The organism is Sphingomonas citri (genome assembly GCF_019429485.1).
Taxonomy (GTDB): Bacteria; Pseudomonadota; Alphaproteobacteria; order Sphingomonadales; family Sphingomonadaceae; genus Sphingomonas; species Sphingomonas citri.
Window position 1 is genome coordinate 898,743 of record NZ_JAHXZN010000001.1, and the last position, 229,576, is coordinate 1,128,318.

At 69.8% G+C, this 229,576-nt stretch carries 198 protein-coding genes (2 of these 198 only partly in view); 74 read left to right on the forward strand and 124 right to left on the reverse strand.

The window, feature by feature from the left end:
• On the forward strand, positions 1-960 hold the 3' portion of the coding sequence (locus KZ820_RS04340; RefSeq protein ID WP_219747406.1) for a sialidase family protein. It extends 84 nt beyond the left edge of the window; the window shows 960 of its 1,044 coding nt (coding positions 85-1,044); the start codon falls outside the window, past its left edge; the stop codon is at positions 958-960.
• A 308-nt stretch (positions 961-1,268) separates the two neighbouring features.
• Here the strand turns inward: KZ820_RS04340 and KZ820_RS04345 are convergent, their stop codons facing one another.
• Positions 1,269-2,369, reverse strand: a complete 1,101-nt coding sequence (locus KZ820_RS04345) for a DUF2332 domain-containing protein (RefSeq protein ID WP_219747407.1) — start codon at positions 2,367-2,369, stop codon at positions 1,269-1,271.
• Positions 2,370-2,427: 58 nt separating this feature from the next.
• On the opposite strand from KZ820_RS04345, the gene hisG reads away from it, so the two are divergent.
• Positions 2,428-3,102 carry an ATP phosphoribosyltransferase gene (gene hisG / locus KZ820_RS04350; RefSeq protein WP_219747408.1) on the forward strand — a complete coding sequence of 225 codons (675 nt, stop codon included), beginning with the start codon at positions 2,428-2,430 and terminating at the stop codon, positions 3,100-3,102.
• Complete coding sequence (gene hisD / locus KZ820_RS04355) at positions 3,099-4,394, forward strand: histidinol dehydrogenase (RefSeq protein WP_219747409.1); 1,296 nt, start codon at positions 3,099-3,101, stop codon at positions 4,392-4,394. Before hisG ends, hisD begins: the two co-directional genes overlap by 4 nt.
• A gap of 188 nt (positions 4,395-4,582) precedes the next feature.
• On the opposite strand, the gene serA is transcribed toward hisD, so the two are convergent.
• Positions 4,583-6,160, reverse strand: coding sequence for a phosphoglycerate dehydrogenase (gene serA / locus KZ820_RS04360; RefSeq protein ID WP_183921006.1), 1,578 nt, complete (start codon positions 6,158-6,160; stop codon positions 4,583-4,585).
• Positions 6,161-6,271: 111 nt separating this feature from the next.
• Positions 6,272-7,423 carry a phosphoserine transaminase gene (locus tag KZ820_RS04365; RefSeq protein ID WP_219747410.1) on the reverse strand — a complete coding sequence of 384 codons (1,152 nt, stop codon included), beginning with the start codon at positions 7,421-7,423 and terminating at the stop codon, positions 6,272-6,274.
• Between the two features lie 182 nt (positions 7,424-7,605).
• On the opposite strand from KZ820_RS04365, the gene KZ820_RS04370 reads away from it, so the two are divergent.
• Together KZ820_RS04370 and KZ820_RS04375 are read left to right on the forward strand one after the other, a co-directional pair.
• Positions 7,606-8,265, forward strand: coding sequence for an extensin family protein (locus KZ820_RS04370; protein ID WP_219747411.1), 660 nt, complete (start codon positions 7,606-7,608; stop codon positions 8,263-8,265).
• Positions 8,266-8,314: 49 nt separating this feature from the next.
• The gene (locus KZ820_RS04375) at positions 8,315-9,199 is read left to right on the forward strand and encodes an LOG family protein (RefSeq protein WP_219747412.1); all 885 of its coding nucleotides are present in this window, start codon (positions 8,315-8,317) and stop codon (positions 9,197-9,199) included.
• 98 nt (positions 9,200-9,297) lie between these two features.
• On the opposite strand, the gene KZ820_RS04380 is transcribed toward KZ820_RS04375, so the two are convergent.
• On the reverse strand, positions 9,298-10,587 hold the full coding sequence (locus tag KZ820_RS04380; protein ID WP_308462122.1) for a glycosyltransferase family protein: 1,290 nt from the start codon (positions 10,585-10,587) through the stop codon (positions 9,298-9,300).
• Positions 10,588-10,652: 65 nt separating this feature from the next.
• On the opposite strand from KZ820_RS04380, the gene KZ820_RS04385 reads away from it, so the two are divergent.
• Together KZ820_RS04385 and KZ820_RS04390 are read left to right on the forward strand one after the other, a co-directional pair.
• Entirely contained in the window at positions 10,653-11,906 is a 1,254-nt protein-coding gene (locus KZ820_RS04385; protein WP_219747413.1) for a putative DNA modification/repair radical SAM protein, read from the forward strand.
• 204 nt (positions 11,907-12,110) lie between these two features.
• Complete coding sequence (locus KZ820_RS04390; protein WP_219747414.1) at positions 12,111-13,520, forward strand: UdgX family uracil-DNA binding protein; 1,410 nt, start codon at positions 12,111-12,113, stop codon at positions 13,518-13,520.
• A gap of 140 nt (positions 13,521-13,660) precedes the next feature.
• Here the strand turns inward: KZ820_RS04390 and mutS are convergent, their stop codons facing one another.
• From mutS to KZ820_RS04405, 3 genes are all read right to left on the reverse strand, one after another.
• On the reverse strand, positions 13,661-16,237 hold the full coding sequence (gene mutS / locus KZ820_RS04395) for a DNA mismatch repair protein MutS (protein ID WP_219748098.1): 2,577 nt from the start codon (positions 16,235-16,237) through the stop codon (positions 13,661-13,663).
• 190 nt (positions 16,238-16,427) lie between these two features.
• On the reverse strand, positions 16,428-16,700 hold the full coding sequence (locus tag KZ820_RS04400; RefSeq protein ID WP_219747415.1) for a type II toxin-antitoxin system RelE/ParE family toxin: 273 nt from the start codon (positions 16,698-16,700) through the stop codon (positions 16,428-16,430).
• Positions 16,693-16,878 (reverse strand): hypothetical protein, encoded by a 186-nt coding sequence (locus KZ820_RS04405; RefSeq protein ID WP_219747416.1) that lies wholly within the window; start codon positions 16,876-16,878, stop codon positions 16,693-16,695. The genes KZ820_RS04400 and KZ820_RS04405 overlap by 8 nt, the downstream gene beginning before the upstream one ends.
• Positions 16,879-16,975: 97 nt before the next feature.
• Here KZ820_RS04405 and KZ820_RS04410 point away from each other — a divergent pair, with 97 nt between their 5' ends.
• Positions 16,976-17,452: a methylated-DNA--[protein]-cysteine S-methyltransferase gene (locus KZ820_RS04410; protein WP_219747417.1), complete on the forward strand. Its 477-nt coding sequence runs from the start codon at positions 16,976-16,978 to the stop codon at positions 17,450-17,452.
• A 41-nt stretch (positions 17,453-17,493) separates the two neighbouring features.
• Positions 17,494-19,770: an NADP-dependent malic enzyme gene (locus KZ820_RS04415; RefSeq protein ID WP_219747418.1), complete on the forward strand. Its 2,277-nt coding sequence runs from the start codon at positions 17,494-17,496 to the stop codon at positions 19,768-19,770.
• 503 nt (positions 19,771-20,273) lie between these two features.
• Here KZ820_RS04415 and queA read toward each other — a convergent pair.
• The 6 genes from queA to KZ820_RS04445 form a co-directional block, all read right to left on the reverse strand.
• Positions 20,274-21,299 (reverse strand): tRNA preQ1(34) S-adenosylmethionine ribosyltransferase-isomerase QueA, encoded by a 1,026-nt coding sequence (queA, locus tag KZ820_RS04420; protein WP_219747419.1) that lies wholly within the window; start codon positions 21,297-21,299, stop codon positions 20,274-20,276.
• Between the two features lie 19 nt (positions 21,300-21,318).
• Positions 21,319-22,044, reverse strand: coding sequence for a peptidylprolyl isomerase (locus KZ820_RS04425; protein WP_219747420.1), 726 nt, complete (start codon positions 22,042-22,044; stop codon positions 21,319-21,321).
• 302 nt (positions 22,045-22,346) lie between these two features.
• Positions 22,347-22,853 carry a pantetheine-phosphate adenylyltransferase gene (coaD, locus tag KZ820_RS04430; protein ID WP_219748099.1) on the reverse strand — a complete coding sequence of 169 codons (507 nt, stop codon included), beginning with the start codon at positions 22,851-22,853 and terminating at the stop codon, positions 22,347-22,349.
• 5 nt (positions 22,854-22,858) lie between these two features.
• Positions 22,859-23,767 (reverse strand): polyprenyl synthetase family protein, encoded by a 909-nt coding sequence (locus KZ820_RS04435; protein WP_219747421.1) that lies wholly within the window; start codon positions 23,765-23,767, stop codon positions 22,859-22,861.
• A complete protein-coding gene (locus tag KZ820_RS04440; RefSeq protein ID WP_132907713.1) occupies positions 23,764-24,003 on the reverse strand; it encodes an exodeoxyribonuclease VII small subunit in 240 nt (79 codons plus the stop codon). The genes KZ820_RS04435 and KZ820_RS04440 overlap by 4 nt, the downstream gene beginning before the upstream one ends.
• A gap of 373 nt (positions 24,004-24,376) precedes the next feature.
• Positions 24,377-24,931 (reverse strand): hypothetical protein, encoded by a 555-nt coding sequence (locus KZ820_RS04445; RefSeq protein WP_219747422.1) that lies wholly within the window; start codon positions 24,929-24,931, stop codon positions 24,377-24,379.
• A 191-nt stretch (positions 24,932-25,122) separates the two neighbouring features.
• Here KZ820_RS04445 and acnA point away from each other — a divergent pair, with 191 nt between their 5' ends.
• The 3 genes from acnA to KZ820_RS04460 all read left to right on the forward strand — a co-directional run bounded on the left by acnA (position 25,123) and on the right by KZ820_RS04460 (position 30,191).
• Entirely contained in the window at positions 25,123-27,810 is a 2,688-nt protein-coding gene (gene acnA, locus KZ820_RS04450) for an aconitate hydratase AcnA (protein WP_219747423.1), read from the forward strand.
• A 484-nt stretch (positions 27,811-28,294) separates the two neighbouring features.
• Positions 28,295-29,563, forward strand: coding sequence for an MFS transporter (locus KZ820_RS04455; protein ID WP_219747424.1), 1,269 nt, complete (start codon positions 28,295-28,297; stop codon positions 29,561-29,563).
• A gap of 79 nt (positions 29,564-29,642) precedes the next feature.
• Complete coding sequence (locus tag KZ820_RS04460) at positions 29,643-30,191, forward strand: DUF4142 domain-containing protein (RefSeq protein ID WP_258047728.1); 549 nt, start codon at positions 29,643-29,645, stop codon at positions 30,189-30,191.
• 227 nt (positions 30,192-30,418) lie between these two features.
• On the opposite strand, the gene KZ820_RS04465 is transcribed toward KZ820_RS04460, so the two are convergent.
• The 4 genes from KZ820_RS04465 to KZ820_RS04480 all read right to left on the reverse strand — a co-directional run bounded on the left by KZ820_RS04465 (position 30,419) and on the right by KZ820_RS04480 (position 33,769).
• Positions 30,419-31,819: an amino acid permease gene (locus KZ820_RS04465; protein ID WP_219747425.1), complete on the reverse strand. Its 1,401-nt coding sequence runs from the start codon at positions 31,817-31,819 to the stop codon at positions 30,419-30,421.
• Positions 31,820-31,926: 107 nt separating this feature from the next.
• Entirely contained in the window at positions 31,927-32,193 is a 267-nt protein-coding gene (locus KZ820_RS04470; RefSeq protein WP_219747426.1) for a hypothetical protein, read from the reverse strand.
• 57 nt (positions 32,194-32,250) lie between these two features.
• Positions 32,251-32,697, reverse strand: a complete 447-nt coding sequence (locus KZ820_RS04475) for a CoA-binding protein (RefSeq protein WP_219747427.1) — start codon at positions 32,695-32,697, stop codon at positions 32,251-32,253.
• 121 nt (positions 32,698-32,818) lie between these two features.
• Positions 32,819-33,769, reverse strand: a complete 951-nt coding sequence (locus tag KZ820_RS04480) for an Mrp/NBP35 family ATP-binding protein (protein WP_219747428.1) — start codon at positions 33,767-33,769, stop codon at positions 32,819-32,821.
• A 66-nt stretch (positions 33,770-33,835) separates the two neighbouring features.
• Between KZ820_RS04480 and hflK the strand changes: the two genes are divergently transcribed.
• The 5 genes from hflK (at position 33,836) to KZ820_RS04505 (ending at position 40,308) form a co-directional block, all read left to right on the forward strand.
• Positions 33,836-34,942 carry a protease modulator HflK gene (gene hflK, locus KZ820_RS04485; protein WP_219747429.1) on the forward strand — a complete coding sequence of 369 codons (1,107 nt, stop codon included), beginning with the start codon at positions 33,836-33,838 and terminating at the stop codon, positions 34,940-34,942.
• A complete protein-coding gene (hflC, locus tag KZ820_RS04490; protein WP_219747430.1) occupies positions 34,942-35,817 on the forward strand; it encodes a protease modulator HflC in 876 nt (291 codons plus the stop codon). Before hflK ends, hflC begins: the two co-directional genes overlap by 1 nt.
• Before the next feature lie 111 nt (positions 35,818-35,928).
• Positions 35,929-37,464 (forward strand): Do family serine endopeptidase, encoded by a 1,536-nt coding sequence (locus tag KZ820_RS04495; RefSeq protein ID WP_219748101.1) that lies wholly within the window; start codon positions 35,929-35,931, stop codon positions 37,462-37,464.
• 478 nt (positions 37,465-37,942) lie between these two features.
• Positions 37,943-39,577 (forward strand): helicase HerA-like domain-containing protein, encoded by a 1,635-nt coding sequence (locus KZ820_RS04500; protein WP_219747431.1) that lies wholly within the window; start codon positions 37,943-37,945, stop codon positions 39,575-39,577.
• Between the two features lie 215 nt (positions 39,578-39,792).
• Positions 39,793-40,308, forward strand: coding sequence for a phosphoribosyltransferase (locus KZ820_RS04505; RefSeq protein WP_219747432.1), 516 nt, complete (start codon positions 39,793-39,795; stop codon positions 40,306-40,308).
• A gap of 233 nt (positions 40,309-40,541) precedes the next feature.
• Here KZ820_RS04505 and KZ820_RS04510 read toward each other — a convergent pair whose 3' ends face one another.
• Positions 40,542-41,498 carry an isopenicillin N synthase family dioxygenase gene (locus KZ820_RS04510; RefSeq protein ID WP_219747433.1) on the reverse strand — a complete coding sequence of 319 codons (957 nt, stop codon included), beginning with the start codon at positions 41,496-41,498 and terminating at the stop codon, positions 40,542-40,544.
• A 108-nt stretch (positions 41,499-41,606) separates the two neighbouring features.
• Between KZ820_RS04510 and KZ820_RS04515 the strand changes: the two genes are divergently transcribed.
• Genes KZ820_RS04515 through KZ820_RS04530 form a run of 4 tightly spaced genes read left to right on the forward strand, consistent with a single transcriptional unit; the run spans position 41,607 to position 44,085 of the window.
• The gene (locus tag KZ820_RS04515; protein ID WP_219747434.1) at positions 41,607-42,845 is read left to right on the forward strand and encodes a multidrug effflux MFS transporter; all 1,239 of its coding nucleotides are present in this window, start codon (positions 41,607-41,609) and stop codon (positions 42,843-42,845) included.
• A gap of 57 nt (positions 42,846-42,902) precedes the next feature.
• Complete coding sequence (locus KZ820_RS04520) at positions 42,903-43,241, forward strand: DNA primase (protein WP_219747435.1); 339 nt, start codon at positions 42,903-42,905, stop codon at positions 43,239-43,241.
• Positions 43,238-43,546, forward strand: a complete 309-nt coding sequence (locus KZ820_RS04525; RefSeq protein ID WP_219747436.1) for a hypothetical protein — start codon at positions 43,238-43,240, stop codon at positions 43,544-43,546. Before KZ820_RS04520 ends, KZ820_RS04525 begins: the two co-directional genes overlap by 4 nt.
• Positions 43,547-43,587: 41 nt before the next feature.
• On the forward strand, positions 43,588-44,085 hold the full coding sequence (locus KZ820_RS04530) for a hypothetical protein (RefSeq protein WP_219747437.1): 498 nt from the start codon (positions 43,588-43,590) through the stop codon (positions 44,083-44,085).
• A 168-nt stretch (positions 44,086-44,253) separates the two neighbouring features.
• Here KZ820_RS04530 and KZ820_RS04535 read toward each other — a convergent pair whose 3' ends face one another.
• Positions 44,254-45,540 carry a homoserine dehydrogenase gene (locus tag KZ820_RS04535; protein WP_219747438.1) on the reverse strand — a complete coding sequence of 429 codons (1,287 nt, stop codon included), beginning with the start codon at positions 45,538-45,540 and terminating at the stop codon, positions 44,254-44,256.
• 440 nt (positions 45,541-45,980) lie between these two features.
• Between KZ820_RS04535 and KZ820_RS04540 the strand changes: the two genes are divergently transcribed.
• Positions 45,981-47,936 carry an OPT family oligopeptide transporter gene (locus KZ820_RS04540; RefSeq protein WP_219747439.1) on the forward strand — a complete coding sequence of 652 codons (1,956 nt, stop codon included), beginning with the start codon at positions 45,981-45,983 and terminating at the stop codon, positions 47,934-47,936.
• Positions 47,937-48,090: 154 nt separating this feature from the next.
• Here the strand turns inward: KZ820_RS04540 and KZ820_RS04545 are convergent, their stop codons facing one another.
• The 3 genes from KZ820_RS04545 to queF all read right to left on the reverse strand — a co-directional run bounded on the left by KZ820_RS04545 (position 48,091) and on the right by queF (position 52,260).
• Positions 48,091-49,371, reverse strand: coding sequence for a glycoside hydrolase family 130 protein (locus KZ820_RS04545; RefSeq protein ID WP_219747440.1), 1,281 nt, complete (start codon positions 49,369-49,371; stop codon positions 48,091-48,093).
• Between the two features lie 45 nt (positions 49,372-49,416).
• Positions 49,417-51,690 carry a glycosyltransferase family 4 protein gene (locus KZ820_RS04550; RefSeq protein ID WP_219747441.1) on the reverse strand — a complete coding sequence of 758 codons (2,274 nt, stop codon included), beginning with the start codon at positions 51,688-51,690 and terminating at the stop codon, positions 49,417-49,419.
• A gap of 123 nt (positions 51,691-51,813) precedes the next feature.
• Positions 51,814-52,260 (reverse strand): preQ(1) synthase, encoded by a 447-nt coding sequence (gene queF, locus KZ820_RS04555; protein ID WP_219747442.1) that lies wholly within the window; start codon positions 52,258-52,260, stop codon positions 51,814-51,816.
• A 74-nt stretch (positions 52,261-52,334) separates the two neighbouring features.
• On the opposite strand from queF, the gene sseA reads away from it, so the two are divergent.
• Both sseA and metC read left to right on the forward strand, forming a co-directional pair.
• Positions 52,335-53,183, forward strand: a complete 849-nt coding sequence (sseA, locus tag KZ820_RS04560; protein WP_219747443.1) for a 3-mercaptopyruvate sulfurtransferase — start codon at positions 52,335-52,337, stop codon at positions 53,181-53,183.
• Positions 53,180-54,373 carry a cystathionine beta-lyase gene (gene metC, locus KZ820_RS04565; protein ID WP_219747444.1) on the forward strand — a complete coding sequence of 398 codons (1,194 nt, stop codon included), beginning with the start codon at positions 53,180-53,182 and terminating at the stop codon, positions 54,371-54,373. Before sseA ends, metC begins: the two co-directional genes overlap by 4 nt.
• A 301-nt stretch (positions 54,374-54,674) precedes the next feature.
• Here the strand turns inward: metC and KZ820_RS04570 are convergent, their stop codons facing one another.
• From KZ820_RS04570 to KZ820_RS04600, 7 genes are all read right to left on the reverse strand, one after another.
• Entirely contained in the window at positions 54,675-55,145 is a 471-nt protein-coding gene (locus tag KZ820_RS04570; protein WP_219747445.1) for a DUF3035 domain-containing protein, read from the reverse strand.
• A complete protein-coding gene (gene lspA, locus KZ820_RS04575) occupies positions 55,138-55,650 on the reverse strand; it encodes a signal peptidase II (protein WP_219747446.1) in 513 nt (170 codons plus the stop codon). The genes KZ820_RS04570 and lspA overlap by 8 nt, the downstream gene beginning before the upstream one ends.
• Positions 55,647-58,520 carry an isoleucine--tRNA ligase gene (ileS, locus tag KZ820_RS04580; RefSeq protein ID WP_219747447.1) on the reverse strand — a complete coding sequence of 958 codons (2,874 nt, stop codon included), beginning with the start codon at positions 58,518-58,520 and terminating at the stop codon, positions 55,647-55,649. The genes lspA and ileS overlap by 4 nt, the downstream gene beginning before the upstream one ends.
• A 24-nt stretch (positions 58,521-58,544) precedes the next feature.
• On the reverse strand, positions 58,545-59,471 hold the full coding sequence (locus KZ820_RS04585) for a bifunctional riboflavin kinase/FAD synthetase (protein WP_219747448.1): 927 nt from the start codon (positions 59,469-59,471) through the stop codon (positions 58,545-58,547).
• Between the two features lie 39 nt (positions 59,472-59,510).
• A complete protein-coding gene (locus tag KZ820_RS04590) occupies positions 59,511-59,990 on the reverse strand; it encodes a dihydrofolate reductase (protein ID WP_219747449.1) in 480 nt (159 codons plus the stop codon).
• Between the two features lie 311 nt (positions 59,991-60,301).
• Entirely contained in the window at positions 60,302-61,981 is a 1,680-nt protein-coding gene (locus KZ820_RS04595; RefSeq protein ID WP_219747450.1) for a thiamine pyrophosphate-binding protein, read from the reverse strand.
• Positions 61,982-62,203: 222 nt separating this feature from the next.
• On the reverse strand, positions 62,204-62,584 hold the full coding sequence (locus KZ820_RS04600; RefSeq protein WP_219747451.1) for a winged helix-turn-helix transcriptional regulator: 381 nt from the start codon (positions 62,582-62,584) through the stop codon (positions 62,204-62,206).
• 101 nt (positions 62,585-62,685) lie between these two features.
• Between KZ820_RS04600 and KZ820_RS04605 the strand changes: the two genes are divergently transcribed.
• Positions 62,686-63,747, forward strand: a complete 1,062-nt coding sequence (locus tag KZ820_RS04605; protein WP_219747452.1) for an SDR family oxidoreductase — start codon at positions 62,686-62,688, stop codon at positions 63,745-63,747.
• A gap of 117 nt (positions 63,748-63,864) precedes the next feature.
• Positions 63,865-65,220 (forward strand): dihydrolipoyl dehydrogenase, encoded by a 1,356-nt coding sequence (locus tag KZ820_RS04610; protein ID WP_219747453.1) that lies wholly within the window; start codon positions 63,865-63,867, stop codon positions 65,218-65,220.
• A 100-nt stretch (positions 65,221-65,320) separates the two neighbouring features.
• Here KZ820_RS04610 and thyA read toward each other — a convergent pair whose 3' ends face one another.
• From thyA to KZ820_RS04635, 5 genes are all read right to left on the reverse strand, one after another.
• Positions 65,321-66,217, reverse strand: coding sequence for a thymidylate synthase (gene thyA / locus KZ820_RS04615; protein WP_219747454.1), 897 nt, complete (start codon positions 66,215-66,217; stop codon positions 65,321-65,323).
• Between the two features lie 195 nt (positions 66,218-66,412).
• Complete coding sequence (locus KZ820_RS04620) at positions 66,413-67,156, reverse strand: class I SAM-dependent methyltransferase (protein WP_219747455.1); 744 nt, start codon at positions 67,154-67,156, stop codon at positions 66,413-66,415.
• On the reverse strand, positions 67,157-68,284 hold the full coding sequence (gene prfB, locus KZ820_RS04625) for a peptide chain release factor 2 (RefSeq protein WP_183921053.1): 1,128 nt from the start codon (positions 68,282-68,284) through the stop codon (positions 67,157-67,159). It lies immediately after the preceding gene.
• Positions 68,285-68,406: 122 nt separating this feature from the next.
• Positions 68,407-70,905 carry a penicillin-binding protein 1A gene (locus KZ820_RS04630; RefSeq protein WP_219747456.1) on the reverse strand — a complete coding sequence of 833 codons (2,499 nt, stop codon included), beginning with the start codon at positions 70,903-70,905 and terminating at the stop codon, positions 68,407-68,409.
• Positions 70,906-70,962: 57 nt separating this feature from the next.
• On the reverse strand, positions 70,963-71,907 hold the full coding sequence (locus KZ820_RS04635) for an N-acetylmuramoyl-L-alanine amidase family protein (protein ID WP_219747457.1): 945 nt from the start codon (positions 71,905-71,907) through the stop codon (positions 70,963-70,965).
• Between the two features lie 435 nt (positions 71,908-72,342).
• Between KZ820_RS04635 and KZ820_RS04640 the strand changes: the two genes are divergently transcribed.
• The 5 genes from KZ820_RS04640 to KZ820_RS04660 all read left to right on the forward strand — a co-directional run bounded on the left by KZ820_RS04640 (position 72,343) and on the right by KZ820_RS04660 (position 79,511).
• Positions 72,343-75,033, forward strand: coding sequence for an Rne/Rng family ribonuclease (locus KZ820_RS04640; protein ID WP_219748102.1), 2,691 nt, complete (start codon positions 72,343-72,345; stop codon positions 75,031-75,033).
• Positions 75,034-75,354: 321 nt separating this feature from the next.
• On the forward strand, positions 75,355-76,782 hold the full coding sequence (locus KZ820_RS04645) for a M48 family metalloprotease (protein WP_219747458.1): 1,428 nt from the start codon (positions 75,355-75,357) through the stop codon (positions 76,780-76,782).
• Positions 76,779-77,495, forward strand: a complete 717-nt coding sequence (locus KZ820_RS04650) for a DsbA family protein (protein ID WP_308462123.1) — start codon at positions 76,779-76,781, stop codon at positions 77,493-77,495. The genes KZ820_RS04645 and KZ820_RS04650 overlap by 4 nt, the downstream gene beginning before the upstream one ends.
• 328 nt (positions 77,496-77,823) lie before the next feature.
• The gene (locus tag KZ820_RS04655; protein ID WP_219747459.1) at positions 77,824-78,753 is read left to right on the forward strand and encodes an ABC transporter ATP-binding protein; all 930 of its coding nucleotides are present in this window, start codon (positions 77,824-77,826) and stop codon (positions 78,751-78,753) included.
• On the forward strand, positions 78,750-79,511 hold the full coding sequence (locus KZ820_RS04660) for an ABC transporter permease (RefSeq protein ID WP_219747460.1): 762 nt from the start codon (positions 78,750-78,752) through the stop codon (positions 79,509-79,511). The genes KZ820_RS04655 and KZ820_RS04660 overlap by 4 nt, the downstream gene beginning before the upstream one ends.
• Before the next feature lie 167 nt (positions 79,512-79,678).
• Here the strand turns inward: KZ820_RS04660 and KZ820_RS04665 are convergent, their stop codons facing one another.
• The 4 genes from KZ820_RS04665 to KZ820_RS04680 all read right to left on the reverse strand — a co-directional run bounded on the left by KZ820_RS04665 (position 79,679) and on the right by KZ820_RS04680 (position 84,757).
• Entirely contained in the window at positions 79,679-80,401 is a 723-nt protein-coding gene (locus KZ820_RS04665) for a CPBP family intramembrane glutamic endopeptidase (RefSeq protein WP_219747461.1), read from the reverse strand.
• A 4-nt stretch (positions 80,402-80,405) separates the two neighbouring features.
• Entirely contained in the window at positions 80,406-81,371 is a 966-nt protein-coding gene (gene glpX, locus KZ820_RS04670; RefSeq protein WP_219747462.1) for a class II fructose-bisphosphatase, read from the reverse strand.
• A 293-nt stretch (positions 81,372-81,664) separates the two neighbouring features.
• Positions 81,665-84,400 (reverse strand): preprotein translocase subunit SecA, encoded by a 2,736-nt coding sequence (gene secA / locus KZ820_RS04675; RefSeq protein ID WP_219747463.1) that lies wholly within the window; start codon positions 84,398-84,400, stop codon positions 81,665-81,667.
• Positions 84,401-84,490: 90 nt separating this feature from the next.
• Positions 84,491-84,757 (reverse strand): hypothetical protein, encoded by a 267-nt coding sequence (locus KZ820_RS04680; protein ID WP_258047730.1) that lies wholly within the window; start codon positions 84,755-84,757, stop codon positions 84,491-84,493.
• Between the two features lie 156 nt (positions 84,758-84,913).
• Here KZ820_RS04680 and argJ point away from each other — a divergent pair, with 156 nt between their 5' ends.
• Complete coding sequence (argJ, locus tag KZ820_RS04685) at positions 84,914-86,140, forward strand: bifunctional glutamate N-acetyltransferase/amino-acid acetyltransferase ArgJ (RefSeq protein ID WP_219747464.1); 1,227 nt, start codon at positions 84,914-84,916, stop codon at positions 86,138-86,140.
• A gap of 249 nt (positions 86,141-86,389) precedes the next feature.
• Here the strand turns inward: argJ and galA are convergent, their stop codons facing one another.
• Positions 86,390-89,275, reverse strand: a complete 2,886-nt coding sequence (gene galA / locus KZ820_RS04690; protein ID WP_219747465.1) for a beta-galactosidase GalA — start codon at positions 89,273-89,275, stop codon at positions 86,390-86,392.
• Positions 89,275-90,012: a GntR family transcriptional regulator gene (locus KZ820_RS04695; protein WP_219747466.1), complete on the reverse strand. Its 738-nt coding sequence runs from the start codon at positions 90,010-90,012 to the stop codon at positions 89,275-89,277. The genes galA and KZ820_RS04695 overlap by 1 nt, the downstream gene beginning before the upstream one ends.
• A 342-nt stretch (positions 90,013-90,354) precedes the next feature.
• Here KZ820_RS04695 and KZ820_RS04700 point away from each other — a divergent pair, with 342 nt between their 5' ends.
• The 7 genes from KZ820_RS04700 to KZ820_RS04730 all read left to right on the forward strand — a co-directional run bounded on the left by KZ820_RS04700 (position 90,355) and on the right by KZ820_RS04730 (position 106,966).
• Positions 90,355-93,162 carry a TonB-dependent receptor gene (locus KZ820_RS04700; protein ID WP_258047731.1) on the forward strand — a complete coding sequence of 936 codons (2,808 nt, stop codon included), beginning with the start codon at positions 90,355-90,357 and terminating at the stop codon, positions 93,160-93,162.
• Positions 93,163-93,437: 275 nt separating this feature from the next.
• Positions 93,438-95,768, forward strand: a complete 2,331-nt coding sequence (locus tag KZ820_RS04705) for a beta-N-acetylhexosaminidase (protein ID WP_219747467.1) — start codon at positions 93,438-93,440, stop codon at positions 95,766-95,768.
• Positions 95,768-98,362, forward strand: a complete 2,595-nt coding sequence (locus tag KZ820_RS04710; protein ID WP_219747468.1) for a beta-mannosidase — start codon at positions 95,768-95,770, stop codon at positions 98,360-98,362. The genes KZ820_RS04705 and KZ820_RS04710 overlap by 1 nt, the downstream gene beginning before the upstream one ends.
• Entirely contained in the window at positions 98,359-100,878 is a 2,520-nt protein-coding gene (locus KZ820_RS04715; protein WP_308462124.1) for a glycoside hydrolase family 3 C-terminal domain-containing protein, read from the forward strand. Before KZ820_RS04710 ends, KZ820_RS04715 begins: the two co-directional genes overlap by 4 nt.
• A 136-nt stretch (positions 100,879-101,014) precedes the next feature.
• Entirely contained in the window at positions 101,015-102,448 is a 1,434-nt protein-coding gene (locus KZ820_RS04720; protein WP_219747469.1) for a glycoside hydrolase family 125 protein, read from the forward strand.
• Between the two features lie 134 nt (positions 102,449-102,582).
• Positions 102,583-104,943, forward strand: coding sequence for a GH92 family glycosyl hydrolase (locus tag KZ820_RS04725; protein WP_308462125.1), 2,361 nt, complete (start codon positions 102,583-102,585; stop codon positions 104,941-104,943).
• Between the two features lie 118 nt (positions 104,944-105,061).
• Positions 105,062-106,966, forward strand: coding sequence for an alpha-L-fucosidase (locus tag KZ820_RS04730; protein WP_219747471.1), 1,905 nt, complete (start codon positions 105,062-105,064; stop codon positions 106,964-106,966).
• Positions 106,967-107,205: 239 nt separating this feature from the next.
• Here the strand turns inward: KZ820_RS04730 and KZ820_RS04735 are convergent, their stop codons facing one another.
• The 3 genes from KZ820_RS04735 to KZ820_RS04745 all read right to left on the reverse strand — a co-directional run bounded on the left by KZ820_RS04735 (position 107,206) and on the right by KZ820_RS04745 (position 112,902).
• Positions 107,206-108,663, reverse strand: coding sequence for a glucoamylase family protein (locus tag KZ820_RS04735; protein ID WP_308462165.1), 1,458 nt, complete (start codon positions 108,661-108,663; stop codon positions 107,206-107,208).
• Between the two features lie 64 nt (positions 108,664-108,727).
• Positions 108,728-111,886 carry a TonB-dependent receptor gene (locus tag KZ820_RS04740; protein ID WP_258047732.1) on the reverse strand — a complete coding sequence of 1,053 codons (3,159 nt, stop codon included), beginning with the start codon at positions 111,884-111,886 and terminating at the stop codon, positions 108,728-108,730.
• Positions 111,883-112,902, reverse strand: coding sequence for a LacI family DNA-binding transcriptional regulator (locus KZ820_RS04745; RefSeq protein WP_219747473.1), 1,020 nt, complete (start codon positions 112,900-112,902; stop codon positions 111,883-111,885). The genes KZ820_RS04740 and KZ820_RS04745 overlap by 4 nt, the downstream gene beginning before the upstream one ends.
• Positions 112,903-113,021: 119 nt before the next feature.
• Between KZ820_RS04745 and KZ820_RS04750 the strand changes: the two genes are divergently transcribed.
• From KZ820_RS04750 to KZ820_RS04760, 3 genes are all read left to right on the forward strand, one after another.
• Positions 113,022-115,316: a glycoside hydrolase family 3 N-terminal domain-containing protein gene (locus KZ820_RS04750; RefSeq protein ID WP_219747474.1), complete on the forward strand. Its 2,295-nt coding sequence runs from the start codon at positions 113,022-113,024 to the stop codon at positions 115,314-115,316.
• Positions 115,317-115,462: 146 nt separating this feature from the next.
• Positions 115,463-118,684 (forward strand): TonB-dependent receptor domain-containing protein, encoded by a 3,222-nt coding sequence (locus tag KZ820_RS04755; RefSeq protein WP_219747475.1) that lies wholly within the window; start codon positions 115,463-115,465, stop codon positions 118,682-118,684.
• Positions 118,685-118,759: 75 nt separating this feature from the next.
• Positions 118,760-119,722, forward strand: coding sequence for a 2OG-Fe(II) oxygenase (locus tag KZ820_RS04760; RefSeq protein WP_219747476.1), 963 nt, complete (start codon positions 118,760-118,762; stop codon positions 119,720-119,722).
• A 39-nt stretch (positions 119,723-119,761) separates the two neighbouring features.
• On the opposite strand, the gene KZ820_RS04765 is transcribed toward KZ820_RS04760, so the two are convergent.
• Both KZ820_RS04765 and KZ820_RS04770 read right to left on the reverse strand, forming a co-directional pair.
• Positions 119,762-122,905, reverse strand: coding sequence for a S8 family serine peptidase (locus KZ820_RS04765; protein WP_219747477.1), 3,144 nt, complete (start codon positions 122,903-122,905; stop codon positions 119,762-119,764).
• A 286-nt stretch (positions 122,906-123,191) separates the two neighbouring features.
• Positions 123,192-123,506, reverse strand: a complete 315-nt coding sequence (locus KZ820_RS04770) for an I78 family peptidase inhibitor (protein WP_219747478.1) — start codon at positions 123,504-123,506, stop codon at positions 123,192-123,194.
• 147 nt (positions 123,507-123,653) lie between these two features.
• Here KZ820_RS04770 and KZ820_RS04775 point away from each other — a divergent pair, with 147 nt between their 5' ends.
• A complete protein-coding gene (locus KZ820_RS04775) occupies positions 123,654-123,797 on the forward strand; it encodes a hypothetical protein (protein WP_219747479.1) in 144 nt (47 codons plus the stop codon).
• A 58-nt stretch (positions 123,798-123,855) separates the two neighbouring features.
• Here KZ820_RS04775 and KZ820_RS04780 read toward each other — a convergent pair whose 3' ends face one another.
• Complete coding sequence (locus KZ820_RS04780) at positions 123,856-124,068, reverse strand: DUF6356 family protein (RefSeq protein ID WP_219747480.1); 213 nt, start codon at positions 124,066-124,068, stop codon at positions 123,856-123,858.
• A gap of 111 nt (positions 124,069-124,179) precedes the next feature.
• On the opposite strand from KZ820_RS04780, the gene KZ820_RS04785 reads away from it, so the two are divergent.
• Positions 124,180-124,647 carry an Lrp/AsnC family transcriptional regulator gene (locus tag KZ820_RS04785; RefSeq protein WP_258047733.1) on the forward strand — a complete coding sequence of 156 codons (468 nt, stop codon included), beginning with the start codon at positions 124,180-124,182 and terminating at the stop codon, positions 124,645-124,647.
• A 13-nt stretch (positions 124,648-124,660) separates the two neighbouring features.
• On the opposite strand, the gene KZ820_RS04790 is transcribed toward KZ820_RS04785, so the two are convergent.
• From KZ820_RS04790 to KZ820_RS04810, 5 genes are all read right to left on the reverse strand, one after another.
• Positions 124,661-125,449, reverse strand: a complete 789-nt coding sequence (locus KZ820_RS04790; RefSeq protein WP_219747481.1) for a pyrroline-5-carboxylate reductase family protein — start codon at positions 125,447-125,449, stop codon at positions 124,661-124,663.
• Positions 125,450-125,455: 6 nt separating this feature from the next.
• The gene (locus KZ820_RS04795) at positions 125,456-125,962 is read right to left on the reverse strand and encodes a type III secretion system chaperone family protein (protein WP_183921079.1); all 507 of its coding nucleotides are present in this window, start codon (positions 125,960-125,962) and stop codon (positions 125,456-125,458) included.
• Positions 125,963-126,010: 48 nt separating this feature from the next.
• Positions 126,011-126,271 carry an accessory factor UbiK family protein gene (locus KZ820_RS04800; RefSeq protein ID WP_219747482.1) on the reverse strand — a complete coding sequence of 87 codons (261 nt, stop codon included), beginning with the start codon at positions 126,269-126,271 and terminating at the stop codon, positions 126,011-126,013.
• A gap of 24 nt (positions 126,272-126,295) precedes the next feature.
• Positions 126,296-126,817, reverse strand: coding sequence for a TspO/MBR family protein (locus tag KZ820_RS04805; RefSeq protein ID WP_219747483.1), 522 nt, complete (start codon positions 126,815-126,817; stop codon positions 126,296-126,298).
• Between the two features lie 108 nt (positions 126,818-126,925).
• Positions 126,926-127,660 (reverse strand): TlyA family RNA methyltransferase, encoded by a 735-nt coding sequence (locus KZ820_RS04810; protein ID WP_219747484.1) that lies wholly within the window; start codon positions 127,658-127,660, stop codon positions 126,926-126,928.
• A 182-nt stretch (positions 127,661-127,842) separates the two neighbouring features.
• On the opposite strand from KZ820_RS04810, the gene KZ820_RS04815 reads away from it, so the two are divergent.
• On the forward strand, positions 127,843-128,505 hold the full coding sequence (locus KZ820_RS04815) for an RBBP9/YdeN family alpha/beta hydrolase (protein WP_219747485.1): 663 nt from the start codon (positions 127,843-127,845) through the stop codon (positions 128,503-128,505).
• Positions 128,506-128,674: 169 nt separating this feature from the next.
• Positions 128,675-128,986: a UrcA family protein gene (locus KZ820_RS04820; protein ID WP_219747486.1), complete on the forward strand. Its 312-nt coding sequence runs from the start codon at positions 128,675-128,677 to the stop codon at positions 128,984-128,986.
• A gap of 109 nt (positions 128,987-129,095) precedes the next feature.
• Here KZ820_RS04820 and KZ820_RS04825 read toward each other — a convergent pair whose 3' ends face one another.
• From KZ820_RS04825 to parE, 3 genes are all read right to left on the reverse strand, one after another.
• The gene (locus KZ820_RS04825; RefSeq protein WP_219747487.1) at positions 129,096-130,673 is read right to left on the reverse strand and encodes a winged helix-turn-helix domain-containing protein; all 1,578 of its coding nucleotides are present in this window, start codon (positions 130,671-130,673) and stop codon (positions 129,096-129,098) included.
• 255 nt (positions 130,674-130,928) lie between these two features.
• Positions 130,929-131,591: a YoaK family protein gene (locus tag KZ820_RS04830; protein WP_219747488.1), complete on the reverse strand. Its 663-nt coding sequence runs from the start codon at positions 131,589-131,591 to the stop codon at positions 130,929-130,931.
• Positions 131,588-133,564 (reverse strand): DNA topoisomerase IV subunit B, encoded by a 1,977-nt coding sequence (parE, locus tag KZ820_RS04835; RefSeq protein ID WP_373369012.1) that lies wholly within the window; start codon positions 133,562-133,564, stop codon positions 131,588-131,590. Before parE ends, KZ820_RS04830 begins: the two co-directional genes overlap by 4 nt.
• A gap of 129 nt (positions 133,565-133,693) precedes the next feature.
• Between parE and KZ820_RS04840 the strand changes: the two genes are divergently transcribed.
• Positions 133,694-134,554: an outer membrane protein gene (locus KZ820_RS04840; RefSeq protein ID WP_219747490.1), complete on the forward strand. Its 861-nt coding sequence runs from the start codon at positions 133,694-133,696 to the stop codon at positions 134,552-134,554.
• A 156-nt stretch (positions 134,555-134,710) separates the two neighbouring features.
• Here the strand turns inward: KZ820_RS04840 and KZ820_RS04845 are convergent, their stop codons facing one another.
• On the reverse strand, positions 134,711-135,439 hold the full coding sequence (locus KZ820_RS04845) for a GcrA family cell cycle regulator (RefSeq protein ID WP_219747491.1): 729 nt from the start codon (positions 135,437-135,439) through the stop codon (positions 134,711-134,713).
• A 61-nt stretch (positions 135,440-135,500) separates the two neighbouring features.
• On the opposite strand from KZ820_RS04845, the gene KZ820_RS04850 reads away from it, so the two are divergent.
• Positions 135,501-136,352, forward strand: a complete 852-nt coding sequence (locus KZ820_RS04850) for an ABC transporter permease (RefSeq protein WP_219747492.1) — start codon at positions 135,501-135,503, stop codon at positions 136,350-136,352.
• Positions 136,353-136,385: 33 nt separating this feature from the next.
• Here the strand turns inward: KZ820_RS04850 and KZ820_RS04855 are convergent, their stop codons facing one another.
• Positions 136,386-137,147 (reverse strand): alpha/beta fold hydrolase, encoded by a 762-nt coding sequence (locus KZ820_RS04855; protein ID WP_219747493.1) that lies wholly within the window; start codon positions 137,145-137,147, stop codon positions 136,386-136,388.
• Positions 137,128-137,574 (reverse strand): GFA family protein, encoded by a 447-nt coding sequence (locus KZ820_RS04860; protein ID WP_219747494.1) that lies wholly within the window; start codon positions 137,572-137,574, stop codon positions 137,128-137,130. Before KZ820_RS04860 ends, KZ820_RS04855 begins: the two co-directional genes overlap by 20 nt.
• Before the next feature lie 119 nt (positions 137,575-137,693).
• Between KZ820_RS04860 and KZ820_RS04865 the strand changes: the two genes are divergently transcribed.
• Entirely contained in the window at positions 137,694-138,302 is a 609-nt protein-coding gene (locus KZ820_RS04865) for a YitT family protein (RefSeq protein ID WP_132910578.1), read from the forward strand.
• A gap of 272 nt (positions 138,303-138,574) precedes the next feature.
• Here KZ820_RS04865 and KZ820_RS04870 read toward each other — a convergent pair whose 3' ends face one another.
• The 6 genes from KZ820_RS04870 to KZ820_RS04895 all read right to left on the reverse strand — a co-directional run bounded on the left by KZ820_RS04870 (position 138,575) and on the right by KZ820_RS04895 (position 144,281).
• Positions 138,575-139,648, reverse strand: a complete 1,074-nt coding sequence (locus tag KZ820_RS04870; protein WP_219747495.1) for an aspartate-semialdehyde dehydrogenase — start codon at positions 139,646-139,648, stop codon at positions 138,575-138,577.
• Positions 139,649-139,733: 85 nt separating this feature from the next.
• On the reverse strand, positions 139,734-141,971 hold the full coding sequence (locus tag KZ820_RS04875; RefSeq protein ID WP_219747496.1) for a S9 family peptidase: 2,238 nt from the start codon (positions 141,969-141,971) through the stop codon (positions 139,734-139,736).
• A 535-nt stretch (positions 141,972-142,506) separates the two neighbouring features.
• Entirely contained in the window at positions 142,507-142,893 is a 387-nt protein-coding gene (gene rplS / locus KZ820_RS04880; RefSeq protein WP_132910575.1) for a 50S ribosomal protein L19, read from the reverse strand.
• A gap of 4 nt (positions 142,894-142,897) precedes the next feature.
• The gene (gene trmD, locus KZ820_RS04885; protein ID WP_219747497.1) at positions 142,898-143,626 is read right to left on the reverse strand and encodes a tRNA (guanosine(37)-N1)-methyltransferase TrmD; all 729 of its coding nucleotides are present in this window, start codon (positions 143,624-143,626) and stop codon (positions 142,898-142,900) included.
• Positions 143,623-143,988, reverse strand: coding sequence for a type II toxin-antitoxin system VapC family toxin (locus KZ820_RS04890; protein ID WP_258047734.1), 366 nt, complete (start codon positions 143,986-143,988; stop codon positions 143,623-143,625). Before KZ820_RS04890 ends, trmD begins: the two co-directional genes overlap by 4 nt.
• 5 nt (positions 143,989-143,993) lie before the next feature.
• On the reverse strand, positions 143,994-144,281 hold the full coding sequence (locus KZ820_RS04895) for an AbrB/MazE/SpoVT family DNA-binding domain-containing protein (protein ID WP_219747499.1): 288 nt from the start codon (positions 144,279-144,281) through the stop codon (positions 143,994-143,996).
• Between the two features lie 52 nt (positions 144,282-144,333).
• Between KZ820_RS04895 and KZ820_RS04900 the strand changes: the two genes are divergently transcribed.
• On the forward strand, positions 144,334-145,242 hold the full coding sequence (locus KZ820_RS04900; RefSeq protein ID WP_219747500.1) for an NAD(P)/FAD-dependent oxidoreductase: 909 nt from the start codon (positions 144,334-144,336) through the stop codon (positions 145,240-145,242).
• 238 nt (positions 145,243-145,480) lie between these two features.
• On the opposite strand, the gene rimM is transcribed toward KZ820_RS04900, so the two are convergent.
• The 10 genes from rimM to KZ820_RS04950 all read right to left on the reverse strand — a co-directional run bounded on the left by rimM (position 145,481) and on the right by KZ820_RS04950 (position 154,483).
• The gene (gene rimM, locus KZ820_RS04905) at positions 145,481-145,990 is read right to left on the reverse strand and encodes a ribosome maturation factor RimM (protein ID WP_219747501.1); all 510 of its coding nucleotides are present in this window, start codon (positions 145,988-145,990) and stop codon (positions 145,481-145,483) included.
• Positions 145,950-146,102: a hypothetical protein gene (locus tag KZ820_RS04910; RefSeq protein ID WP_219747502.1), complete on the reverse strand. Its 153-nt coding sequence runs from the start codon at positions 146,100-146,102 to the stop codon at positions 145,950-145,952. The genes rimM and KZ820_RS04910 overlap by 41 nt, the downstream gene beginning before the upstream one ends.
• 70 nt (positions 146,103-146,172) lie before the next feature.
• The gene (gene rpsP, locus KZ820_RS04915) at positions 146,173-146,565 is read right to left on the reverse strand and encodes a 30S ribosomal protein S16 (protein WP_183942606.1); all 393 of its coding nucleotides are present in this window, start codon (positions 146,563-146,565) and stop codon (positions 146,173-146,175) included.
• Positions 146,566-146,661: 96 nt separating this feature from the next.
• The gene (ffh, locus tag KZ820_RS04920) at positions 146,662-148,188 is read right to left on the reverse strand and encodes a signal recognition particle protein (RefSeq protein ID WP_219748109.1); all 1,527 of its coding nucleotides are present in this window, start codon (positions 148,186-148,188) and stop codon (positions 146,662-146,664) included.
• A 415-nt stretch (positions 148,189-148,603) separates the two neighbouring features.
• Positions 148,604-151,261, reverse strand: a complete 2,658-nt coding sequence (locus KZ820_RS04925; protein ID WP_219747503.1) for a valine--tRNA ligase — start codon at positions 151,259-151,261, stop codon at positions 148,604-148,606.
• A gap of 117 nt (positions 151,262-151,378) precedes the next feature.
• Entirely contained in the window at positions 151,379-151,801 is a 423-nt protein-coding gene (gene rplQ / locus KZ820_RS04930; RefSeq protein WP_132909159.1) for a 50S ribosomal protein L17, read from the reverse strand.
• Between the two features lie 219 nt (positions 151,802-152,020).
• Positions 152,021-153,085: a DNA-directed RNA polymerase subunit alpha gene (locus tag KZ820_RS04935; RefSeq protein ID WP_183921102.1), complete on the reverse strand. Its 1,065-nt coding sequence runs from the start codon at positions 153,083-153,085 to the stop codon at positions 152,021-152,023.
• A gap of 92 nt (positions 153,086-153,177) precedes the next feature.
• Positions 153,178-153,567: a 30S ribosomal protein S11 gene (gene rpsK, locus KZ820_RS04940; RefSeq protein WP_019516037.1), complete on the reverse strand. Its 390-nt coding sequence runs from the start codon at positions 153,565-153,567 to the stop codon at positions 153,178-153,180.
• A gap of 108 nt (positions 153,568-153,675) precedes the next feature.
• A complete protein-coding gene (gene rpsM, locus KZ820_RS04945) occupies positions 153,676-154,044 on the reverse strand; it encodes a 30S ribosomal protein S13 (RefSeq protein ID WP_132909157.1) in 369 nt (122 codons plus the stop codon).
• 193 nt (positions 154,045-154,237) lie between these two features.
• Positions 154,238-154,483, reverse strand: coding sequence for a hypothetical protein (locus KZ820_RS04950; RefSeq protein ID WP_219747504.1), 246 nt, complete (start codon positions 154,481-154,483; stop codon positions 154,238-154,240).
• A 529-nt stretch (positions 154,484-155,012) separates the two neighbouring features.
• Between KZ820_RS04950 and KZ820_RS04955 the strand changes: the two genes are divergently transcribed.
• Positions 155,013-155,240: a hypothetical protein gene (locus KZ820_RS04955; RefSeq protein ID WP_219747505.1), complete on the forward strand. Its 228-nt coding sequence runs from the start codon at positions 155,013-155,015 to the stop codon at positions 155,238-155,240.
• On the opposite strand, the gene KZ820_RS04960 is transcribed toward KZ820_RS04955, so the two are convergent.
• From KZ820_RS04960 to KZ820_RS05105, 30 genes are all read right to left on the reverse strand, one after another.
• Positions 155,203-155,850: an adenylate kinase gene (locus KZ820_RS04960; protein WP_219747506.1), complete on the reverse strand. Its 648-nt coding sequence runs from the start codon at positions 155,848-155,850 to the stop codon at positions 155,203-155,205. The two genes, KZ820_RS04955 and KZ820_RS04960, sit on opposite strands and share 38 nt — an antisense overlap.
• 40 nt (positions 155,851-155,890) lie before the next feature.
• Complete coding sequence (secY, locus tag KZ820_RS04965; protein ID WP_219747507.1) at positions 155,891-157,237, reverse strand: preprotein translocase subunit SecY; 1,347 nt, start codon at positions 157,235-157,237, stop codon at positions 155,891-155,893.
• 265 nt (positions 157,238-157,502) lie between these two features.
• A complete protein-coding gene (gene rplO, locus KZ820_RS04970) occupies positions 157,503-158,036 on the reverse strand; it encodes a 50S ribosomal protein L15 (RefSeq protein ID WP_132909152.1) in 534 nt (177 codons plus the stop codon).
• Positions 158,037-158,133: 97 nt separating this feature from the next.
• Complete coding sequence (gene rpmD, locus KZ820_RS04975) at positions 158,134-158,313, reverse strand: 50S ribosomal protein L30 (protein ID WP_132909151.1); 180 nt, start codon at positions 158,311-158,313, stop codon at positions 158,134-158,136.
• A gap of 5 nt (positions 158,314-158,318) precedes the next feature.
• On the reverse strand, positions 158,319-159,068 hold the full coding sequence (gene rpsE / locus KZ820_RS04980) for a 30S ribosomal protein S5 (RefSeq protein ID WP_132909150.1): 750 nt from the start codon (positions 159,066-159,068) through the stop codon (positions 158,319-158,321).
• 3 nt (positions 159,069-159,071) lie between these two features.
• On the reverse strand, positions 159,072-159,422 hold the full coding sequence (rplR, locus tag KZ820_RS04985; protein WP_132909149.1) for a 50S ribosomal protein L18: 351 nt from the start codon (positions 159,420-159,422) through the stop codon (positions 159,072-159,074).
• Positions 159,419-159,952: a 50S ribosomal protein L6 gene (rplF, locus tag KZ820_RS04990; RefSeq protein ID WP_132909148.1), complete on the reverse strand. Its 534-nt coding sequence runs from the start codon at positions 159,950-159,952 to the stop codon at positions 159,419-159,421. The genes rplR and rplF overlap by 4 nt, the downstream gene beginning before the upstream one ends.
• On the reverse strand, positions 159,952-160,362 hold the full coding sequence (gene rpsH / locus KZ820_RS04995) for a 30S ribosomal protein S8 (RefSeq protein WP_132909147.1): 411 nt from the start codon (positions 160,360-160,362) through the stop codon (positions 159,952-159,954). The genes rplF and rpsH overlap by 1 nt, the downstream gene beginning before the upstream one ends.
• Positions 160,363-160,371: 9 nt before the next feature.
• Positions 160,372-160,677: a 30S ribosomal protein S14 gene (gene rpsN, locus KZ820_RS05000; RefSeq protein WP_132909146.1), complete on the reverse strand. Its 306-nt coding sequence runs from the start codon at positions 160,675-160,677 to the stop codon at positions 160,372-160,374.
• Positions 160,678-160,712: 35 nt separating this feature from the next.
• Positions 160,713-161,300, reverse strand: a complete 588-nt coding sequence (rplE, locus tag KZ820_RS05005) for a 50S ribosomal protein L5 (RefSeq protein WP_132909145.1) — start codon at positions 161,298-161,300, stop codon at positions 160,713-160,715.
• Complete coding sequence (rplX, locus tag KZ820_RS05010; protein WP_132909144.1) at positions 161,293-161,610, reverse strand: 50S ribosomal protein L24; 318 nt, start codon at positions 161,608-161,610, stop codon at positions 161,293-161,295. The genes rplE and rplX overlap by 8 nt, the downstream gene beginning before the upstream one ends.
• The gene (gene rplN / locus KZ820_RS05015; RefSeq protein WP_022687056.1) at positions 161,610-161,978 is read right to left on the reverse strand and encodes a 50S ribosomal protein L14; all 369 of its coding nucleotides are present in this window, start codon (positions 161,976-161,978) and stop codon (positions 161,610-161,612) included. The genes rplX and rplN overlap by 1 nt, the downstream gene beginning before the upstream one ends.
• A 221-nt stretch (positions 161,979-162,199) precedes the next feature.
• Entirely contained in the window at positions 162,200-162,472 is a 273-nt protein-coding gene (rpsQ, locus tag KZ820_RS05020) for a 30S ribosomal protein S17 (RefSeq protein WP_132909143.1), read from the reverse strand.
• Between the two features lie 13 nt (positions 162,473-162,485).
• Positions 162,486-162,692 carry a 50S ribosomal protein L29 gene (gene rpmC / locus KZ820_RS05025; protein WP_183921112.1) on the reverse strand — a complete coding sequence of 69 codons (207 nt, stop codon included), beginning with the start codon at positions 162,690-162,692 and terminating at the stop codon, positions 162,486-162,488.
• Between the two features lies 1 nt (position 162,693).
• The gene (gene rplP / locus KZ820_RS05030) at positions 162,694-163,128 is read right to left on the reverse strand and encodes a 50S ribosomal protein L16 (RefSeq protein WP_022687059.1); all 435 of its coding nucleotides are present in this window, start codon (positions 163,126-163,128) and stop codon (positions 162,694-162,696) included.
• Positions 163,129-163,139: 11 nt separating this feature from the next.
• Entirely contained in the window at positions 163,140-163,847 is a 708-nt protein-coding gene (rpsC, locus tag KZ820_RS05035) for a 30S ribosomal protein S3 (protein ID WP_132909141.1), read from the reverse strand.
• On the reverse strand, positions 163,847-164,224 hold the full coding sequence (gene rplV / locus KZ820_RS05040) for a 50S ribosomal protein L22 (RefSeq protein WP_132909140.1): 378 nt from the start codon (positions 164,222-164,224) through the stop codon (positions 163,847-163,849). The genes rpsC and rplV overlap by 1 nt, the downstream gene beginning before the upstream one ends.
• Positions 164,224-164,499: a 30S ribosomal protein S19 gene (gene rpsS / locus KZ820_RS05045; protein ID WP_132909139.1), complete on the reverse strand. Its 276-nt coding sequence runs from the start codon at positions 164,497-164,499 to the stop codon at positions 164,224-164,226. The genes rplV and rpsS overlap by 1 nt, the downstream gene beginning before the upstream one ends.
• A complete protein-coding gene (gene rplB / locus KZ820_RS05050) occupies positions 164,499-165,332 on the reverse strand; it encodes a 50S ribosomal protein L2 (protein ID WP_183921114.1) in 834 nt (277 codons plus the stop codon). The genes rpsS and rplB overlap by 1 nt, the downstream gene beginning before the upstream one ends.
• A gap of 1 nt (position 165,333) precedes the next feature.
• Positions 165,334-165,648, reverse strand: coding sequence for a 50S ribosomal protein L23 (locus tag KZ820_RS05055; protein ID WP_132909137.1), 315 nt, complete (start codon positions 165,646-165,648; stop codon positions 165,334-165,336).
• Complete coding sequence (gene rplD, locus KZ820_RS05060; RefSeq protein ID WP_132909136.1) at positions 165,641-166,255, reverse strand: 50S ribosomal protein L4; 615 nt, start codon at positions 166,253-166,255, stop codon at positions 165,641-165,643. Before rplD ends, KZ820_RS05055 begins: the two co-directional genes overlap by 8 nt.
• A 2-nt stretch (positions 166,256-166,257) precedes the next feature.
• Positions 166,258-167,010, reverse strand: coding sequence for a 50S ribosomal protein L3 (gene rplC / locus KZ820_RS05065; RefSeq protein WP_183921115.1), 753 nt, complete (start codon positions 167,008-167,010; stop codon positions 166,258-166,260).
• A 328-nt stretch (positions 167,011-167,338) separates the two neighbouring features.
• On the reverse strand, positions 167,339-167,647 hold the full coding sequence (gene rpsJ, locus KZ820_RS05070; RefSeq protein WP_007406109.1) for a 30S ribosomal protein S10: 309 nt from the start codon (positions 167,645-167,647) through the stop codon (positions 167,339-167,341).
• A 268-nt stretch (positions 167,648-167,915) separates the two neighbouring features.
• Positions 167,916-169,112 (reverse strand): elongation factor Tu, encoded by a 1,197-nt coding sequence (gene tuf / locus KZ820_RS05075; RefSeq protein ID WP_132909134.1) that lies wholly within the window; start codon positions 169,110-169,112, stop codon positions 167,916-167,918.
• A 168-nt stretch (positions 169,113-169,280) separates the two neighbouring features.
• Positions 169,281-171,374 carry an elongation factor G gene (gene fusA, locus KZ820_RS05080; protein WP_183942618.1) on the reverse strand — a complete coding sequence of 698 codons (2,094 nt, stop codon included), beginning with the start codon at positions 171,372-171,374 and terminating at the stop codon, positions 169,281-169,283.
• A 107-nt stretch (positions 171,375-171,481) separates the two neighbouring features.
• On the reverse strand, positions 171,482-171,952 hold the full coding sequence (gene rpsG, locus KZ820_RS05085) for a 30S ribosomal protein S7 (RefSeq protein ID WP_132909132.1): 471 nt from the start codon (positions 171,950-171,952) through the stop codon (positions 171,482-171,484).
• Between the two features lie 43 nt (positions 171,953-171,995).
• The gene (gene rpsL / locus KZ820_RS05090) at positions 171,996-172,367 is read right to left on the reverse strand and encodes a 30S ribosomal protein S12 (RefSeq protein WP_029936467.1); all 372 of its coding nucleotides are present in this window, start codon (positions 172,365-172,367) and stop codon (positions 171,996-171,998) included.
• Between the two features lie 208 nt (positions 172,368-172,575).
• The gene (locus KZ820_RS05095; protein WP_219747508.1) at positions 172,576-172,929 is read right to left on the reverse strand and encodes a DUF3140 domain-containing protein; all 354 of its coding nucleotides are present in this window, start codon (positions 172,927-172,929) and stop codon (positions 172,576-172,578) included.
• Positions 172,930-172,973: 44 nt separating this feature from the next.
• Entirely contained in the window at positions 172,974-174,257 is a 1,284-nt protein-coding gene (locus tag KZ820_RS05100) for a Xaa-Pro dipeptidase (protein ID WP_219747509.1), read from the reverse strand.
• 78 nt (positions 174,258-174,335) lie between these two features.
• Positions 174,336-175,223, reverse strand: coding sequence for a LysR family transcriptional regulator (locus KZ820_RS05105; RefSeq protein WP_219747510.1), 888 nt, complete (start codon positions 175,221-175,223; stop codon positions 174,336-174,338).
• 136 nt (positions 175,224-175,359) lie between these two features.
• On the opposite strand from KZ820_RS05105, the gene wrbA reads away from it, so the two are divergent.
• Positions 175,360-175,962 (forward strand): NAD(P)H:quinone oxidoreductase, encoded by a 603-nt coding sequence (gene wrbA, locus KZ820_RS05110; RefSeq protein ID WP_219747511.1) that lies wholly within the window; start codon positions 175,360-175,362, stop codon positions 175,960-175,962.
• A gap of 200 nt (positions 175,963-176,162) precedes the next feature.
• Here the strand turns inward: wrbA and KZ820_RS05115 are convergent, their stop codons facing one another.
• The 8 genes from KZ820_RS05115 to KZ820_RS05150 form a co-directional block, all read right to left on the reverse strand.
• The gene (locus KZ820_RS05115) at positions 176,163-177,191 is read right to left on the reverse strand and encodes a LacI family DNA-binding transcriptional regulator (RefSeq protein ID WP_219747512.1); all 1,029 of its coding nucleotides are present in this window, start codon (positions 177,189-177,191) and stop codon (positions 176,163-176,165) included.
• A 65-nt stretch (positions 177,192-177,256) separates the two neighbouring features.
• On the reverse strand, positions 177,257-178,939 hold the full coding sequence (locus KZ820_RS05120) for a GMC family oxidoreductase (protein WP_219747513.1): 1,683 nt from the start codon (positions 178,937-178,939) through the stop codon (positions 177,257-177,259).
• Between the two features lie 24 nt (positions 178,940-178,963).
• Entirely contained in the window at positions 178,964-179,803 is an 840-nt protein-coding gene (locus KZ820_RS05125) for a sugar phosphate isomerase/epimerase family protein (RefSeq protein ID WP_183928076.1), read from the reverse strand.
• The gene (locus KZ820_RS05130) at positions 179,800-180,369 is read right to left on the reverse strand and encodes a gluconate 2-dehydrogenase subunit 3 family protein (protein ID WP_219747514.1); all 570 of its coding nucleotides are present in this window, start codon (positions 180,367-180,369) and stop codon (positions 179,800-179,802) included. Before KZ820_RS05130 ends, KZ820_RS05125 begins: the two co-directional genes overlap by 4 nt.
• Positions 180,370-180,418: 49 nt before the next feature.
• Positions 180,419-181,348 (reverse strand): hydroxypyruvate isomerase family protein, encoded by a 930-nt coding sequence (locus tag KZ820_RS05135; RefSeq protein WP_219747515.1) that lies wholly within the window; start codon positions 181,346-181,348, stop codon positions 180,419-180,421.
• Entirely contained in the window at positions 181,345-182,652 is a 1,308-nt protein-coding gene (locus KZ820_RS05140) for an MFS transporter (RefSeq protein WP_219747516.1), read from the reverse strand. Before KZ820_RS05140 ends, KZ820_RS05135 begins: the two co-directional genes overlap by 4 nt.
• Positions 182,653-182,699: 47 nt before the next feature.
• Entirely contained in the window at positions 182,700-183,740 is a 1,041-nt protein-coding gene (locus KZ820_RS05145) for a sugar phosphate isomerase/epimerase family protein (protein WP_219748110.1), read from the reverse strand.
• 14 nt (positions 183,741-183,754) lie between these two features.
• The gene (locus KZ820_RS05150; RefSeq protein ID WP_219747517.1) at positions 183,755-184,132 is read right to left on the reverse strand and encodes a c-type cytochrome; all 378 of its coding nucleotides are present in this window, start codon (positions 184,130-184,132) and stop codon (positions 183,755-183,757) included.
• Positions 184,133-184,244: 112 nt separating this feature from the next.
• Between KZ820_RS05150 and KZ820_RS05155 the strand changes: the two genes are divergently transcribed.
• Complete coding sequence (locus KZ820_RS05155) at positions 184,245-185,384, forward strand: Gfo/Idh/MocA family protein (RefSeq protein WP_219747518.1); 1,140 nt, start codon at positions 184,245-184,247, stop codon at positions 185,382-185,384.
• 42 nt (positions 185,385-185,426) lie between these two features.
• Here KZ820_RS05155 and KZ820_RS05160 read toward each other — a convergent pair whose 3' ends face one another.
• Positions 185,427-186,131 (reverse strand): c-type cytochrome, encoded by a 705-nt coding sequence (locus tag KZ820_RS05160; RefSeq protein ID WP_219747519.1) that lies wholly within the window; start codon positions 186,129-186,131, stop codon positions 185,427-185,429.
• Positions 186,132-186,236: 105 nt separating this feature from the next.
• Between KZ820_RS05160 and KZ820_RS05165 the strand changes: the two genes are divergently transcribed.
• Together KZ820_RS05165 and KZ820_RS05170 are read left to right on the forward strand one after the other, a co-directional pair.
• Entirely contained in the window at positions 186,237-187,127 is an 891-nt protein-coding gene (locus KZ820_RS05165) for a prephenate dehydratase (protein WP_219747520.1), read from the forward strand.
• A gap of 72 nt (positions 187,128-187,199) precedes the next feature.
• The gene (locus tag KZ820_RS05170; RefSeq protein WP_219747521.1) at positions 187,200-189,314 is read left to right on the forward strand and encodes a S9 family peptidase; all 2,115 of its coding nucleotides are present in this window, start codon (positions 187,200-187,202) and stop codon (positions 189,312-189,314) included.
• A gap of 49 nt (positions 189,315-189,363) precedes the next feature.
• Here KZ820_RS05170 and nudC read toward each other — a convergent pair whose 3' ends face one another.
• Genes nudC through KZ820_RS05185 form a run of 3 tightly spaced genes read right to left on the reverse strand, consistent with a single transcriptional unit; the run spans position 189,364 to position 192,625 of the window.
• Positions 189,364-190,230: an NAD(+) diphosphatase gene (nudC, locus tag KZ820_RS05175; RefSeq protein WP_219747522.1), complete on the reverse strand. Its 867-nt coding sequence runs from the start codon at positions 190,228-190,230 to the stop codon at positions 189,364-189,366.
• A complete protein-coding gene (locus KZ820_RS05180; RefSeq protein WP_219747523.1) occupies positions 190,227-191,585 on the reverse strand; it encodes a serine hydrolase domain-containing protein in 1,359 nt (452 codons plus the stop codon). Before KZ820_RS05180 ends, nudC begins: the two co-directional genes overlap by 4 nt.
• Entirely contained in the window at positions 191,582-192,625 is a 1,044-nt protein-coding gene (locus KZ820_RS05185) for an A/G-specific adenine glycosylase (RefSeq protein WP_219747524.1), read from the reverse strand. The genes KZ820_RS05180 and KZ820_RS05185 overlap by 4 nt, the downstream gene beginning before the upstream one ends.
• A gap of 26 nt (positions 192,626-192,651) precedes the next feature.
• On the opposite strand from KZ820_RS05185, the gene KZ820_RS05190 reads away from it, so the two are divergent.
• From KZ820_RS05190 to KZ820_RS05205, 4 genes are all read left to right on the forward strand, one after another.
• Positions 192,652-193,164: a DUF721 domain-containing protein gene (locus tag KZ820_RS05190; protein ID WP_219747525.1), complete on the forward strand. Its 513-nt coding sequence runs from the start codon at positions 192,652-192,654 to the stop codon at positions 193,162-193,164.
• Complete coding sequence (locus tag KZ820_RS05195; protein ID WP_219747526.1) at positions 193,161-193,838, forward strand: DsbA family protein; 678 nt, start codon at positions 193,161-193,163, stop codon at positions 193,836-193,838. Before KZ820_RS05190 ends, KZ820_RS05195 begins: the two co-directional genes overlap by 4 nt.
• Positions 193,839-193,907: 69 nt before the next feature.
• Positions 193,908-194,666 (forward strand): thioredoxin domain-containing protein, encoded by a 759-nt coding sequence (locus KZ820_RS05200; RefSeq protein WP_219747527.1) that lies wholly within the window; start codon positions 193,908-193,910, stop codon positions 194,664-194,666.
• 30 nt (positions 194,667-194,696) lie between these two features.
• A complete protein-coding gene (locus tag KZ820_RS05205; protein WP_219747528.1) occupies positions 194,697-198,089 on the forward strand; it encodes a chromosome segregation SMC family protein in 3,393 nt (1,130 codons plus the stop codon).
• A gap of 158 nt (positions 198,090-198,247) precedes the next feature.
• Here the strand turns inward: KZ820_RS05205 and KZ820_RS05210 are convergent, their stop codons facing one another.
• The 3 genes from KZ820_RS05210 to KZ820_RS05220 are packed head-to-tail and all read right to left on the reverse strand — an operon-like array spanning position 198,248 to position 200,425.
• Positions 198,248-198,577: a DUF3325 family protein gene (locus KZ820_RS05210; protein WP_219747529.1), complete on the reverse strand. Its 330-nt coding sequence runs from the start codon at positions 198,575-198,577 to the stop codon at positions 198,248-198,250.
• Between the two features lie 7 nt (positions 198,578-198,584).
• On the reverse strand, positions 198,585-200,132 hold the full coding sequence (locus KZ820_RS05215) for a PepSY-associated TM helix domain-containing protein (RefSeq protein WP_219747530.1): 1,548 nt from the start codon (positions 200,130-200,132) through the stop codon (positions 198,585-198,587).
• Positions 200,129-200,425 (reverse strand): hypothetical protein, encoded by a 297-nt coding sequence (locus KZ820_RS05220; RefSeq protein ID WP_219747531.1) that lies wholly within the window; start codon positions 200,423-200,425, stop codon positions 200,129-200,131. Before KZ820_RS05220 ends, KZ820_RS05215 begins: the two co-directional genes overlap by 4 nt.
• Positions 200,426-200,528: 103 nt before the next feature.
• On the opposite strand from KZ820_RS05220, the gene KZ820_RS05225 reads away from it, so the two are divergent.
• The 5 genes from KZ820_RS05225 to KZ820_RS05245 all read left to right on the forward strand — a co-directional run bounded on the left by KZ820_RS05225 (position 200,529) and on the right by KZ820_RS05245 (position 209,052).
• Positions 200,529-202,820, forward strand: coding sequence for a TonB-dependent siderophore receptor (locus KZ820_RS05225; protein ID WP_219747532.1), 2,292 nt, complete (start codon positions 200,529-200,531; stop codon positions 202,818-202,820).
• A 68-nt stretch (positions 202,821-202,888) separates the two neighbouring features.
• Positions 202,889-204,661: a type I secretion system permease/ATPase gene (locus KZ820_RS05230; RefSeq protein WP_258047735.1), complete on the forward strand. Its 1,773-nt coding sequence runs from the start codon at positions 202,889-202,891 to the stop codon at positions 204,659-204,661.
• A gap of 1 nt (position 204,662) precedes the next feature.
• Complete coding sequence (locus tag KZ820_RS05235; RefSeq protein WP_219747533.1) at positions 204,663-206,003, forward strand: HlyD family type I secretion periplasmic adaptor subunit; 1,341 nt, start codon at positions 204,663-204,665, stop codon at positions 206,001-206,003.
• A gap of 404 nt (positions 206,004-206,407) precedes the next feature.
• Positions 206,408-208,213 carry an ATP-binding cassette domain-containing protein gene (locus KZ820_RS05240; RefSeq protein ID WP_219747534.1) on the forward strand — a complete coding sequence of 602 codons (1,806 nt, stop codon included), beginning with the start codon at positions 206,408-206,410 and terminating at the stop codon, positions 208,211-208,213.
• A gap of 269 nt (positions 208,214-208,482) precedes the next feature.
• Complete coding sequence (locus KZ820_RS05245) at positions 208,483-209,052, forward strand: uracil-DNA glycosylase family protein (protein WP_219747535.1); 570 nt, start codon at positions 208,483-208,485, stop codon at positions 209,050-209,052.
• Here KZ820_RS05245 and KZ820_RS05250 read toward each other — a convergent pair.
• On the reverse strand, positions 209,021-210,343 hold the full coding sequence (locus tag KZ820_RS05250) for an MFS transporter (protein ID WP_219747536.1): 1,323 nt from the start codon (positions 210,341-210,343) through the stop codon (positions 209,021-209,023). The two genes, KZ820_RS05245 and KZ820_RS05250, sit on opposite strands and share 32 nt — an antisense overlap.
• Before the next feature lie 113 nt (positions 210,344-210,456).
• Here KZ820_RS05250 and cyoA point away from each other — a divergent pair, with 113 nt between their 5' ends.
• The 7 genes from cyoA (at position 210,457) to KZ820_RS05285 (ending at position 217,417) form a co-directional block, all read left to right on the forward strand.
• Positions 210,457-211,593, forward strand: a complete 1,137-nt coding sequence (cyoA, locus tag KZ820_RS05255) for a ubiquinol oxidase subunit II (RefSeq protein ID WP_219747537.1) — start codon at positions 210,457-210,459, stop codon at positions 211,591-211,593.
• A 6-nt stretch (positions 211,594-211,599) separates the two neighbouring features.
• Positions 211,600-213,600: a cytochrome o ubiquinol oxidase subunit I gene (gene cyoB, locus KZ820_RS05260; RefSeq protein WP_219747538.1), complete on the forward strand. Its 2,001-nt coding sequence runs from the start codon at positions 211,600-211,602 to the stop codon at positions 213,598-213,600.
• 5 nt (positions 213,601-213,605) lie between these two features.
• On the forward strand, positions 213,606-214,238 hold the full coding sequence (gene cyoC / locus KZ820_RS05265; RefSeq protein WP_219747539.1) for a cytochrome o ubiquinol oxidase subunit III: 633 nt from the start codon (positions 213,606-213,608) through the stop codon (positions 214,236-214,238).
• Positions 214,238-214,678, forward strand: a complete 441-nt coding sequence (cyoD, locus tag KZ820_RS05270) for a cytochrome o ubiquinol oxidase subunit IV (protein WP_219747540.1) — start codon at positions 214,238-214,240, stop codon at positions 214,676-214,678. Before cyoC ends, cyoD begins: the two co-directional genes overlap by 1 nt.
• Complete coding sequence (locus tag KZ820_RS05275; RefSeq protein WP_219747541.1) at positions 214,675-215,358, forward strand: SURF1 family protein; 684 nt, start codon at positions 214,675-214,677, stop codon at positions 215,356-215,358. The genes cyoD and KZ820_RS05275 overlap by 4 nt, the downstream gene beginning before the upstream one ends.
• A 233-nt stretch (positions 215,359-215,591) precedes the next feature.
• On the forward strand, positions 215,592-216,890 hold the full coding sequence (locus tag KZ820_RS05280; protein ID WP_258047736.1) for an ATP-binding protein: 1,299 nt from the start codon (positions 215,592-215,594) through the stop codon (positions 216,888-216,890).
• Positions 216,887-217,417, forward strand: coding sequence for a response regulator transcription factor (locus KZ820_RS05285; RefSeq protein ID WP_219747542.1), 531 nt, complete (start codon positions 216,887-216,889; stop codon positions 217,415-217,417). The genes KZ820_RS05280 and KZ820_RS05285 overlap by 4 nt, the downstream gene beginning before the upstream one ends.
• 99 nt (positions 217,418-217,516) lie before the next feature.
• On the opposite strand, the gene KZ820_RS05290 is transcribed toward KZ820_RS05285, so the two are convergent.
• A complete protein-coding gene (locus KZ820_RS05290; protein WP_219747543.1) occupies positions 217,517-220,477 on the reverse strand; it encodes a TonB-dependent receptor plug domain-containing protein in 2,961 nt (986 codons plus the stop codon).
• A 135-nt stretch (positions 220,478-220,612) separates the two neighbouring features.
• On the opposite strand from KZ820_RS05290, the gene KZ820_RS05295 reads away from it, so the two are divergent.
• The 3 genes from KZ820_RS05295 to KZ820_RS05305 are packed head-to-tail and all read left to right on the forward strand — an operon-like array spanning position 220,613 to position 223,613.
• Complete coding sequence (locus KZ820_RS05295) at positions 220,613-221,887, forward strand: extracellular solute-binding protein (RefSeq protein ID WP_219747544.1); 1,275 nt, start codon at positions 220,613-220,615, stop codon at positions 221,885-221,887.
• Positions 221,884-222,765, forward strand: coding sequence for a carbohydrate ABC transporter permease (locus KZ820_RS05300; protein WP_219747545.1), 882 nt, complete (start codon positions 221,884-221,886; stop codon positions 222,763-222,765). Before KZ820_RS05295 ends, KZ820_RS05300 begins: the two co-directional genes overlap by 4 nt.
• Positions 222,762-223,613, forward strand: a complete 852-nt coding sequence (locus tag KZ820_RS05305; protein WP_308462126.1) for a carbohydrate ABC transporter permease — start codon at positions 222,762-222,764, stop codon at positions 223,611-223,613. Before KZ820_RS05300 ends, KZ820_RS05305 begins: the two co-directional genes overlap by 4 nt.
• Here KZ820_RS05305 and KZ820_RS22125 read toward each other — a convergent pair.
• From KZ820_RS22125 to KZ820_RS05325, 4 genes are all read right to left on the reverse strand, one after another.
• Positions 223,587-224,699 (reverse strand): ABC transporter ATP-binding protein, encoded by a 1,113-nt coding sequence (locus KZ820_RS22125; RefSeq protein WP_219747546.1) that lies wholly within the window; start codon positions 224,697-224,699, stop codon positions 223,587-223,589. The genes KZ820_RS05305 and KZ820_RS22125 overlap by 27 nt on opposite strands.
• 228 nt (positions 224,700-224,927) lie before the next feature.
• Entirely contained in the window at positions 224,928-225,182 is a 255-nt protein-coding gene (locus tag KZ820_RS05315; protein WP_219747547.1) for a hypothetical protein, read from the reverse strand.
• A 70-nt stretch (positions 225,183-225,252) separates the two neighbouring features.
• A complete protein-coding gene (locus tag KZ820_RS05320; protein ID WP_219747548.1) occupies positions 225,253-226,779 on the reverse strand; it encodes an efflux transporter outer membrane subunit in 1,527 nt (508 codons plus the stop codon).
• Between the two features lies 1 nt (position 226,780).
• A protein-coding gene (locus KZ820_RS05325) for an efflux RND transporter permease subunit (RefSeq protein WP_219747549.1) crosses the window boundary here: on the reverse strand, positions 226,781-229,576 show its 3' portion. It continues 414 nt past the right edge of the window; only the last 2,796 of its 3,210 coding nucleotides appear in the window; its start codon lies off the right edge, out of view; its stop codon occupies positions 226,781-226,783.

A 229,576-nucleotide genomic window follows, 5' to 3' on the forward strand; every position in this document is an offset into this window, starting at 1 on the left:
GAGTTCGTCGATCCGGCCCCGTCCTACCCGCAGGCGCACGCCTCGACGATCGTCCAGCTCGCCGACGGCGCGCTCGCCGCCGCCTGGTTCGGCGGCAGCGGCGAGGGGCGCGGCGACGTCCGCATCTGGTTCGCGCGCCGCACCGCCGCCGGCTGGGACACGCCCCGCGCGGTCGCCGCCGGCGACGGTCAGCCGACGTGGAACCCGGTGCTGTTCCAGCCGGCGGGTGCACCGCTCCAACTCTACTACAAGGTCGGGCCGAACCCGCGCGACTGGTGGGGCATGGTGATCGAGTCGCGCGACGGCGGTCGCCACTGGGGCGCGCCGCGACGCCTGCCCGCCGGGGTGCTCGGCCCGATCAAGAACAAGCCGATCGTGGCGCGCGACGGCGCGTGGCTGGCGCCGTCGAGCCGCGAGGTCGGCAGCGCCGCGCATAACCGCTGGTACGCGCTGGTCGAGCGCTCCGCCGATCGCGGGCGGACGTGGCGCGCGCTGCCCGCGATCGCCTCTCCGCGTGGGCTCGAAGCGATCCAGCCGAGCCTACTGACGCTGCGCGACGGGAGGCTGCTGGCGGTCGCACGCACGCGGCAAGGCGTGCTGGCAGCGAGCTGGTCGCGCGACGCCGGGCGGCACTGGTCGCCGCTGAGCGCACTCGCGCTGCCCAACCCCAACGCCGGCACCGACGCGGTGACCCTGGCCGACGGACGCCAGCTGCTGGTCTACAACGACAGCACCAACCGACCCGGCAGCGACACCGGCCCGCGCTGGCCGCTCGCGGTGGCGCTGTCCGACGACGGGGTGCGCTGGCGCAAGGTGCTGACGCTGGAGAGTGAGCCGCGGCCGGACGGCTATGCCTATCCCGCGGTCGTCCAGGCGCACGACGGGCTGGTGCACGTGACCTACACATGGAACCGCGAGCGAATCCGCCACGTCGCCATCGACGTGCGGCGGCTGCGGTAGCGCGTCTCGCGGGTCGAGTGGTCAGGAGTTGTTCCCGCAAGGTGACCGCGGAACATCGGGGCGACGCTAACCCCCAAGGTCATCCCAGCCTTGAGCCGGGATCCATCCCTCTTCGAGTGCACCACCGGCGTCCCGCGCGGCACCATGGATCCCGGGATGACGGGTGGGGTGAGCCGCTTCCGCGACGAAGGACGTTCCACGTCCGGGCATATGATCGTGGCTCAAGGGCGGCATGACGGCGGCAGGGTGCGCCACGAACCCACGAGTTAGGCATCCACGAAAACCTGTCCGCTACCTCGGACTTTCCCTCACCCCGGCTCGCTCGCCGCCGCGTCGGGCAGCGTGATCCCCGGTCCTTCGTCCGCCGGTGGGCCCGGTGCGATCCACGCCGCATGGGCGTGCGCGCTGGCGACCGTCTCCCAGCCGCGATCGTCGGGCCAGGCGCGCACGCGCACCAGCTGGCGCGCGCTCGCCCGGTCTGGCTCCATCATCACCCAGGCGAGCGGCCGCTCGGATGTCGCGCGCGCACCCGCCGCGGCCATCGCAGCGCGGACGCGGTCGGCGCTCTCGCCCGGCAGATACTGCCACACCACCGAGTGGAGCAGCGCGCGCGTCACCCCTGCCGCCTGCGGCTCGGCCAGCCGCTCCTCGAGCCAGTGGGCGGCGTCAGCTCGGTCGAGCGCGACCCCCCGCTCGCGCACCATCGCCACCGCGGCGCGCAGCCGCTCGAGCCGCTCGGGTGCCTCCGGCCACACGTAGGACTCGAGCCGCCGCGCCTGCGCCGGGTCGCGCGCGTCGAGCGGCGCGACGTCGCACCCGCGCGTCGCGACGATGTCGAGCGCCACCGGCGCGGGCGGTTCGCCGCGCCACTCGGGACGGAGCGTCAGCGCCGCGTCGGCGGGGCCGACCAGCGTCCCGCCGAGATCGAAGCGATAGCGATCGATCAGCAGGTTGAGACCCGCACTCGCGCCGATCTCCAGCGTCTCCAGCCGCGGCCCGAGCCGCCGCGCCACCGCGATCAGCCCGACCATCAGCGCCGCCGCGCGCCCGGGCTCGTTGGTCTGCGGCGGCCCGTCGAGATACGCCAGCAGCCGCGCGGCGTGGCGCTCCAGCGTCGCGGCGAGCACCGCGGCGATCGCGTCCGGTGCCGTCACCACGCCGGCGAAGACCACTGCCAGCGCGTCGTCGGCGCGGTCTAGTACCAGCGCGCGCAGCCCGCCGATCAGCCGCAACGGCAGCGCATCGCGCGTGGGCTCGCCCGACCAGTCGAGCACGCGCCGCGCCACTTCGCCCTCGCGTGTGAGCCGGTCGGCGATCGCCTCGCACAACCGCGCGTAGATCGGCGCGTCCATGCGCCCGCAATAGAAGGCCTGGATCCGGAACGCCTCGCGCACCGCCGCTTCGCTCATCGTCGCTTCCTCCTGCCTGCCCGTTGCTCCCGCGCGGGTGCCGCCGTAAAGCCCCGCCATGTCTCAGCCCCCCGCTCCCGAGCCGATCGTCATCGCGGTGCCCAAGGGCCGCATCCTCTCCGAGGCGCTGCCGCTCCTGGCCGCGGCCGGGATCGTGCCCGAGCCGGCGTTCGGTGACGAGAACAGCCGCGCGCTGCGCTTCCGCACCGGAGATCCCGGTATAGAGCTGATCCGCGTCCGCGCCTTCGACGTCGCCACCTTCGTCGCGCACGGCGCGGCGCAGCTCGGCATCGTCGGCTCGGACGTGCTCGCCGAGTTCGACTACCCCGAGCTGTACGCGCCGGTCGACCTCGACATCGGCCATTGCCGCCTCTCGGTCGCCGAGCCCGCCGAGTTGGCGGCGCGCGACGACCCGCGCGGCTGGAGCCATGTTCGCGTCGCGACCAAATACCCGCACGTCACCGCGCAGCATTTCGCCCGCCGGGGCGTGCAGGCCGAGTGTATCAAGCTCAACGGCGCGATGGAGCTGGCGCCCACGCTCGGGCTCGCCGCACGGATCGTCGATCTCGTCTCCTCGGGGCGGACGCTGAAGGAGAACGGCCTCGTCGAGGTCGAGCCGATCATGGCGGTGTCGGCGCGGCTGGTGGTCAACCGCGCCGCGATGAAGACGCGCGCGCATGTCTTCCCGCTGGTGGAGGCGTTCCGCACCGCGGTGGGGAAGAAGGCGGCATGATCCGGCTCGACACAAGCGACGGAAACTTCACCGCACGCTTCGACGCGCTGGTCGACGCGCGCCGCGAGGCGGCAGTGGACGTCGCGCGGGACGTCGCCACGATCGTGCGCAGCGTGCGCGACGAGGGTGACGCCGCGCTTCACGCCTTCACGCAGAAGCTCGACCGCCACGACCTCGACCAGACCGGCTGGCGGGTCGACCGCGCCGCCTGCGCCGCGGCGTTCGACGCGCTCGAGCCCGAGCTGCGCGCCGCGCTCGAGCTCGCCGCCGCCCGCATCCGCGCCTATCACGAGAAGCAGCGGCCGACCGACACCGACTTCACCGACGCCGCGGGCGTGCGGCTCGGCGCGCGCTGGCGCGCGGTGGACGCCGCGGGCGTGTACGTGCCGGGCGGCCGCGCGGCCTATCCCTCGACGCTGCTGATGAACGCGATCCCCGCCAGGGTGGCGGGGGTGGAGCGGCTCGTGGTGATGACGCCGACGCCCGACGGCGCGATCAACCCGCTGGTGCTCGCCGCGGCGCATCTCGCCGGCGCAGACGAGGTGTGGCGCGTCGGCGGCGCGCAGGCGATCGCCGCTCTCGCTTATGGCACCGAGCGGATCGCGCGCGTCGACGTCGTCACCGGACCGGGCAACGCCTGGGTCGCCGAGGCCAAGCGCCAGGTCTATGGCGTGGTCGGCATCGACATGGTGGCGGGGCCGAGCGAGATCGTCGTCGTCGCCGACGGCGCCAACGACCCCGAGTGGATCGCGGCCGATCTGCTCAGCCAGGCCGAGCACGACACCACCACCCAGTCGATCCTGTTCACCGACGACGGCGCTTTCGCCGAGCGCGTCGCCAAGGCCGTGGAGCGTCAGCTCACCGCTTTGCCGACCGAGGCGGTGGCGCGGGTCGCGTGGGAGGACAATGGCGCGATCGTGGTGGTGCCGGCGCTGGCCGAGGCGATGCCGCTGGTCGACCGGCTCGCGCCCGAACATGTCGAGCTCGCCTGCGACGACCCGCGCGCCCTTTTCGACCTGCTGCGCCACGCCGGCTCAGCGTTCCTCGGGCGGCACACGCCCGAGGCGATCGGCGACTATGTCGCCGGGCCGAACCACGTGCTGCCGACGGGGCGCCGCGCGCGCTTCGCCAGCGGGCTGGGCGTGACCGACTTCATGAAGCGGACCAGCTTCCTCCAGCTCGACGAGAGCGCGCTGAACGAGCTTGGGCCGGCGACGATCGCGCTGGCGCGCGCGGAAGGGTTGCCGGCGCACGCGCAATCGGTGGCGTTGCGGATCCGCACGAATCGGTGAGATGCGCTCCCCTCCCCTCTGGGGAGCAGTCGGGGTGGGACGTCATTGCAGGCGAGAGGTTCGAGGAAGCGGTCCATCCCGACCCTCCCCTGAAGGTAAGGGGGCTTAATCCTTATAATAGATCCTCCCCGCGAGCGGGGAGGATCTAAGTTCTACGCACGCTGAACGTGCGCACCCTCAACACCCGCTCAGAACGCCAGTCCCATCGCGGTCTTCACGCCCGGCAGCGCCTTGACCCGCGCGAGCAGCTCAGCGTCGACCGGTTGGTCGACCGAGAGCAGCAGCACCGCCTCGCCGCCTGCCTGGCGCCGCCCGAGATGGAAGGTGCCGATGTTGACACCCGCCTCGCCCAGCAGGGTACCGATGCGGCCGATGAAGCCCGGCGCGTCCTCGTTGACGACGTAGAGCATCGCGCCGGTGAGATCGGCCTCGACCTTGATCCCGAACAGCTCGACCAGTCGCGGCGCCGAGTCACCGAACAGCGTACCCGCGACCGAGCGCTCGCCGTCGGCGGTGCGCACTGCGACGCGCAGCAGCGTATGATAGTCGCCCTCGCGCTCGGTGCGGATCTCGCGCACCTCCATGCCGCGGTCGCGCGCCAGCACCGGCGCGTTGACCATGTTCACCGTGTCGGTCTGCTGGCGCAGGAAGCCGGTGAGCACCGCGCTGGTCAGCGGCTTGGGGTTGAGGTCCGCCGCGGCGCCCTCGCGATGGATCGACACGCGGTCGATCGCACCGGTGGCGAGCTGGCCGACGAGCGAGCCGAGCTTCTCCGCCAGCCCCATGTACGGGCGCAGCTTGGGCGCCTCCTCGGCGGAGAGGCTCGGCACGTTGAGCGCGTTGGTGACGCCGCCCGAGACGAGATAGTCCGCCATCTGCTCGGCGACCTGGATGGCGACGTTGACCTGCGCCTCCGTCGTCGACGCGCCGAGGTGCGGGGTCGAGACGAAGTTGGGCGTGCCGAACAGCGGGCTGTCCTTGGCGGGCTCGGTCACGAACACGTCGAGCGCGGCGCCCGCGATATGCCCCGAGTCCAGTCCCGCCTTGAGCGCGGCCTCGTCGATCAGCCCGCCGCGCGCGCAATTGACGATGCGCACGCCCTTCTTTGTCTTGGCGAGGTTCTCGGCCGAGAGGATGTTGCGCGTCTGGTCGGTCAGCGGCGTGTGCAGCGTGATGAAATCGGCGCGCGCGAGCAGCTCGTCGAGCGTCACCTTGGTCACGCCCAGCTCGACCGCGCGCTCCTCGGTGAGGAACGGGTCGAAGGCGACGACCTTCATCTTCAGCCCGAGCGCGCGGTCGGCGACGATCGAGCCGATGTTGCCCGCGCCGATCAGCCCCAGCGTCTTGCCGGTGACCTCGACGCCCATGAAGCGATTCTTCTCCCACTTGCCCGCCTGGGTCGAGGCGTCGGCCTCGGGGAGCTGGCGCGCGAGCGCGAACATCAGCGCGATGGCGTGCTCGGCGGTGGTGATCGAGTTGCCGAACGGCGTGTTCATCACCACCACGCCCTTGGCCGAGGCGGCGGGAATGTCGACGTTGTCGACGCCGATACCGGCGCGGCCGACCACCTTGAGGTTGGTGGCGTGCTCGAGGATGTCCTTGGTCACCTTGGTCGAGCTGCGGATCGCTAGGCCGTCATACTGGCCGATGATCGCCTTGAGCTCGTCCGGGGTCTTGCCGGTGATCTCGTCCACCTCGACGCCGCGCTCGCGGAAGATCTCGGCGGCGCGCGGGTCCATCTTGTCGGAAATGAGTACCTTGGGCATGGGAAAATCCTGTCGGTAGCTGCCGGTGCTCCTGCGCACGCAGAAGCCCAGAGTCAGGGAAGATAGCGTTCGTGGCTGCTGGGCTCCTGCCTGCGCAGGAGCACGGGCCAATCAGCCGGCCTTGGCGGCGGCGTAGGCCCAGTCGAGCCACGGGCCGAGCGCCTCGATGTCGGCGGTGTCGACCGTGGCGCCGCACCAGATGCGCAGCCCCGGCGGGGCATCGCGATAGCCGCCGATGTCATAGGCGGCGTGCTCGGCCTCGAGCAGCGACACCATCTTCTTGATGACGCCCTCGTCGGCGTCGACCGTGAGGCAGACGCTGGTCTTCGACCGCGACGCCGGATCGGCGGCGAGGTGCCCGAGCCAGTCGCGCTCGGCGACGATCGTGTCGAGCGCGGCGGCGTTGGCGTCGGAACGCGCGATCAGCCCGCCCTGCCCCAGCGACTTGGCCCATTCGAGCGACCAGATCGCGTCCTCCACCGCCAGCATCGACGGCGTGTTGATCGTCTCGCCCTTGAACACGCCCTCGGTCAGCTTGCCCTTGGAGACGAGGCGGAAAACCTTTGGCAGCGGCCAGGCGGGGGTGTAGCTCTCCAGCCGCTCGACCGCGCGGGGACCGAGGATCAGCACGCCGTGCGCGCCCTCGCCGCCCAGCACCTTCTGCCAGGAGAAGGTAGCGACGTCGATCTTGTCCCACGGCAGGTCATAGGCGAACACGCCGCTGGTGGCGTCGGCGAAGCTCAGCCCCTCGCGGTCGGCGGGGATCCAGTCGCCGTTCGACACGCGCACGCCGCTGGTGGTGCCGTTCCAGGTGAACAGCACGTCGTTCGACCAGTCGACCTGCTGCAGATCGGGGAGCTGGCCGTAATCGGCGCGGATCACCGTCGGGTCGATCTTCAGCTGCTTGACCGCGTCGGTCACCCAGCCCTCGCCGAAGCTCTCCCAGGCGAGCGCGGTGACCGGGCGCGCGCCCAGCATCGTCCACATCGCCATCTCATAGGCGCCGGTGTCGGAGCCGGGGACGATGCCGATGCGGTGCGTGTCGGGCAGGTTCAGCAGCTCGCGCATCAGCTCGATGGCATAGTGCAGCCGCTGCTTGCCGAGCTTCGAGCGATGCGAGCGTCCGAGAACGTCGGTGGCGAGCTTGGCGGGATCGTAGCCGGGCGGCTTGGCACAGGGGCCGGACGAGAAATGCGGGCGCGCCGGCCGGGTGGCGGGCTTCGCGGGCGCGAGGGTGGCGTCGGCGGCGGTCGTATCAGTCATGTCTGACTCTCCTTACAGAGAGCACGCGCGGCGTTGGGACCGCGTGGCCCGTCGACCGCGCTACAGACGCAGCGAGCCGCTGGCAAGCCGGATGATCGTCGAACGAACAATTCGGCCAGCGGATTAGGTGTGGCGAAGACCGACGCCTTTAGCTTGGCGCATTCCGCCGTTACACGAAGCCGATGACGTCGTGGCGTAACCACCGTTCCCGCCTCCTTCTCGTCACGCTGCTGCTCGCCGGCTGCGGGCGGGTCGAGCGCCCTGCCCCATCCAGCGCGCGCGGGGAGGTCGAGGGGCCGAGCCTGCGCGAGACGCGCCAGTGTCTCGCCGACCTGCGCGCGCTCGGGGTCGATTTCCAGCCGCTGCCCGACAAGCAATATGGCGGCGGGTGCGCGCTGGTCGGCACGGTCAAGCTGCTCGACATCGGCGTGCCCACCGCCAATCTCGGCGCGGTGCGCTGCGGCGAGGCGCGCACCTATGCCGCCTGGGCGCGCAACGGCGTCGCGCCCGCGGCCTATCAGATCCTCGGGTCGGAACTGTCGCGCGTCGTCAGCATGGGGAGCTACGCCTGTCGCAACACAATCGGCACCAAAGGCCCGGCGCGGCGCTCGGGCCACGCGCTCGCCAATGCGATCGACATCGCCGCGTTCGAGCTCAAGGACGGTCGGCGCATCTCGATCCTGGACGATTGGCGCTCACCCGACCCGCAGGTGCAGCTCTTCCTGCGCACCGTCCACGCCTCGGCCTGCCGACGCTTCGGCACGGTACTATCACCCGACTACAACGCCGTGCACCGCGACCATCTGCACCTCGAGGACGACGGCGCGCGCTTCTGCCGCTGAGGCGCGCCATGTTCTTGCGACCGTCACGTTCCCGTCCTATCGATCCGCGATGACAGATACCCGCGTACCCAGCCGCGTCTTCCCGCGCGCCAAGCAGGATGCCGAGGTCGCCAAGACCAACGTCTCCACCCCGCAGACCGAGAGCCCCGCCTATCGGCTCGCCTTCCAGGACATGGACTTCCTGCTGCGCGAGGACCTGCGCCCGGTCCGCTTCCAGCTCGAGCTGCTCAAGACCCAGCTGATCTTCGAGGAAGCGCATATCGGCTCGACCTTCGTCTTCTACGGCTCGGCGCGCATCCCCGAGCCGAGCAAGGCGCAGGCGCTGCTCGATCTCGCCACCGACGAGAAGAGTCGTCAGATCGCCGAGCGGCTGGTCGCCAAGAGCAAATATTACGACATGGCGCGCGAGCTGGCGCAGCTGTGCTCCAACTTCCCGCGCGACGAGGCGGGCAAGCGCCACTTCGTGGTGTGCTCGGGCGGCGGCCCCTCGATCATGGAGGCGGCCAATCGCGGCGCGGCGGACGTCCACGCCGAGTCGATCGGGCTCAACATCGTGCTGCCGCACGAGCAGGCGCCCAACCCCTATGTCACGCCGGCGCTGAGCACGCAGTTCCACTATTTCGCGCTGCGCAAGATGCACTTCCTGCTCCACGCGCGCGCGCTGGCGGCCTTCCCGGGCGGGTTCGGCACGTTCGACGAATTGTTCGAGCTGCTAACGCTGATCCAGACCGGCAAGGTCGAGCCGATCCCCGTGCTGCTGTTCGGGCGCGAGTTCTGGGAGCGCGTGATCAACTTCGAGGCGCTGGTCGAGGAAGGCGTGGTGTCCGAGCGCGACCTCGGCATCTTCCGCTATGTCGAGAGCGCGGCCGAGGGTTGGGCGGTGGTGCAGCAATTCTACCGCGACCGACACGAGAAGGGCGACGGGGCGCGGTGAGGCGAACCTCGGGGGAGGATGACGTGCTCTCCTCCTCGTCCGTCATCCCCGCGAAGGCAGGGATCCACACGCTGTGCGACGTGACAAGAGCCGCGACCTTAGCGCGTCTGGATCCCCGCCTTCGCGGGGATGACGGCACCAAGCAGGGCGCTTTCACCGACCTGCCCCGCCATCGCCTCCGCGTCGACCGCCCGCTGCTCGCTCACCCAGCCCGGCGCGGAGTCGCGTACCGCAGCGTGGATCAGCCAGAGCAGCGCCACCGCGCGAACGCTCGCGGCGACGAGCACGTCCGCCTGCGTCGCCGAGACATTCGCTCCCTCCCAGCCGGCGAACAGCCAGAATTCGGCGAAATAGGCGGCCAGATCCCCGAGCAGGAACAATGCCAGCGGGCGCGCGCGAGTCGCGGTGAGCACCAGCAGCGGCCATAGCCACAGGTCGAACTGCGGCGAGTACACCTTGTTGGTCAGCAGGAACCAGGCGAGCAAGGGGGTGAACAGCAGCCAGGGCCGCTCGCCGTGCTTGCGCCAGCCGACCGCCACGATCGTCGCCGCGCCGCCGAGGAACGACAGCAGCGACCACAGGTTGCGCGCCGCCACGTCGGTCCGCCACCAGCCGAACTGCGCCAGCAGCTCCCACATGCTGGCCGCGGTGCCGCCGCGCTCGCTCGAGAAAGCGTAGAACTCGCGCCAATTCTCGAAAGCGAACCAGGCAACCGGCAGGTTCACCGCGCCCCAGGCGCCCACCGCCACGGCGACCAGCAACGCCGCGCGAGACACGCGCGTTGGGAGTGCGCCGCGACTGAACAGCGCGCCGAGACCCAGGAGCGGTAGCAGCAGCACCGGGAACAGCTTGGCCGCGCCGCCCAGTGCCGCGAGCGCGGCCGCGCGCGGCACCTGCTCGCGCGCAGCCGCGCGCATCGCCGCGACGGCGAAGGTGGCGGCGAGCAGATCCCAATTATGGCCCAGGTAGAGCACCAGCGGCGGCGCAGATGTCCAGGCATATTGCCGCCGCAGACTCGCGCCGGCACCGCGGATCAGCTCCAAGATCACGAAGGCAAGAAGTGCGTTGGCGAACGTCACCGACACCAGGAAATCGGCGGCGCCGGCACGCGCGCCCTTGACGAGATGGACGAAGAGCGCCTCGAGCCAGATCAGCCCGCCGGTGAGCACGGGATATTCCATCCGCGCCTGGAAATAGGGCACCTGACCCGCGGCGAGCCCGCGCTGCCCCCAGAAGGGCACCGCGTCGCTGTAGCAGCCGGTGACATATTGCTCGCTGCCGCTCCAGGCGGCGCCGCAATGCGCCTTGAAGCCCCAGCCGAGCAGGCAGGTCACGGCCAGCGCGAGATAGGGACCGTTGGGTCCGAGCCGATCGATGATCCTGCGCACGGGACTGATCCATGGCAGGTCGCTTTGCCCTCGACAAGGCGGGCAAGTGAACATACATCGAACACATGGCGCAGCTTGACGTCCGCCAGAAACTGGAAATACTCGCCGATGCGGCGAAGTACGACGCCTCGTGTGCGTCGTCCGGCACCTCGAAGCGCACCTCGGCCGATGGCAAGGGGATCGGCTCGACCGAGGGCATGGGCATCTGCCACGCCTACGCGCCCGACGGGCGCTGCATCTCGCTGCTCAAGATCCTGCTAACCAACAGCTGCGTCTTTGACTGCCATTATTGCATCAACCGGAAGAGCTCGAACGTGCGCCGCGCCCGCTTCAGCGCGCAGGAGGTGGTGAACCTCACCCTCTCCTTCTACCGGCGCAACTATATCGAGGGGCTGTTCCTCTCGTCCGGCATCATCAAGTCATCGAACTACACGATGGAACAGCTGGTCGAGGTCGCGCGCTCGCTGCGCGAAGATCATCATTTCCGCGGCTATATCCACCTCAAGACGATCCCCGACGCTGACCCAGAGCTGGTTCACCAGGCCGGGCTCTACGCCGATCGCGTGTCGATCAACGTCGAGTTGCCTACCGTCGGCGGGCTGCGCCGGCTCGCGCCCGAGAAGGACGGCGCTCGGATCGAGGGCGCGATGGGCGAGATGAAGGCGGCGATCACCGACACCGCCGACGCGCGCACCCGCTACAAGTCCGCGCCGCGCTTCGCGCCGGCGGGGCAGTCGACCCAGATGATCGTGGGCGCCGACGCCGCGACTGACGGCGAGATCGTGCGCAAGGCGTCGACTCTGTACGATCGCTTCGGGCTGCGCCGCGTCTATTACTCCGCGTTCAGCCCGATCCCCGACGCCTCCGCGGTGCTGCCGCTGCAGCGCCCGCCACTGATGCGCGAGCATCGGCTGTACCAGTCGGACTGGCTGATGCGCTTCTACGGCTTCTCGACCGACGAGGTCGTCGCCGCGGCGGACGAGGCGACGGGCATGCTGCCGCTCGACATGGATCCCAAGCTCGCCTGGGCGCTCAAGTTCCGCGATCGCTTCCCGGTCGACGTCAATCGGGCGCCGCGCGAGCTGCTGTGGCGCGTGCCGGGGCTCGGCACCAAGGCGGTGAAGAGCATCCTGGCGGCGCGGCGCTGGCGACGGCTGCGGCTGGACGACGTGGCTCGCCTGACGGTGTCGATCGCGCGGGTGCGGCCGTTCATCGTCTGCGAGGACTGGCGGCCTGTGGTGCTGGCCGACCGCGCCGAGCTCAGGCCGCTGGTCGCGCCCAAGGTGAAGACGCAGCAGCTGGAGCTGTTCGCCGCGTGAGAGTGACTCGCGGGTGAAACGGATCGCCGCGGTGGCGCGCTAAGGCGGGGTGATTGTCGGACGTGAATCAGCGGTGACGCACTTCGCTTCCCCTCTCTTCAGGGGAGGGGCTGGGGTTGGGGTGCTTCCGCATACGCCGTGTGCGCAGAGAAGCCCCACCCCAACCCTTCCCCTTAGGGGGAGAGGCTCAGGGGTGCGCTAGTCGTGCGCGTCGTCACCCTTTCCGCGCCCGACGACGTCGATGGCTGGCGCGATGCCGCGCGCGGGCTGCTCGCCGATCACGTCGCGCCCGACGCCGTCGTATGGCAGGTCGGCGACGCCGCGACCGATCTCTTCGCCGCTACCGCTGCCGGGCCACCCCCCGCCCCGCGACACGACGCCGCCGCGCCCGCCATGCGAGTGCCGCGCGCCTTCCTCGATCTCGCCAACAATGCCGCGCTCCACCAAGATCCCGAGCGTTTCGCGCTTCTCTACGCGATGCTGTGGCGGCTGCGCGCCACGCCGCGCCTGACCGACGACCATGCCGACCCGCTCGTCCGTCGGATCGAGACGCTGGCCAAGTCGGTGCGACGCGACATCCACAAGATGCGCGCCTTCGTGCGCTTCCGCTCCGTCAGCGACGACGCAGGCGAGCGCTACGTCGCCTGGTTCGAGCCCGAGCATCATATCGTTCGCGCCAACGCGGCCTTCTTCGTCAACCGCTTCGCCAGCATGCGCTGGTCGATCCTCACGCCCGAGGTCTCGCTCCACTGGGACGGTGCCGCGCTCCAGGAGGGTCCGGCGGCGGAGCGCGGCGACGCGCCCGAGGGCGACCCGATCGAGGAGGTGTGGAAGACCTATTACGCCAGCATCTTCAACCCGGCGCGGGTGAAGGTCGGCACGATGCTGCGCGAGATGCCGCGAAAGTACTGGAAAAACATGCCGGAGACCGCGCTGGTGCCGCAGCTGCTGGCGACCGCGCAGGCACGGGAGAGCGGGATGATCGACAAGGCGCGCGCCCGGGAGAGCACGGTCGGCGACAATGCGCGGGCGGCGTGGGAAGCGCTGCGCGACGAGGCCTCGGCCTGCACGCGCTGTCACCTCTACAAGCCGGCGACGCAGACGGTCTTCGGCGAGGGGCCGGTCGACGCGACGATGATGTTCGTCGGCGAGCAGCCCGGCGACCAGGAGGATCTCGCCGGCCAACCTTTCGTCGGCCCCGCGGGGCAGGTGTTCGATCGCGCGCTCGCGGCGGCGGGGATCACCCGCGCGGAGACCTATGTCACGAACGCGGTCAAGCACTTCAAATTCGAGCCGCGCGGCAAGCGGCGGATCCACGCCAAGCCCGACGCGGGCGAGATCGAGGCGTGCCGCTGGTGGACCGAGCAGGAGCAGATGCTGCTGCGCCCGAAGGTGACGGTCGCGCTCGGCGCCACCGCGGCGCGCAGCCTGTTCGGCAAGGTGATGACGATCGGTCGCGAGCGCGGCCGGGAGCTTCGCCTACCCGACGGCGGGGCGGCATGGATCACGGTGCATCCGAGCTACCTGCTGCGGCTGCCCGACGAGGCGGCGAGAGCGAGCGAATATGAGCGCTTCGTCGAGGACTTGAGGATGGCGCACGCGGCGCTGGGGTGATTAGTGTCGCGGCCACACGCATCTCGCCCGCGCTCTCTCCGCGGGTACCTGGCATGGCTCGCTGATCGAGACAGCGTGTCGCTCGCTCTCACTGACCAGCGACACGGCTTACCCAGCGCCGCCATAACGAGCCACCTTTCCTAGCCCTCGCGCGCCAGCGCCTTGAGCCGGTACAATGTATCAAGCGCCTCGCGCGGGGTCAGCGCGTCGACGTCGAGCGCTTCCACTTCGGCGCGGATGGCGTCGCATTGTGCCTCCTCCGCCTGCGCCGCCGCGGCGAACAGCGGCAGGTCGTCGAGCCCCGCCGCCAGCCCGCCGGTCCTGGCACGCCCCGCCTCCAGCTTCGCCAGCACCGCCTTGGCGCGCTGCACCGTGGCGGGCGGCATGCCCGCCAGCCGTGCCACCGCCAGGCCATAGCTGCGATCCGCCGGCCCATCGGCCACCTCGTGGAGCAGCACCAGCTCGCCCTTCCACTCGCGCGCGCGGACATGGTGGAGCGACAGCGAGTCGCACCGCTCCGCCAGCCGCGTCAACTCGTGATAATGGGTGGCGAACAGGCAGCGGCAGCGATTGTCCTCGTGGATCGCCTCCACCACCGCCCAGGCGATGGCGAGCCCGTCATAGGTGCTGGTCCCGCGCCCGACCTCGTCGAGGATCACGAGACTGTCCGGCGTCGCCTGCGCCAGGATCGCGGCGGTCTCGACCATCTCGACCATGAAGGTCGAACGTCCGCGCGCGAGATTGTCCGACGCGCCGACGCGGCTGAACAAGCGATCGACCAGCCCCAGCCGCGCCGTCGCGGCCGGCACATAGGCGCCCGCCTGCGCCAGCACCGCGATCAGCGCGTTCTGCCGCAGGAAGGTCGACTTGCCGCCCATGTTGGGCCCGGTGAGGAGCCACAGCCGCACCGCCGCACCGCCCAGCGCGCAGTCGTTGGCGACGAAGCGGTCGCCGCTCTTCGCCAGTGCCGCCTCGACCACGGGGTGGCGCCCCTCGCGCACGTCGAAGCACGCCTCCGCGGCGAAGCTCGGCCGCGCCCAGCCGCCCTCGGCGGCGCGCTCCGCCAGCCCGGCGGCAACGTCGAGCCGGGCGAGCGCGTCCGCCGTCGCGGCGATCGCCTCGCGTCCGGCGAGCGCGGCGGCGGTGAGCTCTTCGAGATGCGCCGCCTCGGCCGCTAGCGCGTGCGCGCCCGCCTGGGTGACGCTGGCCGCCACCTCGTGCAGCTCGGGCGCGTTGAAGCGCACCACGCCGGCGAGCGTCTGGCGGTGGGTGAAGCCCGATTCGGCGCGCATCAGCGGGTCCGCCACGCGCGCGGGCACCTCGATATGGTAGCCGAGCACGCCGTTGTGACGGATCTTGAGCGCCGCGATCTTGGTGCGCTCGCGGAAGCTCGCCTCCAGCGCGGCGATGGCACGGCGGCCGCCGCTGCCGGTCTCGCGCAGCGCGTCGAGCGCGGCGTCATAGCCCGCGGCGATATAGCCGCCCTCGCTCGCCTCAATCGGCGGTGCGGGGACAAGCGCGCGCTTGAGCAGGTCGATCAGCGCGCCATGCCCGCGCAGCCGCGGCGCCAGCTCGCGCAACAGCGCGGGTGCCGGCTCCAGCGCGCCGAGCCGCTCGCCGATGGTCCAGGCCCCGTCGAGCCCGTCGCGCAGCTGGCCGAGGTCGCGCGGGCTCCCGCGCCCCGCCGCCAGTCGCCCCAGCGCGCGGCCGATGTCGGGCAGCGCGCGCAGCGCGGCGCGCACGCGCTCGCGCAAGCCGGCATCGTCGTGGAGGAGCTGGACGAGATCGAGCCGCGCCTCGATCGCGTCGCGTGCCATCAGCGGCGCGCCCAGGTCGGCGGCTAGCAGCCGAGCGCCGGCGCCGGTGACGGTCCGGTCGACCGCGTCGAGCAGGCTGCCCTTGCGCTGGCCCGCGGCGGTGCAGGTCAGCTCGAGGCTCTCGCGCGTGGCGGCGTCGATCGCCATCGCGTCGCGCGCGGCGGCCAGCACCGGCGGGCGCAGGAAGGGCAGCTGTCCCTTGGCGGTATGGTCGAGATAGGCGACCAGCCCGCCCGCCGCGGCGAGCGCGGCGCGGCCGAACTGGCCGAAGCCATCGAGCGTCGCCACGCCGAACAGCCGCTTCAGCCGCGCCTCGCCCGCGCCGCTGTCGAAGTCGCCGCGCGGGCGCCGCACCGTGGCGGGGGCGTCGCTCTCCTCCGCGGCGACCACCTCGGCGGCGCCGAGCCGCGCGAGTTCGGCGGCGAGGCCGGCGCGGTCGCAGGCGATCACCTCGAACCGGCCGGTCGACACGTCCGCCGCGGCGAGCGCGACCTCGCCCGCGGCCTCGCCCACCGCGACGCACCAATTGGCGGCGCGCGAGTCGAGCAAAGTCTCCTCGGTCAGCGTACCGGCGGTGACGACGCGGACGATCGCGCGCTCGACCAGCGCCTTGGAACCGCGCGCCTTGCGCGCCGCCTCGGGCGTCTCGGTCTGCTCGGCGATGGCGACGCGATGGCCCGCCTTGATGAGGCGCTGGAGATAGGCGGTGGCGGCGTGGACCGGCACGCCGCACATCGGGATCTTCTCGCCCGCGTGCTCGCCGCGTGCGGTGAGCGCGATGTCGAGCACCTGCGCGGCGACGCGCGCGTCGTCGAAGAACAATTCGAAGAAGTCGCCCATGCGGTAGAACAGCAGACAGTCCGCCGCTTCCGCCTTGAGCGCGAGATATTGCGCCATCATCGGCGTAGGGGCGGTCATAGGGTCTGATCCGGGAGGCGGGAGATAGAGGGGATATTGTCAGCGGCGACATCAGGCATCGCGCGTGAGCGGTGCTCCGGAGGTTTGAGCGCGGCTGACTGAAAGACTCGTCATTGCGGCAAGCATAAGCGCAGGATAAACGATCTGCCAGTTCAGGCGAGACACGACCGCGTCAGTCAGGTCGCCGGGCGCCATGCCGGACCGAGAGGATCGCGATCGTGTCGCCGATCACCCGGTAGCGGAGCAGATAGGGCGATACGGTCACCAACTCGCGGCGGCCGCCAGGGAGTGGTCGACCTCGGTCAGGGAAGACGCTCAAACTTCTTGCTAGGATGAACAGGCGCCGACGAAGCCGCTCGGCAGCCGTAGCGTCGAAGACGCCGACGTAAGAGACGATGAGATCAAGCTGATCTAGCGCCTCGTCGGTCCAGATGACGTCAGCCACCTCGCTGTGCGAGCCACTCCCTGAATGACGTACGGCCGGGTTTGCCCCAGGTCTCCATCCACTCGGCGACGATCGCGTGCGAGTAGACCCGGCCCGCGACAATGTCCGCCTCGGCGCGAGCGAGTGAGGCGGCATCCTCTTCCGCGTCCCACCGGCCCAGATCGCGATCGTGTTCCATGCCGACAGCCTACACGCTCCGTCCCATCCTCGCCACACGCGCTTTGACCGCAATCGGCGGGATGCACGCCCCTGCCGCGCCCGCTACATCTGCCGCCATGCTCTATCGCACCACCACGGACTCGCCCGTCGGCACGCTCACCCTGGTCGCCAGCGACGCGGGGCTGGTCGCCGTGCTGTGGCCCGACGACTCGCCCGGTCGCGTGCGCCTCGCCGCCGCCGAGGAGCGCGCCAACCATCCCGTGCTCGCCGCCGCTCGTACCCAGCTCGGCGAGTATTTCGCCGGCCGGCGCCGCGACTTCGACCTGCCGCTCGCGCCTGTCGGCACCGCCTTCCAGCGCGCCGTCTGGGCCGCGCTCGCCGCCATCCCGCACGGCGAGACGCGCAGCTACGGCGACATCGCCCGGGCGATTGGCCGCCCGACCGCGAGCCGCGCGGTCGGCGCCGCCAACGGGCGCAATCCGTTGTCGATCGTGGTGCCGTGCCACCGCGTGATCGGCGCTTCCGGCCAGCTCACCGGCTTCGCCGGCGGCCTGGCGGCCAAGCAACAACTGCTCGCGCACGAGCGACGTTAGCGATGGTTTTCAAACGCGCCTGCCTTCCCTAGAGGAAGGTCATGACCGACGATCGCACCGCCACCGAGACGCGCCACGACCAGTTCTCCGAGCGCGAGGCCCTGCTGTTCCACTCGGAGGGACGCCCCGGCAAGATCGAGATCATCGCCTCCAAACCCATGGCGACGCAGCGCGATCTCGCGCTCGCTTACTCGCCCGGCGTCGCGGTGCCGGTGCAGGCGATCGCCGACGATCCCGCCACTGCCTATGACTACACCGCCAAGGGTAATCTCGTCGCCGTCATCTCGAACGGCACCGCGATCCTCGGCATGGGCAATCTCGGCGCGCTTGCCTCCAAGCCGGTGATGGAGGGCAAGGCGGTGCTCTTCAAGCGCTTCGCCGACGTCGACTCGATCGACCTCGAGCTCAAGACCGAGGACGTCAACCGCTTCATCGACGCGGTCGAGCTGATGGAGCCGAGCTTCGGCGGCATCAACCTCGAGGACATCAAGGCGCCCGAGTGTTTCATCATCGAGCAGACGCTGCGCGAGCGGATGAACATCCCCGTCTTCCATGACGACCAGCACGGCACCGCGATCATCTGCGCCGCCGGCCTGATCAACGCCTGCCTCCTCACCGGACGCCAGCTCTCCTCGGTCAAGGTCGTCGTCAACGGCGCCGGCGCCGCCGCGATCGCCTGCACCGAGCTGATCAAGGCGATGGGCGTGCGCGCCGACAACGTGCTGATCTGCGACCGCACGGGCGTGATCTACCAGGGCCGCGACGACGTGAACCAGTGGCAGTCGGCACACGCCGCCAACACCGACCGCCGCACCCTTACCGAGGCGCTGCACGGTGCCGACGTGTTCCTCGGCCTCTCCGCCGCGGGCGCGCTCAAGCCGGAGATGGTCAAGGACATGGCGCCGGCGCCGATCATCTTCGCCATGGCCAACCCCGAGCCGGAGATCCGCCCCGAGCTCGCCAAGGCGGCGCGCCCCGACGCCATCGTGGCCACCGGCCGGTCGGACTATCCGAACCAGGTCAACAACGTGCTGGGCTTCCCCTTCATCTTCCGCGGCGCGCTCGACGTGCGCGCCACGGGGATCAACGACGAGATGAAGATCGCCGCCGCCAACGCCATCGCCGAGCTGGCGCGCGACCGCGTGCCCGAGGAGGTCGCCGCCGCCTATGGCACGCGCCATACCTTCGGCCCGGACTATATCATCCCCGCGCCGTTCGACCCGCGTCTGATGGAGATGGTGTCGGTCGCGGTCGCGCAGGCGGCGATGGACTCGGGCGTCGCCACCAAGCCGATCACCGACATGAACGCCTATCGCGAGGCGCTGCGCGCGCGGCTCAATCCCACCACCGCGGTGCTGAGCCTCGCCTATGAAGGTGCCAAGGCGAACCCCAAGCGCGTGCTCTTCGCCGAGGGCGAGGAAGAGGTGGTGCTGCGCGCCGCGATCGCCTTCAAGGAGGGCGGCTACGGCACCCCGGTACTGGTCGGGCGCGAGGACGTGTACGACAATCTCCGCGCGCTCGGGATCGAGAACCCCGAGGAATATGAGCTGCACAACAGCCGCGTCTCGCCGCTGGTGCCGAAGATGGTCGACTTCCTCTACCAGCGGCTTCAGCGCCGCGGCTTCCTGCGCCGCGAGGTGGAGCGGATGATCAACCAGGACCGCAACATCTTCGGCGCGGTGCTGCTTCAGCTCGGCGCCGCCGACGCGATGATCACCGGCGTCACCCGTCCGTGGGCACAGTCGATGCGCGAGATCAAGCGCGTGATCGATCCCGCGCCGGGCCGTACCGCTTTCGGCATCCACGTGCTGGTGGGCCAGTCACACACCGTCTTCATCGCCGACACGACGGTCAACGAGCGCCCCAACGCGGAGGAGCTGGCCGACATCGCCGAGCAGACCGCGACCGTGGCGCGCCAGATGGGGCACGAGCCGCGCGTCGCCTTCCTGAGCTATTCCACCTTCGGCAACCCGACCGGCCAGTGGCTCGACAACATCCGCGAGGCGGTCCACGTGCTCGACCAGCGCGCGGTGAGCTTCGAATATGAGGGCGAGATGGCGCCCGACGTCGCGCTCAACCCCAAGCAGCTGGCGAATTACCCCTTCGCGCGACTGTCGGGGCCGGCCAACATCCTCGTCATGCCCGGCCTGCAATCGGCCAACATCTCGGCCAAGCTGCTTCGCGAGCTCGGCGGCGACGACATGATCGGGCCGATGCTGGTGGGCATGGAGAAGCCGGTGCAGATCGCGCCGATGACCTCCACCGCGAGCGAGCTGGTGACGCTGGCGGTGCTCGCCGCGGGCGGCATCGCGCGCTGAGGCGCGGCGCCGGCGCGCGGCACGCGCCGGTGGCGGAGCCCACGAAGCGGCGCGTCGATCATGCTCGAGCGCCAGGAGACCGGTGCTGGCGCGATCCAGCTAGCGGTGCCGATCCGTGGGGGCGCGGCGCGTCGGAGCGACTCAACCTTCGCGCCGGATCGGTGCGCCCGGCTCCAACATGACTCAACGTTCGCGCCGTCGCGCGCGCGACCGGAGACACACATCAAGGGTCTGCCGCCGCAGCCTTTCGCCCGCGTAGCCCGCGCCGCGCCCTCGCGCGAATGTTGCGAATGTTGAGTCGCTGAGACGTTCGCGGCGACGCGCACGGCGATCGTCATGGTACCGGGCGCCGACGCACGCGCCGGCGATGAGACAGAGCGTCGATGCCCCTGCCACACCGCCATCGGCGTAGGACAGCCCGCTGCCGCCGATCGCGTCAGCTGCCGCTCTTCCTCCTTTTCTCGAACGTGCTCCTGCGACGGCCGGAGCGTCACGGCTTGCCCCTATGGCAGCAGCAGCGACCCGTCCCCGTAGCTGTAGAAGCGATACCCTCGCTCGATCGCATGAGCGTACGCCGCCTGCATCCGCTCCAGCCCCATCAGCGCCGAGACCAGCATGAACAGGGTCGAGCGCGGCAGATGGAAGTTGGTCATCAACCCGTCGACGCCGCGGAAGCGATAGCCCGGCGTGATGAAGATCGCGGTGTCGCCCTCGAACGGCCGGACGATCCTGTCCTCCCCCGCGGCGCTCTCGATCAGCCGCAGCGAAGTGGTGCCGACCGCGATCACGCGTCCGCCGCGCGCGCGCACCGCGTTGAGCCGGTCGGCGGTGGCCTGATCGATCCGGCCCCATTCGGCGTGCATCTTGTGGTCGGCGGTGTCCTCCGCCTTGACCGGCAGGAAGGTGCCCGCGCCGACGTGGAGCGTCAGCGTGGCATGCTCCACCCCCGCCGCGGCGAGCCGCTCGAGCAGCGCGGGTGTGAAGTGGAGCGCCGCGGTGGGCGCCGCCACCGCGCCGGGCTCGGCGGCGAACATCGTCTGGTAATCGTCGGCGTCGCGCGCGTCGGCGGCGCGCTTGCCCGCGATATAGGGCGGCAGCGGCATCCGCCCGGCGCGCTCGAGCAGCAGCTCGACCGGCTCGTCGCCGGCGAAGTCGAGCGCCCAGCTGCCGTCGTCCGCGCGGTCGCGCGCGGTGGCGCTCACGCCCGCGCCGAAGTCGATCGTGTCGCCGTCGCGCAGCCGCTTGGCGTTGCGAACGAAGGCGCGCCAGCGGCGCGACCCCTCGCGCTTGTGCAGCGTGGCGCCGATCCGGGCGTTGCCGCGCGCGCCCTCGAGCTGCGCGGGGATCACGCGGGTGTCGTTGAAGACGAGCAGGTCGCCCGCGCGCAGCACGTCGGGCAGGTCCGCGACGCTGCGGTCGTCGAGCCCGTCGCCGCGCACCACGAGCAGCCGCGCGGCGTCACGCGGGCTCGCCGGGCGCAGTGCGATCCGCTCGGGCGGGAGGTCGAAGTCGAAGAGGTCGACGTTCATCGGCGTCGCGCGCGCCGGCTCAGCGGCGGCGCGGCGCCGGCTTGGCGCGCGGCGCCGGCGCGGTGGTGGCGGCAGGCGGCGTCGCCGCGCCCGTGCCTGTCCCGGTTCCCGGCAGCGTCGGCGTGGTGCCCGGCAGCGTCGGCAGCGTCGCGGGCGCGGCGGCGGGCAGCGGCTGATAGGCCGGGGGGTTGTCCGAGGCGATATAGGCGTGGACGATCCGCGACGGGTTCGCCGGCGGCTCGCCGCGCTCGATCGCGTCGACGTAGTTCATCCCCGACATCACGCGGCCGAACACGGTGTACTTCTTGTCCAGCGAGAAGCGCGGCTGGAAGACGATATAGAACTGGCTGTTGGCGCTGTCCTCTTTCTCGGCGCGCGCGGCGGCGACCGAGCCGCGCACGTGCGGCAGATAGTTGAACTCGGCGGGCAGGTCGGGGAGCGTGCTGCCGCCGGTGCCGTCGCCCTTGGGGTCGCCGCCCTGCGCCATGAAGCCGTCGATGACGCGGTGGAACACGAGACCGTCGTAGAAATGCTGGCGGGTGAGCTGCTTGATCCGCTCGACCATCTTGGGCGCGACGTCCGGGCGCAGCGCGATCTCGACCCGCCCGCCGGTGGAGAGGTCGAGCAGCCAGATGTTGGTCTTGTCGCCCAGCGGCGGCGGCGCGAGCCGCTCCTGCGCCGCGGCGGGGGCGGCGGTGAGGACGACGGCGGCGAAAAGGGCGGACAGGAGGGCGGACGGGCGCATCGGTGCTTTCGGGTCTGTCGGGAGAGTGTCAGCGGCGGCGTCTAGACCAGATTCACGCTTGCGCCAAACTGAATGGGGATGGCGGGGGTGGCTGTGCCTGCGCGGGCTATGCCATCGTCATCCCCTTCCCTTCCGTCATCCCGGACTTGGTCCGGGATCCACTTCACCGCGTACCCAGGAACCGGAGAGTCTGCGGCACGGTGGATCCCGGACCAAGTCCGGGATGACGGAAGAAGAGGTCGAGATAATGAGAGAAGCGGTTGCGAGGGCGAGGAAGGTAGGATGACCCGCGCGGGCGCCCCTCACCCCCCGCGCCGCCCCACCAGCGCGACCCGCTCGACCACTTCCTGGCACACCGCGGCGGTGACGAACTTGCGGATGTCGCCGCCGAACAAAGCGATTTCCTTGACCAGCTTGGAGGCGATCGGCTGCAGCCCGACGTCGGCCATCAGGAAGACGGTCTCGATCCGGTCGTTGAGCTGCTGGTTCATCCCCGCCATCTGATATTCGTACTCGAAGTCGGCGACGGCGCGCAGCCCGCGCACGATCATGGTCGCGCCCTCGCGCTCGGCGAAGTCCATCAGCAGCGAGTCGAACTCGACCACATGGATCTCGCCGCCGATCGCGGTGACCTCGCGCTGCACCATCGCCATACGCTCGGCGACACTGAACATCGGCGACTTGCTGGGGTTGGTGGTGACGCCGATCACCAGCCGGTCGACCAATTTGGCACCGCGGCGGATGATGTCCATGTGGCCGAGCGTGATCGGATCGAACGTGCCCGGGTAGACGCCGACGCGCGCGCCCACGCCGCTCACCCGCGCCGCTCGGTGACGAAGCGAGCGATCGCGCGCAGCAGCTCGGCCTCCTCGCCGTAGCTGCGCAGGTGGTCGATCGCCTGCTCGACGAGCATCCGCGACTGCTGCTTGGCACGCTCGACGCCCAGCAGCGAGACGAACGTCTCCTTGCCCGCCTCGCCGTCCTTGCGCAGCTTCTTGCCGGCGAGCTGCTCGTCGCCCTCGACGTCGAGCAGGTCGTCGACGATCTGGAAGGCGAGTCCGAGGTCGTGCGCGTAGCCGCGCAGGTGGCGGCGCCCCTCGGGCGGGACGCGGCCGAGGATCGCACCCGCCTCCACCGCCGCGCCGATCAGCGCGCCGGTCTTCATCTGCTGGAGCCGCGTGACGGTGCCGAGGTCGAAGGCGGCGCCGTCGGCCTTGAGGTCCATCGCCTGCCCGCCCGCCATGCCGCTCGGCCCCGAGGCGCGCGCGAGGTCGGCGACCAGCTCGGCGCGGACGAAGGGGTCGGCATGGGTAGCGGGATCGGCGAGCACCTCGAAGGCGAGCGCGTGGAGGCAGTCGCCCGCCAGGATCGCGGTAGCCTCGTCGAACGCCTTGTGGACAGTCGCCTTGCCGTGGCGCAGGTCGTCGTCGTCCATCGCCGGCAGGTCGTCGTGGATCAGCGAGTAGGCGTGGATCGCCTCGAGCGCGACCGCGGCGCGCGCGGCGCCGTCGCGCGCCACGTCGAACAGCCGCGCGGTGGCGAACACCAGCAGCGGGCGCAGCCGCTTGCCGCCGCCGATCGTGGCGTGGCGCATCGCGCGGTAGAGATCGGCGCGGGGATCGTCGGGCACCGGAAGCAGCGCGTCGAAGCGACGGTCCATCTCGGCCGCGACTTCCTTGAGCGCGGCCTGGAGCTTGGGCGACGCGGTGGCGGTGATGGTCATCCCGCGGCGAAGGGCTCGGTGGCGGCGGGGCGGCCGTCGGCGCCGAGCCGGATCGCCTCGATCCGCGCCTGCGCGGCGTCGAGCCGGTCGGCACAGCGCTGCCGCAGCGCGCTGCCGCGCTCGTAGAGCCGGATCGCCTCCTCCAGCGGGGTATCGCCCGACTCGAGCCGGGCGACGATCGTCTCCAGCTCGCGTAGGCCGGCCTCGAACGACAGCGTCTCGATGTCCTGCTCCATCAGCCGGCTATGCGATGGGGGGTGCGCTGGGTCAAGGCGATGGGGGCGGTGGCGACGACGGCGCTCACCTCTCCTTCCTTCGTCGTCCTGAGCTTGTCTCAGGATCCACCGTGCCGCTCATGCAACGGCCAGTGGCGCAAGCGGACGGGTGGATCCTGAAACGAGTTCAGGATGACGGACGTGGAGGCGGGTAGTTCTCGAGCCTTCGATGCCTCCGCGCCACCGACCCGTTCGTGCTGAGGAGGCACTGAGCTCGTCGACGTGCCGTCTCGAAGCACGCGGCGCCCGGGTACGTGGCCACGCTTCGAGACGAGGCTTCGACGAGCTCAGCCTCTCCTCAGCACGAACGGGAAGGAGGCGAGCCGGTAGCGCGCTACCGCCGCCACTTCTCCACCGCGGCCGCATACGCCCCCGCCGCCTGCTCGCGCGCCGCCTCTAGCTTCGCTCGTTCCCGCTCGTGCCGGCGACCGGCCTCACGGCGCTCGCGGTCGAGCGCGGCCTGGCGCTCGGCCAGCGCCTTCTCCTCGTCGCGGCGGCGCGCGTCCTCCTGCTCGAGCGCCTTCTCGGCCGCCTCCATCTCGGCGCGGCTCGGGCGTGGGACGGGCGGCTTCGTCGAAGGCTTGGATTGCGCGGTCCTCGACCGCGGCGCTTCCTCTTCCTCCGCCGCCCTGCGCGCGCGCTTCGGCCGGTCCGGCGGTAACGCCGCGAGTTGCTCGGCCGCGCTGCCGCGCGAGCGCCGCACCACCTCGCCCGGGCGTGCCAGCGGCTCCGCCATCAATGCAGCGTCGGTCACCTCCTCCGCGACGCCGCGCGCGAACAGGTCGGCGTCGGCGCCCCAGGCGGCTAGCGCGGCCCTGCGACTCGGCGCCGCGACATAGGCGTCGTGGAAGCCGGCAGGCGTGCGGAACACCTTGAGCTTGCGCGCCATTCTCCCGCCTCTCCGGGCGACCCCGCGCCCCCGGCCACAATCGCTTACGGAGACACGCCGTTCCACCCTTCCCCGCCCGGTCCCCCGCTGCTATCGCCCGCGGCGATCGAGAGTTTCGCCCGCACCCGCGCGCACGCGGCCGTGCCGCATCGCCGCGGGCGCGAGGCTCCCACGAGGAAGGACAGCTGCCCATGACGGCCATCGGCCACGACACGCTCAACGCCCGCACCACGCTGACGGCCGGGGGCAAGACCTACGACTATTTCGCGCTGAAGGCGGCGGAAGCGAAGTTCGGCGACATCTCGCGCCTGCCCTTCTCGATGAAGGTGCTGCTGGAGAACATGCTGCGCTTCGAGGACGGCGTGACCGTGACCGAGGCGGACGTGAAAGCGATCGTCGACTGGCAGCAGGAGCGCCGCAGCGACCGCGAGATCCAGTATCGCCCCGCGCGCGTGCTGATGCAGGACTTCACCGGCGTGCCCTGCGTGGTCGACCTCGCCGCGATGCGCGACGCGATCACCAAGCTCGGCGGCGACGCCGCCAAGATCAACCCGCAGGTGCCCGTCCACCTCGTCATCGACCACTCGGTGATGGTCGACGAGTTCGGGACGCCCAAGGCGTTCGAGGACAATGTCGATCTCGAATATGCGCGCAACGCCGAGCGCTACGAGTTCCTGAAGTGGGGCTCCAAGGCGCTCGACAATTTCAAGGTGGTGCCGCCGGGCACCGGCATCTGCCACCAGGTCAACCTGGAATATATCGGCCACGCGGTGTGGGCGTCGGAGGAGACGGGTGACCACGCCAAGAGCGGCGCGACGATCGCCTATCCCGACACGTTGGTGGGCACCGACAGCCACACCACGATGATCAACGGCCTGGGCGTGCTCGGCTGGGGCGTCGGCGGGATCGAGGCCGAGGCGGCGATGCTCGGCCAGCCCGTCTCGATGCTGATCCCCGAGGTGGTCGGCTTCAAGCTGACCGGTTCCCTGCGCGAGGGCATCACCGCGACCGACCTGGTGCTGACCGTCACGCAGATGCTGCGCGCCAAGGGCGTGGTCGGCCGCTTCGTCGAGTTCTACGGCCCCGGGCTCGACCAGATGACGCTCGCCGACCGCGCGACGATCGCCAACATGGCGCCCGAGTACGGCGCGACCTGCGGCTTCTTCCCGGTCGACGACAAGACGATGGACTATATGCGCCTGACCGGCCGTCCCGACGAGGTGGTCGCGCTGACCGAGGCCTATGCCAAGGCGCAGGGCATGTGGCGCTATGCCGACAGCCCCGATCCCGTCTTCACCGACACGCTCGAGCTCGACATGGGCACCGTGGTGCCGTCGCTCGCCGGGCCGAAGCGCCCGCAGGACAAGGTCAGCCTCGACACCGTCGACGAGGTGTTCAACGGCGACCTGTTCAAGCTCTACCACAAGGAAAAGCCGACGCGCGTCGCGGTCGACGAGCGCGGCCATGACATCGGCGACGGCGACGTGGTGATCGCGGCGATCACCAGCTGCACCAACACCTCCAACCCCTCGGTGCTGGTCGCCGCCGGGCTGGTGGCGCGCAAGGCGCGCGAGAAGGGCCTCGCGCCCAAGCCCTGGGTCAAGACCAGCCTCGCGCCGGGTTCGCAGGTGGTCACCGACTATCTCGACAAGGCCGGGCTGTCCGAGGACCTCGACGCGATCGGCTTCAACCTGGTCGGCTATGGCTGCACCACCTGCATCGGCAACTCGGGCCCGCTCGCCGCGCCGATCAGCAAGGCGATCAACGAGAACGACCTGGTCGCCGCCTCGGTGCTGTCGGGCAACCGCAACTTCGAGGGCCGCGTCTCGCCCGACGTGCGCGCCAACTTCCTCGCCTCGCCGCCGCTGGTGGTCGCCTATGCGCTCAAGGGCACGGTGACGACCGACATGAACGAGACGCCGATCGGCCAGGGCAAGGACGGCGGCGACGTCTACCTGCGCGACATCTGGCCGACCAACCAGGAGGTCGCCGACCTCATGGCGGCGAACATCGACGACGGCATGTTCCGCGCGCGCTACGGCAACGTCTACGCCGGCGACAGCAAGTGGCAGGCGATCGACGTCACCGGCTCGGACACGTACAGCTGGCGCGCCGGCTCGACCTATGTCGCCAACCCGCCCTATTTCGAGGGCATGGAGATGACGCCCAAGCCGACGACCGACATCGTCGACGCCAAGCCGCTGGCGATCCTGGGCGACTCGATCACCACCGACCACATCTCGCCGGCCGGCTCGATCAAGGCCGACAGCCCGGCGGGGACGTGGCTGCAGGAGCACCAGGTCTCGCGCCAGGACTTCAACAGCTACGGCGCGCGCCGCGGCCATCACGAGGTGATGATGCGCGGCACCTTCGCCAACATTCGCATCAAGAACGAGATGGTGCCGGGCGTCGAGGGCGGGATGAGCCGCTACGACGGCGAGGTCATGCCGATCTACGACGCGGCGATGCGTCACAAGGCCGACGGCACGCCGCTGGTGGTGGTCGCGGGCAAGGAGTACGGCACGGGTTCGTCGCGCGACTGGGCGGCGAAGGGCACCAACCTGCTCGGCGTGCGCGCGGTGATCGCGGAGAGCTTCGAGCGCATCCACCGCTCGAACCTGGTCGGCATGGGCGTGCTGCCGCTGCAGTTCGCCGAGGGCGTGTCGCGCCAGTCGCTCGGGCTGACCGGCGACGAGACCTTCACGATCGAGAACGTGGCAGGCCTGCGCCCGCGCCAGAACGTGACCGTGACGCTGAAGCGCGCCGACGGCTCGACCGAGACGTTCGCGACGCGCTGCCGGATCGATACCGTCAACGAGCTGGAATATTTCCTCAACGGCGGCATCCTCCAGTACGTGCTGCGCAAGCTCGCCGCCTGAGCCTGCCGCCCGTGAGGGGATGAGAGAGGGAGGGTTCCGCGAGGGGCCCTCCCTTTTTCTATGGGAAGTGTGCCGCGGTTCCTTACCGACGCGCGCCGCGCGCTCCCGTCGGGCGTCAGGGGCGTGTGCCGCGGCTCCCCCACCATCGCCGTCATCCTGAACTCGTTTCAGGATCCACTGTGCCGCATGCACGGCGCCGGCGGCGCAAGCGGACGGGTGGATCCTGAAACGGGTTCAGGATGACGCTAGAATGAGGGGCGGACCAAGCCGCGCCAGTCGCACCCTTGCCGCCTCATCGTACCAGCCTCAGGCCGACATTGATGCCGCCGCGACGTAGGTTGATGACATCGGGCGCCGCCGCGAAAAATACTTGCGCCCCTTCTCAACCACTTCCATCTCCTAACCTGGCGCAAGCCCGCCCCGCGCCGGATCGTGCTTCGTGACAGAACGTTGCCCGCGAACCCTCCCGCGGAGCATCCGTCGCATGGCCACGCTCGCCCCCACCCGCCCGGCGCCGCCGGCGGCTGCACCGCACCCGCCGGGGCGCGCGCTGGACGCGCTCAACTTCTTCCTCGCCGACGTGCGCGACGGGCTCGGGCCGTATCTCGCCATCTACCTCGTCGCGGTGCGCGGGCCGACGCACGGGTGGAACGAGGCTACCGCCGGGCTGGTGCTCACCATCGCCGGGATCGTCGGCCTGCTCGCGCAGACCCCGGCGGGCTGGCTGATCGACCGCTCGACACGCAAGCCCGCGATCGTCATCGCCGCCGCGCTGGTGGTGACGCTCGGCAGCGTGTCGCTCCCCTTCGTCCACGGCTTCGGCCCGGTGGTGGTGACCCAGTCGCTCGCCGCCGCGGCGGGCGCGCTGTTCGCGCCGGCGATCGCCGCGATCACGCTGGGCCTGTTCGGCGCGCGCGCTTTCTCCGCGCGAGTCGGGCGCAACGAGGCGTTCAACCATGCCGGCAACGCGGTCTCGGCCGCGCTGGCGGGGGTGCTGGCGTGGCGCTTCGGGCCGGTCGTGGTCTTCTACCTGATGGCAGGGCTGACCGTGGCGAGCGTCTTCGCCGCGCTGCGCATCGACCCGCGCCAGATCGACGACGAGGTCGCCCGCGGGCTCGACTGCGCGCCCGACGCGCCCGACGCCGACTGTGACCCGTCGCCCGGCTGGCGCGTGCTGCTCGAGCAGAGGGCGCTGCTGCTGTTCGCCGCGCTCGCTTTCCTGTTCCACCTCGCCAATGCCGCGATGCTGACCTCGGTGAGCCAGCTGCTCGCGCGCACCGTGGGAAAGGACCAGGCGACCTCGCTCACCGCCGCCTGCATCGTCGCGGCACAGCTGGTGATGGTGCCGATGGCCCTGCTGGTCGGACGCAAGGCCGACGCATGGGGACGCAAGCCGCTGTTCCTCGCGGGCTTCGCGGTGCTGGCGGCGCGCGGGGCGCTCTACACCGTGTCGAACGATCCGTGGTGGCTGGTGGCGGTACAGGCGCTCGATGGCGTCGGCGCGGGGATCTTCGGCGCGCTCTTCCCGATCGTCATCGCCGACCTGACGCGCGGCAGCGGGCGCTTCAACGTCGCGCAGGGTGCGGTGGCGACCGCGCAGGGGCTCGGCGCGGCGCTGAGCGCGACGCTGGCGGGGACGATCATCGTCGGCGCGGGCTATGCGCCGACCTTCCTCACGCTCGCGGCGATCGCGGGCGGCGGCCTCGCGCTCTACGCCCTGGCCATGCCCGAGACCCGCGATCGAACTAGCTGATCGAGAGCAAGTTACTGGATCGCAACGGAACTTTGCCACGCGCCCACCGCTCTCGCGGGAGTTGGACGTGGGAGAGACGATGATGATGGCTACTACCCGCCTGCTGCTCGGCGCCGCCTTGTTCGCCGCGCCGGTGATCGCCAGCGCGCAGACACCGCCGCCGCCGCCGCCGGCCGAGGCGAAGACGACCGCCGACGCCTATGTCGCGGCGGCGGGCAAGAGCGACCTGTACGAGATCAACTCGAGCCAGATCGTGTTGCAGAAGTCGCAGAACGCGGGCGTGAAGAAGTTCGCGCAGATGATGATCGACCATCATCAGAAGACCACCGCGGCGACGGTGAAGGCGGCGCAGAAGGCCGGGCTCAACCCGCCGCCGCCCGCGCTCGACCCGGGCGCGACCGCCTCGATCAACGAGTTGCAGGCAGCCTCGCCCGCTGACATCGACCGGCTGTATCTCGGCCAGCAGCTGCCCGCGCACCAGGCCGCGCTCGACCTGCACCAGAGCTATGCCTCGGGTGGCGACAAGGCGCCGCTCAAGGCCTCGGCCAAGGCGGCGGTGCCGATCGTCAAGCGTCACATCGCGGAGGCGACCAAGTTGCAGGGCGGCTCGGGCGCTGCGGGGATGTGAGGAAAGGGGCTCACGCCACGGCGTGCAGTATGCCGAGTGACATGGGAGCTGCTCGCGCCGAGATCAGGGTGGCGTGCCCCGGCGCAAACCGGGGCCCCGTCGGGAGAGCGGCGGTGTGTTTCGCCAGCGTTCCCCAGCTGGGCCCGGCCTTCGCCGGGGAACAGCAGTGGTTAGGAGCCTCCGCTTATCGCCCTTCTTCGCGTCGTCGCGGCTTCGCGTGAACTACGCTACACCGCCGCTGCGATCGCCGCGCGGCGGCGTCCCCACAGCAGATAGACCGCCAGCCCGAACAGATTCCACAGTAGGAAGTACAGCTGCGTCCGCTGCGGCAGGCTGAAGAACAGATAGGCGCAGCCCAGCACTCCGATCGCGCCCACCAGCGGCGCGGCGGGCGTACGGAAGCGCCGCTCCGCCTCGGGCGCGCGTCGCCGCATCACCAGCATGCACACGCACACCGCGACGAAGGCGGCGAGCGTCCCCGCGTTGGCGAGCGCGGCGATGGCGTCGATCGGCATCACTCCCGCGATCACCGCGACCAGCACCGCGGTCAGCATGGTGATCCGCACCGGCGTACCGCGCCTCGACACCTTGGCGAGCGCCTGCGGCAGCAGCCCGTCGCGCGCCATCACGAAGAAGATGCGGCTCTGCCCGAATAGGAAGCCGAGCAGCACCGTCGGCAGCGCGATCACCGCGCTCGCGGCGAGGAAGGTGGCGAAGCCGGGGCGGCCGATCCCGCGCAGGATCAGAGCGAGCGGCTCGGGCGAGTCGGCGAAGCGCGTGAAGTGCAGCGCGCCCACCGCCGCGACCGCCACGCCCATGTAGATCACGACGCATGCCAGCATCGAGCCGACGATGCCGATCGACAGGTCACGCCCCGGGTTCTTGGTCTCCTCCGCCGCGGTGGAGATGGCGTCGAAGCCGTAGAAGGCGAAGAAGATGATCGCCGCCGCCGCCATCACGCCGCGCTCGCCGCCGTCAGCGCTCACCGACTTGGCGAAGCCGTAGGGCATGAACGGCTCGAGATTGGCGGCGTCGAAATGCGGCATCGCCACTGCGACGAACACCGCGAGCGCGACCAGCTTGATCCCGACCAGCACCGCGTTGAGCGTCGCGCTCTCCTTGGTGCCGAGCGACAGCAGCCCAGCGACCACCGCGATGATGAAGACCGCGGGCAGGTTGACCACGCCGCCGAGCTCCGGCCCCTGGGTGAGCGCGGCGGGGAAGCCGAGCGGGGTGAGCAGCGCCGAGGCATAGCCCGACCAGCCCACCGCCACGGTCGACACCACCAGGGAATATTCGAGGATCAGCGACCAGCCGATCACCCAGGCGATCACCTCGCCCAGCACGACATAGCTGTAGGTATAGGCGCTGCCCGAGGCGGGGATCATCGTCGCCATCTCGGCGTAAGCGAGCGCCGCGCAGGCGCAGATCGCGCCGGCGATGACGAAGGAGAGGATCACCGCCGGCCCGGCGCGCTCGGCGCCGACGCCGATCAAGGTCAGGATGCCGGTGCCGACGATCGCGCCGACGCCGAGCGCGACGAGGTGCGGCCAGGACAAGGTGCGCGCGAGCACGGTGCCGCCGCGGTGATCGATCGCGACCGGCTTGCGCCGGAACAATGTGGACATGAACCCTCCCTCTCGTGCGCCGAGCCGTAACAGACGCAACGACCAGGAGGGAAGCGTCGCGGATGCCTCCGCGGTGCGCCAGCCGGGTGGCGACCCGGCACGGTGGCTCACTGACCCAGCGGCGTTCTCAGCAAGGTGCGCGGGCTCCTGGTGCACATCCGCGCGCCGACCACCTGGCATTGGCCACCGGTCGTGTTGAGCGCGCGCGTCTTGCCGTCCTCGACGCTCGCGTCGCTTTGAACGCGAAAGCGCGCCGCGCGGTCGACCGGTTCGGTCGGCTCGGGTGAGAGCCGGTGGCGTGCGGTGCTGAGCAGGGAGCCGGGCGCTGGATCGGCGGCCTGAGCAGCGGCGAGGAGCAGGAGTGCCGGGACCATATGCTTCCCCTTCTGTTCATCGACTCGGTCACCTGGCCGAGTTGCGACGGGAGCAACCTAGTCTGCCGCGGCACGGCCGCCCAGCCGCGCCACGCCCAGCCGCGGCAGCTCGATCGCGGGGCAACGGTCCATGACCACCTTCAGCCCGGCTGCCTCGGCGCGCGCGGCGGCGGCCTGATCGATCACGCCGAGCTGGAGCCACACCGACTTTGCGCCGATCGCGATCGCCTGGTCGACGACCTCCCCTGCCGCCGAGGAGCGGCGGAAGATGTCGACCATGTCGATCGGGTCGCCGAGCTGCGCGAGCTCGCGGAAGACGAACTCGCCGTGAATATGCTCGCCGGTGAGCTGCGGGTTGACCGGGATGACGCGGTAACCGTGCGCCTGGAGCGTCTTCATCACGCCGTTGGAGGGGCGGTCCGGCCGGTCCGACGCGCCGACCAGCGCGATCGTGCGGGTCTGCTCCAGCAACTCGCGGATGTCGTCGTCTGCGGTCAGCGGCATCGGCGCTCTCCTTCGTCGCGGCGCGCATGGCGCGCGTCGGTGAACGAACGAGCGGCTCGGGCGCGGGTTGCGCGCCGGTCGAGTGGGGCCGGACCGATCCCGTGATCCGGACAAACCTCGCTCAGCTCCCCCTCAGCCACGCCGCCACCTGCGCCGCGATCGGCGCGAAGACGCGGTCGTCGTCGCGCGCCGCCGGGGGCTCGCCCGCGTCGGAGGCGACTCGGATCGCGAAGTCGAGTGGCACGCGACCCAGGAACGCGATTCCCGCCTCGCGCGCCGCCGCCTCGGCGCCGCCGCGACCGAACGGGTCGGACAACTCGCCGCAATGCGGGCAGGCATAGCCGGCCATGTTCTCGACCAGCCCGATGATCGGCACGCCCGCCTTCTGGAAGAGGTCGATCGCGCGCCGCGCGTCGATCAGCGCGAGGTCCTGCGGCGTGGAGACGATCACCGCGCCGGCGGGGCGATGCTTCTGCACCATGGTAAGCTGGACGTCGCCGGTCCCGGGCGGCAGGTCGACCACCAGCGTGTCGGTGAGCCCCCAGTCGGCGTCCACCAGCTGCCCCAGCGCGCCCGCGGTCATCGGCCCGCGCCACGCGATCGCGCGGCCGGGCTCGACCAACTGCCCCATCGACAGCAGCGGCACGCCGTACGGCGTCGCCACCGGCAGCAGCACCTTGTCGCGCGCCTCGGGTCGGGTGCCCTCCACCGCCATCAGCCGCGGCTGCGATGGGCCGTAGATGTCCGCGTCGACCAGCCCCGTCCGCCGCCCCGCCCGGGCCAGCGCGATCGCGAGATTGGCCGAGAGCGTCGACTTGCCCACCCCGCCCTTGCCGCTCGCCACCGCGACCAGCCGACGCTGCGCCCGCTCCGCGGTGACCACGGTGCGCACCTCACGGCCCGGCCGCGCCGCCGCCATGCGCACCGCCGCCTCCAGCGCGTCGCGCGCCGGCGCGTCGAGCCCGCTGGCGTCGATCACCACGCCGATCCGCTGTCCTTCGACCCGCACCGTCGCGCGCTCGCCCGCGACCGCGCGGACCGCCTGCCTGACCTCATTCTCGTCCATGGACATGATCCGTTACGCCTCGTGTCGCGGCTTGCCACTGTTTTTCGGCCGATCCGCACTTATAAAGGCGGGATGATCATCTCGCGACGCTGGCTTCGGCGCCCCATTCCCCTCGCCGCACAGAGTAACGGACCCTGGGGGAACGACGACAATGTCGGTCCGCGCAACCCTTGGTCGGTACCGCCCGGCGCGAAGCGCGGCGGCGCCAAGCCGACCGCGCTCGACGAATTCATCCGCCGCGCGCGCGGCGGCGGTGGCGGTGGTGGCGGCGAGGGCGGCGGCGGGCCGCAGCTGCCGCTCGGCGCCAACGCGCGGATGCTGTGGCTGCTCGGCGTGGCCGTGCTGGTGGCGATCTGGCTGGTGCTCACCTCGATCCACCAGATCGGGCCGCAGCAGCGCGGCGTGGTCACCTATTTCGGGCGTTACTCGGGGATGCTCGAGCCGGGCATCCGCGTCACCCTGCCCGCGCCGATCGTCAACGTCACCAAGGTGGACGTCGAGCAGGTTCGCACCGACGAGTTCCCGCGCGATGGCGGTGAGACGGTGCTGACCGGTGACCAGAACATCATCGATCTCGCCTATACGGTGCGCTGGCGCGTCTCGGACGCGCGCAACTACGTGTTCGAGATCAAGGACCCGCAGGAGACCGTGCGCGCCACCGCGGAGAGCGCGATGCGCTCGGTGCTGGCCACCACCACGCTCAACCAGGCGATCGGCGCGGGGCGGACCGAGATCGAGGCGCGCGTCGCCGAGACGATGCAGCAGATCCTCACCAGCTACCAGGCGGGCGTGCAGGTCCAGGGCGTGTCGATCAAGCAGGCCGCGCCGCCGTCGCAGCTCGCCGACGACTTCAACGCGGTGACCGCGGCGCAGCAGGAGGCGGTGGGCAACCTCAACAACGCGCGCTCCTACTCGCAGCAGGTGATCGCGCGCGCGCAGGGCGAGGCCTCGGCGTTCGACCAGGTGTACGAGCAGTATCGCCTCGCCCCCGAGGTGACTCGCCGCCGCATGTATTACGAGACGATGGAGGCCGTGCTGGCCAAGACCGACAAGACGATCGTCGAGACCCCAGGCGTGACGCCGTATCTGCCGCTCGACCGCGGCCGCCGCTTGCAGGAGCCGAACGCGACCTCGTCCGGCACCGCCCCGGCGCAGCCGAGCAGCGGGGGGGCGCGCTGATGCCCGTCTGGCTCCGCAATCCCGTCGCCGCCGGCCTGCTCGCGCTGGCGCTGGTGATCGTCGCCGCGGCGACCTTCGCGATCGTCCCCGAGACGCAGCAGGCGGTGGTGCTTCGGCTCAACAATCCGGTGCGCCTGATCAACCAGTGGCAGCCGGGCCAGTCGATCGGCCGCACCGGCGCCGGCGTGATCGCGCGCATCCCCTTCGTCGACAAGATCGTCTGGGTCGACAAGCGCGTGCTCGACGCCGATCTCGACAACACGTTGGTGCTCTCGACCGACCAGCTGCGGCTCAACGTCGACGCCTTCGCGCGCTTCCGCATCGTCGACCCGCTGCGCGCCGTGACCTCGACCGGCAGCACCTCGAACACGGAGGAGCGGGTTGCCGACCAGCTCCGTCCGCTGCTCGGCACCGCGCTGCGCAACGAGCTCGGCAAGGTGCCGTTCGCGACCCTGCTCAGCCCCGAGCGCGGGCGCGTGATGGACGAGATCCAGGAATCGCTCGGCCGCTCGGCCAAGCAGTACGGCGCCGAGATCGTCGACGTGCGGATCAAGCACGCCGACCTGCCCGACGGCAGCCCGCTGGAGAGCGCGCTCCAACGCATGCGCACCGCGCGCCAGCAGGAGGCCAACACGATCCGCGCGCAGGGGCAGAAGCAGGCGCAGATCGTCCGTGCCGAGGCCGACGCGCAGGCGGCGCGGATCTATGCCGACGCCTTCAGCAAGGACGCGGACTTCTACGATTTCTACCGCGCCATGCAGAGCTACCGCCACACCTTCGGTGCGGACGGCGGCCAGCCGCCCGAGGGCAGCACCAACATCATCATGAGCCCGAACAACGGCTATCTGCGCGAGTTCGAGGGCGGGCGGCGATAGAACCCGCGGCGATGTCGCGCGTTCATATTCAATCGACGTTCATCGCTTGTTCGGCACAGGACGTGGCGTTCCCGCTTTATTCGACAGGGTGATTCAGAGGACATGAAGAAAGTGCGTTACGCCTACGCCCTCACCGGCGCCCTTCTCCTCGGCGGCACCGCGGCGTCGCTGACGCTGCAGAACCCCGCGACCGCGCAGGTCGCGCAGAACGAGCCGGGCGCGATCAGCGCCTCCGCTCCGCGCGCGGGCGCGCCGATGAGCTTCGCCGATCTCGTGGCGAAGTTGCAGCCGGCGGTGGTCAACATCTCGACAACGCAGAAGGTGACCGTCCAGCAATCGGCCAACCCGTTCGCGGGCACGCCGTTCGGCGACCTGTTCGGCCAGTTCGGCGGTGGCGGCGGCGGCGCGCCGGTGACGCGCGAGGGCACCTCGCTCGGCTCAGGCTTCCTGATCTCGGCCGACGGCTATGTCGTGACCAACAACCACGTGATCGCTCCGGCCTCGCGCGGCGCCACGGTGGAGTCGATCACGGTGACCTTGCAGGACCGCAAGGAATATACCGCCAAGCTCGTCGGCCGCGACCCGACCAGCGATCTCGCGGTGCTCAAGATCACCTCGCCGACGCCGCTGCCGTTCGTCCGCCTGGGCGACTCGAGCCGCGCGCGGGTCGGCGACTGGGTGGTGGCGATCGGCCAGCCGTTCGGCCTCGGTGGCACCGTGACCGCGGGGATCGTCTCGGCGGTGCACCGCGCCACCGGGGGCGGTCCGTTCGACACGTTCATCCAGACCGATGCCGCGATCAACCAGGGCAATTCCGGCGGCCCGATGTTCAACCTCAACGGCGAGGTGATCGGCATCAACAGCCAGATCTACTCGCAGTCGGGCGGCAATATCGGCATCGGCTTCGCCATCCCGACGACCGAGGCCAAGCCGATCATCGACACGCTGGTGAAGGGCCAGGCGATCAAGCGCGGCTATCTCGGCGTCAGCATCCAGGCGGTCAACGCCGACATGGCCTCGGCGCTCGGCCTGCCGAAGGACTCCGGCGAGATCGTCGGCCGCGTCGAGCCGGGTGGCCCCGGCGCCAAGGCGGGGCTGCGCGCGGGCGACGTCGTGACCGCGATCAACGGCCAGGCGGTGACACCGGAGAAGACCCTCTCCTACCTCGTCGCCAACGCCGCGCCGGGCTCGACGATCAAGCTCGACGTCATTCGCGACGGCAAGCGCCAGTCGCTCAATGCCACCGTGGGGACGCGCCCGTCCGAGGACCAGATGGCGGCGCTGACCGGCGGCGGCGGTGACGACGACGACAGCTTCGGCGGCGACGACGATGGCCAGCAGACCGCGCCGGCGTCGAGCTCGCTCGGCATCACGGTGCAGCCGCTGACCCCGCAGATCGCGCGCTCGATCGGGGTCGACTCGACCGTGCAGGGCGTGGTGGTCGCGGCGACCGACCCGTCGAGCGACGCGGCACAGAAGCTGCGCCGCGGCGACGTGATCTCCTCGGTCAACTCGCAGCCGGTGCGCAGCGCGGCCGAGGTCGCGCGCGTCGTGGCGGCGGCGAAGGCGGCGGGGCGGCCGCAGGTGCTGCTTAATGTCACCCGCGGGCGCCAGGTCGGCGGCTTCGTGGCGGTGAAGATCAAGTAGGCCGGGCCTGACCGGCAGGGTAGAAGGGCCGCCGCGCCGAAGGGTGCGGCGGCCCTTCTCGTGTTCGCGGACGAGGAGGGCGGGACGACGACAGGCCTTTGTGTCGCCGACATGCGTCACGCGCCGGCGCGAGGATTGCCGCAGCACTCTCAATTCGGGCGCCCGCTTCATTGCACCGCCCATGTCTACGCCTTGCACCCCCGCCCCGGCGGTCATTCCCGCGACGGCGGGAATCCAGACGCGTCAACTTCTCGGCTTTGTCGCGGACGTCCGCGTTTCTGGATCCCCGCCTTCGCGGGGATAACGAAGTAGGAGGCGCGCTGAACGCTGTGTGCCGGTGACGCTTTGCTGTGTGAAATGCGACGATACGATCAGGTCGCCACGCTCGCCCCAGATCGGACAACGCCTCCCCCCGTGACGCCGTCCGCGCCGCGTCCTATGACATAGGTGAGCGGCAACAGCGGCAGGAGCGACGACCTTGGCGGACGGCATCTTCATCGGCGCGAACGCGGGCGGCGCGCAGCCGCAGTGGCTCCAGCTCGCGCGCGCCAATCGGCACGGCCTGATCGCGGGCGCGACCGGCACCGGCAAGACCGTCACGCTGCAGGGCATCGTCGAGGGCTTCTCGCGCGCCGGCGTCGCCTGCTTCGTCGCCGACGTGAAGGGCGATCTCTCCGGCCTCGCCATGCCCGGCGCGGCGACCGCCAAGACTCACGCCGCCTTCGCCGCGCGCGCCGCCGAGATCGGGCTGACCGACTGGTCCTACGCCGCCTGTCCGGTGCAGTTCTGGGACCTGTTCGGCGAGCAGGGCCATCCGGTGCGCACCACGGTGAGCGAGATGGGGCCGCTGCTGCTCGCGCGGCTGATGGGGCTCAACGAGGTGCAGGAGGGCGTGCTGACGATCGCCTTCCAGCTCGCCGACGAGGAGCATCTACTGCTGCTCGACCTCGACGATCTCCAGGCGGTGCTGGCGCATTGCGCCGAGCGCGCCCAGGAGCTGACGGCGCGCTGGGGCAATGTTTCCAAACAGTCGGTCGGCGCGATCCAGCGCTCGTTGCTCCAGCTGCGCAGCCAGGGCGCGACGCATTTCTTCGGCGAACCCGCGCTCGAGCTGGGCGACCTGCTCGGCCACGACGACCAGGGCCAGGGCCTCGTCAACGTGCTCGCCGCCGACAAATTGATGGCGGCGCCGCGGCTCTACTCCACCTTCCTGCTGTGGCTGCTGAGCGAATTGTTCGAGCAGCTGCCCGAGGTGGGGGATCTCGACATACCCAAATTGTGCTTCTTCTTCGACGAGGCTCATCTGCTCTTCGACGACGCGCCCGACGCGCTGCTCGACAAGATCGAGCAGGTGGTGCGGCTGATCCGCTCCAAGGGCGTGGGCGTCTATTTCATCACGCAGAATCCGATCGACATCCCCGACAAGGTCGCGGGCCAGCTCGGCAACCGCGTGCAGCACAAGCTCAACGCCTTCACCCCGCGTGACCAGAAGGCGGTGCAGGCGGCGGCGCAGACCTTCCGCGCCAATCCCGGGATCGATGTCGCGGCGGCGATCACGGAGCTCAAGACGGGCGAGGCGCTGGTGTCGCTGCTCCAGGCCGACGGCTCACCCAGCCCGGTCGAGCGAACGCTGGTACGGCCGCCGGCGAGCCGCGTCGGGCCGGTGACGCCCGAGGAGCGCAAGGTGCTGCTCGCCACCGACGCGATCGGCGACCGCTACGACACGCTGGTGAACCGCGAGTCGGCGGAGGAGCTGCTCTCGGCCAAGACGCAGGAGGCCGCCGCGGCGCGCGCCGCCGCGACGGCGCAGGACGAGGCGAGCAAGGCCGCCGCGCTCCAGGCCAAGGAGGAGGCGCGGCAGGCGCGCGAGCGGGTCGCGGCGCAGCGCGAGGCCGAACGCAGCCAGCGCGCCGAGGAACGCGAGCGCGCCAACGACCCGTGGAATCGCGCGATGACCTCGGCGACTCGCTCGGCCTCCTCGGCGCTGGGGCGGACGGTGGCGAACGAGGTGACCAAGGCGGTGCTCGGCGGCGGACGACGCGGCGGCGGTGCGTCGGGTGGGCTGCTCGGCTCGGTGGTGCGCGGGGTGCTGGGGGGATTGCTGCGGCGGTAGGGGCGGAACAATCGGGGCGGTGACGCGTGACAGGCTGCTTCTCTTTGTGAAGTACCACCCCGGCGGACGCCGTGGTCCAGTTGGGAGCCCTCAGTGGCTCCCGCGAGAGTCTTCCCAACTGGACCCCGGCGTCCGCCGGGGTGGCGCGAGTGAGGAGGGGCTACGCCTACGATCCCCCCCTCGCTCGCGCGCGCCATCGGCGCTACACGCCCGCGATGCCGACCTATACCGCCATCACCCACGCCGACCTCGTCGCCGCCGTCCGCGCGCTGGCCGACTCGCTCGCCGCCGCCGACTGGGCGCCGGCGCACCTCATCGGCATCGGCCGCGGCGGACTGATCCCTGCGGTCTACCTTAGCCATGCCACCGGGCTGCCGATGCTGGCGGTGGATTATTCCTCCCAGTCCGAGGCGCTCGCCGTCGACGCGATCGAGCGGCTGGCGGCGCGGACCCGCGCGGGCGAGCCGCTGCTTTTCGTCGACGACATCAACGACTCGGGCCGCACCATCGGCCACCTGCGTGCGATGCTCGCGCGCGCCGGCGCGGCGGAGGGCAGCGTCCGCTTCGCCACGCTGATCGACAATGTCGGCTCGGCGCAGCGGGTCGATTATGCCGCGCGCGCGATCGATCGCGCCGTGACCAAGGACTGGTTCGTTTTCCCCTGGGAGGCGATGGCGCCCGACAGCGCGATCGCCGCCGACGCCGCGGAGCGGCCCGAGCGGATCGCCTGAGGATGGGGAGACGCGAGTTGAAGCGTCGAGCGGTTGAGCTCGCCGCCGCTCACTCGCGACAGGATCGAACGCTTTCCTCCCAGCGTCGTCCTGCACTTGCTTCAGGATCCACCGGCCCGCAGGCGCCGCCGCCGCTGGGTAAGCGGCGCCCTGGATCCTGAAACGAGTTGAGGATGACGCCAGCGGAAAGCGAACGACGCGCCTTCCCGTCGATGATCGACCTCTTGCCCTCGCTACTTCTTGATCAGCCCGATCTCGACCAGCCGCTCGTGCAGATAGCCGTTGGCGGTGATCGGCGTGGGGTAGCGATCCGGGTTCGCCGCGCTGATCGTCTGCGGCAGCGTCTCGATCAGGAAGTCGGGCGCGGGGTGCAGGAAGAAGGGCATCGAGTAGCGCGAGTGACCGCGCCGCTCGGGCGGCGGGTTGACGACGCGGTGCGTCGTCGAGGGCAGCACGTGGTTGGTCAGCCGCTGCAGCATGTCGCCGACATTGACCACCATCGCCCCCGCCGGCGGCTTGATCGCGAGCCAGCGCCCGCTGTCGCGCTCGAGCAGCTCCAGCCCCGCCTCCTCGGCGCCGAGCAGCAAAGTGATCAGGTTGATGTCCTCGTGTGCGCCGGCGCGCACGCCCTCGGCGTCGGCCGGGATCGGCGGGTAATGGAGCAGGCGCAGCACCGAGTTGCCGTCGCGCACCGCCGGGTCGAACCAGTCCGGTGCGAGCCCGAGATGGCGCGCGATCGCCGACAGCAGCCGGTCGCCGGCGCGGTCGAACGCTTCGAACAGTGCGAGGAACGTGTCCTTGAAGCCCTCGGGCCTAGCCGGCCAGACGTTGGCGGGCATGTCCGCGGCGTAGCGGTGCCCCGCCGGCAACTCGCGCCCGACGTGCCAGAACTCCTTCAGGTCGACGTGCTTCGCGTCCTTGGCGATCTCGGTCTTGAACGGCGTGTAGCCGCGCGCGCCGCCGGCGCCGGGGACGTGATAGCCGCGCTTCTCCTCCTCGGGCAGCGCGAACAGCGCCGCGGTCTCGGCCCAGGCGCGCTCGATCAAGTCCTGCGGCACGCCGTGATCGGCGACGATGGCGAAGCCGAACCGCTCGAACGAGCCGCCCAGCGCGGCGGCGAAGCCGTCGGGGTCGCGATCCTGGTCGGCGAGGCTGAGCGTGGGCACCGCGGCGGCGGGAGTATCGAGCATGACGTCGGTCCAATCGGTTGATCGCCGGGCAATAAACCTTCCCGATCCGGGTTGCTACCCGCGCGCGGCGAGGTGACAGCGCGGCGACCGCCACCTAAGCCCCGCGCCATGTCGACGCCCCCCGCCCCGCCCCCAGCGTCTCCCGTCGCCGCGCCACCGATCCCGCTGCCCGAGTTCGTCGCGCTGATCGCGGCGCTGATGGCGCTGACCGCGCTGGGGATCGACTCGATGCTGCCCGCGCTGCCGACGATCGGCGCGGCGCTGGGCGCACCGGGGGCGAACGAGCGGCAATATGTCATTGGCGCTTTCCTCATCGCGTTCGGCGCGGGGCAGCTGCTCCACGGCCCGCTCGCGGACCGGTTCGGGCGGCGGCGCTCGCTGCTCGCCGCGCTGGCGGTCTATGCCGTGGCGAACGCGCTCTGCGCGCTGGCGGGCAGCTTCGCGCTGCTGCTCGCCGCGCGCGTGGTCGCCGGGCTGGCGATCGCGGCGGCGCGGGTGACGACGGTGGCGATCGTGCGCGACTGTTTCGAGGGGCGCGCGATGGCGCGGGTGATGTCGATGACCTTCATCGTCTTCATGATCGTCCCCGTGCTGGCGCCCGGCTTCGGCACGGTGGTCCTGCTGTTCGGCGGCTGGCGCGACATCTTCTGGGCGGTCGGCGGCGCGACGTTGCTGGTGCTCGCCTGGTTCGCGGTCCGGATGCCCGAGACGCTCCATGCCGAGGACCGCCATCCGTTCTCACCGGCGCGGCTCGCCGCGGGGTGGAAGCTGACGCTCAGCGACCGCTGGTCGCTCGGCTACACGCTCGCCGCGACCGCGCTGATGGGCGCGCTGTACGGCTATATCAACTCGATCCAGCAGGTGATGGCGGACGTGTTCGGGCGGCCGCGGCTGCTGCTGCTGATCTTCGCCACCACCGCGGGGACGATGGCGGTCGCCAATCTCGCCAATGCGCGGCTGGTGATGCGAGTCGGCACGCGTCGGCTCGGCCATGCCGCGGTGGTGACTCTGATCCTCGTCGCCGGGCTGCACCTGCTGCTGGCGCTGAGCGGGCACGAGACGCTGGTCGGCTTCGCGGTGTTGCAGGCGGTGGCGATGGGGTGTTTCGGCCTCTCCAGCTCGAACTTCTCGGCGATGGCGATGGAGAAGATGGGGCATATCGCCGGCACCGCGTCGAGCGTGCAGGGCTTCACCAGCGTGACGGTGGGCGCCGCGATCGGCGCCCTGATCGGCCAGCATTTCGACGGCACGACGGTGCCGCTCAACGCCGGCTTCCTGTGCGCCGGCGTCGCCGCGCTGGCGATCGTGCTGGTGACCGAGCGCGGGCGGCTGTTCGCGGCGCGCTGACGGAACCGCGCGCCCTCGCCTGCCGTTCGTCCCGGCATCGTAGATGAGGAGATCGGCATGGGCGGGCAGCATATCCACGGTCAGGGTCCCGGCGACGACGGCTATGACGAGGACGGCTACGACGAGAGCCAGCGTGCCGAGATCCTCGAGGCGACGCGCGACGGCCCGAGCGACGGGACGATCATCACCGACCTCGACCCCGACACCGGCGAGGACGACGAGAGCGAGAACGAGGACGAGCTCGAGATGGTCGACGGCGAGGTCGCCGAGCAGGACGGCGACACCGAGCAGGACGAGGCCGACGTCGACGAGGACGAGGTGCAGGACGAGTTCGACGACGGCAGCGTCGACGACGACGAGCTCGACGACCGCGACGACATCGCGCTCAACCCGTGATCGCGTCGCGTCGCGCGTCTGCCGGCGCGCGCTACGCCAGCCTGCTCGTCGCGCCGCTGCTCGGCACCGCGTGCGGCTCGCCGCAGCAGCGCGCGAGCGACGCGACCATCGTACGCGCGGCGGCGCAGGCACAGGCGAGCGTGTCGGCCTATGAGAGGAGCGGCGGTCGGAGCCGCGATGCCGTGCCTGGTAGCGCGGCATGCGGCGCGGGCCTGCGCAAGGTGGCCATGGCCGGTCAGATGCCCGAGGGGCGCGCGCTCCCCGGCATCTCCTCTGCCGCGGGTCGTTGCGCGACGTACCGCTGATCGCGGCAGCTTGACCGCGGCGGGGGTCGCGCCGAGGCTGGGTGACCATGCTACCGCTGCTACTCGCGCTTCAGGCCGCCGCGCCCGCCGCAGCACCGCCGGAGCGCATCTCGATCCTGGTCCCGGTCGCCGATCAGCGCTGCACGCGCGGCCGCGTCGACGGCGAGGTGGTGGTGTGCGCCGAGGCACCACCCGATCAGTCACTGCCGCTCCCTGCCGAGGCGGCACCGATTGGCCCCGCCGCGGTCAATCCCGACCGCTCCGGCCTCGGCGCGCTGCGCGCGGAGGCGAGCCCGTGCGGCGCGACGCAACGGGGCTGCACCACCGGCGTGAACCTGTTCGGTCTGGGCACCGCGCTGGTGCGCGGCGTGCAGAAGCTAGTCGCGCCGGGCAGCTGCTGCGAGGAAGCGGGCGAGGCGACCGATCCGGGGCGGCTGGTGCACGACGTCGTTGGCGCGTTCCGCGGCAAGAAGCCGAAGCGCGATGCGGTGGCGATCGACCTCGACGAACCCGACATGACGGGGCGCGTGCGGCCGTGAGAGACGGTGGGCGCGCTTAACGGTGACCGCCCTCGCCGTCATTCCGGGCTAGACCCGAAATCCATTGTGCCGCGCACGCCACAGCCGTCGTGTCCATGGAGCCATGGATCCCAGGTCGAGCCCGGGCCGACGAGAGGATTAGCGCAGCCGACGCCTCTTCGCTCCCCATCAATCGAGCAGGTGCATCCACATCGGCTCGCCGTGCAGGCTCTGCGAGCCGCGCAACCGCTCGAGGGCCGCGGCGACGCAGCGCTCCGGCCCCTCATGCGTGACGATCGCGACCAGCACGCTGCCGTCGGCGAGCGCGCCGCGCTGGATCAGGCTCTCGATCGACACGCCCGCGTCGCGCATCGCCGCGGCGATCTCGGCGAGCACCCCGACGCGGTCGGCCACGGCGAAGCGGAGATAGGCACGGCCGCGGCGTTCGCCGCTGGGCGCGGCGGCCGCCTCGGTCAGCGCGGCGGCGGGCATGGCGAACGGCGGCCCGAACTCGCCGCGTGCGATGTCGATCAGGTCCGCCACCACCGCGCTCGCGGTCGGCCCCTCGCCCGCGCCGGCGCCCTGGAACAACAGCCGACCGACGAAATTGCCCTCGGCGACCACGGCGTTGGTGGCGCCGGTGACGTGCGCGAGTGGGTGATCGAAGCGCACAAGATGCGCGTGGACGCGCTGGAACAGCCCCGCCCCATCGGCTTCGGCGACACCGACGAGCCGGACGCGATAGCCCAGCGCCGCAGCCTCGGCGATGTCGGCGGCGAGCAGGTGGCGGATCCCGCTCGCGGCGACCTGCGCGAAGGCGGGCGCGGTGCCGAAGGCGAGGCTGGCGAGGATCGAGAGCTTGTGCGCGGCGTCGACGCCGTCGATGTCGAACGACGGGTCGGCCTCGGCATAGCCGAGCGCCTGCGCTTCGGCGAGCACGTCGGCGAAGTCGCGCCCCTCGGCCTCCATCTTGGAAAGGATGAAATTGCACGTGCCATTGAGGATGCCGTACACACGCGCGATCGCGTTGGCGGCGGCGCCCTCGCGCAGCCCCTTGATCACGGGAATGCCGCCGGCGACAGCGGCCTCGAACTTGAGCGCGGCACCGCTCGCCTCGGCGGCCGCGGCCAGCTCGAGCCCGTGATGCGCGAGCATCGCCTTGTTGGCGGTGACGACGTGGCGGCCTGCCGAGAGGGCGCGGCGCGCGAGCGTCAGCGCCGGACCATCGGCGCCGCCGATCAGCTCGACGACGACGTCGGCATCCGCCTCGGCGAGCGCGGCGGTGTCGTCGACCCAGGCGAAGCGCGAGAGATCGACGCCGCGGTCCTTGCTACGATCGCGCGCGGAGACCGCGACCACTTCGATCGGCCGGCCGGCGCGACGCGCGATCAGCTCGCGGTTCTCGTCGAGCACGCGGATCACGCCGCCGCCGACCGTCCCCAGCCCCGCCAATGCCACTCGCAGCGCCTGCGCCATCCCTCGTGCCTCCTGTTCGTCGCCGCTTGCTAGGCGGTCGCCGCGAAGCTGTCGAGACGGCCGGATCCCGAAGGTCGATTGCAGTTAATGCAATTCGGATTGGGAATATTGCACTTGCGTCATGGCGTGGTGCGATGCACAAAAGGCGTGCCTTTCAGGCATCCTCTCCTAAAAACTTTTCGGCCGGGCTCTGCCCGGCCTTTTTTTTGGCCCGCGTCGCGGCTAGGGTCCGAGTCGCCGCACTTCTTCGACAAAACAAAACGCGCGGGCAGGATGGATAGGATGCAGCCGGTCGGACCGGCATGCGAGCGGAGGGAGCGGCGCAGGGCCGCTCCCTCCCGGACGGGGATGGCGCGCGCCAACGGTCCCGATCCTTGCAGCATCGGCAAGCGAACTCACGGCCTCTGTCATCGCCCGCCCCACTGTGCCACGGTCGCGGGATGAACCAATCTCCCGCTGACTTCGGTCGTGCTGGCGCCTCCACCGCCGAACTCACCCTCCGCGGCATCCTGCTCGGCGGCGTCATCACGCTGCTGTTCACCGCCGCCAACGTGTATCTCGGGCTCAAGATCGGCTTGACCTTCGCCACCTCGATCCCCGCCGCGGTGATCTCGATGGCGGTGCTGCGCGCCTTCCGCGGCGCCTCGATCCTCGAAAACAACATCGTCCAGACGGTCGCCTCCGCCGCGGGGACGCTGGCGGCGATCATCTTCGTGCTGCCCGGGCTGGTGATGATCGGCTATTGGCAGGGCTTCCCTTTCCTCACCACCGCCGCGATCACCGCCACCGGCGGCATTCTCGGCGTGATGTTCTCGGTGCCGCTCCGCCGCGCGCTCGTCGTCGACACGCCGCTGCCTTATCCGGAAGGCCGCGCCGCCGCCGAGGTGCTCAAGGTCGGCGAGGAGAGCCGCAGCGGCAGCAGCGAGAGCGCGCGCGGGCTCGCCGCCATCCTCGGCAGCACGCTCGCCTCCGCCGCTTTTGCCATCCTCACCCAGACACGGCTGATCGCGGCCGAGGCGGCGACCTTCTTCCGCGTCGGCACGGGCGCGACCGGGGTCACCGGCGGGCTGTCCTTCGCGCTGCTCGGCGCGGGGCATCTGATCGGCCTGTCGGCGGGCATGGCGATCCTGCTCGGCGTCGCGGTCGGCTGGTGGCTGGTGCTGCCGATCCTCACCGCGATGGCGCCGCAGGCGGGCGACGTCGCCGCCTGGGCCAACGGCGTGTTCCGCACCGACGTGCGCTTCTTCGGCGCGGGCGTGATCGGTGTCGCCGCGATCTGGACGCTGATCCGCATCGCCGCGCCCGTCGCGGCGGGGCTGCGCGCCTCGCTCGGCGTCGCACGCGGCGCGGACATGGCGGTGGAGGAGCAGGACCTGCCTTTCTGGGTCGTCGCAGCGGGGACGCTGGCGACCTTGGTGCCGATCGCGCTGCTGCTCCACTCGGTGATCGGCGGTGGGCCGCTGGCGGGGAGCGAGTGGCTGCTGATCGTCGGCAGCCTGCTGTTCGTGCTGGTCGTCGGGCTCGTGATCGCGGCGGTGTGCGGCTATATGGCGGGGCTGATCGGCGCGTCCAACTCGCCCGTGTCGGGTATCGGCATCCTCTCGGTGCTCGCCGCGGCGGCGATGCTGGCGGGCTGGTTCGGGCGCGGCGGCGCGACGGACGAGACCGCGGCGCTGGTCGCCTACGCGCTGATCGTCACCGGCATCGTCTTCGGCATCGCCACCATCTCGAACGACAATCTGCAGGACCTCAAGACCGGCCAGCTGGTCGGTGCGACGCCGTGGAAGCAGCAGGTCGCACTGGTGATCGGCGTGTGCTTCGGCTCGCTGGTGGTGCCGCCGGTGATGCAGCTGCTCTACACCTCGTTCGGCTTCGCGGGCATGCCGGGCGCGGGGCCGAACGCGCTGGCGGCGCCGCAGGCGGCGCTGATCTCCGCGCTGGCGCAGGGCGTGCTGGGCGGCGACCTCAATTGGACGATGATCGGCTGGGGCGCGGCGGCGGGCGGCGTGTTCGTGCTGCTCGACGAGGCGCTCGGGCGCGCGGGCCGGCTACGGCTGCCGCCGCTCGGGGTCGGGCTCGGCATCTATCTGCCGATGTCGGCGACGCTGACGGTGGTGATCGGCGCGCTGATCGGCCATTTTTACGACGGCTGGGCCGAGCGCACCGCCGACGCCGAGGCCTCGAAGCGGCTCGGCGTGCTCACCGCGACCGGGATGATCGTGGGCGAGAGCCTGTGGAACGTGGTGTTCGCGGGGATCGTCTACGAGAGCGGCACCGACTCGCCGCTCGCGCTGGTGAGCGGGCACGAGCAGACCGCGCTGATCGCGGGGACGCTGCTCTTCGCGGCGGTGACCTGGGGGCTGTACCGGCGGACGACGCGGCTTGCGGTGGGGTGAGGGCTTTAAATCCTCCCCTGCAAGGCGAGGTGGCGCGCCGAAGGCGTGTCGGAGGGGTGTCACCAGCGGAGGGCGCACCGACCCTCGCCGGCCTCGTCACCCCTCCGTCAGGCCATCGGCCTGCCACCTCCCCTTGCAGGGGAGGATCAAGCGATCACATCTTGTCGAGCAGCTCGCTGATCGAGACGAAGGCGAAGCCGACCGAACTGTCGGCGATGCCATAGGGCATGAACAATTTGTCGCCGTGCTTCATCGCGCCGCAAGTGTAGACCACGTTGGGCACATAGCCCTCGCGGTCCTGGTCCGCCGCGGCGAGGATCGGCGAGCGGGTGCGGCCGATCACGCGCGCGGGATTGTCCTTGTCGAGCAGCGCCGCGCCGATCGAATATTTCCGCATCGCGCCGACACCGTGGGTCAGCAGCAGCCAGCCCTCGTCGATCTCGATCGGCGGCCCGCAATTGCCGATCTGGACGAACTCCCACGGGAAGACCGGCTTGAGGATCAGCTCGCCCTCGTCCCAGTGGGTGAGGTCGTCGGTCTTGAGCAGATAGAGGTTCTCGCCGTCCTGCCGACCGATCGAGAGATATTGGCCGCCCACCTTGCGCGGGAACAGCGCGATACCCTTGTTGCGCGCCGCGCTGCCCGTCATCGGCACGAGGTCGAAGGCGCGGAAGTCGCGCGTGCGCAGCAGCTCGGACTGGATCGTCGCGCCATTGTAGGCGGTGTACGTGCCGAGCCACTCGACGCTGCCGTCGTCATGCTCGAAATGGACGAGGCGCAGGTCCTCGAGCCCCTTCGACTGCGCGTCGGTGATCGGGAAAATCACCGTGCCCGACAGCGTGCTGTCGCGGTGGCGATAGACCGTCACCGGCCCGGTCGGCGGCGCTTCCTCGTCGGTGCCGGTCGCATCGGTCGCGGTGGCGAAGGGTGGCTCGGGCGCGAGCTTGAGCTCATTGTCCGAGGTGATGATGCCCTCGCGGAAGGCGACCGACGAGATATGCCCCTCGCCCACCGCGCGCAGGCTCATCAGGATGCGCTGCGCACCGTCCTCCATCCCGCTCTGATCGGGATGCGGCACCGCGCTGGGGTTCATCAGCGCCGCGGCGGCATAGCTGTACTCGTGGCAGAAATAGGCGCCGATCAGCTGGCGCTTCTCGTCGCTGATGCGGCTGCCGTCGAGCCCGTGCGCCGCCGCGATCTCGTCGTAGCGGGTCATGAACACGCGGCGGGTCTGCCAGTGGCGCGCCTCGAAATCCTTCAGCACGAGGTCGAGCTGGTCGCGCGCCTCCTGCGGGGGCATGTCGAGCACCTCGGCGATCAACCGCTCCGAGCGGCTGACGCCATTGGCGTTGGCGATCCAACCGATGTGGAAGGGCCGCACCACGACGCGCGACGGATCGGCATGCAGACGCAGCCGGTGGTTGAACAGATCCAAGGACCAGCCTCGTCTTAGTGAACGACGGTACGCGCGCAACGCCGCTCAGGCGACGTCGCGCTGCGTCCCTGCCACTTTTCCGGCGCGGATTGAAAGCCCCGAAATCGCGCACGAGGCCATTTGCAGCGCCAGGATCGACTCGGCGCCCTGGTTGCGGTTGAGTCCGGTCGGCATCAGCCCGTCGAAACAGCCGCCGTCGCGCTGCGTCGCCAGCGGCAGGTCGAGATCGTTGACGCCGAGATACCAGTCGTAGGCACGCTTGGCCTCGTCGTACCAGCGCGCGTCGCCGGTAGCGTCGAATGCGGCGGCGCAGGCGTCGATCGTGGCTTGTGCCTCGAGCGGCTGCTGGTCGAACGGCAGCGGCTCGGCGTAAACACGGCCGAAGCTTTCCGAACCCACCGCGCGGAAATGGCCCTCGGGCGCGGTCTGCTTGGCGACGATCCACTCCAGCGTGTCGATCCCGCACGCGATCAGGTCGGGCCGCTGGAGCGCGATGCCGGCGCGAAGCATCGCCTCGGGCAGACGCGCATTGTCATAGGCGAGCACGATCTCGAACCAGCCCCATTCGGGCCGACGCGCCGCGTCGAGCAGCTTGAGATGCTCGTCGGGGAAGCGACGCAGGATCTGCGTCGCCAGTTCGTGGCGCGGTGACGCCTCCAGCATCGCCGCGGCACCGAGCATCGCGAACGCCTGCGCGCGCGGGCTTTCCAGCTCGAGCGCGAGCGTCGCGGTCGAGTCGAACATCGCGCGCGCCCAGTCGCGGTGCTTGGACTCGCGCGCGTCGCGCGCGGTGACGCCCAGTGCCCAGAGCGTGCGGCCGTTGGAATCCTCGGAGCCGACGTCCTCGCACCAGGTGCGGTCGAAGTTCATGAAGTTGCGGAAGCGCCGCGCCTCGGGGTTCCAGGCATATTGCACGAACGAGGCGTAGATCGTCATCCATTTGTCGCGCGTCGCCGCGTCGAGTTCGGGGACGGCGCTCATCAGCATCAGCGCGCGCGCATTGTCGTCGATGCAATAGCCGTGGCGGCGGTCGGGCACCGAGTAGATCGAGTGCTGCAACATGCCGGTCGAGTCGCTCATCCGCTCGACGGCGGCGATCTCGGGAGGCAACACCTTTGTGTCGGTGTCCCCGGAGCCGCGGAGGCGCCGCGGCTGGGTCGCGATGCTCGTCGCGATCTCGTCCATTGCTTGCTCCACTACACGAGGCCAGATCATCGTGCGGCCACGCGCATAGGCACGCGAGGACAGACGTCCGAGATTGCGGGCGCTGCCCAGAAGATTGTTGATCTCGCGCGCGAAGGCGGCGGAGTCGCGGAAATCGACCAGCACCCCGTGCCCGTCCGCCAGGATCTCGGTGGCGTGCACGTAGGGCGTCGAGATCACGGCCTTGCCGACGCCGACGGCGTAGCTGAGCGTGCCGCTCGTGATCTGAGCCGGGTTGAGATACGGCGTGGCGTAGATATCCGCCGCCTGAAGGTGGTCGATCAGTTCGTCGTGATCGACGAAGGCGTCGATGAAGGCGACATTGTCGCCGACGCCGAGCTCGGCCGCGCGCGCCTTGAGCGAGTCGCGATACTTCTCGCCCTCGTGCGCGACCAGATTGGGATGGGTCGCGCCCAGAACGATGTACATCGCGTCGGGGTTCTTCTCGACCACCGCGGGCATCGCCTCGACGATCGTCTCGATCCCCTTGCCCGGCGCGAGGAGGCCGAAGGTGAGGATCACGCGCTTGCCTTCCCAGCCGAAGCGCGCCTTGAACGCGTCCGGCTCGGCGAATGGTCGGTCGGGCACGCCGTGCGGGATCACCGCGATCGACTTGGGGCTTGCGCCGTAGACGCGCTCGAGGATCTCGCGGCCACGCTCGGCCATCACGATCACCTTCGAGGCACGCCGCAGCAGCCCCTCCAGCACGGTACGCTCGGACGTGCTGGGCTTCTCCAACACAGTGTGGAGCGTCACGATGAGTGGGATCGTCAACCGGTCGAGCAGCGCGAAGATATGACCGCCCGCCTCGCCGCCAAAGATGCCATATTCGTGCTGCAGCCACAGCACCTGCGCCCTACTCTCCTCGATGCGGCGCGCGGTGGCGACGTAAGCGGAGAGGTCGTGCTGCGGTATGGCCGCGGTGACCGCCTCGGGATAGGCGTAGCGCCCCGGGTGATCGTCCATCGCGTAGACGTCGACCTGGGTGTCGGGAAAGCGTGCGCGGAGAGCCTGGTAGGTGTCGGTCGTGAACGTCGCGATGCCGCACTGTCGCGGCAGGAAATTACCGATCAGCGCGATGTGGTTGACGTCCTGCGAAACGGCCGACTGGTTCATCCTCATACCTTCGCTGGTGCAGCACGGACACCACGTGACGCCGTGCCTCTCCTCTGAACCAGCCATAAGAGGATTGGTTGCAGATTTGCTGCACCGCGGGAGCTTCGAACCGGCTGATCAGGATCAACCGCGCCCGCGATACGGAGCAACGCCCTGATCGGGCAGCCACAGATCGGCCGGCGGCGCGGCCGACTGCCAGAAGACGTCGATCGGCATGCCGCCGCGCGGGTACCAATAGCCGCCGATGCGCAGCCAGCGCGGGCGCATCTCCTCGTACAGCCGCTGCCCGATGCCGACGGTGCAATCCTCGTGGAAGGCGGCGTGATTGCGGAACGCGCCGAGGAACAGCTTGAGCGACTTGGATTCGACGATCGTCTCGCCGGGCACATAGTCGAGCACGAGGTGCGCGAAGTCGGGCTGCCCCGTCACCGGGCAGAGCGAGGTGAACTCGGGCTGGGTGAAGCGCACCAGATAGGTCTGGCCGGGGCGCGGGTTGGGGACATAGTCGAGCACCGCTTCCCGCGGCGAGGCGGGGAGCGGGCTGTTCTGGCCAAGGTGCATCGGGGTCATGCGCGCGCACATAGGCGCACGCGGCGCGGAATGCGACCTGTTGCCGCACCGCGCGCGCGGCGTATGAGAGGGACATGGATCCACTCGTCTCCGCCGAATGGCTCGCTGATCAGCTCGGCGCTCCCGACCTGCGCGTGCTCGACGCCAGCTACGACGCGCTGCTGCCCGGCGAGCCGCCGCGCGACCACGCCGCCGAGTATCGCGCCGGCCATGTGCCGGGCGCGCTCTACATGGGCCTCGCCGGCTTCTCCGACGCGGCGAGCGACCTGCCCTCGACCATGCCGGGCGCGGCGCAGTTCGCCGAGCGCGCCGCCCGGCTCGGGATCGATCGCGCAACCCGCATCGTGCTGTACGACGACGCACCGCATCACACCGCGGCGCGCGCCTGGGTGACGCTGCGCGCCTTCGGCTTCGAGCGGGTCGCGCTGCTCGACGGCGGGCTGGCGGCGTGGAAGCGGGCGGGTCTTCCGCTGGAGCAGGGTGAGGCGACGGTGCCGCCGCACGCGCTCGACGCCGGCGCTGGCACGACGGGGCTGCGCGACCTCGCCGCGATGCGCACGATCCAGCGCGACGCGAGCGAGCAGATCGTCGACGCGCGCTCGGCGGCGCGCTTCACCGGCGCGGAGCTCGACCCGCGCGCGGGCGTCGCCCCCGGCCACATCCCCGGCGCGCTTAACCTGCCCTACAAGCGGCTGTTCGACGAGGACGGCCGGTGGAAGCGCGGCGAGGCGCTCGCCGCCGCCTTCCGCGACGCCGGCGTCGATCTCGATCGGCCGATGGTGATGACCTGCGGCTCAGGCATCACCGCCAGCGTGCTCGCCTTCGGCGCGCATCTGCTCGGGCGCGACGCCGCCGTCTATGACGGCAGCTGGACCGAGTGGGGCGCGGACCCGAGCACGCCCAAGGCGACGGGAGCGGCATGAGCGACCAACCGGTCAAGCCCGCCACGCGCGTCGTCCAGGCCGGGCGCCGCGAGGAGTGGACCGGCGGGGTCGTCAACACGCCGGTGTGGCGCGCCTCGACCATCCTCTACGACGACGTGGCGCACCTGCGCGCGACCGGCGCGCGCGACACGCACCACCGCCTGTTCTACGGCCGCCGCGGCACGCCGACGCAGTGGAGCCTCGCCGACGCGCTCACCGAGCTCGAGCCCGGCGCCGAGGCGACCTTCCTCTATCCCTCGGGCGTCGCGGCGATCGCGGCCTGCCTGCTGACCCTGCTGTCGCCCGGCGACGAGCTGCTCCTGGTCGACAGCGCCTATGATCCGACCCGCTCGCTCGCCGACAAGCTGCTGGCGCGCATGGGCATCACCACCCGCTACTATGACCCGCTGATCGGCGCGGGCATCGCCGGGCTGATCGGCGAGCACACCCGCGCGATCTTCATGGAGAGCCCCGGCAGCCTCACCTTCGAGGTGCAGGACGTGCCCGCGATCGTCGCCGCCGCCAAGGCGCGCGGGGTGGCGACGGTGATCGACAACACCTGGGCGACGCCGCTGCTGTTCCCCGTGATCGGACTCGGCGTCGATTATTCGGTGCTCGCCTGCACCAAATATGTCGGTGGCCATTCGGACGTGATGATGGGCTCGGTCACCGCGGCGTCGGGGCGGTTCGCGGCGTTGCGCGACACCAGCTTCCAGCTCGGCCAGGTGATCAGCGCCGACGACGCCTTCCTCGGCAGTCGCGGGCTGCGCACGATGGCGGTGCGACTGGCGCAGCACGAGCGCAGCGCGCTGACGGTGGCGCGCTGGCTGGAGGGTCGCGACGAGGTGGCGCGGGTGCTCCATCCGGCGCTGCCGTCGTGCCCCGGACACGAGCTGTGGCAGCGCGATTTCGCGGGCGCGTCGGGGCTGTTCTCGTTCGTGCTCGCCGGGGGCAGCGACGCGGCGCGCGCGGCGCTGATCGACTCGCTCGAGCATTTCGGCATCGGCTATAGCTGGGGCGGGTTCGAGAGCCTCGCGGTGCCGATCGACCCGCAGCGGCATCGCAGCGCGACGGAGTGCGCGTTCGAGGGACCGCTGGTGCGCCTGCAGATCGGACTCGAGGATCCGGACGACCTGATCGCGGACCTGGAGCGCGGGCTGGCGGCGTGGCGCGCGGTGATGGAAGGGTAGCAATTAGGCGCGGCTACTCGGCCAGGCCGCCGACAACCGTCATCCCGGGCTTGAGCCGCGATCCATGGTGCCGCTCACACGCCGGCAGCGACGCTCGGGGCACGATGGATGCCGGGTCAGGCCTGGCATGACGGATTGAGGTCGCGAACGTCCGACCTCTCCCGTGCTCCTGCGCATGCAGAAGCCCAGAGCCACGAGCGTTACTCCTGCCGCCCTGGGCTCCGGCGTTCGCCGGAGCACGGCCCCGTCGTTAGGATGCGCGGCCCCGTCGTTGAGATGAGGCCCGGCGCCCGCGCCCTTACTACTGCGGCGTCGGTGTCGGCGTGGCAGGCGCCGGTGTCGCCGGGGCGCTCGCGGCAGCACCCGCGCTCGCGCGCGCGTCCTGGCCGTCACCCTGCGGCGCGGCGATGATGTCGCGCGTGGTCTGCCCCTTGTCGACGACGTTCGTCTTCGGGTCGCCCGCTTCCGAACGGATGCCCGCGGGCGCCGCGCCGGTGCCGCCGGCCTGGTCGACCACGCCGGCCTCCGCGGCGCTGCGCTGCGCGGGGCCGCCGAACAGCGCGTCGATCGCCTGCGCCTGCGGGTTGTTGCCCTGGGTGCGCGCGGCGCCCGGTTGCGGCGGCACCAGCGCGAAGTCGGGCGGGATGATCAGCGGCGCCTGGCGCGCCACCGCGAACTCGTCGGGGCGGGCGCGGTCGTAGCCGCGCTTGCCGCAGCCGGCGAGCAGGGCGAGCATCGCCATACCGGACACCGCGACGACAGACTTACGCATGGACATTCTCCGAAGGATCGGGGCGCTTCTCGCGGATCAGGAGCGCGCGCACCAGCAGAATCAGCACGCCGATCGTAATCGCGGCGTCGGCGACGTTGAAGACCAGGAAGGGCCGCCACTCGCCGAAATGGAGGTCGGCGAAGTCGACCACATAGCCCAGCCGCACGCGATCGAGGATGTTGCCGAGCGCGCCGCCCAGCACGAGGCCCAGCGCGGCCTGCTCGCCAGTCTTCTCCTCGCGGAACATCCACACCGCCACCGCCACCGCGATCGCGCCGGTGAAGGCGACGAGCAGCCAGCGCATCGTGTCGGTCTCGGCGCGCAGCATGCCGAGCGACACGCCCTCGTTCTTGGTGAAGCGCAGGTCGAAGATCGGCAGGATCTCGCGATAGGCGCCGAGGAAGTCGATCGCGAGCGGGCCGGTGACGACCCATTTGACGAGCTGGTCGACGACGAAGACGACGAGCGCGATCGCGAGCCCGAGCCGCGGCAGCGAGCGGCTCACGCGCCCTCCCCCACCACGGTGGCGCAGCGGTCGCACAGCGCGTCGTCGACCGTCACCTCGGGGAGGTGCCGCCAGCAGCGGCCGCACTTGTGATAGTCGGTCCGGGTCACGTCGACGCTCCCGCCCGGCGTCACCTTCGCCACGATGAACGCCTCGGCGAGCTGCGCGGCGTCGAGCGGAAGGTCGGGCACGGTCACCTCGGCCTCCAGGCTGGAGCGCACCGTCTTCTCGCGGCGGAGCGGCTCGATCGCCTCGGTCACGCGGACGCGCAGCGCGCGCACCGCCTGCCAGCGTGCGGAGAGGTCCTCGGCGGCGGGATCGGGCAGGATCGGCCACTCCAAGAAATGGACCGAGCTCGCCTCGTCGGGGAAGCGCGCCTGCCACACCTCCTCGGCGGTGAAGACCAGTACCGGCGCGGCGTAGCGCACCAGCGCGTGGAAGAGCACATCCAGCACGGTGCGATAGGCGCGCCGCTTCACGTCGTCGGCGGCGTCGCAATAGAGCGAGTCTTTGCGCACGTCGAAGAAGAAGGCCGACAAATCCTCGTTGGCGAAGTCGGCGAGCAGGCGGACATAGCGGTTGAACTCGAAGCCGCGCGCCGCCTCCCGAAGCTCCATGTCGAGCGCGTGGAGCAGGTGGAGCACGTAGCGTTCCAGCTCGGGCATCTCGGCGACGGGCACGCGCTCCTCCTCGGCGAAGCCGTCGAGCGCGCCGAGCAGGTAGCGGAAGGTGTTGCGCAGCTTGCGGTACGAGTCCGAGGCGGTGGCGAGCACCTCCTTGCCGATGCGGATATCGTCGAAATAATCGGTCGACACCGCCCACAGCCGCAGGATGTCCGCGCCCGACTCGCCGATCACCTTCAGCGGGTCGACGACGTTGCCGAGACTCTTCGACATCTTGCGGCCCTGGCCGTCGAGTGCGAAGCCGTGGGTGAGCACCGCGTCATAGGGCGCCCGTCCACGCGTGCCGCAGCTTTCCAGCAGCGACGACTGGAACCAGCCGCGATGCTGGTCGGAGCCCTCGATGTAGAGGTTGGCACGCGTGCCCTCGCCGTAGCGCGCCTCGACGACGAAGGCGTGGGTCGAGCCCGAGTCGAACCACACGTCGAGGATGTCGTTCACCGGCTCATAGTCGGCGAGGTCGTGCGCCGCGCCGAGCAGCGCCTGGTGGTCGGCGGTGAACCAGGCGTCGGCGCCGCCGTCGCGGAAGGCGGCGACGATCCGCGCGTTGACCGCCGGGTCGTTGAGATACTGGCCGGTGGCGCGGTTCACGTAGAGCGCGATCGGCACGCCCCAGGCGCGCTGGCGGCTGATCACCCAGTCGGGGCGCCCTTCCACCATCGAGCGGATGCGGTTCTCCGCGCGCGGCGGCACCCACTGGGTGCGCGCGATCGCGTCGAGCGCGAGCTGGCGAAGGGTTGCGGCGTTGCCGTAACTAAGCCCCTCCCCTGCAGGGGAGGGGTCGGGGTGGGGCGCTTCCGCAGGCGCGTCGGTCTCGGTGAGACCGAGAGGCCCCACCCCCGGACCCTCCCCTGAAGGGGAGGGGAGGTCCATCGGGATGAACCACTGCGGGGTCGCGCGGAAGATCACCTTCGCCTTGGAGCGCCACGAGTGCGGGTAGCTGTGGGCGAAATCGTCGCTGGCGCCGAGCAGCGCGCCCGACGCGCGCAGGTCGGCGCAGATCGGCCCCTCGCTGGCGACGAACTTCTTGTTGATCACGCTGCCCTGCCCGCCGAGCCAGGCCCAGTCGGCGCGGTAGAAGCCGGCGGCGTCGACCGCGAACACCGGCTCGATGCCGTTGGCCTTGCACAGCAGGAAGTCGTCCTCGCCGTGGTCGGGCGCCATATGGACCAGCCCGGTGCCCGCGTCGGTGGTCACGAACTCGCCCTCGAGGAACGGCCGCGGCGTCGCGAAGAAGCCGCCGAGGTGATGCATCGGGTGGCGCGCGGTCGCGCCCTCCAGCACCGGGCCTTTGATGAGCGCGACGATCTTCCCCATCGGGATGCCGGTGCGCTTGGTGAAGGCGGGCAGCAGCGGCTCGGCCACGAGATAGCGCCGGCCCTCGTGCTCGAACTGGAGATAGTCGATCGCCGAACCGTAGGCGAGCGCCTGGTTGACCGGGATCGTCCACGGCGTGGTCGTCCAGATCACTGCCAGCGTGCCGGCCAGCCCCGGATATTCGGGGCAGTCGATCACCTCGAAGCCGACGTCGATCTGCGTCGAGACCACGTCCTCATATTCGACCTCGGCCTCGGCCAGCGCGGTCTTCTCCACCGGGCTCCACATCACCGGCTTGGCGCCGCGATACAGCTGGCCGCTCTCGGCGAATTTGAGCAGCTCGCCCGCGATGACCGCCTCGGCCTCGTAGCGCATGGTGAGATAGGGATTGTCCCAGTCGCCCGTCACGCCGAGCCGCTGGAACTGCTCCTTCTGGATCTGCACCCAATTGTCGGCATAGGCGCGGCACTCGGCGCGGAACTGCGCGACCGGCACCTGATCCTTGTCGAGCTTCTTGGCGCGATACGCCTCCTCGACCTTCCACTCGATCGGCAGGCCGTGGCAGTCCCAGCCGGGCACGTAGGGTGCGTCATAGCCCATCAGCGATCGACTGCGGACGGTCACGTCCTTCAGCACCTTGTTCATCGCATGGCCCATGTGGATGTCGCCGTTGGCGTAAGGCGGGCCGTCGTGGAGGATCCAGCGCTCGCGCCCCTGGCGCTGCTCGCGCAGGCGCTCGTACAGCCCGATCCGCTTCCAGCGGTCGAGGATCGCGGGCTCCTTCTGCGCGAGCCCCGCCTTCATCGGGAAGTCGGTCTTCGGCAGGAAGACGGTGTTGCGCCAGTCGCGCGGCGTGTCGGGTGCGTCGGCCATGTGGGGCATGGCCTTAGCGCCGCGTCAGCGCGCCAGCAACGCCCGCGCTCTCGCGCAATCCGAGTCCATCTGCGCCACCAGCGCGTCGAGCGTGTCGAATCTCGCCTCCGGCCGGATATAGTCGATCAGCTCGACCTCGAGTGGCTGGCCGTAGAGGTCGCCCGAGAAGTCGAAGAAGAAGGGCTCGAGCAGCTCCTTGGGCGGGTCGAAGCTGGGGCGGATCCCGAGGTTGGCGGCGCCGTCAAGCACGCGCCCGTCCGCCAGCCGCCCGCGCACCGCGTAGATGCCGTAGGCGGGGCGCAGATACTTGCCCATGTCGAGGTTGGCGGTGGGATAGCCGATCGTGCGGCCGAGCTTGTCGCCGTGCTGCACCAGCCCCTCGATCGCGAACGGCCGGGTAAGCAGCCGCGCCGCGCCGCACGGGTCGCCCGCGCCGAGCGCGGCGCGGACGCGCGTGGACGAGACCGGCTCGCCGTCGAGCATCACCGCGCCGACGGTGTCGACCGAGAAGCCGTGCGCCGCGCCCGCGGCCCGCAGCGTGGCGATGTCGCCGCTCTTGCGATGGCCGAAGGTGAAGTCCTCGCCGGTGACGACCCCGCCGACGCGCAGCGCGCCGATCAGCCGCTCGGCGACGAAGGCGTCGGCGTGGAGTCCGGCGAGCGTCTCGTCGAAGTGGAACACCACCATCGCGTCCGCCCCCGCGGCGGCGAACAGGCGCGCGCGCTGGTCGAGCGTGGTCAGGCGGAACGGCGGCGTATCCGGGCGGAAATAGCGCACCGGATGCGGGTCGAAGGTGGCGACCAGCGCGGGCCTGCCTTCCGCGCGCGCGCGCTCGACCGCGCGGCCGACGACCGCCTGGTGACCGAGGTGAAAACCGTCGAAATTGCCCAGCGCGACGATCCCACCGGCCAGCCCGGCCGGCACCGCCGAGCCGCCGTCAAGCCGCTCCATGCGCGGCGCCTTAGCGGCTCGGCCGGCGCGGTGCCAGCGTCACCGTGCCAGCGTGACGAAGTCGTAGGCGGGGCGCTCGCCCTCGGCCGCGTGCGACTCGCGCGCCATTTCGCGCCAGCCGGTGAAGGCCGGCACGATCGCGTCGCCCGCGGGTTCGGTATGGACCTCGGTGAGCTCGACGCGATCGGCGCGGTCGAGCAGCAGCGCGAAGATCTCGGCACCGCCGATCACCGCGACGCGCGCGTCCGGGTCGCCGCCGCGCGCGAGCGCGAGGGCGGCGTCGGGCGTATGCGCCGCCTCGGCGCCTTCCGCCCGCCACATCGGGTCACGCGTGAGCACGACATGGCGGCGGCCGGGCAGCGGAGAAGGGAAGCTCTCGAAGGTCTTGCGCCCCATCACCATCGCCTGTCCCATCGTCAGCGCCTTGAAGCGCCGGAGATCGGCGGGCAGGTGCCACGGCAGCCGCCCGTCCATGCCGATGACGCCGTTGTCGGCGCGCGCGAGAACGAAGGTGATCATCCGCGGCGTGGTAGCGGGCGGCGGCCGGCGGTGCCAGCAACCTTCAGCATCCCGGCCTCGAGCCGGGATCCATGATCCAGCACTCGCTGACGGGTGTGGCGATCGGCGCGGCATGGATGCCAGGTCGAGCCCGGCATGACGAAGAGAGGACGAGCGGCACCTGTTCCCCGCCATCCCGGACTTGTTCCGGCGCTAACCCCTCGGCGCGCGCCGACGCTGGCTGAGGACGCGGAAGGTGAATCCTGGACCAAGTCCGGGATGACGGCCGCGAGTGGGTGCGCGCACCCGTACCCCGCCCCGCCCCCATCCTCTCACCGCCCGATCAGCTCGCGCACCTTGGCGATGCCGAAGCGCAGCGCCTGCTTTGCGTCGACGTGCGGCATGGCCGGCACCTCGGCCGGGTCGACCAAGGCATGCAGGATCGCCGGCCCCGGCACCGCGAGGAACTCGGCCACGGTCGCGTCCAGCGTGGCGGCGTCGCGCGCGGTGAAACCCTGCGCGCCGCACGCGCGCGCGAAGGCGGCGAAGTCGAGGTTGGGGAAGCCGGTGCCCTTGGCGGCGGGCAGCCCCGCCCCCTCCATCTCGAGGTGGACCAGCCCCCAGCCGGAATTGTCGTACACCACCACCTTCACCGGCAGCTCGTGCTCGACGGCGGTCATGAACTCGCCCAGCAGCATCGTCAGGCCGCCGTCGCCGACGTGGAGGATCACCTGCCGCTGGCGGTCGAGCAGCTGCGCGCCGTTGGCGATCCCCATGCCGGTGCCCACCGCGGCGTTGTTGAACGAACCGGTGATCCGCTGCCGACCCGTCTGCCGCAGCCAATTGGCCGCCCAGAGCGTCACCTCGCCGGTGTCGGTGACGAGGACCGCGTCGGTCGCGGCGCGGTCGCTCACCGCGCGCGCCACCGCCTGCGGGTGGATCTTGTCGCCCGAGCGCGCGGGGTCGGCGCGCTCGTCGAGCATGCGGTCCCAGGCGGCGCGACGCTGCTGCGCGCGGTCGAGGAAGGCGGTGTCGGTGCGCTGCGGCAGCCGCTCGAGCAGCGCCCGGATCGTCGGCCGCACCGAGCCGACCACGCCGAGCGTCACCGGCGCGCGGCGCCCGATCGCGAGCGCGCGCTCGTCGACCTGGATGACGTTGCCATGCTTGGGCAGGAAGTCGACGTACGGGTAGTCGGTGCCGAGCATCACCAGCAGCTCGGCCTGCTGCACCGCGTCGGTGCCCGCGGTCCCGCCGATCAGTCCGACGCCGCCGATCCAATAGGGCTCGTCATAGGCCATGATCTCCTTGCCACGATAGGTGTGGAGCAGCGGCGCCTGGAGCCGCTGGGCGAGTTGGCGCAGCTCCTCGGCGGCGCCGCGGCAGCCCGCGCCGCAGAAGATCGCGACGCTTTTCGCCTCCGCGATCAGCGCGGCGGCAGTGGCGACGTCGGCCTCGGCGGGCGCCACCTCAGGCAGCGGACGCAGAGTGGCGAGGCTCGGCACCACGCCGGGCGCGCTCGCTGCGAACACGTCGGGCGGAATGTTGAGGTGCGCGACGCCGCGCGACCCGTACGCCTCGGCGATCGCCTGGTGGAACACCGCGGGCGCCTGCTCCGCCGCCGCGACGGTTTGAGTATAAGCCGCGACGTCGCGAAACAGCAGGTCGGGCGAGTCCTCCTGGAGATAGTCGGTGCCGCGGTGCGCGCCGGGTACGCCGCCGGTGATCGCGAGCACGGGGGCATGATCCTTGCGCGCCTCGTACAGGCCCGCGACGAGGTGGTTGCCGCCCGGCCCGGTGGTGCCGCAGCAGACCGCGAGCTGGCCGGTCAGCTTGGCCTGCCCCGCCGCCGCGAGCGCGGCGCCCTCCTCGTGGCGGACGCCGATCCACTGGACACGGCCGTCCTGCTCGATCGCGTGGGTGAAGGGGTTGAGCGCGTCGCCGACGATCCCAAACACGTGGCGCACGCCGACGTGGGCGAGCGTGTCGACGAGCAGTTCGGCGACGTTGGGCATGCGGCATCTCCTGACGGGTACCGCGCCCTAACGCCCTGGGATCGTGGGAGTGCCCGGATCGGTGAGCGCCTGAAGCGTGGCTTGTCGGCAACCCCTCTTCTTCCGTCATCCTGAACTCGTTTCAGGATCCACCGGCCCGCGAGCGCCGCCGCGTGTAAGTGCGCGGCACCGTGGATCCTGAAACGACTTCAGGATGACGCCGACTAGGGCCTTGCCCCCCCCTCACCGCCGCCGCGAACCCGGTCGCGGCACCAAGAAGTCGAGCGCGTCGGCGTTGTCGCGCCCCCAGGCGTAGAGCAGCTCGACCGGCACCACGAAGCGCTCGCCCAGCGGCGTCAGCCGGTATTCCACCGCGGGCGGCACCACCGTCTCGACGTGGCGCGTGATCAGCCCGCTCGCCTCCATCTCGCGCAGCGTCTGGGTCAGCATCTTCTTCGAGATGCCGGGCAGGCTGCGCTGGAGCACGCCGGTGCGCGCCGTGCCGCCGTGGCGCGCGTGGAGCGTGTGCAGCACCATGCTGGTCCATTTGGTCGCGAACAGCTCGAGCACGCGGCGCGGCGCGCAATCCTCGCGCCATTCCTCATCGGGGCTGCCGGCGTGCATGGTCACCTCCTGGTGCCTAGGGCACGTTCGGGTGCCGTCTAGAAGCTGCCGCCCCCGCTGCCTAGCTCCCTCTCAACGCTCGACGAACGAAAGGATCTGACGTGGCGAAGACGGCATTGGTGGTGGGCGCAAGCGGGATCGTCGGCGGCGCGACCGCGGCGCTGCTGGTGGAGCAGGGCTGGACGGTACACGGGCTCGCGCGCCGCGCAATCGACCTGCCCGGCGTGACCCCGGTCGCGGTCGACCTGCGCGACGCCGCGGCGACGCGCGCGGCGATCGGCACGCTGGCGCCCGACGCGGTGTTCATCACCACCTGGCTGCGCCAGGACAGCGAGGCGGAGAACATCCGGGTCAACTCGGCGATGGTGCGCCACCTGCTCGACGCGCTCCCCGCGCCGACCGCGCCGCGCCACATCGCGCTCGTCACCGGGCTCAAGCATTATCTCGGGCCGTTCGAGGCCTATGGCAAGGGCACGCTGCCGCAGACGCCGTTCCGCGAGGAGCAGGGCCGGCTCGACGTCGAGAACTTCTACTACGCGCAGGAGGACGAGCTGTTCGCCGCGGCGGCGCGCGACGGCTTCAGCTGGAGCGTCCACCGCCCGCATACCGTGATCGGCAAGGCGGTCGGCAATGCGATGAACATGGGGACCACGCTGGCGGTCTATGCGACCTTGTGCCGCGAGCTCGGCCGCCCGTTCACCTTCCCGGGCTCGGCGGCGCAATGGTCCGGTCTGACCGACATGACGGACGCCGGCCTGCTCGCGCGCCACCTGCTATGGGCGGCGGAGACCGAGGCGGCACAGGACGAGGCGTTCAACGTCGTCAACGGCGACCTCTTTCGCTGGCAGTGGATGTGGGAGCGGATCGCGGGCTGGTTCGACGTCGCGGCGGCGCCGTTCGACGGCATTGTCCGCCCGCTCGAGCAGCAGATGGCGGAGGACGCGCCGCTGTGGCGCGAGCTCGCGCTGCGCGAGGGGCTGGCCGAGCCCGAGCTCGAGCGGCTCGCCTCCCCCTGGCACACCGACGCCGATCTCGGCCGCCCGATCGAGGTGGTGACCGACATGAGCAAGAGCCGCCGCCTCGGCTTCACCGCCTATCAGCCGACCGACGATGCCTTCTTCGCGCTGTTCGAACGGCTGCGTTCGGAGCGGCTGATCCCCTGAGTCTCCCCCGGCTGGCACGATATCTTAACCTATGTGCAACGTTAGTGAGCACCGGCACGTTCGATCAGCCGCGTGAGGCTCCCGATCCACGCCGGAGCGACGGGTGGAGGATGACCGATGGGCTCGCGTGACTGCGACGTGCTGATCCTGGGTGCCGGCACCGCCGGGCTGAAGGCCTATAAAGCCGCTGCCGCGCGCGGCGCTCATACGCTGATCGTCGAGCGTGGCCCCGGCGGCTCGACCTGCACGCTCGTCGGCTGCATGCCGTCCAAGCTGTTGATCGCCGCGGGCCGAGCCGCGAACCAGGCGCGCGGTGCGGCGGCGTTCGGAGTCGACACCGGCGCGGTCACGGTCGACGCGGCGCGCGTGTGGCAGCGGGTGCGCGCCGAGCGCGACCGCTTCGTCCAGGCCGTGCTCGACGACTATCACGCCATCCCCGCCGACCGCGTGATCCACGGCGTCGCGCGCTTCTGTGCGGCCGACGCGGTGATGGTCGGCGATACCCGCGTCACCGCGCGGCGCGGGATCGTGATCGCGACCGGCGGTCACCCGACCGTGCCCGAGCTGCTCGACCCGGTGCGCCACCTCGTCCGCACGCACGAGACCATCTTCGATCTCGACGGCCTGCCGCGCGCGCTCGCGGTGCTCGGCGCCGGGCCGCTCGGGCTCGAACTCGGCCAGGCCTTCGCCCGCCTCGGCGTGTCGGTCACGGTGATCGACGGCGGGGAGAGCGTCGGCGGGCTCAAGGATCCGGCGGTCAACCGGGCCGCGGTCGCGGCGCTCGGGCGTGAGATGACGCTCGCGCTCGGCGTCGAGGCCGAGGCCTCGGCCAACGACGACGGCCGCGCGCGCCTGACATGGGAGGGCGGCGAGACGACCGTCGACCTGATCCTCGCCGCGACCGGCCGCCCGCCCAGCCTCGCCGAGCTGGCGTTGGAGACCACCGGGATCGCGCTCGACGAGCACGGCACGCCCGACTTCGATCCGCGCTCGCATCGCTGCGGCGAGAGCGCGATCTTCGTCGCCGGCGACGCGGGGGCGTGGCGACCGGTGCTCCACGAGGCCGCGCGGGGCGGTCGGATCGCTGGCGACGTCGCCGCCGGCGGGGAGCCCCCGCGCGAGCTGCCCGCCTTCGCGATCGCCTTCACCGAGCCGAACCTCGTGACGGTCGGATGCGACTTCGAGTCGCTGCCCGAGGGGTCGCGGATCGGCGCGGCCAAGGTGAGCGACAACGGTCGCGCCACCGTCGACGGCGAGGACCAGGGGCTCGTTCGGCTCTACGGCGACGCCAACGACCGGCTGATCGGCGCGGCCATCGCGGCACCGGGCGGCGAGCATCTGGGCCATCTCGTCGCGCTGGCGATCGAGCGCGGGACCAACGTGGCGACCTTCGCCGACCAGGCCTGGTATCATCCCGCCGTCGAAGAATTGCTCCAGGCGGCGGCGCGCGACCTGCTGGGCGTCGACGACTGAGCGGCGCGAAAAACCGGCGGGACCTTCAACGCTGCCGGTCACGTCCGCGCAACGGGCACGTCGCCGTCGAGCCGGACGACCGCTCCAGCACGCCTCCACATCACACCGCGACGTCGGCCTTTATGGGGCCGTGCGGGTCATAGCCTTCCACCGCGAAGTCACCGATCGCGTAACCGTCGATCGTGTCGGGTCGTCGCGTAAGGCGCATCCGCGGCACCGTGCGTGGCGGGCGACGTAGCTGTTCCCGTGCCTGCTCGAGGTGGTTGAGGTAGAGATGCACGTCGCCGCCGACCCAGACCAGCTCGCCCGGCGTGAGACCCGCCTGCTGCGCCAGCATCAGCTGCAGCGCGGCCGCGCCGACGAAGTTGAATGGCGCGCCGAGCAGCAGGTCGACCGAGCGCTGGTATAGCAGGCAGTTGAGCCGGCCGCCCGAGGCGACGTGATATTGGTAGACCATGTGACAGGGAGGCAGCGCCATCGCCCCAAGCTCGGGCACGTTCCAGGCGTGGAACAGCATGCGGCGGCTCGTCGGGTTCTCGCGCAGGGTGCGGACGAGCTCGGCGATCTGGTCGTACTCGCGACCGTCCGCCCCCAGCCAGCGCCGCCACTGCTTGCCGTAGACCGGACCGAGTTCTCCCCAGCGCGCGGCGAAATCATCGTCGGTGACGATGCGGCGCTCGAACTCCTCCTGCGCGATCTCTTCGCCCGTCTCGCGGCGATAGGCGTCGAGCGGCCAGTCGGTCCAGATACGGACGTTGTCGCGCAGCAGCGGCTGGATGTTGGTGCCGCCCGTGAGGAACCACAGCATCTCCTTCACCGCAGTCTTCCAATAGACCCGCTTGGTGGTGAGGATCGGTGCGGCGCCGTCGGCGAGGTCGAAGCGCAGCATCGCGCCGAAGAGCGAACGCGTGCCGACTCCGGTGCGGTCGAGGCGTTCGTCGCCGCGCCCGAGCACCTGCGCCATCAGGTCGAGATAGGGCTGTTCTGGATGCGGCATGCCGAGGTGGTAGCGGATGCGGGGGCGGGCGTCATCTCTTCGGATAGATGCCCTCATCTTCTACCATCCCGGCGAACGCCGGGATCCAGTTGGAAAGGCCGGAGTGAAACTCACTAACGTCCCCCAACTGGACCGCGGCGGTCGCCGGGGTGGAGGGTGTCCCGCATATCAATGGAGGTCTGGTACGGCCTTCCCCTACCCCGCCTTCGACTCGTCGTTGATGCGACAGGCGCGGATCGCGGCCGGGTCGGGCCGCGGCCCCGCCGCGCGGAAGGTCGTGAAATAGCCACCGGCCGAGCGCATTTCGCGAAAGTCGACCTGGGCATAGCCGACCGCGGCGAACTCGCACTTGAGCAGCGCCGGGGGCGTGCCGTGGTCGCGCGTCGGGCGGTTGGCATCGACCACCACCACCAGCCCGCCCCGCCGAAGCGACGACCGCATCCGCCACAGGAACTCGTACGGCTGCTCGATCTCGTGGTACATGTGCACCATCAGGATCCGGTCGAAGCTGTTCTCGGGCAGCCGCGGGTCGGCCGGCATGCCGAGCCGCACGCTGACATTCTCGAGCCGCTCGCGCGTGACCCGCTCGGCCAGCGCGTCGCGCACCGCGGGCACGATGTCCTCCGCCAGCACGCGCCCCTCGGCGCCGACGCGGCTCGCCAGACGGGTGGTGTAATAGCCCTCGCCCGCGCCCAGGTCGGCGACGGTCATGCCCTTGCGGATCTCGGCGAGGTCCATCACGCGGCTGGCCTCGTTGAGCCGATCGCGCGCCTCCTCGGTCGACCAGCGCGCCGACACGATCGTCGCCACCGGCCGGTCGGCTTCGGGAAAGGGGCCGGGCTGCTTGGGCTCGTGCTTGATCAGCGGCTGCGTCCCGTCGCACGCCGCCAGCAGCAGCGTCGCGGCGAGCAGCGCCGAGCGGGCGAGCACGCGCGCCACTTAGTCGACGTCCTCCACCGCGACCTTCTCACCGGTCACGCGCTGCGACAGCGCCGCCGCCATGAAGGTGTCGAGATCGCCGTCAAGCACGTCGCCCGGCGAGGTCGAGGTCGCGCCGGTGCGCAGGTCCTTCACCAGCTGATAGGGCTGAAGCACGTAGGAGCGGATCTGGTGGCCCCAGCCGATGTCGGTCTTGGTGGCGTTCTCGGCATTGCTGATCGCCTCGCGCTCGGCGAGCTCGCGCTCGTAGAGACGCGCGCGCAGCTGGTTGTACGCCTCGGCCTTGTTCTTGTGCTGCGAGCGCTGGTTCTGGCACTGCACCACGATCCCCGTCGGCAGGTGCGTGATGCGCACCGCGGAGTCGGTGGTGTTGATGTGCTGCCCGCCAGCGCCGGACGCGCGATAGGTGTCGATGCGCAGATCGCTCTCGTTGATCTCGACCTCGATGTTGTCGTCGATCACCGGATAGACCCACACGCTCGAGAAGCTGGTGTGGCGGCGCGCCGCGCTGTCGTACGGGCTGATCCGCACGAGCCGGTGGACGCCCGATTCCACCTTGGCATAGCCATAGGCGTTCTCGCCCTTCACCAGCAGCGTCGCGGACTTGATCCCCGCCTGCTCGCCGGCGTGATAGTCGACCAGCTCCACCTTGTAGCCGTGGCGCTCGGCCCAGCGCGTGTACATGCGCTGGAGCATCTCGGCCCAGTCCTGGCTCTCGGTGCCGCCCGCGCCCGCGTTGATCTCGAGATAGGTGTCATTGGCGTCGGCTTCGCCCGAGAGCAACGCCTTCACCTTGTCGGCCTGCGCGCGTTCGGCGAGCTGCGCGAGGGCGTCGGTGCCCTCGTCCGCCATCTCGGCGTCGCCCTCGGCCTCGGCCATGTCGATCAGCTCGACCGTGTCCGCCAGCTCGCGCTCGATCGCGCGGGTCGCGCCGATCGCCTCATCGAGGCGGCGACGCTCGCGCATCACAGCCTGGGCTTCCTTGGGATTGTTCCAGAGCGACTGGTCCTCGACGCGCGCGTTGAGCTCGTCGAGCCGGCGCAGCGCGCGGTCCCAGTCGAGCGACTGGCGCAGCAGCGCCAGCGCCGCGTTGATGGTGTCGACATGAGCCTGCGCTTCGGCGCGCATAGGGTATCTCCAGCGGTCACGTCATCCAGCAGGCGCCAGAATCTCGCGCGGCACGGGGATCGCATCGTGGCCGGCGATCCCGGCCGACGCTGGGATGACGAAAGAATGTTCAGCCCGACGACTTAGTAGATGCCCCCCTGCCTCTGCAAGAAGTCGCTGTCACTCGCGGGCGCGCCGGTCGTCCCGGCGCTGGGCGCGGTGCTCGGGGCGGCGGTCGGCCCGACGCGGCGGGCGCGGCGCGCCTCGCTCTGCGGCTTGAACGCCTCCCAGATCACCGCGGGCTTGGGATCGTCGCCGGTCGGGAAGGTGCCGTAGACGGGCCGGCCCGAGGCGCGGTCGATCCGCACCATGCGGATCCCCGCGGGCGCGCGGAACGGCAGCACGGGCAGGCCCTCATAGGCCTTCTGCGCCCATTCCTTGAATACCGGCACCGCCACCGTGCCGCCCTGCGCGTAGCCGCCGAGGCTGCGCGGCGTGTCGAAGCCGAGATACAGGCCGGCAATCATCTGCGGCGTGCCGCCGATGAACCACACGTCGGTGGGGCCATTGTTGGTGCCGGTCTTGCCGAACATCGGGCGGTTCAGATCGCGCAGCGCCGTGGCGGTGCCGCGCTGGATCACGCCCTCGGTGATGTGCACCATCTGATAGGCGCTCATCGCGTCCATCACCTGGTGGCCGCGGGTCGGCAGGCGCGGCATGGCGCGGCCGTTCCAGTCGGGCATGTTGCAGCCGTCGCAGGCGCGCCAATTCTCGGGCCAGATCACCTGACCGCGCCGATCCTGCACGAAGTCGATCAGCGTCGGGTCGTGCCAGCGGCCCCAGTTGGCGAGCACGCCGTACGCGTTGACCATCTTCTCGACCGTGGTCTCGCCCGCGCCCAGCGCGTAGCTGAGATAAGGCGCATAGTCGCCGATCTGCATCCCCTTGATCAGCTTGACGACCTTGCCCATGCCGGTCTGCGCGGCGGTGCGCACCGTCATCAGGTTGCGCGACTGCTCGATGCCCCAGCGCATCGTGTGCGGCCCGGCCCCGCGCGAGTTGCCGAAGTTGCGGAAGCATTTGTTGCCCAGCGCGGCGCCCTGGTAGACGCAGAACGGCCCGTCGACGATGATCGAGGCCGGCGTCATGCCGTTCTCCAGCGCGGCGGAATAGACGATCGGTTTGATCGTCGAGCCCGGCTGGCGCATCGCCTGGGTGGCGCGGTTGAACGACTGGACGCTGGAGTCGAAGCCGCCCTGCATCGCAAGGATGCGCCCCGTCATCGGCTCCTGCACGACGAAGCCGCCCGAGATCTTCGGCACGGAGCGCAGCGCGAAGCGCCGCCCCGCGGGCGCCACCGCGATGATGTCGCCCGGCTCGATCGCGGTGAACGCCGCGCCGCCGACGTTGCGCACCGGCATCTGCGCGGCGTCGCGCGGCAGCTCGCCGGTGGTGCCGTCGGCGAAGCCGATCCGCCACGCATTGCCATCGCGCGCGATCGCGATCGCGGCGCGCCAGTCGCTGTAATCGAGCGAGATGTTGGTGTTGAGCAGCGCGCCGTACCATTTGTCGCCGTCCACATCGACGTGGCGGAGCGGTCCCGACCATCCGCGACCGCTGTCGAAGCGCAGCAGGCCGTTGCGCAGTGCCTCGGCGGCGAAGCCCTGGATGCGCTTGTCGAGCGAGGTGCGCACCCACAGGCCGCCGGCGTAGACGCTGTGCGGGCCGTCCTGCGACGTCTCGCCGAACTTGTCGATCAGCTCGCGCCGCACCTCCTCGACGAAATAGCCGCCGACGCGCTCGAACTTGGGCGTGCGCCGCGTGATCGCGCCGATCGGCTCGGCCGCGGCGACCCGCGCCTGCTCCTGCGTGACGAAGCCGTTGCGCACCATCTCGCGCAGCACGTAATTGCGCCGCGTCAGCGCGCGATCCGTGTCGCGGAACGGGTCGTAATTGGAAGGGCCCTTAGGCAGGATCGCGAGATACGCCATCTGCCCCAGCGTCAGCTCGCCCAGTTCCTTGTCGAAATAGGCGTGCGCCGCGGCCTCGACGCCATAGGCGTTGCGACCGAGGAAGATCTGGTTGAGATACAGTTCGATGATCTGCTGCTTGGTCAGCGTCTCCTCGATCTTGTACGCCAACAACGCCTCGCGGATCTTGCGCGTGGGCGAGTAAGCGTTGCCGATCAGCAAATTCTTGGCGACCTGCTGGGTGATCGTTGAGCCGCCCTTGGCGCGCTGGCCGCTGCCGAACTTACGCGCATAGTCGAACACCGCACCGGCCAGGCCGGGGAAGTCGACGCCGTGGTGCTCGAAGAAGGTGCGATCCTCGGCGGCGAGGAACGCCTTCACCAACAGCGGCGGATATTCGTTATAGGCCAGCTCGACCCGGCGCTCTCGCGCGTAGGAATAGACCGGCGCGCCGTCGGCGCTGCGCACGTTGGTCGGCAGCGGCGGCTCATAGGCCTTGAGCTTCTCGACCGAGGGCAGGTCGCGCGCGAAAACCAGCCAGAAGACGCCGAAAGCGACGACCAGCAGCGCGAGAAGATAGGTCGCCCAGCGTACCAGCCGGCGCTGCCACAGCCCGCGCAGGCGGCCGCCGCGCGGGGCCTCTTCGCGTACATCGAGGGGATCGGAAGCCATCGCGCACGGCGTTTAGCAGGTTCGCGGCGCGGGGGAAGCCGCGCGCGTCAGTCGGGGTCAGCGCACCGCCAGGCGGCGCGCGAAATACACCTCGACCGCGCGGCGCACCGTCTCCGCGATCTTCTCGCGCCCCGCCTTGCTGTCCAGGAAGGCGGCGTCCGCGGGGGTCGAGATATAGCCCGTCTCGAACAGCACCGAGGGCATGTCGGGCGCCTTGAGCACCATCAGCGAGGCGGTACGATGGAAGTTCGTCTTCACCGGCATCAGCGGCTTGGCCTCGCGCCCGAGCAGCCGCGCGAAGCCGGCCGAGGCGTTCATCGTCTCGCGCTGGGTGAGATCGATCAGGATCGAGGTGACGTCAGCGTCGCGCCCCAGTCGGACGCCCGCGATCACGTCCGACTTGTTCTCGCGCGCCGCCAGCAGCGCCGCCTCCTTATCCGAGGCGACATCGGAGAGCGTATAGGCGGTCGCGCCGGTCGGCAGGCCGGCGCCGACGCTGTCGCAGTGGACCGAGATGAACAGGTCGGCGCGCAGTCGCCGCGCGATCCCGAACCGCTCGCGCAGCGGTATGTAGCGATCGTCGTCGCGGGTCAGCGCCACGCGCGCGCGCCCGCCCTCTACCAGCGCGTCGCGGATCGCCTTGGCGATCTTGAGCGTCACGTCCTTCTCGCGCAGCGCGGCGCGTGGGTTGACCGCGCCCGGATCGTTGCCGCCGTGTCCGGCGTCGATCACCACCAGCGGGCGGCCCTCGGCACCGGCCACCTTGGGCAGGCGCACGCCGCGCGCGGGCGGCGGGACGGGTACCGTGACCTTGTAGCCGTCGCGGTGCGCGTCGCGCTCGGCGCGCGACTTCCACGGCAGGAAGTCGAGCGACGGCGCATCCGTGTCGGCGTCGCGCGGCATCGCGGCGGCGACCGGCGCGAGCGCCACCGCAGCGGCGAGCGCCAGAGTCGCGCCGACGCGCGCCGCCAGTCTTCCCCTGCGGTACGTTCGCGGTGTCATCCCCGCTCCCTATCGCCCCGAACCTCACTCCGTGGTTAACGGACTGGGCGGCGAGAGGAAATAGCAACGTGAATCGTGCCGGTTGATGCGGCGGTTCGGCGATGCTACCGAGATCATGACCGGAATGTTGCGCGATCCACGCGCGACGCAGCTCCGGCGCCACTGCCCGCCCGGCGCGACGCCGGCCCCGGGTCATCAGGTTGACGCTCGCAATGCCGCACCCCGCCCGACCGCTGCCCCGCCCGGCCTCTGCCGGCGGTCGCGCGGTCGCGGGTCGCCCCGCCAGCATTTCGCGCGGGGCGGCGCGGCACGCGACAGCAGCACCCATCACCATCCGCGCGGCCGGCCCTCACGGGCGGCCGGCAGCGCCCTATCGTCGCGCCGCCGCCCTGCACGGGCGAGACGGCGCGTGGAGACCGTTCAATGACCATGCGTATGCTGATCGACGCACGCCACCGGGAGGAAACCCGGGTCGCCGTCGTCAAGGGTAACCGGATCGAAGAGTTCGATTTCGAGAGCGAAGAGCGCAAGCAGCTCAAGGGTAACATATATCTCGCCAAGGTGACGCGCGTCGAGCCGTCGCTCCAGGCGGCGTTCGTCGACTATGGCGGCAATCGCCACGGCTTCCTGGCGTTCAGCGAGATCCACCCCGATTACTATCAGATCCCCAAGGAGGATCGCGACGCGCTGCTGCGCGAGGAGGCCGAGCACGCCGCCGAGGAGGCCGCGCTGCGCGCCGAGCAGGACGCGTTCGAGGACGCCGAGTTCGACGGCGACGAGGACGAGCTCGACGCCGACGAGCACGACCATGACGAGGCGGACGAGGACGACGCGGCGGAGGAGACCGGGGAGGACGACACCGGCACCGAGCCGCGCCAGCCGCGCCGCCGCCGCGGTCGCGCGGGCGGCAACGACGACCAGGTCGAGGCGCTGCGCCAGCGCCGCATGTCGCTGCGCCGCCGCTACAAGATCCAGGACGTCATCCGCCGCCGCCAGGTGCTGCTGGTGCAGGTCGTCAAGGAGGAGCGCGGCAACAAGGGCGCCGCGCTGACCAGCTATCTCAGCCTCGCCGGCCGTTACTGCGTGCTGATGCCCAACACGTCGCACGGCGGCGGGATCAGCCGCAAGATCTCCAACGCGGGCGATCGCAAGCGGCTCAAGTCGATCATGGCCGAGCTGGCGCTGCCGTCCTCGATGGGCTGCATCGTCCGCACCGCCGGTCTCCAGCGCAGCAAGACCGAGATCAAGCGCGACTTCGACTATCTCGCGCGACTGTGGGACGAGATCCGCGAGAAGACGCTGTCGAGCAGCGCCCCCGCGCTGATCTACGGCGACAGCGACCTGATGAAGCGCGCGATCCGCGACATCTACAACAAGGACATCGACGAGGTCATCGTCGAGGGCAGCGACGGCTATCGGCAGGCCAAGGAGTTCATGCGGCTGCTGATGCCGAGCCATGCCAAGAAGGTGAAGCATTACAGCGATCCGGTGCCGCTGTTCCAGCGCGCGGGCGTGGAGGAGCAACTCGCCGCCATGTACCACCCGGTGGTGCAGCTGAAGTCGGGCGGCTATCTCGTCATCAACCCGACCGAGGCTTTGGTGTCGATCGACATCAACTCCGGCCGCTCGACGCGCGAGCACAATATCGAGCAGACCGCGACCGCGACCAACCTGGAGGCGGCGCATGAGATCGCGCGCCAGCTGCGACTCCGCGACATGGCGGGCCTGGTCGTCATCGACTTCATCGACATGGACAACGGCTCCAATGTCCGGAAGGTCGAGAAGGCGATGAAGGAGGCGCTCAAGAACGATCGCGCGCGCATCCAGGTCGGCCGCATCTCCAGCTTCGGCCTGATGGAGATGAGCCGCCAGCGGCTGCGCACCGGCGTGCTCGAGGCGTCCACCCGCCCCTGCCCGCATTGCGAGGGCACCGGCTTCGTCCGCACCGCCTCTTCCTCGGGCATCTCGGCGCTGCGCCTGATCGAGGACGAGGCGGCGCGCGGGCGCGGCTCGCTGCTGACGCTGCGCTGCAGTCAGGAAGCGGCCTTCTATGTGCTCAACCGCAAGCGCGCCGACATCGCGGAGATCGAGGATCGCTACGGCGTCCAGGTCGAGATCATCCCCGACGAGGAGCAGGAAGGCGCGCGCATGTCGGTCGAGGCCAACGGCCCGCCGCCCGCGCACGCGCCCAAGTTCGACCGCCCGATCGTCGAGGTCGAGGACGATCTGATCGAGGACGAGGTCGAGGAGGAGTTCGAGGAGGAGGAGGTCGAGGAGACCGCCGACACGCCGCGCGCGCGCGCCGACCAGGGCGACGACGAGGGTGGACGCGGCAACCGCCGCCGCCGCCGCCGCCGCGGCCGCCGCGGTCGCACCCGCCCCGAGGGCGAGAGCGACAGTGACGTCGAGGCCGGTGAGGCGGACGGTGAGGACGAGGAGGAACTCGTCGACGCCGCTGACTTGGGCGAGGACGAGGGCGCCGTCGAGGCCGACGCCGAGGCGCCGGCCGAGGCGGGTGAGCGCGAGGGCGGTCGCCGTCGTCGCCGCGGCCGTCGCAACCGTCGCCGCGATGGCGACCGGGTCGAGGAGGCCGCCGCGCCGGCCGAGGCGTCGGTCGAGCCGGCCGAGGAGCCCGAAGCCGAGGCGGAGCCCGAGGCGATCGCCGCACCCGAGCCCGAGCCCGCGCCGGTCCCCAAGACTCGCCGTCGCCCGCGCGCGCGCGCCGCGACCGCGGCGGTGACCGAGCCCGAGGTCGAGGCCGAGGAGCCCGAGGCGGCGACGCCGGCCCCCGCGCCGGCCGCGGAAGAGGCGCCCGCCAAGCCCAAGCGCACGCGCCGCAAGAAGGCGGTCGAGCCGATCGTTGAGGCAGCCGACGCCGGCCCGGTCAACGACGGCCTGCCCGCCCCCGAGCGGGACGAGCCCGAGGCGGTCGAGCCCGAGGTGCCGGCCAAGCCGAAGCGCACGCGCCGCAAGAAGGCCGATGTCGCGCCGGTCGCCGAGGCGCCCGCTGCGGCGGAGCCGGAGGCGGAGGCGACGGCAGAGCCCGACGCCGAGGTGGAAGCCGCGCCCGCCGAGGGCGAGGCGACGCCGCGTCGCGGCTGGTGGCAGCGTACCTTCGGCGCCTGACGTCATGCGCCGGGCTTCAGCCGCGGTTCAGTAGAACCGCGCCAGGACGCCCGGCGCATGCCCTCATCGATGTCACCCGCCGCGCCGACGCTCCCGGACGATCGTGAGGAGAGCGGCGCCGTGATCTGCTCCAGCGCTGCCCGCCGTGTTCCTTCGAACGCAGGCACCCAGGGCCAGGGGCGACACGGGTCGCCCAACGGTGCTCACGTTTCGGCACGTTGGTGCCATGCCAAGGCTCTCCTATTCTCCGTCATCCCGGCCTTGAGCCGGGATCCATCCCTCTCCGAAGCGCCACGGAGCGAAGCGTACGCGACGCGATGGATGCCGGGTCAAGCTCGGCATGACGAAGGAGGCGGGCGCCGCTCCAGCTCCACCCACCCGCGCTCCTCTCCCGCCCCCCGCTGGCACCGCCTCATCGCCGCCGCGGCGACCGCGATCCTTCTCCTCGCCCAGCCAGCGCACGCCCAGTCGATCCTGCGCGACGCCGAGACCGAGGCGCTGCTGCGCGACATGTCGGCGCCGCTCGTCACCGCCGCTGGGCTTCGCCCGCGCGACGTGCAGATCGCGCTGATCAACGACGATTCGATCAATGCCTTCGTCGTCGGCGGCCAGACCGTCTACGTCCACTCGGGACTGATCCAGGCCGCCGACACCGCCAATCAGGTACAGGGCGTGATCGCGCACGAGCTCGGCCATATCGCCGACGGCCATGTCATCACCAGCAGCGAGGGCCAGCGCCCCGCGATGGGCATCTACCTGCTCTCGATGGTGCTCGGGCTCGCCGCGATGGCGGCCGGCGGCGGCGAGGCGGGCGCGGGCATCCTCTCCGCCGGGCAGCAGGCGGCGATGGGCAAGTATCTCGCCTTCAGCCGCGTGCAGGAGGCCACCGCGGACGCCTCGGCGGTGCGCTACCTCAACACCGCCGGGATCACCGGGCGCGGCATGCTGGAGTTCTTCAAGAAGCTTCAGCAGCAGGAATTTCGCTACGGCACCAAGAACATCGATCCGTTCATGCAGTCGCACCCTTTGTCGGGCACGCGCATCCAGACGATGACCGCCGACCTGCAGAATTCACCGGCGTGGAGGAAACCACTCGATCCGGCGATGGAGGAACGGTTCAAGCGCATCCGTGCCAAGCTCGACGGCTATCTGCTGCCGCCCGCACAGGCGCTCCAGAAATATCCCGACAGCGACCAGACGGTCTACGCGCATTATGCGCGCGCCTATGCCTATCACCGCGCCGGCTACCCCGACAAAGCCGACGCCGAGGCCGAGGCGCTCGTCGCCAAGGAACCCAACGACCCGTATTTTCAGGAGATCATGGGGCAGATCCTGCTCGAGGCGGGCAAGCCCAAGCAGGCGATCGAGCCGCTGCGCCGCGCCACCGAGGGCTCGCGCTCGGACCCGCTGATCGCCACCACCTACGGCCACGCGCTGATCGCGACCGAGGACCCGAAGAACTACGACGAGGCCAAGCGCATCCTCAAGACCGCGGTCGGGCGCGACGACGAGAATCCGTTCGCCTGGTTCCAGCTCGGCACCGTCTATGAGCTCACCGGCGACGAGCCGCGCGCCGCGCTCGCCAGCGCCGAGCGCGCCAGCATGATGGGCGACGACCGCACCGCGGCCGACCGCGCGCGCTATGCCATGGCGGGGCTGCCCAAGAACACGCCCGACTGGATCCGCGCGCAGGACATCGCCATGACGTCGCAGGACGGGCTCGACAAGAACAGGAAGAAGCGACGGTGAACAGGCTGTGGCTGCTCGGCATGGTGGTGCTGGGCGCACTCTTCGGCGCGGGCGGCATGTGGCTCGCCGGGCGGGTCGCCCCCACCCCGCTCGCCGACGGTGACCGCGTCCGCATCGAGCGCGTGGTGCGCGACTATGTCCTCGCCAACCCCGAGATCATCCCCCAGGCGATCGAGCGCTTGCAGGCCAAGGACGCCTCGCGCGCGATCGCCGCGTCGCGCGGCGCGATCGAGGAGCCCTATGCCGGCGCCTGGATCGGCAATCCCAAGGGCGACGTCACGCTGGTCGAATATTACGACTACAATTGCGGTTTCTGCCGCGCCAGCCTGGCGACGATCGAGCAGCTCGTCGCCGAGGACAAGAACCTGCGCGTGGTGTTCAAGGAGCTGCCCGTGCTCGCCGACAGCAGCCGGCTGGCGGCACGCGCCGCGCTCGCGGCGGCGGCGCAGGGGCGGTTCAAGCCGTTCCACGACGCGCTCTACGCCGCCGGGCCGGTGAGCGCGGCGACCATCGCCACCGCGGCGAAGGCGACCGGGGTGGACCTTGCCAAGCTGCCCGCCGACGCCGACGCGACGATCCGCGCCAACCTGGAGCTGGCGCAGAAGCTCGGCATCACCGGCACGCCGAGCTGGGTGGTGGGCGATGAGCTGCTGTCGGGCGCGCTGCCGATCGAGCGGCTGAAGGAGGCGATCGCCAAGGCGCGAGTGTCGTAGGCTCGCTTGAGGCGCTGCCACGACTGATCAAGTCATCCTCATCGAGGCGTCCACCCGCCCCACCCCTTACCGTCATCCCCGCGGAGGCGGGGATCCAGACGCGCGGCTTCGTCGATGGAGGGGACACGTCAGCGTGTATGGATCCCCGCCTTCGCGGGGATGACGGCTGTAGGGGCACGCTGCACCGACGTCGGGCCTCGCGCGATGATAGGTTCAACCGACACGGCCGCGCGCACCGCGCCGCCGTCACACATCCCGAAACACCGTGTTTCCGCGCTTGCCGCCCCCAGCCACGCTCCCTAACTGACGCGAGAAGCAGGGAGACGACATGCCGGAACCGATCCTGACCGTCGCCGGCGTGTCGAAGACCTACAAGGACGGTCCCACCGCGCTCAAGACCGTCGACCTCAGCGTCAACCGCGGCGAGATCGTCGCGCTGCTCGGCCCGAACGGCGCCGGCAAGACCACGCTGATCAGCATTATCTGCGGCATCGTCACGCCCTCGTCCGGCAGCGTCACCGTCGCCGGCCACGACGTGGTGCGCGACTATAAAGCGGCGCGTCGTGCGATCGGGCTGGTGCCGCAGGAGCTCGCCACCGACCAGTTCGAGAGCGTGCTCGCCACCGTCACCTTCTCGCGCCGCCTGTTCGGTCGCTCGGGTCATTCCGACTATATCGAGCAGGTGCTGCGCGACCTGTCGCTGTGGGAGAAGCGCCACGCCAAGATCAAGGACTTGTCGGGCGGGATGAAGCGCCGCGTGCTGATCGCCAAGGCGTTGGCGCACGAGCCTGAGATCCTGTTCCTCGACGAGCCCACCGCCGGCGTCGACGTGGCACTGCGGCGCGACATGTGGAAGCTGGTCCACCGCCTGCGCGAGCAGGGCGCGACGATCATCCTCACCACCCACTACATCGAGGAGGCCGAGGAGATGGCCGATCGCGTCGGCGTGATCTCGCGCGGCGAGCTGCTGCTGGTCGAGGAGAAGGACGCGCTGATGGCCAAACTCGGCAAGCGCCAGATGGACCTCACCCTGGTCGAGCCGCTCGCCGCCGTGCCCGCGGCGCTCGCGCGCTGGTCGCCGACGCTTGAGCATGACGGGCGCACGCTGCGCTACGTCTTCGACGCCAAGGCGGAGAGCACCGGCATCCCCGAGCTGCTCGCCGCGGTGGCGGAGCAGCATATCGCCTTCAAGGACCTGGAGACGCGCAAGTCGAGCCTCGAGGACATCTTCGTCGACCTGGTGGGGCAGCGCGCATGAACCTGCATGGCATCTGGGCGATCTATCGTTTCGAAATGGCGCGCTTCGGGCGCACGATCTGGACCAGCCTCGCCACACCGGTGATCACCACCACCTTGTACTTCATCGTCTTCGGCTCGGCGATCGGGTCGCAGATGAAGAACATCGGCGACGTGCCCTACGGGGCCTTCATCGTCCCCGGTCTGATGCTGCTGACGATCTTTTCGGAGAGCGTCTTCAACGCCAGCCTGGGCATCTATATGCCCAAGTTCACCGGCACGATCTACGAGCTGCTCTCCGCGCCGCTGTCGGCGGTGGAGACGGTGATCGGCTATGTCGGCGCCGCGGCGACCAAGTCGATGGTGATCGGCCTCGTCATCTTCGCCACCGCGCATTTGTTCGTCGACCTGCACGTCGCGCACCCGCTGCTGATGCTCTTCTACCTGCTGCTGGTGGCGGCGAGCTTCTCTCTGTTCGGCTTCTGCCTCGGCATCTGGGCCAATGGTTTCGAGCAGCTCCAGATCATCCCGCTGCTGGTGATCACGCCGCTGACCTTCCTCGGCGGCGCCTTCTACTCGCTGTCGGTGCTGCCCGAGCCGTGGCGGACGGTCAGCCTGTTCAACCCGATCGCCTATCTGATCAACGGCTTCCGCTGGACCTTCTTCGGCATCAGCGACGTCGACGTGCTCGCCTGCGTGGCGGTGACGGCGGGCTTCGGCGCGCTCTGCCTGGCGGCAGTGGTGACGATCTTCCACACCGGCTGGCGGCTGAAGAGCTGAGCGGGGGCGGTTCGATTGGCTTGCTCTCCGAAAGGCGCTTCTAGACGAGGCTTCGACAGGCTCAGCCTCTCCTCAGCGCGAACGGTAACAGCAACGTGGCAGCCTACATCCCGTTCGGGCTGAGGAGTCACTGAGCTTGTCGAAGTGCCGTCTCGAAGCCCACTCCCTCACCGCACCCGCCCCGACAGCACCGGCCGCACCACCAGCGCGTTGAGATCGATCGCGACGTGGAGCAGCACCGCCGCCAGGAGCGAGCCGCTCAGCAGATAGGCGAGCGCCAGCACCGCCCCGACCAGCGCGGTCGCGATCATGCCCGCTGCTCCCTGATAGCGATGCGCCGCCCCGAACAGGACGCAGGCCAGCGCGAAGGCGGCGACGCCCGGCACGCCGCAGCGTACCAGCAGCAGCGGCAGCAACAGCCGGAAGAACAGCTCCTCGGTCACGCCCGCGGTGACCGACAGCAGCGCGCCCCAGCCGAGCTCGCCGCGCGTGGTCGGCAGCACCGACTCGACGTCGCCCAGCGTCATCGATCGCCCGCGCCAGCGTTCGACCAGGCCGGCGATCACGCCGCCGATCGCCACGCCGCCGAGCGTCGACCAGGCGAGCAGGTCGAGCGGCATCGTCCCGCCCACGAGATCGATCGCGGCGTCACGGGCCGGCGCGAACTCGGCCGGCAACTCCGCCAGCGTGTCGAGCCGCTCTAGCGCGGCGAGCGCGACCAACGTCACCAGCGCGAAGTGGAGCGTCGGACGCAGCGCCCGCAGCAGGAAGCGGCGCCGCCGCGCGTCTCCGCCGGGGCGGTAGAGCCAGCGGTAATGGCGCGTGCCGCCGCGCAGGAACAGCGCGAGGCTCGCCAGCGCCACCGCCAGCCAGATCGCCGCGCCCGCCATCGCGTCAGCGCTCGATACGATGCTCGCCCTTGACCCAGCGCACCGTGCCCGAGGAAGCGCGCATCACCACGCTCTCGGTCGTCATCTTGTCGCGGCGGCGCTTGACGCCCTCGAGAAGCGAGCCGTCGGTCACGCCGGTCGCGGCGAAGATGCAGTCGCCTTTCGCCAGCTCCTTGAGATCATATTGCCGATCGAGGTCCTCGATCCCCCATTTGCGCGCGCGCGCGCGCTCGTCGTCGTTGCGGAACAGCAGCCGGCCCTTGAACTGGCCGCCGACGCAGCGCAGCGCGGCGCAGGCGAGCACGCCCTCGGGCGCGCCGCCCGATCCCATATAGACGTCGATCGTCGTGTCCGGGTCGCTGGTGGCGATCACCCCCGCGACGTCGCCGTCGCCGATCAGCACCACGCCGCAGCCGAGCGCGCGCAGCTCGGCGATCAGCGCCTCGTGCCGCGGGCGGTCGAGCACGCAGGCGACGATATCCTGCGGCCGCACGCCCTTGGCGGCGGCGATCGCCTCGATGTTCTGGCTTGGCGTGCGGTCGAGGTCGATTACGCCGGCGGGCAGGCCGGGGCCGACCGCGAGCTTGTCCATGTAGACGTCGGGCGCGTTGAGCAGCCCGCCCGCCTCGGCGATGGCGAGCACCGCGAGGCTGTTCGGCCCTGACTTGGCGCAGATGGTGGTACCCTCGAGTGGGTCGAGCGCGATGTCGATCGCCGGCCCCTGGCCGGTGCCGACCTTCTCGCCGATGTAGAGCATCGGCGCCTCGTCTCGCTCGCCCTCGCCGATCACGACGGTGCCGTCCATGTCGAGCTCGTTGAGCGCGGCGCGCATCGCCTCCACCGCGGCGGCGTCGGCGGCCTTCTCGTCGCCGCGGCCGGTCAGCGTCGAGGCGGCGATCGCCGCCGCCTCGGTGACCCGCACCATCTCGAGCACGAGGATACGGTCGAGTACCTTGCTGGCCTGGGGCATGAGTCACCTTCGCTGCGGCGTGAGGGCACCGTCGATAAGGTGCGGGCGTGACGCTGTCGAGGCGAATGTTTTACATGTTCAACAGGCGACCGGGCCGCCGGGATAGAGGCTGGGTGACCGTCGCAGAACCTCACGTCATCCCGGGCATGATCCGGGACCCATGGTGCCGCGAGGCCGCCGGCGTTCTTCTCGCCGAAACATGGACCCCGGCTCAAGGCGGGGATGACGATGTTCACGTGTGTCGAACCTGCCGACACGCTCGCGAGCCCCGCCGCGGCGGGAGCCCGATCACCTCACGCAGCGCCGTGGCAGTGCTTGTACTTGCGCCCTGAGCCGCATGGGCACGGCGCGTTACGGCTGACCTGCCCTTCCCAGCTCGACGGGTCATCGCCCAGATCGGCGGCGGTCGGCTGCGGGATCTGGAGCGGCGGCAGCTGCGTCGTCACCAGCCCGAGCGTGCCGGCATCGATGTCGTTCGAATTGTCCTCTCCGGTGAACGGGTCGAAGTGGGTGGTGATGAAGTCGGGCAACTCGGGCAGCGGCGGCGGCTCCTGCATGCGGAACTGCGCATGCGCGATCGTCTTCGTCACGTCCTCGCGGATCGCGTCGAGCATGCGCTGGAAGAGGTTGAACGCCTCCTGCTTATACTCGTTGATCGGCGTCTTCTGCGCATAGGCGCGCAGGTGCACCACCTGGCGCAGCGCGTCGAGCGTGGCGAGGTGCTCCTTCCAGTGATGGTCGAGGTTCTGCAACAGGATCGACTTCTCGACCTGGGTCCAGGTCTCCGGCTCGAGATCGGCCGACTTGCTCGCTACCGCGGCGTCCGCCTCGGCCTGGACACGCTCGGTGACGATCTCGGGGTCGATCGCGTCCTCCTTGAGCCACTCGTCGATCGGCGGCTCGAGGTTGAGGATATCGGCGAGCCGCGCCTTCATCCCCTCGATGTCCCACTGCTCGGGATAGGAGTTTGGCGGGCAGGCCTCGCCGACGATCGCGTTGACCGTCTCGGCGCGCATGTCGCTCACCACCTCGCCGACGGTCTCGGCGTCCATGATGTCGGCGCGCTGCTCGTAGATCACCTTGCGCTGATCGTTCATCACGTCGTCATACTCGACGACCTGCTTGCGGATGTCGTAGTTGCGCGCCTCGACCTTCTTCTGCGCGGTCTCGATCGCCTTCGTCAGCCACTTGCTGCCGATCGCCTCGCCGTCGGCAATGTTGCTGCGCATCATCTTGGCGAACAACGTGTCCGGCCCGAAGATGCGGAGCAGGTCGTCGTCGAGCGACAGGTAGAAGCGGCTCAGACCGGGGTCGCCCTGACGCCCCGAGCGGCCGCGCAGCTGGTTGTCGATACGGCGACTCTCGTGCCGCTCGGTGGCGAGCACGAACAGGCCGCCGGCCTCGAGTACCTTCTGCTTCTCGGCCCCGATCTCGGCGCGGATCTGCTCGATCGCCGCCTCGCGCTCGGGGCCCTCGGGCATGCCCGCCAGCTCGTCCTCGACGCGCATCTCGAGGTTGCCGCCCAGCTGGATGTCGGTGCCACGGCCCGCCATGTTGGTGGCGATCGTCACCGCGCCGAGCCGCCCCGCCTGCGCCACGATATGGGCCTCGCGCTCATGGTAACGTGCATTGAGGACCGAGTGATCGACTCCTTCCTGCCGCAGGAACTCGCTCAGCAACTCGGACTTCTCGATCGAGACGGTGCCGACCAGCACCGGTTGGCCGATCTCCGAATGCTCGCGGATCTTCTTGGCGATCGCGCGGAACTTGTCCTGCGTGTCCTTGTAGAACTCGTCTTCCTCGTCGACGCGGTGCACCGGCTTGTTGGTCGGGATGGTGACCACGTTCATCTTGTAGATGTCGTAGAACTCGGCCGCCTCGGTCGCGGCGGTGCCGGTCATCCCCGCCAGCTTGGGGTACATGCGGAAGTAATTCTGGAAGGTGATCGAGGCCATGGTCTGGTTCTCGGGCTCGATCTGCACGCCCTCCTTGGCCTCGACCGCCTGGTGCAGACCGTCCGACCAGCGGCGGCCGTCCATCATGCGCCCGGTGAACTCGTCGATGATGACGACCTTGCCGTCCTTGACGATGTAATCGGTGTCGCGCTTGAACATGACATTCGCGCGCAGCGCCTGGTTGAGGTGGTGCACCACCTGGGTGTTCTCGAAGTCGTAGAGGTTGGCGCCCTGGAGCAGCCCGGCGGCCTCGAGCATGCGCTCGGCGCGCTCGGTACCGTCCTCGGTCAGCACGATGGTCTTCTGCTTCTCGTCCTTCTCGTAATCGTCGGGCGAGAGCTGCTTCACGATCGCGTCGACGCTGATGTACAGCTCGGACTTGTCGTCGGTCGGCCCCGAGATGATCAGCGGCGTGCGCGCCTCGTCGATCAGCACCGAGTCGACCTCGTCGACGATCGCCATCGCGAAGGCGCGCTGCACCATCTGCTGGCGCTCGTACTTCATGTTGTCGCGCAGATAGTCGAAGCCGAACTCGTTGTTCGTGCCATAGGTGATGTCCGCGGCATAGGCGGCGCGGCGCTCCTCGTCGGTGAGGTTGGGCACGATCACGCCCGTGGTCAGCCCGAGGAAGCGGTAGACGCGCCCCATCCAGTCGGCGTCGCGGCTGGCGAGATAGTCGTTGACGGTGATGACGTGGACGCCGTCGCCCGGCAGTGCGTTGAGATAGGTGGCGAGCGTGGCGACGAGCGTCTTGCCCTCGCCGGTGCGCATCTCGGCGATCTCGCCGCGGTGGAGCACGATGCCGCCGATCATCTGCACGTCATAGTGGCGCTGGCCGAGCACGCGCTTGGCCGCCTCGCGCACCGTGGCGAAGGCCTCGGGCAGCAGCTGGTCGAGCGTTTCGCCGTTCGCCAGCCGCTCGCGGAAGCGGACGGTCTGCTGCGCGAGCGTGTCGTCGTCCATCGCCTGCAGCGTCGGCTCGAACGACGCGATCTTGGCGAGAATCGGGTTGAGCGACTTGACGTAGCGGTCGTTGGACGAACCGAAGAGGGTCTTGGCAATGCCGCCGAACATGGGCCTGATCCTGTATGGGAGCGCGCCGCGGCGCCGTTGGTCGGCGCGCGCACGCTGGTCTGATAGGGGAGAGCGGGAAGCGGCGCGACGCTAGACGCGCCGACGGCCCGCGAAGATCGGCTCGCGCGCGGCTAGCGCGAGCGCAGCCATGCGCGGTGCTGCGGCGCTCGCGATCAGCCCGGCGAGCGCCTGCCGCGGGCGCACCGCGACGCGCCGCGCCGCGGACACGATCGCGGCAGCACGCGCCTGCTGCGCCACGGCCTGTGGCGGTGCCGCCTGACGCGCGCTCGCTCCCACGCCGGTCAGCGCGGACAGCAGGGCCGAGAGGAGCAGCAACAGGTTCACGTGGCTGGACATAAGACGAGACGATCCGCGCGTCCACCGGCGCATGGCCGCGTCAACCATCAATTTGGCCAGGGTCGCCCCGCGACCGGAGTGCACGGTGAGCCGTTGTCATCGACAGCTCTCACCTGAGCCCTTTGCGTGCTTCCACACCGCGCCTAAGAGGGCGCCATGTCGACGTCCACCTCCCCGCTCGCCACTCCCTTCCCCGATATGGCGAGCGTCGCCGGGGTGACGCTCCGGGTTGCGCGCGCACACTATAAGACGTGGGACCGCACCGACCTCACGCTCGCCGAGCTCGCGCCGGGCACCACCGTCGCTGGCGTGCTCACCCGCTCCAAATGCCCCTCGCCCGAGGTGGAATGGTGCCGTGCCGCGCTGGTGCTCGGGCAGGCGCGCGCGCTGGTGGTCAACGCCGGCAACTCGAACGCCTTCACCGGGCACCGCGGGCGCGCCGCGGTGGAGGCGATCGCGGCGCAGGCGGCGGCACAGCTCGGCTGCCAGCCGTCGGACGTGTTCGTCGCCTCCACCGGCGTGATCGGTGTGCCGCTGCCGATCGACAAGGCGCAGGCCGGCGTCGCTGCCGCCTTCGCCGCGCCGGAGGCGGGCTGGCGCGATGCCGCCGAGACGATCGGCACCACCGACACCTACCCCAAGGGCGCGAGCGCGACCGCGGTGGTCGACGGGCGCACCGTGACGATCGCGGCGATCATCAAGGGATCGGGCATGATCGCGCCCGACATGGCGACGATGCTCGGCTTCGTCTTCACCGACGCCGCGGTGGAGGCGCCCTTCCTCCAGGCCGCGCTCGCCGCGGCGAACGCGCGCACCTTCTCGTGCATCACGGTCGACGGCGACACCTCGACAAGCGACACGGTGCTCGCCTTCGCCACCGGGGCGGCGGGTAACACGCCGCTGGCCGACGACGACAGCTCGGGCGCCGACGCCTTCCGCGCCGCGCTCGCCGACGTTTGCCGCCAGCTCGCGCTGCTGGTGGTGCGCGACGGCGAGGGCGCGACCAAACTGATCGAGGTGACGGTCGAGGGTGCGGAAAGCGACACTTCTGCGCACCGGATCGCGCTGTCGATCGCCAACTCGCCGCTGGTGAAGACCGCGATCGCGGGCGAGGACGCCAATTGGGGCCGCGTCGTCATGGCAGTGGGCAAGGCGGGCGAGCCGGCCGAGCGCGACAGACTGTCGATCCTTTTCGGCGCCACTCGGGTGGCGCGCGACGGGCTCGCGGTTGAGGGCTATGACGAGGCGCCGGTCGCGGCGCATCTGAAGGGTCAGGAGGTCCAGATCGGGGTCGATCTCGGGCTCGGCGAGGGTCGCGCCACCGTGTGGACCTGCGACCTGACGCATGGTTACATCTCGATCAACGCGGATTATCGCAGCTGAGGCGGCGCCGCGGCCGCGCCGAGATTGGATCGTAGCGCCCACAAGGCGGCGTTTGAGGTCGCGTCATCGAGATCTCGCGCCGCCACATTCGTCATCCCGGGCTTGCCCCGGGAACCGCCGCACCGCGAACGATCAAGGCGTTGCTTTCGCGGAACCGTGGATCCCGGTCCGACCTCGGGATGACGATGGTGGAAGGCGCCGCGTCGACCGGGCGACGACACCCTGTCGGGAAGCGCTCGGGCAGGCCACTCAATCCGCGCCGAGCGTCACGGTGCCAGCAATCCCCGCGGGCGCCTCGCCCTTCACGAGCAGCAGCACGACCCGCTCGCCGTGCCCTGCCGGCACCCGCGCCTCGATCGCACCCGGCGCCGCGTCGCGCTTGGTCGCGATCGGGCGACCGTCGACGAGCAGCTCGGCGCGACCCGCGACCGACTCGAAGCGGATGATCCCGCCTTCCGCGCCGACCCGGCGCCACGGCCGCACCACCGTGCGCCACGCATGCCAGTCTGCGCCCGCCTCGCCGGGCACCAGCGCGCCGGGGCGGACGAACGCCCAGCTGTTGTTGTCGCCGTCGGGCGGCGCGGCGTCCGCGGCGGGGCGCTCGCGCGAGGCGGGAGAGCGGCGCCACTCGGCGAGCGGCTGGGCGCGGCGCTGCTCGGGCCAGTTGGCCGGCTGCGCGACCGCGCGCCGGTCGATCGTCGCGCGCGCGCTTCGAAGCCCCGGCGCGGTCGCGGTCAGGGTCACCGCACCGCCGCCCGCTGCCGCGCGCACGATCACCTGCGCCAGCCCGTTGAACAGGCTGCGCGAGTCACCCTGCTCGGGTTCGTGACTGTTGGGATCGCCGTTGCCCAGGCCGATGATCTCGGCACCGCCCACGCCGAAGCGCACCGGGAGGTTGGCGGTGGGCACGTGGCGACCGCGCGAGTCGATCGCGTCGACCGTCACCGGCAGCGCGTCCTCGCCATCGCCCAGCATCACGAGCCGCGACGGCGTGAGCCGCAGCGCCACCGGCGCGCCCGCGGTCTCGTGCGCAGCCCGCGCCACCTCGCGCCCGCCGCGCCGCGCCACCGCCTCGATCCGGCCGGGCGCGTACGGCACGTACCACTCGTTGCCCATGATCCGGTTGACGGGCTGCGTGCCGAGCGCGCGGCCGTTGAGCGTCAGTGTCACCTCCTCGGCGTTGCTCATCACCAGCACGCGGACGGATTGGCCCTGCCGTCCCGGCCAGGTCCAGTGCGGCGTGATCGACACCACTGCGGCGTCGTCAACCCAGTGCGCGCGATGCACGTCATAGGCGGTCTTGGGAAAGCCGCAGAGGTCCATGATGCCGAAGAAGCTTGAGATCGTCGGCCAGGCGTAGGGCGTCGGCTCGCCGTGATAATCGAAGCCGGTCCACGTGAAGCCGCCCGCGACGAAGCGCCGCTCCGCGATCGCACGCCAGGTCGCCCGGTGCGTCCCGCCCCAGCTCGCCGCCTCGTCGTCGTAGGAGGAGATGACGTGGCGCGCGCGGTCGCTGGCATAAGCGCCGCGCGTCTCGAACGCGCTGGTGTCCTCCGAGCTGGTCATCGGGCGCGTCGGGAAGAGCCGGTGGAACCGGTCATAGTCGCCCTGATAATAGTTGAACCCGGTGACGTCGACGACGCTCGACACGCTGTCGGGCTCGAAGAAGGCGCCGTTCATCGCCGCGGTCACCGGCCGGCTGTCGTCGAGCGCGCGGACCGCATGCGCCATCCGCCGGACCATCTCGACTCCCGCAGGCGTGCCCTGCATCGGTTCCTCGTTGAACACCGACCAGAGGATCACCGAGGGATGGTTGCGGTCGCGCCGCACCAGCCAGCGTAGCTGCGCCATATAGTCGGGCGCGGGGTTGAACTGCCGGTTCTCGTCCATGACGAGGAAGCCCAGCTCGTCGCACAGGTCGAGGAACTCGCCCGCGGGGGCATTGTGCGAGCAGCGGATCGCGTTGCAGCCGATCGCTTTCAGCCGCTCGAGCCGCCAGCGATGCAGCGCGTCGGGCACGGCGGTCCCGACCCCGGCGTGGTCCTGGTGAAGGCAGACGCCCTTCAGCTTCACCGGCCGGTCGTTCAGGAAGAAGCCTTGGTCGGCGTCGAAGCGCGCGGTGCGGAAGCCGATCCGGGTGCGGCGCTCGTCGGCGATGCCCCCACCGGTGACGCGGGTGACGACGGTGTAGAGCGTCGGCCGCTCGACCGACCATGATAGCGGCGCCCCGGCCGCGAGCGACAGGCGCGCCTCCGTCTCGTCGAGCGCGGTGACGGTCGCCTCGGTACCGCCGCGTGCCACCTCGCGCCCGTCGGGATCGAGCAGCCGCGCCTCGACCCGCACCGAGCGGTCCTCGCGCGCGACGCTGGTGAGCGTCACCGCCACCGGCACGTGCCACGCGCCGTCCGCGCCGCGGCGCGGATCACAATGGACGCCGTCGCTCGCGATCGAGACCGGCGGGCGGCGCACCAGCCAGGCGTGCCGGTAGAGCCCCGCGCCCTCGTACCACCAACCCTCCATCGCCTCGGCGTCGACGCGGATCGCGACGGTGTTGAGCTCGTCGCCGAAGCGCGCGAACGGGGTCAGGTCGACGTAGACGCTGGTGTAGCCCGACCAATGGTGCGCCACGACGCTGCCGTTGACCCAGATCGTCGCGTTGGTGGCGATGCCGTCGAAGTGCAGCTCCCAACGCTGCCCGCGGTCGCCCTCGTCGAGCGCGAAGTGGCGGCGGTACCAGCCGATCCCGCGCGGACGATAGCCCTGCGCGACATTGGCGCTTGCGACGAACGGCTGCGCCGACGCCCAGTCGTGCGGCAGGCGGACGCGCTGCCAGTCGCTGTCGTCATAGTCGATCGCCGCCGCGCCCTGTGCGTTGCCCGCCTTGACGCTCAGATAGGTGGCATTGTGCGTGTCGAGCCGCGGCGGCGCGACGTCGCCCTCGTGGAACAGCCAGCCGCGCTCGAGCCGCACCCGCGTGGTATCGCCGACGAAGGCGGGCGGCGGCAACGCGTCGGTTGGCGCGGGCATCGGCAGCCCGTCGCCGGCAGAACGGCGCGCCGCCGGCGCCGCAGCGAGCGGCGCGCCAGCGACCGTCGCGAACGCGGCGGTACCGCGCAGCAGGTCACGCCGCAGCATCAGAGATCGGACAGTTCGGCCACGAAGTCGTACGCGTCGCCGCGATAGTAAGAGCGGGTGAACTCCACCGCGCGCCCGTCGCGCAGGAAGCCCCGCCGCTCGATCAGCAGCCCGGCATGGCCCGACTCGACACCCAGCATGCGCGCGTGCTCGCCGCCGAACGGCACCGCGCGCAGCCGCTGCAACGCGCGCGCCGGCCGGCTGCCCGCCGTCTGTAGCGCGGTGTAGAGCGAGTCCCCCACCGCCTCGGCCGAGGGCAGGCAATAGCCCGCGATCGTCGACAGTTCGAGCGCCATCGGCTCGTCGTCGGCGCTGCGCAGCCGGTGGAAGCGGTACACCGCCGCGCCGGGCGACAGGCCGAGCGCCATCGATTCCTCCGGGCTCACCGTCCCCGCGGCGCGCAGGATCCACTGGCTCGACGCGGTCTTGCCGCGCGCCGCCATGTCCTCGGTGAAGGAGGACAATTTGGAGAAGCTCTTCTCGACGCGTCCCGCGACGAAGGTGCCCGCGCCACGCCGTCGGGTAAGCAGTCCCTCCTCGACCAGGCCGCCGATCGCCTTGCGCACCGTGATACGCGACACGTCATATTCCACCGCGAGGTCGCGCTCGGCCGGGATGGCGTCGCCCTGCTGGAGCTTGCCGCCGCCGATCCCGTCGCGGATGACCTGTTGTAGCTGGAGGTAGAGTGGCGCCGCATTGCCCCGCCGGAACTTTCCGATCTCCTCGGCGAACCCCATTCTCTTCTCCCCCCTGCCGGCCGATCGTCGCCGGATCACCGCAGCGTACCGGAACCGGTCCACCGCCACAATCACTGCGATCCCATCGATAGAACCACTTAGTGCCGGCCCGATCGCGCCACCCGACACCCGGGCAAGATCGGGAAACCCAACACCCTCCGACACTTAATGGAACGTGCACGGCACGTAACCAAAGTGCAATTTTTTGTCGCTTGATTGGTATACTTTGGTTATACGATGCTGGAATCGCAGAGCGGGATCAACCCGACGTGCGGTCGCGGGGCGAATACGGCTTTTCACATCGGGCGAGCGGTCAGGGCCGGGTCGCCCAAAGGGGAGAATATGACGATGCGTATGCGGCAATTGGTCCTACTCTCGACCGCGCTGACCGGCCTCGCTGGCGCCGCGCAGGCGCAGCAGACCCCGCCCTCGACCACGCCGCCGAGCGAGACCGCCCCCGCGGTCGATCCGTCGGGCGACACCACCGGCGAGGACGTGGTCGTCACCGGCTATGCGCGCAGCCTCCGCCAAGCGATCGAGGTCAAGCGCAGCGCCAACGCGGTGGTGGACGCGATCTCGGCCGAGGACATCGGCAAATTCCCCGATCGCAACGTCGCCGAGTCGCTCGCGCACATCCCCGGCGTGTCGATCGACCGCCGCTTCGGCGAGGGCGAGAAGGTAGCGATCCTCGGCACCGACCCGGCGCTGAACCGCATGCTGCTCGACGGACACGCGCTCGCCTCGGCCGACTGGGGCGGCAACGACAATGACCCGAGCAGCCGCACCTTCAACTATTCGCTGCTCGCACCCGAGCTGGTCGATCGGCTCGAGGTGTACAAGTCGCCCGAAGCGCGGCTCGAGGACGGCAGCCTCGGCGGCACGGTGATCGTGCGCACGCGCCGGCCGCTGGAGCTGGAGGCCAACTCGCTTTTCGGCTCGGGCGGCTACACCTACAATGACCGGTCAGACAAGGGCAGCGTCCGCGGCTCGGGGCTGTACAGCTGGAAGAACAAGGACGAGACCTTCGGCTTCCTGGTCGCCGCCACCTATGACAAGCAGCAGCTGGTCCGCGCCGGCGTCGAGTTCTTCGGCTATGACAACAGCCTTCCCAACGCCGACGGCACGTACAACAGCCCGTTCGTCAATCGCGACAGCGCCACCGGTGCGCTCAGCCTAAAGAACCCGAACGCGACGATCAGCGGCGGCACGGTATCCGACCTGTACAAGGCCGCCTCACCGTTCGGCATCAATTACGCCTATTTCCAGCAGCAGCGCGAGCGCACCAGCGTCTCGGGCACGGTGCAGTACCGCCCGGCGAGCAACCTGACGCTGACCTTGAATGGTCTGCACATCAACGGCAATTACAACAACTACAGCCAGGCGATGTACACCATCCCGGGCGCGTGGAGCGGCGCTGACCTGCAATCGGCGACGGTGTCGAACGGCCTCGTCACCCAGGCCTCGTTCGGCGCGGCGACCAGCCAACGCAACGCGCAGGTCGATACTCTGGTGCGAGCGACCAAGCTGAAGACCGACAACCTCAATTTCTTCGCCGACTGGGAAGGCGATGACGGCGCGAAGGTGACGTTCCTCGGCGGCTGGAGCAAGGCGACCGGCGGGCGCAACCCCGAGTATCTGTTCAACGTGCAGACCAAGCTGCCGTTCAGCTACGCGATCAGCCCCACCACGGCCGAAGTGAACTATACCGGTGACCTGACCAACCCGGCCAATTACTTCACCAACCCGCAGAACAACCCGGTCACGATCGAGGGCGTACCGTACAACGTCAACGGCACGCAGTTGAACGCGGCACAGATCGGCGGCCTCGACTATAGCGTGACCACCGACCGCGACATCTTCGGCGGCTTCGACGCGACCGTCCCGCTCGGCGACGGCTTCTTCAAACAGGTGCTGATCGGCGCGCGCATCACCGACCACGTCAACAAGATCGACGCGCGCGGCATCAACACCTATCTGACGACCTCGAAGCTAGGCTCCGAGCTGGGCGTCACCACGCTGACCACGCCGGACGGCATTTTTGACGGCTCGGGCGGCTCGGGCTCCGCGACCAAATATCTCAACCTGCCACGCGAGGCGGTGATCGACATCCTGGCGAACAGCATCAACACGCCGCTGTTCACCAAGGTCGGCGGCTCGACCCGCGTCGAGGAGCGCACCGCTGCCAGCTACGTCCAGGTCAATTTCGACCAGGGCGGCCTGCGCGGCAATCTCGGCGGGCGACTCGTCTACACGCGCGACGTTTCTTATTACGCGCTGTCGCTGCCGACCTTGGACAACCCCAACCCGATCCCCGTGCCGACCAGCACCTCGACCGACTATCTGAAGTTCCTGCCAGCGCTCAACGTCGCCTATGAGATCAATCCCCAGGTCATTGTGCGCGGCGCGGTGGCCAAGGTGATCTCGCGTCCGCGTTACCAGGACCTCGCGGCGTCGATCACGCAGAACGACGTCACCTTCGACGCGGGCGGCGGCAACCCGAACCTGAAACCCTATGAGTCGACCAACTATGAGGTAACGGCGGAATTCTACCCGCGCGTGGGCGCGCTGCTGTCACTGGAGCTGTATCGCCGCGAGATCGGCAATTACATCCTGTCGACGACGCTCAACAACCAGAGCTTCTACAACTCGCTCGAGGGCCGGGTGATCAACACCTATCGTCTCTCCAGCCCGATCAACGCGGGCAAGGCGAAGGTCAACGGCGTGCTGGTCAACGGCCAGGCGGAGGTCTGGGGTGGCTTCGGCATCCAGGCCAACTATGCCTATCAGGACAGCTCGACGTCGGTGATCCCGGGCGTGGACGGCGAGCTGAACCTGCCTTATCTCTCCAAGCACACCGTCAACGTCATTCCTTACTTCGAGAAGGGGCCGTTTCAGGGGCGCGTCAGCTACAATTATCGCTCGTCCTACTTCCGCGCGATCGGCCGCCTGAACTCGTTCGAGATGGTCGCGCCGTACAATCAGCTCGACGCCTCGGCCTCGTTCGCGCTGACGCCGAACATCTCGCTGACCGTCAACGCGCAGAACCTGCTCGACGAGACCTACCTGCAGTATAGCGGCACGCGCGATCGTCCGTCGGCGTTCTACAAGAACGGCCGTACCTTCGTGGGGAGCGTCACCTTCCGGATGTGATCGCGTACATCTTCCTGTCGCGCCGGCGGAAGCCGCGGGGGCCAATTGCGAAGGCTGGTGTGAGTACCACCAACGTCTCCCAACTGGGCTCCGGCTTCCGCCGGGGTGGCAGTGAGAGGGGCCGGCCCCGCTCCTCATCGAACCTCGCCTGCCCGCATCGGGTCACGCCATCTCCTCGAGCTACAGCCGTTTCTTTTTATGGCCCCAGGCATGGACGCCCGGCGGCGCATCGGTCATGATACCTCTTAATACCAAAACGTAACCAAGGGGTGGGCATGATCCGCAGCACGCTGGGGGCCTCGATCGGGGCGGCATTGGTGATCGCGACGCCAGCGACGGCGCAGCGGGGCGATGACGTGCCCAAGCTGCTCCCCATGCCGCAGTCGATCACGCGCGGAACCGGCACGCTCACGGTCGCCGCCGGCAACGGCGTGGCCGCGGAGACGCCGCTCGCCGGGCCCGCGGCCAGGCTGCTGGTCGATCACGTCCGCACCGCACGCGGCATCGCCCTCGCGCCCGCCGAGGCCGCGACCGCCCGCATCCGCTTCGTCGCCGACCCCTCGATCAAAGGCGACGAAGCCTATCGCCTCACCGTGACTCGTGACGGCGTCCGCGTCGCCGCCGCCGCCGCGCCGGGCTTCGTTCACGGCGCGATGACGCTGGTGCAGCTGCTCAGCCCCGATGCACGCTTCGGCCAAGCGGTGCGCGTGCCCGCGGTGACGATCGAGGACTCGCCGCGCTTCGCCTGGCGCGGGCTGATGCTAGACACCGCGCGCCACTTTCTCCCGCTGCCAGAGGTCGAGAAGATCGTCGACCAGATGGCGGCGGTGAAGCTCAACACGCTTCATCTCCATCTCAGCGATGACCAGGGCTGGCGCTTCGAGGTGAAGCGCTATCCCAAGCTCACCGAGGTCGGCGCGTGGCGCACCCCGCCCTCCACCGGCGGCGCGGGGTCGACGCAGCGCTACGGCGGCTTCTACACGCAGGACGAGCTGCGCGGCCTGGTGCGCTACGCCGCGGAGCGCGGCATCACGATCGTCCCCGAGATCGACCTTCCCGGCCACGCCCAGGCGCTGGTCGCGGCGTATCCCGAGTTCGGCGTGCTCGGTGACCGGCCCGAGACGGGCAATGGCTGGGGCATCTTCCCCTATCTGCTCAACCCTGGCCCCAAGGGTGTCGCCTTCGTCAAGCAGGTGCTCGACGAGCTGATCGACGTCTTCCCCGGCACCTATGTCCATCTCGGCGGCGACGAGGCGGTGAAGGACCAGTGGGAGCGCAGCCCCGCGGTGCAGGCGCAGATCAAGGCGCTCAACCTCAAGGACGAGAACGCGCTGCAGAGCTGGCTGATCGACGAGCTCGGCACCTATCTGTCGAGCAAGGGGCGGCGGCTGATCGGCTGGGACGAGATCCTCGAGGGCGGCCTGCCTCCGTCCGCCTCGGTGATGTCGTGGCGCGGCGAGAAGGGTGCGGTCGACGCCGCCAACCAGAACCACGACGTCGTGCTCTCGCCCGCGCCGACCATGTACATCAACTATCTCCAGAGCCACCGCGCCGACGAGCCGCCCGGCCCGATCCAGGTGCAGACGCTCGCCGACACCTACGCCTATGACCCGATGCCCAAGGGGCTCGACCCGGCCAAGGCGGGCCATGTGCTCGGCGCGCAGATGAACCTGTGGAGCGAGTATCTCGTCACGCCCTATCAGTATCAGCACTCGATCTTTCCGCGGCTCGCCGCGCTGGCGGAGAACAGCTGGATCGAGCGGCCGCGTGACTTCGCCGGCTTCCTCACGCGGCTCCAGCCGCAGGTGGCACGCTGGAAGCGCGGCGGGGTGGAGGTGGCGGACTCGAGCGTCGCGGTCGACTTCCGGCTCGCGGGAACGCGCGGCGACGCGCTGCGCGGCAAGAAGGTCAGCGTCACGCTCGCGCAGGAGGCGCCGCAGGGAACGATCCGCTACACGCTCGACGGCTCGGCGCCGACGCCGAGATCGCGCCGCTACACTGCGCCGCTGTCGCTGCCGTTCGGGCAGACGGTGCGCGCCGCGCCGTTCGACGCCGCCGGCACCGCGCTCGCCGCGCCGCGCGCGTTCGACACGGGGCGCGAGTCGCTGCTCACGCGTGTGTCGGGCGAGATGGCGGCCTGTCCGGGCGAGACGCGCGGGCTGCGCGTGCCGCTTACCACGGACGCCACCGCCAACACGCCGACCTATGACGTCAACATCTTCAACCTGTGCAGCGTCTATCCGGCCGCGCCGCTCGACGTGGTGGGCGGCTTCACCGTCGAGGTCGCGCGGCTCGCGCGCAACCACGGCCTGGCGCACGATTTTGACAAGGTTCGTCGCCACTTCAACGTCACCCCGCACGGCGAGCTGCTGGTGATGCTGGGCTGCCCCGCGATGAAGGACGGCAAGCCCGTGCCCGATGCGCCCCGCCCCGTCATCGCCGCGAGCTTCCCGCTGCCCGATCCCGCGAATTCGCCGCAGCGGCAGCGCTTCACCGGCACGCTGCCGGCGATGGACGGCGACCGCGACCTCTGCTTCCAGTTCACCTCTCCGCTCACCGAGCCGCTCTACGCGGTCGAGCGGGTCAGCCTCACGGACCGTCGTTGATGCGTCGTACCGCCCTGCTCTGCCTGCCGCTTCTGTTCCTCGCCGGCGCCGCGGCCGCCGCCCCCAAGACCGTTACCCCGCTCGACACCGGCTGGCGCGTGCGCATCGATCCCGCCGACGCCGCCGCGGCCAAGGCGCACCCCCGCGCCGCCCGATGGTTCGCCGCGACGGTGCCGGGCAGCGTCCAGCAGGACCTGATCGCGACGCGCCAGGTGCCCGACCCGTTCCTGCGCACCAACGAGGCCGCGATCCAATGGGCCGGGCTGACCGCCTGGCAGTATCAGCGCGTGCTCGACGTCACGCCAGCGATGCTCCAGCGCGACCATCTCGATCTCGTGTTCGACGGGCTCGACACGTTCGCGACCGTCTCGATCAACGGCCAGGTCGCGCTCACCGCGGACAATGCGCACCGCCGCTGGCGGGTCGACGCCAAGAAGTGGCTCAAGGCCGGGCGCAACGAGGTGACGATCGCCTTCGCCTCCCCGATCAGGAAGCTCCAGCCGATGGTGCTCGCCGAGGCAAATCCGCTGCCGGGCGAGTATGACTCGGCGTTCGGCGACGAGCCCGCCGGCAAGCAGACCTCACCCTATATCCGCAAGCCGAAGTATCATTACAGCTGGGACTGGGGCCCGCGCATCGTCAACATCGGCGTGTGGCAGGACGTGCGGCTCGAGGCGTGGGACGAGGCGCGGCTCGACCGTCTGCTGATCGAGCAGGTCGCGCTCAACGACCGGGAGGCGCGGCTCGCCGCCAAATTCGAGGTGATCGCCGACCGCGCGCGCACTGCGACGCTGCGCGCGCAGGTGGCGGGGCCGGACGGCAAGACGGTGACCGCCGAGCAGGAGGTCTCACTCGCCCCCGGGCTCAACCGCGTCACCGTGCCGCTGTCGGTCGCGTCGCCGCAGCGCTGGCAGCCGGTCGGCTATGGCGCGCAGCCGCTGTATCGCGTCAGCGGCGCCTTGGTCGAGGACGGCATCGCCAGCGACAGCGCCGAGCGCCGCATCGGGCTGCGCACCGTCGAGCTGATCCGCGGCGACGGCGCCTTCGGCTTCCGCGTCAACGGCATCCCGATCTTCGCCAAGGGCGCCAACGTGATCCCGTTCGACAGCTTCCCGTCGCGCGTGACGCCCGCGACGATGCGCGGGCTGCTGCGCGACGCCAAGGCGGTCAACATGAACATGCTGCGGATCTGGGGCGGCGGCCATTATCTGCCCGATGGCTTCTTCGACGCCGCCGACGAGATGGGGCTGATGATCTGGTCGGACTTCATGTTCGGCGGTTCGGTAACCCCGCCAGACGCCGCGTTCCGCGAGAACGTCCGCGTCGAGGCCGAGGAGCAGGTCGCGCGCCTCTCCGGCCATCCCTCGATCGTGCTGTGGGCGGGCGGCAACGAGGTGCTGTCGGGCTGGGAGAATTGGTCCGATCGGAAGGCCTTCAAGAAGCGCGTCGGCGCCGACGAGCAGGAGCGGATCGGCACCGGCATGGCGGTGCTGTTCGACCGCGTGCTGCGCCAGGCGGTGCGCGACTATGATCCCGCCGTCCCCTATTGGCCCGGCTCGCCGTCGACCGACTATGACGGGCCGGTCGACACCGATGCCGCGGGCGACCGCCACTTCTGGGACGTCTGGTCGGGCTCCAAGCCGGTCGAGAATTATCTGAACAGCTGCCCGCGCTTCATGAGCGAGTACGGCTTCCAGGGCGCGCCCGATCTCGCCACGATCAAGGACTTCGCGGGCACGCTCCGGCTTACCCCGGACGCGCCGGTGATGCGCGCGCACCAGAAGTTCCTCGCGGGTGCGGGCAACGAGCGGCTGATGTTCTACCTGCGCGAGCGGCTCGGCGAGCCGCGCGACTTCGCCGACTTCGTCTATCTCACCCAGGTTAACCAGATGCAGGCGATCGAGCTGGCCGCGCTGCACCACCGCGCCTGCCGGCCGACCAACATGGGCTCGCTCTACTGGCAGCTCAACGACGTCTGGCCCGCGATCTCCTGGGCCAGCATCGATCATTCGGGGCGATGGAAGCTGCTTCACTACGCCGCGCGCCGCTTCTTCGCGCCGCAGGCGATCGTCGCCGAGCATCGCGACGGCACGCTGCGCGTCGCGGTCGTGTCCGACGCGACCCAGCCGATCGCGGCGCGCTGGCGCGTGCGCGCCTTCGCCTCCGACGGCAGTGCGCTGGGCGAACGCGGCGGCGACCTCACGCTGGCGCCGCTCGCCGCCGCCGAGGTGGCCTCGATCGCCGACACCGAGCTGTTCGCCGCCGCCCCCGCCGAGGCGAGCTACGCGGTGGCCGAGCTCATGATCGGCGACGCGGTGGCGAGCCGCCGCGTGATCGAGCGCGTGCTGCCCAAGGCGATGCGCTGGCCCGACCCCGGTCTCAGCGCGCGCTGGGACGGGCGCAGCGTCACCATCACCGCGCGGAAGCTGGCGCGGGCGGTGATGCTCGACTTCGGCGCCATCGACGCCCGACCGTCCGACGACGGCTTCGACCTGTTGCCGGGCGAGAGCCGCACCATCACGATCGAGTCCGACGCATCGCCCGCCGCGCTGAAGCGCGCGCTGGTGCTGCGCTCGCTGGGAGGAAACAAGTGATCTGGCTGTTACTCGCGCAGGCCGCCGACCCGGTGGCCGCGACTGTCGCGACGATGACGATCGAGGAGAAAGCGGCGCAGCTGCAGAGCACCGCGCCCGCCGACGCCAAGGCCAAGCTGCCCGCCTATGACTGGTGGAACGAGGGGCTGCACGGGCTGGCGCGCAACGGCTATGCCACCGTCTTCCCGCAGGCGATCGGCATGGCCGCGACCTGGGACACCGATTTGGTCCACCGTATCGGCGACGTGGTCGCCACCGAGGCGCGCGCCCGCTTCAACGCGCAAGCCGTCGACGCCGACCGCCGCATCTACCAGGGGCTGACGATCTGGTCTCCCAACATCAACATCTTCCGCGACCCGCGCTGGGGCCGTGGGCAGGAGACCTACGGCGAAGACCCGTATCTCACGGGCAGACTGGGGGTCGCCTTCATCACCGGCTTGCAGGGACCCAACCCGCTCTATCCGAAGGTGATCGCCACCCCGAAGCATTTCGCGGTCCACAGCGGCCCCGAGGCCGGGCGCGACGGCTTCGACGTTGACCCCAGCCCGCAGGACCTGGAGGCGACCTATACCCCCGCCTTCCGGCTCGCGATCACCGAGGGCAAGGCGCGCTCGCTGATGTGCGCGTACAACTCGATTCATGGCGTGCCCGCCTGCGCCTCCTCGCCTTTGCTCAACGATCGGCTGCGGCGGGACTGGGGCTTCACCGGCTTCACCGTCTCTGACTGCGATGCGGTCGCCAACGTCCACCTCTTCCACCATTACCGGCTTGACGCCGCCGAGGCGGCCGCGGCGTCGGTGCGCGGCGGTAACGATCTTAACTGCGGCACCACCTATGGCGCGCTGCCCGAGGCGGTGAAGCGCGGTTTGGTGAGCGAGCAGGAGGTCGATCGCGCGCTGATCCGCTCGCTCGAGGCGCGCCGCGCGCTCGGCATCGCCTTCGGCGCGACCAGCCCCTGGTCGAAGATCGCGGCGAGCGAGGTCGGCACCCCCGCGCACCAGGCAATGGCGCTGGAAGCGGCGCGCAAGGCGATCGTGCTGCTCAAGAACGACGCCGGCCGGCTGCCGCTTGCGGCCGGCACCAAAGTGGCGGTGATCGGCGCCAACGCCGACGATCTCGGCGTGCTGCAGGGCAATTACCACGGCACCGCGGCGCACCCGGTGACGCCGCTCCAGGGGGTGCGCGCGCGCTTCCCGGGCGCGACCTACGCGCAGGGCTCGGTGCTTGCCGACGGCGCGCCGGTGGTGCTGCCCGAGACTGCGCTGAAGGGGCTCACCGTCGCGTACACCGCGGGCGACCGAACCGTAGCGCCCACGGCCGCCCGCACGATCGACCTCGACCTCAACCGCGCCGCTCCTTCGCCCGAACTGCCGGTCACCGGCTATGTCGCGCGCTGGACGGGTGCGCTCCAGCCGCCCGCGGCGGGGCGGTACCGGCTGGTGCTCGACCAGACGCAATGCTGGAAGAACTGCACCACGCATGACAGCGCCCGGCTGACGATCGGGGGACGCGTGCTCCACGACGGTGCCTTGCCCAAGGGCCGCGTCGAGATCGACTATGACAGTGACGGCAGCGTGCAGCCGCTCGAACTCACGCTCGACCATCGCAGCGAGGACGACAGCTTCCGCCTGCTGTGGCTGCCCCCCGCCGACGCGCTGTTGAACGAGGCCGTCGCCGCGGCGCGCGCCGCCGACGTGGCGGTGGTGGTCGGCGGGCTCTCGCCCGACCTCGAGGGCGAGGCGCTCCAGGTGCAGGTACCCGGCTTCGTCGGCGGCGACCGTACCGACATCGCTTTGCCCGCGCCGCAGCAGCGGCTGCTCGCCGCGCTCAAGGCGACGGGCAAGCCGATCGTGCTCGTGCTCGCTAGCGGCAGCGCGGTCGCGGTCGATCCCGCGGTGGCGGACTCGATCATGGCGCTGTGGTATCCGGGCGAGGCCGGAGGCACCGCGCTGGCGGACGTGCTCTCGGGTGCGACCAACCCGTCGGGCCGGCTGCCGGTGACCTTCTACAAGGCGACGACCGACCTGCCCGCCTTCGTCGATTACGGCATGAAGGAGCGGACCTATCGTTATTTCACCGGCACGCCTCTGTGGGGCTTCGGTCACGGGCTGAGCTACACGCGCTTCGGCTATGACCGGGTGAGCGCTCCCGCGACGCTCGCCGCGGGAGCGCCGCTGACGATCACCGCACGCGTCACCAACCAGGGCCAGCGCGCCGGCGAAGAGGTGGTGCAGGCCTATGTCGTGCCACCCGCCAGCAGAGGGGGCGGCTTCACGGCGCCGGTGCTCCAGCGCCAGCTCGCCGGCTTCCAGCGGATCGCGCTCAGGCCGGGCAAGAGCGGCACCGCGCGGCTCACGATCGACCCGCGCTTCCTCAGCGTGGTCGCGCGCGACGGTCGCCGCCACGTGCCGCCGGGCGCCTATCGCGTCTGGGTCGGCGGCGGTCAGCCGGGTGATGGAGAGGGAAGCTGGATCGACGTGACTCTAACGGGCGAGGACAAAGACCTGCCGAAGTGAGGGCGCCTCGCCTTACCACCTCGTCGCCCCGGACTCGTTCCGGAGCCTACCTCACAGCGCACCTCGCGATCGCGACGTGCGCGGCATGGTGGATCCCGGACCAGGTCCGGGATGACGACCTAGGAGAAGACATAGCATGACGATCGACCGCCGCACCTTCGTGGGCGCCGCCGCGGCACTGGCCGCCACCCCCGCCGCCGCGCGTCCCGCCACCCCCGCGGCCTTCGCCAGCAAGCGCCCGCCGCTCGGCGAGCGCCGCTTCACCAGCCGCGTGGTGGAGCAGGAGATGCAGCGCGTCTCGACCAAGATCGGCGACTCCAAGCTGCGCTGGATGTTCGGCAATTGCTACCCCAACACGCTCGACACCACGGTGCGGCTGGGCACGGTCGACGGCCGCGCCGACACGTTCGTGATCACCGGCGACATCGACGCGATGTGGCTGCGCGACAGCTCGGCGCAGGTGGCGCCCTACGTCCATCTCGCCAAGGCCGACCCGCGGCTGGCCGAGCTGTTCCGCGGGCTGATCGCGCGCCAGGCGCGCTGCATCCTGATCGACCCGTACGCCAACGCCTTCCTGGAGGATCCCAAGGCCAAGACGCAGCTGGAATGGTCGCTCAAGGACGTCACCGAGCTCAAGCTGGGCGTGGCCGAGCGCAAGTGGGAGATCGACTCGCTCTGCTATCCGATGCGGCTGGCGCTGCAATATTGGCAGGCGACCGGCGACGCGCGCCCGTTCGACGCGACCTGGGCGGAGGGCGCGCGCGCCAGCATCCGCACCTTCCGCGAGCAGCAGCGCAAGGATGGGCCAGGGCCGTACCGCTTCCTGCGCGTATCCGATCGCAACACCGAGACCCTGCCCTCGCGCGGCTATGGCAACCCGATCAGGCCGGTCGGGCTGATCGCGTCGGGCTTCCGCCCCTCCGACGACGCGTGCCAATATCCCTTCCTGATCCCGTCCAACCTGTTCGCGGTGAGCGCGCTGCGCGGGCTGGCGACGGTGGCGAACGAGGCCAAGAAGGATTCGGCGCTGGCGCAGGAGGCGACCGCATTGGCCGACGAGGTCGCCGCCGCGCTGCGCGACTATGGCACGACCAAGCTGCGCGACGGCCGCGAGGTCTGGGCCTATGAGGTCGACGGCTACGGCAATGCCTATTTCATGGATGACGCCAACGTGCCGTCGCTGTCGGGACTCGCCTATCTCGGCTGCGTCGCCCCCGACGACGCGCTGTGGCGCCGAACCGAGGCGGCGGCGTGGAGCGACGTGAACCCCTATTTCTTCCGCGGTAGCGCCGGCGAGGGGATCGGCGGGCCGCACGCGGGGCTGCGCCAGATCTGGCCGATGTCGCTGATCGTGCGCGCGCTGTCGACCAACGATCCGGCGGTGATCCGCACCTGCCTCAAGACGATCCGCGACACCGACGCGGGCACCGGCTTCATCCACGAGAGCTTCGACCAGGACGATCCGACCACGTGGACGCGCCACTGGTTCGCCTGGGCCAACGGTCTGTTCGGCGAGCTGATCGTGCGGCTGGCGACGACGCAGCCCGCGCTGCTCGCGGGAGCGCTGTGATGGGGCGGGATGTGGTCGAGACGCTTGCTGCAATTGCCTCCGCCCCGGCGGATGCCGGGGCCCAGGTGGGGGACGCTGGTGAGGAGTCACCACGGCTTTCCCAACTGGACCCCGGCGTCCGCCGGGGTGGTATTGTGGGGACTGGCACCGCCCCCCTTACCGCTCACCGCCTCCAGCTCAACCGCCGCACGCTGCTCGCCACTGCCGCGAGCACCGCGCTTGCCGCCCCACTCCCCCTCGCCGCCGCCGCGGCGCGGACGCAGCGCACCGCACCCAACCTCTTCGTCGGCACCGGCGGCGACGGCCACACCTATCCGGGCGCGACGCTGCCCTTCGGCATGGTGCAGCTCTCGCCTGACACCGACGTCGAGCGCTGGGACACCTGCTCGGGCTATCACCACGGCGACGGCTCGATCATGGGGTTCAGCCACACGCACCTCTCGGGCACCGGCATCGGCGACATGCTCGACGTGCTGCTGGTCCCCACCCGCGGCCCGGTGAAGCTCACGCCCGGCCCGCTCGCCGATCCCGACGCTGGCTATCGCCAGCGCTACTCGGACGAGCTCGCCGAGCCCGGCTATTACCGGGTGAAGCTCGAGAGCGGCGTGCTCGCCGAACTCACCGTGACCGAGCGCACCGGCTGGCACCGCTACACCTTCCCCAAGGGCGCGGCGCATGTACTGGTCGACCTGTCGCACCTTGTGCTCGACAAGAGCGACGCCAAGCCGCTGATCGACGAGGCCTCGCTCGCGCTCGACGCCGGGGGCACGCTGACTGGCAGCCGCCGCGTCCATCGCTGGGCCAAGGGGCGGCGCATCCATTTCGCGCTCCAACTCTCGCGCCAGCCCGACCGCGTCACCTTCTACGGTGACGACGACAAGGAGCAGCCCGCCGGCGCCAGCGGCGTGCAGGGCAAGCGCGTCAAGGCGGTGCTCCACTTCGACGAGGCCGGGGACGCGCCGCTGCTGGCGCGCTGCGGCATCTCCGCGGTCGACGTCGCGGGCGCGCGCGCCAATCTCGCCGCCGAGGCGCGCGGGTGGGACTTCGACGCGGTCCGTCGCGCCGCCGCGCGCCGCTGGGCCGAGCAGCTCGGCGCGATCGCGGTCGAGGGCGGCAGCGCCGACCAGCGCGTCATCATGGCCTCGGCACTGTACCACGCGATGGTGGCACCGACGCTCTTCTCCGACGTCGACGGTCGCTACATCGGCCTCGACCGCAAGCCGCAGCGCGTCCCCGCGGGCGAGCGCGCCTTCTCCACCTACTCGCTGTGGGACACGTATCGCGCACTCCACCCGCTGCTGACGCTCGTCGCGCCCGATCAGGCCGGCGCGCTGGTGCGCGACCTCGTTCGCCAGACGCAGCAGAGCCCCTATGGCCCGCTCGTCTGGCCGCTCCAGGGGGTCGAGACCGGGACGATGATGGGCTGGCACGGCGTCTCGGTGCTCGCCGAGGCGCAGGCCAAGGGCATCCCGGCCGACTATGCCGCGGCCTGGCCGGCGATCCGCAAGCGCTCGTTCGACTTCGCCGCGCCCGACCTCGACAACAGCAAGGGCCGCGACCTGTACGACGCCAAGGGCTATGTCCCCGCCGACGCCTGGTTCGAGAGCGTCAGCCGCACGCAGGAATATGCCTATGACGACTGGGCGTCGTCGCACCTCGCGCGCGCCGCGGGGCAGAGCGCCGACGCCGAGCGGCTGGCGAAGCGCTCGGGCAATTGGCGCAACGTGATCGACTCCTCCATCGGCTTCGCGCGCCCGCGCTTCGCCGACGGCAGCTGGTGGAAGGACTATGACCCGATCCAGCTCGGCCACATGCCCAAGCCGTGGTGGCGCGACTATACCGAGGCCAACGGCTGGCAGGCGACCTTCCTCAACCAGCACGACGTCTACGGGCTGATCCGGCATATCGGCGGCGACCAGGCGTTCGAGGCCAAGCTCGACGCGCTGTTCAACGCGCCCTCCACGCTGCCCGCCAACGCACCGCCCGACATCGCCGGGCTGGTCGGCCAGTATGCGCACGGCAACGAGCCCGACCAGCACGCGCCCTATCTCTACGCCTATGTCGGCGCGCCGTGGAAGACGCAGGCGATGGTGCGGCGGCTGTGCGTCGAGATGTACCAGAACGCGCCCAAGGGCGTGATCGGCAACGACGATTGCGGGCAGATGAGCGCCTGGTTCGTGTTCTCGGCGCTGGGCTTCTACCCGGTCGACCCGGTCGAGGCGGCCTATGTCTTCGGCTCGCCGCTGTTCGAGCGCGCGACGCTGCGGGTCGGTGGAGGCAAGCGGCTGGTGATCGAGGCGCCGGGCAACCGTGCCGACACGCCTTATGTCGCCGCGGTGACGTGGAACGGGCGGCCCTGGACGAAGAGCTGGATCAGCCACGCCGAGCTGGTGGAGGGCGGTACGCTGCGCTTCACGATGAGCGCGACGCCGGTGCCCGGCTTCGGCCGCGCCATGGCGGATCGGCCGCCGTCGTTCGGGCGGGTGCCCTCATGACTCGGTGCCGCGACGCGGGCCAGCGCCTAGTTGGCGGACGTCGTCGCATTCCTCTCACCGAGCCGATACTGCGCCCCGGCCGACGCCGGGGCACAAGCTCTTCGCAATGGAGCCGTCCATGATCGACCTCACCCGCCGGGCGCTGCTCGCCGCCAGCGCCGCCACCGCCGCGCTCCCCGCCACCGCGCAGCGCATCGGCGCGCCCAAGCCCTGGGGCGCGACGCCGTCGCGGCGTCAGCTCGCCTGGCACGCGCGCGAGCAGTACGCCTTCGTCCATTTCTCGATCAACACCTTCACCGATCGCGAATGGGGCTACGGCGACGAGAGCCCCGACTTGTTCAACCCCACCGACTTCTCCGCCGACCAGATCGTCGCCGCAGCCAAGGCGGGCGGCATGCGCGGCATCATCCTCACCGCCAAGCATCACGACGGCTTCTGCCTGTGGCCGACCCGGCTGACTGAGCATTGCATCCGCAACAGCCCATACAAGCAGGGCAAGGGCGACATCGTTCGCGAGATGGAGCAGGCCACGCGGCGTGCGGGGCTGGCCTTCGGCCTCTATCTCTCGCCGTGGGACCGCAACCATCCCGAATACGGGCGCCCCGGCTACATCGACTATTTCCGCAAGCAGGTGGTGGAGCTCTGCACCGGGTACGGCGAGCTATTCGAGTTCTGGTTCGACGGCGCCAACGGCGGTGACGGCTATTACGGCGGCGCACGCGAGGCGCGGAAGATCGACGCGCCGAAATACTACAACTGGCCGTCGATCGTGGCGTTGGTCCACCAGCACCAGCCGATGGCGTGCACCTTCGACCCGCTCGGCGCCGACGTGCGCTGGGTCGGCAACGAGGACGGCGTCGCGGGCGACCCGTGCTGGCCGACCATGCCCAACCACCCGTACGTGCAGAGCGAGGGCAATTCGGGCGTGCGCGGCGCGCCTCTATGGTGGCCGGCCGAGACCGACGTCTCGATCCGCCCGGGCTGGTTCTACCACGCCGACGAGGACGCCAAGGTCAAGGATCCGGCGCGGCTGCTGCGGCTGTACGACGAGTCGGTCGGGCGCGGTACCAACCTCAACCTCAACCTGCCGCCCGACCGCCGCGGCCGGCTCCACGACCATGACGTCGCGGTGCTCAAGAGCTTCGGCGACGCGCAGGCGGCCACCTATGCGACCGATCTCGCGCGCGGCGCGGTCGCGCGCGCGAGCGCCGAGCGTGGACCCGGCTTCGCCGCGGCGCGCGTGCTCGACGGGCGGCGTGACAGCTACTGGTCGACGCCCGACGCGGTCACCACCCCGACGCTGACGCTCGACCTGCCGCCGGGCCGCTCGTTCGACGTGATCCGGCTGCGCGAGCATCTCCCGCTCGGCGTGCGCGTGACCCGCTTCGCGGTCGACCTGGAGGAAGGCGGCGCTTGGCGGACGGTGGCCGAGCACGAAGGGATCGGCGCGCAGCGGATCATCCGTCTGCCGCGGCCGAGCGCGGCGCGGCGGCTGCGGCTGCGCGTGATCGAGGCGCCCGCCTGCCCCGCGATCAGCGAAGTCGCGCTGTTCCGCCAGGTCGCACCGGTCGCGGTGGCGCCGGTGCGCTCGTCCGACCCCACCGTGCTCGCCAAGGACAAATGGCGCATCGTCGCGGCGAGCGGCGCCGGTGCCGAGGCGCTGATCGACGGCGACGCGGCGACGCGCTGGACCGTCCCCGCCCCCTCCACCGCCGCGCCCGCGAGCGTCACCGTCGATCTCGCCGCCGCGGTGACGCTGACCGGCTTCAGCCTCACGCCCTCGCGCACCGTGGCGAAGGACACTGCGCCGCCGCGCGGCTATCGCTGCGAGACCAGCGCGGACGGCACGAACTGGCAGCCCGCGGCCGAGGGCGAGTTCAGCAACATCGCCTACGCGCTGTCGACGCAGCGGGTCGCGTTCACGCCGCGCCGCGCACGCTACCTGCGCGTGAGCTTCGACGCGGTGGCACTGCCGGCGTCGCAGCTGACGGTGGCCGAGATCGGCGCCTTCGGGGGAGCGTGAGCAGGCGCGCACCGCGCATCTAACGTCTTCGGCCGGGCTTATCCCCCTCGCTCCGTTCGTGCTGAGGAGAGGCTGAGCTCGGCGAAGCCTCGTCTCGAAGCACCTCCGACCGTCCGGCCCGACGATGCTTCGAAACGGCACTTCGACTTCGCTCATTGGCTCCTCAGCACGAAGGGAGCGGAAGCGGCGGCCTCACGAGCGACACGACTGACCAAACCGCCCCGCGCGAGCCGACTCACTCAGCTCCCCATCCATCCCCCCTTGAACCCGGCCCGCTCCAGCCCGGCGCGGATGTACTGGTTGCGCTGCATCGTCTTCCAGATCAGTCCGCTGCGCCAGTTCTCGATCATGCAGGCGATCGGTCCCTGGTCGATGCCGAGATAGTCGCTCGCCACCCAGCCGATGCCGGGCACGACCTTGCCGTGCTTGAGCGGCACGTTCGGGAGCGTCAGCGTCGGGTTGAAGCTGTCGAAGAAGCCGTACTGGCCGTAGATCGCGGTGCCGTAACGCTGGTACATCTCGCGCGCGGCGGGCAGCACGATCTCGGGCGCGAAGGCGATCGAGCCGAGCGCCGCGGTCGGCGCGATCGTGCCGTCGTCGCGGTCGCCCGGGCCGCGCGCCGAGTAGGAGAAAAACTCGCGGTTGCGACCGTCGATCTCGCGGACGAAGTCGCCCGGCCCATCGCACGCGGTGAGGCCCCAGACGTTCTCGTCATAGCCGCGCCAGCCCGGCGGATTGTTGATGCAATAGCGCCGCTGCGCATAGGTCGCTCGCCGGCTGTTCTCGAAATAATCGAGCCCGCGGCGCACCGAATAGGCATCGCGCACGCCGCGGAAATCGAGCCACACCTGGCTGTACTGGTGCCCGAACAACGGCGGAAAGGCGGTGAAGGGGTTGTCGTACTTCTCGTCCCACGAGGGATCGAAACGGTCGGTCCACTCCGCCCAGGTGGTCGGCGGCAGCGCGTGCGTCGGCGAGCCGAGCGCGAGCACGTAGAGGATCAGGCTCTCGTTGTAGATGTTCCAGTCGGAGCCGATGAAGCCGCTCTCGGGATGCCAGCCCATCGCCACGAAGGGCGCGCGCGGCGTGATCCAGTCCCACTCGACCGCGCGGTAGATCTGGTCAGCGAGGTCGCGGATCTGTTTCTCGCGCGCGTCGGTGAGATCGTCGAACCAGGTCTGCGCGAACAGCACGCCGCCGAGCAGCAGCGCCGTGTCGATCGTCGACAGCTCGCAGCGCGCGAAGCGATGGCCCTTGGTGGTGCCGAGGAAGTGGTAGAAGAACCCCTTGTAGCCGCTGGTGTCGTCGCCCGGCCCCTGCGGCGCCTCGGCGAAGAAGCGCAAGGTGGTGAGCGTCCGCTCCGCCGCCGCCGGGCGGGTGATCCAGCCGCGCGTGACCGCGATCGGGTAAGTGGTGAGCGCGAAGCCGACCGCCGCGATTGAGGCAAAGCTCGGAGTCGGCCAGCGATCGGGGGCGAGCCCCATCACCTGATCGGTGGTGTTCCAGAAGAAGCTGACGGTGCGCTTCTGGATGTCGTCCATCAGCGGGTCACTCGCCGAAGCGGGTGTCGTGCCCAGCTCGGGCAGCACGCCCGGGAAGGCGAGCCGCGGGACGCGCGGTGCCGGGGCGGTACATCCCCCGGCGAGGGCCGCGCCGCCCAGCGCGGCGGCGCGCAGCATGTCACGTCGGTCGAGGATCATGCACCTCCTGCGAGTAGAGCGCGGCGGACGGCTCCGCGCAGGCCGTCCGCCGCTTGGTGGGTCAGAAGCTGAACCCGGCCGAGAGTTTCACCGTGCGCGGCGGGTTGCCGCCGATGCTGTACGTCGAGTTCTCGCGATAGATGCTCGGCGAGGCCGCGGTGCGCGTGGTGTCGGTGGGATCGTTGTTATAGTCGACATAATTGCGGTCGTTCATCGCGTTGAGGATGTCGACGCGCAGGCGCACGCGGGTCTGGTCGCTGAGGAAGCCCAGCGGCACATATTTGGTAAAGGCCAGATCGAGCTGGCGCCGACCCCAGCGATCGCCGAGCCCGAACACCTCGGAGCCGACGATCCGGCGCTCATACGGCGTCGCCGTGTCGAGCAGCGCGCGCTGGAACAGCGGCGACTCGATCTGGAACTTGGCCGAGAGCGTCACGCCGATCGGCGTATCGGCGCTGCCCGCGATCACGAAGCGGTGGCGCGGCACCACGCCCGAGCGCAGCATCGGATAATCCGAGGCGCTGGGGAAATCGAGCAGGAAGTAGGCCGCCTGGTCGTTGTTGGGCCGGTTGTCGGTCGCCGCGGTGAAGGTGTAGGTCGCGTCGAGGCTCCACGGCGACGCCGCCGAATAGGCCTTGGTCAGCTTGACATAGGCCGAGTCCGCCTTGGTCTCGAGCCCGTTGTCGCCGATGATGATCGCGCCATAGCCCGAGGGCGCGAACGACACGTCGGGGCCCTGCGGCGCGCCCGTGGTGGGCGACGGCGCGAAGAAGGAGCCGTCGGGGCGGCGCGTGCCGAGCAGGTAGACGAACCCGTCCTTGCTGACGATCCGCGTATAGCCCAGCTCGAGCTCGACCGGGTTGAAGCGGCCGCGGATGCCGAGGCTGAACTGATCCGAGTAGGGGATCTTCAGGTCGTTCTTGATGAAGCGGAACTCGCGCCCGCCCGGCACGCCGTTCCCGGCCAACTGCTGCCGGCCCGCCTCGGTGAGATACGCGTCGTTCCACGGGATGCAGGTCGCGCTCGGCGTGCACGGATTGACCGTGTCGGCGCCCTGGAAGAGGAACTGGCGACGCTGGAAGCGACCGTTCGACAGCTCCTGCTGCAGGAAGTCGAACTGGTTGCGGTCGTAGGACCGGCCATAGCCGCCGAACACGGTGAAGCGGCCCTGCTCGTCGAGCCGGTAGGTGAAGCCGACGCGCGGCTGCCACGCGCCCTTGAACGCCTTCCGGTTGTTGCCGGTCGAGATATAGTCGTTGATGTTGTAGTCGGCGTTGTTAAGGTTCGGGTAGTTCGCCGACGACACCGCGGCGAGGTCCTCTGCCGAGGTGACGTAGTTGAGGAACGCGGGCGTGCGCTCATAGTCCCAGCGGACGCCGAGGTTGAGCGTGAGCCGGTCGGTCACGTCCCAATCGTCCTGGATGTAGGCGCCGAACTGGAAATTGTTCGAGCGGATGCGCGGATCGCCCAGCGAGCCGTTGGCGCCGAACTCGAGGCTGTACGGGATAGTGTTGTTGAAGCTGCCGCCGGTCGGCAGCGTCGTGTCGTACGAGTAAAGCGGGTTGATCAGGTTCTGCTCGAGCGAGTTGAGCTTCACCCACTTGGCCTTGGCGCCGACCTTGATCGTGTGCCCCTCGAAGCCGGTCCAGGTGAAATCGTCCTGCACCGTCCAGCCGGTCTGGCCCTTGTCCTGCAGGCTCAGCCCGGCGCCGTCGCGGAACAGGTTGAAGGTGCTCACCCCCGTCGGCGTGCGCGAGGTGGCGCGGAACTGCTGGCTGATGCCGTTCGTGGCCGGCTGCGGTGACCAGCTGACGTCCTCGTAGGAGACGCGGAAGTCGTTGACCCACTTCTCCTCGCTGTGCTGCCACCGGCCCATCGCGCGGATCTCCTCGACCTTGGTCAGGGTCGCGGTGGAGAAAGCGGCGATGCCGTTGCTGATCTGATAGCCCGACTCGTTGCGATACTTGCCGGTGAGCTCGAACAGGTCCTTGTCGGTGGGCGTCAGGTCGATCTTGCCGAAGTACAGGTCCTGCTTGAACGTCGAGTTGAACGAGCCGAACAGGTCCTGGTACTGCGCCGGCAGGCTGCTCACCGCGATGCCGTTGCCGGGCAGGATGTCGACCGGGATCTCGCGGCGCTTACCCTCGTAGCTGACGAAGAAGTGCGCCACGTCCTTCACGATCGGGCCACCCAACGCGACGCCATATTGCTTGTCGGTCGAGGCGACCTTGTCGATCTTGTTGGGGAAGATCTCGGTCGGGCGGCGATCGCGCAGGTTCTGGTTGGTATAGTCGAAGAAGCCGTCACCGTGAAACTCGTTGGTGCCCGATTTGGTGCCGGCGACGATCGCGACTGAGCCGACCTGATCGAACTCGGCCTTATAGTTGGACGACAGCACCTGATACTCGCCGATGGCGAGCTGCGGGAACGGGTTGCCGGGCGAGCTGTCCTGCCCGGTGAGGCCGCCGCGCAGCACGTAATCCTTCTGGCTGACGCCGTCGATGAAGACGTTGACCGAGTTGCTGCCCTGCGCACCGCCCTGGATGCGCGAGCTGCCGTCGGCGCTCTCGATGAAGCGCACGCCCGGCGCGAGATCGGCGAAGGCGAGGAAGTTGCGGCTGTTCTGCGGCAGCTGCTCGATCAGCCGCTGGGTCACGTTGATACCGACCTGACCGCCCGAGAGCGAGCGCAGCCGGCTGCCGGTGACGATGATGTCGCCCGGCTCGCCCTGCGGCGTCGCCCCGCCCTGCTCCTCGGTCGCGGCGTCACCCGTCGCGCCCTGCTGCGGCGCGTTGCCGTTGGCGTCCGCTCCCGTTGACGGCGCCGGCGCGGTCGCGGCAGGGGTGGAGAGATCGAGGTCGAGCCCGGCGTTCTGCCCGACGCGCAGGGTGAACTGGTCCGAGTTGCGCACGCCTGCCTTGGTGCGGATCTCGAGCCGATAGGCGCCGGCGCGCAGCGAGGCGAAATTGTAGCTGCCATCCGGGCCGACGACGGTGGAGCGGCGGTAATTGGTCGCGACCTCGACGATCGTCACCTCGGTGACGGGATTGTCGGGGGTCGAGCGGATGACGCCGCGCAGCGACGCCTGCCCCACCTGCGCCGCGGCGGGCGCGCTCCACGCGGTGGCGAGCGTGGCGCCCAGCACACCGAAGGCCCCCAGCGCGGTGGCGCGCGCCCAGGCGGTGTGCATCGTCCTGCGCCGGTTCGATCCCATGATCATGACTGTGTCTCCCTGTCCGTTTCTGTTGTCGTGTCGCGCACCACCAGACGCGGGACGATCGCCTCCGCGCCGGCCGGGTCGACCTCCACCAACCCCTCAGCCGGCGCGACGATCCGCCGCGCCAGCAGCTGCACCGCGCGCGCGCCCAGCGCCGCGATATCGACCCGCATCGTCGTCAGCGCCGGCGTCACCAGCCGCGCCAGCGGGATGTCGTCGAAGCCGGCGACGCGCACTTGGCGCGGCACCGCGACTCCGTGCCCCTTCAGCGCGACCAGCGCGCCGATCGCCATCGCATCGTTGGCGGCGAACAGCGCGTCGGCGCGGATCGCGCCGCGCGCCACCTGTGCCGCCGCGGCGGCGCCGCTCGCCTCGGTGAAGTCGCCCTGCACCACCGTCAGCGCCACGCCGGCGCGCTCGGCCGCGGCGACCGCGCCGGCACGGCGCTCCTCGGCGTCGACGTTGCCGACCGGACCGGCGACATGCGCGATCGTTCGCGCGCCCGCGGCGACGAGATGGTCCACCATCGCCGCCGCACCGGCCGCATTGTCGACCCGCAGCGCCGCGCCGGCGAGCCCGGGCACGCAGTTGAGAAACACCGCGGGCAGCCCCGCGGGCAGCTGCGCGCGCAGTTCCGCCGCGCCGAGCTGCGGCGCCATCACCACCAGCCCGTCGACCTGCCCGCGCAGCGCCGCCAGCGTGTTGAGCCCGCGCCCGTCCTGCAGCACGGTGAGCAGCAGCGCGAGCCCCTGTGCCGCTACCTCGCGATCCATGCCGCGCAGCAGCTCGGAGAAGAACTCGCCGTGAAGATCGGGCAGCACCACGCCGATCGCCGAGGTGCGCGCAAGGCTGAGGCTGCGCGCACCGGCGTGCGGCACATAGCCGAGGCGAGCCGCCACCTCCTGCACGCGCGCGCGGAGCTCGGGCCGGACCCGCTCGTGCCCGTTAAGCGCGCGCGACACCGAGGCGACTGACACTTGCGCCTCGCGCGCGACATCACGGATCGTTGCGTTTGGCATGCGCCGCGTGGACATCCTCTCCCGCGACGGCGCACACCATGCGCATTGCCGTCGTTGATGTAACCGTTTACACGTAACAACCGAGACGATCAATCCTGCCGCTAACGAGGGGAGAGGACATGACTCAGGACGCATCACGGCCCTCGCGCCGCGCCTGGCTGATGGGCGCGGGCGCTACGCTCGCCTGGGTCGCCAGCCCGGCGCGCGCGCTGCTCGCCCAGGCTGCCGCGGCACCGCTGCCCGACGAGGTCGAGTCGCTCGTCGCGCGCATGACGGTGGAGGAGAAGGCGGGCCAGCTCACGCTGATGGCCGCGGCCTGGGCGGGCGGCGCGGCGACCGCGCTCAACCCTGCGGGCGCAGGCGCCAGCTTCGAGGGACAGTTGCGCGACGTGCGGCGCGGCCGGCTCACCGGCGTATTCAACGGCAATGGCGCGGTGATGGCGCAGCGGATGCAGCGGGCGGCGATGACGCAGTCGCGGCTCAAGATCCCGCTGCTGTTCGCGGCCGACATCATTCACGGCTTCCGCACCGTCTTCCCGGTGCCGCTGGCGGAGGCGGCGAGTTTCGATCCCGAGCTGGCGCGCCGCACCGCGCGTGCCGCCGGGGCGGAGGCGGCGGCGTCGGGGATCGACTGGACCTTCGCGCCCATGGTCGACATCGCGCGTGACGCGCGCTGGGGCCGTGGCGTCGAGGGTGCGGGCGAGGACGTGCTGCTCGGGCGACTGATGGCGGCGGCGCGCGTGCGCGGCTTCCAGGGCGAGAACGGGCTCGCCGACCCCCGCGCGGTAGCGGCCTGCGCCAAGCATTTCGTCGCTTATGGCGCCGGCGAGGGCGGGCTCGACTATAACAGCGTCGACGTCTCCGAGCGGACGCTGCGCGAGGTCTATTTCCCGCCGTTCGAGGCGGCGCTGGCCGCGGGCGCGCCCACGGTGATGGCCTCGTTCAACGAGATATCGGGCGTGCCCGCCACCGCGAACGACTGGCTGCTCACCGACGTGCTGCGGCGCGAATGGGGCTTCGGCGGGCTGGTCGTCTCCGACTATACCGGCGACGAGGAGTTGATCGCGCACGGCCTCGCCGCCGACGCGCGCGAGGCGACCAGGCTGGCGTTCCTGGCCGGCGTCGACATGTCGATGCAGAGCGGCTTCTACCTCAAGCACCTGCCCGACCTCGTCGCCAAGGGCGAGGTGCCCGCGGCTCGGCTCGACGAAGCGGTGCGGCGCGTGCTCGCGCTCAAGGTGACGTTGGGGCTGTTCGACGACCCGTTCCGCCGCATCGATCCGGCGCGCGAACGCGCCGAGGTACGCACGCCCGCCACGCTGGCGCTGGCGCGCGAGGCCGGGGCGCGCTCGATCGTGCTGCTCAAGAACGAAGAGCAACTGCTGCCGCTGCCGCGCGCAGGGAAGCGCATCGCGCTGATCGGACCGTTCGTCTCCGGCCAGCACGACCTGATCGGCCCGTGGAACGTCTACGGCACCGACGCGGACGCGACCGACCTCGCCACGGCGGTGCGCAGCATGGTCGCGGACGCGGCGCAGGTGAGCGTCACGCCGGGGTCGGCGATCCTTGCGCCGCTGCCCGGCGGGATCGCCGCGGCGGAGGCGGCGGCACGCGCCGCCGACGTCGTCGTGCTCGCGGTCGGCGAGGCGCAGGACATGTCGGGCGAGGCGCAGTCGCGCTCGGCGGTGGTGGTACCCGAGCCGCAGCTCGCGCTGGCGCGCGCCGTCGCCACGACCGGGACGCCGCTGGTGGTGCTGCTGCGCACCGGCCGCGCGCTCGCGCTCGACGACGCGGTGCTCGGCGCGCGGGCTGTCGCGGTGACCTGGTTCCTCGGTTCGCAGGACGGGCCGGCGATCGCGGACATGCTCTTCGGCAGGGTGGCCCCCTCGGCGCGGCTGCCCGTCTCCTTCCCGCGCGCCACCGGCCAGTCACCTTATTATTACGCGCACAAGTCGACCGGGCGCCCCAACCCGCCCGGCCCGCTCCAGCCGTTCAAGGCGCATTACCGCGAATTCGAGCAGAGCGCGCTTTTCCCCTTCGGCCACGGCCTGACCTACGGCGACGTCGTTTACTCGGACCTGTCGTTGAGCAGCGACCGGCTCGCTCCCGGCGACGCGCTGACCGTGCGCGCGACGGTGATGAACCGTGGACACCATCCCGCCGACGAAGTGGTGCAGCTCTACGTCCACGATGTCGCCGCGAGTGTCACTCGCCCCATCCGCGAACTGAAAGCCTTTCAGCGGGTCACGCTGTCACCGGGCGAGCGGAAGACGGTCAGCTTCACGCTGCGTCGTGACGACCTGCTGTTCGTAGGCCGGGACCTGAAGCGGATGGTCGAGCCAGGCGCTTTCCGCCTCTGGGTGGCGCCGTCGGCGGAAGCAGAGGGCGTGAACGGTTCGTTCATGCTGGGCTAACCCGCTGCCCGGTCGTGTCGCGCAGTTGTAAGAATGTCACATCGTTTTGCAAATTTATTACCAGCATTTGGCAGTAGCGCTACCGGGCTTGTTTCTTGCCGCCTCACCGTTTTGAGTGACCCCAATCGATAAAAAGGGGTTTCCTCATGAGAATGTCGCGTTTCCTATGCGCCACCGCGATCGCGAGCGCTGCCTTGGCACTGCCGGGTGTGGCGTTCGCGCAGGCGGGCTCGCCGACCCAGGAGCAGGACGCCACCGCGCCGGGCACGACCGAGGTCGGTGCCGAGGACGTCGTCGTCACCGGCTCGCGCATCCGCCGCCCGAACGACGATTCGCCCATTCCGATCACGACCGTCACCGCGCAGGACATCTTCGAGACTGGCCGCATCTCGATCGGCGACACGCTCAACCAGCTGCCGCAGCTGCGTCCGTCGCTCGGCTCGCAGAACTCGACCTCGGGGCTCGGCACGCGCGGCGTCAACTTCCTCGACCTGCGTGACCTCGGCCGTCAGCGCACGCTGGTGCTGGTCAACGGCCGCCGCCACGTCTCGGCCGACATCATCAACAACGGCAATGCCGTCGACGTCAACACCATCCCGACCGACCTGGTCGAGCGGATCGACATCGTCACCGGCGGCGTCTCGTCGGTGTACGGGTCGGACGCGATCGCGGGCGTCGTCAACTTCGTGCTCAAGGACAGCTACGACGGGCTGCAGCTCCACGGGCAGAACGGCATCAGCACCTACGGTGACGCCGGCAACCAATATGTGTCGGTGCTCGCGGGCAAGAACTTCGCGGACGGGCGCGGTAACATCGCCATCAACGCCGAGTTCGCGCACCAACAGGATTATTACGCGTCCGGTCGGCCGAACCTGCGCCAGAACAACAACTTCATCGTCACCGACACGGACGCCGCCAGCGCGCCGTCCGACGGCGTGTTCGACCGCACCTTCTACAATGACCTGCGCGGCGCGACGATCTCGCTCGGCGGTCAGGTTGGCGTTCGCTATCGCGCGGGCACCGCGCCGTGCGGCGCGGACTCGGTCGGCAATTCCTACACCTGCGGTTATCTCTTCCAGCCAGGCGGCGCGCTGGCCGCACAGACCGGCACCCGCGTCGGCTTGGCGCCGAACGGCAATTTCATCGGCGGCAACGGCACCACCAGCCGCGAAGGCAATCTCCTCGTCCTGTCACCCGATCTGAAGCGCTACGTCGTCAACGTGCTCGGTCACTTCGAGGTATCGCCCGCCTTCGTGCCGTTCATCGAGGCCAAGTACGTCCGCACCGAGGCGTTCGGCTCGCAGAGCGGCCCGTTCTTCTCGCAGGGGACCACGCTGGCCGACGGGATCGATGCGGGCTTCGCCGACCGTTCCTACTCCAACGCCGGCTCGGTGACGAACCGTGAGGGCATTCGGCTCGACAACCCGTACCTGGACGCCGCCGCGCGGAGCACGATCTCGCAGCAGCTGATCGCGGCGATCAATTCGGGCGTAAACCCGAACACCGGCGCGGCCTTCACCGGCGCCAACGCGGCCGCGAACCAGGCGGCGGCGCTGGCACAGGTGGCGGCGGGCACCTACCGCTTCTCGCTGCGCCGCAACTGGGTCGACCTGGGCACGCGCGACGAGCGGATGGTACGCGATACCTATCGCGCCGTGGTCGGCGTGCGCGGCGACTTCAACGACGACTGGCACTATGAAGTGTCGGCCAATTACGGCCAGCACAAAGAGAATAGCGTCATCACCGGCAACGTGAACACGCAGCGTTACCTGCTGGCGGTGGACACGACGCGCAACGCCGCCGGCCAGATCGTCTGCCGCTCGCAGGTCGACCCAGCCTATGCCGGCGAAGACATCGGCGGCGATCCCTCACGCCTCGCCGCCGACATCGCCGCCTGCGTCCCCCTCAACCCGTTCGGGCAGGGCTCGGTCAGCGACGCGGCACGCGCATATCTGATCAACCCGACCACTGCCGAGGGCAAGGCGACCCAGTTCGTCGCCAGCGGCTACGTCGCCGGTGACCTCAGCCAGCTGTTCGAGCTGCCGGGCGGTCCGGTGGGCTTCTCGGTCGGCGCCGAATACCGCCGCGAGACGCTGACCTACGACCTCGATCCGCTGACCCAGGCGGGCTACAACTTCTACAACGCCATTCCGAGCTTCCGGGCGCCCGCGTTCGAGGTGAAGGAAGCGTACGGCGAGGTTTCGGTCCCGCTGATCAAGGACGTGTTCCTGATCAAGGAACTGACGCTCTCGGGCGCGGGCCGCGTCGCCGACTATAAGGGTTCGGTCGGCACTGTGTTCGCATGGAACGGAAATGCCGTCTGGCGTCCGATCAACGACCTGCAGCTGCGCGGCGGCTATGCCAAGTCGGTGCGCTCGCCCTACCTCGGCGAGACCTACGCGCCGGCCGGCCAGAACTTCACGCCCGCGCCCGCGGATCCCTGCTCGGCGCGCAACATCGGCACAGGATCGGCCAACCGCGCGGCCAATTGCGCCGCGGCGGGCATCCCGACCAGCTACGACTACGTCTACTCCTCGTCACTGGAGATCAACAGCGGCGGCAACCGCAACCTGTCGGAGGAGACGTCGAAGTCGATCACGCTGGGCGCGGTCTTCCAGCCGAGCTTCGTCCGCGGCCTTTCGGTGTCGGTCGACTATTACGACATCAAGGTCGAGAACGTGATCACCTCGCCGGACGTGCAGCAGGCACTGAATGCCTGCTACGATGCGCCGTCGCTGGACAATCAGTTCTGCGCCCTGTTCCAGCGCGCCGGCGCGGATGGTGGTCCGAACGGCGAGGAGCCGTATCGGATCATCGAGGGGTCGTACCAGGACTCGCCGCGGAACTACGCTCAGCTGCGCGCGCGCGGTATCGACACCCAGGTCTCGTACAATCACGACTTCGGCATCGTCCGCGCCTCGCTCGAGGGTGTGTGGACCCACATCCTGCAGCGGGACGACTTCACCGATCCGTCCAACCCCAACTTCAAGAACGTCATCACCGACGAGCTCGGCACGCCGTCCGATCGCTTCAACATCAGCACCAACCTGAAGTTCGGCGCGTTCACGATCGGTCACACGCTGCGGTGGATCGACGGCATGTACCTGAATACTTGGGAAGACTATAATGGCGTCAACGGCGAGCCGCCGCAGAACGCCGATTACGCGCCGATCAAGAAGTATCCGACCGTCACATACAACGACATCCGCTTCTCGCTGGACGTGAACGATCAGTTCAACTTCTACGGCGGTGCCACCAACATCGGTGACGTGAAGCCACCGTACGGCCTGACCGGCATCGGGCTGGGTTCGGGCATCTACGACAACCGCGGTCGCTTCATCTACATGGGCCTCACCGCGAAGTTCTGATCCGCGGATCAGCGTGTTAGGAAGAGGGGTCGGGCATCTGCCCGGCCCCTTTTTTGATTTTGCACGGAGCGGCAGATGACGGTGGAGGAGGCTGAGCGGCTCGCGGCTTCTGGGCAGGCCGTCGCCGCGGCCGAGGTGCTGGCGGAGGCCGCCCGCGGCGGCGACGCGGACGCGGCGATGCTGCTCGCGGTCTGGTTGCTGCGCGGCGCGCCGCTGCGACGCGATCTCACAGCCGCGCGCGTCTGGCTGCGCCGCGCGGTAGAGATCGGACATGTCGACGCCGCGCTGACCGAGGTCGCCCTTACCGCCAACGGCAGCGGCGCGAGCGCCGACTGGCCGTCAGCGCTCGCTTTTTTGCGAACGGCCGCCGCGCACGACCCCGTCGCCGCCGCGCAGCTCGCGCTGGTGAACGCGATGGCGCTCGACCGCTCCGGGCTGCCGACCCGCCTGCCCGCCCCGGAATCGTTGAGTGCGGCGCCGCGGATCGTCCGCTTTCCCGCGCTGCTCACGCCCGCCGAGTGCGCGCATCTCGCCGGCGTCGGCGCGGCGCTGCTCGAGCCGGCACGCGTGATCGATCCGCGGACGGGGGCCTGGGTGGCGCATCCGATCCGCACGTCGGACGGCGGGTCGATCGGGCCGACGCGCGAGGATCTCGTCGTCCGCGCGATCAACGTGCGGGTCGCGGCGATCAGCGACACGAGCGTCGCCCAGGGCGAACCGCTGACCGTGCTGCGCTACCGGCCGGGCCAGGAATATCGCCCGCATCTCGACACGATCCAGGGCGCGACCAACCAGCGGATCGTCACCGTGTTGCTCTACCTCAACCAGGGATTCGCCGGCGGCGGGACGCACTTCCCCGAGGTGGACCTCACGGTCACACCGCGCGGCGGTGACGCCTTGTTGTTCGCCAACACGCGCGCCGACGGACGATCAGACCCGACGTCACGACATGCCGGGCTCCCGGTAATTCAAGGTGCGAAATGGCTGGCGACGCGGTGGATCCGCGCCTCGCCCGTGGATCCGTGGACGCTCGCCTGAGGGGGCCGGGCGCGCTGCCGCCGCCCGGCCCTGCGATGCTCAGCCGAGATAGCCGAACCAGTCGCCGGTGAAGCTGAGCTGACCCGGCTGGATGCCTTTCAGCAGGATCGTGTTGCCGTCACCGAGGTCGATCAGCGTGTCGCTGCCGACGTCCGTCACGATCGGCGCGCCATCGAGCGTATAGGCGGCGAGATCGATCGTGTCGCCGCGGCCGAAGTCGCGGATCGTGTCCTTGCCGAAGCCGTCGGCGAAGACGAAGCGGTCGCTGCCGCTACCGCCGGTGAGGATGTCGTCGCCGGCACCGCCGATCAGCGTGTCGTTGCCTGCCTCCCCGCTGAGCGCGTTCGCACCGGCGCTACCGCGGATGACGTTGTTCAGCGCGTTGCCGGTGCCGCTATAGGCGCTGCCGCTGAGCGTCAGGTTCTCGACGTTGGCGGCGAGGCGATAGTCTACAGAGGCGAGCACGGTGTCGATGCCCTCAGCACCGAGTTCGATCACCTGGTCGCCGCGGCTGTCGACGACATAGGTGTCATTGCCTGCCTCGCCGCGTAGCACGTCGTCACCCTTGCCGCCGTCGAGCCGGTCGGCGCCGGCGCCGCCGAACAGCGTGTCGTTGCCGCTGCCGCCGTAGAGCCGATCGTTGCCCTCCCAGCCGCGCAGCAGGTCGTTCCCGTCGAGGCCGTAGAGCGAGTCGTCGCCGCCGGTGCCGTACAGGTCGTTGTCGAGCCCATTGCCGGTGCCCGATCGCGCGGCGCCGGTGAGGTACAGCTTCTCGACGTGCGCGCCGAGCGTATAGTCGATCGCGGCATAGACGGTGTCGGTGCCCTGGTTCGGGTCCTCGATGACGACGTCGCCCCGGTTGTCGACGATATAGGTGTCGTTGCCCTGCTCGCCGCGCAGGACGTCGGCGCCGGTGCCGCCGTCGAGACGATCGTCGCCCCACCCGCCGAACAGCACGTCGCTGCCCGCGTCGCCGAACAGGCTGTCGTTGCCGCGCATGCCGTGCAGCTCGTTCGCCAGGCCGTTGCCGAGCAGCGTATCATTGCCGTCGCCGCTGACCGCGTTCTCGATCTGCGTGCCGGTGCCGATGGTGAAGGCCCTGGTGCCGCCGAAGCTCGTCACGCCGCCCTGTTTGAGCGAGATCGTCACGTCGCTGGCGATCGCGGCGGCGTTGATCCAATCGGTGCCGCCGTCGCTGTCGATCAACGTCCGGCGACCGCCCTCGCCCGCGATCGCGGCCATGGTGAAAAACTCGTTGGTGTAGGTGTAGACGTCACCGGTGCCGGGCGCGGCGCCGTACAGGTCGAGCTTGAGCGTGTTCACCGTGGTGCGATTGGCGTCATAGGCGCCGAACACGCCCGCGGTCTGCTCGAACTGGAAGGTCCAGGTACCCAGCGTGTCGACCCCGCGGAAGCCGCTGAGCCCGAAGGTGAAGGTCTGCGACGTGCCGGTGACCGTGGTGGCGTTGGTGTCGCTCAGGTCGATATAGCCCTCGGTGCCGTCGGGCGCGATCAGCTTGATCTTGAGCCCCACCGCGCTGGTGTTGAGCAGCGAGGTGCCGTCGCCGAGCTGCGTGGCGAAGTTGAGCGTGAGGTCGAGGTGCTCGACGTCGACGTCCTGAGTCACGCGGAACTGAAAGCTGGTCGGCGTGCCGACGAAATCATGAAATTGCGTGAGCGCTGTGTCGGCCTTGGTGGCGACCGAGGTCTTGCCGACGCGGATCGTGCCGGTGGTGGCGCTCACCTCATTGTCGCTGGTCTTGGCCGCGCCGAACAGCGACCACACCTCGGCGAGCCGCACCGCGTTATAGGCATCGACCGCGCCGTAGCCGTAATCGTTGCTGTAGTGCATCGCCCCGCCGTTCCAGCCGGCATCGTCGCCGTTAAGCTGGAACTGGCGATTGTTGAGCACATAGGTCAGCCCGCTGATCGTCGAGGTCGCCGCGGTCTGGCCGGTGTCGAAGGCGACCGGCAGCTTGGCCGAGGCGGCCAGGATGTCCTTGACATCGCGCCAGCCGAGCTCGCTGTTGGCGTCGAGGATCAGGCTGACGACACCGCTCACCACCGGGGTGGCGCCCGAGGTGCCGCCGAAGGAATCGGTATAGTCCTCGGCACCGCCCGGCTTGGCGATGGTGTTATAGCCGTCGCGGCCGAGCAGGTCGGTGGTCACCTGGCCGGTGCCGCCGAGCTCGGCGTAATCGTTCGACGGCGCCGACACGAGCAGGTGCGCCCCGCTGTCGACGTACTGCGACGAGCTGCCGTCGACCTCGCGATACGAACCGACGGTGACGATGTGGCGGTCGCTCTTCCAGCTGTCGGCCTGACCGTCGATCACATCGTTGCCCGCCGCCGCGACATGGACCGTACCCAGCCCACCGCGCCCCTCGGCCGAGCCGTAGCCGAGCGCGGTGACCATGCCGTTGGCGAAGGAGCCCGCGGTGGTCCGGGCCGCGGCGGTCGTGACATAGTCGAGCCCGCCCCAGCTGTGATTGGTGACGTCGTACCGGGCCGACTGTTTCACCGCCTCGAAGAATTTCGTGAGGTCGACGCCGTTGACGAAGATCCCCTCTTTCGAGTCATCCTCCGAATAGGGGTCGAAGATGTTCACGCCGGTGACGTGGGCGCCGTAGGCGACGCCCACACCGCCGGCGCCGTTGCGCTCGGCCGCGATCAGCCCCGCGACCGACGTGCCATGCGGGCCCGAGGCGGGGCGATAGTCGCCGTCATAGACCTTGCCGTCGACCACCACCTGCTTGGAGGCGTCGTAGTTCCCGTCCAGATCCCAATGCGCGTACTGCACCCCGGAATCGTAGACGCCGACGGTCACGTCCTTGCCGGTGTAATCCTTCCACACCGTCTGCAGGTCGCCGAGACGCTGGAGATGCCACTGGTCTTTCGCGAACGGATCGGCGACGTCGATCGCGTAGAGCTTGAAGGCGGTGGTGACGGCCTTGCCCGTCGAGAGATCAAAGGCGGGGATCGGCCCGGCGGCCGTAGCCGCGACGGTTGGAGCGATGTGCGGCTGAGCGCTCAGCGCGGCGGCGTCGAGCGGACCCGTCGTCGCGCGCTGCCCGACGGCAGCGGCACGCGCGTGCGCGAGCGCGGCCATGTCGCCGGGGCCGTAGGTACCCTGGTCGATCCGCTGCCCGGCGGTCCGCGACGCGGTGTTGAGCTTCGATGCCATGCCTGTCTCACTCCCGGTGAAGGTCGGCCGGCCGGGGATGCACGAGCGCGCGGCGGTGGTGCCGCCGTTGTCGTCGCCGCCGCTCCCTGATCGGTCGGACGCACATTGTTGCTCGAGCGAGGTCGAGGTTAACTGTGGCGAGAGAGGCTGACAAGGCGAAGAATTACAGCGCCGCAATAAAGCACAGGCGGCTCAAACTTGTCCTTTAGTTCTTCAATGAGCGGCGCAGCGCAATGATCGTGCTCATACGACGGTAACCCGCTCGGTGAGGCAGACCAACGATCGCTCAGCCGCAGGTGATCTCGATCACCTGTCCCGCCGAGTCGAGGATCACGTTGAGCCGGTCCTCGCGCAGATCCATCGTCCGTGGCTGACCGACGCGGAGCAGCCGCACCTCACGATGACGATCGCTCAGCAGCGGCGCCCGCATCTCCTCGGACCATTTCTTGCCGACGAGGTCGGCGCCGCCACAGCTCGTCGCCGGTGCAGCTCCCGCGAGCCGGCGGTGCGCGCCCGGCGGCGCCAGTCGCGAGCGGCCCTGCGCCTGCTGATCGGGCCCATCGGTCATCAGCGGCGCTCCGAGGATGAGGAGAGTGAACATGGCTTCCCTCGTGTCAGACGGTGATCCACTATACGCGGGTAAACGACCTGTCGTGAAGCCGCCGCTGGCCCACCGATCCGGGTAGCTGTGTTTCTCCAAGCCTTTTCGCGGGATGACAGCCGCTTTCGACTATGTCACAGGCCCCGCATGATCGACGTCACTCGCGAACTCGTCGCTTATGCGATCATCGGCGCGGTCCTGCTGATCGCCGTGCCGACGGCGCTGGTCGTGTTGCGCCGGCGCCATCGTCAGAAGCTGCGCCGGCGCGGCATCAAACGCTACGGTCATTGAGCGCCCGATACCAGAGCGACCGAATCCACCCTCTGGCCCGTCACATCGCCCAGATCATTCAGCCAGCGTGGCGACGCGCGACCATCTCCTCGGATAAGCGCTCCACGGCGCGGCTGCCGGTCGAACGGAACAGCCCTGGTATCAGCGCGTGGATCAGGCACGCCGCGCCCGCGCCGATCATGGTGAGCCCGAAACGCGCGGCGACCTGCGCGTGTGCGGCGTAGCTCTCCCCCACCGCGCGCGGGTGATCGACGAACATCCGGTTGAGCATAACGTGCCTCCTGCCTTCGCGAGAGAGCATAGCCACGTTCAAAGGTGAGAACGTGTCTCTTGCGCCTACTATCTAGGGGTAGATACCAGCATACCGTGCTATGATCGGCCTATGACGGAGAATATCATTCTCGATGCCACCGATCGACGCTTGCTCGCGCTGCTCCAGGAGGATGCGACGATCTCGATCGCCGATCTCGCCGAGCGGGTGAGCCTCTCACCCACGCCGTGCTGGAAGCGAGTGAAGCGGCTCGAGCGAGTCGGGCTGATCCGCTCACGAGTGGCACTGCTCGATCGTGGCGCGCTCGGGCTCGACGTCACCGTCTTCGTCGCCGTGCGCACGACGCAGCACAGCGACGAGTGGCTGCAGACCTTCGCCGAGGGCGTGGCGCGGATCCCCGAGGTGGTGGAATTCTACCGGATGAGCGGCGAGGTCGATTACCTGCTGAAGGTCGTCGCGCGCGACATCGCCGACTATGACCGGATCTATCGCAAGCTGATCAAGGTCGCGCCGCTGCACGACGTCAGCTCCTCGTTCGCGATGCAGGAGATCAAGTCGACGACCGCGCTGCCGCTTTAACCGTCACCCTTTGCTACCGCCCCGCCGCCATCTCCGCGCCGCGCCGCGCCACCGCGCACAGCGTCTCCTCGACCAGCGCCGTCAGAGCGCGATCGCGGTCGAGCACGTCGAGCCCGGCGCGGGTCATGCCACCGGGGCTCGCCACCGCGTCGGCCAGCTCGGCCGGGCTACGCTCGCTGGCCGAGGCCATCGCCGCCGCGCCGTCGACGGTCGCCAGCGCCACCGCTTCGGCCTCCTTGCGCGACAGGCCGGTCGCGACGCCGCCCGCGGTCAGCGCGTCGATGAAGCGGAAGAGGAAGGCGGGTCCGGTACCCGACAGCGCGCCCGCGGCGGCGAAGCGCGCCGCGTCGTCGAACCATTCGACCAGGCCCAGCGGCGCGAGCAGCCGGTCCGCCACGGCGCGCGCCGCCGCCGGCGTGTCGGGCGCGTGCACCGCGACGACGCCGCGGCCGAGCTCGACCGGCAAATTGGGCATGGTCTGTATCGGCACCGGGCCGGGGAAGGCCGCCGCCAACCGTGCCGGATCGGCGCCGGCCAGCATCGAGACGAGCAGCGGCGCGGCGGCGACGCGCGCGCGATGCACCGCCGCCACGGCGTCGAGCTGCTGCGGCTTGATGCCGAGGATCACCGCGTCGGGCGGCGGCGCGTCGGGCAGCTCACGCGCCTGGCGCACGCCGACGGGCAGCACGCGATGCTGGCGGTTGACGACGTCGACGTCCTCGGCCGCGACCACGCCGCTCGCCAGCCAGCGCCGCAGCATCGCCGAGGCCATGTTGCCGCAGCCGATCATCCACAGCCGCATCGCGCGTCAGGCCTCGCCCGCCGTCTCGACCATCGCCGCCGCGATCGCCTCGGACGGCGACTTGCCGCCCCACAGCACGAACTGGAACACCGGGTAGAAGCGCTCGCACTCGTCGATCGCGGATTCCACCAGCAGCTCGGCGGTGCTCAGCGCCATGGTGGCCTCGCCGTCCTCGGCCTCGATCGCGGTGGCGTTGCGGTAGAGCAGGATGCCGCTGCTCGACCAGATCTCGAAATGCCCCATCCACAGCTGCTCGTTGACGAGCGCGAGCACCTCATAGACCGGCGCGCGCCGGCCCTCCGCCACCTTGACGTCAGGGAAAGCGAGCAGCTGGAGGACACCGTCCTCCTCGCGCCACAGCGCGCGCAGCTCGTACTCGGTCCAGCTGCCCTTGATCGACGCGGTGATCTCGTCCTCGCCGCGCTCGCACGGCCAGCCATGCGCGAGAAAATAGGCCTCGAGCATGTCGAGCGGCGCCTCGCCCGCATTGTCGTCGTCGGCCTCGTCGAGCATCAGTAACTTATCGCTTGGCACGCGGCCCCCTTCTCTGGCGCGGCGCGATCAGACGCCGGACTTGGCGGCCAGCGCCCCCTCGAGCGTCTCGATCCGTGCGCGCAGCGCCTCATTCTCGTCGCGCGCCGCGGCCGCCATCGCCTTGACCACCTCGAACTCGTCGCGCGCGACGAAATCAAGGCCACCGATCCACTCGCGCGCGCGGGCGCGCGCATTGGCTTCGGCCTCGCGCCCGACTCCTGCGAGCGTGCCCGCCGCACCGTTGAAGAGCTTGGCCAGATCGCCGAACAGATGGTTCTCGGACTGCATAAGATCAATTTCCTGTAGAGGCGCTTAACCGACCATCTGGGACGCCGCGGCCGGCGACACAAGCCGTTCCGCGTCGGGGTTGAGCTGATCGATACGCCAGTTGAGCGTGCCGGCGAAACCCAGCCACATCATATACGGGACGAGCAGCCACGCGGCGCGACGGCGCACCTGCGCGAAGACGAAGGTGGTGAGGATCGTCAGCCCTAAGATCGCGACGATCAGCAGGAACGCCGCCGAGACCTGATGCGCGCCGAAGAAGAGTGGCGTCCACAGCAGGTTGCCGATAAGCTGCGCGGCGAACAGCGCGACCGCGAGCCAGCGCAGTCGCGCCCCACGCGCGCTCAGCACCAGCGCGAGCGCGACGCCCATCATCACGTACAGCAGCGACCAAGCGACCGGGAAAAGCCAGCCCGGCGGGGTCAGCTCGGGCTTGGCCAGCGCGCGATACCAGCCGTTAGCGTCGCCCGACGGCACCGTCCGCCCCGACAGGAAGCCCAGCAGCAGCACGCCGGGCACCGCCACCGCCGCCCAGCGCAGGAACGACATCCGCAACTGCTCCTTGGAAGCGACACCCCCCACCTTCGTCTCCCGATCGGTCCGTCCCGGTACTGCTGCCGGAACGCCTCGGTCAGGTAAATGGTACTTTTCCCAATTTTACGCGCGCGTCGCGCCGACGAGGAACTCCACGTTGCCCTCGGGCCCGGTGATCGGGCTCTCGACCACCCCCTGGACCTGCCAGCCGCCCTGCTCAAGCCACGCCACCACCTCGGCGCAGACTCGCGCGTGAACGACGGGGTCGCGCACCACCCCGCCCTTGCCCACCTCGAGGCGCCCGGCCTCGAACTGCGGCTTGATCAGCGCCAGCACGCGACCGCCTGGGCCGACGAAGCCGAGCGGCACCTCGAGCACCTTGGCCAGGCCGATGAAGCTCGCGTCGCACACCACCAGGTCGACCGGCTCGGGCACGTGCGCGGCCGTGAGCAGCCGCGCGCTGGTCTGCTCGTGGACGGCGACGCGCGGATCCTGCCGCAGCTTCCAGGCGAGTTGGTTGGTACCGCTGTCGACCGCATAGACACGCGCCGCGCCGCGACTGAGCAGCACGTCGGTGAAGCCGCCGGTCGAGCTGCCGACGTCGATCGCCACCGCGCCGGTCACGTCCCAACCGAAGTGATCGAGCCCGTGCGCCAGCTTGATCCCGCCGCGCGACACCCAGGGATGATCCCGCCCGCGCACCTCCAGCGCGACGTCGTCCGCGAGCGCCTGCCCCGGCTTGTCGACCTTGCGCTCACCGGCGAACACCAGCCCCGCCATCACCAGCGCCTGCGCGCGCGTGCGCGACTCGGCGAGGCCGCGATCGACGAGCATTTGGTCCACGCGCTGCTTGGGCATGACGCCCTATCGCGCCGCAACGGCGGCGCCGCAACCGCTCGTCGCTCGCGCGCCTCCGCTCGCGTCAAATGCTGCGGCGCAGGATTGCCGATCGATTTAGTGGGTAATAACTAAAGAGCAGAGGCCGCGGCCGTGCCGACCCCTAGACCGATCGCCGCGGCCTCACCAACTGGAGGTATGTCATGGGACATTCCGCGTTCGATCTGTCGGTGCAGCCGACCGTTCTAACCGTCCCGGGGCTGGGCGGATCCGGGCCGTCGCACTGGCAGACATTGTGGGAGAAAGGCCGTCCCGACACTGCCCGGATCGAGCTGGGCATGTGGGACCGGCCGCATCGCAACGCCTGGGTCACCAAGATCGACCAGGCCGTGGCGAGCGCGCGCGCGCCGGTGATCCTGGTCGCGCACAGTCTCGGCTGCGTCGCGGTGGCATGGTGGGCCTCGCTTAGCCCGCAACCCTATGGCTGGCCAGTCGCGGGGGCGCTGCTGGTCGCTCCCGCCGACGTCGACCGCGCCGGCGTCGCGCCCGAGCTCGCCCCCTTCGCGCCGGCACCGAAACAGCCGCTGCCCTTCCCCTCGATCGTGGTCGCGTCGAGCGACGATCCCTGGGTCACGCTGGAGCGCGCGCACAGCCTCGCGGTCGACTGGGGCAGCCACTTCATCGATTACGGCGCCTGCGGTCACATCAACGCCGCGAGCGGGCTGGGGCGCTGGCCCGAGGGGCTCGAGCTGCTCGACCGCGTGATCGCCGCCGCGGGCGGCCCGCACGGCGAGGCGCGCACCCCCGGCGACGCGCGCGCGATCCTGGCGCGCCCGCGCGAACAGCAAGCCGGGCTACGAGTGTGAGGAGCGCAGCGTGATCGCGCGCCGGCGGTCTGCTCAACGCTGAACCGCCGCATATCGCCCGATCATCGGCGAACGATCGGCCCGATATCGGCTTCACCGCCGCGACCGAGCGGCGGCGATCGACGAGTCTTCGACACTGCGACGATCCCCGTCGCGTCGGAGACTCATCATGCGTTCGCTCATGCTGCCCGCCCTCGTCGCCTCCATGCCGCTCGCCTCACCCGCTACCGCGCAGAGTTGGCGCGTGGGCGACGGCAGCTATCACATCGTCGCGCGCGACCTCGATCAGCGGACGGGCGCCGGCCGCGCCGCTATGCTCGCCCGGATGGAGCGCGCCGCCGCGCGGCTGTGCGAGCATGAGCCGCTTGCCTTGGACCGCCGCGCCTGCGTCGCCGCTACCGTCGCCGACGCGGCGCGGCGCTCGTCGCCGCTGCCAATCGCGATCGCCGAGCGCGACGCCACCGCGCTGGCGGCGCGATAGGCTGGCGGCCGTTCAAGCGCCGCATTCAGAGCGGAGGCTCCTCGGGCCATTCCTCAATTGCGGGGGGCATCCTGAATTTGTCCGAGGATGCCCCTGTACGGGGGACCGCTCAACCTAGCGAAATCGCGCGATCGTCCGGCCGGGTGCCGGTCTCGCGCCAGTAACGAGTCAATCCCATCGCTCGGGCCAGCGTCTCGAAGCGCGAGTCGCGCCGCAACGCCGCACACGGCGGCGCGAACAGGAACCAGCTCACGCGCTGATCCGGCGCCGTATAGGTGCCTTGCCGACGCGAGAAGCGCAGCGTGTCCACTGCGAAGCCGCGGCGCAGGAAATAGCCCTCGGCGATCGCGAAGGCCTGGTCGAGCCGCCCCGCCGCGCTGAGGAACTGGATCGCGTTCTCGGCATGCCCGCTGCCGCGATGCGCCGCCTCGACATAGGCACCGGCGGTCGCCTCGACGTGGCGCGGGTCGCGCGTCGCCAGCGCCCGCGCCATCCCCGCGGTCAGCGTGAAGCTCGCGTCGTCGACGTTGCTCGGGCGGTGATCCGAGTCCTCGATCATGCGCAGCGCCTCCGCGCCGCGGCCGGTATAGGCGAGCAGGAAGGCGCGCGTGAACCAAACGGCGTAATGGAGCGGATAGAGCGCAAAGGCCTCCTCCATCGCGCGGTCGGCCTCCTCCAGCCGGTCGATGCTCCACAGCGAGACGACGCGCTGGTACATCGCGATCGGCGACGGGCCGCCGACCGTGAGCGCGCGAGTGAAATGGTTGGTCGACTCGCGCATCCGACCGACCATCTGGAGCATGCGGCCGAGCGCGTCGGCGATCACGTCGTCGTCGGGATGCTCGCGCGCGGCGCGCGCGGTGACCTGCTCCTGCGCACGCCAGTTGCCGAGCAGCGGCGCGCGCCGCATCCGCGCCAGCGCTGCATAAGCGTTTCCAGGATCGATCGTTTCGGCGCGGCGCTCGGCGGCGAGCGCCCGCTCGGCGAAGGCGGCGCGGTCCGCCGCGGTCGCGATCCGCGCTGCCACCGCGCAGCACAGCGCGAGCTGGCCCCAGGCGTCGGCGTCGTCGGGCGCGAGCAGCACGGCGCGACGGAACAGTCCGATCGCCTGCCAAAGTCCCTGGCGATCGGCCTGACGCTGCGAGTCGCGTGCCTGGGCGACGAGCGCAACGACCTCGGGCGTGCGCGGCGCGACGCGGTCACGGTGCCGCCACCACGCGCCGCCGATGACGGTAGCGCCCGCGACGCCTAGCCCGGCGATCAGCACACGACGTGGCACATTGGGGACAGCGGCGCGCCCGGCCCCCTCGGCCAAGGCTACCGCCTCGTCCGCGGCGACGGAAGGGGGAGCGGGTGGAGCGCTCGTCTCTGCGACGATCAGGCGGTAGCCGACGCGCGCGATCGTCTCGACCCGGAAACGGCCCGTGCCGATCCCTTCGCTGAGGCGACGCAGACGCCCGACGACGCGATTGATCGCGTCGTCGCCGACGATGCGCCCGTCCCAGCATTGCGCCACCAGCTCGTCGCGCGACACCACCGCGCCGTCCGCTCGGGCCAGCGCGACCAGGACCTGCATGACGCGAGGCTCGACTAGTTCCTCCTGTTCGCCCAGCGCGACGAGGCGGAGCGAGGGCCGTATTGTAAGGCCGGCCAGGTCGATATCGGCGGTGCGCGCGAGCTCGATCATGGTGCCGACAGCATAGCGGAGAAGCGGCGAGCACGCCACTCGTTCACTGGCGTCATCCCGAACTCGTTCGGCATCCACCGTTTCGCGGACCTAGAGGTCGACGCGCTCGCGGGACCGTGGATCCTGGAAGGATTTCGGCATGACGCCGGTGTGCGAGGCGATGTTGTGCGATAGGCGCGCCGTACCATCGTGGACGCAAGCGCTCGCGTCTCGCGCTTGTCTCCCCGCGCCCCCCCATCGTCGCCCTCTCCCGCCTCACTCGCGCGGCACACGGCCTCCCGCCGTGGTCGTCGCCGCCGCGAGCAATGCGATACCGAGTGCCGCGCCCGTCGCACGCCACAACGCGGCGTTGTCGGGCGCGGCATAGTCGGCCGTGCCGAGGAAGGCGCCGGCGATCAGCCCCGACCACAGCAGCAGGTACGGCAGCCAGTCCCAGCGCGCGCCCTCGCCCATCAGCGCGCCCGCGAGATGCTGGCCGAGCTTGACCAAGGCGCCGGTCATGTAGGTCACCCCGACGCTGACCTCGCCGTCGCGCTGGAAGACGGTGTTGAGCCCCCCCATCGCCAGCGCCAGCAGCACCGTGCCGAGCCCGCCGAGCGGGCCGAACTCGGGCAGCGCCGCCGCCACGGCGAGCGGCACCGCGGCGAGCACGATCACGCCCGGTCGGCGCCAGCGCCCCAGCGCCGCGCCCGCGGTGGCGCCGACGACCACGCCCGCGACGAAGGCGAGGATCAGCGACGCCGCGGTGAGCGCCAGCGGCGAGCCGCCCGCCAGCGCCACCGCCAGCCGCGTCGAGTTGCCGCTCATGAAGGAGACGAACAGGCCGTTGAGCCGCAGAAAGCCGATCGCGTCGACATAGCCGGCCAGGGCCGCCAGCGCGATCGCCAGCCACCATTCGCGTCGTGGATGCCGGGTCACGCGTCGATAGCCTCCTCGTCGAGGCGGGCCGCATTCTCCTGGATGAAGGCGAAGCGGTGCGCGGGATTGGTCCCCATCAGCCGGTCGACCAGGTCCTTCACGCCGGCGCGCTCCTCATATTCCTGCGGCAGCGTGATGCGGATCATGCTGCGTTTGGCCGGGTCCATCGTCGTCTCGCGCAACTGGCTCGGGTTCATCTCGCCCAGACCCTTGAAGCGCGCCACCTCCACCTTCTTGCCGCGGAAGACGGTGCGCTCCAGCTCGGCGCGGTGGGCGTCATCTCGCGCGTAGAGCGACTTGGCGCCGACGGTCAGGCGGTACAGCGGCGGCTGCGCGAGGTGCAGATGCCCCTGCCGCACCAGCTCGGGCATTTCCTGGAAAAAGAAGGTCATCAGCAGCGTCGCGATATGGGCGCCGTCGACGTCGGCATCGGTCATGATGACGATCTTCTCGTAGCGCAGCTGCTCGGGGCGGCAGTCCTTGCGCGTGCCGCAGCCGAGCGCCTGGATCAGGTCGGCGATCTCCTGGTTGGCCAGGATCTTGGCCGAAGTGGCCGAGGCGACGTTGAGGATCTTGCCGCGGATCGGCAGGATCGCCTGGGTCTTGCGGTCGCGCGCCTGCTTGGCCGAGCCACCCGCCGAGTCACCCTCGACGATGAACAGCTCGGTACCCTCCGAACTGTCGGAGGCGCAGTCGGTGAGCTTGCCCGGCAGCCGGATCCTGCGCGCCGAGGTGGCGGTCTTGCGCTTGACGTCGCGTTCGGCCTTGCGCCGCAGCCGCTCGTCCATCCGCTCCAGCACATAGCCGAGCAGCGCCTTGCCGCGCTCCATGTTGTGCCCGAGCCAATGGTCGAAATGGTCGCGCATCGCCTTCTCGACCAGCCCCGCCGCCTCGGGCGAGGTGAGCCGGTCCTTGGTCTGCGACTGGAACTGCGGCTCGCGGATGAAGACGCTGAGCATCAGCTCGCTGCCGACCATCACGTCGTCCGCGGTGAGGTCCTTGGCGCGCTTGTTGCCGACGAGGTCGCCGAACTGGCGCAGCCCGCGCACCAGCGCCTGTCGCAGCCCCTGCTCGTGCGTCCCGCCGTCCGGCGTGGGTATAGTGTTGCAATACCAGCTGTAGCTGCCCTCGCTCCACAGCGGCCAGGCAACCGCCCACTCGACCTTGCCCTGATGGTCGGGGAAGTCCTGCTGGCCGGCGAAGAAGTCGGCGGTCGCGCATTCGCGCCCGGCGATCTGCTCGCGCAGATGGTCCGACAAGCCGCCGGGGAACTGGAACACCGCCTCCTGGGGAGTATCGTCGCCGATCAGCTCGGGCGCGCAATGCCAGCGGATCTCGACGCCGGCGAACAGATACGCCTTGGAGCGTGCCAGCTTGTAGAGCCGCGCCGGCTTGAACAGCAGCTCGGGGCCGAAGATCTCGGTGTCGGGCGTGAAGGCCACCGAGGTGCCGCGGCGATTGGGAGCCGCGCCGACCGTCTCGAGCGGGCCGAGCGTCTGCCCCTTGCTGAAGCGCTGGCGGTAGAGCTGGCGGTCGCGTGCGACCTCGACCACGGTGTCGCTCGACAGCGCGTTCACCACCGAGACGCCCACGCCGTGGAGGCCGCCCGAAGTGGCATAGGCCTTGCCCGCGAATTTACCGCCCGAATGCAGCATCGAGAGGATCACCTCGAGCGCCGACTTGTCCGGGAACTTCGGATGAGGGTCGACCGGCATGCCGCGGCCGTTGTCGACGATGGTCAGGCGGTTGCCCGGTTCCAGCGTGATCTCGATGCGCGTGGCGTGTCCCGCCACGGCCTCGTCCATCGCATTGTCGAGCACCTCGGCGGCGAGGTGATGCATCGCGCGCTCGTCGGTGCCGCCGACGTACATGCCGGGCCGGCGGCGCACCGGCTCCAGTCCCTCGAGCACCTCGATCGACGAGGCGTCATAAGCGGGGGTGCCAGCGGGCGGGGAAGCGAACAGATCGGCCATGACCGTCATATAACGATCCGCGCCGTCCGACCCAAGCGCGGCAAGGTCGGTTGCCGCGGCAATGATTCTTCACGCAACATAACCTGGATGGGGCTCGTTCGCGGATCGTTCGATCAGGGAGTGACCTACATGAGAGCGTATTTGACCGCCGCCGCGATCGCGGCGTCGCTGACGGCTGTCCCCGCGATGGCGCAGGACGGTGGCGACCCGTCGGTCAGCAGCGGCTTCTCCGGCATCTACGTCGGCGCCGCGGGCGGCTATGACGTGCAGCCCAACGACGGCGGCGCGCGCCTGGAGTTCGACCGCAACCTCGACGGCCGCTTCGGTGACACGGTGCTGACCGGCACGGGCGCGAACGCTTTCTCGCCGGGCTTCTGCGGCGGGCGCGCGCGCGCCGCACAAGGCCCGCGCAACGGTGGACCGGGCTGCGCCAAGGATCGCGACGGCTGGAGCTATTACGGCCGGGTCGGCTTCGACCAGCAGAGCGGGTCGATCGTCTACGGCGTCGTCGGCGAGTTCGGGCGGACTCACATCAACGACAGCACCTCGGGCTTCTCGACCACCCCGGCCAACTACGTGATGTACCGCCAAGTCAACTGGGAGGCCGCGGTGCGCGCGCGCGCCGGCTACACGCCCAACGACTCGACGTTGTTCTACGGCACGTTCGGCCCATCACTGGCGCGAATCGATAGCGAGTTCTCGTCGAGCCAGAGCACCAACAGCTTCACCGCGCGTGGGCGGCAGGACCAGTTCGGCTTCCAGGGCGGCGGCGGCATCGAGCAGCGCTTCGGCGAGCATTTCTCGGTCGGGCTCGAATATGTCTACCACCAGTATCAGGACGACGACTATCGCGTCCGCGCCGCCGGGCCGGCGGGCACGCCCTTCACCAACGCCGGCAACGGCGGCACGGCCGAGGGCACCGACTTCCGCCGCTCGGACGAGAAGTTCCGCTGGCACAGCCTGCGCGCCACCGCGGCGTTCCGCTTCTGAGGTGAGGGGGCGGAGGCAGAGGAGCGCCCGCGCCCCACTCTCTTCGTTCCCCGGCGAAGGCCGGGGCCCAGTCGGGCGGCGCGGGTGAGACACACCACGGGCGCCCCAACTGGGCCGCCGCCTTCGCCGGGGTACAACAGCTTTATGTGACGGCGCTCACCCTAAACGCATGCGGGGGCCGCCGAACGGCAACGGCGGCGCGCGACGATCGCGGCGCGGCAGCTGCGCCTGGTAGGCATGGCCGCAATGCTCGACGCAGTAGGGGAAGCCCGGGTTCACCTTGTCGCCGCAGAAGTGGAAATCGGGCTCGCCGGGGTGGCCGAGCGGCCACTTGCAGATCTTGTCGTTGAGGTCGAGCAGCGAGGTCTTGTTGGCAAACTCGGGCGCGGTGCGCGCGGGCACCAGCCGACGCGGCGGGGCGGGCGCGATCGGCGGCTGCTGCTCACCGGGCGCCTGACGCACGAAGCCGCCCGGACCGACCGAGCGCAGCACCGGCTCGCGCTTGACCGGCGGCGCGCTGGGCGCCTCCTCGGCCTCATCGTCGACCTCGCTGGCCGCCGGCGCTGCTTCCGGAGTCGAGTCGGTCGCGAAGGGCGGCGGCGCGGGCCGCGCGGCGGGCGCGGGCGCCGCGGTGCGGACCGGGGCGGGACTCGGCTTCGGCGCGGGCGCGGCAGCGACAGGGGCGGCGGCCGGCGCCGACTCGGCGGCACGCGCCTCTTCCTTGGTCGTCACCGGCGACGGGCGCGACTGGAGGCCGAGGCGATGCGCCTTGCCGATCACCGCGTTGCGGCTCACGCCGCCGAGCGCCTCGGCGATCTGGCTGGCGGTCTGGCCCGCCTCCCACATCGTCTTCAGCGTATCGATCCGCTCGTCGGTCCAGGACATGCTTGTCTTCCTCTAGCGTTCCGGTTGCGGGCGCGCGCCGCAGCGGTTACCCGCACAGGCGATGAGCAGCCAGCCTCCTACCGGACAAATTCCGTCAGCCATCAGGCACGCCCCCGGCGAACCGGTGATCCGGAACGTCAATTGGGGCGGCCTGCGAACCCTCTATGTGAAGGAGGTGCGCCGTTTCTTCAAGGTGCAGCTCCAGACGGTGTGGGCTCCGGCGGTGACGACGCTGATGTTCCTCGTCATCTTCACCGTCGCCAACGGCGCGCGCAGCCCGGTCAACGTCGGCGGCGCGCCGGTCGCCTTCGCCGACTTCATCGCGCCCGGCCTGATCGTGATGGGGATGCTCAACAACGCCTTCGCCAATGCGAGCTTCTCGCTGCTGGTCGGCAAGATCCAGGGCAATATCGTCGACTATCTCCAGCCGCCGCTGTCCACCAGCGAGCTGCTCGCGGCGCTCGTCGGCGCGGCGGTGACGCGCGCCTTCTGCGTCGGCAGCGCGGTGTGGCTGGCGATGGCGCTGTGGCCCGGCGTCCACGTCACCCCGATCCACCCCCTGGCGGTGCTGTGGTTCGGGCTGCTCGGCGCGATGTTCCTGTCGTTCGCGGGCGTCCTCACCTCGATCTGGGCGGACAAGTTCGACCATGCCGCGGCGGTGACCAACTTCCTGATCGCGCCGCTGACGCTGCTGTCGGGTACCTTCTACTCGGTCGACCATCTCGCGCCCGCGTTCCGCGCCTTCAGCCACGTCAACCCGTTCTTCTACGTGATCTCGGGCTTCCGCTACGGCTTCCTTGGCAGCGCCGACTCGCCGGTGGCGGTGGGCAGCGTGGTGATCCTCGCGATCAACGTCGCGCTGGGGGTGCTGTGCTATGTTTTGCTCAAGCGCGGCTGGAAGCTGAAGAGCTAGACTGACCAGATCCTCCCCGCGAGCGGGGTGGATCTACTCCGCCACGAAATCCGCGATCGCCTGCCCCAGCTCGGGCTTGGTCACCGCGCTCATGTGGTTGCCCGGTACCTCGGCGTAGCGCGCGTTCTTCAGCGCGTCGGCGAGCGCCGCGGCCGAGCCATTGTCGTGGTCGTCCACCCCGCTGAGCACCAAGGTCGGACGGTCGAGCGTCGCCAGCACCGCCGCCGGCGTGCTCGCGAACGTGTCGATCACGCCGAGGAGCGCGACCGGGTCGCCCCCGGTGGTCTTGAGGAAGGCCTCGGCGAGCCACTCCGGGCTGCCGCGCTCGTGCTGGCCCAGCCGCGTGAGGATGTTACGGAAATGGTCGGCGCGCCGCTCGGCGCCGACGATCCCCTCCAGCCCCATGCCGGCGAGCACGACGCGCCGCGGCGTCGCCCCGCGCGCCAGCATCCGCACCACCGTCCGCGCGCCGAGCGAGTAGCCGCCGAGGTCATAGTCGGTCAGGCCGAGGTGACGCACCAGCGCCTCGCCGTCCAGCGCCAGTGCGTCGCGCGGGTAAGCGGCGGGGTCATGCGGTTTGCCGCTCTCGCCGTGCGCGCGCAGGTCGGGCATGATCACGCGCACGCCCCGCGCAGCGATCGCGGCGGCATGGCCGTAGCGCAACCAATTGGTGCGCGCGTCCGAGAAATAGCCGTGGATCAGCACCAGGGGGCGGCCCTCGCCCAGCTCGCGCCAGGCGATCGGCGTGCCGTCGAAACTGTCGAAGAAGCGTGTCTCAGTCGGGGAGCTTGCCACTCGTTTCCATCCATTTGCCGACAATGTGCGGGAGCTCGTCGGTGCGTTTCTCGGGCAGCCCGGCCGTGTCGCGCCAAGCGGCGTGGCGGCTCTCGACGCCGAAGTGGCCGGTCGGGCGGAGGCGGCCAGCGTCGTCGAAGCTGCCGACGGTGAGGTCGAGCTGGTCGGCGCCCTTCCCCTCATAGGTGAGCGGGGTGCCGCAGTCGCGGCAGAAACCGCGCGCGGCGATCGGCGACGAGGCACGGCGGTCGGGCTCGCGCGTGGTCCAGCGCAGCGCGGCGCGCGACACCTGCTTGAGCGCGGCGAAGACGCCGCCGGTGGCGCGCTGGCACATCCGGCAATGGCAGAGATAGGCATGGTCGTCCTCGACCAGCACGGCGTAGCGCACGCTGCCGCACTGGCACCCACCGGTCATCTCGCGCGCCATCCCGCCGCTCCCGCTGCCCAGACGAAGCGACCTAACGTGGCGAGGGCGCGAGGTAAACGCGTGACCCATGTTGCAGCGCAGCACTCGACGCGAACCGGTGCCGCTGGCAGAGCGCGACAGTGACTCGCCCGCCTTCCCTTCCGCACAGCGCGATCGAGGACGCCTATGCGCTCGCGCTCGGCTGTATTCTCGTCGTCCTCGGGCTCGCGCTGCTCCATGCCGCCGGGCTGGTGACCGGCGGGATCGCGGGGGTGGCGCTGCTGCTCTCCTACGCGGTGCCGCTGCCGAGCGGGGTGCTGTTCACCCTGCTCAACCTGCCCTTCTTCTGGCTGGCGTGGCGCGCGATGGGGCGGCGCTTCACCTTGCGCACTGCCCTGGTCGGGATCGGCGTGGCGGGGCTCGGCACGGTGACGCGCTACGGGCTGAGCATCGCGTACATCGATCCCGCCTTCGCCGCGCTGGCGGGCGGCTCGGTGATCGGCTTCGGCGCGCTGGCGCTGGCGCGGCACCATGCCGGGATCGGCGGAACGGGCGTCGTGACGCTGTGGCTCCAGCAGCGCCGCGGCTGGAACGCCGGACGCACGCAGATCGCGATCGACGCGGTGATCCTGCTGGTGTCGCTGGTGGCGCTGCCGGTCGAGCGGGTGGCGTGGTCGGCACTGTCCGCGGCGGCGATCAGCGGCATCCTGATCGCGTGGCACCGGCCCGGGCGGTACACGGGGTATTGAGGAGACGCGTGCTGCTGCGGACGCGGGAGCCCAGGGCGGCGAGCGCGACGTGCGTGGCGCTGGGTTCCTGCGTGCGCAGGAACACGGATGATGTAGGACTCGGCGTTTCTCCGTACGTGCTGAGGAGGCACTGAGCGAAGCCGAAGTGCCGTCTCGAAGCACGGCCACGGCCGTCGTGGCTGTGCTTCGAGACGAGGCTTCGACGAGCTCAGCCTCTCCTCAGCACGAACGGCTGGCAATCAAGCGAACGACGCAGCGAGTTCCGCGCCCGCTCACTCCTCCCCGGCGAACACCGCGTCGAACGCGGCATCGTCGGTCTCGTCCGCCTTCTTCAGGTGGCGGCGGCCGAGCAGCTCGGCGATCTGCACCGCGTTGAGCGCCGCGCCCTTGCGAAGGTTGTCGCTGACGCACCACAGCGCCAGCCCGTTCTCCACCGTCGGGTCCTCGCGCACGCGGCTGACATAAGTGGCGTCGTCGCCCGCGCTCTCGATCGGGGTGACGTAGCCGCCGTCCTCGCGCTTATCGACCAGCATCACGCCGGGCGCCTCGCGTAGGATGCGTTGTGCATCCTCGGCGGACAGCTCGTTCTCGAACTCGATATTGAGCGCCTCGGAATGGCCGACGAACACCGGCACGCGCACGCAGGTGGCGACCACCTTGATCTTGGGATCGAGGATCTTCTTGGTCTCGACCACCATCTTCCACTCTTCCTTCGTCGAGCCGTCGTCGAGGAAGCTGTCGATGTGCGGGATGACGTTAAAGGCGATCTGCTTGGTGAACTTCTTCGGCTCGGCGGGGTCACCGACGAAGATGTTGCGGCTCTGCTCGAACAGCTCGTCCATGCCGATCTTGCCCGCGCCCGAGACCGACTGATAGGTCGCCACCACCACGCGCTTGATCGTCGCGGCGTCGTGCAGCGGCTTGAGTGCCACCACCATCTGTGCGGTCGAGCAATTGGGGTTGGCGATGATGTTCTTGGCGCGATAGCCGTCGATCGCCGCGGCATTCACCTCCGGCACGATCAGCGGCACGTCCGGATCCATGCGGTAGAGCGACGAATTGTCGATCACGGTGCAGCCCGCCGCGGCGAACTTGGGCGCGTAGACCGCAGTCGCCTCGCTGCCGATCGCGAACAGCGCCATGTCCCAGCCGGTGGGATCGAAATGCTCGATGTTCTTGACGGTGAGCATGCGGCCGGTGTCACCGTACTCGATCTGGTCGCCGACCGAGCGCGACGATGCCAGCACCGCGATCTCGTCGGCGGGAAACTCGCGCTCGGCGAGGATGTTGACCATCTCGCGCCCGACATTGCCCGTGGCCCCCGCCACTACCACCCGATAGCCCATCTCACGTCCTTCCCGGCGCGCTCCGTGCGCGCGTTCTCATCCCGCGGCGGCCCTAATGCGCCCGCCGCGCGCGCGACAGCAAGCTTTACTTGGGGCCGCTGCCGACGTGCGCGTCGAGGAAGCGCTCGATCGTGGTCCAGACGTGGATGTCGCGCACCGCCGAGTGGGTCTTGCCGGGATAGAACATCAGGTCGAACGGCATGTCCGCCGCCTGCAGCGCCGCCGCCACCTTGGTGCTGTTATCGAGGAAGACGTTGTCGTCGGCCATGCCGTGCAGCAGCAGCAGCGGCGTGGTGATGCGCTTGGGATCGCGCACCGCGCGCGAGGTGTCATAGGCGGCGGCGTCGGTGCGCGGGTCGCCCATGTAGCGCTCGGTGTAATGCGAGTCGTAGAGGTGCCAGTCGGTCACCGGCGCGCCCGAGATCGCGGCGGCGTAGAGGCCGGGGTCGGCCTCGATCATCTTGAGCGACATATAGCCGCCATAGGACCAGCCATAGGTCGCGATCCGCTTCGGGTCGACGTAGCCGAGCGTCTTCAGATAGGTCGCGCCGGCGCGCTGGTCGGCGACCTCCACCGTGCCCATCGCGTGCCAGATCGCGCTCTCGAACTCGACCCCACGGTTGGCCGAGCCGCGATTGTCGAGCTCGAAATAGATCCATCCGCGATCGACGATGTGCTGGATTAGCGGATTCTTCCAGTCGCGCGCGACGTTCTGCGGCCCCGGCCCGCCGTAATGCTGGAAGAAGACAGGGTAGCGCTTGCCCGGCTCCAGCTTGGGCGTGACCATCTGCCAGTGCAGATCGCTGCCATCCTCCGCCTTGATCGTCCCGAACGTCACCGGGCGGTGCGCGGCCAGATAGGGCGCATAGGGGTGGTCGCCCTCGACCCGGTTCTCGTTGACCCAGGCGAGCCGCTTGCCCGCGGCGTCGGCGAGATAGACCTGCGGCGGCTGGTTGGGGTTGGAGCGGGTGACGAGGAAGCGCTGCGCCGCGCCGTCGGCGGTGACGTTGTTCTGCCAGCCGCGCTCGGTCAGCCGCTCGGGCGTGCCGCCGGCGAGCGGGACGACGTAGAGCTGCTGCTCGAGCACGTCGTCCTTGTTGGCCATGAAATAGACCTTGCCCGCCGCCTCGTCGACCGCGACCAGGCCGGTGACCACCCACGGCCCCTTGGTCAGCTGGGTCCATCGGCCGGCGCGCAGCAGCCAGAGGTGGCCGTAGCCGTCGCGCTCGGAACGCCACAGGAGGCCGCCGTCGGCGAGCGCGCGATAGCTGTCGGTCAGGTTGATCCAGCTGCGCGGCGCGGCGGTTTCGCTGAACAGCGGTGTCGCCTTGCCGGTGGCGGGGTCGACGCGGAGGACGTCCAGCCGGGTCTGCGAACGGTTCTCGCGCTGGACGAGCAGCGCCGAGCCATCGGGCAGCCAGTCGACGCGCGCGAGATAGATGTCGGGGTCGGTGCCGAGGTCGACCTTCACCTGCCCCTTGCCGTCCGCGCGCATCACGTGGAGCTCGACCGCGACATTGGGGGTCCCCGCGGCGGGATAGCGCTGCTGGTAGATCTCGGTGCCGGCGGCACCGATCGCGGCGCGGGTGAAGACCTGCACCGGCGCCTCGTCGAACCGCTCGACCGCGACATAGCGATCGTCGGGGCTCCACCAATAGCCGGTGCGGCGGTCCATCTCCTCCTGCGCGACGAACTCGGCCTCGCCGAAATGGACCGTGCCCCCGCCGCCCTGCGTGAGCGCGCGGGCGGCGCCGCCGGCGAGTGGCTGGAGCCACAGGTTCTGGTCGCGCACGTAGCTGACGAAGCCGCCGCGCGGCGAGACCTCGCCGTTGAGCACGCCGCCCTTCACCTCGGTGAGCCGCCGCGTGGCGCCGTCGAGTCCGGCGAGATACAGGTCGCCGTCGGCGGGGACGAGCAATTGACGTCCATCAGGCGACCAGTCGTAGCGGATGATCCCGGTCAGCGCGCCGATGCGCGCGCGCTCCCGCTGCATCTTCTCCGCCTCGGACAGCGCCGCGCCGCTGCCGACGCGGGTGCTGTCGACCAGCATCCGCTCCTGTCCGGTAGCGGTGTCACGCGCCCAGAGATCGAGGCGGAAGCGGTCGTCGGCGCGCGGGCGCAGGAAGGTGAGCAGCCGGCCGTCGGGCGAGAGCTTGAGCGAGCGCGGCTGCTGGCCGCCGAGGTCGGGCGCGGCGAAGATTCGCTCGAGCGTGAGTCGCTGCGCCGCGGGTCGGGCCGCGTCGGCCTGCGCCTGCGCGGCGTCAGCCACGAGCGCCCCTGTTGCTACCGTCGCGAGCGCCACCACCGCCAACCATGAACGCATCCATTCCTCCGGGATCGCGACCCGGGACCGGGCGCGCCGCCCTTATCGCGGCGCGAGACGGCGAGGTAAAGCGTCACCCTTGCTGTCGTGGTGGGAGGCTCCTCCGGGTGAAACGCCGATGCCGATGCGGATGCCGATGCCGATGCCGACGCCGACGCGAGCACCGACGACGACGACGCGGGCGCTCCGTCACTACAAGCGCACAACCCCGGCACACGCCGGGGTCCAGTTGGTGAGGCCCGCGTGGCCGTCATCAGCCTCCCCCACCTGGATCCCGGCGTCCGCCGGGGCGACACCTAGAGACGTAAGGCAGATCCTATCCCACTGGCGTCATCCTGAGCTTGTCTCAGGATCCACTGTGCCGCGCACCCAAGTGCCGGTGGTGATCGCAGACGAGTGGATCCGGAGACGAACTCAGGATGACGCCGGCTACAGCGAACCGGCGGTGCGACGCCCGCCGCACCCACACAAACGACAAAAGGACGCGGTGGTCTCCCACCGCGCCCCTCGTGCTCCGGCCGGGACCGGGTGTCGCTTACTCGGCGGCCTGCGCCTGCGGGCGGTTGTCGCGGCGCTCGGCGATGCGCGCCGACTTACCGGTACGGCCACGCAGATAGTAGAGCTTGGCGCGACGCACCGCGCCCTTGCGCACCACCTCGATCGAGTCGACGTTGGGCGAGTAGAGCGGGAACACGCGCTCCACGCCCTCGCCGAAGCTGATCTTGCGGACCGTGAACGACGAGCCCATGCCCTTGTTCGAGCGCGCGATGCACACGCCCTCGAAGTTCTGGACGCGGGTGCGCTCGCCTTCGACCACCTTCACGCCGACCTTCAGCGTGTCGCCGGGGCGGAACTCGGGGAGCTTCTTGCTCTCGTGGAACTTGGCGATCTGCTCGGCCTCGAGCGTCTGGATCAGGTTCATCGCGTTAATCCTTACTTCCGTGCCGCGCGCCAGAGGGCGAGCCGACCCGAGCGCCCTCGTGACGCTCCCACAGGTCCGGCCGCCGTAGCCGTGTGTCGATCTCGGCCTGTGACTGACGCCACGCCGCGATCCTCGCATGATCCCCCGATCGCAGCACTTCGGGGATCGTGCGCCCTTCCCATTCGACAGGTCGGGTATAATGCGGATATTCGAGGAGGCCGCTCTCGAAGCTCTCCTCGTCCCCGCTCGAAGCCGCGCCCATTACCCCCGGAATAAGCCGAACGCAAGCGTCCAGCAGCACCAGCGCGGCCATCTCGCCGCCCGAGAGGATATAGTCGCCGATCGACAGCTGCTCGATCTCGCGCGCCTCGAACAGGCGCTCGTCGAACCCCTCGAACCGACCGCACAGCAGCACCGCGCCGGGTCCGGCGGCGAGGTCGCGGACGCGGCGCTGGGTCAGCGGCGCGCCGCGTGGCGTGAGCGCGATCAGCGGGCGCCCGTCGGCATGCGCGTCGACCGCGCGGCCGACGATGTCGGCGCGCAGCACCATCCCCGCCCCGCCCCCGGCGGGCGTGTCGTCGACGGTGCGGTGACGGTCCTCGGTGAAGTCGCGGATATTGACCGGGTCGCAGCTCCACCGCCCCTCGCGCAGCGCGCGGCCCGCGAGAGCGGCGCCGAGCGGGCCGGGGAACATCTCGGGGTAGAGCGTCAGGATGGTGGCGCGGAAGGTCATCGGGTCCAGTTCTCGACGGCGAGGCCGGGGATGCCGGCGAAGTCGCGCTCGTTGTTGGTGACGAGGGTCGTGTTCGCGGCCAAAGCGTGCGCAGCGATCAGCCGGTCGAAACTGCCGCGTCGAAGCGGCAGCCGGGCGTAGGCCCATGCTGCCGCTGCGTCGAAGGCAAGGACGTCGAAGAGGCGTGTCACCTGCTCGAGGACCTCCGATGAGGGGCGCTTGCCGCTGGCGCTCCCCAAAGCGACCTCGGCCAAGGCGATAGACGAGATGACGATAGTCCCGCGCTGACAGCGCTCGACGCGCGCGCGCAGCGCGGCGGGTTCGCCCGCGAGCAGCGCGACGACGATGTTGGCGTCGAGCATGTATCTCACCGACTGGCTTCCGCCTCCCAGCCGGCCCAGTCAGGGTCGTCCCACGCTCGGGGTGACGGCTCGAATGCGCGCTCCTCCGTGTGCGGCGACGCGAGCCCCGGACATGCGCCCCAGACCGCCGTAAGATCCAGTCGATCGTCCGACACTACCGGGGCGAACTCAAAATGATCGCGTTCCTCGCGCACCACCATCTCCGTTCCCTCCTTCAGCCCAAGCGCCTTGGGCAGGCGTAGCGCGACCGAATTGCCGGACTTGAACACCTTGGCGCGATATTCGTTACTCATCGCCGATCTCCCGTATGCACGGGATGTATATACATGCGGGAACGACAGCAAGATGGACGACTGCCTGATCATCGGTGCCGGGCCCGCCGGACTCACCGCCGCGATCTATCTGGCGCGCTATCACCTCTCGATCCGGCTGTTCGATTCGGGGTCGAGCCGCGCCGCGATGATCCCGTGCACGCACAACCACGCCGGCTATCCCGACGGGATCGCTGGCACCGAGCTGCTGCGGCTGATGCTCACCCAGGCGGAGAAATACGGCGCGCGGCGCGAGCCGGTGAAGGTGACCGCGCTGGCGCGCGAGGACGACGGCTTCGTCGCCACCACCGACCGGGGCACGCATCGCGCGCACACCGTGCTGCTGGCGACCGGCGTGGTGAACCACCGCCCGCACGGGCTGCTCCCCGAGGTGCACGACCCGGCGCTGGCGCGCGGGCTGCTGCGCTATTGCCCGGTGTGCGACGGCTATGAGGTGACCGACAAGCGCGTCGCGGTGATCGGTACCGGCGACCGGGGCATGCGCGAGGCGCTGTTCCTGCGCGGCTTCACCCGCGACATCACGCTGATCGCACCCGAGGCAGAGCATCTGCTCGATCAAGCCTGCGCCGACGCGCTCGACGAGGCCGGGGTGATGCGCGTCGACGGCCCGTGCGGCGGCTATGCGATCGAGGGCGACCGGCTGGCGCTCGATACCGCGCGCGGGCGAATGGCGTTCGACAGCATCTACCCCGCGCTCGGCTCGCGCATCCGCTCGCACCTCGCGATCGAGGCGGGGGCGCGCGCGAGCGAGGACGGCTGTCTGGAGGTAGACGACCATCAGCGCACCAGCGTGCCGGGCCTGTTCGCGGCGGGGGACGTGGTGAAGGGGCTCGACCAGATCAGCCACGCCATGGGCGAGGCCGGCGTGGCCGCGACGACGATCCGCAACCTGCTGGCGGAGCAGCGCCCGCTACGACGGTGAGCGTGTCGCTGCGGACGCAGGAATCCAGGGTGATGAGGCGGGACGCCCATGGCTCTGGCCTTCTGCGTGCGCAGGAGTACGGCGCGATCAGTAGCGATCGCCTCCATGCTTCCGTCGTCCCGACCTCGTTTCGGGATCCATCGTGCGGCTTACTTAGCCGCCGAGGCGCTCGCGGGACGGTGGATCCTGAAACAAGTTCAGGCTGACGGCAGGAGTTGGGAGAAAACTAAACGCCCCCTCACTCCACGAACGCCGCTTCCACTACCAGCCGCGTGCGATCCCACTCGGGCACCGCGTTAATCGGCACCATGAAGCGCTTGCCGCCGTCGCGCTCGATCTCGATCACGTCGCCCGCGCCAAAATTCTCCACCGCGACGACATGTCCGATCGGCTCGCCGGCGGTCGAGACCGCGGCGAGACCGAGCAGGTCGGCGTGATAATATTCGCCCTCGCCGAGCGGTGGCAGGTCCGCGCGCGCGACGGTGAGCAATGTGCCGCGGAGCTGCTCCGCGGCGGTGCGGTCGGACACCTCGGCGAAGCGCGCGATCGTGCCGTCGCGCAGCTTCACCAGCGTGAGCGCACCGCCGTTGAACGTGCGGTGCGCCTCGAGCGCCTCGGCGAACACCTTGAGGCGCACCTCGCCGGCGATGCCGTGCGCCCCCGTCACGGCGGCGAGAACCACCGCGTCGGGGTCGACCGGCACCGCCTCAGGCTTGGTCGGGCGAGCCGGCGCCGCCGGCCGGGGCATCGTCGTCCCCTTCGGCGGGCTGCTGGCTCGAGACGCCCTGGTTAGTGGCGTCCTGGGTGGTCGAGTCGTCATCGTCGTCGGGCGCGGTGCGCGGGTCGGGGTCGATCGTCATCGTGCAATCCTCTCGGCTCTCGATGGAGCGGCAGGTAACGCACGAGCGGACGATCGGCTTCCCGGCCGGCTTACTCGGCGCTCGCCGCCTCGGTCTCGGCCGGGGCCGCGGCGGCCTCCTGCTGCGCCTTCAGCTTCTCGGCACGCTCCTCGGCGCGCTCCTTGGCCTTCTCGCCCGGCTCGCCCTTCTTCGGGTTGCTGCGCGCGGCGCGCTCCTTAACGCCCGCGGCGTCGAGGAAGCGGGCGACGCGGTCGGTCGGCTGCGCGCCGACGCCCAGCCAGTGCTTGGCGCGCTCGGCGTCGAGCACGATGCGCTTCTCGTCGTCCTTGCCGAGCAGCGGGTTGTAGTTGCCGATCTTCTCGATGAACTTGCCGTCACGCGGGCTGCGCGCGTCGGCCACCACGATGCGGTAATAGGGACGCTTCTTGGAGCCGCCGCGCGACAGGCGAATGCTGAGTGCCATGGTGTTCGTCTTCCTTCTGTGTGTCTGTGCCCCGGCAAGCGCCGGGATCGTCTAGGTTATTGTCGTCACGTCCGCGCCGCCGGGCGGCGCGTACCGTTACTTCTTGAAGCGGAACCCGGGCGGCAGGCCGCCAGGGATGTTGCCGGGCAGACCGCCGCCGGGCAGCCCGGGCAATCCCGGACCGCCGCCCGGCCCGCCGAGCTTGCCCATCATGTCGCCCATGTCGGCGCCCCCGATCGCGCTGCCGAGGCCGCCGAGGCCGCCCTTGCCGAGCATCGCCATCATGCCCTTGAGCCCGCCCATCTTCTTGATCTTCTTCATGGCGGTCGACATCTCGAGGTGCATTTTGAGGAGCTTGTTGACCTCCTGCACGGTCGTGCCCGAGCCCTTGGCGATGCGGATCTTGCGCTTGGCGTTGATCAGCTCGGGCTTGGCGCGCTCCTTGGCGGTCATCGAGCCGATCATCGCGTCGAGATGCACCAGCATCTTGTCGCTGCCCGGCACCGAGTCCATCGCCGCCTGCGCCTTCTTCATGCCCGGCAGCATGCCCGCGAGCGCGCCCAGCCCGCCCATGCGCTTCATCTGCGCGAGCTGACCGCGCAGGTCGTTCATGTCGAACTGGCCCTTGGCGAGCCGAGTCGCCATGCGCTCGGCGTCTTCCTGCTGGATCGACTCGGCGGCGCGCTCGACCAGGCTGACGACGTCGCCCATGCCGAGGATGCGGCCCGCGACGCGCGACGCGTGGAACGCCTCAAGCGCATCGAGCTTCTCGCCGACGCCGGCGAACTTGATCGGCTTGCCGGTGACCGCGCGCATCGACAGCGCGGCGCCGCCGCGCGCGTCGCCGTCCATGCGGGTGAGCACCACGCCGGTGAGCGGCACCTGCTCGGAGAAGTTCTGCGCGACGTTGACCGCGTCCTGGCCCGTCAGCGAGTCGACGACGAGCAGGATCTCCTGCGGCTTGGCCACCTCGGCGACCGCCTTCATCTCGTCCATCAGCGCTTGGTCGACGTGGAGTCGGCCGGCCGTGTCGAGCATCAGCACGTCGAAGCCCTGCAGCTTGGCGGCCTGGAGCGCGCGGCGCGCGATCTCGACCGGCTGCTGGCCCGCAACGATCGGCAGCGTCGCCACCTCGACCTGCGTGCCGAGCGTGGCGAGCTGCTCCTGCGCGGCCGGGCGGTTGACGTCGAGCGACGCCATGAGGACCTTCTTGGCCGAACGCCCGGTCATCGAGCTGCTCGACAGGCGCTTGGCGATCTTGGCGGTGGTCGTGGTCTTGCCCGAGCCCTGCAGGCCGACCATCATCACCACCGCCGGCGGCGCGACGTTGAGCTGGAGCTCGGCCGCGGCGGGATCGTCGCCGCCGAGCATCCGCACCAGTGCGTCGTTGACGATCTTGATGACCTGCTGCCCCGGTGTGACCGAGCGCAGCACGTTCTGGCCAACCGCTTCCTCGGTGACCTCGTCGACGAAGGCGCGCGCCACCGGCAGCGCGACGTCGGCCTCGAGCAGCGCGACGCGCACCTCGCGCATCGCGGCGCGCACGTCGGCCTCGGTCAGCGCGCCGCGGCCACGCAACCGGTCGAAGACGCCGCCGAGACGATCGCTGAGGCTGTCGAACATCATCTATCCTTCCCATCCGCCGCCAAACGCAAAAGCGCCGGCGGGCGAAACCTCGCCGGCCAGCGGGCACCACATGGGCGCATGTCGATCGCGTTCAACGGTGGAACGTGCGGCGGCTGTTAGAGGAAGTGGGAGCGGGATGCAAGGTGCCGGGTAGGTGGGTGGTCGCGACGGGGACGAGTGGCTGTCCCGCCCGCCGCCGCTGCTTCAGCCACTTACCGTTTTGTGGCTTGCCCCCTAACCTCCTCCGTCATCCCGGACTTGTTCCGGGATCCACCCGTCCGCGTGCCTCACGGCGGTTGAGAAGGCGGCACAGTGGATCCCGGAACAAGTCCGGGATGACGGGAGAATGACGGGGAGCAGGCGTGCTCCCCTCCCAACGATGGTCGGGCGATCTCAGCCGCCCGCCCGCCCCTCACCCCAGCCGCGCCAGCGCCGTGGCGAAGCGCTCCGCGTCCGCCGCCTTCTCGGCGTGGTCGGCGCGCGCCTTCTCCACCGCCTCCGGCTTGGCGCGCTCGACGAAGCTCGCGTTGCCGAGCCGCCCCGCCAGCGAGTCGCGCTCCTTCTCCGCCGCGGCGAGCGACTTCTGCAACCGCTGCCGCTCCGCCTCCAGGTCGATCACGCCCTCCAGCGCGAGCGTGAACGTCTCCGCGCCCCACAGGATGGGCGCGCGCGCGCCGCTCGCCTCGCCCGGCGTCAGCGTGACGCGCGCGAGCCGCTCCACATAAGGTGCGATCGCCGCCGGCACGCTGCCCGCCCCGGTGTGGAGCGCGATGCGCGCGCCCGGCGGCACGTTGAGCTCGGCGCGCGCACCGCGGACCGCCTCGACCAGCTCGATCAGCCGCTCGACCTCCTGGGTCGCGGAAGGGTCGAGCGCGCGCGCGTCCGCCATCGGCCAATGCGCGACGATCAGCTCGTGCTCGCGCGGCGCCAGCGCGTGCCACAGCTCCTCGGTGATGAAGGGCATGAACGGATGGAGCAGCACCAGGATCTGGTCGAGCACCCAACCCGCGACTGCCCTGGTTTCGTCGTCGATCTGCCCTTTGATGAGCTCGAGATACCAGTCGCAGAAGCGGCTCCACACGAATTGGTAGATCGCGTTGGCGGCGGCGTCGAAGCGATAGTCGGCGAGCGCGAGGTCGACCGCCTGCACCGTCGCCACTGTCTCCGCGACGATCCACTTGTTCACCGGGTTGGAGGCGAGCGGCGGCTCCAGCGTGATCGAGCCGCCGATCCCGTTGGCCTGGGCGAAGCGGCTGGCGTTCCACAGCTTGGTCGCGAAGTTGCGATAGCCCTCGACGCGCTTCTCATCCATCTTGATGTCGCGGCCCTGGCTCTCCATCGCCGCCATGAAGAAGCGCAGCGCGTCGGCGCCGTAGCGATCGATCAGCCCGAGTGGGTCGACGGTGTTGCCCTTGGACTTGGACATCTTGGCGCCGTCGGCGGCGCGGACCAGGCCGTGCAGGTAGAGCGTGCGGAACGGCACCTCGCCCATGAAGTGCATGCCTTGCATCATCATCCGCGCGTCCCAGAAGAACAGGATGTCGAAACCCGAGACGAGCACGTCATTGGGGTAGCGACCGCCGAGCGTGCGGTCCGCCGTGTCGGGCCAGCCCATCGTCGCGAAGGGCCAGAGCGCGCTGGAGAACCAGGTGTCGAGCACGTCGGGGTCGCGCGTCAGCGCCACGCCCGCGCCCGCCTCGGCCTGCGCCTCTTCCTCGGTCTCGGCGACATAGGCGCGGCCGTCGGCGTCGAACCACGCCGGGATCTGGTGCCCCCACCAGAGCTGGCGCGACACGCACCACGGCTGGATGTTCTCCATCCAGTTGAAGAAGGTCTTCTCCCACGACTTGGGCACCAGCTTGATCGCGCCCGAGCGCACCGCCTCGATCGCGGGCTGGGCGAGCGTCGCGGCGTCGACATACCATTGGTCGGTCAGCCACGGCTCGATCACCGCGCCCGATCGGTCGCCGAACGGCGTCTGGATCACGCGCGGCTCGGCGTCGTGCGCGCCCCCTTCCTTGTCGACGTGCGGGAGCAGCACGCTCGCCTCCTTGAGCCGCACGACCACCAGCCGGCGCGCGTCCTGCTCAGCCTTGGCGTCGTTGCCGGGCAGGCCGAGGAACTCAGCCGGGATCAACCCGTCCGCGGTCTGCACCACGCGCGCTCGCGCATCGAGCATGTTGAGCATGTCCCGCGCCTCGATCCCGGCGCGGCGGCCGACCTCGAAGTCGTTGAAGTCGTGCCCCGGCGTGATCTTCACCGCGCCCGAGCCGAGCGCGGGGTCGGCGTGCTCGTCGGCGACGATCGGGATCAGCCGCCCGGTGATCGGCAGCCGCACCTGCTTGCCCACCAGAGCGGTGTAGCGCGTGTCCTCGGGGTGCACCGCCACCGCCATGTCGGCGAGCATCGTCTCGGGCCGCGTCGTCGCCACCTCGATCGACCCAGAGCCGTCGGCGAGCGGGTAGCGCAGCCGCCAGAAGCTGCCGCGCACCTCGCGCGTTTCCACCTCGAGGTCGCTGATCGCGGTGCCGAGGCCCGGGTCCCAGTTGACCAGCCGCTTGTCGCGGTAGAGCAGCCCCTGGCGGTGCAGCTCGACGAACACCTTGAGCACCGCGCGCGAGAAGCCCTCGTCCATGGTGAAGCGCTCATTGGCCCAGTCCATCGAGCAGCCGAGCCGGCGCAGCTGGCGCGTGATCTCGCCGCCGCTCTCCGCCTTCCACTCCCAGACGCGCGCGACGAACGCCTCCCGCGACAGGTCGGTGCGCTTCTCGCCTTTGGCCGCCATCTGGCGCTCCACCACCATCTGCGTGGCGATGCCGGCATGGTCGGTGCCGACCACCCACAGGGCGTCCTTGCCCTTGAGCCGGGCGTGGCGCGTCAGAAGGTCCTGCAGCGTGTTGTCGAGGGCGTGGCCGATATGGAGCGAGCCCGTCACGTTCGGCGGCGGGTTGACGATCGTCCAGGGCTCGGCGTTGGGGCGCTCGGGGCGGAACAGGCCCTTGTCTTCCCAGTGCGTGTACCAGCGGCGCTCGATCGCGGCGGGGTCGAAGGTCTTGGCGAGCTCGGTCATGGCCCGGCGGCTATCCCGCGTCGCGCCAAAAGGGAAGACCGCGTCGGCGCCGCATAGCAGAAGGGCCGCCCCGGTCTCCCGGGACGACCCTTCTGTCAGCCTCGCGGCGCGCCTGGATCAGGCAGCGACGTCGAAGTCCTCGTCGGTCGTCACCGGGCCCGAGTCCTGGCCCTTGGCGGCGACGTCGCGGTCGACGAACTCGATGATCGCCATCGGCGACGCGTCCGAGGCGCGGATGCCCGCCTTGATGATGCGGGTGTAGCCGCCGTTGCGCGACGCGTAGCGCGGCGCGAGCACGTCGAACAGCTTCACCAGCTGCGCGTCGTCGAGCAGCCGCGCATGGGCGAGACGACGGTTGCTGAGACCGCCCTTCTTGCCGAGCGTGATCAGCTTCTCGATGTACGGGCGAAGCTCCTTCGCCTTCGCGACGGTGGTGGTGATCTGCTCATGCTTGATCAGCGCGGCCGACATGTTGCGGAACAGCGCCTGGCGATGGGCCGAGGTGCGCTGCAGCTTACGACCGCCAACTCTATGACGCATGGGTCTTTCCTTTCGTTCGTCAGGGGGCCGTGTGAGGTACCCCGGGCCTGGTGGGGACGCTTGAGCCCACCTTTGTCACGTCGCTCCCGTGGGAGCCTCTATACTATAGGAGACCGGGTGGCGCCGCGGCGAAGCCGCGGCGTCGGGCGGGTGCCGCCTGCGGCACCCGCCGGCCGGGGCTGTCCGTCGCGCGTATAGCTCAGGCTATACGCGTGCGGATCAGCCCATGATCTCCTGCTCGAGCTTCTTGGCGACTTCCTCGATGTTCTCGGGCGGCCAGCCGGGGATCTCCATACCCAGCCGCAGCCCCATCGACGAGAGCACTTCCTTGATCTCGTTGAGCGACTTGCGCCCGAAGTTCGGGGTCCGCAGCATCTCCGCCTCGGTCTTCCCGACGAGATCACCGATATAGATGATGTTGTCGTTCTTGAGGCAGTTGGCCGAACGCACCGAGAGCTCGAGCTCGTCGACCTTCTTGAGCAGGTAGCGGTTGATCTGCGCGGTGTCGCTGGCGACCTCGCCGCCCGACGCCGCCGGGGCCGCGACGCCGACCGGGGCCGAGCGCGTGACCGACGAATCGTCGAAGTGAACGAACAGCGCCAGCTGGTCCTGCAGGATGCGACCGGCATAGCCCACCGCGTCCTCTGGGGTGACGGTGCCGTCGGTCTCGATCGTCAGGGTCAGCTTGTCGTAATCAAGGTCCTGCCCGACGCGGGTCGGGTCGACCTTGTACGAGACCTGACGCACCGGCGAGTAGAGCGCGTCGACCGGGATCAGCCCGATCGGCGCGTCGGCCGGGCGGTTGTTCACCGCGGCGACATAGCCCTTACCGACGTCGGCGGTGAGCTCCATGTTGAGCGTCGCGCCCTCATCGAGGTGGCAGATCACCAGCTCGGGGTTCATCACCTCGATGTCGCCCGACACCGCGATGTCGCCCGCCTTGACCTCGGACGGACCGGTCGCCGAGAGCTGGAGGCGCTTCGGCCCCTCGCCCTGCATGCGGATCGCGATCTGCTTGACGTTGAGGACGATGTCGGTGACGTCCTCGCGCACGCCCGCGAGCGAGCTGAACTCGTGCAGCACGTTCTCGATCTTGATCGAGGTGACCGCGGCACCCTGCAGCGAGGAGAGCAGGACGCGGCGCAGCGCGTTGCCCAGCGTCAGCCCGAAGCCACGCTCCAGCGGCTCGGCGACGAAGGTCGCCTTGCGCTTGCCGTCACCGCTCTTCTTCTCGAGCTGGTTGGGCTTCTTCAGTTCTTGCCAGTTCTTTGCGTTGACAGACAAGCTCTCGTCCCCTGGGGTTGGGCCGGCGCTGGCGGGCGCCGACCGGGTAATGGACGCAGCCGCTCGTCAGCGGCCACGCGAAGAACATCGGATCAGACGCGACGCCGCTTCGACGGACGCACGCCGTTGTGCGGGATCGAGGTCACGTCGCGGATCGACGTGATCTGGAAACCGACCGCCTGCAGCGCGCGGAGCGCCGACTCGCGACCCGAACCCGGCCCCTTGACCTCGACCTCGAGCGTGCGGACGCCGTGCTCGGCGGCCTTCTTGCCCGCGTCCTCGGCCGCGACCTGCGCGGCGTACGGAGTCGACTTGCGGCTGCCCTTGAACCCCATCATGCCCGCGGACGACCAGCTGATGGCGTTGCCCTGCGCGTCGGTGATGGTGATCATGGTGTTGTTGAAGCTGGCGTTCACGTGAGCGACGCCCGCGGTGATGTTCTTGCGTTCGCGCCGGCGAATGCGCTGCGGTGCCTGAGCCATGTGGTGTTCCTGACCTTAGATTCCAATACGGAGGGCGGGAGGCTGTCCGCCTCGTGCCTGCCTTCCGGCGGAGAAGAAGAAGAAGAAAATCGTCCCCGGACGATTTTCTTACTTCTTCTTACCCGCGATCGGCTTCGCCTTGCCCTTGCGGGTGCGCGCGTTGGTGTGCGTGCGCTGGCCGCGGACCGGCAGGCCCTTGCGGTGACGCAGGCCGCGATAGCAGGCGAGGTCCATCAGGCGCTTGATGTTCATCGCGGTCTCGCGACGAAGATCACCCTCGACGGTGTAGCCGGCATCGATCGCCTCGCGGATCTGCAGCACTTCCTGATCGGTCAGGTCCTGCACGCGCCGCTCCGGCGTGATGTTCAGCTTCTCGGTCAGCTCCTTGGCCTTGGCCGGCCCGATGCCGTGGATGTAGGTCAGCGCGATCACCACGCGCTTGTTGGTCGGGATGTTAACACCCGCGATACGTGCCATGTGCTATATGTCTCCTGTGCTCCACGGGAAGCGGCATGGCTGCACGCATCCCATCTCAACGCATTGCCTTCCGCGCCCCCGCCCTGTCCGAGTCGCTCCCCGCCGAACGCAGGAAACGCGACGTGCGCACGAATGCGACGCCGACGAGTGAGAGTTTGGAAGGAAGGGCGGATAAGCGCGCGGGAACGCACTGTCAAGCAAGCGGTTCCGAGCCGTGGGTCGCCGATCGGCGCAGCGCGACCCATTTTCGCAGCGCCACGACGAACCAAGCGAGCTCGACCAGCCCGAACGGCCACGCGCCCTGGAGGAAGCCGTACGCGGAGCCCATCAGGCATCCCAGCGCGAACAGCAAGGTCCAGTACGGTGCCCGCTCCTCCATCATATAGCAGAGAAGCATGAAAGAGACGGCGAAGAGGCCGAAGAGGGTCAGGGCGTCCATGCGCCCGGTGTGGCGCATCGCGGGGGGAAGGGCCAGAGGGTCCCGGCCGGGCCATGGAGCGAAGGACGAGCGCGGGCGACTCGACTCGTGTCCCTGCCCTTGCCCTCGCCAATGACGTCGTTTTGAACTCGTCTCAGGATCCACGGCGCCGCTCACCATCCAGCCGCGGCGCCTGCGGAGCGATGAAACCTGAAGCGATTTCAGGATGACGGGCGATGGAAGGCGTAGCGAGACGATCAGATCGCGCGAGCCCGGCGCCGCTACGCCGGACACGCGAAGAGCCGGCGGAGGACAGGGAACCCTCCGCCGGCCTCGTCACCACCGGGAGAGAAGGTGACGAGTTCCGTATTGTCTTCGACGATCGGGCAGCGACCACCGCCGCCCGTGGCACCTCTCTACCCGCCGCCCCGCTTCCGCAGCGTGGCAGGCGCATGAACTTTCCGTCATGTCCGTGAAACTGCGACCGTATCGGGGCCGATCGCCGCGCCGGGCCACGTGTGACGGCGCGAACGCATCTAGCGCAGCGCCCATGCGTTCGGGCCGCATGGAGGAATTACAGCGCGCCTACGCCTCGCTCGAGACGTCGCGGCTCCGCGCCCGTGCCGCGGTGGAGGTGACGCCAACGGGGCTTCTCGCGCTCGGCGGGATGGTGGCGGCGATCCTGGCGGGCAGCGCGGCGATCGTGCTCGCCGCGCGTCGCCCGCCTGCCTCACCGCGGCTCAGCGATCGCCGAGGATCGACTCGATCTCGGCGGTGACCTGGCCGATCTCGGCCATGCCATCGACGCGGCGCACCAGCCCGCGCGACTCGTAGATCGGGATGATCGGCGCGGTCTTGGCGCGATACTCGGCCATGCGGGTCCGCACCGTCTGCTCATTGTCGTCGGGGCGGCGCTTGAACTCGCTCGCGCCGCAGACGTCGCATATGTCGTCGACCTTGGGCCGCTTGAACGTGTCGTGATAGCCGGTGCCGCAGACCGCACAGGTGAAGCGGCCGACGATCCGCTCGACCAGCGCATCCTCGTTCACCTCGAGCTCGATCACATGGTCGAGCGCCTGGCCGCGCTCCTCCAGCAGCAGATCGAGCGCGTCGGCCTGTGCCGCGGTGCGCGGATAGCCGTCGAAGATCGCGCCGCTGCCGGTGCCCGCATCCATCCGCTCGCCGATCAAAGCCGAGACGATCGCGTCCGAGACGAGCTCGCCCGCCTCCATCACCGCCTTGGCCTGGAGCCCCACCGGCGTGCCCGCCTTCACCGCGGCGCGAAGCATGTCGCCGGTGGAGAGCTGGACCATGCCGCGCTCCTCGACCAGCCGCTGCGCCTGGGTGCCCTTGCCCGCCCCCGGCGGCCCCAGCAGAATGATGTTCACGAGATAACGCCTCCCTGTCGCGTCGTCCCGCGCCCCGCGTTCAGCGGCGGCGCGCGCCTTTCAGTTTCGCCTTCTTGATCAGGTCGCCATACTGGTGGGCCAGCAGGTGCGACTGGATCTGGGTGACGGTGTCCATCGTCACGTTGACCACGATCAGCAGGCTGGTGCCGCCGAGATAGAAGGGGATCGACAGCGCCGACACCAGATACTCGGGGACGACGCAGATGAACGTCAGATAGGCCGCGCCGATCACCGTGATGCGGGTCAGCACATAATCGAAATAGCTCTCGGTGTTCTTGCCCGGACGGATGCCCGGGATGAAGCCGCCGTAGCGCTTGAGGTTCTCCGCCGTCTCCTCCGGGTTGAAGACCACCGCGGTGTAGAAGAAGGAGAAGAAGATGATGCCGGCGGCATAGAGCGCCATGTACACCGGCGAGCCGTGCTGGAGATATTGATTCAGCCCGATCAGGATGTCGCCGAAGCGGCTCTCGCCCGAGACGCGGTTGCCCGCGAACTGCGTGATCGTCAGCGGCAGCAGCAGCAGCGACGAGGCAAAGATCGGCGGGATCACGCCCGCGGTGTTGATCTTGAGCGGCAGGTGGCTGCGATCGGCCTGCATGCCGCGCTGCGTCTGACGCTTGGGATACTGGATCAGGATGCGGCGCTGGGCACGCTCCATGAAGCAGATGAGCAGGATCAGGCCCGCGACCACGGCGATGATCAGCACGACCGAGATCGGGTTCATCGAACCCGAACGTCCGCCCTCGAGCAGGTTGACCAGCGTGGTCGGCAGGTGCGCGACAATGCCCGCCATGATGATCAGCGAGACGCCGTTGCCGATGCCGCGGCTGGTGATCTGCTCGCCCAGCCACATCAGGAACATCGTGCCGCCGATCAGCGAGATCACCGCGCCGATGCGGAACACCATGCCCGGCTCGATCACCGCGCCGCCGGCCTCGAGCCCGCGCGCGATGAAATAGCCCTGTACCGCGGTGAGCGCGACGGTGCCGTAGCGGGTGTATTGATTGAGCTTCTTGCGCCCCGATTCGCCCTCTTTCTTGATCGCGGCGAGCTGCGGGCTCAACGAGGTCGCGAGTTGCACCACGATCGAGGCGGTGATGTACGGCATCACACCCAGGGCGATCAGCGACGCGCGCGACAGCGATCCGCCTGAGAAGGTGTTGAAGAAGTCGAGCACGCCGCCCTTCATGCGATCGGCGAGTACGCCGAGCTGGGTCGGATCGATCCCAGGCAGCGGGACGTAGCTCAGCAGCCGGAAGACGATCAGCGCGCCGATCGTGAACCACAGCCTTTTCTTGAGGTCGGTCGCCTGGGCGAATTTCGCGAGGCTGATGCTCTGCGCCATCTGGTCGGCTGCGGATGCCATCGTATCGGTGTATCCTGGAAACGAAGAACGGCGGGATGCGTTTGTACCGCCCCGCCGCTCATATAGGCGCATCAGGCGCCTTGTCTAACCCGGTCTGACCGGATCACGCGCGGCGCGAGCAGCTAGCCGCGCTGGCCCATCCCCCACCCGTCACCCCGGACTTGCTCCGACGTCCATCGCGCCGCGCGCGACAGCGACTGCTGCGGGCGCGGCGGCATGGATCCCGGGTCGAGCGCGGGATGACGGTGAGGGTAAGCGGAGCGGCTTACGCCTGCGTCTGGGCCTGCTTGCGCGCGGCCTGCGCGGTGCGGTGCTTCGCCTTGTGCTTGTCCGCGGCCGGGACGATCTCCGGCACGGTGACCGAACCGCCGAGCTTCTCTACCGCCTCGCGCGCCGACGCCGACACGCCCGCGACGGTGAAGTTGAGCTTCGTGGTCAGCTCGCCCTTGCCGAGCAGACGCACGCCGTCCTTGCCACCGCGTGCCAAGCCGGCCGCCTTGAGCGCGGCATGGTCCAGGTCGGTGCCGGTCAGCTTGCCCGACTCGATCGCCTTCTGGATCTCGCCGAGGTTCACCGTGGCATAGTCCTTGGCGAAGATGTTGTTGAAGCCGCGCTTCGGCAGCCGCATGTGGAGCGGCATCTGGCCGCCCTCGAAGCCGGCGATGCTGACGCCCTCGCGGCTCTTCTGACCCTTGACGCCGCGGCCGCCGGTCTTGCCCTTGCCCGAGCCGATGCCGCGGCCAACGCGGATCTTGCGGTGACGGGCGCCCTGGTTGTCGCTGAGTTCGTTGAGCTTCATGATATGCACTCGCTTTCGCTTCTGTCGCGCTGAAAAAACAGGAAGGGGGCCGGTTAGCCCCCTTCCCTCGTCGTGTCACTAGTCAGATGAGGAAGGCTCAGCCCTCGACCACCTCGACCATGTGCTGCACCTTGCGGATCATGCCGCGGACCTCGGGGCTGTCCTGCAGCTCCGCGACGCGGTGCATCTTGTTGAGGCCCAGGCCGACGAGCGTCGCGCGCTGGTCCTTGGTCCGCCGGATCGGCGAGCCGGTCTGCTTCACCTTGATGGTCGCCATGTCGCTCACTCCACCACTGCCGCGGCATCCGCCTCGGCGGTCGCCGCGTCCGCGCCGTGCGCGCGGCCGAGCAGATCGGCGATCTTCTTGCCGCGCCGCTGCGCCACCGCCTTCGGCGAGGTCTGCGTGTTCAGCGCCTCGAAGGTCGCCCGGATCATGTTGTACGGGTTCGAGGTGCCGACCGACTTGGTCACCACGTCGGCGACGCCGAGGCTCTCGAACACCGCGCGCATCGGACCGCCGGCGATGATGCCGGTGCCCTGCGGCGCCGAGCGCAGCGTCACGCGACCCGCGCCGAAGTGGCCGTTGCCGTCGTGGTGCAGCGTGCGGCCCTCCTTGAGCGGCACGCGAACCATCTTCTTCTTGGCCGCGGCGGTCGCCTTGGAGATCGCCTCGGGGACCTCGCGCGCCTTGCCGTGACCGAAGCCGACGCGGCCCTTGCCGTCGCCCACCACGACCAGTGCCGCGAAGCCGAAGCGCTTGCCGCCCTTCACCGTCTTCGAGACGCGGTTGATGTGGACGAGCTTCTCGATCAGTTCTTCGCCGCCGTCGTCGTTGTTGCGACGGTCGTCGCGGCGGCCACGGCCACCGTCACGACCACCGCGCCCGCCGCGGTCGTTGCCGCCGCGACCACCGCCGCCGCCACGGCCGCCGCGCGCGCCGCGCGACGGGCCATTGTCCTGCGGCGCGGCCTGCGCCGGTGCCGCGTTGGCCTCGGCCTCGGGCGCCTGCGTCTGCTGGTTCTCGTCAGCCATGTCTTAGAACTCCAGTCCGGCTTCGCGCGCGGCCTCGGCCAGCGCCTTCACCCGGCCGTGAAAGAGGAAGCCACCGCGGTCGAACACGACCTGCGTGACACCGGCGGCCTTGGCCGCCTCGGCGACGCGCTTGCCCACTTCGGTCGCGGCCGCGACGGTCGCGGTCTTGCCCTCGTGCCCGGCCAACGTCGAGGCCGAGGCCACGGTGTGGCCGTTGGCGTCGTCGATGACCTGGGCGTAGATGTGCTTGCCCGAGCGATGCACCGACAGGCGCGGACGAGTGCCGGCCCGCGCGCGCAGCGCGGTGCGGTTGCGGCGACGCCGCTTGTCGAAAAGCGAAAGACCCTTGGTCACTTCTTCTTCCCTTCCTTACGGAAGATATACTCGCCGTCGTACTTGATGCCCTTGCCCTTGTACGGCTCGGGCTTACGCCAGCGGCGGATCTCGGCGGCCAGCTGGCCGACGCGCTGCTTGTCCGCACCGCTGATCTCGACGGTGGTCGCGTCCGGCGTCTTCACCTCGATGCCCTCGGGCACCTCGATGTTGACATCGTGGCTGTAGCCGAGCTGCAGGCGCAGGTTGCGGCCCTGCGCCGCGGCGCGGTAGCCGACGCCGGTGATCAGCAGCTTCTTGGTAAAGCCCTCGGTCACGCCGGTGACGAGGTTCTGCACCAGCGTCCGCTGCATGCCCCAGAAGGCGCGCGCGCGCTTGGTGTCGTTGGCCGGCTGCACGCCGATCGAGTCACCCTGCACGTCGTAGCTGATCAGGTCCGACAGCGGCATCGACAGGGTGCCCTTGGGACCCTTGACCGACAGCTCGTTGCCGTTGCGGGTGGCGGTGACACCCGACGGAATCGGGACCGCCTTCTTGCCGATGCGGCTCATCAGAACACCTCCGCCAGCACTTCGCCGCCGACGTTCTGCTCGCGCGCCTCGGCGTCCGACAGAACGCCCTTCGGCGTCGACACGATGGTGATGCCCAGGCCGTTCATCACGCGCGGCAGCTCGGTGGCGCCGGAGTAGATGCGACGGCCCGGCTTCGAGACGCGCGCGACGTGCTTGATCGCGGGCTGGCCCTCGAAATACTTGAGCTCGATGCGGACGCCCTTGGTGGACGCGCCCTTGCCGAGCGCGAGTTCCTCCTCGGAATAGCCGCGGATATAGCCCTCGCGCTGCAGCACGTCGAGCACGCGGACGCGCAGCTTCGACGCGGGCGACAGCACGCTGTCCTTGCGCGCGCGCTGGCCGTTGCGGATGCGGGTGAGCAGGTCACCCAGGGGATCGGTCACTGCCATCGTACGTCCTTACCAGCTCGACTTGGTGAGACCCGGGATCAGGCCCTTGTTGGCCAGATCGCGCAGCATCACACGGGCAAGCCCGAACTTGCGGTAGTAAGCACGCGGACGACCGGTCAGCGCGCAGCGGTTGCGGATCCGCGTCGGGTTGGCGTTGCGGGGCAGCTCGGCCATCTTCAGCCGCGCGATGAGACGCTCGGTCTCGTCGAGCGACTGGTCGTTCGCGATTGCCTTCAGCTTCGCCAGCTTGGGCGCATATTGCGCCACCAGCTTCTTGCGACGCTCGTTCTTGTTCACGGAACTCAGTTTCGCCATGGACTTAAGCTCTCTTTATCAGACCAGCGAGACGGTCATGCCGCCTTCTTCGCGTCGGTCGTTTCGTCCTCGATCGGGAACGGGAAGCCGAACAGACGGAGCAGCTCGCGCGCCTCGTCGTCGGTCTTCGCGGTCGTGGTCACGATCACGTCCATGCCCCGCACCTTGTCGATGCGGTCATAGTTGATCTCCGGGAACACGATCTGCTCCTTGATGCCGCAGGCGTAATTGCCGCGGCCGTCGAAGCTCTTCGGGTTCAGCCCGCGGAAGTCGCGAACGCGCGGGAGCGCGATGGTGATGAAGCGGTCGAGGAACTCGTACATGCGCTCGCGGCGAAGGGTGACCTTCACGCCGATTGGCATACCCTCGCGCAGCTTGAACTGCGCAATCGACTTCTTCGCCTTGGTGACGACCGGCTTCTGACCGGCGATCAGCTCCATCTCCGAGGCGGCCTGGTCGACGCGCTTCTTGTCCTGGGTCGCCTCGCCGACGCCCATGTTGAGCACGATCTTGTCGATCCGCGGAATCTCGTTGACGTTCTTGTAGCCGAACTTGTCGGTCATCGCCTTGATGATGCGATCCTCGTAGATCGCCTTCATGCGGGGCTTGTAGGCATCAGCCATCGATCTTCTCCCCGGTCTTCACCGCGACGCGGACCTTCTTGCCGTCCTGCGTCTCGAAGCGGACGCGCGTCGGCTTGCCGTCGGCGGTGACGTGCGCCACCTTCGACACGTGCAGCGGCGCCTCGATGCGCTCGAGCCCGCCCTGCGGGTTCGCCTGCGTCGGCTTGCGGTGACGGGTGGCGACGTTGACGCCGCCGACGATCACCTTGCTATCCTTCGGCATCGACTGGGTGACCGTGCCGGTCTTGCCCTTGTCCTTGCCGGACAGGACGATGACCTGATCGCCCTTCTTGATCTTCGCGGCGGCCATTACAGCACCTCCGGCGCGAGGCTGATGATCTTCATGTGCTTCTTGCCGCGCAGCTCGCGCACGACCGGGCCGAAGATACGGGTGCCGATCGGCTCCTCGTTCTTGTTGACCAGCACCGCGGCGTTGCCGTCGAACCGGATCACCGAGCCGTCGGCGCGGCGGATGTCCTTGGCGGTGCGCACGATCACCGCGCGGTGGACGTCGCCCTTCTTCACGCGGCCACGCGGCTGCGCTTCCTTGACGCTGACGACGATGATGTCGCCGACGCCGGCCGTGCGGCGCTTGGACCCGCCAAGCACCTTGATGCACTGCACCCGCTTCGCGCCGCTGTTGTCAGCGACGTCGAGATTGGACTGCATCTGGATCATCGATCCGCTTCCTTCTCGCCTTGGGGTGGATACCGACCCAGCCCCGCCTAAAAAAACGACCCCCGGCAGGCGCATGGCCGTACCGAGGGGAGCGGCCGGTTAGCCGCTCCGCGGGCGAAAGGCAAGTGCCCTGCCCCCACGTCTTCCCGCCGTGCTCGGCTGGTCTCCGCGGCTAGGCCGCGGACCCTTCCCGAAACGCCGGCGGGCGCGCTCAGCGACGCTTACGCGTCGACGTCGACCCGCTCGGGCGCGACATGCGTGTTCACGCGGTCGACGACCTTCCAGGTCTTCAGCTTGGAGATCGGCGCGGTCTCTTCGATGCGCACGGTCTCACCCTGCTTATACTCGTTCGCCTCGTCATGGGCGTGGTACTTCTTCGAGCGGCGGATGATCTTGCCGTAGAGCGGGTGCTTCACCTTGCGCTCCACGTTGACGATCACCGTCTTCTCGCCCTTGTCGGAGACGATCACTCCGGTCAGCACGCGCTTCGGCATGTGCGTCGTCCTCTTACTTGGCCGCAGCCGCAGCGTTGCGCTGCGCCTGAAGGGTCTTGATGCGGGCGATGTCCTTGCGGACCTCGCGCACGCGGCTCGGCTTCTCGAGCTGGCTGGTCGCCGCCTGGAAGCGCAGGTTGAACTGCTCGCGCTTCAGGTTGCCCAGGCTCTCGGCGAGCTGGTCGTCGCTCTGGCCGGTGAAGTCAGTGGTATTTGCCATCTTACTCGCCTCCCAGGTGCGAGGTGTCGCCGAGGCGCGCCACGACCTTGGTCTTGATCGGCAGCTTCATCGCGGCGCGCTCGAACGCCTCCGCGGCGAGCGGCCCCTCGACGCCGTCGAGCTCGAACAGGATCCGGCCCGGCTTGACGCGCGCTGCCCAGAACTCGGGCGAACCCTTGCCCGAGCCCATGCGGACCTCGGCGGGCTTGCTCGACACCGGCACGTCCGGGAACACGCGGATCCACAGACGCCCCTGGCGCTTGATGTGGCGCGTGATCGCGCGGCGGGCCGCCTCGATCTGACGCGCGGTGATACGATCCGGCTCCATCGCCTTGAGGCCATAGGAGCCGAAGTTCAGCGAGGTGCCGCCCTTGGCGTCGCCGTGGATACGGCCCTTGAACGCCTTGCGGAACTTGGTGCGCTTCGGTTGCAGCATTGCCTTATTCCTTAGCGGCGGTCATCGCGCGCGGGGCGCACGCCGGAGGTCTGGGCCTCCATCATGAGACGATCGGTCGCCATCGGGTCGTGACCGAGGATCTCGCCCTTGAACACCCACACCTTGACGCCGCAGACGCCATAGGCGGTGTGCGCCTCGGCCTCGGCATAGTCGATGTTGGCGCGCAGCGTGTGCAGCGGCACGCGGCCCTCGCGGTAGCTCTCGGAGCGCGCGATCTCGGCGCCCCCGAGACGGCCGCCGCAATAGACCTTGATGCCGTCCGCGCCGAGGCGCATCGCCGACTGCACCGCCCGCTTCATCGCGCGACGGAAGGCGATACGACGCTCGAGCTGGTCCGCGATGCCCTGCGCGACGAGCTTGGCGTCGACCTCGGGCTTGCGGATCTCGACGATGTTCAGCGACACGTCCGAGCTGGTCATCGCGCCGAGCGTCTTGCGCAGCTTCTCGATGTCCGAGCCCTTCTTGCCGATGATCACGCCCGGGCGCGCGGCATAGACCGAGATGCGGCACAGCTTGGCCGGACGATCGATCACCACCTTCGAGATCGCCGCCTGGGGCAGCGTCTTGATGATGTACTGGCGGATCTTGAGATCCTCCAGCAGCAGGCGACGGTAATCGTCGCCCTCGGCGTACCAGCGGCTGTCCCAGGTGCGGTTGATCTGCAGGCGCAGACCGATGGGATTGCTCTTGTGACCCATTAGGCTTCTTCCTGCTCGCGCACGACGATCCGCAGCCGCGAGAACGGCTTGAGGATGCGGGTGGACTTGCCGCGGCCGCGCGTGGCGAACCGCTTCATGGTGATCGACTTGCCAACCGACGCCTCGGCGACAACGAGCGCGTCGACGTCGAGGTTGTGGTTGTTCTCGGCGTTGGCGATGGCCGAGGCCAGCACCTTGCGCGCGTCGACCGCCATCGACTTCTTGGAGAAGGCGAGGATGTTCATCGCGTCGGCCGCCGAGCGGCCGCGGATCAGCGCAGCCACCAGGCCCAGCTTCTGCGCCGAGCCGCGGATCTGCGTGCCGACCGAGAGGGCTTCCTTCTCGCCGACCTTGCGGGGGGATGCAGGCTTGCTCATCAGCGCTTGCCCTTCTTGTCAGCCGCGTGACCCGGGAAGAACCGGGTGGGCGCGAACTCGCCGAGCTTCATGCCGACCATGTCCTCGTTGACCGAGACGGGCACGAACTTGCGGCCGTTGTAGACCGAGAACGTCAGACCGACGAACTGCGGCAGGATGGTGGAGCGGCGCGACCAGGTCTTGATCGGCGCGCGCCCACCGGCGTCCTGCGCGGCCTCGGCCTTCTTGAGCAGGCTCAGTTCGACGAACGGGCCCTTCCAGACAGAGCGAGCCATTACTTCTTCCTCGCGTGGCGGCTACGGATGATCATCTTGTCCGTAGACTTGTTGTGGCGGGTGCGCGCACCCTTGGTCGGCTTGCCCCACGGCGTGACCGGGTGACGGCCGCCCGAGGTCCGGCCCTCACCACCGCCGTGCGGGTGGTCGACCGGGTTCTTGGCCACGCCGCGCGTTAGCGGGCGCTTGCCCATCCAGCGCGAGCGGCCAGCCTTGCCGAGGTTCTGGTTCTGGTTGTCGGGGTTCGACACCGCACCGATCGTCGCCATGCACTCGCCGTGGATGTAGCGCTGCTCACCCGAGTTGAGGCGGACGATGACCATGCCGCGGTCACGGCCGACGACCTGCACATAAGTGCCGGCCGAGCGCGCGATCTGGCCGCCCTTGCCCGGCTTCATCTCCACGTTGTGGACGATGGTGCCGACCGGGATCTGGCCCAGCTCCATGGCATTGCCCGGCTTCACGTCGGTCTTCTTGCCCGCGATCACCTTGTCGCCCGGCGCGAGCCGCTGCGGCGCAATGATATAGGCCAGCTCCTCGTCAGGATACTTGACCAGCGCGATGAAGGCGGTGCGGTTCGGGTCATACTCGAGCCGCTCGACGGTGCCCTCGACGTCCCACTTGCGCCGCTTGAAGTCGACGTAGCGGTAGCGCTGCTTGTGACCGCCGGCGATGCCGCGCGAGGTCACATGGCCCTTGTTGTTGCGGCCGCCGGTCTTGCGCTTGCCCTCGGTCAGCGCCTTGACGGGCTTGCCCTTGTACAGCGCCGACTTGTCGACGAGGACGAGGCCACGCTGCGCCGGCGACGTCGGGTTATAATGCTTGAGTGCCATCTTACTTGGCCCCCTCGGTGACGTCGATCGACTGGCCCTCGCGGAGCGTGACGATCGCCTTCTTGACATCGGAGCGACGGTAGGGCGCACCCTTCCAGCGCTTGGTCTTGCCCTTCTGGACGATCGTGTTCACGCCCGTGACGCTGACGCCGAAGAGCGCCTCAACGGCCGCCTTGATCTGGGGCTTGGTCGCCTTGTTGGCGACCTTGAAGACCACCGCGTTCTGCTCGGAGAGCAGGGTCGCCTTCTCGGTGATGTGCGGCGCGACAATCACGTCATAGTGACGGTTGTCGATCGCCTCTGCCGGCTTAGCCATTGAAGCGCGCCTCCAGCTTCTCGACCGCCGCGCGCGTCAGCACCAGCGTGTCTGCCTTGATGATGTCGTAGACGTTCGCGCCGACCGCCGGGAGCAGGTCCACGCCCGGCAGGTTGCGACCGGCGCGGAAGCTCTCGCCCGCCTCGCCGTCAATGACGAGCGTGCGCTTGCCCGTGGTGAGCGTGGCGAAGTGGCCCTTGAGCTCCTTCGTCTTCTGCACCTCGAACGCGTCGAGCACGATCAGCGAGCCGGCCTTGGCATGGCTGCTGAGCGCCATCTTGAGCCCGAGCGCGCGAATCTTCTTGTTGAGCCCGGGGTTGAAGTCGCGGACGCGGGCGCCGTGCGCCTTACCGCCGCCGATGAACACCGGGGCGCGGCGATCGCCGTGACGCGCCACGCCGCCGCCCTTCTGGCGGCCGAGCTTCTTGCCCGAGCGGGCGACGTCGGCGCGCTCGCGTGTGCCGCGCGCGGTGGCGCGACGCTTCTCGAGCTGCCAGGTCACGACGCGGTGCAGGATGTCGGCGCGCGGATCGAGGCCGAAGACCTCGTCGTTGAGCTCGATGTCCGCTGCGTCGGTGCCGGCGAAGGAGGAAACCTTGACCTTCACGTTCAGCCCTCCTGGCCGTCGGTCGCGGGGGCATCGGCCGACGTGTCGGCCGGCGTGTTCGCCGCGCTGTTGTTGTTGGCCGCCGACTTGATCGACGCCGGGTACGGCGCGCTCTCGTGGCGATCCTGCTTGACCGCGTCCTTGACGAACAGCCAGCCGCCCTTCGAGCCGGGCACCGAGCCCTTCACGAAGATCAGGCCGCGCTCGACGTCGGTGCCGACGATCTCGAGGTTCTGCTGGGTGCGGTTCTTGTCACCCATGTGGCCCGCCATCTTCTTGTTCTTGAAGACGCGGCCGGGATCCTGGCGGTTACCGGTCGAACCGTGCGAGCGGTGCGACACCGACACGCCGTGGGTCGCGCGCAGACCGCCGAAGTTCCAGCGCTTCATCGCGCCGGCGAAGCCCTTACCCTGGGTGCGGCCCTGGATGTCGACCAGCTGGCCGGCGACATAATGGTCCGCGGCGAGCTCGGCGCCGACGTCGAGGAGGTTCTCCTCGGTCACGCGGAACTCGTGCACCACCGCCTTGGGCTCGACCTCGGCCTTGCCGAAGTGGCCGCGCTGCGGCTTGGCGACATTCTTGCTCTTGGCGACACCTGCGCCGAGCTGGACGGCGGTGTAGCCGTCACGGTCCTTCTCGCGACGGGCGACGACCTGAAGCGCCTCGATCTGCAGGACGGTGACCGGCACGTGGCGGCCGTCGTCCTGGAACAGGCGGGTCATCCCCATTTTCTTCGCGATCACGCCAGTACGCATGATCCCTTGCTCCTTGACAGAGGCACCGCGAGGCCCATCCCCACGGTGCTTGTGACCCGTGCCTGGCGGCGCGGATCGGTCAGCCCGGAATGTGCGAAGCGTGCCCCCGTCCCGGGCTGGGCGCTTCCCCGAGGGGAAACAGACGGGAGACGCTGACCCGGCCACCCGAGAGCGGCCGGCGGTATCTCTGTCCTGTCGTCATGCCGGCGGCTGCCGGCACCTTCTGGTGAGGGATAGCGCCGCGAACAGCCCACCCTCCCTTAAAGATCCCCGCCGAAGCAGGGATGACGCGAGAGGGATGACTCACCCCCCGCGAGAAGAGGCGCGCTTACGCGAGCTTGATCTCGACGTCAACACCGGCGGCGAGGTCGAGCTTCATCAGCGCGTCCACCGTCTGTGGGGTCGGCTGGACGATGTCGAGCATGCGCTTGTAGGTGCGGACCTCGAACTGCTCGCGCGACTTCTTGTCGATGTGCGGGCCACGGTTGACCGTGAACTTCTCGATGCGCGTCGGCAGCGGGATAGGGCCACGGATGAGCGCGCCGGTGCGGCGCGCGGTGTCGGCGATGTCGCCGGTCGCCTGATCGAGCACGCGATGATCGAACGCCTTGAGGCGAATGCGGATGTTGCTGTCCATGATCCCTACCAATGCGAAAGAGCGGGGCACTTCCTCCCCCGTCACTCCGGCCGAGACCGAAGCCCTGCTACGCTAGCGTTGACGCTGCCACCACAAGACCCCGGCCGAGACCGGGCTGACGGGACGAGAGCACCTCTTGCTGTTCTCGAACCCAAAAGCGAAGGCGCGGCCATAACCGCACCTCTATAAAAAGGCAACCGCCCGACGCACCATTCGGCGCATCGGGCGGAACCTATCGTATCAGGCCGGCGGACCGGCCCGCTACGGCTTACTTCGAGATGGCGCTCACCACGCCCGCACCCACGGTGCGGCCACCCTCGCGGATGGTGAAGCGCTGGCCGACGTCCATCGCGATCGGCGCGATCAGCTTGATGCCGAGCGCGACGTTGTCGCCCGGCATGACCATCTCGGTGCCCTCGGGCAGCTCGACGGTGCCGGTCACGTCCGTGGTGCGGAAGTAGAACTGCGGACGGTAGTTGGCGAAGAACGGCGTGTGACGGCCACCCTCGTCCTTCGACAGCACGTACACCTCCGACGAGAAGTCGGTGTGCGGCTTGATCGAGCCCGGCTTGCAGAGCACCTGGCCACGCTCGACCTCGTCGCGGGCGACGCCGCGGATCAGCGCGCCGACGTTGTCGCCGGCCTGGCCCTGGTCGAGCAGCTTGCGGAACATCTCGACGCCGGTGACGGTGGTCTTGCGGACCTCCGGGTGGATGCCGACGATCTCGACTTCCTCACCGACCTTGATGATGCCGGTCTCGACGCGGCCGGTCACGACGGTGCCGCGACCCGAGATCGAGAACACGTCCTCGATCGGCATCATGAACGGCTTGTCGAGCGGACGCTCCGGCTGCGGGATGTACTCGTCGACCGCCTTCATCAGCTCCATGACCGCATCCGGCCCGAGCTTCTGGTTCGAACCCGACAGCGCGCAGGTGGCCGAGCCCTTGATGATCGGAATGTCGTCGCCCGGGAACTCGTACGAGCTGAGCAGCTCGCGGACTTCCAGCTCGACGAGCTCGAGGATCTCCTCGTCGTCGACCAGGTCGACCTTGTTCATGAACACGACCATCGCCGGCACGCCGACCTGGCGCGCGAGCAGGATGTGCTCGCGGGTCTGCGGCATCGGGCCGTCGGTGGCGGACACGACCAGGATCGCGCCGTCCATCTGGGCCGCGCCGGTGATCATGTTCTTGACGTAGTCGGCGTGCCCCGGGCAGTCGACGTGCGCGTAGTGACGGTTGGCGGTCTCATACTCGACGTGCGCCGTCGAGATGGTGATGCCGCGCTCGCGCTCTTCCGGCGCCTTGTCGATGTTGGCGAAATCGACCGCCGCGTTGCCCGCGACGTTCTCCGCCAGCACCTTGGTGATGGCGGCGGTCAGCGAGGTCTTGCCATGGTCGACGTGACCGATGGTGCCGATGTTCAGGTGCGGCTTGTTCCGCTCAAACTTAGCCTTAGCCATTGTTTCCCTACCTTCTGATTTCCACTGGAGCCGCACTCAGGACTCGCCGTGAAGGCGGCCCCATAGCGGCTCAATTCGCGTTGCGCAAATCCCTAGCCCCGTCAGGGCCGGACCCGGCGGGCCGAGCCTGCGGCGTCTCGGGGCGGAGTCGCCTCCACCCCGTACGCCTCACGCCAGCTTCGCCTTGACCTCGTCGGCCACGTTCTGCGGCACCTCGTCATAGTGCGAGAACTGCATCGAGTAGCTCGCGCGCCCCTGGGTGAACGAGCGCAGCGAGTTCACGTAGCCGAACATGTTCGCCAGCGGCACCATCGCGGTCACCGCCTGCGCGTTGCCGCGCGTGTCGGTGCCCTGGATCTGGCCGCGCCGCGAGTTCATGTCGCCGATGACGTCACCGAGATAATCCTCGGGGGTGACGACCTCGACCTTCATGACCGGCTCGAGCAAAGTGATGCCCGACTTCTGCGCCGCCTCACGCATCGCACCGCGCGCGGTGATCTCGAAGGCGAGCGCCGACGAGTCGACGTCGTGGTACGCGCCGTCGTACAGCGTGATCTCGAAGTCGATGATCGGGAAGCCGACCAGCGAGCCGGTCGCCGCGGTCTCGCGGAAGCCCTTCTCGATCGCGGGGATATATTCCTTCGGAATGTTACCGCCCTTGACCTCGTCCTTGAAGATGATGCCCGCGCCGCGCTCGCCCGGCGTCAGCTTCACCTTCACGCGACCGAATTGGCCGGTGCCGCCCGACTGCTTCTTGTGCGTATAGTCGATGTCGACCGGCTTCTTGAGATACTCGCGATACGCCACCTGCGGCGCGCCGACATTGGCCTCAACCTTGAACTCGCGCTTCATGCGGTCGACCAGGATCTCGAGGTGGAGCTCGCCCATCCCCTTGATGATGGTCTGGCCCGACTCGTGATCGGTCGAGACGCGGAACGAGGGATCCTCGGCGGCCAGGCGGTTGAGCGCGACGCCCATCTTCTCCTGATCGGCCTTGGTCTTCGGCTCCACCGACAGCTCGATCACCGGCTCCGGGAACTCCATGCGCTCCAGGATGATCGGGTTGGCCGGATCGCACAGCGTGTCGCCCGTGGTGGTCTCCTTGAGGCCAGCCAGCGCGACGATGTCGCCCGCGCGCGCTTCCTCGATGTCCTCACGCGAGTTCGCGTGCATCAGGAGCATGCGGCCGATCTTCTCCTTCTTGTCCTTCACCGAGTTCAGGTAGCTGCCCTTGGTGAGGACGCCCGAGTAGATGCGGGCGAAGGTGAGCGAACCGACGAACGGGTCGTTCATGATCTTGAACGCCAGCGCCGAGAAGGGCGCGGTGTCCGACGAGGGGCGCTCGTCCGGAGTCTCGCCGTCGAGCTTGACGCCCTTGATCGCCGGCACGTCGAGCGGGCTCGGCAGATAGTCGACCACCGCGTCGAGCAGCGGCTGGACGCCCTTGTTCTTGAACGCGGAGCCGCACACCACCGGCACGAACGCCATGTTGAGCGTGCCCTTGCGGATCAGCTTCTTGAGCGTGGCGGCGTCGGGCTCGTTGCCCTCGAGATACGCCTCCATCGCGTCGTCGTCCTGCTCGACCGCGAGCTCGATCAGGTCGTTGCGGTACTTGGCCGCCTTCTCGACCATGTCGTCCGGGATCGGCTGATACTCGAACTTCGCGCCGAGCGACTCCTCGAGCCAGATGATCGCGCGATTCTCGACCAGGTCGACGAGGCCCTTGAAACCACCCTCGATGCCGATCGGGAGGTACAGCACCGCCGGCTTCGCGCCGAGACGGTCGATGATCGACTGAACGCAGAAGTAGAAGTCCGCGCCGGTGCGGTCGAGCTTGTTGACGAAGCACATCCGCGGCACGCCGTACTTGTCGGCCTGGCGCCACACCGTCTCGGACTGCGGCTCCACGCCGGCGACGCCGTCGAAGCACGCGACCGCGCCGTCGAGCACGCGCAGCGAGCGCTCCACCTCGATGGTGAAGTCGACGTGGCCCGGCGTGTCGATGATGTTGATCAGATGCTCGGGGCCTTTGCCCTCCTCGGCCTTCCACTTGCAGGTGGTGGCAGCCGACGTGATCGTGATCCCGCGCTCCTGCTCCTGCTCCATCCAGTCCATCGTCGCAGTGCCCTCATGGACCTCGCCGATCTTGTAGGACTTGCCGGTGTAATAGAGGATGCGCTCGGTGGTCGTCGTCTTGCCGGCGTCGATGTGCGCCATGATGCCGATGTTGCGGTAGAGTTCGAGCGGATGGCTGCGGGCCATGATCGGGCTTCCTTAGCGATGTGGGGAGCGCAGCGTACCGCCGGCTCCCCACGATATAGGTCAGTTCTGAGACGCTTCCAAGACAGGCCGCGTCCGCACCGCCAGTGTTACCAGCGATAATGCGAGAAGGCGCGGTTGGCCTCGGCCATGCGGTGCGTGTCCTCGCGCTTCTTCACCGCATTGCCGCGGTTGTTCGAGGCGTCGAGCAGCTCGCCCGACAGACGCGCCGACATCGTGTTCTCGCTGCGGCCGCGCGCCGCGGTGATCAGCCAGCGGATCGCCAGCGCCTGCGCGCGCTCGGGGCGCACCTCGACCGGCACCTGGTAGGTCGCACCGCCGACGCGGCGGCTGCGGACCTCGATGCCGGGCTTGATGTTGTTCAGCGCGTCGTGGAACACGCCGATCGGCTCGCGCTTGGCGCGGGTCTCGACGGTGGTGAGCGCCGAATAGACGATGCCCTCGGCGACCGACTTCTTACCGTCGAGCATGACCGAGTTCATGAACTTGGAGAGAACCTCATCCCCGTACACGGGATCAGGCAGGATTTCCCGCTTCTCGGGACGACGACGACGCGCCATGTGATGTTACCTTTCAATCAGCTGGTGAGAATACGGGAGCGGCTTACTTCGGCCGCTTCGCACCGTACTTCGAGCGCGACTGGCGGCGGTCCTTGACGCCCTGCGTATCGAGCACGCCGCGCAGCACGTGGTAGCGCACGCCCGGAAGGTCGCGCACACGGCCGCCGCGGATCAGCACCACCGAGTGCTCCTGCAGATTGTGGCCCTCGCCCGGGATGTAGCTGATGACCTCGCGCTGGTTGGTCAGGCGAACCTTGGCCACCTTGCGCAGCGCCGAGTTCGGCTTCTTCGGGGTCGTGGTATAGACACGGGTGCAGACGCCGCGCTTCTGCGGGTTCTGCTCCATCGCAGGGACCTTGGACTTGGCCTTCTGCGGCTCGCGGCCCTTGCGGACCAGCTGGTTGATCGTCGGCATGAAGCCTTCACCTTATCTGGAGGTTACTTTGCTGGAGCCCTGACAAGACTTGGAATACGAAAAGGACCGTGCGGCAGCCGGTGACGGCGGCCTCAGGCCCTTGATGCATCCAGCAATGTTCAAGCTTGCCGGGCGGGAGTCGCCTCTCACCCAGACGGGGGGGCCTATACGCGCACCGGGCGCGTGGGTCAATCGCCCCCTCTCCCGCTCACTTGAGCGGGTCGTGCCCCCAGTTCATCAGCGAGTAGCGCCAGTCGGAATGCTCCTTGTCCTTCGCCGGGCCGCCCTGCGCGAGGTGGCGGTGGACGTAGCTGACCACCTTCTTCATGTGCGTGTAGTCGTCCTCGGTGAGCTCGGCCTTCTTGGTGCGCTTGAGCTCGACGATGCGGCGACCCGAGCGATGCCCGACGCTCTCGCCGTCGCCCTTGCCGTCCTCGCCCTTCCAGCCCACCCGCTTGCTATCGTCGCTGTCGAGGAAGCGCTCCAGCTCGGCCGGGGCCATGTTGACCGCCTCGTTGAAGTTCTTGGCGATCTGATCGTGATCGTCGTGCTGCTCGGCCATGTCGCTCTCCTCGCGCGGTGAAAGCGCGAGGAGAGCGAAGGGTTTCACTTCACCTCTACACCGTCCTTCACCACCGCCACCGGATGCTCCAGCACGGACACGTCACGCAGCGGGTCACCGCGAACGGCGACCATGTCGCCGTAACGCCCGACCGCGATCGTCCCGACGTCGGCCTCGCGCCCGAGCGCGCGTGCGGCGCTGGTGGTGGCCGCGCGGATCGCGTCGAGCGGGGTCATGCCCCATTGCACCATCTTGGCGAACTGCCTGGCATTGTCGCCGTGCGGATAGACGCCGGCGTCAGTGCCGAAGGTCATCGCCACGCCCATGCGGAAGGCGCGCTGGAAGGTCTGGCGCTGCTTGAGCCCGATCGCCTTCTCCTTGTCGAGGCTCTCCTGCTCGGTACCGTTCTTGGTGCCGGTAGCGAGGATATAATCGTCGTTGTAGATATCCATGTCGAACCAGGTCTTGTGCTCGATCGCGAGCTTCATCGCCTCGTCGGAGGCGAGGCTGACATGCTCGATCGTGTCGATGCCGGCGCGGATCGCGGCCTTGATCCCCTCGTCCCCGTGCGCGTGCGCCGCCACCTTGAGGTGGAGCATGTGCGCCTCGTCCGCGATCGCGCGCATCTCCTCCTCGCTGAGCTGCTGGCCGCCGACCGAGTCGCCGAGCGAGAAGACGCCGCCGGTGGCGCAGATCTTGATCACCTCGGCGCCATATTTGTGCAGCCACCGCACCTTGGCGCGCGCCTCCTCGGGCGAGTTGACCACCGAAGGCAGCTTCTTGTCGTAGGAGGGCGGCAGCGCATTGTCGTCGCAATGCCCGCCGGTCGCGCCGATGGCGTAGCCCGCGGGCACGATGCGCGGCCCGATCACCCAGCCTCCGTCGATCGCCTCCTTGAGGCCGATGTCCTGAAAGTCCGCCGCGCCGACGTTGCGCACGGTGGTGAAGCCCGCGCGCAACGTCTTGGCGGCGTTGGCGACGCTGACCGCGCCCCAGAAGCTGTCTGTGTATTTGAGCGTCTGATAACCGCCGATCTCCGCCAGGCTGGTGAGATGGACATGCATGTCGATCAGCCCGGGGACGAGCGTGACGTCGCCGAGATCGAGGCGACGCGCATCAGCCGGGATCGCGGGCCGGCTCGCCCCGCCGGCGGCGACCGCGGCGATGCGGCCGTCGGTGACGACGATCACCGGGTCCGATACGATCGCGCCCTTGTCGACATCGAGCATGCGCGCCGCGGTGACGACGACACTCTCCGCGCTGGCCGGCGCCGCGCCGGCGAGCGCGATGGCGGCCGCGGCGACGCGCGGCAGGACGGTCAGTCTCATATGTGTTTCCCCTTGTTTCCCGGCACGATGGCCGAGTTGTGACGGGGAAGGAAGGGGGCTGACGGTCGGTCGCCGCCCTCAGTCGCGCAGCCGCTCGCTGAGAAAGGCGATCAGCGCCTCGACTCGCGCGGGTCGCAGCGCGCTCGGCGGGGTGAGCAGGTGCAGCCCGATCGGCGCGGGGGCCCAGTCCGGCATGATCTCCACCACCCGGCCCGCGGCGAGGCCGGCGCCGACGATGAATCCCGGCAGTCGCGCGATACCGAGCCCGGCTTCCAGCGCGGGCACCAGTGCGTCGCCGCTGTTCGCCGCGAGCGGTCCCTGCGCCTTAACCGATACTTCGGCGCCGTCGCGCGAGCGGAAGCGCCACGGGCCGGTCAGGTTCGTATAGCCCAGCAGCCGATGGTCGCCGAGCTGCGACGGATGAGTCGGCGTGCCGTGCGCCGCGAGATAGGCGGGCGCGGCGACGACATGCGCGGTGATCGTGCACAGCCGCCGCGCGCGCAGCGAGCTGTCGGGCAGGTCGGCGATCCGCAGCGCCACGTCGAAACCCTCGGCGACGATGTCGACGCGCGAGTCGGCGAGGTGAAGCTCGATCTCGATCGCGGGATGCGCCGCGAGGAAGTCGGCGACGACAGGGGCAACGTGCTTTAGCCCGAAGCTCATCGGCGCCGCCAGCCGCACGCGTCCGGCCGGCGCGAGCGCGCCGTCCCGCGCGGCCTCCTCGGCGGCGTGCGCCTCCGCGACGATCCGCGCGGCATGATCGGCGAGCGGGCGCCCCGCCTCGGTGAGCGCGAGCCGGCGCGAGGTACGATGGAACAGAGAGACCTGCAGCTGCGCTTCCAGCCGCGACACGCCCTTGGAGACCGTCGCCTTGCTCAGCCCGATCGCGTCCGCTGCCGCGCTGAACGAGCGATGTTCGGCTACCGCCGCGAAGATCGCCCAGGCCTCGAGATCGGGGAGCCGCATCGTCTCCGGCCTAGAGCCCGAAACGATCCGTTTCAATCGTGCGCGTTCCGCCGGCGCGGTCGCTTACCTAGATTGATCGCACCCGAGCGCGTCGCCGGCGCGTCCCCCGCCCTACCCTGCACCAGGAGCCACTGACATGACCAAGGTCCTCGTCCTGTACTATTCGTCCTATGGCCATATCGAGAAGATGGCCGATGCGGTCGCGGAGGGCGCGCGCGCCGGCGGCGCCGAGGTCGATATCCGCCGCGTCGCGGAGACCGCCCCGGCCCAGATCGTCGCCGCGGCTGGCTTCAAGACCGACACCGCACATCCCGAGATCGAGGGCCCGGACGCGCTCGCCGGCTATGACGCGATCGTCGTCGGCGCGCCGACGCGCTACGGCCGCATGCCGAGTCAGATGGCGGCCTTCTGGGACACGACCGGCGGGCTGTGGATGAAGGGCGCACTGGTCGGCAAGGTCGGCGGCGCCTTCACCTCGACCGCCAGCCAGCACGGCGGCCAGGAGACCACGCTCTTCTCGATCATCACCAACCTGCTTCACCACGGCATGACGATCGTCGGACTCGACTATGGCTACCAGGGCCAGATGGGCGTCAAGGAAGTACACGGCGGCACCCCCTACGGCGCCTCGACGCTGGCCGACGGCGACGGCAGCCGCCAGCCGAGCCAGGTCGATCTCGACGGCGCGCGCTACCAGGGCAAGCGCATCGCCGAGACCGCGGCCAAGCTGAAGGGCTGAGCGCCGAGCCCTCGCCACCCGCGCCTCTTCTCCGTCATTCCGGACTTGTTTCGGGATCCATCGCGCCGCGTACGCCGCAGCTGTTGCGACAGCCGGAACATGGATCCCGGCTCATGACCGGGATGACGGACCAGTTGCCAAGTCTGAGCAGATGAGGCGCCAACAGATCGTGGAAGCGCTTGTCGTATCAGCGCCAAGCTTCACCCTGCGGTCGACTCGCGCTCGATCAGCTCATAGTCCACCAGCTCGTCTTCCGCCTCGGCCAACTCGCCGCGCCGGCCCGCGCGGATCAGCATCTCGGCGGCGCGGTAGGCCATCAGCTGGATCGGCTGGCGCACGGTCGTCAGCGCGGGCGAGATCAGCGACGCCATCGTCGTGTCGTCGAAACCGGTCACGGCCAGGTCGCGCGGCAGCCGCAGCCCGCGGCGGTGCGCCTCGCCGATCACCCCTGCGGCCATGTCGTCGTTGCTGCACATGATCGCGCTCGGACGATCCGCGGGCGAGAGCAGCGCCGAGCCGGCGGCTACGCCGGATTCGTGATCGAATCGACCTTCGAACAGCAGCCGGGCGTCGGCAACGATCCCAGCGTCCGCAAGCGCGTCGCGATAACCGTGGATCCGGTCGGCGCTGTCGGAATGGTTGGGCGGCCCCGAGACGAGCGCGATCCGGCGATGACCGCGCTCGATCAGGCGCTGGGTCAGCGCTCGCATCGCCGCGCGATTGTCGATCCTGACGGTGGCAGTACCCGGCAACGTCGCACCGGTCGCGATCGCCGCGGCGGGCACGCCGAGCGCATCCACGACGCCCGCCTCGCTCAGCAGCTCGGCGAAAGGCGGGATCAGCAGCAGCGCGTCCGCTCCGCCGCGCACCAGCGCGCGCGCCGCCGCCTCTGCCGCCTCGTGGGTGAGCCGCTGCTCCTCGCGCAACAGCAGCTGGAGCCCGTGCGCGTTGGTGGCGCGCAGCGAGCCGGTGAGGATGGCGTCGAGGAAGGGCGTGCGCGCGCCGCTGTAGATCAGCCCCACCGTGGTGGCGCGCGCGCGGGCGAGCAAGCGCGCGCTGACGTTGGGGACATAGCCCAGCTCGTCGATCGCGGCGCGCACCGCCGCGACCGTCGCGGGGGCAGCGCGGCCGGCACCGTTGATGACGTTCGACACCGTCATCGGCGAGACGCCGGCGCGCGCCGCGACCGCGCGCATCGTGACCCCGCGCTCGCCGCGCCGCTCGCTCATCGCGCGCGGCCGGTCACGGGCGGGCGCCGCATCGGCTCAGCCGCCGGGCGCGGGGTGGCACGTCGTCAGATCAGCCCCGCCTTCTTGGCGTTCACCGCGTGATCCGCCGCACGGGCGGTCAGCGCCATGAAGGTGAGCGACGGGTTGATGCACGAGATCGAGGCCATCTGCGCACCGTCGGTGACGAACAAGTTGGGTGCGTCATGCGCCTGGCTGAAGCCGTTGAGCACCGACGCGCGCGGGTCGCGACCCATGCGTGCGCCGCCCATCTCGTGGATCGCGTCGCCGGGGACGTGCTCGTCCTCGCTGCTGCGGACGTTGAGCAGGCCCGCCTTCTTGAGCATCTCCTCGCCCTGCACGCGCGCGTCGGCCATCATCTTCAACTCGTTGTCGCGGAAGCGCACGTCGAAGCGCATCAGCGGCACGCCGAAGCGATCCACCTTGTCCGGGTGGAGCGAGACGTGATTGTCCTCGTACGGCAGGCACTCGCCGAATGCGCCCATCGAGAACTGCCACGGGCCATACTGGCGCATGCCCTGCTTCATCGAGGCGCCGAAGCCCTGCGGCTTCGCCGGATCGCGCCGCGCGCTGCCCTGGTAGCCATAGCCGCGCTTGAAGCCGAGTCCCTCGTCGCCGTTGTTGTTGCGGAAGCGCGGGATGTAGACGCCGCCGGGACGACGGCCAAACTCGATATATTCCTGCATCCCCGGGATCTCCCCGGTGATGCCGACACGGAAGATATGATCCATGACGTAGCGGCCGAGCGTCCCGCTATTGTCGAAATAGCTCTTTGTGCTGCCCGGCGCGCGCGAGTTCATCAGGATCTGCGTCGAGGCCATCGCCGAGGCGCAGAGGAAGACGATGTCGGCGTTGACCGTCTCAGCCTGCCCGGTCTTGGCATCGACGAAGCGCACGCCCGTCACGCGCTTGCGCTGCGGATCATATTCCAGGTTGGTGACGACCGCGTCCGAACGCAGCGTCAGTCGACCGGTGGCGCGCGCCGCCGGCAGCGTCACCGCCTGGGTCGAGAAATAGGCGCCGAACGAGCAGCCGCGACCGCACTGATTGCGCACCTGGCACTTGCTGCGGTTCTGGTCGGGCTTGTCCTCGGTCATGTTGGACAAGCGCGTGTTGATCAGCTTGCGCCCGGGGAACGCGCCCTCGAGCCGCTGCTTGAACCACTTTTCCGCGACATTCATCGGCATCGGCGGCTGGAACTGGCTGTCCGGCAGATAGGACAGGTTCTCGCGCGAGCCCGAGACGCCGATATATTTCTCGACGTAATCGTACCACGGCGAGACGTCGTCGTAGCGGATCGGCCAGTCGCCGCCGACATTCTCCTTCTTGTTCGCCTCGAAGTCGGCCGGGCTCCAGCGGAAGCACCAGCGGCCCCAGATCAGCGACTTGCCGCCAACCGCGGCGGGGCGAATCCAGTAGAATTTGCTGCCCTCGTCGTAAGCGTAGGGGTTCAGCCGGTCGTTGTTGTAATATTTTTGCGTGCTCGGCGAGACATAGCCGTGCGTGGTAATGAAATAATCGCTCTTCACCAGCTCCGGCGGCATCATGTCGCGCGCTGGGATCTCATAAGCGGGCTTGCCGTCATAGGTATAGTCGGTCTGATGCTCGACCATGATCCCGCGGTCGAGCATCAGGACGCGCATGCCCTTCTCGGTCAGCTCCTTGGCGGCGAAGCCGCCGCTGACACCGGAGCCGATGACGATCGCGTCGAATTTGTTGGTAGCTGCCATGATCCCCTCCCGGGATGGATGTCGTCAGAAGCGCAGCTTGCGCAGCGTCTGGAAGCTGGTGGTGATGTCGGGAATGTACGGCGCGGGCGACTCGTCGTTCTCGACGTAGAAGTGCTTCACGCCAGCCATCGTGTTGAGCTTGAACAGCTTGCCGAAATCGATCGTGCCGAGCCCGACCGAGGTCATCTTGCCATCGGGGCGCTGGTCCTTGACGTGATAGGCGTAGATCCGGCCCGCCATCCGCTTGATCAGCGCGGCCGCGTCCTCACCGGCGTGGATCGCCCAATAGAGGTCGATCTCCACCTTCACCAGCTTGGGATCGGTACCCTTGATGAAGCGGTCATACAGGCTAACGCCATCGGGCTTGTTGGTGAACTCGAAGTCGTGATTGTGATAGGCGAAGCCCAGCCCATTCTGCGCCAGCTCGCGAGCGAACTTGTTGAAGTTGGGCAACGCCGCCTCCCAGGCCGCGGCAGTGCGGTGCTCGTCCGTCATGTACGGCAGCACGATCGTATCGGCGCCCAGCGTCTTGGCCATCTTCACGCTGTCGTCGAACTTGTTGAGCAGCAGGTCGTAGCCGACGTGGATCGACGGTGAGGTGAGCCCCAGCCGATCCATCGTCCGGCGCAGCATGGCGTGGTCCATGCTGTCATAGCCACCGCCGCCATATTCGACCTCGCGATAGCCGATCTTGGCGATCTGCCCGAGCGTGGCGACCGGGTCCTTCTGGAACAGCTCGCGGACAGTGTAGAGCTGGATGCCCACCTTGCCGAGCTGAGCGGCGGACGCGGGCAGCGCGCCCGCGACACCGAGGGCGGCGAGACCGGCGCTGCCGGCCAGGAACGTGCGACGATCCGTCATCATGAGGAATAGACCTTGTTGACCTTGGAGTAGAGGAAGGCGCCGTCATACTGGCCGGGCACCGGCAGGTATTCACGCTCCTGCGTGATGCCGATCTCGGACGTGTAATAGCCCACGATCACCATCTGGCGGAACGGCTCGAAGAAGGCGGCGCCACCCGGGATCGTGTCGTTCATCGCGAGCGTCAGCAGCGCGTCCTGCTGCGCCGGAGTGACCGCGGCGGCGCCCTTCTTATAGTCGGCGCGGCTGCGCGCCTCGATCGCGTCGAGACCCGCGATGATCGGCACGCGGTCGCTCGGCTCGGACCAGTCGGCCAGCAGCTTCTCGATATATTGCGGCACCTCCGCGGCGATCGCACCGGGCGTGTCGGTCGCCGGGATGACGCGATCGCTCAGCGCGATCATCACCGCCTTCTGCGCCGGCGTGAACACCTGGACCGTGGGCGGCCCGGTGTTGATCACCCCGAACGCCTGCTGCGAGGCAGCACCGGCCGCCCGCGCGATGGGGGCGAAGAGTTGGCTGCCGAACATCGCGACGATGCCCGCGAGCGCGTCTCTGCGGTCGATCACTTGGTTTCTCCGTTCCGTGCGCCCGCGCGGGCGCCGCTGCTCTTGTTGTTCATGCTTCCTCCCCTGCGACCCGATCGATCGCGCGATAGGCGGCGATCAGCCGCTCCTCGCCCACGCGCCCCTCGCGCGCATTGCCATGCTCCATGCCGATCACGCCGGCGTAGCGCTTCTCACGCAGCCAGCGGACGACGTTGGCGTAATTGATCTCGCCGGTGCCCGGTTCGTTGCGGCCGGGATTGTCGCCGAACTGGACGTAGCCGATCTCGTCCCAGCAGGTGGCGAGCGAGTTGATCAGGTTCCCCGACTGAATCTGCTCGTGATAGCAGTCGGCCAGGATCTTGATCCCCGGATTGTTCACCCCGCGCGCCACGGCATAGCCGGCCGACCAGCTCTGCATGTAGACGTGCGGATGGTTCACCCGCGTATTGAGTGGCTCCATCACCAGCACCAGCCCGTGCGGCGCGACGATGTCGCCGGCACGCCGCATCAGGTCGATCACGCGCGCGGTCTGGATCTCCACCGGCACGCGCGCGTCGAGGAAGCCGGTGACGACGGTGGCACGCCGCGTGTTGAGGCGCTTGGCCACCTCGATCGAGGCGCGCACGTCGGCGAGGAAGGCCTCGCGCTCGGCGCCGTCGTCGCTGCCAAAGATCGGGCGGAACTCGGACCAGCGCGGCATGCTCGCGACGAACACGCCCATCGCCATGCCGCGCTGCTGCAGCGCCCTGGCCATCGCCTCCTGCTCCGCGACCGGCCGGGCCCGCGCCTCATTGTCCTCCCAGGCGCGGAAGCCCTGGTCGGCGGCGAAGGCGATCTGATCGAGCAATCCGCCGCGGCTCTTGAAACTGCCCTCGTGCGGCGCGAAGCCGAGCGAGAAACGCGCCGCGTTGGACGTCGCACCGCGCTGCGCCGCGGCCGCGGACGCCGCCAGCGGCAGCGCCGCCCCGACGGCGATCAGCGAGCGGCGCGTCGGCGTCACGCGGCGTCGCCGCGCGCGAGCGTGGCACCGCGCGCGCGCCGCTCGGACAGCCAGATGCCGCCGAACACGAACAGCAGCACCACCGGGAACAGCGCCAGCTTGGCGAAGGACTGCGACGCCGCCGTATCCTCGACCTGGCGCAGCGCCGCGCCGGTCAGCTGCTTGAACGCCTCGGGTCCGCCGGCGAGCGCCACCTTGGCCTCGTCGAACATCCCGCCCAGCAGCGGCAGCACGAAGAAGCTGGCGAGCGCGCCCGCCGAGCCGACCAGCCCGATCGCCCAGGCGCCGCCGCGCGGGTAGCGCTCGGCGACCGAGGCCAGCATCGTCGGCCACATCGCGCACACGCCCAGGCCCCACACGGTCGAGGCGAGGATCGCCGCGACCGGCGACTGCGCCAGCGACAGCAGGAACAGGCCGATGCCCGCGAGCAGGCTCGAGATCCACAGCAGCCCGGGGTTGGAGAGGCGGTTCGCCAGACGCCCCGCGAAGTGGCGAAACACGAACATCAAAGCGCTGACATAGACCAGCAGCAGGATACCGCGCATGCCGACGCGATTGGTGAGCGCGACGTCGAGCCACTGGCCGGGCGCGAGCTCGGACGAGGCGGTGAGGAACATCGCGCCGAACCAGACGAAGAAGCTCGGCCGGCGGAACACCTCGCCGATCATCTCGCCGAAGCCGGCGCCCTCCACCTCGGCCGGCGGCGCCGGGAAGGTAGTGGTGGCCGCGATCACGACCACACCGACCGCGGGCACCAAGACGGTGCCCATGATCACCTGCCACGGCAGCACGTTCGCCAGGAACACGCCCGCCAGGCCGCCAATGATGAGCCCGCCCGGATACCAGGCGTGGAGTACGTTGAGCCGGTGCGTCGTCTCGTCCGGATAGAGCCGCGCGGTCAGCGGGTTGATCGACGCCTCGGCGAGGCCCCAGCCGATCCCGCTCAGCAGCATGCCGAACCAGACGAGATTGTAGACCGCCATGCCGGTGGCGAGATGCCCCGCACCGACGATCAGCCCCGTGCCGATCAGGAAGCACACGCCGCAGCCGATCAGCACGCGCTTGGCGCCGATCTTGTCGAGCAGCGCGCTGACGACGAACACCGTGATGGCGAAGCCGAGGAAAGCGGAACCCAGCGCCGCGCCGATCAGTTCACCCGCCTGAACCGGTGCGATGGGATCGATCCACTCCGCCTTGAGGCTGCTCGCGACCGCGGCGCGCAACGAGGCGCTGATCGCGGCGGTGGCCAGCGCCAGCACGCCGAGCCAAAATAATCGGCTGCGGTTCACTCCTGCCTGATCCACTCGGTCCTCTCCCTTTTCTCTGTGTCGTTATCGTAGCCGGTACGGGATCAGCCGAGGCCGAGCAGGCGGCGGTTGGCGCTGGGATCGCTGCCACCGGCGAAATCGTCGAAGGCATGTTCGGGTCGCCGGATCATGTGCGCGGCGATGAACGGGGCGCCCTCGCGCGCGCCGTCCTGCGGATGCTTGAGCGCGCACTCCCACTCCAGCACCGCCCAGCCCGCATAATCATACTGGGTCAGCTTCGAGAAAATGCCGCCGAAATCCACCTGCCCGTCGCCGAGCGAACGGAAGCGGCCGGGACGATCGACCCAATCCGAATAGCTGCCGTACACGCCCGCACGCCCGGTCGGGTTGAGCTCCGCGTCCTTGACGTGGAACATCTTGATTCGCTCGTGATAGATGTCGATGAACTGGAGATAGTCCATCGCCTGCAGCACCATATGGCTGGGATCGTAGAGGATGTTGGCGCGCTTGTGGCCGCCGACCTGGTCGAGGAAGCGCTCGAAGGTGACTCCGTCGTGCAGGTCCTCGCCCGGGTGCAGCTCGAAGCAGAGATCGATCCCCTCTTCCTCGAACGCGTCGAGGATGGGGGTCCAGCGGCGGCCCAGCTCGGCGAACGCCTCTTCCACCAGCCCGGCCGGGCGCTGCGGCCAGGGATAGACGAAACCCCAGACGAACGCGCCCGAGAAGGTCGCGTGCGCACTCAACCCGAGGCGTCGGCTCGCCTTCGCGGCGAGGCGGAGGCGCTCGACCGCCCACTTCTGACGCTCGGCTGGCTTGCCGCGCAGCTCGGGCGGAGCGAAGCCGTCGAACAGTTCGTCATAGGCGGGATGAACCGCGACGAGCTGGCCCTGGAGGTGGGTCGACAGCTCGGTGATCTCCACCCCAGCCTCGCGACAGCGGCCGATCAGCTCGTCGGCATAGGTCTGGCTCTCGGCGGCGCGCTCGAGGTCGATGCAGCGTGCGTCCCAGGTCGGGATCTGCACGCCGGCATAGCCCGCGTCCGCCATCCAGCGCGCGGCGCTGTCGAGCGTGTCGAAGGGCGCCTCGCCCATGAACTGGGCGAGGAAGACCCCCGGCCCGCGCATCGCCGGCGCGCCGCTCACTTGAGCGTCTTGAGGTAGGCGATGACGGCGGCGCGCTTCGTCGGGTCGGCCATGCCGATCGGCATGCGCGTGCCCGGCACCTTCTTGCTCGGCGCCGCGATGAACTCGCTCAGCGACTTCTCGTCCCACGTCAGCTTGGACGCCTTGAGGGCGGCGGAATAGTTGAAGCCCGGCGCGGTGCCGGCGGGCCGGCCGACGACGCCGTACAGGTTCGGCCCAATGCGATTGGGACCGCCCTTCTCGACCGTGTGGCAGGCCTTGCACGCGGCGAAGGCCGGCGGCGTAGCGGCCTGCGCCGCCAACGGCGCGGGCATGAGGGCGATCGCCGCGGCGGCGACGACCGGAAGAGCGGCTAGTCCGGCGATCAGCTTCATCGCGACTCTCTCCAATTGGTTGTTTGTCGTATGTTTAGCGCTAAACAAGCGGGGATCAACCCGCTTGGTGACGCTGCGTCACCACGGGACAATGCGACGGGAGAGATGAACGATGGCGCAACGACAAGCACTTCGACTGGCGATGCTGGGTGGCGGCGAGGGTGCCTTCATCGGCGCGGTCCATCGCATGGCGGCGGGCGTCGACGGCGACTGGCGACTGGTCGCGGGCGCGTTCAGCAGCGACGCCGCGCGCAACACGCGTAGCGGCGAGTCGCTCGGGCTCGACCCGGCGCGGGTCTATGCCACGTTCGACGAGCTGCTCGCCGCCGAGCGCGCCTTGCCCGAGGACAAGCGCGTCGAGGCGGTCGCGATCGTGACGCCGAACCATCTCCACGCGCCGATGTCGATCGCAGCGCTCGACGCCGGCTTCCACGTGATGTGCGAGAAGCCGATGTCGCTCAACCTCGAGGAAGCGAAGGCGATCGCCGCCGCGGTGGAGCGCAGTGGCCGCCACTATGCGCTCGCCTTCACCTACAGCGGCTACCCGCTGGTCGAGGAGGCGCGCGCGCGTGTCGAGCGCGGCGACTTCGGCACGATCCGGCTGGTGCAGGTGGAATATTCGCAGGGGTGGCTGGCGCGCGCGATCGACCGCGACGGCAACAAGCAGGCCGAGTGGCGCACCGATCCGGCGCGCGCGGGCCTCGGCGGCTGCCTCGGCGACATCGGCACCCACGCCTTCCAGCTGGCCGAGCATGTCTCCGGGCTGAAGGTGGAGTCGCTCTGTGCGGAGCTGACCACCCACGTGCCGGGCCGTCGCCTCGACGACGACGTGAGCGTGCTGCTGCGCTTCGCCGGCGGCGCGCGCGGCGTGCTCAAGGCCAGCCAGGTCGCGGCCGGCGACGAGAACGGGCTGCGGCTGCGCGTCCACGGTGAACTCGGCGGGCTCGACTGGGCGCAGATGGAGCCCAATACGCTGACGCTGCGCTGGCTCGACAAGCCGGTGGAGGTGCTGCGCACCGGCGGCCCCGCGCTGAGCGAGGGCGCCGCGGCGCGAACGCGCACGCCGGCGGGGCACCCGGAGGGCTATATCGAGGCCTTTGCCAACATCTACCGCGGCTTCGCGGGTGCGATCCGCGGGGCGGCGCCGGCGATGTGGTATCCCGGCGTGGAGGACGGCGTGCGCACCATGGCCTTCGTCGAGGCAGTGGTCGGCAACGCCCAGTCGGACGTCAAATGGAGCGCGCTGGGGTAAGCGCGACGGCGCGGCGGGCGCGTTCCCGCCGCGCCGGTCGGCTCACGGCTTGGCCGGCGGCTCGGCGCCGAGCGACTTGTTCTCCTTGGCCGCTGGGTCGACCGAGGGTGCGCCCGAGGCCGGCGTGCCGGTGTTCGACAGATCGGCGGTGTCGCCCTTCGCGCTCTCGGTGACGTTGGCGACCGCTTGGTCACCTGCGGCCGGCGCGGCGCCGGCCGCGGGGGCGGCGGGCAGCGGCAGGTTCGAGCCCTGCTGGTTGAGATAGGCGATGACGTTGGCGCGGTCCTGCGGGTTGCCCAGGCCGGCGAAGGTCATCTTGGTGCCGTTAGCGAACTTACGCGGGCTGGTGAGCCACGCGTTCATCTTGTCGAAGTCCCAGGTGCCGCCGACCGACTTGAGTGCGTCGGAGAAAGCGAAGCCGCCTTTCCCCTGCGCGATCCCCTCGCCCAGCGTCGCGTACAGATTCGGGCCGATGCCGTTGGCGCCACCCTGGTTGATCGTGTGGCAGGCAGCGCACTTCTTGAACACCTCGGCGCCCTTGGCCGGATCGGCGCTGCCGAGCAGCGACGCGATCGGCACCTCGGCCGCGGCGCCGCCGCCGCCGGCCTCCTCGACACCCTCGATCGCATAGCCCATCTTCTCCGGGCGCTCGCCGTGGAAGACCTGGCTGCCGACGATCGACAGCCCCAGCGCGACTCCGGCACCCGCCAAGACCCAGCCGAAAATCGTGTTGCTACGATCGTCCATGTCGCCCGTGTGCCCCTCTCTAATTAGGTCGATCCATAGAAAAGCCGCCACCGCACCGCAAGCGCTTGAGCGGCGCGCCCCGCTCTTCTACGCGCCGAAGCCGAGATGGACAGCTACGCCGCCCCCGCTTTGCCGATCGTCGAACGCCTGACGGAGGCCGCCGCGCGCGCGCCCGAGAAGGCCGTCGCCTTCCAGGGCGCGCCCGGCGCCAACAGCCATGTCGCGGTGAGCGAGGCCTTCCCGGAGGCGCTACCGCTACCCTGTTTCAGCTTCGACGACGCGCTCGACGCGGTGAAGCACGGCCGCGCCGCGCGCGCACTGATCCCGATCGAGAATTCGCTGCACGGGCGCGTCGCCGACATCCACTTCCTGCTGCCCGAGTCCGGCCTGGTGATCATCGGCGAGCATTTCCTGCCGATCCGCCACGCGCTGATCGGCCTCGGCCCGCGCGACGCGGTGACCAGCGCGATGAGCCATCCCCAGGCGCTCGGCCAGTGCCGCCACTGGCTCAAGGCGCACAACATCGCGCCGGTTAGCTATCCCGACACCGCCGGTGCCGCCGCGGTGGTGGCCGAGCTGCGCGACGCCAGCGTCGCCGCGCTCGCCCCGCCCGGTGCCGCGGCTATCTACGGGCTCGAGCTGCTCGCCACCGACATCGCCGACGCCGACCACAACATGACTCGCTTCGTCACGCTGGCGCGCGACGGCGTGGCGCCCGAGGGCGAGGGGCCGTGGATGACGACCTTCATCTTCGCGGTGAAGAACGTGCCCGCCGCGCTGTACAAGGCGATGGGAGGCTTCGCCACCAACGGCGTCAACATGACCAAGCTGGAGAGCTACCAGCGCGGCGGCAGCTTCGCGGCGACCGAATTCTACGCCGACGTCGAGGGCCGCCCCGGCGATCCCGGCTTCGATCGCGCGATGGCCGAGCTGGGTTTTCACGCCAAGCATCTGCGCGTGCTGGGTTCCTACCGCCAGGCGCGCAAACGCGGCTGATCGCCCCCCTTGCGCGCGTCGCGCCCGCTCCTATCGTGCGGCGCGACCAACATGGGTGGGGACCGACGCGTGATGAAGACCTTGCTGCTGGCCGGCGCCGCGCTCACCGCCGTCGCGGCATCGCCCGCCTGGGCGCAGGCCGCACCCCAGCCGCCGCGCGCGGCGAAGAAGCCCCATCAGGTCACCTCGCCCAACGGAACGCGCGAGGACGATTACTACTGGCTGCGCGACGACACGCGCAAGAACCCCGAGATGCTCGCCTATCTCGCCGCGGAGAACGCCTACGCGGACGCGACGCTGGCATCGCTCAAGCCGCTACAGGACAGACTCTACGCCGAGACGATCAGCCACATCAAACAGGACGACAGCAGCGTCCCCTATCGCGAGCGCGGCTATTATTATCAGACCCGCTTCACGCCGGGTGCAGACTATCCGGTCATCGAGCGCCGCAAGGGGGCGCCCGACGCCCCCGCCGAAGTGATGTTCGATCAGCCCGCGATGGCGAAGGGGCATAGTTTCTTCGCGCTGAGCGACTGGTCCGTCAGCCAGGACAACCGGCGGGTGGCCTATGCCGAGGACATCGTCGGCCGGCGGCAATATGTGCTCAAGGTCAAGGACCTCTCCACCGGACGGCTGCTGCCGGACACGATCACCAACGTCGAGCCCAACCTCGTCTGGGCCGACGACAACCGCACGCTCTTCTACATCGCCAAGGATCCGGTGACGCTGCGCGGCTATCGCGTGATGGCGCACGTGCTCGGCACGCCGGTCAGCGCCGACCGCCTCGTCTACGAGGAGAAGGACGACACCTTCCAGATGGGGATCAGCCGCACCAGCGACGATCGCTTCCTCTGCATCGGCGTGTCCGCCACGGTGAGCGACGAGCAGCGCTGCGCCCCCGCGGCGGCGCCGACCCGCTTCACGCTGGTGGCGCCGCGCGCGCGCGAGTTCCGCTACGGCGCGGATCACATGGGGGACCACTGGATCATCCGCACCAATCGCGACGCGCGCAACTACAAGCTCGTCACCGTTGCCGACCGCGAGTTGGCGCGCGGCGTGGCGGCGTGGCGCGACCTGACGCCGGCGAGCGACAGCGTCTTCATCGAGGACTTCAAGCCGTTTCGCGGCTTCATCGCGCTCGACCAGCGCGAGGGCGGCAACCGCATGATCCGGCTGCTGACCGACGGCCGCTCTGCCCCGGTGAAGGCCGACGAGCCAGCCTATCAGATGGAGCTGGCGGTCAACGCCGAGCCCGACACCGATTGGGTGCGCTACACCTACGCCTCGCTGGTGACGCCCACGACCACCTATGAGGTTAACGCGAGGACGGGCGAGCGCCGCGTGCTCAAGGTCGCGCCGGTGCCCGGCTACGACCCGTCCAACTACGTCACCGAGCGGGTCTGGGCGACCGCGCGCGACGGCACCAAGGTCCCGGTCTCGGTGGTGTACCGCAGGGGCGTGAAGCGCGACGGCAGCGCGCCGCTGTTCCAATATGCCTATGGCAGCTACGGCGTATCGATGGACCCGGCGGTCGACCCGGCGCGGATCGCGATGCTCGACCGTGGCGTGGTGTACGCGCTGGCGCATATCCGCGGCGGGCAGGAGATGGGCCGCGGCTGGTATGACGACGGCCACCTGCTGCGTAAGAAGAATAGCTTCACCGACTTCGTCGACGTGACGCGCTATTTGGTCGCGCAGAAATATGCCGCGCCGGGCCGGGTGGCGGCGATGGGTGGCAGCGCGGGTGGGCTGCTGATGGGTGCGGTCGCGAATATGGCGCCGAAAGACTACGCGCTGATCATCGCGCAGGTGCCGTTCGTCGACGTGGTGACGACGATGCTCGACGCATCGATCCCGCTGACCACGTTCGAATATGACGAATGGGGCAATCCGGCGCAGAAGCCTTATTACGACTATATGCTGAGCTATTCGCCGTACGACAATGTCGCGGCCAGGGCCTATCCGGCGATGTACGTCAGCACCGGACTGTGGGACAGCCAGGTGCAATATTACGAGCCGACCAAATGGGTGGCGCGGCTGCGCGAGCTGAAGACCGGCGACGCGCCGCTGGTGTACCGCGTCAACATGGAGGCGGGGCACGGCGGCAAGTCGGGTCGATTCGAGCGCTATCGCCAGGGCGCGGAGTGGCAGGCGTTCGCGTTGCAGCGGTTGAAGGTGGCGGAATAAGGTCGGGGCCGCGCCCCTGCTTTGTCGGAGCGGCCCGGCCTGGTTGTTCCTACTCCGCCCATGCCCGCAACAGCGTATGCGCGATCGCATAGGGGGGCGGCGCGACGAAGCGTCCTCCCTCGCCCGCGAGCGCCGCGCGTACCTCGTCGCGCGTGACCCACATCGCGTCCTCCAGCTCGTTGGCGTCGAGCGTGATCCTCTCGTCGGCGGCCTGCGCGACGCAGGCGATCATCAGCTGCGACGGGAACGGCCAAGGCTGGCTCGCGACGTAGCGCACCTCCGTCACCCGCACCCCCGATTCCTCCGCGATCTCGCGCGCCACCGCCTCCTCGATCGACTCGCCCGGCTCGAGGAAACCCGCCAGCGCCGAGTAGCGCCCCGCGGGCCAAGTCGGTTGCCGCCCGACCAGCGCGCGCCCGTCATGCTCCGCCAGCATGATCACCACCGGATCGACGCGCGGGAAATGCTCCGCCGAGCAGCTCGGGCAGCGCCGCCCCCAGCCCGCGCGGAACAGGCCGGTCGCGCTGCCGCAATTGGCGCAGAAGCGGTGGCGCGCGTGCCAGTCGAGCAACGAGCGCGCCGCCGCGAAGGTCGCCGCCTCACCCGCGCGCAGCTGGTCGAGCAGGCCGAAGAGTCGGGGCGAGCGGAACGGCGGCGGCGCTCCCGCACCGGGCACGATCGCGGCGAAGCGCGGCGCCCCCCCGTCGAGCCCGAGAAGCACCAGCTCGGCCTCCGCCGGCGCGGCGGACAGCGGCGCCCAGGCCAGCGCCCCGCCCTCGCCCACCACCGGCTCGAATGATTCGAGCACCAGCAGCCGCGCCGCCGGGTCCCTCACCGCCTCGGCGAGGCCTTCGGCATCGTGGCGCAGCGCGTCGGCACGATCGAGCGTGCCGCCGGTGAAGCCGGTCACGATCACCGCGGCACGCCGGGGTGGAGCCGGGCCGCGTCGCGCGCCAGCGCCGCGAACGTCTCCTTGGCGAGCGGGTAGCGCTCGCCCGGAAAGTAGTTGACCATGATCGTCCCCCTGAACCGCCGTGCCGGGTCGACGATCGCCACCGTCCCCGCCGCGCCGCCCCAGCCATAGCTGCCCTTCGACGCGCCGCCGGCCTCGTCGGCGAGATAGACCACCCCGCCCGCCCCGAAGCCCTGCGCCACGCCTTCCTTGTTCTTATAGCTGACGCTCGGTGGCAGCAGGTTGGACATCGCCAGCCGCGCGGTCTCGGGCTTCATGATCGTCACGCCGTCGAGCGTGCCCGCGTCCTGGAGCATGTGGAGGAAGCGGTCATAGTCGCGCGCCGACGCCACCAGCCCCGCGCCGCCATAGGGAAAGCTCGGCGGCTGGAGGAACACCGAGCGCGCGGCGGGGTCGAGCGGGATCAGCTGGTCGCCCGCGAAGGCGTAATTGGTGGCGAAGCGCGCGACGTTGCCGGGCGCGACCTGGAAGTCGGTCGAGGTCATGCCGAGCGGATCGAGGATGCGCGCGTGGACGAAGCGCTCGAACTTCTGCCCGGCAACCTTCTCGATCACCGCGGCGAGCACGTCGAGCCCCATCGAATAATGCCAAGTCGTTCCCGGCTCGGCGACCAGCGGCGCCTGCGCCACCCGCTCGGCGAAGGCGATCAGCGAGGCCGGCCGCGTCTTGCGCGCCACCGCCTCGGTCTGTGCATTGGCCGAGAAGGGAACGAGGCCGAGCCGCTCATATTCCTTGAGCAGCGGCCCCTGCGCGTTGATCTGATAGCCGATCCCAGAGCTGTGCGTCATCAGCTCGCGGATCGTGATCGGCGCGCGTGCGGGCCGCGTCTCCAGCGACGTGTCCGGGCTGGTCAGCACCTTCATTTTAGCGAAGCCGGGGAAATATTTGGAAAGCGGGTCGTCGAGCGACAGCTTGCCCTCCTCCACCAGCAGCATCGCCGCCATGCCGGTGATCGGCTTGGTCATCGAGTAGACGCGCCACAGCGAGTCGGGGCCGGCGGCCGGTGCGCCCGGGTCGGTCGTGATCGTGCCCGCGTTGAGGAAGACGGTGGGCAAGTCGCCCAGCCCGAAGGCGCCGACGATGCCGGGCATCTTCCTGTCGCGGACATAGCCGTCGAACAGCGCCTGCGTCGCCGGCAGGAGTTGCGCCCCGGGCAACCCCTGCGGCGTGGTGGCTCCCTGCGCGGGCTGCGCCGTCTGCGAGCGCGGCGCGGGCGCGGGCGCGCGCTGCGCCGAGAGCTGAGTTGCCGCCACCAGCGCGGTGAGCGCCGCCGTACCGAACCACCGGAACACCGTCATGCCTGTCTGCTCCTCGCCAGCGCTGCCGCCTTCGCGAACAAGGTCGGCAGCCCCGCCTCGTCCAGTGTCGCGACCGGCCACCATTCACCCAGGTTGGTCGCGCGCTCGGTGTCGGCGACCGCCACGTCCAGGTCCAGCGTGAAATGCGTGAAGCCGTGCTCGACTCGTCGCTCCAGCACGCGCCACGCCGCCTCCGCTGGCGCGTCGCGCAGACCTGGCGGCGCAAGCTCCCACGGGCCGGTCGGCAGCGCGCGCATGCCGCCGAGCAGCCCCTTGTCGGGGCGGCGCACCAGCAGCACGTGACCGTCGCGCTCGAGCCAGAAGATGGTGCCGTAGCGGTGCGGCCGCACCGCCTTGGGTTTCTTGACCGGGAAGGCCTCGGGCGTGCCCAGCGCGAGCGCGCCACACTGGTCGGCGAGCGGGCAGAGCAGGCAGCGCGGCTTTCGAGAGGTGCACACCGCCGAGCCCAGGTCCATCATCGCCTGCGCATAGTCGCCCGCGCGCTTCTCCGGCGTGATCGTCGCCGCGGCGGCGCGGATCGCGCGCCGTCCGCCCGGCAGCGGCGCGTCTATCGCGAACAGCCGCGCCACCACGCGCTCGACATTGGCATCCACCACCACCGCGCGCCGCCCGAACGCGATCGCCGCGACCGCGGCGGCGGTATAATCGCCGAAGCCGGGCAGCGCGCGCAGCGCTTCCTCGGTGTCGGGCAGCTGGCCGCCGTGCTTAGCCGCGATCGCGCGCGCCGCGGCGAGCAGATTGCGCGCGCGCGCATAGTAACCGAGCCCCGCCCAGGCGGCCATGACATCGGCCTCGTCCGCCGCGGCGAGGTCGGCGAAGCTCGGCCAGCGCGCGACCCACGTCGCGAAACGCGGGCGCACCGTCGCCACCGTAGTCTGCTGCAGCATCACCTCGCTCAGCCACACGCGATAGGGATCGGGCGTCTCGCCCGGCAGCGCGCGCCACGGCAGCGCGCGGCGGTGGCGGTCGTACCAGTGTAGCAAGGGCTTGGCGGCAGTGATCGCGCGCTTGGCGTCCATGCCCCGGCTATGGCATGGGGGCGGGAATGAGCAAGCGCCCTCGCGTCTCCGACCAACCTCCCGAGCGGCAGAACCGGTCGCGCCAGGTGGCCGAGTTGCTGCCCGCGGTAGGCGGCGCGGCGTTCCGGCGCTTCGGCTTCGTCCAGTCCGCGATCGTCTCGCGCTGGCCCGAGATCGTCGGCGAGAAGCTCGCGGCCGCGAGCACGCCCGAGTCGATCCGCTTCCCGGTCGGCAAGAAGCAGGACGGCACACTCACGCTCACCGTCCGCGGCGCGCACGCGCCGATGATGAGCCACCTGACGGTCGAGATCATCGAGCGGGTCAACCGCTTCTTCGGCTATGCCGCGGTGTGCAAGGTCGCGATCCGACATGGCGAGGTGAGCAAGCGCCCCGAGCGCCGCGCCCCGCCGTCGCTCGCCCCCGCCCCCGAGCTGGGCGGCAGCATCAAGACGATCGCCGACCCCGAGCTGAAGGCGGTGCTTGAGGCGCTGGCCTCGGGCGTCGCCGCCAATCCTCCCTCGCTGCCGAAGGTACGATGACCCGCTTCCGCTCGCTCCTGCTGCCGCTCGCCGCGCTCGCGCTCGGCACCGCCGCCGGCGCCGCCGCGCCGCGCCCCTGGACCGCGGTGGCAACCCCGGTGGCGACCGGCAGCTACCTGATCGGCAATCCCAAGGCGCGGGTGAAGCTGGTCGAATACGTCAGCTACACCTGCCCGCACTGCGGCCATTTCGCCGCCGAGTCGCGCGCGACGCTCGGGGCGATGGTGCGCTCGGGCTCGATCAGCGTCGAGGTGCGCAACCAGATCCACGACGGGATCGACCTCGCCGCGGCGACGCTGGCGCGCTGCGCCGGCCCCGCTGCCTTCCCCGCGCTGCACGAGGCGTTCTTCGCCAAGCAGGAGCAATGGTACGAGCGCGCCGCCGAATGGAGCGAGGGCAATCGCGCGCGCATCGCATCCTGGCCGCAGCTCGACCAGCTCAAGGCGGTGGCGCAGGGCGCCGGGCTCGACGCGATCGCCAAACAGGCCGGCGCGCCCGCCGCGGCGATCGACGCCTGTTTCGCCAGCGACGCGCAGGTGAAGCGCGCCATCGCAGCGTCCGAAGCGACCAGCAAGGTGAAGGGCACGCCCGCGTTCGAGATCAACGGCAAGCTGATCGAGAACGTCGGCTGGGCGCAGCTCGAGCCGCAGTTGCGCGCGGCCGGCGCGCGGTGAGGAAAACGATCTTCGATCCTCCCCTGCAAGGGGAGGATCGATCGACGGTCTTATCAACGGAGTGACCGAATGAAGCGTCTCGCATCCCCCCTGCTCTTCGCCGCCGCGGCGCTGCTCGCCGGCTGCGGCAGCGGCGGTGACGGCAACGGCAGCGCCCCCAGCGCGCCCGCCGGCTCGGTCAAGGCGGTCGCCGCACCCGCGGGCTCGGACTGGACCCAGCAGGTCCGCCAGACTCCCGAGGGCGGCTTCGTCATGGGCAACCCCGACGCGCCGCTCAAGCTGGTCGAATATGGCTCGCGCACCTGCCCCACCTGCGGCGCATTCGGCCAGACCGGCATGCGACCGCTCGAGGAGAATTACGTCAAGACCGGCAAGGTCTCGTACGAGTTCCGCGACTTCCTGGTCCACGGCCCGCCCGATTTCGCGGCCTCGCTGCTCGGCCGCTGCGCCGGCGCCGCGCCGTTCTTCCCGATCCTCGAGCAGATGTACATCGACCAGCCCAAGTTCCTCGACGCGCAGATGAAGGCGGCGCAGGATCAGTCGTTCCTCCAGTCGACGCAGAACGCCACGCCGGCGCAGGTCGCAAACGGCTGGGCGGACAAGATGGGCTATGTCGAGTTCGTCAAGCAGCGCGGCATCACCGAGGCGCAGGCGCGCGCCTGCCTCAACGATCCCAAGGCGATCGAGGCGCTGACGAAGATGACGCAGGACGCCACCGAGAAGCAGGACGTGACCGGCACGCCCACCTTCTTCCTCAACGGCCGCAAGCTCGACAACAGCGTCACCTGGCAGGCGATCGAGTCCGCGCTCAAGACGGCGGGCGCGTGACGGCGGCGACGCTGCGCGGCTGACCCCTCGATGCGCATCAAGCGGCTGCGGCTGACCGGCTTCAAGAGCTTCGTCGACCCCGCCGACCTGCGCATCGAGCCGGGGCTGACCGGGGTGGTCGGCCCCAACGGCTGCGGCAAGTCGAACCTGCTCGAGGCGCTGCGCTGGACGATGGGCGAGAACAGCGCCCGGTCGATGCGCGGCGCCGGCATGGAGGACGTGATCTTCGCCGGCACCGCGACGCGGCCGCCGCGCGACTTCGCCGAAGTGTCGCTGCTCGCCGAGATCGACGCGCCCGACGGCGCGCAGGAGCACGAGATCGTCCGCCGGATCGAGCGCGGCGCCGGCTCGGCCTATCGGCTGGACGGGCGCGACGTCCGCGCCAAGGACGTCCAGCTCCTCTTCGCCGACGCCGCGACCGGTGCGCATTCGCCCGCGCTGGTCAGCCAGAACCGCATCGGCGCGGTGATCGCGGCCAAGCCGGGCGAGCGCCGCGCGATGCTGGAGGAGGCCGCCGGGATCGCCGGCCTTCACGTCCGCCGCAAGGACGCGGAGGCGCGGCTGCGCGCCACCGAGGCCAATCTGGCGCGACTCGACGAGCTGATGGCGGACCAGGGCACGCGCATCGCCGCGTTGCGCCGCCAGGCGCGTGCCGCGGAGCGCTACCGCCTGTTGTCCGAGCAGATCCGGCTGGCCGAGGCGCGGATGATCTTCGCGCGCTGGCGCGATGCCGCCGCCGCTGCGACTGCCGCCAAGCAGGAGGCCGACGCCGCCGCGGCGCAGGTCACCGTCGCGACCGAGGCGGAGCAGGCGACCTTGGCCGCGCAGCGCGCCGCCGCCGAGCAGGTCCACGCCGCGCGCGCCGCGGCGCTGACGGCGCGCGACCGTGCCGGCGAGCTCGCGCATCAGCTGACGCGCGCGCGCGAGCAGCGCCACGGCGTCCAGCGTCGGCTGGAGGAGATGGAATCGGCACGCCGGCGCATCGCGGAGGATCGCGCCCGCGAGGACTCGCTCGCGCACGACGCTGCCGCTGCGCTCGATCGGATCGCCGCCGAGGCCGAGACGCTCGATCGTCGCGTTGCCGAGGGCAGCGCCGCCCTGCCCGCGCTCGACACCGCGCTAGCGGAGGCAGAACGTCATGCGCGCGACGTCGAGGTGGCGCTCGCCCAGGCACTCTCGGCCGAGGCGGCGGAGGCGGCCGAGCGCCGCGTCGCCGCAGCGGCCCACGCCGCCGCCGCGGCGCGCCACGAGCGCGCGCGGCGCGAGGCGATGCGGCTGGCCGAGGCGATTGAGGCGCTCGACGACCCCGCCACGCTGGAGGCGGCGCGCGATGACGCGCGCGCGGCGCAGACCGACGCGCAGGGGCGCGTCGCCAAGGCGCGCGCCGCGCTCGACTGGGCCGAGACGAGCGAGACCGCAGCGCGCGAGGAGCGCGATCCCGCGGAAGCGGCGCGCGCCGCCGCGCTGGCGGCGCTGGCCGCGCTCGACGGCGAGGCGTCGGCGCTCGCGCGCGCGGTCGAGCAGAAAGGCGAGAAACTGCTCGACTCGGTCAGCGCCGAGCCCGGCTTCGAGCGCGCGCTAGCCGCCGCGCTGGGCGACGAGCTCGAGACCGCGCTGGCCGACTGGCACGGCTCGCCGCTTGGCGAGGACGATCCCCCGGCCCCAATCGGCACGCTGCCGCTCGCCGCGCGAGTGACTGCGCCGCCGGAACTGGAACGGCGCCTGTCGCAGGTGTTCCTGCTCGAGACCGACTCGGGGCAACCGCTCCGCCCCGGACAGCGGCTGGTGACCCGCGAGGGGCGCGTGCGGCGTTGGGACGGCTATGTCAGCACCAGCGGCGGCGTCGCCGCGGCGGAGCGGCTGGAGCGCCGCAACCGGCTCGCCGCGCTGCAGGCCGAGCGGCCCGCGGCCGAGGCAGCGGTGGAGCGCGCGACGCAGCGGCGCACGCAGATCGACGAGCGCATCGCGCGCGCGCGGGCCGCGGCGCAGTCCTCGCGCGCGCTGCTCTCCCAGGGCGAGACCGACGTCCGCGCGGCGCAACGCGACGAGGATCGCGCCGCCGCGCAGCTCGAGCGGCTTGCCGGGCAACGAGCCGATCTCGCGCAGCGGGCCGAGCGGGTCACCGCCGAGGCCGCCGAGGCCTTCGCCGAGCAGGAGCGCGCCGCCGACACACTCGCCGCCCTCCCCGATGGCGCCGCCGCGGCAGGCGAGACCGCGCGGCTGCGCGGCGAGGCGGAGGCGGCGCGCGCCAAGGTGGCGCTGGCGCGCTCCGATCGCGCCACGCGCGAGCGCGAGTTGACCGACGCGCGCGAGCGCCGCGCCGCGGGGAAGAACGAGGCGCAGGGCTGGCGCACGCGCGCGGGCGAGGCGGCCAAGCGGATCGCCGACATGGACCAGCGCGCCGCCGACCTCGAACGCGAGCTCACTTCGCTCGCGGCGCGCCCCGACGCGCTCGCGGCCGAGATCGCCGCGCTCGACCGCGAGGTGACCGCCGCGCGCGCCGCCGCCGACTCGACCCAGGCCGAGGAGCGCGCCGCCGAGGCCGCGCTGCGCGACGCCGACACCGCGCACGCGCGCGCCGCCGAGGCACTCGCCACCGCGCGCGAGGCGCGCGCCGGCGCCACCGCGCGCGCCGAGAACCACGAGCTGCGTCGCGTCGAGATGGGGCGCGTCTCGGGCGAGCGGTTCGAATGCCCCGCGCCGGTGCTGCCCGAGAAGATCGGCTTCGGCTCGGCCGAGGTCGGCTCGCCCCAGGACGAGTCGAGCGCGCACGAGCGGCTGACGCTCGATCGCGAGCGGCTCGGCCCGGTCAACCTCGTCGCCGAGCGCGAGCTGGAGGAGCTGGAGACGAGCGGCGCCGCCACCGCCGCCGAGCGCGAGGAACTGGGCCAGGCGGTCAACCGGCTGCGCGGCTCGATCGGCACGCTCAACCGCGAGGGACGGCAGCGGCTGCTCGCTGCCTTCGAGGCGGTCAACGGCCATTTTCGGCGGCTGTTCACCACCTTGTTCAACGGTGGCCAGGCGCATCTCGCGCTGGTCGACTCGGACGATCCGCTCGAGGCCGGGCTGGAGATCATGGCGCAGCCGCCGGGCAAAAGGCTCCAGTCGCTCACGCTGCTGTCGGGTGGCGAGCAGGCGTTGACCGCGGTGGCGCTGATCTTCGGCCTGTTCCTGACCAACCCGGCGCCGATCTGCGTGCTCGACGAGGTCGACGCGCCGCTCGACGACGCCAATATCGAACGCTTCTGCGACCTGCTCGAGCAGATGAGCCGCGAGACCGACACGCGCTACCTGATCGTCACGCACAATGCGGTGACGATGAGCCGGATGCATCGGCTGTTCGGCGTGACGATGGTGGAACGCGGGGTGAGCCGATTGGTGTCGGTCGACCTCCAGGCGGCGGAGCTGCTCGCGGCGGAGTGAGCGGCAAGCACACGTGCGTCCTCTCACTTGCCGGCGCCATCCTGAACTTGTTTCAGGATCTACCGGGCAGCGTATGCCTCACGCGGCGGGGTGTGCGGTACCGTGGATCCTGAAACGAGTTCAGGACGACGCTGGTGAGAGAAGGCGCCCTCTTCGCCTTATCCGCAGGCGCCGACCAGCGCCTCCACCTCGCGCCCCACCGGCGTCGCCGCGCGGCGCGTCAGCAGCCGCCGCAGCGGGTAGAGCACCGCCGCCGCGCGCACCGACAGCGTCAGCACCACCGCGACCGCTGCGAGCGAGGCGCACACCAACAGCCGCACCCAGCGCTCGCCATCGATCGCAGTGCCGGCGCGCATTAGTGCCACGACGATCAACGCCGCACCCAGCCCGCGCAGCCAGCGCCGCTGTGCCGGCGACGTAGCGCCCGCGTCGCGGTGGAAGCGGTGGGACGCTGCCGCGAGCAGCACGAACGCCAGCGCACACAGCATGAAACCCTCACACATGCGCAAACTCTCCCACCTTCCTGCGTGTCTTCACCTGCCGCTCGCGCCCAGCGCTCCACGCTGCTGCCGCGAGCGAAGCAGCGATCGCGAGCATCGCCACGTCGAAGCCCACGAACAGCCCATCCCCGGCGCGAAGCGAGGCGAAGAAGCCGCGCTCGGTCGTGGCCGCGTTGACGAAGGGGATCGCACCGAAGAGCAGGGCCCCGAGCGCGAACAGCTCGCACCACGCGCGCTTCGCCGGACGCGCCAGCTGAAGTAGCGCGGCACCGCCCCAGGCATAGAACATCGTCGCCACCTCGGCGTCGGCGCGCCCGACCGCCGCGGCCGGGATCAGCCGGTTGGCGAGCAGATAGCTGGCCATGCCGATCGGCAGCGCGGCGATCGCGGCGATGTTAAGCCGCTCGACCAGCCGCAATCCGACGAACGGCGCGGCGTTCGGCCGGCGTCGCGCCGCGGTCCAGAGCAGCAGCCCGGTGCCCACCATGGCCGCGCCGGTGAGCCCGAGCGCGAACAGCAGCCAGCGCAGCGCCGGCGCGGCGAACTGCGCGGTGTGCAGCCCCAACATCACCCCGGCGGTGGAGAGCGCCGGCCCGGCGCCGACGTCCGCCGCGGTCACGCGCCCGGTCGAGCCCGAATAGGTCACCGTGCCGCCGCGCGCGTTGAGACCGCTCGCCCCGCCCGACGCCACCGCCACCGTCGCCGCGGCGTCACCGGGGAAGCGGATCACCACGCGCTGCGCGTGCTGGCCGAGGCGCCGCTCGGCGTCCGCGATCAGCGGCGCCACCGCCACCAGCGGCGCGGCGCGACCGCTCGCCTTGTCGTCGAAGACATAGCCATAAGCCTCTTTGCCGAAGTCCGCGGGCTGCTGGTAATTGGCGACGATCGGCCAGGGCATGTACATCAGCACCAGCGTCATCAGCCCGGTGTAGGTTATCACCGCGTGATACGGCAGCGCGAGCACCGCCGAGACGTTGTGCGCGTCGAGCCAGCTGCGCTGCCCCTTGTTCCAGCGGAGCGTGAAGAAGTCGGCGAAGATGCGCTTGTGCGTCACCACGCCGGACACGATCGCGCCCAGCATGAACATCGCGCACAGCCCCGCGAGCCAGCGCCCCCAGGGATGCGGCAGCTGGAGCTGGAAGTGGAAACGATAGAAATGCTCGCCGCCGCGAGTCTCCCGCGCGTGGATCGGCTCGCCGCTGCGCGGGTCGAGCTCCAGCTCGGGCGGGCGCGGGCGCTTGGCGGGCTTCGCGTCCGCACCGGGGATGGCGAACACGCGCGTGACCGCGGTGCGGTCGTCGGGCAGATAGATGTACCATTGCTCGTCGCCGACACCGACACGCGACAGGTAGCTCACCGCGGACTGCGCCGCCGCCGCTGCGCCCACCCGATTGGCGGGCTGCTCGGGCTGCATCCACTGCGTGATCTCAGGGCGGAAATAACTCGCGGTGCCGGTGAGGAACATGGCGAACAGGATCCAGCCGGCGAGCAGGCCGAGCCAGCCGTGTATCCACGCCATCGACTGCCGCAGCGAGCGGGTCACGCGCGCGCGCCGATCAGCCAGACCGCGCCGCCCGCGAGCGCGGCGACGCCCCATACCAGCGCGGCCACGCGGACGAGCTTGGGCTCGTGGAAGCACCACAGGCCGATAACCGCATAGACCAGGAAGCTGGTGATCATGCCCCAGGCGGTCGCCTCGGCGCGCGACACGGGCAGCAACCGCGACACCAGGCTCACCAGCCCCGCGGTCGCGGCATAGCCGCCGAGCAGCGCGGTAGTGCAGCGCGCGAGCATGGCGAGCGCGGCGGGGCGGATCAGCACCCGGCGTCGCGGCATCTCCCCTCGCTGCATCAGCATCTGACCTTTCCCCTTGCCCCGTCGCTCGATCACTTATAGCGGCCTTTGCGAGTCACTAGCAATAGCGAAATAAGGGGTCGATATGAACAACAAGCGCGCTGTCTGGCTACTCGCGTCGATCATCGCGGCGGGGATCGCGCTGGCCGCCGCGCCCGCTGCGGCGCGGCCGTTCGCCGGCCTCACCGACGCCGATTCGCTCGTGCCCGTCGACGCCCCCGCCCCCGCGGACGACTCGGGCGACCGCGACGACATCCTCGTCACCGGCGAGCGTGAGCGCCGCGACGGGCGTAGCGGTGCCAAGACCGACACCCCGCTGATCGCGCTGCCGCAGACCGTCACCGTGATCGACGAGGACGAGCTCACGCGCCGCAACGCGCTGTCGATCAACCAGGCGCTCGGCTATGTCGCGGGCGTCGCCCCCAACCAGCGCGGCAATGTGGCGACCCGCTACGACCAGCTCTTCCTGCGCGGCTTCACCCCCGGCGTCTTCATGGACGGCATGCGCCAGCAGGGCGGCGTCTACTCGAGCCCGCAGACCGACTTCCACCTCGTCGAGTCGGTCGACGTCATCAAGGGCCCCGCCTCGGTGCTCTACGGCAGCGGCACCCCCGGCGGGCTGATCAACCTGACGAGCAAGCTCCCCTATGCCGAGGCAGGCGGACGGATCGAGCTGGCCGGCGGCAATTTCGACCTGCTGCGCTCGGCGATCGACCTCAACCAGCCGCTCGACCGCGACGGCCGCTGGCAGTTCCGCGTGATCGCCGGCGGCGAGCGGAGCGACGGCTTCCTCCGCCACACCCGCAACCGGCGCTACTACGCGCGCCCGATGCTGACCTTCGCGCCCGACGATCGGACCAGCGTGACGCTGATCCTGAGCTACCAGCGCGACCCCGAGGCCTCGTCGTACAGCGGCGTGCCAGCGTACGGCTCGGCGCTGCCCAATCCCTTCGGCACGCTGCCGGTCGACCTCAACGTCTCCGAACCCGGCTACGAAGCGTTCGACCGCAAGCAGAAGTCGGCGACGCTGCTGTTCCGCCACCGCCTGTCGGACGCGCTGACCTGGACCACCAACGCGCGCTACTATGACGTCGACCTTCACTACCGCCAGATCTACCTCTCGGCGTTCCGCACCGCCGGCACCGGCGCGGCACGCGCCACCGACTTCTCGACGATCGTGCGCGGCGGCGGGGGTTCGGACGAGCGCTTCCGCACCACCACGCTCGACAACCGGCTCGCCGCCGAGCTCGCCACCGGGCCGGTGCGCCATGTCGTGCTCGCTGGACTCGATTACGCGCACAACGAGGGCCGCAACGACCAGGGTTTCCTCACCGGCGAGACCAGCGATCCCGCCACCAGCATCAGCGACTTCAACCTGTTCGCGCCGCGTTACGGCGGCACCCTGCCCAGCTTCGCACTGACGCAGACGCGCAACTTCCGCCGCATCGACCAGACCGGCGCCTATGTGCAGGATCAGATGACACTCGGCGGGCTCAACCTGATCGCGAGCGGGCGGTGGGATTGGTACGATCAGCTCACGCGCAACCGCACCAGCGGCGCGGTGACGCGCTCGTCGCAGACCGCCTTCACCGCGCGGCTCGGCGCGCTGTACGAGACCGAGTGGGGCATGGCGCCCTTTGCCAGCTATGCCGAGAGCTTCGAGCCGCAGACCGGCGCCACCTTCGAGGGCATCGCGTTCGTGCCGGTGACCGGGCGGCAGTATGAGGCCGGGCTCAAGTTCCAGCCGCGCGGCACCGAGGCGCTGTTCACCCTCTCCGTCTTCGACCTGCGCCGGCAGAACGTGCCCGTCGCCGACCCGTCTCGCCCCAATTTCCAGATCCAGGTCGGCGAGGTGAAGGTGCGCGGCATCGAGCTCGACGGTCGCGGGGAGGTCGCGCCCGGCGTCTCCGTCGTGGTGGCGGGGAGCTACACCGACCCGCTCGTCACCAGCGGCACCGTCGCGGTCGGCAGCGGGGGCCAGCTCGCCGGCGTCACCGGCACGCGCCCGCTGGGCGTGCCGCGGTGGAGCGCGTCGAGCTTCCTCTCCTGGGATCTGGGCGACTCGGTCGCCGGGGCGCTGGGCGGCGTGTCGGTCGGCGGCGGCGTGCGCTACGTCGGCGAGTCGGACGGCACCGCCAGCTATGTCCGGAACAACGCCACGATCGTCGAGCGCTTCGACTCGCCCGGCTATGTGCTGGCGGACGCGCTGCTCGGTTACGACTTCGGCGCACTCGATCGGCGGTGGGACGGGCTGAGCCTGAGCGTCAATGCCAGCAACCTGTTCGACACGCGCCATATCGCCAGCTGTTTCTTCAACAACAGCTGTTACTATGGTGCGTCCCGGACGGTGATGGGAACACTTCGCTACGCCTGGTGAGGCCGTCGTAGTTATAGCGTCATTAACCAAAATCGGCGATGGTGCGCGTATCCCGTGGAGCGCGACGAATGACCGATCCTGCCGCCGATAGTCCGATGCGCCGCGCCGTGGCGCTGTGCCGCCGCCATGTCGCGGCGGCCTTCGGATTCAGTGCCCTGGTCAACGTGCTCTACATCGCGCCGACCTTGTACATGCTCCAGGTCTACGATCGGGTTGTGCCGACGCAGGGGCAGCTCACCCTGTTGTTCCTGACGCTGGTGCTGCTCTTCGCGCTGGTCACGCTGTCGCTGCTCGACCGCGTGCGCACGCGGCTGCTGGTGCGCGCGGGCGTGCAGCTCGACGCCGCGCTCGCGCCGGCGCTGCTCGACTCGACGCTGGGCCGCCCCGACCTGCCGATGGCGCGCCAGGCGCTGCGCGAGTTCGATACGTTGCGCCAGACGCTGAGCGGCGCGGGCGTGCTCGCGCTGTTCGACGCGCCCTGGACGCCGATCTACATCTTCGTCTGCTTCCTCGTTCACCCAGCGATCGGCGCGGTGGCGCTGGTCGGCGGCACGATCCTGCCCGTGCTCGCGTGGCGCAACGAGCGCGCGACCCGCACCGCGCTCGAGCGCGCCCAGGTCGCCGCCGCCAGCAGCTACGCCAGCCAGGAAGCGATGCTCGGCGGCGCCGAGGCGGTGCGCGCGCTCGGCATGCGCCGCGCGATGGTGGCGCGCCAGCTGCGGCTGCGCGAGGCGATGCTGGCGCAGCAGACCGCGGCGGGCTTCACCGGCGGCAATTACCTCACCGCGACCAAGTTCGTGCGGCTCGCCCTGCAGAGCCTGGCGCTCGGGCTGGGCGCGCTGCTGGCGATCGACAATCAGATCTCGGCGGGGGCGATCTTCGCTTCCTCCTTCCTGATCGCGCGCGCGCTCGCGCCGATCGAGCAGCTGATCGGCGGGTGGAAGGGGATCGCCCAGGCGTTCGGCAGCTACCGCCGGCTTGACAAGCTGCTGATCGAGACGCAGCACGCCGCGCCTGCCACCCAGCTGCCCGCCCCGCGCGGCGCGATCGCGCTGGAAGGTGTGACGTTGCTCAACGACACGCGCGACGGCACGATCGTCTCCGACGTGACGCTCCAGATCGCGCCGGGCGAGGTGGTGGCGATGATTGGGCCCAGCGGCGCGGGAAAGTCGACACTGGCGCGGATCATCGCCGGCGCGGTCCGCCCCGATCGCGGCCGCGTGCGGATCGACGGCGCCGATCTCGGCGACTGGGACCCGGAGCGGCTCGCCGCGCACGTCGGCTACCTGCCGCAGGAACCGACGCTGTTCGCGGGCACGATCAAAGAGAATATCGCGCGCTTCCGCGGTGAGCTGGGCGAGGACAGCGCCGCGCTCGACGCCGCCGCCATCGCCGCGACCGAGCGCGCCCGCGCGCGCGAGCTGGTGCAGCGGCTGCCGAGCGGCTTCGATCACCAGCTCAAGCCCGGCGGGCGCGGCCTCTCCGCCGGCCAGTCGCAGCGGGTCGCGCTGGCACGCGCGATGTACGGCGACCCGGCGCTGCTGGTACTCGACGAGCCCAACGCGCATCTCGACTCGGAAGGCGACGCCGCGCTGCTCGCCGCGATCGATCACTACAAGCGCGCCGGCCATACCATCCTGGTGGTCAGCCATAAGCTCGGCATCCTGCCGGTGGTCGACAAGCTGCTGCTGATGCGGGGCGGCCGGGCCGAGCTCTTCGGCCCGCGCGACGAGGTGCTCCAGCGCATCGCACCGCCCAAGCTGCGCACCGTCCCCGCCGGCGGGACCGCGCCCGCACCTGCCCCCGCCGCCGACCTCCCCACTCCCGCCGCGAGCGCCTGACATGGCCAGCCTGCCGATCACCGACACCGTCCACCTGCCCGCCGACCCGCGCCGCGACATCCGCGCCGGGATCGTCGTCGCGACCTTGTTCTTCGTGCTCTTCCTCGGCTGGGCCGCCTTCGCGCGGCTCGACGCCGCCGCTTACGCCGAGGGCGTGCTCCAGGTCTCGGGCCAGCGCCAGACGGTGCAGCACCGCGACGGCGGCGTGGTGCAGGCCATCCTCGTCCGCGAGGGCGAGCGCGTCCGGCGCGGGCAGCTGCTGATCCGGCTCGCCTCGCCCGAGGTGCGCGCCACCGAGCGCGCACTCGCCTCTCAGGCAATTCGGTTGCTGGCGCAGCGCGCGCGGCTCCAGGCCGAGCAGCTCGGCCAGGGGCAGATCGCGACCCCGGTCGAGTTCGCGTCGATGCCCGAGGAGGACAAGCCCGAGATCGCGCTGGCGATGCGGCTCCAGCAGACCGAGCTGCGCGCGCGCACCGCGACGCTCGCCGCGCAGCGCGACGCGCTCGGCCAGCGCGGCGCCCAGTCGCGCGAGCAGGGCCGCGGCTACGGCGAGCAGGTCGTCTCGGCGCAGGAGCAGCTGCGGCTGCTCGACGCGCAGCTCGACGCGCTGCGGCCCGTCGCCGCCAAGGGCTTCGTCTCGCAGACCCGCCTGCGCGAGCTGGAGCGGATGCGGGCCGAGCTGCAGGGCCAACGCGGCCAATATGCCGCCAGCGTGGCGCAGACGCGCGAGGCCGCGCGTGAGAGCCAGATCGAGCGGCTCGAGGCCGAACGCACCTTCAGCGAGCGCACCGCCGCCGACCTGCGGGACGTCGAGACCAAGCTGGGCGATGTGCTGCCCAAGCTGGGCGCGGCGCGCGACCAGCTGGCGCGGACCGAGATCCGCTCGCCCGCGACCGGCGCGGTGGTGGGGCTGACGGTGTTCACCCTCGGCGGCGTGATCGCGCCGGGGCAGAAGCTGATGGACGTGGTGCCCGAGCGGACGCCGCTGCGCATCCAGGCGCGCATCTCGCCCGACGACGCCGACGACCTCAATGTCGGCCAGAGGACGCTCGTGAAATTCCCCAGCCTGCACGAGCGCGACCTGCCCGAGCTGACCGGCGAGCTGACCCGCCTGTCGGCCGACAGCTTCACCGACGAGAAAACCGGTCGCAGCTATTTCACCGGCGAGGTGGTGGTGCCGCCGTCGCAGCTGCGGCTGCTATCGAGTTTCCGCGGCAAGGACTTCCAGCTGCGCGCCGGCATGCCCGCGCAGGTGCTGATCCCGCTGCGCAAACGCACCGCGCTCGACTATGCGGTGGAGCCGCTGGTGGGCGGCTTCTGGGCCTCGTTCCGCGAGCACTGATGGGGCGGAGAGGGTCTGGCGGGCTCCTGTCACACACTCGCGTCCTCCCCTTTTTCTTCATTGCCGCGAAGGCTGGAGTCCAGACGCGCTATCCTCCGTTGGGGGGCGGGGCGGGTTCTCCCAGCATTCTGAGGACAACGTCTCGCTTCCTAATCGCCTGAGGCGACGTACGCGCCGCTCACGAAAGTCCGCGCGTCTGCTTCCCCTGCGCGGGGATGACGGAAGGGCGGGACAGAGTGCGGCAACAAAGTTCCGTCTCATCGACTCGCCTCGTCGACGATGTGCCTCATTCTGGCGCTCGATCACTTAGCATTAACCATCTCCGGCGTAGAGCGACCGCGTTCCGAACGATTAGCAATCGGCGACGACGGGACGCCTTTCCAGCTCCAGCGACGAGACCGATCATGGCCCAGCCCATGTCCGCCCCCCTTCCACCCGCCGAGCCGAAGCGCTCGCACCTCTATTTCCTCCGCGCACTCGCGCTGCTGCGGCCCGAGAAGATCAAGGCCGGGTCGCTGATCGGCGCCGGCCTGCTCGTCGCGCTGCTTCAGGTCAGCGAGCCGCTGCTGTTCGGCAAGGCGGTCAACGGCCTCACGTCGGGCGCCGGGCCGATGCGCTATGTAGCGATGTGGTGCGGGATCAGCGTCGCGGTGTTCCTCGCCAGCGTGGTCATCTCGCTGCTCGCCGACCGCATGGCGCACCGTCGCCGGCTCGCCGCCATGTCCTCCTACGTCGAGCATCTGCTCGCGCTGCCGCCGTCGTTCCACACGCAGGCGCGCTCGGGGCGACTGATGCGGATCATGATCTCGGGTTGCGACGCGTTGTTCAACCTGTGGCTGCCGTTGCTGCGCGACCAGATCACCAACCTCGCCATCGTCGCGGTGCTGCTGCCGATCGCGCTCGCGACCAACTGGCGGCTCGCGCTGGTGCTGCTCGCGCTGATGGTCGTCTATTCGGCGGTCAACCTCGTGGTGATGCGCCACACCTCGACCGGTCAGGCGCAGGTGGAGGACCGGTTCACCGACATCTCGGGCAACCTCGGCGACCTGTTCGGCAACGTCACCGTCCTGCAGAGCTTCCTCGCGGTACCGGGCGAGCTCGGCAACGTGCGCCGCTCGCTGCACGACCTGCTCCACGCGCAATATCCGGTGCTCAACTGGTGGGCAGTCTCGGCGGTGCTGACGCGCGGCGCCTCGTCGATCGCGATCGTCTCGATCTTCGGCTTCGGCGCGGCTTTGGTATCGCGCGGACTGGCGACGATCGGTGACGTCGTCTCCTTCGTCGGCTTCGCGACGCTGCTGATCGCGCGGCTCGAGACGATCACCAGCTTCATCGTCGACAAGGCGCAGCGCCTCCCCGCGCTGGTGCAGTTCTTCGACGTGCTCGACCAGCAGAGCCATATCGGCGAGGCCGCCGACGCGCGGCCGCTCGCGGTGAGCGAGGGTCGGGTCACCTTCGAGAGTGTCTCGTTCCGCTATCCCACCGGCTCGGGCGCGGTGCGCGACCTCAGCTTCGAGGTCGAGCCGGGCCAGACGGTCGCGATCGTCGGCCCGACCGGGTCGGGCAAGTCGACCGCGCTGGGCCTGTTCCAGCGCGCCTATGACCCGGAGAGCGGTCGCATCCTGGTCGACGGGCAGGACATCCGCGACGTCACGCTCGCCTCGCTGCGCGCCGCGACCGGCGTGGTGTTCCAGGAGGCCGGGCTGTTCAACCGCTCGATCGCGGAGAATATCGCGATGGGCAACCCGGACGCGACGATGGAGCAGATCGAGGACGCGGCGCGGATCGCCGGCGCGTACGACTTCATCATGCGCAAGCCGCAGGGCTTCGCCACCCCGGTCGGCGACCGCGGCGCGGGCCTGTCGGGCGGCGAGCGCCAGCGCATCGCAATCGCGCGCGCGCTGCTGAAGAACGCGCCGATCCTGCTGCTCGACGAGGCGACCAGCGCGCTCGACGTCGCCACCGAGGCGCGCTTGCAGGAGAGCCTGGAGCGGCTGCGCCAGGGCCGCACCACCTTCGTGATCGCGCACCGGCTCTCCACGGTGCGCGCGGCGGACCGGATCGTGGTGCTCGACCAGGGCCAAATCGTCGAGCAGGGCGGCTTCGACGAGCTGCTCGCGCGCGGCGGCGCCTTCGCCCAGCTCGCGGCGGACGGCGGGCTCACCGTGCCCGCGGCGAACGACGACGCGGGCGAGCGCGCGGCGGCGTGAGCGCGGGCGGGGCGTGAGGGGCGGTTGGCAAGCATTCCTCCCCGCTCCCGGGAAAGGGGACCAGCCGCAGGCTGGCGGAGGAGGGCTTCCTCAGGCGCTGCGCCAATGAAGGATCCCCCTTCAGCGCGCCCTTGGCGCGCGGTCCCCCTCCCCGTGCCGGGGAAGATCTCCGTTGTGGGCGCCGTCCTCAGAGTGAGCATAGTCGATCTTACGCCCGCCCCGCCGCTACATCGGTCGACGCTCGAGGTCCCGCGCGCGATAGACACGTGATGTCCTCGGACCTCGGCGCCCATATCCCACTCGAACACTGGCGCTCGCAGCTCGCCACCGGTGGGCGCGAGGTCCCCGGCTTCGACCCGAACGACGGCGGCGCCGCGGCGCGATTGCTTCTCCTCCTCGAGACCCCTGGCGCGCATGGCCCGGCGATCGTCTCGCGCGACCACGCCACGGGCACATCGCGCAACCTCAAGCGCTTCCTCGCCGACGCCGGCATCGAGCGGCACGACACGCTGCTGTGGAACGCGGTGCCGTGGAATGTCCACGCCCGCGGCGAGCGCAACCGCCCACTCCGCCGTGGCGAGATCGTCGAGGATCTCGCGCTCCTGCCGCCGCTGCTTCACCTGCTGCCGCGGCTGGACGTAGTGGTACTCGCCGGCCGGGTCGCGCGTGAGGCCGCCGCGCTGGTCGAGCGCGAGCGGCCTCACGTCGAGGTCCTGACGATGCCGCACCCGTCGCCCACCTATGTCTGTACCAGCCCAGCGGTGCCGCGGGCGATCGCCGCGACGCTCGCCGAGGCCGCGGCGCGGCTCAGTCGAGCCGGCGCGCCAGTTCCACGTTGAGCCCCAGCGCCGCGAGCGTGCCGAGCGCGCCCGAGAGCAGGTACGCTCCCGCTGCGACCAGTCCGAACGCCTGGGTCAGCGCCAGCGCGGCGAGCGGTGCGAAACCGGCGCCGAACAGCCAGGCGAGGTCCGAGGTCAGCGCCGCGCCGGTGTAGCGGGCGCGCTTCGGGAAGTTGCTCGTCACCGCGCCCGACGACTGGCCAAACGACAGGCCGAGCAGCAGAAAGCCCATCACCATGAACAGCACCTCGCCCGCGCGGCCGCCGTTAAGCAGCTGCGGCGCGAACCCGCTGTAGGCCGCGATGCCCGCCGCGGTGTAGCCGAGCACGCTGCGCCGGCCGATCCGGTCGGCCAGCAGCCCCGACAGCACGATAGCGCCGAGCCCGACCACGCCACCGATCGTCTCGATCAGCAGGAAGCTGGCGATGTCTTCGCGCGTGAACAGGTTGACCCAGGACAGCGGGAACACCGTCACCATGTGAAACAGGGCGAAGCTGGCGAGCGGCGCGAACGCGCCGATGATGATGTTGCGCCACTGCGCCTTCACCGTGGCGCCGACCGGCGAAGGGGTGAGCTCGCGGCTCTTGAACAGCTCGGTGTATTCGGGCGTGACGACGATGCGCAGTCGCGCGAACAGCGCCACCACGTTGAGCGCGAACGCCACGAAGAACGGGTAGCGCCAACCCCAGGAAATGAAATCCTCCGCGGGTAGGGTCGAGACGAAGAAGGCGAACAGCGCGCTCGCCACCACCAGGCCCAGCGGTGCGCCGAGCTGGGGCACCATCGCCCACCAGCCGCGCTGCTTCTCGGGCGCGTTGAGCGCGAGCAGCGAGGCCAGCCCATCCCACGCGCCGCCCAGCGCAATGCCCTGACCGATGCGGAACAGCGCCAGCAGGATCGCCGACCAGCCGCCGATCTCGGCATAGCCGGGCAGGAAGGCGACCAGCACGGTCGACGTGCCGAGCAGGAAAAGCGCCATCGTCAGCTTGGTGCCCCGGCCATGGCGGCGATCGACCCACATGAAGATCTGCGTGCCGATCGGGCGCGCGATGAACGCCAGCGGGAACAGCGCGAACGACCACAACGTGGCGGTGATCCGCTCCATGTACGGGAACACCACCGTCGGAAACACCAGCACCGACGCGATGGCGTAGACGAAGAAGTCGAAGAATTCCGACGTTCGTCCGATGATCACGCCGATCGCGATCTCGCCGGGACGGACCTGATGGTCGTCCCGCGTGTTGACGTTGCGGGCGCCGCGCTCGAGCGGCGCGGAGTGTGCGGTGGCCATTCTATGTTCCCGATCGGACGTATCTCGCGGCTCCTTAGCCTAACTGCCACAACGCCGGGATGGGACAAAATGTCCTATTCCGCTGCGCCGCAGCAAAGCCTAGCTGCGCGCCCATGATCCCCCTGCCCTCTCCCTCGCCTTCGCGGCGCCTGGCGTCGCTCGCGCCGCGCCTGCTCGCGCTCGGCGCGCTGGCCCTGCTCGGCGGCTGCGACACCGTGGTCATGAACCCCGCCGGCGACGTCGCCGTGCAGCAGTCGAACCTGATCATCTGGTCGGTCGTGCTGATGCTGCTGATCATCGTGCCGGTGATGGCGCTGACGGTGCTGTTCGCGTGGCGATATCGAGAGACCAACACCGAGGCCACCTACGAGCCCGACTGGGACCATTCAACCGGCCTCGAGCTGGTGATCTGGTCGGCGCCGCTGCTGATCATCATCGCGCTGGGCGCGCTGACCTGGGTAGCGACGCACACGCTCGACCCCTATCGCCCCCTCGCGCGCACCGCGCCGGGCAAACCGGTCGCCGCGACCGATCGCCCGCTCGAGGTGCAGGTGGTCTCGCTCGATTGGAAGTGGCTGTTCATCTACCCCGAGCAGGGGATCGCGACGGTCAACGAGCTGGTCGTGCCGGTGAACCGGCCGGTCAAGTTCACCATGACCTCGTCCAGCGTGATGAACGCTCTCTGGGTGCCGGCGATGGCCGGCATGGTCTATACCATGCCGGGCATGGAGACGGTGCTGCACGGCGTGCTCAACCGTACCGGCAAGTTCGCTGGTCGCTCGGGGAACTACTCGGGGGCGGGCTTCTCGCACATGACCTTCTGGACCCACTCGGTCTCGCCCGCGCGGTTCGAGCAATGGGCCGCCGGGGTGAAGCAGAACCGCTGGCGCCTCGACACAGCTTCCTATCTGAAGCTGGAGCAGCCGACCGAGAAGGTGCCGCCGCTCGGCTTCGGCAGCGTCGACCCCACGCTGTTCCGCCGCGTCGTCGCGATCTGCGTCAAGCCGGGCACCGACTGCATGCAGGGTATGTCGCACGCGGGGCCGGCGGTGAACGACCGCGCGCCGCGCGCGGGCGAGGCCGAGGGAGCGCTGACGCGTGACCCGTCCGAGAAGGGCGAGTCGCCGCACCTCAGCGCGCCGCACGGCCAGGCCCCGGGCCAGAACGATCCCGGCGCCGGCAGCAACCGCAACATGACCGAGCTTCACCTTCCGGCGCCGCTTCGCGCCCGTGCCTCGAAGGAGGCCTGAGGACCTATGTCGGACGATCTCATCAAGACGATCTTCGGACGGCTCTCGCTCGAGAGCTTCCCGATCCACGAACCGATCCTGATCGGCACCTTCGCGATGGTGGCGCTCGGCGGCGCCGCGCTGCTGGGCGCGCTGACCTACTTCCGCCTGTGGGGCTATCTCTGGAAGGAGTGGTTCACCAGCGTCGATCACAAGAAGATCGGCATCATGTACATCGTGCTGGCGCTGGTGATGTTCCTGCGCGGCTTCGCCGACGCGCTGATGATGCGCGCGCAGCAGGCGATCGCCTTCGGCGGCAACGAGGGATTCCTGCCTGCACACCATTACGACCAGGTGTTCACCGCGCACGGCGTGATCATGATTTTCTTCGTGGCGATGCCGTTCGTCACCGGGCTGATGAACTATGTGGTGCCGCTGCAGATCGGCGCGCGCGACGTCAGCTTCCCGTTCCTCAACAATTTCAGCTTCTGGATGACGGTCAGCGGTGCGGTCATCGTGATGATGAGCCTGTTCGTCGGCGAGTTCGCGCGAACCGGCTGGCTGGCGATGGCGCCGCTGTCGGGGATCGACTATTCGCCCGATGTCGGCGTCGACTATTACGTCTGGGCATTGCAGATCGCGGGCGTCGGTACCTTGCTCTCCGGCGTCAACCTGCTCGCCACCATCATCAAGATGCGCGCGCCGGGCATGACGCTGATGCAGATGCCGATCTTCACCTGGTCGGCGCTGGTCACCAACGTGCTGATCGTGGCGGCCTTCCCGGTGCTGACCGCGGTGCTGGCGATGCTGAGCCTCGACCGCTACGTCGGCACCAACTTCTTCACCAACACCGGTGGGGGCAACCCCATGATGTACACCAACATGATCTGGATCTGGGGCCACCCGGAGGTGTATATCCTCATCCTGCCCGCGTTCGGTGTCTTCTCGGAGGTGGTCTCCACCTTCTCGGGCAAGCGGCTGTTCGGCTACACGTCGATGGTCTACGCGCTGATCGTCATCTGCATCCTGTCGTACCTGGTGTGGCTGCACCATTTCTTCACGATGGGCTCGGGCGCGAGCGTCAACAGCTTCTTCGGCATCACAACGATGATCATCTCGATCCCGACGGGGGCGAAGATCTTCAACTGGATGTTCACGATGTATCGCGGGCGCATCCGGTTCGAGCTGCCGATGATGTGGGCCGTCGCCTTCATGCTGACCTTTGTGATCGGCGGCATGACCGGCGTGATGCTGGCGGTGCCCCCGGCCGACTTCCAGTTCCACAACTCGCTGTTCCTCGTGGCGCACTTCCACAACGTGATCATCGGCGGCGTGCTGTTCGGCATGTTCGCTGGCGTGAACTACTGGTGGCCCAAGGCCTTCGGCTTCAAGCTCGACAAGTTCTGGGGCACGATCAGCTTCTGGTGCTGGGTGGTGGGCTTCTGGGTCGCCTTCACGCCGCTGTACGTGCTGGGCCTGATGGGCGTCACCCGCCGCCTGCGCGCCTTCGACGATCCCAGCCTGCAGATATGGTTCGTGATCGCCGCCGTCGGCGCGCTGATCATCGCCGCCGGCATCGGTTCGATGCTGATTCAGTTCTACGTGAGCATCCGCGACCGCGAGAAGCTGCGCGATTTCACCGGCGACCCGTGGAACGGTCGCACGCTGGAGTGGGCCACTTCGTCGCCCCCGCCGGCGTATAATTTCGCCTTCTCGCCGGTGATCCACGACCTCGACGCGTGGCACGACATGAAGCAGCGCAAGGCCGAGCGGCCGACCGAGGGCTTCCGCGCGATCCACATGCCCAAGAACACGGGCGCTGGCATCATCCTGGCCGGGCTGTCGACCGTCTTCGGCGTCGCCATGATCTGGTACATCTGGTGGCTCGCCGCGCTCGCTTTCGTCGCGCTGCTCGCCGTCGCGATCGGCCATACCTTCAACTATGACCGCGACTTCCACATCCCCGCCGAGGATGTCGTGAAGAACGAAGACGCGCGCACCCGCGCGCTCCAGAGCGCGGGGATCTGAGACCGATGAGCACGATGACGCAGACTCCGCCCGGCACGGAAAACCCGGTCTTCTACGACCTCGACGAGCACGAGCATCCGCCGGGGCACAGCACGATGCTGGGCTTCTGGCTCTACCTGATGAGCGACTGCCTCATCTTCGCGATGCTGTTCGCCGCCTATGGCGTGTACGGCGGCAGCTACGCGGGCGGGCCGACCGCGCGCGAGCTGTTCGAGCTGCCGCTGGTGGCGGTGAACACGACGATGCTGCTGCTGTCGTCGATCACCTATGGCTTCGCGATGATCAGCGCGGACGAGCGCAAGCGGGGTGCGGTGCTCAGCTGGCTCGCGATCACCGCGCTGTTCGGCGCCGCCTTCCTCGCGATCGAGCTCTACGAGTTCAGCAACCTCATTCACGAGGGTGCGGGGCCGCAGCGCTCGGCCTTCCTCTCGTCCTTCTTCACCTTGGTGGGGACGCACGGGCTGCACGTCACCTTCGGCCTCATCTGGCTGGGGACGCTGATGGTGCAGGTGTCGCGCCGCGGGCTGGTCGACGCCAACCTGCGCCGGCTGCAGTGTCTGTCGCTGTTCTGGCACTTCCTCGACGTCATCTGGATCGGCGTCTTCACCTTCGTCTATCTGCTGGGAGTGCTGCGCTGATGAGCGCCGACACGCATCACGGCCACGCCGCCGATCACGGGCACGCGCACGGAAACGGGCACGGGCACGGGCACGGGCACGGTCATGACGACCCGCACGGCGGTGCCGCGCACGGATCGCGCAAGGGCTATTGGATCGGCTTCCTGCTCTCGGTGCTGCTCACCGCGCCCGCCTTCGCGCTGGTGATGAGCGGCGTCATCGCCGACCCGCGGCTCACCGCGGGCATCGTGATGGCGCTCGCGATGGTGCAGATCGTCGTCCACATGATCTACTTCCTGCACATGAACACCAAGTCCGAGGCGGGCTGGACGATGATGGCGCTGATCTTCACCGTGATCATCGTCGTGATCGTGATCTCGGGCTCGCTCTGGGTCATGTATCACATGAACCTCAACATGATGCCGCAGATGCAGGCGGAGATGTCGAGCGCCGGCATGTGACCCGGCGGCGCGTCTTCCTGGCGCTGGCGGTGCTCGGCACCGCGCTGCTCGCCGGGTTGGGCGTGTGGCAGGTCGAGCGACGCGCTTGGAAGCTCGCGCTGATCGAGCGGGTGGAGCGGCGTCTCGCCGCCGCGCCGGTCAATGCACCGCCCCGCGCGGCGTGGCGCGGCATCGCCGATGACAGTGCCTATCTTCGGGTCCGCGCCACCGGCCGGTGGCGCCACGCGGCCCCGGTGTTCGTCCAGGCGGTGACCGACTACGGCGGCGGCTATTGGGTGATCGCCCCGCTCGACACGCCGGGCGGCACGATCCTGATCAACCGCGGCTTCGTCCCGCTCGGCGACCGCGCCACGATCCACGCGCCCACGGGTGAGGCGAGCGTCACTGGGCTGCTGCGGGTGACCGAACCGGGCGGCGCCTTCCTCCGCGACAACGATCCCGTCGCGGATCGCTGGTACTCGCGTGACACGGCGGCGATCGCGCGCGCGCGCCGGCTGGGGGATGTCGCGCCCTATTTCATCGACGCCGACGCGATCGGGAGGGCGGGCTGGCCGCGCGGCGGGCTGACGGTCGTCCGCTTCCGCAACACGCACCTGATCTACGCGCTGACATGGTTCACGCTCGCGGCGATGATGGCGTATCTTGCCTATCGCATAGCGCGTGCGACGGGGGAGACGTGAGCGGCTCTGCCGTGCTCGTAATCACCACAGCGCGCGACTTCCCGTCGCGCCCTGACACGGCCTTTACCGCCACCGCGTCTTGCTCCGCGGTCCACGTCACCGCCAGCGCATCGTCCGGGGCGAGCGCGGGACGGTGGAAACCGGAACAACTCCCGGACGATGGCACTTTCCATTCGAAAGCGCATGCGCCCTTGCGCCATGTCACGCGGCAACGAGAAACGTTAGTCTAACTCATGCCCCACCTCGCCAACATGCTCGGGCCGCTCGCGCGCGGCGGGCCGGGCGGACGGAACGTCCGCCTGCTCGCGCTGCTGCGCTGGCTCGCGGTGGCGGGGCAGCTCGCCGCGATCCTGCTCGTGCATTTCGTCGTCGGCGTCCGTCTGCCGCTGGTGCCGATGCTCGGCGCGCTCGCGGTGCTGGTCGGACTGAATGTCGCGGTGAACCAGGTGGTCGAGCGTCGACCGATCACCAACGCCGCGCTGTTCGCCACCTTGTTGGTCGACGTCGCCTGCCTGACGACCCAGCTCTATCTGAGCGGCGGAGTGAGCAACCCGTTCGTCACGCTCTTCCTGCTACAGGTCGTGATCGCCGCGCTGCTGCTGCGCGGGTGGACGAGCTGGGCGATGGTGGTGATCACCAGCACGCTGTTCGCTTGGCTCGCCTGGGCCGCCCCGCCCTTCCCGCTGCCGCGCTTCTGGGCGTCCGAACTCTCGATCCCCTATGTCGCGGCGAGCTGGTTCAACTTTACCCTCACCGCGACGCTGCTGGCGCTGTTCGTCACGCGCATCGTCCGCAACGTCTCCGAGCATGACGCGCGGCTCGCCGCCTTGCGCCAGCGCGCGGCGGAGGAGGAGCATATCGTCCGCATGGGTTTGCTCGCGAGCGGCGCGGCGCACGAGCTCGGCACGCCGCTCAGCTCGATCGCGGTGATGCTGGGCGACTGGCGGCGCGAGCCGGCGATCGCGCGCTCGCCGGCGCTGCTCGCCGATCTGGACGACATGCGCGCCGAGGTGACACGCTGCAAGGACATCCTCAGCCAGGTGCTGCTCGCCTCGGGCGAGGTGCGCGGCAATGCCCCGATCCGCACGACGCTGCGTACCTTCCTGTCGGGGATCGTCGATTCGTGGAACGAGAGCAAAGGGCCGACCGCGACCTACGAGCATCTGATGACGAGCGACCCGCGCATCGTCGCGGACAAGGCGCTGGCGCAGACGATCACCAACCTGCTCGACAACGCGGTCGAGGCCGGCGCGAAGACGATCGCCTTGTGCGCCTGGTGGGACGGTGACCGGCTGGTGCTCGCGGTGCGCGACGACGGCGCCGGCTTCCCGCAGTCGATCCTCGACGGGCTCGGCAAGCCCTATCTCAGCACCAAGGCGCGGCGCGGTGCCGGGCTCGGGCTGTTCCTGGCCGTCAACGTGCTGCGGACGCTCGGCGGGACGGTATCAGCGCGCGTGCGCGAGCACGGTGGCAGCGAGGTGACGCTGACGCTGCCGCTCGCCGCGATCTCGATCCCGGAGGAGACGTCATGAGCGTGCGCCGCCTGCTGATCATCGAGGACGACGCGGTGTTCGCGCGCACGCTGGCGCGCTCGTTCGAACGACGCGGCTATCAGGTCCGCGCGATCACCGACCCGGAGGAGCTCGACGCCGCCGCTGCCGAGTTGAAGCCCGACCATGCGGTGGTCGACCTGCGGCTCGGCAGCGCCTCGGGGCTGACCTGCGTCGAGCGGCTGCATGCGATCGATCCGGCGATGCGGATCGTGGTGCTCACCGGCTTCGCCAGCATCGCCACCGCGGTGGAGGCGGTGAAGCTGGGGGCGACCAATTACCTGTCCAAGCCGGCCAACTCCGACGATATCGAGGCGGCCTTCCAGGCCTCGGGCGAGGGTGACGCCTCGGTCGAGCTGGTGGCGCATCCCACCTCGCTGCGCACGCTGGAGTGGGAGCATATTCACCAGACGCTGGCGGACTGCGGCTTCAACGTCTCCGAGGCGGCGCGACGGCTCGGCATGCACCGGCGCACCCTGGCGCGGAAGCTGGGCAAGCGGCATCTGTGATCGACGTGCCCCGGCGAAGGCCGGGGCCAAGTGGGATGTTGGTCGCGTCCCCCACCAACCTTTCCCAACTAGGCCCCGGCCTTCGCCGGGGCGCGATACCTACGCCCCGAACCGCACCTTCGCGCCCGCGTAGAAGTAGCGCCCAAGCGATGAGATCGGCTGATCGACCGAGTCGACCGACGGCCGCTGGTTCGCCAGATTGTTGACGCCGACGTAGAAGCCGACGCCCTCGTCAGGCGCGACCTGCACCTGCACGTCGTGCTGCCACAGCTCCTTGTAGCGCAGCAGCGCGGCGGGCGCGTAGTCGGGGTTGTTGTCGGTGGTCAGCTTGGCGAAGCGGCGGGTCGCGTCGAACCAGCGCAGGTTGTAGCTCAGCGTCACCTCACCCAGCGACCATGTCGGCGAGAAGACGAAATTGTACTTGGGGCGGTTGAACTGATCGACCTGGTCCTCGACCTGCGCGCCCGGCGTGGCGATCTGCTCGAGCTTGTTGAGATAACCCCCGACGAAGCGGATATCGAACGTCCCCGCCGAGGCGGTACGCAGCACATAGCTGATGTTGAGGTCGAGCCCGGCGGTGGCGTAGCGTGCCACGTTCTGCGGCTGCACCGTATAGCCGTTGATATAGCCGGTACCCTGCCGGCGCCTGATCGCGGCACAATAGACGTTGTCGAGCGTCGGCTGGTCGACGCAGAGGTTGGCGATCGTGTTGGCGTCGGCGATGCTGATCGCGTCGTCCAGGCGGATGTCGTACCAGTCGGCCGAGATCGTCAGTCCGGGAAGGAAGCGCGGGCGCAGCACCGTGCCTGCGGTCCAGGTGCGTGCGGTCTCCTCCTTCAGTCCCGGGTTGCCGCTGCGCGAGCCGTTGATCAGCACCGCGGCGTCGGGGTTGTTCGCCGCGGTGAAGGCCGCCGGATCGGCGCCGAGCCCGCTGATCAGGGTCGCGCAATTGGCCGCACGGGTCGACGTCCCGGCGTTGCGATTCTCGACGTAGCACGGGTCCGAGAAGAAGTTGGTCGCCGGCCCGACCGGCGCGAACAGCTCGCCGATGTTGGGCGCGCGCACCGCTTGGCTGTAGCTGCCGCGGACGCTGATATCGCGCACCGGCGCCCACACCCCATTGAACTGATAGGCCTTGGTGCTGCCGATCGTGGAATAGTCGGAATAGCGGCCAGCCGCCCCGACCGAGAGCGTCTCGAAGAAGGGTCGGTCGCGCAGCAGCGGCACGTCGACCTCGCCGAACACCTCCCATACGTCGAAGGCGCCGCGCGAGGGCGAGATGACGAAGGTCGGGTCGAACTTGTTGCCCTCGTCATATTGGTACCATTGCTCGCCGGTGAGGAAGCTGTTGGGATCGAAGCGGCTGGTCTCGCGACGATATTCGCCGCCGAGCGCGAACTTCACCGGGCCGCCGGGCAGGGCGAACAGCGCGCCGAAGTCACCCGTCAGTGCCGCGCTCGCGACCGACTGGGTCACGCGCGCGCTGCTGACATTATCGTTGGTCGCCCAGGCCAGCGCCGCCGGATCGGTAACGTTGACCCCGAAGGTGTTGATCGGGAGACAGCCGCTATTCGGTCCCGGCGTGAAGCTGTTCGTCGGCACCTGCACCGCGGCGGGGTTGAGGTTGGAGCGACAGGTCGGGCGACCGGTGGAGGGATCGGTCACCACGTCGAGCGCGGCGTAGTAGCGGTCCTCCCAGCGATCATTGAGCTTGGTGATCCGCACGTCGGTCTGGCCGTAGGTATAGGACACGTCGTAGCGCGCGTGATCGCTCACCGCGCCGGTCGCCGCGATCACGCCGCGCCAGGTGCGACGGCGGTCGCTCTCGCCCAGCCGCGGGTAATCGGTGTTGTTGCGGTTGGACGAGATCACACGCTGCGCGTTGGCCAGCGCGGCGTCGCGCAGGTTGAGCGGCAGGTAGGGGTTATCGAGCGTGAAATCGCCGGTGTAATTGCCGGTAAAGCCACCGAAGGTGGTGGCGGTCGACTGGACGAACTTGCCTTCCAGGCTGAGCTGGAACGCGTCCGAGAAATCGTAGTGCGTCAGCAGGTTGACCGCGTGGCGCTCGGTCTTGGGCAGCAGGTCGCCGACATAGCCCGCGACCGAGGTGGCGCTGCCGCCGCTGGCGAAGCCGCCCCCGGCGTCGGTCCCGGGGTCGTAGAGCGAGCCGTCGCCGTTGTAGAGCGTGCCGCCGATGTCGACCACGCCCGCGGGCGAGCCGCCGGGATAGCGCAGGTCGCCCGCGAGCACCTGCTGATAGGTCCCCGAGCCCGGCCCGGCATAGGCCGGGTTCGACACGGTGTAGAGCCGGTTCTGGCGGCGCAGGAACGAGCGGTCGTCGTTCTGGAGCGGATCGTCGGCGTTGTACTCGTAATAAGCGGTGACGTTGCCGCGTCCGCCCGCGAAATTCTTGCCGGCCATCAGCGAGGCGAAGCGGTTGCCGGCGTCGCCCTGCTCCGAGATGCCGAACTGGGTGCGTCCGGCGACGCCGTCGAAGTCGCGCTTGAGGATGAAGTTGACCACGCCCGACACGCCGTCGGCGCCATAGACCGCCGAGGCGCCGCCGGTGAGCACGTCGACGCGCTCGATCAGGTCGGTCGGCAGTGAATTGATATCGACCGCCGCGCTGTCGATCTGCCCCGAGACGTGGCGCCGCCCGTTGACCAGCACGAGCGTCCGCGCCGAGCCGAGCCCGCGCAGGCTGAGCAGGTTGAGCCCCGCCGCGCCGTAGAGCTGGTTGTCCGGCCGGTTCGGGCCGGCGCTGTCGGCATTGTCCAGCGAGGTGGTCAGCGCCGGCACGCGCTGGAGGAAGGTGGTGACGTTGGTGTTGCCCGACTGCTGGATGCGCTGGCTGTCGTACGAGACAATCGGGTTCGGCGCCTCGAAGTCGGGACGTGCGATGCGCGATCCGGTGACCACGATGTCATCCTCGGTGCTCGTTCCGGACGTGTCGGGAGCGGCGTCGGCGGGTGCCGTCGCCTGCGCCCAGGCGGGCACGGCGAACACGCAGGCGAGTGCGCCCGCGAGCAACAGGGCTCGCGACGAGAGCTGAGACGGCATCCAGATTCCCCTTCGGATCGTGCCGGCCCCTGCACGCCGGCTTCTTCTTTCCCGCACCAACGTCCGCCCGGCCAAAAAGTTTCTGATTGTTAACAACATGGCGCAACCGAATTTCGCGCAAGACGTTGATGTGGCGTGACATACGGGGGGAAGCTCGCGCGTGCCGCGGGTTGGTCCCGGCGCTCGGTGGTCGCGGCGCTCTCGATGGCCGCGGCGGGTGGCTGCGCCGCGCGACGCTCTCCCGATACGATCAGTCTCTGGGCGATGAGCTACGAGGGCGATTACTCGCCGATGCTCATGCCCGCCTTCACGCGCGCGACCGGCATTCCCGTCGAGGTGCAGACGCTGCCCTGGACCGCGGCGCACGAGAAGCTGCTCACCGCCCAGGCCGGCGATTCGCTGCCCGACGTGTTCATGTTGCCGGATGGCTGGGTCGGCGAGTTCGCGATGATCGGGGCGATCGCGCCGGTGACCGATACCGCGCTGCTCACCGGCTTGTTCCCCGGCGTGAGCGCGGCCAACGGACCGAACGGCCGCCCCCATGCGGTGCCCTGGTCGGTCGCGCCGCAGGTGCAATATTACCGCCGCGACCTGCTCGAGCGCGCCGGCTATGCCGCGCCGCCGGAGGACTGGGACTCGTGGCGCCGCATGGGGCAGCGGCTCAAGGCGCGCGCGCCCGACGACTATGCCTTCCTGATGCTGCTCAACTGGTGGGACACGCTCTTCACCTTCGCCGGCCAGACCGGCGCGCGGCCGCTGCGCGAGCGCGACACGCGCGGCAACTTCCGCGATCCGCGCTTCCGCGACGCGCTCGCCTTCTACGTCTCGCTGTACCGCGAGCGGCTCGCCCCGCCGGCGCTGTCGACCGAGGTGCAGGACCCGGTCGCCGCCTTCGCGCAGGGCTATTTCGCGGTCTACCCCTATGGACCGACGCTGACGCTCGACCTGCACCGCCGCGCCGCCGAGATCCCGGCCGCGCTGTGGAGCACCGCGCGCATGCCCGGCCCTGAGGGTCCGGGGCGAGTCTCCGGGATCGCGGCGAGCCTGTGCGTGTCGGCGCGGTCGCGCCGGCCCGCCGCCGCCTGGGCGCTGGTGCGCCACCTCACCTCGCCCGCGAGCGAGCTGACCTATCAGCGGCTGATCGGCACCCTGCCCGCCCGCGCCGCCGCCTGGGACACGCCGCAGCTGCGCCAACCCGCGCTCGCCGCCTTCGCCGAGCAGATGCGCCATCCGACGCGCGAGCCGATGATCGTCGAGTGGGAGCGGATCCGCATCGAGGTCCAGCTGATCGCCGAGCGCGTGGTGCGCGGTCAGCTCGGCATCGACGCTGCGCTGGCCGCGATGGACGAGCGCGTCGACCGGCTGCTCGCCAAGCGCCGCGCGCTGGTCGAGGCGGGGCAGCTGACATGACGCGGCAGGAGCGCACCGCCTGGGGCTTCGTGCTGCCGGTGCTCGCGATCATCCTGTTCGTCTTCGCGCTGCCGACCGTGCTCGCGCTCGCGCTGAGCGTCACCGATTACTCGATCTACGCGCTCGCCGACTGGCACGCCTTGCGCTTTGTCGGACTCGGCAACTTCGCCGACCTGCTGACCACGCCGCTGTTCTGGCGCGCGCTCGGCAACACCGCGCTCTTCGCGCTGCTCGGCGTGCCGATGGCGATCGGCACCTCGCTGGCGGCGGCGCTGCTGCTCCACGACGCCAGCGTGCGATGGAAGCCGCTGTGGCGCGTGCTGCTGTTCGCGCCTTATGTGACCAGCGTGGTGGCGACCGCGGTGGTATGGCGCTTCCTGCTCAACACACGCTTCGGCCTGCTCAACCGCGCGCTCGGCTGGATCGGCGTGCCGCCGATCGACTGGCTCGGCGACCCACATGCCTCGATCCCCGCCATCCTGCTGTTCGTCACGTGGAAGATCTTCGGCTACAACATGATCGTCTTCACCGCGGCGCTGTCAGCGGTGCCGCACGACCTGATGGAGGCGGCGCGGCTCGACGGCGCCTCGCGCTGGACCCGCTTCCGCCACGTCACCCTGCCCGCGATCGGGCCGACCTTGCTGCTCGCCGCGGTGATGAGCGTCGCGGGCTTCCTCCAGATTTTCGCCGAACCCTATGTGATGACGCTGGGCGGCCCGGCGCAGAGCACGACGACGGTGCTGTATTTCATGTTCGACGAGGGCTTCAAATGGTGGAACCTCGGCCAGGCCTCGGCGGTGGCATTCATCCTCTTTCTCATGATCCTCGCGCTCACCGTGGTGCAGGCGCGGATCGGGCGGCGCTACGAGTGGCTGTGACCCGCCGCCGCTGGCGCGCGATCGCCACCAACGCCGCGGTGGCGGCGGCGACGCTGCTCACCGCCGCGCCGTTGGTGTGGATGGTGCTCGTCTCGTTCATGCCGCGCGGCGAGTCGAGCCGCTTTCCGCCGCGGCTGTGGCCGTCGCGCTGGTCATGGGAGAATTACCACGAGCTGCTCGCGCGCCGACTGATCGACGGCGCGTGGTTCGACTATCGCATCGTGCCGGCGCTGTGGAACAGCCTTGCCGTGGCGGCGCTGTCGACCTTGCTGGGGCTGCTGCTGACGGTGCCGGCGGGCTATGCCTTCGCCAAGCTGCGCTTCCGCGGACGCGAGCGGCTGCTCCAGCTGCTCGTCGGCGCGCTGGTGGTGCCGGGGCAAGTAGCGATGCTGCCGCTGTTCCTGATCTTCAAGGAGCTCGGGCTGGTGAACAGCTATGCCGGGGTGATCCTGCCGTCGCTGGCGGGCATCTTCGCGATCCTGTTCGTGCGGCAGGCGGCGCTGTCGATCCCCGACGAGATGCTCGACGCGGCGCGGCTCGACGGCGCCAGCGAGCGCCGCATCTTCGTGCAGATCGTGCTGCCGCTGCTCGCCCCGATCACGGTGACGCTCGCGCTCTTCATGTTCCTCGGCAGCTGGAACGACTTTCTCTGGCCGCTGATCGTGCTGGCGGACCAGCATCTCTACACTTTGCCGGTCGCTGTCGCGGCGATCTCGCGCGAACATGCCGCCGACGGCGAGCTGATGATGGCGGCGGCGGTGGTGACGACGCTGCCGGTGCTGATCCTCTTCGTCCCGCTCCAGCGCTATTATATCAGCGGCTTACTCGGCGGCAGCGTCAAGGGCTGAGGCGGGCCGCGGATAGGCGCGACCGTCGCGGTCGAACAGATGCGCCGCCTCGGGCGCGACCGCGAAGCGCAGCCGCTCGCCCAGCGCCACCGCGCGATCGCCGGGCAGCTGCGCCACCACCGAGGGGTGATCGCCGACCGTGCCGAGATGCGCGAAGGAGAGCGGGCCGAGCCGCTCGAACAACTCGACCGCGCCGGTGAAGGCGCCGTCGTCGGCGGGATGCAGGTTCTCGGGGCGGACCCCAAGTGTCGCGGCGTGGCCTACCGCGGCAGGGGGCACCGCGACCGCGACCCGCAGCTCGGCCCCGTCCGCCAACTTCACCGTCGCGCCGTCGTGGTCGGCCGCGGCGATCGTCACCGCGAGCAGGTTCATCCCCGGCGAACCGATCGCGGCGGCCACCTCCAGCGTCGCGGGCTCGGCGTAGAGTTCGAGCGGCGGGGCGACCTGCTCGACCCGACCCGCGCTCATCACGACGATGCGATTGGCGAGCGTCATCGCCTCGAGCTGATCGTGGGTGACGTAGATCATCGTGCTGCCGAGCTGCTGGTGCAGCCGCGCGAACTCGTGCCGCATCTTCACGCGCAGAGCGGAGTCGAGATTGGACAGCGGCTCATCGAGCAGCAGCACCTTGGGTCGGCGCACGATCGCGCGCGCGATCGAGACGCGCTGGCGCTGCCCGCCCGACAGCGCCTTTGGCCGCCGCGCCAGCAACGGCAGCAGGTCGAGCGCCTCGGCCACCTCCTCGACGCGGCGGCGCACCTCGGCCTTGCCGAGCCGCGCGACCTTCAGCGGGAAGGCGATGTTTTCATAGACGGTCAGATGCGGGTAGAGCGCATAGGACTGGAACACCATCGCCAGCTCGCGATCGGCGGGCGCGGCGTCGGTGACGTCGCGGCCGTCGATCAGCACGCGCCCCGCGCTCGGCTCCTCCAGCCCGGCGATGAGGCGGAGCAGCGTCGACTTGCCGCAGCCCGAGGGGCCGACGATCACCACGAACTCGCCGTCGGCGATGTGAAGATCGGTGGGTCGGAGCACGTCGCTGGCGCCGAAGCGTTTCGCTAGCCCCTGTATGTCGACGCTGGCCACGATACGGAGTGTCGCTGGTTAACGGAATGGTGACAAGGGGTAGTGCGCGTGCTCGCGGGCAAGTCCCATCGCCTTGTCTGGCGTCATCCTGAAGTCGTTTAAGGCTCCACGGTGCCGCGCGATCAGGTGCCGCCGTGTGCGCGGGCCGTCGAATCCTGAGACGAGCTCAGGATGACGCCGGTGAGTGGGCGAAGCTGCGGCTCCTCCCTTCGCAGCGCCCCCCTTGCCTCACAGCCGCCGGTGCTTGCCGCCGTAGCGCTGGCCGATGTAGCTGCCGATCCGTGCCATCTCGTGCGCCGCGGCGGTCGTCGCCTCGGCGCAGCACGGCATCGGGTCGCGCTCGGCCTGCGCCGCGCGGATTGCCACGCGCTCGCACAAGGTCTCGATGTCGGCGCGCGACAGCAGGTTCTTCTCGCGCATCAGGCACAACAGCGACTGAAGGATGACGATGCTCTCGTCACCAGCGCGCTCGTCCGACAGCATCGCCCTCTCCTCACCCAATTTGAGAGGAGAGTACGCCGAATCCAGGCCTTGGCAAGCAAACGTTTGCGGCTCAGCGCAGCCCCCCGCCCAGTGAGCGGTACAGCTCCACGAGATTGCTCGCCCGGCTCAGCCGCGTGGTCACCAGCTGCTGCTGCGCCGAATATGCGGTACGCTGCGCGTCGAGCGAGGTCAGGAACGAGTCCACGCCCGCGCGATAGCGCGCGTCGGACAGGCGCGCCGCGATCGATGCGGCCTCGGCCCGCGCGGTCTGCGCGGAGACCTGCTCGCCGATCGTGCCGCGCTGCGCCAGCGCGTCGGCCACCTCGCGGAAGGACGTCTGGATCGTCTTCTCATAGGTCGCCACCGCGGCCTGCTGCGACGCCTTGGCATAATCGAGGTTGCCCGCGTTGCGCCCGCCGTCGAACAGCGGCAGGCCGACCGAGGGCGAGCCGGTGTAGGTGAAGCTGCCCCCGCCGAAGAGGCCGGACAGCGCGGTGGAGATCGTCCCGATCGTCGCGGTGAGCGAGATGCGCGGGAAGAAGGCCGCGCGCGCCGCGCCGATATTGGCGTTCTGCGCGATCAGCTGATGCTCGGCCTGGAGCACGTCGGGGCGGCGGAGCAGCACCTCCGACGAGACGTCGCCGGGAAGCGCGTCGCGCGTCAGCGGCGTGTCGTCGAGCCCGGTCGGCAGCTGCTCGGCGGGCACCGTGGTGCCGACCAACAGGTTGAGCGCATTCTGGTCCTGCGCCACGCGCGTGGTGAGCGCGGCGATGTCGTTGCGCGCGGCCTGATAGTTGGTCTCGGCCTGACGCGCCTCCAGCTCGGAGGCGACGCCGATGCGGAACTGCGCGCTGGTGAGGCGCACCGTCTCCTCGAAGGTCTTGAGCGTCTCGCGGCTGAGCCGCAGCTGCTCCTGGTCCGAGGCGAGCGTCAGCCACGCCGTCGCGATCTCGGCGATCAGGCTGATGCGGGTGGAGCGCTGCGCCTCTTCCGACGCGAAATATTGCTCCAGCGCGGCACGGTTGAGGTTGCGCACGCGCCCGAACAGGTCGAGCTCGAACGCCGAGAAACCGGCGTTGACCGAGAAGAACTCGACGTTCGACGACGTGCTGCCGACACCCGCGCCGGCGCCCACCCCGGTTCCACCGCCGGTGCCGCCACCCGCGCCACTGCCGGTGCCCGTCCCCGTGCCGGTGCCGGTGCCCGTGCCAGCTCCCGCGCCGGCAGCAGCGCCGGCCGCGCCGAAGATGTTGTTGGTGAACGTGCCGGACCCCGAGATCGTCGTGCTCGGCACCAGATCGGCGCGCTGGACGCGATATTGCGCCCGCGCTTGGAGCACGTTGGCCGCCGCGACGCGCAGGTCGCGGTTGTTCGCCAGCCCGGTCTCGATCACCCCGCGCAGGCGGGGATCGAGGAAGAAGTCGCGCCAACCGATCTGGCTAACGTCGGCGGCGTCGCTCGCCGCGGCGGGATAGACCCCACCTTGCGGCAGCGCGGCCGGGACGGCGCCGCCGGGGCGCTCATACTTGGGCGCCAGATTGCAGCCGGCGAGCGCGCTGGAGAGCGCCAGCGCGGCGAGGATCGCGGAACGAGTCACGTCAGGCTCCCTCGGGGCGCGGTGCCCCGGGATGATGATCGAGGGCGGCGTCGTCCGCCCGGCGGTCGGCGTCGTCGGTCCGGTCGGGCGTCGCGGCTTGGCCGCCGTGCCCGAACAGCCGCAGCACGACGACGAAGAACATCGGCACGAAGAAGATCGCCAATACCGTGGCGGACAGCATGCCGCCCACCACCGCGCGACCGATCGCGTTCTGGCCGCCCGCGCCCGCGCCGGTCGACACCGCCAGCGGCATCACGCCGAACACGAAGGCGAGGCTGGTCATCAGGATCGGGCGCAGGCGCAGCTTGGCCGCCTCCACCGCGGCGTCGAAGGCGCTGAGCCCCTCCGCCATCCGTTCCTCGGCGAATTCGACGATCAGGATCGCGTTCTTGGCGGACACGCCGATCGTGGTGATCAGGCCGACCTGGAGGTAGATGTCCTTGTTCAGACCGGTCAGCCACGCCGCGAGCACCGCGCCGATGATGCCGAGCGGCACCACCAGCAGCACCGAGATCGGCACCGACCAGCTCTCGTATAGCGCGGCGAGGCAGAGGAAGACGATCAGCAGCGACAGCCCGTACAGCGCCGGCGCCTGCCCGCCCGACAGCCGCTCCTCATAGGAGAGGCCGGTCCATTCCAGCGTCGTGCCCGGGGGCAGCTTGGCGTGGATCTCCTGCAGCGCCTCCATCGCGGCGCCGGTGCTCTGCCCCGGCCCGGGCGAGCCCTGCAGCTGCATCGCCGGCTGCCCGTTGTAGCGGGTCAGCGAGACGGGCGCGTTGGCCCATTCCAGCGTCGAGAAGGCGGTGAACGGCGCCATCTGTCCGTTCGCGCCGCGGACGTACAGCTCGCCGACGTCCTCGGGCGCCATCCGGTACGGCCCATCGTTCTGCACATAGACTCGCTTCACGCGACCGCGGTCGATGAAGTCATTGATATAGCCGCCGCCCCACGCTGTCGCGATGGTGCTGTTGACGTCGGCGAGGTCGAGCCCGAGCGCGCGCGCCTTGTCCTCGTCGATCTTCACCTTGAGCTGCGGCGCGTCCTCCAGGCTCAGCGGGCGCACCTGCGCCAGCCGCGGGTCCTGCGATGCCATGCCGAGCATCATGTTGCGGATCTGCGTCAGCTTCTCGTGCCCGACCCCGCCGGTGTCGACCAGCTGGACGTCGAAGCCGGTGGCATTGCCGAGCTCCTGCACCGCGGGCGGGATCAGCGCGAAGATCAACCCGTCCTTATATTGCGAGAAGGACCCCATCGCGCGCCCGACGATCGCCTGGGCGCGATTGTCGCCGCCGGAGCGATCCTCCCACGGCTTCAGGTTGACGAACACCAGGCCGGTGTTCTGGCCCTGGCCGGCGAAGCTGAAGCCGTTGATCGTGAAGACGCCCTGGACGTTCTTGCCTTCCTGCTTGAGGAAGTGGTCGCGGGTCAGCGCCAGCCCCTTCTCGGTGCGCGCACTGCTCGCGCCCGCCGGGCCCTGCACCAGCGCGAGCACGAAGCCCTGGTCCTCGTCGGGCAGGAAGCCCGAGGGCAGCCGGATGAACACGAGCGCCATGCCCGCGACGATCAGCAGATAGACCAGGAGCGAGCGCTTCCAGTGGCGCGCGGTGCTCTTCACCCCGCCCTCGTAGCGATGCTGCGCGCGGTCGAAGTTGCGGTTGAACCAGCGGAAGAAGCGCGCCAGCGGCCCGTTGCCCTCCTGCTTGTCCGGATCGTGCGGCTTCAGGATCGTGGCGCAGAGCGCCGGCGTCAGGATCAGCGCGACCAGCACCGAGAGCACCATCGCCGAGACGATCGTGATCGAGAACTGACGGTAGATCACCCCCGTCGACCCGCCGAAGAAGGCCATCGGCAGGAACACCGCCGAGAGCACCATGCCGATGCCGACCAGCGCGCTGCTGATCTCGTCCATCGACTTGCGCGCGGCTTCCTTGGGGCTGAGGTGCTCGGTGACGATCAGGCGCTCGACGTTCTCGACGACGACGATCGCGTCGTCGACGAGCAGGCCGATCGCCAGCACCATGCCGAACAGGGTCAGCGTGTTGATCGTGAAGCCCGCCAGCGCCATCACCGCGAAGGTGCCGAGCAGCACCACCGGCACCGCGATCGTCGGGATCAGCGTCGCGCGCCAGTTCTGCAGGAACAGGAACATGACGAGGAAGACGAGCACCACCGCCTCGATCAGCGTGTGGATCACCTGCTCCACCGACAGCCGCACGAACGGCGTGATGTCGTAGGGGTAGATCACCTTCACGTCGGCGGGCAGCGTCTTGCCGATCTCTGCGACGCGCGCCTTGAGCAGGTCGACCGTGTCGAGCGCGTTCGCGCCCGCCGCCAGCCGGACGCCGAAGCCCGATGCCGGCTTGCCGTTATACTGCACGTCGAAGCCGTAATTCTCGGCGCCGATCTCGACCCGCGCGACGTCGCGCAGCCGCACCACCGAGCCGTCCGTGCCGGTCTTCAGCCGGATGGTGCCGAACTGCTCGGGCGTCTGGAGCCGCGACTGCACTGAGACGGTCGCGTTGAGCATCTGCTCCTTGGGCGCGGGCTGTGCGCCGATCTGTCCGGCGGAGACCTGCGCGTTCTGCGCCTGCACCGCGGCGGTGACGTCGGCGACGGTCAGCGCGTAATTGTTGAGCTTGAGCGGATCGAGCCAGATGCGCATCGCGTACTGCGAGCCGAACACCTGGAGCTCGCCGACGCCGTTGATGCGGCTGACCGGGTCCTGGAACTTCGACACGACCATGTCGGCGAGGTCGTTGTTGCTGTGCGACCCGTCGGTGGAAACGAGGCCGACGAC

Coding starts and splice junctions, on each gene's coding strand:
- hflC (WP_219747430.1), top strand. CDS start 34,942: ATGCCCGTCTGGCTCCGCAATCCCGTCGCCGCCGGCCTGCTCGCGCTG.
- KZ820_RS04415 (WP_219747418.1), top strand. CDS start 17,494: ATGACCGACGATCGCACCGCCACCGAGACGCGCCACGACCAGTTCTCC.
- KZ820_RS04535 (WP_219747438.1), bottom strand. CDS start 45,540: ATGGCGCAGGCGCTGCGAGTGGCATTGGCGGGGCTGGGGACGGTCGGC.
- KZ820_RS04645 (WP_219747458.1), top strand. CDS start 75,355: ATGCCGGGTCAAGCTCGGCATGACGAAGGAGGCGGGCGCCGCTCCAGC.
- KZ820_RS05150 (WP_219747517.1), bottom strand. CDS start 184,132: ATGAAGCTGATCGCCGGACTAGCCGCTCTTCCGGTCGTCGCCGCCGCG.
- rpsS (WP_132909139.1), bottom strand. CDS start 164,499: ATGGCTCGCTCTGTCTGGAAGGGCCCGTTCGTCGAACTGAGCCTGCTC.
- KZ820_RS04410 (WP_219747417.1), top strand. CDS start 16,976: ATGCTCTATCGCACCACCACGGACTCGCCCGTCGGCACGCTCACCCTG.
- trmD (WP_219747497.1), bottom strand. CDS start 143,626: ATGACCTTCCGCGCCACCATCCTGACGCTCTACCCCGAGATGTTCCCC.
- KZ820_RS04870 (WP_219747495.1), bottom strand. CDS start 139,648: ATGGGCTATCGGGTGGTAGTGGCGGGGGCCACGGGCAATGTCGGGCGC.
- KZ820_RS04635 (WP_219747457.1), bottom strand. CDS start 71,907: ATGACACCGCGAACGTACCGCAGGGGAAGACTGGCGGCGCGCGTCGGC.
- KZ820_RS05290 (WP_219747543.1), bottom strand. CDS start 220,477: ATGCCGTCTCAGCTCTCGTCGCGAGCCCTGTTGCTCGCGGGCGCACTC.
- KZ820_RS04710 (WP_219747468.1), top strand. CDS start 95,768: ATGCGTCGTACCGCCCTGCTCTGCCTGCCGCTTCTGTTCCTCGCCGGC.
- KZ820_RS04840 (WP_219747490.1), top strand. CDS start 133,694: ATGAGAGCGTATTTGACCGCCGCCGCGATCGCGGCGTCGCTGACGGCT.
- KZ820_RS05055 (WP_132909137.1), bottom strand. CDS start 165,648: ATGGCTAAGCCGGCAGAGGCGATCGACAACCGTCACTATGACGTGATT.
- KZ820_RS04825 (WP_219747487.1), bottom strand. CDS start 130,673: ATGATCGAGCTCGCGCGCACCGCCGATATCGACCTGGCCGGCCTTACA.
- rplE (WP_132909145.1), bottom strand. CDS start 161,300: ATGGCTGATGCCTACAAGCCCCGCATGAAGGCGATCTACGAGGATCGC.
- KZ820_RS05205 (WP_219747528.1), top strand. CDS start 194,697: ATGCGCATCAAGCGGCTGCGGCTGACCGGCTTCAAGAGCTTCGTCGAC.
- KZ820_RS04755 (WP_219747475.1), top strand. CDS start 115,463: ATGAGAATGTCGCGTTTCCTATGCGCCACCGCGATCGCGAGCGCTGCC.
- galA (WP_219747465.1), bottom strand. CDS start 89,275: ATGCTGCGGCGTGACCTGCTGCGCGGTACCGCCGCGTTCGCGACGGTC.
- KZ820_RS04590 (WP_219747449.1), bottom strand. CDS start 59,990: ATGATCACCTTCGTTCTCGCGCGCGCCGACAACGGCGTCATCGGCATG.
- KZ820_RS04780 (WP_219747480.1), bottom strand. CDS start 124,068: ATGCTCAACCGGATGTTCGTCGATCACCCGCGCGCGGTGGGGGAGAGC.
- rplX (WP_132909144.1), bottom strand. CDS start 161,610: ATGGCCGCCGCGAAGATCAAGAAGGGCGATCAGGTCATCGTCCTGTCC.
- KZ820_RS04845 (WP_219747491.1), bottom strand. CDS start 135,439: ATGTCCTGGACCGACGAGCGGATCGATACGCTGAAGACGATGTGGGAG.
- KZ820_RS04405 (WP_219747416.1), bottom strand. CDS start 16,878: ATGGAACACGATCGCGATCTGGGCCGGTGGGACGCGGAAGAGGATGCC.
- KZ820_RS05250 (WP_219747536.1), bottom strand. CDS start 210,343: ATGGCCACCGCACACTCCGCGCCGCTCGAGCGCGGCGCCCGCAACGTC.
- secA (WP_219747463.1), bottom strand. CDS start 84,400: ATGTTCGGCGGCATTGCCAAGACCCTCTTCGGTTCGTCCAACGACCGC.
- KZ820_RS04440 (WP_132907713.1), bottom strand. CDS start 24,003: ATGGAGCAGGACATCGAGACGCTGTCGTTCGAGGCCGGCCTACGCGAG.
- rplC (WP_183921115.1), bottom strand. CDS start 167,010: ATGCGTACTGGCGTGATCGCGAAGAAAATGGGGATGACCCGCCTGTTC.
- KZ820_RS05300 (WP_219747545.1), top strand. CDS start 221,884: ATGACGCGGCAGGAGCGCACCGCCTGGGGCTTCGTGCTGCCGGTGCTC.
- KZ820_RS04550 (WP_219747441.1), bottom strand. CDS start 51,690: ATGAACCAGTCGGCCGTTTCGCAGGACGTCAACCACATCGCGCTGATC.
- cyoB (WP_219747538.1), top strand. CDS start 211,600: ATGTCGGACGATCTCATCAAGACGATCTTCGGACGGCTCTCGCTCGAG.
- KZ820_RS05165 (WP_219747520.1), top strand. CDS start 186,237: ATGGACAGCTACGCCGCCCCCGCTTTGCCGATCGTCGAACGCCTGACG.
- rpsQ (WP_132909143.1), bottom strand. CDS start 162,472: ATGCCGAAGCGCGTGCTGACCGGAGTGATCGTCTCCGACAAGGGCGAG.
- KZ820_RS04890 (WP_258047734.1), bottom strand. CDS start 143,988: ATGCTCGACGCCAACATCGTCGTCGCGCTGCTCGCGGGCGAACCCGCC.
- hflK (WP_219747429.1), top strand. CDS start 33,836: ATGATCATCTCGCGACGCTGGCTTCGGCGCCCCATTCCCCTCGCCGCA.
- serA (WP_183921006.1), bottom strand. CDS start 6,160: ATGCCCAAGGTACTCATTTCCGACAAGATGGACCCGCGCGCCGCCGAG.
- KZ820_RS05210 (WP_219747529.1), bottom strand. CDS start 198,577: ATGCTGTGTGCGCTGGCGTTCGTGCTGCTCGCGGCAGCGTCCCACCGC.
- KZ820_RS05245 (WP_219747535.1), top strand. CDS start 208,483: ATGTCCTCGGACCTCGGCGCCCATATCCCACTCGAACACTGGCGCTCG.
- KZ820_RS04765 (WP_219747477.1), bottom strand. CDS start 122,905: ATGGCATCGAAGCTCAACACCGCGTCGCGGACCGCCGGGCAGCGGATC.
- cyoC (WP_219747539.1), top strand. CDS start 213,606: ATGAGCACGATGACGCAGACTCCGCCCGGCACGGAAAACCCGGTCTTC.
- KZ820_RS04630 (WP_219747456.1), bottom strand. CDS start 70,905: ATGGCTTCCGATCCCCTCGATGTACGCGAAGAGGCCCCGCGCGGCGGC.
- KZ820_RS04730 (WP_219747471.1), top strand. CDS start 105,062: ATGATCGACCTCACCCGCCGGGCGCTGCTCGCCGCCAGCGCCGCCACC.
- KZ820_RS05225 (WP_219747532.1), top strand. CDS start 200,529: ATGAACAACAAGCGCGCTGTCTGGCTACTCGCGTCGATCATCGCGGCG.
- KZ820_RS04720 (WP_219747469.1), top strand. CDS start 101,015: ATGACGATCGACCGCCGCACCTTCGTGGGCGCCGCCGCGGCACTGGCC.
- KZ820_RS04640 (WP_219748102.1), top strand. CDS start 72,343: ATGCTGATCGACGCACGCCACCGGGAGGAAACCCGGGTCGCCGTCGTC.
- KZ820_RS04860 (WP_219747494.1), bottom strand. CDS start 137,574: ATGGCGCGCGAGATGACCGGTGGGTGCCAGTGCGGCAGCGTGCGCTAC.
- rpsC (WP_132909141.1), bottom strand. CDS start 163,847: ATGGGTCACAAGAGCAATCCCATCGGTCTGCGCCTGCAGATCAACCGC.
- KZ820_RS04375 (WP_219747412.1), top strand. CDS start 8,315: ATGACAGATACCCGCGTACCCAGCCGCGTCTTCCCGCGCGCCAAGCAG.
- KZ820_RS04680 (WP_258047730.1), bottom strand. CDS start 84,757: ATGTCCAGCCACGTGAACCTGTTGCTGCTCCTCTCGGCCCTGCTGTCC.
- rpsM (WP_132909157.1), bottom strand. CDS start 154,044: ATGGCACGTATCGCGGGTGTTAACATCCCGACCAACAAGCGCGTGGTG.
- KZ820_RS05105 (WP_219747510.1), bottom strand. CDS start 175,223: ATGCGGCTCCCCGATCTCGAGGCCTGGGCGATCTTCGCGGCGGTAGCC.
- KZ820_RS04445 (WP_219747422.1), bottom strand. CDS start 24,931: ATGGCGCGCAAGCTCAAGGTGTTCCGCACGCCTGCCGGCTTCCACGAC.
- KZ820_RS04800 (WP_219747482.1), bottom strand. CDS start 126,271: ATGCAGTCCGAGAACCATCTGTTCGGCGATCTGGCCAAGCTCTTCAAC.
- rplN (WP_022687056.1), bottom strand. CDS start 161,978: ATGATCCAGATGCAGTCCAATCTCGACGTCGCTGACAACAGCGGCGCG.
- KZ820_RS04660 (WP_219747460.1), top strand. CDS start 78,750: ATGAACCTGCATGGCATCTGGGCGATCTATCGTTTCGAAATGGCGCGC.
- rpmC (WP_183921112.1), bottom strand. CDS start 162,692: ATGGCAAATACCACTGACTTCACCGGCCAGAGCGACGACCAGCTCGCC.
- KZ820_RS04520 (WP_219747435.1), top strand. CDS start 42,903: ATGGGCGGGCAGCATATCCACGGTCAGGGTCCCGGCGACGACGGCTAT.
- queA (WP_219747419.1), bottom strand. CDS start 21,299: ATGAACGTCGACCTCTTCGACTTCGACCTCCCGCCCGAGCGGATCGCA.
- KZ820_RS05095 (WP_219747508.1), bottom strand. CDS start 172,929: ATGGCCGAGCAGCACGACGATCACGATCAGATCGCCAAGAACTTCAAC.
- parE (WP_373369012.1), bottom strand. CDS start 133,564: ATGGCCGATCTGTTCGCTTCCCCGCCCGCTGGCACCCCCGCTTATGAC.
- KZ820_RS04515 (WP_219747434.1), top strand. CDS start 41,607: ATGTCGACGCCCCCCGCCCCGCCCCCAGCGTCTCCCGTCGCCGCGCCA.
- rimM (WP_219747501.1), bottom strand. CDS start 145,990: ATGCCCCGGCCGGCGGCGCCGGCTCGCCCGACCAAGCCTGAGGCGGTG.
- KZ820_RS04595 (WP_219747450.1), bottom strand. CDS start 61,981: ATGCCCAACGTCGCCGAACTGCTCGTCGACACGCTCGCCCACGTCGGC.
- rplQ (WP_132909159.1), bottom strand. CDS start 151,801: ATGCGTCATAGAGTTGGCGGTCGTAAGCTGCAGCGCACCTCGGCCCAT.
- KZ820_RS04790 (WP_219747481.1), bottom strand. CDS start 125,449: ATGCGGCTGTGGATGATCGGCTGCGGCAACATGGCCTCGGCGATGCTG.
- KZ820_RS05155 (WP_219747518.1), top strand. CDS start 184,245: ATGGCGCAACGACAAGCACTTCGACTGGCGATGCTGGGTGGCGGCGAG.
- rpsE (WP_132909150.1), bottom strand. CDS start 159,068: ATGGCTGACGAGAACCAGCAGACGCAGGCGCCCGAGGCCGAGGCCAAC.
- KZ820_RS04435 (WP_219747421.1), bottom strand. CDS start 23,767: ATGACCATCACCGCCACCGCGTCGCCCAAGCTCCAGGCCGCGCTCAAG.
- rplV (WP_132909140.1), bottom strand. CDS start 164,224: ATGAGCAAGCCTGCATCCCCCCGCAAGGTCGGCGAGAAGGAAGCCCTC.
- thyA (WP_219747454.1), bottom strand. CDS start 66,217: ATGCCGCATCCAGAACAGCCCTATCTCGACCTGATGGCGCAGGTGCTC.
- KZ820_RS05200 (WP_219747527.1), top strand. CDS start 193,908: ATGAAGCGTCTCGCATCCCCCCTGCTCTTCGCCGCCGCGGCGCTGCTC.
- rpsH (WP_132909147.1), bottom strand. CDS start 160,362: ATGGCAGTGACCGATCCCCTGGGTGACCTGCTCACCCGCATCCGCAAC.
- KZ820_RS04570 (WP_219747445.1), bottom strand. CDS start 55,145: ATGCGTAAGTCTGTCGTCGCGGTGTCCGGTATGGCGATGCTCGCCCTG.
- KZ820_RS04875 (WP_219747496.1), bottom strand. CDS start 141,971: ATGCGTTCATGGTTGGCGGTGGTGGCGCTCGCGACGGTAGCAACAGGG.
- KZ820_RS05220 (WP_219747531.1), bottom strand. CDS start 200,425: ATGCCGCGACGCCGGGTGCTGATCCGCCCCGCCGCGCTCGCCATGCTC.
- cyoA (WP_219747537.1), top strand. CDS start 210,457: ATGATCCCCCTGCCCTCTCCCTCGCCTTCGCGGCGCCTGGCGTCGCTC.
- rpsK (WP_019516037.1), bottom strand. CDS start 153,567: ATGGCTCAGGCACCGCAGCGCATTCGCCGGCGCGAACGCAAGAACATC.
- argJ (WP_219747464.1), top strand. CDS start 84,914: ATGTCGACGTCCACCTCCCCGCTCGCCACTCCCTTCCCCGATATGGCG.
- KZ820_RS04655 (WP_219747459.1), top strand. CDS start 77,824: ATGCCGGAACCGATCCTGACCGTCGCCGGCGTGTCGAAGACCTACAAG.
- rpsJ (WP_007406109.1), bottom strand. CDS start 167,647: ATGGACAGCAACATCCGCATTCGCCTCAAGGCGTTCGATCATCGCGTG.
- KZ820_RS05145 (WP_219748110.1), bottom strand. CDS start 183,740: ATGCGCGGGCCGGGGGTCTTCCTCGCCCAGTTCATGGGCGAGGCGCCC.
- KZ820_RS04585 (WP_219747448.1), bottom strand. CDS start 59,471: ATGGAGCGGCTTGACGGCGGCTCGGCGGTGCCGGCCGGGCTGGCCGGT.
- KZ820_RS04365 (WP_219747410.1), bottom strand. CDS start 7,423: ATGACTGATACGACCGCCGCCGACGCCACCCTCGCGCCCGCGAAGCCC.
- rplF (WP_132909148.1), bottom strand. CDS start 159,952: ATGAGCCGCATCGGCAAGAAGGCGGTCCCGATTCCGTCGGGTGTCACC.
- mutS (WP_219748098.1), bottom strand. CDS start 16,237: ATGATGGCGCAATATCTCGCGCTCAAGGCGGAAGCGGCGGACTGTCTG.
- KZ820_RS05125 (WP_183928076.1), bottom strand. CDS start 179,803: ATGATGACGGATCGTCGCACGTTCCTGGCCGGCAGCGCCGGTCTCGCC.
- KZ820_RS04665 (WP_219747461.1), bottom strand. CDS start 80,401: ATGGCGGGCGCGGCGATCTGGCTGGCGGTGGCGCTGGCGAGCCTCGCG.
- hisG (WP_219747408.1), top strand. CDS start 2,428: ATGTCTCAGCCCCCCGCTCCCGAGCCGATCGTCATCGCGGTGCCCAAG.
- rplB (WP_183921114.1), bottom strand. CDS start 165,332: ATGGCACTCAAGCATTATAACCCGACGTCGCCGGCGCAGCGTGGCCTC.
- KZ820_RS05235 (WP_219747533.1), top strand. CDS start 204,663: ATGGCCAGCCTGCCGATCACCGACACCGTCCACCTGCCCGCCGACCCG.
- KZ820_RS04760 (WP_219747476.1), top strand. CDS start 118,760: ATGACGGTGGAGGAGGCTGAGCGGCTCGCGGCTTCTGGGCAGGCCGTC.
- rpmD (WP_132909151.1), bottom strand. CDS start 158,313: ATGGCGACCATCAAGGTGAAGCAGACCGGCTCGCCGATCCGGCGGACC.
- KZ820_RS04820 (WP_219747486.1), top strand. CDS start 128,675: ATGCGTTCGCTCATGCTGCCCGCCCTCGTCGCCTCCATGCCGCTCGCC.
- rplS (WP_132910575.1), bottom strand. CDS start 142,893: ATGAACCTGATCCAGACGCTCGAGGCCGAGCAGATCGCCAAGTTCCAC.
- KZ820_RS05285 (WP_219747542.1), top strand. CDS start 216,887: ATGAGCGTGCGCCGCCTGCTGATCATCGAGGACGACGCGGTGTTCGCG.
- KZ820_RS04370 (WP_219747411.1), top strand. CDS start 7,606: ATGACGTCGTGGCGTAACCACCGTTCCCGCCTCCTTCTCGTCACGCTG.
- KZ820_RS05240 (WP_219747534.1), top strand. CDS start 206,408: ATGGCCCAGCCCATGTCCGCCCCCCTTCCACCCGCCGAGCCGAAGCGC.
- KZ820_RS04700 (WP_258047731.1), top strand. CDS start 90,355: ATGACGATGCGTATGCGGCAATTGGTCCTACTCTCGACCGCGCTGACC.
- KZ820_RS05190 (WP_219747525.1), top strand. CDS start 192,652: ATGAGCAAGCGCCCTCGCGTCTCCGACCAACCTCCCGAGCGGCAGAAC.
- wrbA (WP_219747511.1), top strand. CDS start 175,360: ATGACCAAGGTCCTCGTCCTGTACTATTCGTCCTATGGCCATATCGAG.
- rpsN (WP_132909146.1), bottom strand. CDS start 160,677: ATGGCGAAACTGAGTTCCGTGAACAAGAACGAGCGTCGCAAGAAGCTG.
- KZ820_RS04610 (WP_219747453.1), top strand. CDS start 63,865: ATGGGCTCGCGTGACTGCGACGTGCTGATCCTGGGTGCCGGCACCGCC.
- KZ820_RS04745 (WP_219747473.1), bottom strand. CDS start 112,902: ATGCCAAACGCAACGATCCGTGATGTCGCGCGCGAGGCGCAAGTGTCA.
- KZ820_RS04385 (WP_219747413.1), top strand. CDS start 10,653: ATGGCGCAGCTTGACGTCCGCCAGAAACTGGAAATACTCGCCGATGCG.
- KZ820_RS04895 (WP_219747499.1), bottom strand. CDS start 144,281: ATGAGTAACGAATATCGCGCCAAGGTGTTCAAGTCCGGCAATTCGGTC.
- metC (WP_219747444.1), top strand. CDS start 53,180: ATGAGCGACCAACCGGTCAAGCCCGCCACGCGCGTCGTCCAGGCCGGG.
- KZ820_RS04475 (WP_219747427.1), bottom strand. CDS start 32,697: ATGCCGCTGACCGCAGACGACGACATCCGCGAGTTGCTGGAGCAGACC.
- KZ820_RS04815 (WP_219747485.1), top strand. CDS start 127,843: ATGGGACATTCCGCGTTCGATCTGTCGGTGCAGCCGACCGTTCTAACC.
- KZ820_RS05160 (WP_219747519.1), bottom strand. CDS start 186,131: ATGGACGATCGTAGCAACACGATTTTCGGCTGGGTCTTGGCGGGTGCC.
- KZ820_RS04540 (WP_219747439.1), top strand. CDS start 45,981: ATGAACCAATCTCCCGCTGACTTCGGTCGTGCTGGCGCCTCCACCGCC.
- KZ820_RS05115 (WP_219747512.1), bottom strand. CDS start 177,191: ATGAGCGAGCGGCGCGGCGAGCGCGGGGTCACGATGCGCGCGGTCGCG.
- KZ820_RS04955 (WP_219747505.1), top strand. CDS start 155,013: ATGCGTTCGGGCCGCATGGAGGAATTACAGCGCGCCTACGCCTCGCTC.
- KZ820_RS04465 (WP_219747425.1), bottom strand. CDS start 31,819: ATGTCCACATTGTTCCGGCGCAAGCCGGTCGCGATCGATCACCGCGGC.
- rpsG (WP_132909132.1), bottom strand. CDS start 171,952: ATGGCGCGTCGTCGTCGTCCCGAGAAGCGGGAAATCCTGCCTGATCCC.
- ileS (WP_219747447.1), bottom strand. CDS start 58,520: ATGGCCGACGCACCCGACACGCCGCGCGACTGGCGCAACACCGTCTTC.
- KZ820_RS05195 (WP_219747526.1), top strand. CDS start 193,161: ATGACCCGCTTCCGCTCGCTCCTGCTGCCGCTCGCCGCGCTCGCGCTC.
- queF (WP_219747442.1), bottom strand. CDS start 52,260: ATGACCCCGATGCACCTTGGCCAGAACAGCCCGCTCCCCGCCTCGCCG.
- hisD (WP_219747409.1), top strand. CDS start 3,099: ATGATCCGGCTCGACACAAGCGACGGAAACTTCACCGCACGCTTCGAC.
- KZ820_RS04850 (WP_219747492.1), top strand. CDS start 135,501: ATGAGCAGCCAGCCTCCTACCGGACAAATTCCGTCAGCCATCAGGCAC.
- KZ820_RS05230 (WP_258047735.1), top strand. CDS start 202,889: ATGACCGATCCTGCCGCCGATAGTCCGATGCGCCGCGCCGTGGCGCTG.
- KZ820_RS04900 (WP_219747500.1), top strand. CDS start 144,334: ATGGACGACTGCCTGATCATCGGTGCCGGGCCCGCCGGACTCACCGCC.
- KZ820_RS04455 (WP_219747424.1), top strand. CDS start 28,295: ATGGCCACGCTCGCCCCCACCCGCCCGGCGCCGCCGGCGGCTGCACCG.
- KZ820_RS04770 (WP_219747478.1), bottom strand. CDS start 123,506: ATGTTCACTCTCCTCATCCTCGGAGCGCCGCTGATGACCGATGGGCCC.
- KZ820_RS04950 (WP_219747504.1), bottom strand. CDS start 154,483: ATGGACGCCCTGACCCTCTTCGGCCTCTTCGCCGTCTCTTTCATGCTT.
- KZ820_RS04505 (WP_219747432.1), top strand. CDS start 39,793: ATGCCGACCTATACCGCCATCACCCACGCCGACCTCGTCGCCGCCGTC.
- KZ820_RS05170 (WP_219747521.1), top strand. CDS start 187,200: ATGAAGACCTTGCTGCTGGCCGGCGCCGCGCTCACCGCCGTCGCGGCA.
- KZ820_RS04785 (WP_258047733.1), top strand. CDS start 124,180: ATGACGGAGAATATCATTCTCGATGCCACCGATCGACGCTTGCTCGCG.
- KZ820_RS04705 (WP_219747467.1), top strand. CDS start 93,438: ATGATCCGCAGCACGCTGGGGGCCTCGATCGGGGCGGCATTGGTGATC.
- tuf (WP_132909134.1), bottom strand. CDS start 169,112: ATGGCTAAGGCTAAGTTTGAGCGGAACAAGCCGCACCTGAACATCGGC.
- KZ820_RS05100 (WP_219747509.1), bottom strand. CDS start 174,257: ATGAGACTGACCGTCCTGCCGCGCGTCGCCGCGGCCGCCATCGCGCTC.
- KZ820_RS04510 (WP_219747433.1), bottom strand. CDS start 41,498: ATGCTCGATACTCCCGCCGCCGCGGTGCCCACGCTCAGCCTCGCCGAC.
- acnA (WP_219747423.1), top strand. CDS start 25,123: ATGACGGCCATCGGCCACGACACGCTCAACGCCCGCACCACGCTGACG.
- KZ820_RS04795 (WP_183921079.1), bottom strand. CDS start 125,962: ATGCTCGACGAGGCCGACGACGACAATGCGGGCGAGGCGCCGCTCGAC.
- KZ820_RS05315 (WP_219747547.1), bottom strand. CDS start 225,182: ATGCTGTCGGACGAGCGCGCTGGTGACGAGAGCATCGTCATCCTTCAG.
- KZ820_RS05185 (WP_219747524.1), bottom strand. CDS start 192,625: ATGGACGCCAAGCGCGCGATCACTGCCGCCAAGCCCTTGCTACACTGG.
- rpsP (WP_183942606.1), bottom strand. CDS start 146,565: ATGGCACTCAGCATTCGCCTGTCGCGCGGCGGCTCCAAGAAGCGTCCC.
- secY (WP_219747507.1), bottom strand. CDS start 157,237: ATGGCATCCGCAGCCGACCAGATGGCGCAGAGCATCAGCCTCGCGAAA.
- prfB (WP_183921053.1), bottom strand. CDS start 68,284: ATGCGCGCCGAAGCGCAGGCTCATGTCGACACCATCAACGCGGCGCTG.
- KZ820_RS04695 (WP_219747466.1), bottom strand. CDS start 90,012: ATGGGGTTCGCCGAGGAGATCGGAAAGTTCCGGCGGGGCAATGCGGCG.
- cyoD (WP_219747540.1), top strand. CDS start 214,238: ATGAGCGCCGACACGCATCACGGCCACGCCGCCGATCACGGGCACGCG.
- KZ820_RS04600 (WP_219747451.1), bottom strand. CDS start 62,584: ATGCACGCCGGCAGCCCCGATGAGGAATGGCGCGAGGATTGCGCGCCG.
- fusA (WP_183942618.1), bottom strand. CDS start 171,374: ATGGCCCGCAGCCATCCGCTCGAACTCTACCGCAACATCGGCATCATG.
- KZ820_RS05120 (WP_219747513.1), bottom strand. CDS start 178,939: ATGGCAGCTACCAACAAATTCGACGCGATCGTCATCGGCTCCGGTGTC.
- KZ820_RS04470 (WP_219747426.1), bottom strand. CDS start 32,193: ATGGTCCCGGCACTCCTGCTCCTCGCCGCTGCTCAGGCCGCCGATCCA.
- KZ820_RS04810 (WP_219747484.1), bottom strand. CDS start 127,660: ATGCCCAAGCAGCGCGTGGACCAAATGCTCGTCGATCGCGGCCTCGCC.
- KZ820_RS04775 (WP_219747479.1), top strand. CDS start 123,654: ATGATCGACGTCACTCGCGAACTCGTCGCTTATGCGATCATCGGCGCG.
- ffh (WP_219748109.1), bottom strand. CDS start 148,188: ATGTTCGACAGCCTCAGCGATCGTCTCGGCGGCGTCTTCGACCGGTTG.
- rplP (WP_022687059.1), bottom strand. CDS start 163,128: ATGCTGCAACCGAAGCGCACCAAGTTCCGCAAGGCGTTCAAGGGCCGT.
- KZ820_RS05180 (WP_219747523.1), bottom strand. CDS start 191,585: ATGACGGTGTTCCGGTGGTTCGGTACGGCGGCGCTCACCGCGCTGGTG.
- KZ820_RS04740 (WP_258047732.1), bottom strand. CDS start 111,886: ATGATCATGGGATCGAACCGGCGCAGGACGATGCACACCGCCTGGGCG.
- KZ820_RS05280 (WP_258047736.1), top strand. CDS start 215,592: ATGCCCCACCTCGCCAACATGCTCGGGCCGCTCGCGCGCGGCGGGCCG.
- sseA (WP_219747443.1), top strand. CDS start 52,335: ATGGATCCACTCGTCTCCGCCGAATGGCTCGCTGATCAGCTCGGCGCT.
- KZ820_RS04805 (WP_219747483.1), bottom strand. CDS start 126,817: ATGTCGTTCCTGCGCTGGGCGGCGGTGGCGGTGCCCGGCGTGCTGCTG.
- KZ820_RS04910 (WP_219747502.1), bottom strand. CDS start 146,102: ATGACGATCGACCCCGACCCGCGCACCGCGCCCGACGACGATGACGAC.
- KZ820_RS04425 (WP_219747420.1), bottom strand. CDS start 22,044: ATGCGCCCGTCCGCCCTCCTGTCCGCCCTTTTCGCCGCCGTCGTCCTC.
- rpsL (WP_029936467.1), bottom strand. CDS start 172,367: ATGCCGACGATCAACCAGCTGGTCCGCAAGGGCCGCGAGCCGCAGAAG.
- KZ820_RS04925 (WP_219747503.1), bottom strand. CDS start 151,261: ATGACCGAGCTCGCCAAGACCTTCGACCCCGCCGCGATCGAGCGCCGC.
- KZ820_RS04460 (WP_258047728.1), top strand. CDS start 29,643: ATGATGATGGCTACTACCCGCCTGCTGCTCGGCGCCGCCTTGTTCGCC.
- glpX (WP_219747462.1), bottom strand. CDS start 81,371: ATGCCCCAGGCCAGCAAGGTACTCGACCGTATCCTCGTGCTCGAGATG.
- KZ820_RS04750 (WP_219747474.1), top strand. CDS start 113,022: ATGACTCAGGACGCATCACGGCCCTCGCGCCGCGCCTGGCTGATGGGC.
- KZ820_RS04480 (WP_219747428.1), bottom strand. CDS start 33,769: ATGTCCATGGACGAGAATGAGGTCAGGCAGGCGGTCCGCGCGGTCGCG.
- rplO (WP_132909152.1), bottom strand. CDS start 158,036: ATGAAGCTCAACGAACTCAGCGACAACCAGGGCGCCCGTCACCGCAAG.
- KZ820_RS04345 (WP_219747407.1), bottom strand. CDS start 2,369: ATGAGCGAAGCGGCGGTGCGCGAGGCGTTCCGGATCCAGGCCTTCTAT.